General features: G+C 62.5%; 209 protein-coding genes, 8 tRNA genes and 2 pseudogenes (2 of these 219 only partly in view). 98 read left to right on the forward strand and 121 right to left on the reverse strand.

Annotated elements, in window-relative coordinates; genetic code table 11:
- The 4 genes in view from ACZ1JM_RS08180 to ACZ1JM_RS08195 are tightly spaced (at most 35 nt apart) and all read right to left on the reverse strand, a layout consistent with a single transcriptional unit that may run on beyond the window.
- Window positions 1-733 carry the 5' portion of an SDR family oxidoreductase gene (locus ACZ1JM_RS08180; RefSeq protein ID WP_465134336.1) on the reverse strand. It extends 2 nt beyond the left edge of the window, so 733 of the gene's 735 nt are visible here — the first part of the coding sequence; its start codon is at window positions 731-733; the stop codon is cut by the window's left edge — 1 of its three bases falls inside, at window position 1.
- A complete protein-coding gene (locus tag ACZ1JM_RS08185; protein WP_465134337.1) occupies window positions 730-2,052 on the reverse strand; it encodes an FAD-binding oxidoreductase in 1,323 nt (440 codons plus the stop codon). Before ACZ1JM_RS08185 ends, ACZ1JM_RS08180 begins: the two co-directional genes overlap by 4 nt.
- Entirely contained in the window at window positions 2,052-2,456 is a 405-nt protein-coding gene (locus tag ACZ1JM_RS08190; protein WP_465134338.1) for a GtrA family protein, read from the reverse strand. The genes ACZ1JM_RS08185 and ACZ1JM_RS08190 overlap by 1 nt, the downstream gene beginning before the upstream one ends.
- 35 nt (window positions 2,457-2,491) lie before the next feature.
- Window positions 2,492-3,865 carry a UbiA family prenyltransferase gene (locus ACZ1JM_RS08195; RefSeq protein ID WP_465134339.1) on the reverse strand — a complete coding sequence of 458 codons (1,374 nt, stop codon included), beginning with the start codon at window positions 3,863-3,865 and terminating at the stop codon, window positions 2,492-2,494.
- Between the two features lie 142 nt (window positions 3,866-4,007).
- On the opposite strand from ACZ1JM_RS08195, the gene ACZ1JM_RS08200 reads away from it, so the two are divergent.
- Entirely contained in the window at window positions 4,008-4,886 is an 879-nt protein-coding gene (locus tag ACZ1JM_RS08200) for a Rossmann-like and DUF2520 domain-containing protein (protein ID WP_465134340.1), read from the forward strand.
- A gap of 7 nt (window positions 4,887-4,893) precedes the next feature.
- On the opposite strand, the gene ACZ1JM_RS08205 is transcribed toward ACZ1JM_RS08200, so the two are convergent.
- Both ACZ1JM_RS08205 and ACZ1JM_RS08210 read right to left on the reverse strand, forming a co-directional pair.
- Complete coding sequence (locus ACZ1JM_RS08205; protein WP_465134341.1) at window positions 4,894-5,628, reverse strand: extensin-like domain-containing protein; 735 nt, start codon at window positions 5,626-5,628, stop codon at window positions 4,894-4,896.
- A 46-nt stretch (window positions 5,629-5,674) separates the two neighbouring features.
- Window positions 5,675-5,875, reverse strand: a complete 201-nt coding sequence (locus ACZ1JM_RS08210; protein ID WP_465134342.1) for a hypothetical protein — start codon at window positions 5,873-5,875, stop codon at window positions 5,675-5,677.
- A 176-nt stretch (window positions 5,876-6,051) separates the two neighbouring features.
- On the opposite strand from ACZ1JM_RS08210, the gene ACZ1JM_RS08215 reads away from it, so the two are divergent.
- Window positions 6,052-6,945 carry an alpha/beta fold hydrolase gene (locus ACZ1JM_RS08215; protein ID WP_465134343.1) on the forward strand — a complete coding sequence of 298 codons (894 nt, stop codon included), beginning with the start codon at window positions 6,052-6,054 and terminating at the stop codon, window positions 6,943-6,945.
- A gap of 113 nt (window positions 6,946-7,058) precedes the next feature.
- Here the strand turns inward: ACZ1JM_RS08215 and ACZ1JM_RS08220 are convergent, their stop codons facing one another.
- The gene (locus ACZ1JM_RS08220) at window positions 7,059-8,579 is read right to left on the reverse strand and encodes an amino acid permease (protein ID WP_465135016.1); all 1,521 of its coding nucleotides are present in this window, start codon (window positions 8,577-8,579) and stop codon (window positions 7,059-7,061) included.
- A gap of 118 nt (window positions 8,580-8,697) precedes the next feature.
- Here ACZ1JM_RS08220 and panB point away from each other — a divergent pair, with 118 nt between their 5' ends.
- On the forward strand, window positions 8,698-9,573 hold the full coding sequence (panB, locus tag ACZ1JM_RS08225; RefSeq protein ID WP_465134344.1) for a 3-methyl-2-oxobutanoate hydroxymethyltransferase: 876 nt from the start codon (window positions 8,698-8,700) through the stop codon (window positions 9,571-9,573).
- On the opposite strand, the gene ACZ1JM_RS08230 is transcribed toward panB, so the two are convergent.
- The 4 genes from ACZ1JM_RS08230 to ACZ1JM_RS08245 all read right to left on the reverse strand — a co-directional run bounded on the left by ACZ1JM_RS08230 (window position 9,570) and on the right by ACZ1JM_RS08245 (window position 16,312).
- A complete protein-coding gene (locus ACZ1JM_RS08230) occupies window positions 9,570-11,348 on the reverse strand; it encodes a tetratricopeptide repeat protein (RefSeq protein ID WP_465134345.1) in 1,779 nt (592 codons plus the stop codon). The genes panB and ACZ1JM_RS08230 overlap by 4 nt on opposite strands.
- Window positions 11,349-11,412: 64 nt before the next feature.
- Complete coding sequence (gene prsR, locus ACZ1JM_RS08235) at window positions 11,413-12,786, reverse strand: PEP-CTERM-box response regulator transcription factor (RefSeq protein WP_465135017.1); 1,374 nt, start codon at window positions 12,784-12,786, stop codon at window positions 11,413-11,415.
- Complete coding sequence (gene prsK, locus ACZ1JM_RS08240) at window positions 12,786-14,927, reverse strand: XrtA/PEP-CTERM system histidine kinase PrsK (RefSeq protein WP_465134346.1); 2,142 nt, start codon at window positions 14,925-14,927, stop codon at window positions 12,786-12,788. The genes prsR and prsK overlap by 1 nt, the downstream gene beginning before the upstream one ends.
- Window positions 14,927-16,312: a TIGR03013 family XrtA/PEP-CTERM system glycosyltransferase gene (locus tag ACZ1JM_RS08245; RefSeq protein ID WP_465134347.1), complete on the reverse strand. Its 1,386-nt coding sequence runs from the start codon at window positions 16,310-16,312 to the stop codon at window positions 14,927-14,929. Before ACZ1JM_RS08245 ends, prsK begins: the two co-directional genes overlap by 1 nt.
- Window positions 16,313-16,982: 670 nt before the next feature.
- Here ACZ1JM_RS08245 and ACZ1JM_RS08250 point away from each other — a divergent pair.
- A complete protein-coding gene (locus tag ACZ1JM_RS08250; protein WP_465134348.1) occupies window positions 16,983-17,681 on the forward strand; it encodes a glutamine amidotransferase in 699 nt (232 codons plus the stop codon).
- Window positions 17,682-17,708: 27 nt separating this feature from the next.
- Here ACZ1JM_RS08250 and ACZ1JM_RS08255 read toward each other — a convergent pair.
- The 4 genes from ACZ1JM_RS08255 to efp form a co-directional block, all read right to left on the reverse strand.
- Window positions 17,709-17,792, reverse strand: a tRNA-Leu gene (locus ACZ1JM_RS08255).
- A 146-nt stretch (window positions 17,793-17,938) separates the two neighbouring features.
- Window positions 17,939-18,760 carry an inositol monophosphatase family protein gene (locus tag ACZ1JM_RS08260; protein ID WP_465134349.1) on the reverse strand — a complete coding sequence of 274 codons (822 nt, stop codon included), beginning with the start codon at window positions 18,758-18,760 and terminating at the stop codon, window positions 17,939-17,941.
- A 58-nt stretch (window positions 18,761-18,818) separates the two neighbouring features.
- A complete protein-coding gene (locus tag ACZ1JM_RS08265) occupies window positions 18,819-19,235 on the reverse strand; it encodes a hypothetical protein (RefSeq protein ID WP_465134350.1) in 417 nt (138 codons plus the stop codon).
- The gene (efp, locus tag ACZ1JM_RS08270) at window positions 19,235-19,798 is read right to left on the reverse strand and encodes an elongation factor P (protein WP_465134351.1); all 564 of its coding nucleotides are present in this window, start codon (window positions 19,796-19,798) and stop codon (window positions 19,235-19,237) included. The genes ACZ1JM_RS08265 and efp overlap by 1 nt, the downstream gene beginning before the upstream one ends.
- A 152-nt stretch (window positions 19,799-19,950) precedes the next feature.
- Between efp and ACZ1JM_RS08275 the strand changes: the two genes are divergently transcribed.
- Window positions 19,951-20,361, forward strand: a complete 411-nt coding sequence (locus ACZ1JM_RS08275) for a hypothetical protein (protein ID WP_465134352.1) — start codon at window positions 19,951-19,953, stop codon at window positions 20,359-20,361.
- Between the two features lie 110 nt (window positions 20,362-20,471).
- Window positions 20,472-21,560: an ABC transporter substrate-binding protein gene (locus tag ACZ1JM_RS08280; protein ID WP_465134353.1), complete on the forward strand. Its 1,089-nt coding sequence runs from the start codon at window positions 20,472-20,474 to the stop codon at window positions 21,558-21,560.
- Window positions 21,561-21,576: 16 nt separating this feature from the next.
- On the opposite strand, the gene thiE is transcribed toward ACZ1JM_RS08280, so the two are convergent.
- On the reverse strand, window positions 21,577-22,215 hold the full coding sequence (gene thiE / locus ACZ1JM_RS08285) for a thiamine phosphate synthase (protein ID WP_465134354.1): 639 nt from the start codon (window positions 22,213-22,215) through the stop codon (window positions 21,577-21,579).
- Between the two features lie 80 nt (window positions 22,216-22,295).
- On the opposite strand from thiE, the gene ACZ1JM_RS08290 reads away from it, so the two are divergent.
- Window positions 22,296-22,904, forward strand: a complete 609-nt coding sequence (locus tag ACZ1JM_RS08290) for a hypothetical protein (protein WP_465134355.1) — start codon at window positions 22,296-22,298, stop codon at window positions 22,902-22,904.
- Window positions 22,905-22,968: 64 nt separating this feature from the next.
- Here ACZ1JM_RS08290 and ACZ1JM_RS08295 read toward each other — a convergent pair whose 3' ends face one another.
- The 6 genes from ACZ1JM_RS08295 to tkt all read right to left on the reverse strand — a co-directional run bounded on the left by ACZ1JM_RS08295 (window position 22,969) and on the right by tkt (window position 29,802).
- The gene (locus tag ACZ1JM_RS08295) at window positions 22,969-23,880 is read right to left on the reverse strand and encodes a fructose bisphosphate aldolase (protein ID WP_465134356.1); all 912 of its coding nucleotides are present in this window, start codon (window positions 23,878-23,880) and stop codon (window positions 22,969-22,971) included.
- Between the two features lie 89 nt (window positions 23,881-23,969).
- Window positions 23,970-25,076 carry an acyltransferase family protein gene (locus ACZ1JM_RS08300; RefSeq protein WP_465134357.1) on the reverse strand — a complete coding sequence of 369 codons (1,107 nt, stop codon included), beginning with the start codon at window positions 25,074-25,076 and terminating at the stop codon, window positions 23,970-23,972.
- A 25-nt stretch (window positions 25,077-25,101) separates the two neighbouring features.
- The gene (locus tag ACZ1JM_RS08305) at window positions 25,102-26,313 is read right to left on the reverse strand and encodes a phosphoglycerate kinase (protein ID WP_465134358.1); all 1,212 of its coding nucleotides are present in this window, start codon (window positions 26,311-26,313) and stop codon (window positions 25,102-25,104) included.
- Window positions 26,310-26,729, reverse strand: a complete 420-nt coding sequence (locus tag ACZ1JM_RS08310; RefSeq protein WP_465135018.1) for an MOSC domain-containing protein — start codon at window positions 26,727-26,729, stop codon at window positions 26,310-26,312. The genes ACZ1JM_RS08305 and ACZ1JM_RS08310 overlap by 4 nt, the downstream gene beginning before the upstream one ends.
- Window positions 26,730-26,791: 62 nt before the next feature.
- Window positions 26,792-27,799 (reverse strand): type I glyceraldehyde-3-phosphate dehydrogenase, encoded by a 1,008-nt coding sequence (gap, locus tag ACZ1JM_RS08315; RefSeq protein ID WP_465134359.1) that lies wholly within the window; start codon window positions 27,797-27,799, stop codon window positions 26,792-26,794.
- Between the two features lie 14 nt (window positions 27,800-27,813).
- Window positions 27,814-29,802, reverse strand: a complete 1,989-nt coding sequence (gene tkt / locus ACZ1JM_RS08320; RefSeq protein WP_465134360.1) for a transketolase — start codon at window positions 29,800-29,802, stop codon at window positions 27,814-27,816.
- Window positions 29,803-30,038: 236 nt separating this feature from the next.
- Between tkt and ACZ1JM_RS08325 the strand changes: the two genes are divergently transcribed.
- The 4 genes from ACZ1JM_RS08325 to ACZ1JM_RS08340 all read left to right on the forward strand — a co-directional run bounded on the left by ACZ1JM_RS08325 (window position 30,039) and on the right by ACZ1JM_RS08340 (window position 31,594).
- Window positions 30,039-30,230 carry a hypothetical protein gene (locus tag ACZ1JM_RS08325; RefSeq protein ID WP_465134361.1) on the forward strand — a complete coding sequence of 64 codons (192 nt, stop codon included), beginning with the start codon at window positions 30,039-30,041 and terminating at the stop codon, window positions 30,228-30,230.
- Complete coding sequence (locus tag ACZ1JM_RS08330) at window positions 30,230-30,559, forward strand: cell division protein ZapA (protein WP_465134362.1); 330 nt, start codon at window positions 30,230-30,232, stop codon at window positions 30,557-30,559. The genes ACZ1JM_RS08325 and ACZ1JM_RS08330 overlap by 1 nt, the downstream gene beginning before the upstream one ends.
- A 154-nt stretch (window positions 30,560-30,713) precedes the next feature.
- Window positions 30,714-31,346, forward strand: a complete 633-nt coding sequence (locus ACZ1JM_RS08335; RefSeq protein ID WP_465134363.1) for a 5-formyltetrahydrofolate cyclo-ligase — start codon at window positions 30,714-30,716, stop codon at window positions 31,344-31,346.
- 5 nt (window positions 31,347-31,351) lie between these two features.
- Window positions 31,352-31,594 carry a DUF2842 domain-containing protein gene (locus ACZ1JM_RS08340; protein WP_465134364.1) on the forward strand — a complete coding sequence of 81 codons (243 nt, stop codon included), beginning with the start codon at window positions 31,352-31,354 and terminating at the stop codon, window positions 31,592-31,594.
- Window positions 31,595-31,706: 112 nt separating this feature from the next.
- Here the strand turns inward: ACZ1JM_RS08340 and ACZ1JM_RS08345 are convergent.
- The 7 genes from ACZ1JM_RS08345 to ACZ1JM_RS08375 form a co-directional block, all read right to left on the reverse strand.
- Window positions 31,707-31,783 (reverse strand) — tRNA-Asp (locus ACZ1JM_RS08345).
- A 125-nt stretch (window positions 31,784-31,908) separates the two neighbouring features.
- A tRNA-Asp gene (locus ACZ1JM_RS08350) sits at window positions 31,909-31,985 on the reverse strand.
- Window positions 31,986-32,177: 192 nt separating this feature from the next.
- Window positions 32,178-33,521, reverse strand: coding sequence for a dihydrolipoamide acetyltransferase family protein (locus tag ACZ1JM_RS08355; RefSeq protein ID WP_465134365.1), 1,344 nt, complete (start codon window positions 33,519-33,521; stop codon window positions 32,178-32,180).
- Between the two features lie 4 nt (window positions 33,522-33,525).
- A complete protein-coding gene (locus tag ACZ1JM_RS08360) occupies window positions 33,526-34,578 on the reverse strand; it encodes an alpha-ketoacid dehydrogenase subunit beta (RefSeq protein WP_465134366.1) in 1,053 nt (350 codons plus the stop codon).
- The gene (locus ACZ1JM_RS08365; RefSeq protein WP_465134367.1) at window positions 34,571-35,881 is read right to left on the reverse strand and encodes a thiamine pyrophosphate-dependent enzyme; all 1,311 of its coding nucleotides are present in this window, start codon (window positions 35,879-35,881) and stop codon (window positions 34,571-34,573) included. The genes ACZ1JM_RS08360 and ACZ1JM_RS08365 overlap by 8 nt, the downstream gene beginning before the upstream one ends.
- Window positions 35,882-35,974: 93 nt before the next feature.
- Window positions 35,975-36,940: a thymidylate synthase gene (locus tag ACZ1JM_RS08370; RefSeq protein WP_465134368.1), complete on the reverse strand. Its 966-nt coding sequence runs from the start codon at window positions 36,938-36,940 to the stop codon at window positions 35,975-35,977.
- A gap of 140 nt (window positions 36,941-37,080) precedes the next feature.
- Window positions 37,081-37,157, reverse strand: a tRNA-Pro gene (locus ACZ1JM_RS08375).
- Window positions 37,158-37,341: 184 nt separating this feature from the next.
- Between ACZ1JM_RS08375 and ACZ1JM_RS08380 the strand changes: the two genes are divergently transcribed.
- The 5 genes from ACZ1JM_RS08380 (at window position 37,342) to ACZ1JM_RS08400 (ending at window position 45,131) form a co-directional block, all read left to right on the forward strand.
- Window positions 37,342-37,872: an RNA polymerase sigma factor gene (locus ACZ1JM_RS08380; RefSeq protein ID WP_465134369.1), complete on the forward strand. Its 531-nt coding sequence runs from the start codon at window positions 37,342-37,344 to the stop codon at window positions 37,870-37,872.
- A 69-nt stretch (window positions 37,873-37,941) separates the two neighbouring features.
- Window positions 37,942-38,868, forward strand: a complete 927-nt coding sequence (locus ACZ1JM_RS08385) for a FecR family protein (protein WP_465134370.1) — start codon at window positions 37,942-37,944, stop codon at window positions 38,866-38,868.
- Between the two features lie 5 nt (window positions 38,869-38,873).
- On the forward strand, window positions 38,874-41,285 hold the full coding sequence (locus ACZ1JM_RS08390) for a TonB-dependent receptor (RefSeq protein ID WP_465134371.1): 2,412 nt from the start codon (window positions 38,874-38,876) through the stop codon (window positions 41,283-41,285).
- Window positions 41,286-41,385: 100 nt separating this feature from the next.
- Window positions 41,386-44,592, forward strand: a complete 3,207-nt coding sequence (locus tag ACZ1JM_RS08395; protein ID WP_465134372.1) for an autotransporter domain-containing protein — start codon at window positions 41,386-41,388, stop codon at window positions 44,590-44,592.
- 5 nt (window positions 44,593-44,597) lie between these two features.
- Complete coding sequence (locus tag ACZ1JM_RS08400) at window positions 44,598-45,131, forward strand: DUF6438 domain-containing protein (protein WP_465134373.1); 534 nt, start codon at window positions 44,598-44,600, stop codon at window positions 45,129-45,131.
- A 45-nt stretch (window positions 45,132-45,176) separates the two neighbouring features.
- On the opposite strand, the gene katG is transcribed toward ACZ1JM_RS08400, so the two are convergent.
- A complete protein-coding gene (gene katG, locus ACZ1JM_RS08405) occupies window positions 45,177-47,393 on the reverse strand; it encodes a catalase/peroxidase HPI (protein WP_465134374.1) in 2,217 nt (738 codons plus the stop codon).
- A 143-nt stretch (window positions 47,394-47,536) separates the two neighbouring features.
- Here katG and ACZ1JM_RS08410 point away from each other — a divergent pair, with 143 nt between their 5' ends.
- The gene (locus ACZ1JM_RS08410) at window positions 47,537-48,967 is read left to right on the forward strand and encodes an ATP-binding protein (protein WP_465134375.1); all 1,431 of its coding nucleotides are present in this window, start codon (window positions 47,537-47,539) and stop codon (window positions 48,965-48,967) included.
- A gap of 153 nt (window positions 48,968-49,120) precedes the next feature.
- Window positions 49,121-50,731 (forward strand): phospholipase D family protein, encoded by a 1,611-nt coding sequence (locus ACZ1JM_RS08415; RefSeq protein WP_465134376.1) that lies wholly within the window; start codon window positions 49,121-49,123, stop codon window positions 50,729-50,731.
- Window positions 50,732-50,765: 34 nt separating this feature from the next.
- Here the strand turns inward: ACZ1JM_RS08415 and ACZ1JM_RS08420 are convergent, their stop codons facing one another.
- Entirely contained in the window at window positions 50,766-51,140 is a 375-nt protein-coding gene (locus tag ACZ1JM_RS08420; protein WP_465134377.1) for a DUF4440 domain-containing protein, read from the reverse strand.
- A gap of 228 nt (window positions 51,141-51,368) precedes the next feature.
- Here ACZ1JM_RS08420 and ACZ1JM_RS08425 point away from each other — a divergent pair, with 228 nt between their 5' ends.
- On the forward strand, window positions 51,369-53,390 hold the full coding sequence (locus ACZ1JM_RS08425) for a carbon starvation CstA family protein (protein ID WP_465135019.1): 2,022 nt from the start codon (window positions 51,369-51,371) through the stop codon (window positions 53,388-53,390).
- Window positions 53,387-53,572 carry a YbdD/YjiX family protein gene (locus tag ACZ1JM_RS08430; RefSeq protein ID WP_465134378.1) on the forward strand — a complete coding sequence of 62 codons (186 nt, stop codon included), beginning with the start codon at window positions 53,387-53,389 and terminating at the stop codon, window positions 53,570-53,572. Before ACZ1JM_RS08425 ends, ACZ1JM_RS08430 begins: the two co-directional genes overlap by 4 nt.
- Before the next feature lie 6 nt (window positions 53,573-53,578).
- Here the strand turns inward: ACZ1JM_RS08430 and ACZ1JM_RS08435 are convergent, their stop codons facing one another.
- Window positions 53,579-54,361 (reverse strand): enoyl-CoA hydratase-related protein, encoded by a 783-nt coding sequence (locus ACZ1JM_RS08435; protein WP_465134379.1) that lies wholly within the window; start codon window positions 54,359-54,361, stop codon window positions 53,579-53,581.
- Between the two features lie 110 nt (window positions 54,362-54,471).
- Between ACZ1JM_RS08435 and htpX the strand changes: the two genes are divergently transcribed.
- Window positions 54,472-55,410, forward strand: a complete 939-nt coding sequence (htpX, locus tag ACZ1JM_RS08440) for a zinc metalloprotease HtpX (protein WP_465134380.1) — start codon at window positions 54,472-54,474, stop codon at window positions 55,408-55,410.
- Window positions 55,411-55,441: 31 nt separating this feature from the next.
- Here htpX and ACZ1JM_RS08445 read toward each other — a convergent pair whose 3' ends face one another.
- Both ACZ1JM_RS08445 and ACZ1JM_RS08450 read right to left on the reverse strand, forming a co-directional pair.
- Window positions 55,442-56,848 carry a DEAD/DEAH box helicase gene (locus ACZ1JM_RS08445; RefSeq protein ID WP_465134381.1) on the reverse strand — a complete coding sequence of 469 codons (1,407 nt, stop codon included), beginning with the start codon at window positions 56,846-56,848 and terminating at the stop codon, window positions 55,442-55,444.
- A gap of 161 nt (window positions 56,849-57,009) precedes the next feature.
- On the reverse strand, window positions 57,010-57,588 hold the full coding sequence (locus ACZ1JM_RS08450; RefSeq protein ID WP_465134382.1) for a hypothetical protein: 579 nt from the start codon (window positions 57,586-57,588) through the stop codon (window positions 57,010-57,012).
- 160 nt (window positions 57,589-57,748) lie between these two features.
- Between ACZ1JM_RS08450 and ACZ1JM_RS08455 the strand changes: the two genes are divergently transcribed.
- On the forward strand, window positions 57,749-59,170 hold the full coding sequence (locus ACZ1JM_RS08455; RefSeq protein ID WP_465134383.1) for an FAD-binding oxidoreductase: 1,422 nt from the start codon (window positions 57,749-57,751) through the stop codon (window positions 59,168-59,170).
- Window positions 59,171-59,286: 116 nt separating this feature from the next.
- On the forward strand, window positions 59,287-60,102 hold the full coding sequence (locus tag ACZ1JM_RS08460) for a SapC family protein (protein ID WP_465134384.1): 816 nt from the start codon (window positions 59,287-59,289) through the stop codon (window positions 60,100-60,102).
- A gap of 303 nt (window positions 60,103-60,405) precedes the next feature.
- On the opposite strand, the gene ACZ1JM_RS08465 is transcribed toward ACZ1JM_RS08460, so the two are convergent.
- Entirely contained in the window at window positions 60,406-61,359 is a 954-nt protein-coding gene (locus ACZ1JM_RS08465) for an N-formylglutamate amidohydrolase (protein WP_465134385.1), read from the reverse strand.
- Between the two features lie 163 nt (window positions 61,360-61,522).
- On the opposite strand from ACZ1JM_RS08465, the gene cpdR reads away from it, so the two are divergent.
- The 5 genes from cpdR to ACZ1JM_RS08490 all read left to right on the forward strand — a co-directional run bounded on the left by cpdR (window position 61,523) and on the right by ACZ1JM_RS08490 (window position 65,014).
- Window positions 61,523-61,897 (forward strand): cell cycle two-component system response regulator CpdR, encoded by a 375-nt coding sequence (gene cpdR / locus ACZ1JM_RS08470; RefSeq protein WP_465134386.1) that lies wholly within the window; start codon window positions 61,523-61,525, stop codon window positions 61,895-61,897.
- A 98-nt stretch (window positions 61,898-61,995) separates the two neighbouring features.
- Window positions 61,996-62,070, forward strand: a tRNA-Val gene (locus ACZ1JM_RS08475).
- A 196-nt stretch (window positions 62,071-62,266) separates the two neighbouring features.
- Window positions 62,267-63,490: an NADP-dependent isocitrate dehydrogenase gene (locus tag ACZ1JM_RS08480; RefSeq protein ID WP_465134387.1), complete on the forward strand. Its 1,224-nt coding sequence runs from the start codon at window positions 62,267-62,269 to the stop codon at window positions 63,488-63,490.
- A gap of 109 nt (window positions 63,491-63,599) precedes the next feature.
- The gene (locus tag ACZ1JM_RS08485) at window positions 63,600-64,670 is read left to right on the forward strand and encodes a PA0069 family radical SAM protein (protein ID WP_465134388.1); all 1,071 of its coding nucleotides are present in this window, start codon (window positions 63,600-63,602) and stop codon (window positions 64,668-64,670) included.
- Between the two features lie 71 nt (window positions 64,671-64,741).
- Window positions 64,742-65,014, forward strand: a complete 273-nt coding sequence (locus ACZ1JM_RS08490; protein WP_465134389.1) for a hypothetical protein — start codon at window positions 64,742-64,744, stop codon at window positions 65,012-65,014.
- Between the two features lie 51 nt (window positions 65,015-65,065).
- On the opposite strand, the gene dnaE is transcribed toward ACZ1JM_RS08490, so the two are convergent.
- From dnaE to ACZ1JM_RS08525, 7 genes are all read right to left on the reverse strand, one after another.
- A complete protein-coding gene (gene dnaE, locus ACZ1JM_RS08495; RefSeq protein ID WP_465134390.1) occupies window positions 65,066-68,668 on the reverse strand; it encodes a DNA polymerase III subunit alpha in 3,603 nt (1,200 codons plus the stop codon).
- A gap of 82 nt (window positions 68,669-68,750) precedes the next feature.
- Window positions 68,751-70,142, reverse strand: coding sequence for a carboxylesterase/lipase family protein (locus ACZ1JM_RS08500; protein ID WP_465134391.1), 1,392 nt, complete (start codon window positions 70,140-70,142; stop codon window positions 68,751-68,753).
- 121 nt (window positions 70,143-70,263) lie between these two features.
- Entirely contained in the window at window positions 70,264-70,752 is a 489-nt protein-coding gene (locus tag ACZ1JM_RS08505) for a glutathione peroxidase (RefSeq protein WP_465134392.1), read from the reverse strand.
- A gap of 8 nt (window positions 70,753-70,760) precedes the next feature.
- On the reverse strand, window positions 70,761-71,042 hold the full coding sequence (locus tag ACZ1JM_RS08510) for a hypothetical protein (RefSeq protein ID WP_465134393.1): 282 nt from the start codon (window positions 71,040-71,042) through the stop codon (window positions 70,761-70,763).
- A gap of 83 nt (window positions 71,043-71,125) precedes the next feature.
- Window positions 71,126-71,812 carry an ABC transporter ATP-binding protein gene (locus ACZ1JM_RS08515; protein ID WP_465134394.1) on the reverse strand — a complete coding sequence of 229 codons (687 nt, stop codon included), beginning with the start codon at window positions 71,810-71,812 and terminating at the stop codon, window positions 71,126-71,128.
- Window positions 71,805-73,046 (reverse strand): lipoprotein-releasing ABC transporter permease subunit, encoded by a 1,242-nt coding sequence (locus ACZ1JM_RS08520; protein WP_465134395.1) that lies wholly within the window; start codon window positions 73,044-73,046, stop codon window positions 71,805-71,807. Before ACZ1JM_RS08520 ends, ACZ1JM_RS08515 begins: the two co-directional genes overlap by 8 nt.
- Before the next feature lie 149 nt (window positions 73,047-73,195).
- Window positions 73,196-75,253, reverse strand: a complete 2,058-nt coding sequence (locus ACZ1JM_RS08525) for a TonB-dependent siderophore receptor (RefSeq protein WP_465134396.1) — start codon at window positions 75,251-75,253, stop codon at window positions 73,196-73,198.
- 401 nt (window positions 75,254-75,654) lie between these two features.
- Between ACZ1JM_RS08525 and purF the strand changes: the two genes are divergently transcribed.
- From purF to ACZ1JM_RS08540, 3 genes are all read left to right on the forward strand, one after another.
- On the forward strand, window positions 75,655-77,103 hold the full coding sequence (purF, locus tag ACZ1JM_RS08530) for an amidophosphoribosyltransferase (protein ID WP_465134397.1): 1,449 nt from the start codon (window positions 75,655-75,657) through the stop codon (window positions 77,101-77,103).
- Window positions 77,100-77,819 carry an SDR family NAD(P)-dependent oxidoreductase gene (locus ACZ1JM_RS08535; protein ID WP_465134398.1) on the forward strand — a complete coding sequence of 240 codons (720 nt, stop codon included), beginning with the start codon at window positions 77,100-77,102 and terminating at the stop codon, window positions 77,817-77,819. The genes purF and ACZ1JM_RS08535 overlap by 4 nt, the downstream gene beginning before the upstream one ends.
- 89 nt (window positions 77,820-77,908) lie before the next feature.
- Window positions 77,909-78,256: a PilZ domain-containing protein gene (locus ACZ1JM_RS08540; RefSeq protein WP_465134399.1), complete on the forward strand. Its 348-nt coding sequence runs from the start codon at window positions 77,909-77,911 to the stop codon at window positions 78,254-78,256.
- 5 nt (window positions 78,257-78,261) lie between these two features.
- Here ACZ1JM_RS08540 and ACZ1JM_RS08545 read toward each other — a convergent pair whose 3' ends face one another.
- The 4 genes from ACZ1JM_RS08545 to sdhC all read right to left on the reverse strand — a co-directional run bounded on the left by ACZ1JM_RS08545 (window position 78,262) and on the right by sdhC (window position 81,604).
- On the reverse strand, window positions 78,262-78,855 hold the full coding sequence (locus tag ACZ1JM_RS08545; RefSeq protein ID WP_465134400.1) for a DUF308 domain-containing protein: 594 nt from the start codon (window positions 78,853-78,855) through the stop codon (window positions 78,262-78,264).
- 143 nt (window positions 78,856-78,998) lie between these two features.
- Window positions 78,999-80,807: a succinate dehydrogenase flavoprotein subunit gene (gene sdhA / locus ACZ1JM_RS08550; RefSeq protein ID WP_465134401.1), complete on the reverse strand. Its 1,809-nt coding sequence runs from the start codon at window positions 80,805-80,807 to the stop codon at window positions 78,999-79,001.
- A complete protein-coding gene (gene sdhD, locus ACZ1JM_RS08555; protein ID WP_465134402.1) occupies window positions 80,807-81,196 on the reverse strand; it encodes a succinate dehydrogenase, hydrophobic membrane anchor protein in 390 nt (129 codons plus the stop codon). The genes sdhA and sdhD overlap by 1 nt, the downstream gene beginning before the upstream one ends.
- A 12-nt stretch (window positions 81,197-81,208) precedes the next feature.
- Window positions 81,209-81,604 (reverse strand): succinate dehydrogenase, cytochrome b556 subunit, encoded by a 396-nt coding sequence (gene sdhC, locus ACZ1JM_RS08560; RefSeq protein ID WP_465134403.1) that lies wholly within the window; start codon window positions 81,602-81,604, stop codon window positions 81,209-81,211.
- A 151-nt stretch (window positions 81,605-81,755) separates the two neighbouring features.
- Between sdhC and bla the strand changes: the two genes are divergently transcribed.
- From bla to sciP, 3 genes are all read left to right on the forward strand, one after another.
- Window positions 81,756-82,667 (forward strand): subclass B3 metallo-beta-lactamase, encoded by a 912-nt coding sequence (gene bla / locus ACZ1JM_RS08565; RefSeq protein WP_465134404.1) that lies wholly within the window; start codon window positions 81,756-81,758, stop codon window positions 82,665-82,667.
- Entirely contained in the window at window positions 82,664-83,569 is a 906-nt protein-coding gene (locus ACZ1JM_RS08570) for a 50S ribosomal protein L11 methyltransferase (protein WP_465134405.1), read from the forward strand. Before bla ends, ACZ1JM_RS08570 begins: the two co-directional genes overlap by 4 nt.
- A 340-nt stretch (window positions 83,570-83,909) precedes the next feature.
- Window positions 83,910-84,212 (forward strand): CtrA inhibitor SciP, encoded by a 303-nt coding sequence (gene sciP / locus ACZ1JM_RS08575; protein WP_465134406.1) that lies wholly within the window; start codon window positions 83,910-83,912, stop codon window positions 84,210-84,212.
- A gap of 34 nt (window positions 84,213-84,246) precedes the next feature.
- On the opposite strand, the gene ligA is transcribed toward sciP, so the two are convergent.
- The 10 genes from ligA to dapA form a co-directional block, all read right to left on the reverse strand.
- Window positions 84,247-86,397 (reverse strand): NAD-dependent DNA ligase LigA, encoded by a 2,151-nt coding sequence (gene ligA, locus ACZ1JM_RS08580; protein ID WP_465134407.1) that lies wholly within the window; start codon window positions 86,395-86,397, stop codon window positions 84,247-84,249.
- Between the two features lie 87 nt (window positions 86,398-86,484).
- Window positions 86,485-88,149, reverse strand: coding sequence for a DNA repair protein RecN (recN, locus tag ACZ1JM_RS08585; protein ID WP_465134408.1), 1,665 nt, complete (start codon window positions 88,147-88,149; stop codon window positions 86,485-86,487).
- Window positions 88,150-88,288: 139 nt separating this feature from the next.
- Window positions 88,289-90,772, reverse strand: coding sequence for a TonB-dependent receptor (locus tag ACZ1JM_RS08590; protein ID WP_465134409.1), 2,484 nt, complete (start codon window positions 90,770-90,772; stop codon window positions 88,289-88,291).
- Between the two features lie 481 nt (window positions 90,773-91,253).
- Entirely contained in the window at window positions 91,254-92,051 is a 798-nt protein-coding gene (locus ACZ1JM_RS08595; RefSeq protein WP_465134410.1) for an outer membrane protein assembly factor BamD, read from the reverse strand.
- Between the two features lie 146 nt (window positions 92,052-92,197).
- Window positions 92,198-94,846, reverse strand: a complete 2,649-nt coding sequence (gene alaS / locus ACZ1JM_RS08600; RefSeq protein ID WP_465134411.1) for an alanine--tRNA ligase — start codon at window positions 94,844-94,846, stop codon at window positions 92,198-92,200.
- A 318-nt stretch (window positions 94,847-95,164) separates the two neighbouring features.
- Complete coding sequence (recA, locus tag ACZ1JM_RS08605) at window positions 95,165-96,238, reverse strand: recombinase RecA (protein WP_465134412.1); 1,074 nt, start codon at window positions 96,236-96,238, stop codon at window positions 95,165-95,167.
- Between the two features lie 121 nt (window positions 96,239-96,359).
- Window positions 96,360-98,807 (reverse strand): hybrid sensor histidine kinase/response regulator, encoded by a 2,448-nt coding sequence (locus ACZ1JM_RS08610; protein WP_465134413.1) that lies wholly within the window; start codon window positions 98,805-98,807, stop codon window positions 96,360-96,362.
- Window positions 98,804-99,394 carry a DUF2062 domain-containing protein gene (locus tag ACZ1JM_RS08615; protein ID WP_465134414.1) on the reverse strand — a complete coding sequence of 197 codons (591 nt, stop codon included), beginning with the start codon at window positions 99,392-99,394 and terminating at the stop codon, window positions 98,804-98,806. The genes ACZ1JM_RS08610 and ACZ1JM_RS08615 overlap by 4 nt, the downstream gene beginning before the upstream one ends.
- Window positions 99,391-99,873 (reverse strand): SsrA-binding protein SmpB, encoded by a 483-nt coding sequence (smpB, locus tag ACZ1JM_RS08620; RefSeq protein ID WP_007678650.1) that lies wholly within the window; start codon window positions 99,871-99,873, stop codon window positions 99,391-99,393. Before smpB ends, ACZ1JM_RS08615 begins: the two co-directional genes overlap by 4 nt.
- A 115-nt stretch (window positions 99,874-99,988) precedes the next feature.
- Complete coding sequence (dapA, locus tag ACZ1JM_RS08625; RefSeq protein ID WP_465134415.1) at window positions 99,989-100,870, reverse strand: 4-hydroxy-tetrahydrodipicolinate synthase; 882 nt, start codon at window positions 100,868-100,870, stop codon at window positions 99,989-99,991.
- A gap of 100 nt (window positions 100,871-100,970) precedes the next feature.
- Between dapA and ACZ1JM_RS08630 the strand changes: the two genes are divergently transcribed.
- The 4 genes from ACZ1JM_RS08630 (at window position 100,971) to ACZ1JM_RS08645 (ending at window position 104,793) form a co-directional block, all read left to right on the forward strand.
- Window positions 100,971-102,950, forward strand: coding sequence for a lytic transglycosylase domain-containing protein (locus ACZ1JM_RS08630; protein ID WP_465134416.1), 1,980 nt, complete (start codon window positions 100,971-100,973; stop codon window positions 102,948-102,950).
- A gap of 66 nt (window positions 102,951-103,016) precedes the next feature.
- A complete protein-coding gene (greB, locus tag ACZ1JM_RS08635; protein WP_465134417.1) occupies window positions 103,017-103,532 on the forward strand; it encodes a transcription elongation factor GreB in 516 nt (171 codons plus the stop codon).
- Entirely contained in the window at window positions 103,523-104,296 is a 774-nt protein-coding gene (locus ACZ1JM_RS08640) for a TSUP family transporter (protein WP_465134418.1), read from the forward strand. Before greB ends, ACZ1JM_RS08640 begins: the two co-directional genes overlap by 10 nt.
- Window positions 104,293-104,793 (forward strand): hypothetical protein, encoded by a 501-nt coding sequence (locus ACZ1JM_RS08645; RefSeq protein ID WP_465134419.1) that lies wholly within the window; start codon window positions 104,293-104,295, stop codon window positions 104,791-104,793. The genes ACZ1JM_RS08640 and ACZ1JM_RS08645 overlap by 4 nt, the downstream gene beginning before the upstream one ends.
- Before the next feature lie 60 nt (window positions 104,794-104,853).
- Here the strand turns inward: ACZ1JM_RS08645 and ACZ1JM_RS08650 are convergent, their stop codons facing one another.
- Window positions 104,854-105,522 (reverse strand): outer membrane protein, encoded by a 669-nt coding sequence (locus ACZ1JM_RS08650; RefSeq protein ID WP_465134420.1) that lies wholly within the window; start codon window positions 105,520-105,522, stop codon window positions 104,854-104,856.
- 283 nt (window positions 105,523-105,805) lie between these two features.
- Here ACZ1JM_RS08650 and rlmN point away from each other — a divergent pair, with 283 nt between their 5' ends.
- On the forward strand, window positions 105,806-107,131 hold the full coding sequence (rlmN, locus tag ACZ1JM_RS08655; protein WP_465134421.1) for a dual-specificity RNA methyltransferase RlmN: 1,326 nt from the start codon (window positions 105,806-105,808) through the stop codon (window positions 107,129-107,131).
- 35 nt (window positions 107,132-107,166) lie between these two features.
- Here the strand turns inward: rlmN and ACZ1JM_RS08660 are convergent, their stop codons facing one another.
- From ACZ1JM_RS08660 to ACZ1JM_RS08670, 3 genes are all read right to left on the reverse strand, one after another.
- Complete coding sequence (locus ACZ1JM_RS08660) at window positions 107,167-107,973, reverse strand: LysR family transcriptional regulator (RefSeq protein WP_465134422.1); 807 nt, start codon at window positions 107,971-107,973, stop codon at window positions 107,167-107,169.
- Between the two features lie 36 nt (window positions 107,974-108,009).
- Window positions 108,010-108,408 (reverse strand): Co2+/Mg2+ efflux protein ApaG, encoded by a 399-nt coding sequence (gene apaG, locus ACZ1JM_RS08665; RefSeq protein ID WP_465134423.1) that lies wholly within the window; start codon window positions 108,406-108,408, stop codon window positions 108,010-108,012.
- 92 nt (window positions 108,409-108,500) lie between these two features.
- Window positions 108,501-109,709, reverse strand: a complete 1,209-nt coding sequence (locus ACZ1JM_RS08670; RefSeq protein ID WP_465134424.1) for a trans-sulfuration enzyme family protein — start codon at window positions 109,707-109,709, stop codon at window positions 108,501-108,503.
- A 47-nt stretch (window positions 109,710-109,756) separates the two neighbouring features.
- Here ACZ1JM_RS08670 and ACZ1JM_RS08675 point away from each other — a divergent pair, with 47 nt between their 5' ends.
- Complete coding sequence (locus ACZ1JM_RS08675) at window positions 109,757-111,091, forward strand: phospholipid carrier-dependent glycosyltransferase (protein ID WP_465134425.1); 1,335 nt, start codon at window positions 109,757-109,759, stop codon at window positions 111,089-111,091.
- 7 nt (window positions 111,092-111,098) lie between these two features.
- Here the strand turns inward: ACZ1JM_RS08675 and ACZ1JM_RS08680 are convergent, their stop codons facing one another.
- From ACZ1JM_RS08680 to ACZ1JM_RS08710, 7 genes are all read right to left on the reverse strand, one after another.
- Window positions 111,099-111,707 (reverse strand): DUF2238 domain-containing protein, encoded by a 609-nt coding sequence (locus ACZ1JM_RS08680; RefSeq protein ID WP_465134426.1) that lies wholly within the window; start codon window positions 111,705-111,707, stop codon window positions 111,099-111,101.
- A gap of 12 nt (window positions 111,708-111,719) precedes the next feature.
- Window positions 111,720-112,916 (reverse strand): glycosyltransferase, encoded by a 1,197-nt coding sequence (locus tag ACZ1JM_RS08685; protein ID WP_465134427.1) that lies wholly within the window; start codon window positions 112,914-112,916, stop codon window positions 111,720-111,722.
- 44 nt (window positions 112,917-112,960) lie between these two features.
- Window positions 112,961-114,004, reverse strand: coding sequence for a 3-isopropylmalate dehydrogenase (leuB, locus tag ACZ1JM_RS08690; protein ID WP_465134428.1), 1,044 nt, complete (start codon window positions 114,002-114,004; stop codon window positions 112,961-112,963).
- A 20-nt stretch (window positions 114,005-114,024) separates the two neighbouring features.
- Entirely contained in the window at window positions 114,025-114,630 is a 606-nt protein-coding gene (recO, locus tag ACZ1JM_RS08695; protein ID WP_465134429.1) for a DNA repair protein RecO, read from the reverse strand.
- 18 nt (window positions 114,631-114,648) lie between these two features.
- Window positions 114,649-114,903, reverse strand: a complete 255-nt coding sequence (locus tag ACZ1JM_RS08700) for an accessory factor UbiK family protein (protein WP_465134430.1) — start codon at window positions 114,901-114,903, stop codon at window positions 114,649-114,651.
- A gap of 41 nt (window positions 114,904-114,944) precedes the next feature.
- Window positions 114,945-115,499 (reverse strand): TspO/MBR family protein, encoded by a 555-nt coding sequence (locus tag ACZ1JM_RS08705; RefSeq protein ID WP_465134431.1) that lies wholly within the window; start codon window positions 115,497-115,499, stop codon window positions 114,945-114,947.
- A 92-nt stretch (window positions 115,500-115,591) separates the two neighbouring features.
- Window positions 115,592-116,389: a TlyA family RNA methyltransferase gene (locus ACZ1JM_RS08710; protein WP_465134432.1), complete on the reverse strand. Its 798-nt coding sequence runs from the start codon at window positions 116,387-116,389 to the stop codon at window positions 115,592-115,594.
- A gap of 352 nt (window positions 116,390-116,741) precedes the next feature.
- Between ACZ1JM_RS08710 and ACZ1JM_RS08715 the strand changes: the two genes are divergently transcribed.
- From ACZ1JM_RS08715 to ACZ1JM_RS08725, 3 genes are all read left to right on the forward strand, one after another.
- Complete coding sequence (locus ACZ1JM_RS08715; protein WP_465134433.1) at window positions 116,742-117,020, forward strand: hypothetical protein; 279 nt, start codon at window positions 116,742-116,744, stop codon at window positions 117,018-117,020.
- Between the two features lie 569 nt (window positions 117,021-117,589).
- On the forward strand, window positions 117,590-118,228 hold the full coding sequence (locus ACZ1JM_RS08720) for a DUF4136 domain-containing protein (protein WP_465134434.1): 639 nt from the start codon (window positions 117,590-117,592) through the stop codon (window positions 118,226-118,228).
- The gene (locus ACZ1JM_RS08725; RefSeq protein WP_465134435.1) at window positions 118,225-119,397 is read left to right on the forward strand and encodes a M14 family metallopeptidase; all 1,173 of its coding nucleotides are present in this window, start codon (window positions 118,225-118,227) and stop codon (window positions 119,395-119,397) included. Before ACZ1JM_RS08720 ends, ACZ1JM_RS08725 begins: the two co-directional genes overlap by 4 nt.
- A 27-nt stretch (window positions 119,398-119,424) precedes the next feature.
- Here ACZ1JM_RS08725 and ACZ1JM_RS08730 read toward each other — a convergent pair whose 3' ends face one another.
- The 3 genes from ACZ1JM_RS08730 to ACZ1JM_RS08740 are packed head-to-tail and all read right to left on the reverse strand — an operon-like array spanning window position 119,425 to window position 121,075.
- Entirely contained in the window at window positions 119,425-119,856 is a 432-nt protein-coding gene (locus ACZ1JM_RS08730) for a cytidine deaminase (RefSeq protein WP_465134436.1), read from the reverse strand.
- Window positions 119,853-120,587, reverse strand: coding sequence for a glycoside hydrolase family 25 protein (locus ACZ1JM_RS08735; RefSeq protein ID WP_465134437.1), 735 nt, complete (start codon window positions 120,585-120,587; stop codon window positions 119,853-119,855). The genes ACZ1JM_RS08730 and ACZ1JM_RS08735 overlap by 4 nt, the downstream gene beginning before the upstream one ends.
- A gap of 5 nt (window positions 120,588-120,592) precedes the next feature.
- Window positions 120,593-121,075 (reverse strand): UPF0262 family protein, encoded by a 483-nt coding sequence (locus tag ACZ1JM_RS08740; RefSeq protein WP_465135020.1) that lies wholly within the window; start codon window positions 121,073-121,075, stop codon window positions 120,593-120,595.
- Window positions 121,076-121,231: 156 nt separating this feature from the next.
- On the opposite strand from ACZ1JM_RS08740, the gene ACZ1JM_RS08745 reads away from it, so the two are divergent.
- On the forward strand, window positions 121,232-122,743 hold the full coding sequence (locus ACZ1JM_RS08745) for a replicative DNA helicase (protein ID WP_465134438.1): 1,512 nt from the start codon (window positions 121,232-121,234) through the stop codon (window positions 122,741-122,743).
- 42 nt (window positions 122,744-122,785) lie between these two features.
- On the opposite strand, the gene ACZ1JM_RS08750 is transcribed toward ACZ1JM_RS08745, so the two are convergent.
- Together ACZ1JM_RS08750 and ACZ1JM_RS08755 are read right to left on the reverse strand one after the other, a co-directional pair.
- Window positions 122,786-123,286, reverse strand: a complete 501-nt coding sequence (locus tag ACZ1JM_RS08750) for a GNAT family N-acetyltransferase (RefSeq protein ID WP_465134439.1) — start codon at window positions 123,284-123,286, stop codon at window positions 122,786-122,788.
- On the reverse strand, window positions 123,283-124,452 hold the full coding sequence (locus ACZ1JM_RS08755) for an aminotransferase (protein ID WP_465134440.1): 1,170 nt from the start codon (window positions 124,450-124,452) through the stop codon (window positions 123,283-123,285). Before ACZ1JM_RS08755 ends, ACZ1JM_RS08750 begins: the two co-directional genes overlap by 4 nt.
- A gap of 227 nt (window positions 124,453-124,679) precedes the next feature.
- Here ACZ1JM_RS08755 and ftsH point away from each other — a divergent pair, with 227 nt between their 5' ends.
- Window positions 124,680-126,611 carry an ATP-dependent zinc metalloprotease FtsH gene (gene ftsH, locus ACZ1JM_RS08760; RefSeq protein WP_465134441.1) on the forward strand — a complete coding sequence of 644 codons (1,932 nt, stop codon included), beginning with the start codon at window positions 124,680-124,682 and terminating at the stop codon, window positions 126,609-126,611.
- Window positions 126,612-126,740: 129 nt separating this feature from the next.
- On the opposite strand, the pseudogene ACZ1JM_RS08765 reads toward ftsH, so the two are convergent.
- From ACZ1JM_RS08765 to ACZ1JM_RS08785, 5 genes and pseudogenes are all read right to left on the reverse strand, one after another.
- A pseudogene (locus tag ACZ1JM_RS08765) lies at window positions 126,741-127,198 on the reverse strand (GNAT family N-acetyltransferase).
- Window positions 127,199-127,218: 20 nt separating this feature from the next.
- Window positions 127,219-128,481: an ATP-dependent Clp protease ATP-binding subunit ClpX gene (gene clpX / locus ACZ1JM_RS08770; protein ID WP_465134442.1), complete on the reverse strand. Its 1,263-nt coding sequence runs from the start codon at window positions 128,479-128,481 to the stop codon at window positions 127,219-127,221.
- A 122-nt stretch (window positions 128,482-128,603) separates the two neighbouring features.
- Window positions 128,604-129,269: an ATP-dependent Clp endopeptidase proteolytic subunit ClpP gene (gene clpP, locus ACZ1JM_RS08775; RefSeq protein ID WP_465134443.1), complete on the reverse strand. Its 666-nt coding sequence runs from the start codon at window positions 129,267-129,269 to the stop codon at window positions 128,604-128,606.
- A 171-nt stretch (window positions 129,270-129,440) separates the two neighbouring features.
- Window positions 129,441-131,066, reverse strand: a complete 1,626-nt coding sequence (gene tig, locus ACZ1JM_RS08780; protein WP_465134444.1) for a trigger factor — start codon at window positions 131,064-131,066, stop codon at window positions 129,441-129,443.
- A 75-nt stretch (window positions 131,067-131,141) separates the two neighbouring features.
- A tRNA-Leu gene (locus ACZ1JM_RS08785) sits at window positions 131,142-131,226 on the reverse strand.
- Between the two features lie 154 nt (window positions 131,227-131,380).
- On the opposite strand from ACZ1JM_RS08785, the gene ACZ1JM_RS08790 reads away from it, so the two are divergent.
- Window positions 131,381-131,542, forward strand: a complete 162-nt coding sequence (locus ACZ1JM_RS08790; protein WP_465134445.1) for a hypothetical protein — start codon at window positions 131,381-131,383, stop codon at window positions 131,540-131,542.
- 77 nt (window positions 131,543-131,619) lie between these two features.
- Here the strand turns inward: ACZ1JM_RS08790 and sppA are convergent, their stop codons facing one another.
- Complete coding sequence (gene sppA, locus ACZ1JM_RS08795; RefSeq protein ID WP_465134446.1) at window positions 131,620-133,533, reverse strand: signal peptide peptidase SppA; 1,914 nt, start codon at window positions 133,531-133,533, stop codon at window positions 131,620-131,622.
- A gap of 171 nt (window positions 133,534-133,704) precedes the next feature.
- On the opposite strand from sppA, the gene ACZ1JM_RS08800 reads away from it, so the two are divergent.
- Both ACZ1JM_RS08800 and ACZ1JM_RS08805 read left to right on the forward strand, forming a co-directional pair.
- Window positions 133,705-134,685: an aspartate carbamoyltransferase catalytic subunit gene (locus ACZ1JM_RS08800; RefSeq protein ID WP_465134447.1), complete on the forward strand. Its 981-nt coding sequence runs from the start codon at window positions 133,705-133,707 to the stop codon at window positions 134,683-134,685.
- The gene (locus ACZ1JM_RS08805) at window positions 134,682-135,947 is read left to right on the forward strand and encodes a dihydroorotase (protein WP_465134448.1); all 1,266 of its coding nucleotides are present in this window, start codon (window positions 134,682-134,684) and stop codon (window positions 135,945-135,947) included. Before ACZ1JM_RS08800 ends, ACZ1JM_RS08805 begins: the two co-directional genes overlap by 4 nt.
- A 5-nt stretch (window positions 135,948-135,952) precedes the next feature.
- Here the strand turns inward: ACZ1JM_RS08805 and ACZ1JM_RS08810 are convergent, their stop codons facing one another.
- Both ACZ1JM_RS08810 and ACZ1JM_RS08815 read right to left on the reverse strand, forming a co-directional pair.
- Complete coding sequence (locus ACZ1JM_RS08810) at window positions 135,953-137,266, reverse strand: SPOR domain-containing protein (RefSeq protein ID WP_465134449.1); 1,314 nt, start codon at window positions 137,264-137,266, stop codon at window positions 135,953-135,955.
- A 13-nt stretch (window positions 137,267-137,279) separates the two neighbouring features.
- Window positions 137,280-138,002, reverse strand: a complete 723-nt coding sequence (locus ACZ1JM_RS08815) for an AAA family ATPase (protein WP_465134450.1) — start codon at window positions 138,000-138,002, stop codon at window positions 137,280-137,282.
- A 266-nt stretch (window positions 138,003-138,268) separates the two neighbouring features.
- Between ACZ1JM_RS08815 and ACZ1JM_RS08820 the strand changes: the two genes are divergently transcribed.
- From ACZ1JM_RS08820 to ACZ1JM_RS08840, 5 genes are all read left to right on the forward strand, one after another.
- Window positions 138,269-139,363, forward strand: a complete 1,095-nt coding sequence (locus tag ACZ1JM_RS08820) for an SPOR domain-containing protein (RefSeq protein ID WP_465134451.1) — start codon at window positions 138,269-138,271, stop codon at window positions 139,361-139,363.
- Between the two features lie 14 nt (window positions 139,364-139,377).
- Complete coding sequence (locus tag ACZ1JM_RS08825) at window positions 139,378-140,628, forward strand: DUF418 domain-containing protein (protein WP_465134452.1); 1,251 nt, start codon at window positions 139,378-139,380, stop codon at window positions 140,626-140,628.
- A 60-nt stretch (window positions 140,629-140,688) separates the two neighbouring features.
- Entirely contained in the window at window positions 140,689-140,883 is a 195-nt protein-coding gene (locus tag ACZ1JM_RS08830; protein ID WP_465134453.1) for a (2Fe-2S)-binding protein, read from the forward strand.
- Between the two features lie 70 nt (window positions 140,884-140,953).
- Window positions 140,954-141,433, forward strand: coding sequence for a bacterioferritin (bfr, locus tag ACZ1JM_RS08835; RefSeq protein WP_465134454.1), 480 nt, complete (start codon window positions 140,954-140,956; stop codon window positions 141,431-141,433).
- Window positions 141,434-141,567: 134 nt separating this feature from the next.
- On the forward strand, window positions 141,568-142,749 hold the full coding sequence (locus tag ACZ1JM_RS08840) for an AI-2E family transporter (RefSeq protein ID WP_465134455.1): 1,182 nt from the start codon (window positions 141,568-141,570) through the stop codon (window positions 142,747-142,749).
- Between the two features lie 4 nt (window positions 142,750-142,753).
- Here ACZ1JM_RS08840 and der read toward each other — a convergent pair whose 3' ends face one another.
- The gene (gene der, locus ACZ1JM_RS08845; protein WP_465134456.1) at window positions 142,754-144,133 is read right to left on the reverse strand and encodes a ribosome biogenesis GTPase Der; all 1,380 of its coding nucleotides are present in this window, start codon (window positions 144,131-144,133) and stop codon (window positions 142,754-142,756) included.
- Window positions 144,134-144,382: 249 nt separating this feature from the next.
- Between der and ACZ1JM_RS08850 the strand changes: the two genes are divergently transcribed.
- Window positions 144,383-145,030, forward strand: a complete 648-nt coding sequence (locus tag ACZ1JM_RS08850) for a CHAP domain-containing protein (protein ID WP_465134457.1) — start codon at window positions 144,383-144,385, stop codon at window positions 145,028-145,030.
- Between the two features lie 29 nt (window positions 145,031-145,059).
- Here ACZ1JM_RS08850 and ACZ1JM_RS08855 read toward each other — a convergent pair whose 3' ends face one another.
- Window positions 145,060-145,362, reverse strand: coding sequence for a DUF3297 family protein (locus ACZ1JM_RS08855; protein WP_465134458.1), 303 nt, complete (start codon window positions 145,360-145,362; stop codon window positions 145,060-145,062).
- Between the two features lie 74 nt (window positions 145,363-145,436).
- Between ACZ1JM_RS08855 and ACZ1JM_RS08860 the strand changes: the two genes are divergently transcribed.
- The 5 genes from ACZ1JM_RS08860 (at window position 145,437) to ACZ1JM_RS08880 (ending at window position 149,804) form a co-directional block, all read left to right on the forward strand.
- Window positions 145,437-145,511, forward strand: a tRNA-Val gene (locus tag ACZ1JM_RS08860).
- A 129-nt stretch (window positions 145,512-145,640) separates the two neighbouring features.
- A complete protein-coding gene (serS, locus tag ACZ1JM_RS08865; RefSeq protein WP_465134459.1) occupies window positions 145,641-146,921 on the forward strand; it encodes a serine--tRNA ligase in 1,281 nt (426 codons plus the stop codon).
- The gene (gene surE, locus ACZ1JM_RS08870) at window positions 146,921-147,685 is read left to right on the forward strand and encodes a 5'/3'-nucleotidase SurE (RefSeq protein WP_465134460.1); all 765 of its coding nucleotides are present in this window, start codon (window positions 146,921-146,923) and stop codon (window positions 147,683-147,685) included. Before serS ends, surE begins: the two co-directional genes overlap by 1 nt.
- Window positions 147,682-148,755, forward strand: coding sequence for a LysM peptidoglycan-binding domain-containing protein (locus ACZ1JM_RS08875; RefSeq protein WP_465134461.1), 1,074 nt, complete (start codon window positions 147,682-147,684; stop codon window positions 148,753-148,755). Before surE ends, ACZ1JM_RS08875 begins: the two co-directional genes overlap by 4 nt.
- A gap of 5 nt (window positions 148,756-148,760) precedes the next feature.
- Complete coding sequence (locus tag ACZ1JM_RS08880) at window positions 148,761-149,804, forward strand: potassium channel family protein (protein ID WP_465134462.1); 1,044 nt, start codon at window positions 148,761-148,763, stop codon at window positions 149,802-149,804.
- Here the strand turns inward: ACZ1JM_RS08880 and ACZ1JM_RS08885 are convergent.
- Window positions 149,796-150,188, reverse strand: coding sequence for a DUF1761 domain-containing protein (locus tag ACZ1JM_RS08885; protein WP_465134463.1), 393 nt, complete (start codon window positions 150,186-150,188; stop codon window positions 149,796-149,798). The genes ACZ1JM_RS08880 and ACZ1JM_RS08885 overlap by 9 nt on opposite strands.
- A 142-nt stretch (window positions 150,189-150,330) precedes the next feature.
- Here ACZ1JM_RS08885 and rimO point away from each other — a divergent pair, with 142 nt between their 5' ends.
- From rimO to ACZ1JM_RS08900, 3 genes are all read left to right on the forward strand, one after another.
- Window positions 150,331-151,725 carry a 30S ribosomal protein S12 methylthiotransferase RimO gene (gene rimO, locus ACZ1JM_RS08890; RefSeq protein WP_465135021.1) on the forward strand — a complete coding sequence of 465 codons (1,395 nt, stop codon included), beginning with the start codon at window positions 150,331-150,333 and terminating at the stop codon, window positions 151,723-151,725.
- 288 nt (window positions 151,726-152,013) lie between these two features.
- The gene (locus ACZ1JM_RS08895; RefSeq protein ID WP_465134464.1) at window positions 152,014-152,775 is read left to right on the forward strand and encodes a competence/damage-inducible protein A; all 762 of its coding nucleotides are present in this window, start codon (window positions 152,014-152,016) and stop codon (window positions 152,773-152,775) included.
- Between the two features lie 22 nt (window positions 152,776-152,797).
- Window positions 152,798-153,340: a hypothetical protein gene (locus ACZ1JM_RS08900; protein ID WP_465134465.1), complete on the forward strand. Its 543-nt coding sequence runs from the start codon at window positions 152,798-152,800 to the stop codon at window positions 153,338-153,340.
- Window positions 153,341-153,445: 105 nt separating this feature from the next.
- On the opposite strand, the gene rplA is transcribed toward ACZ1JM_RS08900, so the two are convergent.
- The 6 genes from rplA to ACZ1JM_RS08930 all read right to left on the reverse strand — a co-directional run bounded on the left by rplA (window position 153,446) and on the right by ACZ1JM_RS08930 (window position 157,614).
- Entirely contained in the window at window positions 153,446-154,144 is a 699-nt protein-coding gene (rplA, locus tag ACZ1JM_RS08905; protein WP_465134466.1) for a 50S ribosomal protein L1, read from the reverse strand.
- 5 nt (window positions 154,145-154,149) lie between these two features.
- On the reverse strand, window positions 154,150-154,581 hold the full coding sequence (gene rplK / locus ACZ1JM_RS08910; protein ID WP_465134467.1) for a 50S ribosomal protein L11: 432 nt from the start codon (window positions 154,579-154,581) through the stop codon (window positions 154,150-154,152).
- A gap of 280 nt (window positions 154,582-154,861) precedes the next feature.
- A complete protein-coding gene (gene nusG, locus ACZ1JM_RS08915) occupies window positions 154,862-155,398 on the reverse strand; it encodes a transcription termination/antitermination protein NusG (RefSeq protein WP_465134468.1) in 537 nt (178 codons plus the stop codon).
- A gap of 23 nt (window positions 155,399-155,421) precedes the next feature.
- Window positions 155,422-155,616, reverse strand: a complete 195-nt coding sequence (gene secE / locus ACZ1JM_RS08920; protein ID WP_465134469.1) for a preprotein translocase subunit SecE — start codon at window positions 155,614-155,616, stop codon at window positions 155,422-155,424.
- Between the two features lie 154 nt (window positions 155,617-155,770).
- Window positions 155,771-157,333 carry a hypothetical protein gene (locus ACZ1JM_RS08925; protein WP_465134470.1) on the reverse strand — a complete coding sequence of 521 codons (1,563 nt, stop codon included), beginning with the start codon at window positions 157,331-157,333 and terminating at the stop codon, window positions 155,771-155,773.
- A 205-nt stretch (window positions 157,334-157,538) separates the two neighbouring features.
- Window positions 157,539-157,614: transfer RNA gene (locus ACZ1JM_RS08930), tRNA-Trp, on the reverse strand.
- 150 nt (window positions 157,615-157,764) lie between these two features.
- Here ACZ1JM_RS08930 and aat point away from each other — a divergent pair.
- Window positions 157,765-158,619 (forward strand): leucyl/phenylalanyl-tRNA--protein transferase, encoded by an 855-nt coding sequence (aat, locus tag ACZ1JM_RS08935; RefSeq protein ID WP_465134471.1) that lies wholly within the window; start codon window positions 157,765-157,767, stop codon window positions 158,617-158,619.
- A gap of 35 nt (window positions 158,620-158,654) precedes the next feature.
- Here aat and ACZ1JM_RS08940 read toward each other — a convergent pair.
- The 4 genes and pseudogenes from ACZ1JM_RS08940 to ACZ1JM_RS08955 form a co-directional block, all read right to left on the reverse strand.
- Window positions 158,655-159,071 (reverse strand): annotated as a pseudogene (locus tag ACZ1JM_RS08940) (DUF2155 domain-containing protein); the annotation flags it as partial.
- A 10-nt stretch (window positions 159,072-159,081) separates the two neighbouring features.
- Window positions 159,082-159,489 carry an NADH:ubiquinone oxidoreductase subunit NDUFA12 gene (locus ACZ1JM_RS08945; protein WP_465134472.1) on the reverse strand — a complete coding sequence of 136 codons (408 nt, stop codon included), beginning with the start codon at window positions 159,487-159,489 and terminating at the stop codon, window positions 159,082-159,084.
- A gap of 89 nt (window positions 159,490-159,578) precedes the next feature.
- Window positions 159,579-160,085 carry a DUF192 domain-containing protein gene (locus ACZ1JM_RS08950; protein ID WP_465134473.1) on the reverse strand — a complete coding sequence of 169 codons (507 nt, stop codon included), beginning with the start codon at window positions 160,083-160,085 and terminating at the stop codon, window positions 159,579-159,581.
- Window positions 160,086-160,670, reverse strand: a complete 585-nt coding sequence (locus ACZ1JM_RS08955) for a regulatory protein RecX (RefSeq protein WP_465134474.1) — start codon at window positions 160,668-160,670, stop codon at window positions 160,086-160,088.
- Window positions 160,671-160,822: 152 nt separating this feature from the next.
- On the opposite strand from ACZ1JM_RS08955, the gene ACZ1JM_RS08960 reads away from it, so the two are divergent.
- The 3 genes from ACZ1JM_RS08960 (at window position 160,823) to ACZ1JM_RS08970 (ending at window position 163,737) form a co-directional block, all read left to right on the forward strand.
- Entirely contained in the window at window positions 160,823-162,583 is a 1,761-nt protein-coding gene (locus ACZ1JM_RS08960; RefSeq protein ID WP_465134475.1) for a fatty acyl-AMP ligase, read from the forward strand.
- Between the two features lie 115 nt (window positions 162,584-162,698).
- A complete protein-coding gene (locus ACZ1JM_RS08965; RefSeq protein ID WP_465134476.1) occupies window positions 162,699-163,235 on the forward strand; it encodes a hypothetical protein in 537 nt (178 codons plus the stop codon).
- 16 nt (window positions 163,236-163,251) lie between these two features.
- On the forward strand, window positions 163,252-163,737 hold the full coding sequence (locus ACZ1JM_RS08970) for a DUF421 domain-containing protein (RefSeq protein ID WP_465134477.1): 486 nt from the start codon (window positions 163,252-163,254) through the stop codon (window positions 163,735-163,737).
- A gap of 4 nt (window positions 163,738-163,741) precedes the next feature.
- On the opposite strand, the gene ACZ1JM_RS08975 is transcribed toward ACZ1JM_RS08970, so the two are convergent.
- The 5 genes from ACZ1JM_RS08975 to ACZ1JM_RS08995 form a co-directional block, all read right to left on the reverse strand.
- On the reverse strand, window positions 163,742-164,218 hold the full coding sequence (locus tag ACZ1JM_RS08975) for a DUF2721 domain-containing protein (RefSeq protein ID WP_465134478.1): 477 nt from the start codon (window positions 164,216-164,218) through the stop codon (window positions 163,742-163,744).
- A gap of 18 nt (window positions 164,219-164,236) precedes the next feature.
- On the reverse strand, window positions 164,237-165,058 hold the full coding sequence (locus ACZ1JM_RS08980) for a class I mannose-6-phosphate isomerase (protein ID WP_465134479.1): 822 nt from the start codon (window positions 165,056-165,058) through the stop codon (window positions 164,237-164,239).
- Window positions 165,059-165,068: 10 nt separating this feature from the next.
- Window positions 165,069-166,109 carry a mannose-1-phosphate guanylyltransferase gene (locus ACZ1JM_RS08985; protein ID WP_465134480.1) on the reverse strand — a complete coding sequence of 347 codons (1,041 nt, stop codon included), beginning with the start codon at window positions 166,107-166,109 and terminating at the stop codon, window positions 165,069-165,071.
- 88 nt (window positions 166,110-166,197) lie between these two features.
- A complete protein-coding gene (locus tag ACZ1JM_RS08990; protein WP_465134481.1) occupies window positions 166,198-166,926 on the reverse strand; it encodes a TonB family protein in 729 nt (242 codons plus the stop codon).
- A gap of 16 nt (window positions 166,927-166,942) precedes the next feature.
- On the reverse strand, window positions 166,943-167,716 hold the full coding sequence (locus ACZ1JM_RS08995; RefSeq protein ID WP_465134482.1) for a helix-turn-helix transcriptional regulator: 774 nt from the start codon (window positions 167,714-167,716) through the stop codon (window positions 166,943-166,945).
- A gap of 75 nt (window positions 167,717-167,791) precedes the next feature.
- Between ACZ1JM_RS08995 and ACZ1JM_RS09000 the strand changes: the two genes are divergently transcribed.
- Window positions 167,792-168,997, forward strand: coding sequence for an acyl-CoA dehydrogenase family protein (locus tag ACZ1JM_RS09000; RefSeq protein ID WP_465134483.1), 1,206 nt, complete (start codon window positions 167,792-167,794; stop codon window positions 168,995-168,997).
- 77 nt (window positions 168,998-169,074) lie between these two features.
- Here ACZ1JM_RS09000 and ACZ1JM_RS09005 read toward each other — a convergent pair whose 3' ends face one another.
- On the reverse strand, window positions 169,075-169,848 hold the full coding sequence (locus ACZ1JM_RS09005) for a ThuA domain-containing protein (protein ID WP_465134484.1): 774 nt from the start codon (window positions 169,846-169,848) through the stop codon (window positions 169,075-169,077).
- A 4-nt stretch (window positions 169,849-169,852) separates the two neighbouring features.
- Window positions 169,853-171,283, reverse strand: coding sequence for an aromatic ring-hydroxylating oxygenase subunit alpha (locus ACZ1JM_RS09010; protein ID WP_465134485.1), 1,431 nt, complete (start codon window positions 171,281-171,283; stop codon window positions 169,853-169,855).
- Window positions 171,284-171,426: 143 nt separating this feature from the next.
- On the opposite strand from ACZ1JM_RS09010, the gene ACZ1JM_RS09015 reads away from it, so the two are divergent.
- Genes ACZ1JM_RS09015 through ACZ1JM_RS09035 form a run of 5 tightly spaced genes read left to right on the forward strand, consistent with a single transcriptional unit; the run spans window position 171,427 to window position 176,017 of the window.
- Window positions 171,427-172,206 (forward strand): SDR family NAD(P)-dependent oxidoreductase, encoded by a 780-nt coding sequence (locus ACZ1JM_RS09015; protein ID WP_465134486.1) that lies wholly within the window; start codon window positions 171,427-171,429, stop codon window positions 172,204-172,206.
- Window positions 172,203-173,024: a glucose 1-dehydrogenase gene (locus tag ACZ1JM_RS09020; protein WP_465134487.1), complete on the forward strand. Its 822-nt coding sequence runs from the start codon at window positions 172,203-172,205 to the stop codon at window positions 173,022-173,024. The genes ACZ1JM_RS09015 and ACZ1JM_RS09020 overlap by 4 nt, the downstream gene beginning before the upstream one ends.
- Window positions 173,021-173,800, forward strand: a complete 780-nt coding sequence (locus tag ACZ1JM_RS09025; protein ID WP_465134488.1) for an SDR family oxidoreductase — start codon at window positions 173,021-173,023, stop codon at window positions 173,798-173,800. Before ACZ1JM_RS09020 ends, ACZ1JM_RS09025 begins: the two co-directional genes overlap by 4 nt.
- Before the next feature lie 49 nt (window positions 173,801-173,849).
- Window positions 173,850-175,520: an FAD-dependent oxidoreductase gene (locus ACZ1JM_RS09030; RefSeq protein WP_465134489.1), complete on the forward strand. Its 1,671-nt coding sequence runs from the start codon at window positions 173,850-173,852 to the stop codon at window positions 175,518-175,520.
- Window positions 175,517-176,017, forward strand: a complete 501-nt coding sequence (locus ACZ1JM_RS09035) for a VOC family protein (protein WP_465134490.1) — start codon at window positions 175,517-175,519, stop codon at window positions 176,015-176,017. The genes ACZ1JM_RS09030 and ACZ1JM_RS09035 overlap by 4 nt, the downstream gene beginning before the upstream one ends.
- Before the next feature lie 21 nt (window positions 176,018-176,038).
- Here ACZ1JM_RS09035 and ACZ1JM_RS09040 read toward each other — a convergent pair whose 3' ends face one another.
- The gene (locus tag ACZ1JM_RS09040; RefSeq protein WP_465134491.1) at window positions 176,039-176,503 is read right to left on the reverse strand and encodes a hypothetical protein; all 465 of its coding nucleotides are present in this window, start codon (window positions 176,501-176,503) and stop codon (window positions 176,039-176,041) included.
- A gap of 153 nt (window positions 176,504-176,656) precedes the next feature.
- Here ACZ1JM_RS09040 and ACZ1JM_RS09045 point away from each other — a divergent pair, with 153 nt between their 5' ends.
- Complete coding sequence (locus ACZ1JM_RS09045) at window positions 176,657-177,478, forward strand: alpha/beta fold hydrolase (RefSeq protein ID WP_465134492.1); 822 nt, start codon at window positions 176,657-176,659, stop codon at window positions 177,476-177,478.
- A gap of 5 nt (window positions 177,479-177,483) precedes the next feature.
- Here ACZ1JM_RS09045 and ACZ1JM_RS09050 read toward each other — a convergent pair whose 3' ends face one another.
- The 4 genes from ACZ1JM_RS09050 to ACZ1JM_RS09065 all read right to left on the reverse strand — a co-directional run bounded on the left by ACZ1JM_RS09050 (window position 177,484) and on the right by ACZ1JM_RS09065 (window position 184,930).
- Window positions 177,484-179,394, reverse strand: a complete 1,911-nt coding sequence (locus tag ACZ1JM_RS09050; protein WP_465134493.1) for a CocE/NonD family hydrolase — start codon at window positions 179,392-179,394, stop codon at window positions 177,484-177,486.
- 103 nt (window positions 179,395-179,497) lie between these two features.
- On the reverse strand, window positions 179,498-180,034 hold the full coding sequence (locus ACZ1JM_RS09055; RefSeq protein WP_465134494.1) for an energy transducer TonB family protein: 537 nt from the start codon (window positions 180,032-180,034) through the stop codon (window positions 179,498-179,500).
- Window positions 180,035-180,465: 431 nt separating this feature from the next.
- The gene (locus ACZ1JM_RS09060; RefSeq protein ID WP_465134495.1) at window positions 180,466-181,839 is read right to left on the reverse strand and encodes a class II 3-deoxy-7-phosphoheptulonate synthase; all 1,374 of its coding nucleotides are present in this window, start codon (window positions 181,837-181,839) and stop codon (window positions 180,466-180,468) included.
- A 160-nt stretch (window positions 181,840-181,999) separates the two neighbouring features.
- Window positions 182,000-184,930, reverse strand: a complete 2,931-nt coding sequence (locus ACZ1JM_RS09065) for a M16 family metallopeptidase (protein WP_465134496.1) — start codon at window positions 184,928-184,930, stop codon at window positions 182,000-182,002.
- Window positions 184,931-185,049: 119 nt separating this feature from the next.
- On the opposite strand from ACZ1JM_RS09065, the gene ACZ1JM_RS09070 reads away from it, so the two are divergent.
- The 6 genes from ACZ1JM_RS09070 to ACZ1JM_RS09095 all read left to right on the forward strand — a co-directional run bounded on the left by ACZ1JM_RS09070 (window position 185,050) and on the right by ACZ1JM_RS09095 (window position 188,755).
- On the forward strand, window positions 185,050-185,625 hold the full coding sequence (locus ACZ1JM_RS09070; RefSeq protein WP_465134497.1) for a NifU family protein: 576 nt from the start codon (window positions 185,050-185,052) through the stop codon (window positions 185,623-185,625).
- Between the two features lie 85 nt (window positions 185,626-185,710).
- Window positions 185,711-186,319 (forward strand): tRNA (adenosine(37)-N6)-threonylcarbamoyltransferase complex dimerization subunit type 1 TsaB, encoded by a 609-nt coding sequence (gene tsaB, locus ACZ1JM_RS09075; RefSeq protein WP_465134498.1) that lies wholly within the window; start codon window positions 185,711-185,713, stop codon window positions 186,317-186,319.
- Entirely contained in the window at window positions 186,316-186,774 is a 459-nt protein-coding gene (locus ACZ1JM_RS09080; protein WP_465134499.1) for a GNAT family N-acetyltransferase, read from the forward strand. The genes tsaB and ACZ1JM_RS09080 overlap by 4 nt, the downstream gene beginning before the upstream one ends.
- Window positions 186,775-186,939: 165 nt before the next feature.
- Window positions 186,940-187,389, forward strand: coding sequence for a Ros/MucR family transcriptional regulator (locus ACZ1JM_RS09085; RefSeq protein WP_465134500.1), 450 nt, complete (start codon window positions 186,940-186,942; stop codon window positions 187,387-187,389).
- Window positions 187,390-187,524: 135 nt separating this feature from the next.
- Complete coding sequence (locus tag ACZ1JM_RS09090) at window positions 187,525-187,971, forward strand: Fur family transcriptional regulator (RefSeq protein WP_465134501.1); 447 nt, start codon at window positions 187,525-187,527, stop codon at window positions 187,969-187,971.
- A gap of 178 nt (window positions 187,972-188,149) precedes the next feature.
- On the forward strand, window positions 188,150-188,755 hold the full coding sequence (locus ACZ1JM_RS09095) for a lysophospholipid acyltransferase family protein (RefSeq protein ID WP_465134502.1): 606 nt from the start codon (window positions 188,150-188,152) through the stop codon (window positions 188,753-188,755).
- Between the two features lie 9 nt (window positions 188,756-188,764).
- Here the strand turns inward: ACZ1JM_RS09095 and ACZ1JM_RS09100 are convergent, their stop codons facing one another.
- Window positions 188,765-189,427 (reverse strand): hypothetical protein, encoded by a 663-nt coding sequence (locus tag ACZ1JM_RS09100; protein ID WP_465134503.1) that lies wholly within the window; start codon window positions 189,425-189,427, stop codon window positions 188,765-188,767.
- A 68-nt stretch (window positions 189,428-189,495) separates the two neighbouring features.
- Between ACZ1JM_RS09100 and ispH the strand changes: the two genes are divergently transcribed.
- The 3 genes from ispH to rnhA are packed head-to-tail and all read left to right on the forward strand — an operon-like array spanning window position 189,496 to window position 191,925.
- Entirely contained in the window at window positions 189,496-190,494 is a 999-nt protein-coding gene (gene ispH, locus ACZ1JM_RS09105) for a 4-hydroxy-3-methylbut-2-enyl diphosphate reductase (RefSeq protein WP_465134504.1), read from the forward strand.
- A 13-nt stretch (window positions 190,495-190,507) separates the two neighbouring features.
- The gene (gene thrB / locus ACZ1JM_RS09110; RefSeq protein ID WP_465134505.1) at window positions 190,508-191,494 is read left to right on the forward strand and encodes a homoserine kinase; all 987 of its coding nucleotides are present in this window, start codon (window positions 190,508-190,510) and stop codon (window positions 191,492-191,494) included.
- The gene (gene rnhA / locus ACZ1JM_RS09115) at window positions 191,491-191,925 is read left to right on the forward strand and encodes a ribonuclease HI (protein WP_465134506.1); all 435 of its coding nucleotides are present in this window, start codon (window positions 191,491-191,493) and stop codon (window positions 191,923-191,925) included. The genes thrB and rnhA overlap by 4 nt, the downstream gene beginning before the upstream one ends.
- A 12-nt stretch (window positions 191,926-191,937) precedes the next feature.
- Here rnhA and ACZ1JM_RS09120 read toward each other — a convergent pair whose 3' ends face one another.
- The gene (locus ACZ1JM_RS09120) at window positions 191,938-193,023 is read right to left on the reverse strand and encodes an NAD(P)/FAD-dependent oxidoreductase (protein WP_465134507.1); all 1,086 of its coding nucleotides are present in this window, start codon (window positions 193,021-193,023) and stop codon (window positions 191,938-191,940) included.
- 5 nt (window positions 193,024-193,028) lie between these two features.
- The gene (locus ACZ1JM_RS09125; protein WP_465134508.1) at window positions 193,029-194,003 is read right to left on the reverse strand and encodes an alpha/beta fold hydrolase; all 975 of its coding nucleotides are present in this window, start codon (window positions 194,001-194,003) and stop codon (window positions 193,029-193,031) included.
- Window positions 194,004-194,080: 77 nt separating this feature from the next.
- Here ACZ1JM_RS09125 and ACZ1JM_RS09130 point away from each other — a divergent pair, with 77 nt between their 5' ends.
- From ACZ1JM_RS09130 to ACZ1JM_RS09160, 7 genes are all read left to right on the forward strand, one after another.
- A complete protein-coding gene (locus ACZ1JM_RS09130) occupies window positions 194,081-194,782 on the forward strand; it encodes an A24 family peptidase (RefSeq protein WP_465134509.1) in 702 nt (233 codons plus the stop codon).
- Window positions 194,783-194,870: 88 nt separating this feature from the next.
- Entirely contained in the window at window positions 194,871-195,872 is a 1,002-nt protein-coding gene (gene cpaB / locus ACZ1JM_RS09135) for a Flp pilus assembly protein CpaB (RefSeq protein ID WP_465134510.1), read from the forward strand.
- Window positions 195,872-197,518, forward strand: coding sequence for a type II and III secretion system protein family protein (locus tag ACZ1JM_RS09140; RefSeq protein WP_465134511.1), 1,647 nt, complete (start codon window positions 195,872-195,874; stop codon window positions 197,516-197,518). The genes cpaB and ACZ1JM_RS09140 overlap by 1 nt, the downstream gene beginning before the upstream one ends.
- A gap of 14 nt (window positions 197,519-197,532) precedes the next feature.
- Entirely contained in the window at window positions 197,533-198,195 is a 663-nt protein-coding gene (locus tag ACZ1JM_RS09145; RefSeq protein ID WP_465134512.1) for a CpaD family pilus assembly protein, read from the forward strand.
- Between the two features lie 4 nt (window positions 198,196-198,199).
- Entirely contained in the window at window positions 198,200-199,474 is a 1,275-nt protein-coding gene (locus tag ACZ1JM_RS09150) for a pilus assembly protein CpaE (RefSeq protein WP_465135022.1), read from the forward strand.
- 38 nt (window positions 199,475-199,512) lie between these two features.
- Window positions 199,513-200,484, forward strand: a complete 972-nt coding sequence (locus ACZ1JM_RS09155; protein ID WP_465134513.1) for a type II secretion system F family protein — start codon at window positions 199,513-199,515, stop codon at window positions 200,482-200,484.
- A 22-nt stretch (window positions 200,485-200,506) separates the two neighbouring features.
- Complete coding sequence (locus ACZ1JM_RS09160; RefSeq protein WP_465134514.1) at window positions 200,507-201,523, forward strand: type II secretion system F family protein; 1,017 nt, start codon at window positions 200,507-200,509, stop codon at window positions 201,521-201,523.
- Window positions 201,524-201,577: 54 nt separating this feature from the next.
- On the opposite strand, the gene ACZ1JM_RS09165 is transcribed toward ACZ1JM_RS09160, so the two are convergent.
- From ACZ1JM_RS09165 to ACZ1JM_RS09185, 5 genes are all read right to left on the reverse strand, one after another.
- Entirely contained in the window at window positions 201,578-201,988 is a 411-nt protein-coding gene (locus ACZ1JM_RS09165; RefSeq protein ID WP_465134515.1) for a hypothetical protein, read from the reverse strand.
- Window positions 201,989-202,054: 66 nt separating this feature from the next.
- Window positions 202,055-202,315: a hypothetical protein gene (locus ACZ1JM_RS09170; RefSeq protein ID WP_465134516.1), complete on the reverse strand. Its 261-nt coding sequence runs from the start codon at window positions 202,313-202,315 to the stop codon at window positions 202,055-202,057.
- 15 nt (window positions 202,316-202,330) lie between these two features.
- Window positions 202,331-203,221: a phosphorylase family protein gene (locus ACZ1JM_RS09175; RefSeq protein ID WP_465134517.1), complete on the reverse strand. Its 891-nt coding sequence runs from the start codon at window positions 203,219-203,221 to the stop codon at window positions 202,331-202,333.
- Window positions 203,211-203,864 carry a TetR family transcriptional regulator gene (locus ACZ1JM_RS09180; RefSeq protein ID WP_465134518.1) on the reverse strand — a complete coding sequence of 218 codons (654 nt, stop codon included), beginning with the start codon at window positions 203,862-203,864 and terminating at the stop codon, window positions 203,211-203,213. Before ACZ1JM_RS09180 ends, ACZ1JM_RS09175 begins: the two co-directional genes overlap by 11 nt.
- A 5-nt stretch (window positions 203,865-203,869) precedes the next feature.
- Window positions 203,870-204,655: an SDR family oxidoreductase gene (locus ACZ1JM_RS09185; RefSeq protein ID WP_465134519.1), complete on the reverse strand. Its 786-nt coding sequence runs from the start codon at window positions 204,653-204,655 to the stop codon at window positions 203,870-203,872.
- Between the two features lie 453 nt (window positions 204,656-205,108).
- Here ACZ1JM_RS09185 and ACZ1JM_RS09190 point away from each other — a divergent pair, with 453 nt between their 5' ends.
- Window positions 205,109-208,396: a TonB-dependent receptor domain-containing protein gene (locus ACZ1JM_RS09190; protein WP_465134520.1), complete on the forward strand. Its 3,288-nt coding sequence runs from the start codon at window positions 205,109-205,111 to the stop codon at window positions 208,394-208,396.
- 86 nt (window positions 208,397-208,482) lie between these two features.
- On the forward strand, window positions 208,483-209,448 hold the full coding sequence (locus tag ACZ1JM_RS09195; RefSeq protein ID WP_465134521.1) for a 2OG-Fe(II) oxygenase: 966 nt from the start codon (window positions 208,483-208,485) through the stop codon (window positions 209,446-209,448).
- A 39-nt stretch (window positions 209,449-209,487) separates the two neighbouring features.
- Here the strand turns inward: ACZ1JM_RS09195 and clpB are convergent, their stop codons facing one another.
- Complete coding sequence (clpB, locus tag ACZ1JM_RS09200; protein ID WP_465134522.1) at window positions 209,488-212,067, reverse strand: ATP-dependent chaperone ClpB; 2,580 nt, start codon at window positions 212,065-212,067, stop codon at window positions 209,488-209,490.
- Between the two features lie 217 nt (window positions 212,068-212,284).
- On the opposite strand from clpB, the gene ACZ1JM_RS09205 reads away from it, so the two are divergent.
- Both ACZ1JM_RS09205 and ACZ1JM_RS09210 read left to right on the forward strand, forming a co-directional pair.
- Window positions 212,285-215,191 carry a M16 family metallopeptidase gene (locus ACZ1JM_RS09205; RefSeq protein WP_465134523.1) on the forward strand — a complete coding sequence of 969 codons (2,907 nt, stop codon included), beginning with the start codon at window positions 212,285-212,287 and terminating at the stop codon, window positions 215,189-215,191.
- A gap of 10 nt (window positions 215,192-215,201) precedes the next feature.
- On the forward strand, window positions 215,202-215,504 hold the full coding sequence (locus ACZ1JM_RS09210; protein ID WP_465134524.1) for a hypothetical protein: 303 nt from the start codon (window positions 215,202-215,204) through the stop codon (window positions 215,502-215,504).
- A gap of 79 nt (window positions 215,505-215,583) precedes the next feature.
- On the opposite strand, the gene gatB is transcribed toward ACZ1JM_RS09210, so the two are convergent.
- The 6 genes from gatB to rpsU all read right to left on the reverse strand — a co-directional run bounded on the left by gatB (window position 215,584) and on the right by rpsU (window position 220,446).
- Window positions 215,584-217,080 carry an Asp-tRNA(Asn)/Glu-tRNA(Gln) amidotransferase subunit GatB gene (gene gatB / locus ACZ1JM_RS09215; RefSeq protein ID WP_465134525.1) on the reverse strand — a complete coding sequence of 499 codons (1,497 nt, stop codon included), beginning with the start codon at window positions 217,078-217,080 and terminating at the stop codon, window positions 215,584-215,586.
- 1 nt (window position 217,081) lies between these two features.
- On the reverse strand, window positions 217,082-218,566 hold the full coding sequence (gene gatA, locus ACZ1JM_RS09220; RefSeq protein ID WP_465134526.1) for an Asp-tRNA(Asn)/Glu-tRNA(Gln) amidotransferase subunit GatA: 1,485 nt from the start codon (window positions 218,564-218,566) through the stop codon (window positions 217,082-217,084).
- Window positions 218,566-218,868 carry an Asp-tRNA(Asn)/Glu-tRNA(Gln) amidotransferase subunit GatC gene (gene gatC, locus ACZ1JM_RS09225; protein WP_465134527.1) on the reverse strand — a complete coding sequence of 101 codons (303 nt, stop codon included), beginning with the start codon at window positions 218,866-218,868 and terminating at the stop codon, window positions 218,566-218,568. Before gatC ends, gatA begins: the two co-directional genes overlap by 1 nt.
- Window positions 218,869-218,991: 123 nt before the next feature.
- The gene (locus tag ACZ1JM_RS09230; RefSeq protein WP_465134528.1) at window positions 218,992-219,462 is read right to left on the reverse strand and encodes an FKBP-type peptidyl-prolyl cis-trans isomerase; all 471 of its coding nucleotides are present in this window, start codon (window positions 219,460-219,462) and stop codon (window positions 218,992-218,994) included.
- A gap of 35 nt (window positions 219,463-219,497) precedes the next feature.
- Window positions 219,498-220,079, reverse strand: coding sequence for an FKBP-type peptidyl-prolyl cis-trans isomerase (locus ACZ1JM_RS09235; protein ID WP_465134529.1), 582 nt, complete (start codon window positions 220,077-220,079; stop codon window positions 219,498-219,500).
- A gap of 160 nt (window positions 220,080-220,239) precedes the next feature.
- Window positions 220,240-220,446: a 30S ribosomal protein S21 gene (gene rpsU, locus ACZ1JM_RS09240; protein WP_007688176.1), complete on the reverse strand. Its 207-nt coding sequence runs from the start codon at window positions 220,444-220,446 to the stop codon at window positions 220,240-220,242.
- A 298-nt stretch (window positions 220,447-220,744) separates the two neighbouring features.
- Here rpsU and crcB point away from each other — a divergent pair, with 298 nt between their 5' ends.
- From crcB to ACZ1JM_RS09265, 5 genes are read left to right on the forward strand one after another with little or no spacing between them, the layout of a single operon-like run.
- A complete protein-coding gene (gene crcB / locus ACZ1JM_RS09245) occupies window positions 220,745-221,152 on the forward strand; it encodes a fluoride efflux transporter CrcB (RefSeq protein WP_465134530.1) in 408 nt (135 codons plus the stop codon).
- On the forward strand, window positions 221,149-222,459 hold the full coding sequence (locus tag ACZ1JM_RS09250) for an RluA family pseudouridine synthase (RefSeq protein WP_465134531.1): 1,311 nt from the start codon (window positions 221,149-221,151) through the stop codon (window positions 222,457-222,459). Before crcB ends, ACZ1JM_RS09250 begins: the two co-directional genes overlap by 4 nt.
- Window positions 222,459-223,109, forward strand: coding sequence for an HAD-IA family hydrolase (locus tag ACZ1JM_RS09255; RefSeq protein WP_465134532.1), 651 nt, complete (start codon window positions 222,459-222,461; stop codon window positions 223,107-223,109). Before ACZ1JM_RS09250 ends, ACZ1JM_RS09255 begins: the two co-directional genes overlap by 1 nt.
- Window positions 223,106-223,321: a hypothetical protein gene (locus ACZ1JM_RS09260; RefSeq protein WP_465134533.1), complete on the forward strand. Its 216-nt coding sequence runs from the start codon at window positions 223,106-223,108 to the stop codon at window positions 223,319-223,321. The genes ACZ1JM_RS09255 and ACZ1JM_RS09260 overlap by 4 nt, the downstream gene beginning before the upstream one ends.
- 11 nt (window positions 223,322-223,332) lie before the next feature.
- Window positions 223,333-224,028: an ATP12 family chaperone protein gene (locus ACZ1JM_RS09265; RefSeq protein WP_465134534.1), complete on the forward strand. Its 696-nt coding sequence runs from the start codon at window positions 223,333-223,335 to the stop codon at window positions 224,026-224,028.
- A gap of 41 nt (window positions 224,029-224,069) precedes the next feature.
- On the opposite strand, the gene ACZ1JM_RS09270 is transcribed toward ACZ1JM_RS09265, so the two are convergent.
- Window positions 224,070-224,304 carry the 3' portion of an ABC-type transport auxiliary lipoprotein family protein gene (locus tag ACZ1JM_RS09270; RefSeq protein ID WP_465135023.1) on the reverse strand. 338 nt of this gene lie beyond the right edge of the window, so only the last 235 of its 573 coding nucleotides appear in the window; the start codon falls outside the window, past its right edge; the stop codon is at window positions 224,070-224,072.

A 224,304-nucleotide genomic window follows, 5' to 3' on the forward strand; every position in this document is an offset into this window, starting at 1 on the left:
ACAGCTTGGTTTTCTTGAACACGCTTTCCGGCAAGCCGCGGATGGCGGTCATCACCGCGCGCCAGACGGGCTTCACATAGACGACATCGCGGCGCTTTTCAGCAGCGGCATAGACCGCGTCCGCGACTTCGGCAGGTTCCGCGGTCAGGCGAGCGGGAAGGTCCATCTTCTCGGTCATGCGCGTGCGCACGAAACCGGGGATCACGGTCACCACATGGACGTTCGTCGTGGCCAGACGATTGCGCAGGCCGGACAGGAATGCCGTGTATCCCGCCTTGGCCGACCCGTAGACATAGTTGCTGGCGCGCCCGCGTTCTCCCGCGACCGAGCTGATGCCGATCAGGGTGCCGCTCCCCCGGGCTACGAAGCGTTCGGCGAGAAGCCCGGTGATGAGCGCAGGCCCTTCAAAATTGCTGCGCATCACCTGCGTGGCGGCATCAAGGTCGCGCTGGGACACATCCTGATCGCCCAACAGGCCGACCACGCACACCGCCGTCTCCGGCATCGCCGGAAGTCCATCCACGAAAGCGGCGAAGCTGCTCGTATTCAGAAGATCGAGTTCATGGGTCGTCACTGGAACATCGTGGCGCAACGCAATGTCCGTAGCATCACCGGCCAGCGACGCGGCGTTGCGCGCAGCAAGCTGAATCGGATGCCCGGCAGCAGCGAAACGATGCGCGATGGCGAGGCCGATGTCGGAACGGCCCCCCAGGATCAGGACAGGATCTTTCACAACTTCAGTCTTTCAGCTTGGGCGGAGTGGAACGCGGCCAGATTGCGGCGTTGTCGCAGGGCATGGAAATCAGCGATGCGCGGATCGGAGCGGGCGAAAGTCTCGGCGCTCATCCGTGCGTCCTTGGCGAGGTAGAAACGCCCGCCGTGGTCCAGCACGATCGCGTCGAGCCGGTCCATCAGCGCGAGCGATCGGGCGCTGGCCGGAAAATCGAGCGCCAGCGTATATCCTTCGCACGGGAACGAGATCGGCCCATCGTCGGCGCCCATGCGTTTCAGCACTGCCAGAAACGATCCCTGCCCGCTTGCGCTGATCGCCTTCAGAAGCGCCGTCAGCCCCGGCTTTGCCGAGGAGGTGGGGATCACACACTGGAACTGGGCAAAGCCTTTGCGACCGTACATCCGGTTCCAGTCGAGCACTGCATCCAGCGGGTAGAAGAAACTGTCCCACCCGACCAGTGCCTCGCCCCGGGTCCCGGCGGCCTTTGCGCGGTTGTAATAGAGCGCGTTGAAAGCCTTCACCGTCAGGCGGTTGAGCACGATGCCGGGCGCATCGAACGGCAGCCGCACATTGCGCCCGCTCGGGATCGCGAATGGATCGTCGCGTTTAGACCCAATATCCGCAAGCCGCGCATGTTCGCCCAACATCACAGCGGATCGGCCAAGGTCGCTGCCGCCCCGCAGGCAATCGATCCAGGCGACCGAATACGTGGCATCCGCATGCTCGTCGAACAGGGCCATCGCGGTGGAAAGGTCTTTCGCGGGAAGTGTCGTCTGCCGGATCCAGCCGCTTTCGACCTTGCGCAGACGGAACGCCACCCGCACGATCACGCCGGTCAGCCCCATGCCACCGATGGTCCAGGCGAACAGTTCGGCATCTTGTGTGCGGCTGCAGCGGCGCATCTGCCCTTGCGCGTCGAGCACCTCCAGCCATTCGACATAGCGACCGAAGCTGCCCTCACCGTGATGGTTCTTGCCGTGCACGTCGGCCGCCACCATCCCGCCCAGGGTGACGAACTTGGTGCCCGGGGTGACGTAGGGAAACCAGCCGCGCGGCAGGAACACAGAGATCACGTCCGCCAGCAGCACGCCCGCCTCGGTGACGAGCACACCGTGCGCTTCATCGAATGACACCATGCGGTTGAAGCGCCGCATGTCGATCGTTCCGGCGGGCGCCAGCGCGCAATCACCATAACCGCGCCCATTTCCGCGCGCGATCATCGGCCCTTTCGCCGCAGCCTCGCGCAGATCGTCCTCCGTGCCCGGAAGGTGGACACGGCACTCCATGCGCGGAAACCGTCCCCATCCGGACAGCAGCATCAGGCGGTCCCCAGTCCCGTGGCGGAAAACACGAAGCGGCGATCGAGACGGTACTTGATATAATAGCCCACCGAAAGCCCCAGCACGCCCCCTACTTCACGCGCCAGCGTGGTACCGAACGCTAGCCAGAAGGCTGTTTCGGTGCCCCAGAAGATGACGGTGGTTGCAATGCCCATCACCACATAGAGCGAAAACCGCCTGGCATGTTCGTCCACGCCGCTGGAACGGTCGAAGAAGATCCAGCGCTTGTCCAGGATGTACTTCAGAACCAGCCCCGCCCCCGTGCCTGCCACCAGGGCAACGCCGAAGGTGATCCCGGTCGGAAGCGGCAGAACTGCTATCACCAGCCGCTGCACCAGAAGGTTGGCGAGCGTCGCGGCTATGGCGAAGGCGATGTACCGCATCGCAAGTCCATGCGCGCTCACAGGCTCATGTCCGCTCACAGAAACGTCGCGGCGGTCGCGAGGGCCACGACGGCGAGGCCACACAGCTGGCTCACCCGGTCGCAAGCCGCGAAAACGAGGGGGTCGTCATGCATTTCGCCCCGCTGGGTGAGGATCGCGACGCGGCTGTTCCAGAACAGCAGTACCAGGCAGATTCCCCATAGCACTTCAGGGCGGCTGTAGAGCCGCATCACCGGCTCGGACTGTGTGTAGAGAGCCAGTACCATGACCGATACCATGCCCGACGCGGTGACGATGTTGCCCACCACCGACAGATCGCAAGCGCGGTATCCGCGACCGTTGAGCGCCACCATGCCCGAAGCGATGGCGTCGACCAATTCCGCCTGTCGCTTCACGGCGGCGAGCGAAAAGAAGAAGAACGTGGAAAACGCCAGCAACCACATGGAACAGGGCACGCCAGCGGCAACACTCCCCGCGAGAATGCGCAGGGTGTACAGCACTGCGAGCATGCAGATGTCGATTACGACCAGACGCTTGAGCTTGAACGAATAGACCGTCGTGGCCGCGAAATAGAGCGCCAGCATTCCCAGCATTTCCGGCCCCGAAAGCAATGCCAGCAATATCCCCGCCGATGCCAGCGCCGGCATCATCACGGTGCCGTGCATCACGCTGACCGCACCCGACGCAAGCGGTCGGTTGCGCTTTCGCGGATGGAGGCGATCGGCGCTGAGATCGAGCAGATCGTTCAAGATATAGGTGCTGGACGCGATAAGGCAGAACGCCGCGAACCCCAACAATGCCCCGCTGATCGCCCCGACCGTCAAGTCATGCGCGGCAATCATCGGCACGAACAGCAGCAGGTTTTTCAACCACTGGTGCGGCCGCAGGAGCCGCAAGTGCGCCGCGAACCCATGACTTAGTTCGTTTTCGTTCGCGGCTTCGGGGACCGGGATCAGGCCGGTCACGCCATCGACGGCAATCTCACCACCCAGTTCGGCATAGCCGCCCTGGCCGTAGACTCGCGCGAAATGCCGGTGCCGTTCGGCCTTTCCGGCGATCCCGCCATGAACTTCATCAAACAGGCCAAGGTACACCGCAACCGCTTCCGCAACGTCCTGGTCGTGATCGGATACCAGAGCGACCCGCCCGCCCTGCCTCCGCCACTCGTCGACCGATGCCAGAGTGTCCGCGCAATATGTAAGCCGTCCGGGATTGGTGAGCGAGGATGCCGCCAGATGACGATGCAGGTCCTGCCTTGAGGCCGACCGCTTCAATGCGCGAACAGGCGCCGCCCATCCCATCGCGGCTGTCAGCCAGAATCCCTCGATCACGCTTGGCGATCCCTTGACGATCCGTTCCAGCCCCACGATCAACACTGCGTCGTTGCGGTTCCAACCAGCAGCACTCATGCAAAAAGTCCCCAAAGGCGCGCTCGGCCGTCAGGAGATGGTTAAGGTTAATTTGCTAATATTGTGTTGAAGCGGCGCGGTCTGGCGCTTGCTGGAGAGTTCACGATGGCTTGCCTTGTCAGGGGGCGCTAGGGCCTGAGTCATGACCGGTTCGGCACCCTTTTCGCGCGTTGGCATCATCGGAACCGGCCGCGTCGCGCGCGCACTGGCACTCGGGTTGGCCCCGCATTCACGTGCACCAGTCATGATCTGGGGACGCTCCCCGCAAAACACCGTCGCTGCAGCGAAGGCCATTCCCGCGTCGGAGCCATCCCCATCGCTACAGGACCTCATCAGCGGCTGCGACGTCATCATCATCGCGGTGGCGGATGATGCCATACCCGACGTCGTCGAGCACATGGCGCGCATAGCCAGATGGGACGGCAGTCCTTTGATCGCGCATGTCAGCGGGGCGAGCGGCTTGCAGGTTCTGGACAAGGTGCGCGAACGAGGCGCGCTGACTGCCGCGATCCATCCGGCGATGACCTTCACTGGCGATCCCGCCGCAGAGGTTGCGCGCATGAGGTCCGCGCGCTTTGCCGTCTCAGCCTCAACCCCTGCGGCGTCCGCCCTTGCGCGGCAGCTTGTCGAGGCACTGGGCGGCACGGCAGTGGACGTGCCGGACGAGGCGCGAGCGCTCTACCACGCGGGGCTGTGCCATGCGGCCAATCACCTGGTTACACTGATGAGCGGCGCGTTCGATGCCCTGCGTGCGGCTGGCGTGGACGAGCCTGCTCCCCTTCTCGCCCCCTTGGTTCGGGCCGCGTTGGAGAATGCCCTGGAGCGCGGGTTCGATGCGCTGTCCGGGCCTGTTCTCAGAGGCGACGCGGCAACCCTTTCGCGCCATAAGGCTGCGATGATGGCGGATTGCCCGACCCTGCTTCCCCCTTACAAGGCGATGGCGGTGGCCACTGCCGACGAACTCACGCGGCGGCGGCCAGAAGCAGACCTGACTGCGGTTCGCGCCGCTCTGGACGACTGAGCAGCGATCATCGGCACGCGGTCCAGCCGGAGCCACGGCTTGCCTGATCGAGGTGGAGATGGTCGGCATGAGCGGCGTTGTAGTCGGGTGACAGCACCGTGGAAAAACTGGTGCAGGCAGCATCGCGCACCTGATGGAGAAACGCCGCAGCATCTCTCCCCAAGGCGCCCTTCGCCTTCCAGTTCTTGAACACGGAGATGCGCCGTCCATCGGCCAGCACGAACGCGGAGATGTCGATCGCGTTACCGGTCGCATGTTCGCTCCAGTTGCCCTTGTCCCCCCCGCCAATCCGGCGACAATTGGCCGTGCCCAGATGCTCGACGCGGACGACCCGGCTGCCGAGCGTCGCTTCGGCTGCGGGTTGCACCCCGTTGCGCAGCCACCATGCCAGACCGGCGTCGATGGCGCAGGTCGCCTGTGCGCCCCGCGGTCGGAGCGCAACATCCAGAGCGGCTGGCGCGGCCAGCACCTTGCGGTCGGCGCGGCGGCAGGTTCCCTCGCCCGCAAGGGGGAGCGCAGTGATCGCGATGTCGCTGCGCTCAAGGAAAGCGCGGCATTGCTCGCGGTCGTCGCGCAAGGCAGCCAGCTTGCGCGACGTGGTCCAGCCCGCTCCATCGCCCAGGGTCAGGGGTGCCCAAGGGTCATGCTGCGGATGATCGCGCAGCCAGCTGCGACCGGCGACGACAATGCAAGCGGCGAGCAGAACGATCAGGGCAATACGATCGAGGGGAGGAAAAGCCATGCGGACATAAGCCGTCCGCAAGAAGATCGTTTCAGGCGTCGGAGCTTCAGGAATCCAGCATCGCAAAGATCGCCCATGCCAGACCTGTCGCAGCCAGAAAAAGCGCCCAGGACCAGTAGAACCCGTGTCCGCTGATAAAGACGTGCTCGATGGCGAGCATGCCGCCTCGCGATCCGGTCGATCCGATGACGCCTGACACAAGCCACGTCAGCAGTGCCCCCGGTATCAAAGCTTTTATGAATGCCATGGCGTTTTGCCCGCACCGGTTGATGTTAGAGCAAGTCTGCCACGCGATCGTTAATGACGCCTTATCGCGCATGCCTCTCGCCTTGTCCTGCCCGCGCCACGCCGTGACGATTGTGCAGGATGGCAGCGGAACGTCGCGAATTGCCCTGCACTATCAGCGTTGAAGGAGATTTTTCGATGACGATGATCCAGACGCGCGACGGCACCAATCTGCGGGTGAAGACCCTTGGGCAAGGCCGACCCGTAGTATTGCTGCACGGTTGGCCACTGTCCGCCGATTCCTGGGACCCGATCATGATCGCGCTGGCCGAAGCTGGTTTTCGCGCCATCGCCTATGATCGGCGCGGCTTCGGACGGTCTGACCAGCCTCCCACGGGTTACGACTACGATACTTTCACGGACGATCTCGCCGACGTGATGCAAGCGTCCGGGGCCACTGATGACATTGCCCTCGTTGGCTTTTCGATGGGTGGTGGCGAGATCGCGCGGTACATGTCCCGCCATGGCGGCCGCGGGGTCAGCCAGGCGGTCCTCATTTCCTCGGTTGTGCCGTTCATGCGCCAGACCGACGACAACCCTAAAGGCGTGCCCGAAAAGACCCTTCAGGAAATGACGGACGGAATGAAGACCGATTTCCGCAAGTTCTTCACCGGCTTTTTTAAGGACTTCTACGGCGTTGGCCTATTGAGCCATCCCGTGAGCGACGAGGAACTGCATTGGGCCTGGCAGACCGCCATGCAAGCCGGGCAATACGCCACGCTTCAGGCGGCGGCGGCCTTTGGCAATACCGACTTTCGGCCGGACCTAGCGCACTTCAATGTTCCCACGCTGGTGATCCACGGCACGGCGGACGCGACGGTTCCGATCGAGGCCACGGGCCGGGTCGTCGCCGCTCAAGTGCCCTCGGCCGATCTGGTCGAGTACGAAGGCGAACCGCACGGCGTCTTCGCCACCCAGACCGAGCGGCTGGCCAACGACATCATCACCTTCCTGAACGGCGAGAAGATCGAAGCGCGCCAGGGCATGGTCGATGCGATGACAGCAGAGACGCTTGCCATGGGGCGCCTTTAACCCCTGTTGGCGATACTGTGGATAATGTCGGCATAGGCCGGCATGAGCAGTGGACAAAAAAAGGGGAGTGCCTCGCGGCGCTCCCCTTTTTTATACAGACATCTTCGCCCGCGTCAGAGCGGCGGAACCGGCTGCGGCGGGACATCCGCGTCGGTTTCGGGAACGTCGATCACGCCCCGCCCCACATGGCTGCGGCTGCGGCTGTACGCGTAATAGACGATCAGCCCGATTACCGCCCAGCCGATGAACAGCGAAATCGTGTGGAGCGAAAGGCTGAAGAACAGGTAGATACAGCCTATAATCGATAGCGGCGCGACCACCTTCACCAGCGGGGTGCGGAAAGGCCGTTTGCGGCTGGGGTCCGTGCGGCGCAGCACAAGCACGGCGATCGATACCGCTCCAAACGCGAACAAAGTGCCCGAGTTGGAAACGTCTGCCAGCAGGCCGACCGGGAAGAAAGCGGCAAACAGCGCCACGAACACACCGGTCAACATGGTGATGACGTGCGGGGTGTGGAAGCGCGGGTGAACCTTCGAGAAAAACTCGGGCAGCAGGCCGTCACGGCTCATCACGAAGAAGATGCGGGTTTGCCCGAACATCATCATCAGGATGACCGATGGCAGCGCGATGATGGCTGCAGCGCCCACCAGCCAGCCCACGAAGGGATAGCCCACCTGGCGCAATGTCCAGGCGAGCGCTTCCTTAGAGCAGACGACCGCGTTATCCTGAATGGACTGGCACGCCTGTGCCAGTGCCGGGGTGCCGGGCGAAAGCGCTTCACCGCCGGGGCCGAACACCGGCTGCGCGCCCACGGTGCCGATCACACCGGCGGCAACGAGAACGTAAAAGATCGTGCAGATCGCAAGGCTGCCGATCAGGCCGATCGGCATGTTGCGCTGTGGATTCTTTGTTTCCTCCGCCGCCGTCGACACCGCATCGAACCCGACGTAGGCAAAGAAGATCGAGGCCGCCGCGCCGGAAATACCCGCAAATCCCAGCGGCGCGAACGGCGTGAACTGCCCGCTTTTGATCACCGGGATCGTCAGGGCGGCGAACATGATCAGCGCGAGGATCTTGACGCCGACCAGCACCGCGTTGACCGTGGCGCTTTCCTTGGTACCCTTGATCAGCAGCGCGGTAACCAGTGCCGCGATTACCATCGCCGGCAGGTTGATGATGCCGCCATCGAACGGTCCACGCACGAATTCGAGCGGGATATTCAGATTGAAACTGGTGTTGAGCCAGCCGATGAAATAGCCCGACCAGCCTACCGACACGGCACCGGCGGCGATCGCGTATTCCAGGATCAGCGCCCAGCCCACCATCCAGGCTACCGTCTCGCCCATGACCGCATAGCTGTAGGTATAGGCGGAACCTGAAACCGGGACCATGGCCGCCATCTCTGCGTAACAAAGGGCGGCCACGGCGCAGACGAAACCGGCAATGGCGAATGAGACCATCATGCCGGGGCCGGCCTTCTGTGCGGCCTCTGCAGTGAGAACGAAGATACCGGTGCCGATGACGGCGCCGATGCCCAGCATCGTAAGCTGGAAGGCCCCAAGCGACCTGTGAAGGGATTTTTTCTCTGCCGTCGCCAGAATGGCGTCCAGCGGCTTTACGCGTCCGAACATTATGTGGACCCCTGAATTCGTTTATGGCGGAAGGCTAGCGGCAAGCGGGCCTTTGGCAAGGGCCAACGCACCGTGTTCCCCCAGCTTTGCATAGTTGGCCCAGCACGCTAGAAGCGATTGCATGTCAACGACTTTCCAGATCGACACGGCCACCAGCCGCGCCAACCCCACCCCCGCGCCGATGAAGCGCCTGACGATCCCCGCCATTCGCCGCCGCAAGGTGGATGGAACGACGGCGGAACCGATCGTGATGCTCACCGCCTACACCGCGCGGCAAGCCCAGTTGCTGGACGAACATTGCGATCTGCTGCTGGTGGGGGACAGCCTGGGGCAGGTGATCTACGGCTTGCCATCCAGCGTTCCCGTCACGTTGGAAATGATGATCGCCCATGGCGCAGCGGTCGTGCGCGGCAGCTATCATGCCGCCGTCGTGGTAGACATGCCTTTCGGGACGTACGAGCAATCGCCGCAGCAAGCCTTTGAAAATGCGGCACGACTGCTCAAGGAAACCGGTTGCGCGGCGGTGAAGCTGGAGGGCGGCGCGGCGATGGCACCCACGGTTGCGTTCCTGTCCGAGCGCGGCATCCCGGTGATGGGCCATATCGGCCTGACCCCGCAGGCGGTGAACGTTCTGGGCGGTTACAACGCGCGGGGCCGCAGCGATGCGGAAGCGCAGAAGATCGTCACCGATGCGCGGGCACTGGACGATGCGGGGGCGTTTTCCATTGTCATCGAAGGCGTGGTGGAACCCATCGCGATCGAGGCGACGCGCGCAATCTCGTGCCCGTCGATCGGCATTGGCGGTTCTGCCGAGTGTGACGGGCAAGTCCTCGTCACCGAAGACATGGTCGGCATGTTTGAACGCGTTCCCCGTTTCGTCAAACGCTATGCCGACGTCGCCAGCGTGATTGCGCGGGCCGCCGCCGACTACGCATCCGAAGTGCGCGCCCGCAGCTTCCCCGGCGTGGAGCAGACCTACCAGCCCAAAAAGGCCTAGCGCGCGTCCATTCTGGCTCGTGCAGCAGCGATCATCGGCGTCACGCCCATGATCGCCTCCGCCTTGTCGAGCAAGGCGCGAGCCTGGCGTGGCTGCGTTCCGGCCATTGCCTGAACGTATCCCAGCATCTGCGCCGCCTGCGGGTTGGATCGTTGCAGGCGATAGGCGTCGGTAGCCGCGGCAAGCGCCGCTTTGCCGTGGCCCGACCGCTGGTTCACCATGGCGATGTCGAGCAGCAGGCGCACGTCGCGCTGGCCTCCGTTCGCGCGCAGCCAAGCGAGAATGGCGCCCGCACGGCGCATATCGCCTTCGTGGATCTCCAGTTGCACGGCGGCCTGCAGCACCGCGCGGCTGGTCGGGCTCTGGCGCAAGGTCCCCTCCACCAGATCACGCATCCCGCCCCAATCTCCCGCTTTGGCATAGGCATCGACCCGGCGCACAAACAGATCTTCCGGCATGCGTATTTCCGCCGCTTGCGCGTAAAAAGCCTGAGCCTGAGCGGCCCTGCCCTGCCCCAGTTGCACGTCGCCCGCCATCGACCGCGCATCGTACGAACCGGGGGCTGAGAGCATGGCGCTGTCGGCGGCAGACTGGGCTGCCTGCATCGCACCGTCCTGCAGCCGGTCGCTCACCCCACCACCATGGGCCAGAATGCGAAAGCCACGCATGTCGGGCATCGCGGCACGATCCAGCAGTTCCCCCGCCCGCTGCCGGTCGCCGAGCATTTCCCACGCCCGCGCCACCGTGGTCAGCAGATAGGGAGAGGCGCGGTCGGCTTCGATGTCATCGGCGAAACGCTGCGTCGTGTAACGATACTGCCCGGATAGCGTCAGGGCACGGGCCAGCAGTTCACGACCGTGCATGTCGTCCGACCGGGCGCGAAGGAGGTCTTCCAACGCCTCTGCAGCCGCCGCGTAGTTGCCGCCTTCCAGTTCGACCACCCCGCGCAGCATTTGTACCCCCGGCACGTCGTCCAAGGCTCCCCTGGTGCGCGCCAGCAGTCCCCGAGCCAAGACGTAATTGGATGCCCGCGCGGCGATCACCGCCTGGAGGTAATAGGCGCGCGGATTGCCGGGGTTGAGTTCCAGAACCCGGCGCGTGATGGTCACGCAATCGCGCGCACGGCCCAGTTCGCCCAGCGTAGCGGCGTATTCCAGCAGCACCGGCACGTCCGTGGGATCGACGACGATGGCGCGCTCGAACCACGGGATACCGGCTTTCAGTCCATACCGATCGCGCACCAGTTGCCCGCGAAACTCCAGCGCGCGCACGTTGTCCGCATCGAACGACAGCGCGCGGTCCGCTGCTTCTATCGCCAGCGTGTGCTCGCCACCGGCATAGCGCAGCCGCCCGATCTCCACCCATAGTGCAGCATCGCGGGGAGTGATCGCCAGAGCGCGATCGAACGCACGCCCGGCGGCGGGCAAGCGTTCCTGCGCCATCTCCACTTTGGCAAGTGTGCGCCAGCCGAGGGCTGCGGTGCCCGGCGAAAACCGCGCGCCCTCCAGCCACGCCCGCGCCCGATCCGGCAGGTCCTGCGCCAGCATCGCCTCGCCCATCAATGCGTTGACGTCGGGCGCGGGCACTCCCTGCTCCAGCGCAGCACGCAGTTTCATCTCTGCGTTGATGCCATCACCACGGCGCAAGGCTCGCCGGGCCTGATGGATCAGTTCCTGTCGCGGAGTGGCGGCTTGCGAACCGCCATCCCCGCGAACATAGACATAGACGAGCACAGTCGCCAGGAACGCCAACGGCACCACCGCAAGCGCGATCAACCACGGGCCGCCGATCCTTCGCTGCCGGCGCGCGTGTCTGCGGCGTCGGCGCGGGACAGGCCGCTCAGGGTTGGAGATCGTACTGCTTGAGGAGGTCATACAACGTCGGGCGGCTGATCCCCAGCATCTTGGCGGTGCTGGAGATATTGCCTTCGCTGCGGGCCAGGGCGTGACGGATCACCTTGCGGTCCGACTGTTCGCGCGCGGTCTTCAGGTTGAGAGCGTTGACGGTCTGCTCGTCCGGCTCGGCCAGATCGAGGTCGAAGGCACTGACCAGCTTCTCGTCGGCCATGATCACGGCGCGTTTCACCCGGTTCTCAAGTTCCCGCACGTTGCCCGGCCAGCGCCAAGCATCCAGCGCGGCAAGCGCCTCGCCGGTGAAGCCCCGCACGCGCGGATTCATTTCCTTGGCGTAGCGGTTCAGGAACGCCTTGGCGAGCAGCGTGGGATCGCCGGGGCGTTCGGCCAGGCTGGGAATGCGCACGACGATTTCGGCAAGCCGATAGTAAAGATCTTCCCGGAAACGGCCTTCCGCGATCATCGCTTCAAGGTTCTGGTGCGTGGCGCAGACGACGCGGGTGTCGACCGGAATGGATTCGCGGCTGCCGACCCGTTCAATCACTCGTTCCTGCAGGAACCGCAGCAGCTTCACCTGCAGCTGCAGTGGAATGTCGCCCACTTCGTCCAGAAACAGAGTGCCACCTGCGGCCTGCTCGATCTTGCCCGGCGTGGTCTTGACCGCGCCGGTGAAAGCGCCCTTCTCGTGGCCGAACAGTTCGCTTTCCAGCAGGTTTTCCGGGATCGCTGCGCAATTGATCGCCACGAATTCCCGCTTGGCCCGGCTGCTCGCGTCATGGAGGCCACGCGCCAGCAATTCCTTGCCGGTGCCGCTCGCGCCCAGCAGCATCACCGAGACGCCGGTGTTGGCAACGCGCTCGATCGTCCGGGCGACGCGGACCATTTCCGGCGCGGCGGTGATCATCCGGCCGAGGACTTTCTCATCCTTTTCGACCCGCCCGGCCAGCTTGCGGTTTTCCTCCTCAAGCCGATGAAGATGCAGCGCGCGTCGCACGATCAGTCCCAGCGTGTCGATATCGACCGGCTTCTGGTAGAAATCGTAAGCCCCGCGCGCGATCGCCTGCAACGCGCTTTCACGCGCGCCATGGCCGGACGCCACGACCACTTTAGTGTCGGGCTTGAGCGCCATGATCTCGTCCAGAACCGCGAAACCTTCGGTCGTCCCGTCCGGATCCGGAGGCAGGCCGAGGTCGAGCGTGACGACATCGGGCATTTCCGAACGCAGCAGCGCGATGGCGCTGGCCCGGTCGCCTGCCACGAAGACCTGGAAATCCTCGTACGCCCACTTCAATTGCGCCTGCAGCCCGGCATCGTCCTCGACGATGAGCAATTTGGGCAACCGGTCGGCGGTATCGGTCATCATGCTACCTTCTGGTCGTGCACGGGTATGGAAAGGGGAACATCGCGTGTTGCGGCAAGCGGCAGGTGGACGATGAAGCGTGAGCCAAACCCTTCGCGCGATTCCACCTCGAGCCGTCCGCGCATCGCCTGCACCAGTTCCCGTGCCTCGAACGCGCCGATGCCGAAGCCGCCCGGCTTGGTCGACACGAAGGGCTTGAACAGGCGGCCACGCACGAAGTCCGCGCTCATCCCGCAGCCGCAGTCTATAACTTCGAAACGGGCATCCGCCCAGTCGACCGTCAGCGAGATCAGCACCGGACTGTCCGGCGCACTGGCGTCGATGGCGTTCTGGACAAGGTGCATCAGCACATGCTCGAGCGAATGGCGGTGGGCGGTGACCACGGCGTCGCGCGTGCCGGTGACGCGGACGTGCGGCATCGCGCGATACCGGTCCATCACTACGCCCAGCACTTGACCGGCGGACACAGCTTCAAGCTTGTCGACCGACCCGGCGCCATAGCGCGAAAGCCGGGCGAGCAGCGCATTCAGCTTGTCCGACGAATTGCGCAGCGTCACCAGCATGTCGGCGCGGAAAGCGGGCTTCTCGGCATGGAGCTCGGCATTGCGCGCCAGCAGGCTGAACTGGCTCGCAAGGTTCTTGATATCGTGCATCACGAACGCAATCCGGCGGTGGAAGTCATCGAAGCGCGCTGATTCCGCCAGCGCTTCCTGGCTCGCGTTTTCGGCGAGATAGCTTGCCACCTGCTGCCCGATCACGCGCAAAAGGTCGAAATCCTCCCAATCGAACTTACGAGCGATCTGCGGCCTTGCCAGCACGACCATGCCGACCAGTCGTTCGTAATGAACCAGGGGGATCAGCGCCCAGGCGCGGGTATCGTGTGTCAGCCACGCAGGAATATCGCCTTGCCAGCCCGCCCCTTTCGAACGCCGGTATGTGCCCGCCCGCACGTCGTCAAGATCGGCGATATAGCCGGTCGCTTCGAAATGGCCCAGACCGCTGAGCGGAATGGCCAGCGACGGCACTTCGATCTCCGGCCAGTTCCACCGCGCCGCCAGTGTCATGTCGCCTTGATCGGTCGGAGTCAGCAGCAGGCCGGAAGGGCTGTCGAACACGTCCGCCATGGACTGCACCACGCGCTCGCCCAAGGGAAGCGACTGCTGCCCCCCGGTGCCAATGGTGCGGGTGAAGCGCAGCCACTCCTCGCGATAGTCGTAACGGTGCTGGAAGAAATGCTTGGCGAGGATGACTTTCAGCCACCCGCGAACCCGGCGTGAAGGCAGGACGACCAGCGCCAGCGCGGACGCGATGGTCAGGAACGCCAGCTCGATCAGGCGAGCGAAATTGCCACCGACATAGGAAAGCCATTGCGCGATGGCGACCATCGCCACAAGGTAGACACCGATCACCAGCAGCGAGAACGTCTGGAACGTCACCGTGCGGGAAGGACGGATGCGCAGTTCCTCGCGATTGGCCGCCGCGCCGATGATCACGCAGGCCGCCAGCGCCAGCGTCGCCAGCCCGCGCAACGCCGCGATTTCCTGCGGCCAGGAATCGGCAAGATAAGCGATCGTGTAAAGATTGAGGTCGAACGCCCACAACGCCGCCAGCCCGCCTGCCGGCCAGCGCAGGGCGGCGCGCGCATCCCGCGGGGCACCGGCGTAGAGATTGTGGACAAGCACCAGCCCACCCACAGTCACCAGCAAGCGGAACATCACGTTGAAATCGAACGCGGTGCGCATCCCGCGGTCATCGATCTCCACACCCAACATACTGAAATCGACTGTGAGATGCAGCAGTTCGACGAAGGCCAGGGCAACGATCACCGGACGGATCGGCGCCAAGCTGGCATGGCGGCCATCACTGGCGAACAGGCGGTAGATGACCCACAGCCACGCAAGGTTGCGTGCTGTCTCCGCGATCGACGGGGCAATAGCCATCGTCGTGGACGCATCGGCGACCGTGCCGGAAATGCTCCACAACGCGGTCAGGAAAAGCGCCACCACCATCGCCGATCCCGCGCGTCCGAACCGCTCGCGGCGGGGGATCAGCCAGATACCGGCGCTCGCCAGCGCGATCGCACCGGTCAGGTTCAGCACCACACCGGTCGTCATCCACAAGCTGGCCGGGCCGAGCAGCATCAGCGCGCGCCCTCGCTCCACAGAACCACCCGCAAGGTCTGCAGGATGATCAGGAAATCAAGGAACGGCGTGTAGTTCTTGGCGTAATAGAGATCGTATTCCAGCTTGTGCCGCGAATCCTCTATCGACGCGCCATACGGATAATTGATCTGCGCCCAGCCGGTGATGCCCGGTTTTACCATGTGGCGCTCGGCGTAGTAGCGCAGCTGTTCTTCCAGATCGGCGACGAACTCGGGCCGCTCGGGTCGGGGGCCGACGAAGCTCATCTCACCCTTCAGGACAGACCATGACTGCGGCAGTTCGTCGATACGCACCTTGCGGATGAAGCGGCCGATGCGGGTGACGCGCGGATCGTCCTTCGATGCCCACTGCGCCCCGGCCACTTCGGCATCGGTGCGCATGGAACGCAGCTTGATGACGTCGAAACACTCCCCGAACAGGCCGACGCGCGGCTGGCGGTAGAACGCAGGCCCCTTGCTGTCGATCTTCACGAGGATGGCGAACAGCACTATCACCGGCGCGGTGATCGCCAGCAGCAGCGCCGCGACGACGATGTCGAACAGGCGCTTGGCGGCGCTGGAAAAGGCCCGTCCTGAGGAGAAACCGTCCGAGAAGATCAGCCAGCTGGGATTGACGGTGTCGAGATCGACGCGCCCCGTCTCACGTTCAAGGAAGCTTGAAAATTCGTTGACGTGGACGCCAGCGGTCTTGATGCGCAGCAAGTCTTTCAGGGGCAAGGCGTTGCGGCGCTCTTCCAGCGCCAGCACCACTTCGCTGACGCCCAGGTTTTCGACATAACGCGTGAGATTGTGGATGGCACTGCGCGCGATCGCTTCCTCGACCACCGGCTTGCCATCACTCATCGCGATATAGCCGACGATCGCGAACCCGCTCTCCGGCCGCTCTCCAAGGAGGCGCAACCGCTGCGCCCGATCGCCCGCACCCAGGACCAGAACACGCCGCCTAAACGAGTTAGCGCCCAAGAACGCACCGAGCAGCAAGCGGTTGGCGATCAGAACGATGATCGCAATGCCCATCGAGTAGGCCAGCGTCGAGCGCCAGAAATTCTGCCCGCCGACCAGAAAGTCAGCAAACGACAGCGCGATGACGCCCAGCGAGATCGCCACCAGTAATCGCGCGGCGGCGAAGCGCTTCGATCGCAACGCGTCGCCGCCGTAGACACCGACGGAGATCATCGACAGCGAAATGACGGCGGCAAACGCGCCATGGGCGACCAGACGATCCAGCAGCGGCGCCGGATCTATGCCGATCTGCTGCGCCCGCAACCGCCACGAAATCTCGTTGGCGATCCCCAGCAACAGCACGTCCACCAGCCAGAGCAGGACGACCGCGTGCGGAATGTAATGTTTGAACAGACGAATCATCGTCGCTAGCGCATCCTTCGCAGCCGGGGTCCGGCTATGGGGACTGCCTAGTGCAAAGGCGTAAACTGTCGGTTACCTTGACAGCATAAGTCGCCACCAGCGACATTCCCGCCCCTCCGTCATCAGCCCCTGTAGTGGGAGGTGTCGGTGGCCCTTACACCCTTGGCCCGGTTTGGCACACCCCTTTGGCACGACAGCCGCAGCCGGTTCCCATGCAACCGCTAAAGTTTTTCTCGCCACCCCTATAGAAACTTCAAATCGACATTCTCTACTGATTGAGTAGATTAATTCTCGAACGGAAGGTCCGCTTCCCGTTCCGCGGCATTTGATAGCTGTCAGCTTGCTCCGCGTCACCAACCGCTAAAGCGCACGAAACCCAGGTGACAACACCGGCTTCGTGCCTCCGCCAAGGAGATACGAAATGTCAGATACCCTTCGACCGATCACATCCCGAGTCCTGCGGAATACGGCCGCGCCGCAAGCTCGCTTCACGCATCCATCGTGGCGGCGCAGCGTGGAGCCTGTACCCGCAAGCTTCGGACCCTCCATTCAAAGCGCCGGGGACTTTTGGTCCCGACTTGGCCTTTGACAAGTTCGGGCGGCATCGGGAAGGTGTCTCCGACCTGCCCCGATGTCGCCCGTTCATTCAAGGTATGCCAGAACAACTGACGTGAAGACTGCTCTTATCATCCGCCATGTTCCCCACGAGGGGGTTGCCGGTTATCGCCAGCCGATCGAAGACGCGGGATACGATGTCACGCGTATAGATGTGGCTGACCCGGAATTCGCCACGCTCGATTTGCGAGAGCCGGATCTACTGATCATGATGGGCGGGCCGATGGGCGTGTACGAGCAGGACCGGCATCCTTGGATCCGCTGCCAGCTTCGACGGTTGGCATTGCGGCTGGAAACCGATCGGCCCACGTTGGGCGTCTGCTTCGGTGCCCAGATGATCGCCAGTGCCTTGGGCGCTGAGGTCCATCGCGGGCCGTCCAAGGAAATCGGCTTCCATCCCGTTCAAATTCACCCCGGCGCGGCCGACACACCCTTGCGTCACGTACAGGATGTGCCGGTGCTTCACTGGCATGGCGACACGTTCACCAAGCCCGAGGGCGTGGAACTTCTGGCGTCCAGCCCCGCGTACGAGCATCAGGCTTTTCGGCGCGGAAAGAACCTTCTTGCGCTGCAATTCCACGCCGAGATGGGCGAAGACCCGCGCTTCGACGAATGGATCGAGCAGTGGCCGGACGATGTTGTGGAAGCAGGCGGCTGCCCGCAGGCGCTTCGCCGATCGCACGAACAGCTTGGCCCCGGCGCCGTCGCAGCTGGACGGGCGATGATCGCGGAGTGGCTGACCGGCTTGCACTGATGATCTGATGCCCGCCGATACGCGGTGTGGTGCCCCTGGCCCGACTCGAACGGGCACGTCTCTCGACAAACGATTTTGAGTCGTTCGCGTCTACCATTCCGCCACAGGGGCACGGATCAGGCGCCGGACGCTTAGACGCGGGAGACGCAGTGTTCAAGCCCGTTTGCGCAGGAATAATGACTTAACCCCCGCGCTGAAAAACGAAGGGCCACGGTTTCCCGCAGCCCTTGTTATCTCGACAGCTGAGAGAACGGCGCTCAGTCCTTGAGAGCGCCCACGACCAGCTTGTGAAGACGTGAATGCAGCGCGTCGTTACCGGCCAGGATTTCGGTATCGTGATACGGAGCGGAACGTCCCTTCCAATCCGAGACAAACCCGCCGGCTTCACGCACCAGCAGGCAACCCGCTGCCGTGTCCCACGGCTTGAGGTCGGCTTCCCAAAAGCCTTCGTAGCGGCCCGACGCCACCCACGCGAGATCAAGCGCGGCGGAACCGAAGCGGCGAATGCCCGCAACCTGCGGTGCCAGCGCGTGATAGATCCGGGTCCACTGCCCCGCATCGCCATGACCGGCGAAGGGAATACCGGTCGCGATCAGGCTCTCGTCCAGATGGCGGCGCGAGGATACGCGCAGACGGCGATCCTGCAGCCAGGCGCCGCGCGCCTTTTCCGCCCAATAGCTCTCGTCCGTCACCGGGTTGTAGATCAGCCCGGCGGTCACTTCGCCCCAGCCCCGGCCGTCGAGGCGCGGTTCCTGCACCGCGATCGAAATCGCGAAATGCGGGATGCCGTGGAGGAAGTTGGTCGTTCCGTCGAGTGGATCGACGATGAAGCGCGGCTTGGTGGGATCGCCCTCGATCTCGCCCGCTTCCTCGAACAGGTACCCCCAGTCCGGCCGCGCGGCGCGCAGTTCGTCCCAGATGGTGCGTTCCGAAGCCTGGTCCGCCTTGGACACGAAGTCCGCCGGTCCCTTGCGGCTGACCTGCAAGTGCTCGATTTCGCCGAAATCGCGACGCAGGCGGCTGCCGGCCTTGCGGGCCGCTTTTTCTATGACGCGGATGAGACCGGAAATGGCGGCCATGACTGTATTGTGCTCCTGTATCCGGCGCGCCCGGGTGGACGCGCCGGCCTATCGTCTATCAGCGCCCGGTCGGGGCCTTCGCGGCGGGCGCGGCATTGGCGGGATCGCCCTTGAAGCCGCATACGGCGGTCATCACGGCCAGGACTTCACCCGGCTTGTCGCGATGAACCTTGTCGGCGTTCTGGGCGATGACCTTGTCCATCTCCTCGGTGATCTTGCCCAGCGAGTTGCCATAGAGACACGCGACGAGCGCCGTCTTGGCATCTTCCTTGATCTGTTCGGACTGCAGGGCGCTGATCAGCACCTTCAGGTACAGCACCGCATGCTCGGAACGCTCGGCGTTTCCAGCGTCCGCACCGGTCGCCGCCGGAGCGGCGGGCGCAGTCTTGGCGGGAGCCGCCTTCTTCGGCGCGGCGATCGCGGGGCTGGCAAGAACCAGCCCGGCAGTGGCAAGGGTAACGAAGAAATTGCGCATCAGTCAGCCTTTTTCACGTACGTCTTTTCATAGACGTCAACGATAATGCGGGTACCGCTGCCGATATGCGGCGGCACCATCACGCGAACGCCATTGTCGAGAATCGCCGGCTTGTAGCTGGACGAGGCGGTCTGACCCTTAACGACGGCGTCGGCTTCCACGATGGTGGCTTCGACCTGCTCGGGCAACTGCACAGAGATGGGACGTTCTTCCCACATTTCGAGCAGAACCTGCATGCCATCTTGAAGGAAGGCGGCGGCATCGCCCAGAAGGTCTGCGGGGAGATTGATCTGTTCGTAGCTTTCGATGTCCATGAACACCAGTTCCTCGCCCTCGGCATACAGGAACTGGAAGTCCTTGGTGTCGAGACGGACTCGCTCGACCGTGTCGGCGCTGCGGAAACGCACGTTGGTCTTGCGGCCATCGATCAGATTCTTCATCTCGACCTGCATGAAGGCGCCGCCCTTGCCGGGCTGGGTGTGCTGCGTCTTCGCAACTTTCCAGATGCCCTTTTCGTACTCAAGGATATTGCCGGGACGGATGTCGACGCCGCTGATCTTCATGGTGCTTTGCCTTCAATGCGAAAGAGCTGGACGATAGGGTCACTGCCAGACAAGCCACAAACGCAGCCCGTGGACGACCCTTGGAAAGCCTGCGCCCTTAGACGAGGCAGCGAGGCATGGCAATTGCTTCGCGCCAATGCTAGCCAATCGCCATGAAGCGCAGCCCTGTCCCCACCTCGTTCACCCTGCCCCTGGCTCTCCTGACCGCAACACTGGCTTTCGCCGGGACCGGATGTGCCGCCGACACGACACCGCTGCGGCCGGTCCCGGGCGGCCCGATCGGCACGCTGACGCTCGGCACCTACACCTGCGAGATGCCGGGCGACGCCACTGGCCCCGCGGGGACGCCGGTGCCGGAACAGGCGTTCAAGGTGGTCAATTCCTCCAGCTACAAGGCTGGCGGGATTCGTGGCAGTTACCTGCTGGTCGGCGACCGGGTGACGATGACCGGCGGCAAGCTCAAGGGGCTGAAACTGCACCGCGTATCGTCCACGTTCCTGCGTCAGGTAAAGCCGGACGGGACCGACGGCGAACTGCGCTGTGTGCTGACCGCGCACAACTGACACACCGTTAATGCAGCCTTTTGCGCGCTGGGTCATTCCTAGCCGCGACGAGGCTTGCCGCCGCACGGTGCGCGCTGGCCGTTGCCGGGAGGAACTGCGTGCCAGGAAGCGTGCCACACACGGCGCAGGCGATCATCAGGGTCGGTGTCCTGAACGACACGGCAGACTTTTCCGACCATGACGATGCGGACGGTATTCCGGGCGATGTCACCGCGTGGCTGGAGCGGGAGATCGCCACCCTGCGCGGCGCTGACCGTCTATCCGCGAAGGTAGAATTCGTGCACGCTTATGCGCTCGGCCTCCCCTCGGGCACGGCGGAGGCGGTGGAGCAGGCCTATCGCCAGCTGGCGGACGCGGGCGTCAACCTGATCGTCGGGCCGACCATCGGTGACAACGCCATGGTCGTGCTGCCGCTCGCCGAACAGCTGCGGATACCGACGATCAATTCGTCCGGGGCGGAGCGAGCCCGGGGCCGCCATATGTTCCAGCATCAGGTCGGCAGCCATGAAGACGAATCGCTGGTGATCGCCCGGCACATGGCCTCACTCGGCTGTCGGCGGCTGGCCGTCGCCTACGACATGTCGCCCATCGGCACGCGCCAGCTCAAATATCTCGAGAGCGAAGCACAGGCCCTGGGAATCGCCATCGTCGCACAGGAGAGCCTATCGCCGCTCGCCGACGATGCTGCCACCAGCGTCGACAATCTGTTGGAGGCAGCACCGGACGGCATCGTCTATCTGGGATCAGGACCGTCCGCTATGGCCGTTGCCAGGGAGCTTGTCGCGGACGGGTGGGACGGTCCCAACATGATGAATACCGCCGGGATGTGCGGATATACAGCAGCCTTCGCCCGCGCCTGTGAAGGCTGGTTTTACGTGGACCTCCAGTCGGACGGCAACCTGACGCTTCAGGCCGAAATAGAAACGTTGCGTGCACCGCGCCAGCAGGCCCTCGCCATCGCCAAGGGGCACGATCTGGGCCGCCTCGTCGCCGAAGGAATCGCCCGCGCGACCGACCTTTCGCGCGAAGGCATGCGGATCGGTCTGGAGCAGGTCAAATGGCTGCCCGCCGCCGAAGGGCACGAAGGCACCCTTCTCGGCTTCGGCGTGCAGGACCACGGTGCGTTGCATGGCCGCTATCTGGTGGTCCGCCAATGGCTGGGCGGCGAAAGCCGTGAAGTCGCTGCCAGTGGATCCTGAAGCGCAGGGTATCCGCCTAGAACTCGGCTGCGATCGCCTGATGGAACGCGCGGATTGCAGCTTCCTCGTCACCCTGCCAGACTGCGCCTGATACGGCGGTGAAGTCCGCCCCGGCGCGCACGATCGGGCCGCAGTTCTCCGGCGTGATGCCGCCGATCGCGACGCACGGGATCTCGAAGATGGACTGCCACCATTCCAGCAGGTCTAGCCCGGCGACGTGCTTGGTCGCCTTGGTGGTGGTGGGATGGAACGCGCCGAATGCGACATAATCCGCACCCGCTTCCCCTGCTTCCATCGCGAAGTGGCGGCTGTCATGGCACGTCACGCCGATCTGGGCATCGCGGCCGAGCGCGTCGCGCGCTTCCTCGATCGAGCCATCGTCCTGCCCCAGATGCACGCCATCCGCGCCGAGGCGCTTGGCCAGACCGATCGAATCGTTGACGATGAACGCCACTTCCTTGTCCGCGCAGATGCGCTGCAATGGCTCTGCCAACCGGGCTGCCTCGTGCTGGTCAACGTCCTTGACCCGAAACTGGAAGGCCGCGACCGGCCCGGCGTCCAGAGCGCGAGCAAGTCGGTTGGCAAATGTCCCCGTAACATCGAGCGGAGAGATCAGGTATAGCTGCGTGGGTTCGCGGGGGATTTCATCGGTCATGCGGGTTGCTGTAGCTGCGTGCGGCACATAGGCCAAGCGTTCCGAAACCGTTCAGGCGTGGATGTGTTTGCATGGTGGCCATGAATATGACGATTACCAAGGCGGGCAAACCCGGCCTGCTGTTCGCGCTCGCCATGGCGGGTACCCTGGGAGGATGCACGATCATTCCGGCGGCCGATCCATCACGAGCATATGCCGCATACGACATACCAGCGCCCGCCGCTCCTGCCTCGCGACCGGCAGCGACCGTTCCGTACGCGCCGATGGCCAATCCCGCGCAACCGCCTGCGGACTATTATCCGCCCGCCCCGACGCAACCGGCCCCGCCTGCCCAGCCCTACACACCCGAGTTGCCTGCCCGGCCATCCGGCACACCACTGACTTTCGCCGCGCTGGGGCAGACGATCACGGTGAGCGGACCGCGCATCACCCCGCTGGAAGTGCTGGAAGACAGCCGCTGCCCGATGAACGCCCGCTGCGTGTGGGCCGGTCAGGTTCGGCTCCGCCTGCGGATCGACAGCGGCACTGGCGGGATCGTCGAAATAACCTCGGGTCGTCCGATCACGGTGGCAGACGGCGCCCTGGAACTGGTCGAGATCCGCCCCGACAAAGTCGCGGGGGCAGGCAAGAACGGAGCGGTCAACGCCTCCGACTATCGGTTCGGCTTCCGTTTCATGGGCGGTTACTAGGCCCTAACGAAAAAGGCGGCACCCTTTCGAGCGCCGCCTTCCCATCTTGATTGAACCCGAAGGATCAGGCGGCAGCAGCCGCTTCCGCCTTCTTGGTCGAACCCTGATAGATTTCGTCGATCGCGCCGCCCAGCGAAGCGTCGAATTCCTCGTCGCTCATCTGCGAGCGCAGATCAGCCAGGAGCGCGCGGCTAAAGCTGGCGATGATGCCCTTGTTCTTTGCGAGTTCGACGCAAGCTTCAGGACGGGCATAGCCGCCCGAAAGCGCGACGACGCGGAGCACCTTGGGGTGATCGACCAGCGCGTCAAACGTGCCCGGCACCACCGGCAGCGATAGCTTGAGCATGACCTGCTTGCCTTCGGGCAGCGCGTCGAGGTTCTTGAGAATCTCGGAGGCGAGGATCGTGTCACACTCGGCGCGGGTAGCGCTCTTGATGTTCACTTCCGGCTCGATGATTGGCATCATTTCGTGGCCGAGGACCTGAAGACCGACTTCGAACTGCTGCTTCACGACGGCGGCGATGCCTTCGGCGTTGGCGGAGTTGATGACCGAACGCTCCTTGGTGCCGAACACGCCGAGCTTCTTCGAACGCGCCAGCAGCGTGTCGAGCGTGGGGTTGGGCTTCATCAGCTGGACGCCATTGGCTTCGTCTTCCAGACCCTTGTCGATCTTGATGAACGGCACGATACCCTTGGCCAACAGCGCCTGCGGGGTCGGCACGCCGTTGACTTCGCCGTCCATGGTCCGCTCGAACAGGATCGCGCCGATGACCTTGTCACCGTTGAACGCGGGAGATGAAATGATCCGCGCGCGCATGTCGTGGATCAGGCCAAACATTTCCTCTTCAGTCGACCATGCATCGTCCTGCACGCCATATCCCTGAAGGGCCTTGGGCGTGGAGCCACCGCTCTGGTCGAGCGCGGCGATAAATCCGTCACCATCGGCCATCTTGGCCGTCATCTCTGAATACTGCATGGTTTCTCCTCCTGAGTTCTTCAGCACTTGCAATCGCCATTATCCCGGCGCTGCCATGGTCGCAACTACGGCAAAATGAGCATCTCGGTTCAATTCGGCACGGCGCGTTTCGCAAGCGCCGGACCGCGCATGGTCCGGGCCTGCATCATTGCCGCGATCCGCCGCCGCAGCGGTATGTCCACCCAGCGCACCGCCGCCCATCCCAGCGCGACGCAACACGCCAGATAGACCGCACCCATCAGCACAGGGTCATAGCCCAGCACATCCTTGAAATACCGCAGCGGCTCCATCAGCGCCCAATGCACCGCGTAGACTGCATAGGACACTTCGCCCAGAAACCAGGCGACCGGCGCGATCGCGCGAGGCGGTTCGCACCGCGCGCCCAGCCAGACCAGAAACGGCGCGACGATCATGCTGCACGCAAGGTCGTAGTAGGCATCGCGGACGGACCCCAGGTCCAGCATCAGCATCGCCGCAATGGCGAAAAGGCATGCCAGCCCCAACCATCCCGCCGGTCGCAGCCGAGGCGACGGAAGATAGGCGAGCAGAACGCCGGCTGTGAACGACATTGTCGTGCGGACCATGGAAATGCCGAGTTGGTGCCACACCGCGCCCAGATTGCCGCCATCGTTGTCGAGCACCGCCAGCGCGAACCACCACGCCGCCGCCAGCGTCAGCGCGACCAGCGCTACGCGCGGCAGCCGGAACAGCACCAGCACCAGTCCCAGATTGGCGACGAGTTCGAAGAACAGCGACCAAGCGGGCACGTTCAGCGGAAACAGCGTGTTCGTGACCGGGGACGGCAGCATCAGCACGTTGAACGGCAATGCCCGGGCCATCATCGTATAGCTGAAGACGTCGCCCTGCCCGGTAAAGCGATTGGAAATCGCCGACAGCGTGGTGACGACGATGCCCACCATGAACAACGGATAGAGCCGGATGACCCGTTGCTTCATGAAAGCCCAGGTCGTCAGCCCCGCCTGCCAGCGCGGCAAATAGGTCCGGCACAGAACGAAGCCAGATAGGGCGAAGAAGAAATCGACGGCCACATAACCATGCGGGGCCTGCGAAATATTGTAATGAAACAGCGCGACGGCCAGCGCGGCAATGCCTCGCATTCCGTCGAGCGTGCCATAGCGCCCTTCCCATGGCGCCGCCTTCGCGCGCGGTGCGGCTGCATGGTCACCGATGGTCATGCGCGCCGCATCCGTATGCTTACCTTCAGGCCGAGAGGACTGCCACGCCGGGCAGTTCCTTGCCTTCCATCCATTCAAGGAAAGCGCCGCCAGCGGTCGAGATATAGGTGAAGTCCTGCGCGACCCCGGCATGATTCAGCGCCGCAACCGTATCACCGCCGCCCGCAACCGACACCAGCGAACCTTCCACTGTCAGCGCCGCTGCCGTCTTGGCGAGCGCGACAGTCGCCGCGTCGAACGGCGCCATCTCGAACGCGCCGAGCGGTCCATTCCACACCAGAGTCCGGCAGGTCTTGAGCACATCGCCCAGCGTTTCCGCAGCAGCCGGCCCGGCATCGAGGATCATCTCATCCGGAGCAACTTCATGGACGTTGCAAGTCCGCAACGACGCGGGATTGGCCGCGAATTCCTTGGATACGACAACGTCGTAAGGAAGGTGTACGGTGCAGCCCGAAGCCTCGGCGTTGGCGAGAATCTCGTTAGCGGTATCGGTCAGGTCATGTTCGCAAAGCGACTTGCCGACGTCTACGCCTTTGGCAGCAAGGAAAGTGTTGGCCATGCCGCCGCCGATGATCAGGTGATCGACCAGCGTCACCAGATGCTTCAACACGTCGAGCTTGGACGAAACCTTCGCGCCGCCGACGACTGCCGCCACCGGCTTCACCGGAGCGCCCAGCGCCTTGTCGAGCGCTTCGAGCTCCGCCTGCATCGAACGACCAGCGTAAGCGGGCAGAATGCGAGCCAGACCCTCGGTCGTCGCGTGGGCGCGATGCGCGGCGGAGAACGCGTCGTTGACGTAGAAATCGGCATTGGCGGCAATCGCCTGCGCCAGTTCGGGATCGTTCTTTTCCTCACCCTTCCAGAATCGGGTGTTTTCCAGGATCGCGACATCGCCAGCGCGCAGGATGCCCACTGTCTGGGCCACAACGGGACCGGCGATCTCGGGCACGAACATCACTTCCTTGCCCAGCGCCTTTTCCACCGCGCCGACCACCATGGACAAGGACTGGGTCGAAACCCGCTCGCCCTTGGGCCGGCCGAAGTGCGCGAGCAGCAGGACTTTCGCACCCTTGTCCGACAGTTCGAGGATCGTGGGCAGTGCGGCGCGAATGCGGGTATCGTCGGTAACGGCCCCATCCTGCATCGGCAGGTTCAGATCGACACGCACCAGCGCAACCTTCCCGGTCACGTCACCAAGGTCGTCCCCAAGGTCGTCCAGAGTCTTGAAAGCGCTCATCTTTCGATCCTTATCTCGTCGCCGACGGCAATGTCGCCGCCTTCCAGCACCGCGCCCAGAATACCGCCGCGCCAATCCGGCGTCAGGGCGGCTTTCAGGCCGGGAGCAATCTCTTCCATGCGGCTGCACGGATCGCATTCCATGGTCACGTCGATCCGCACCGTCGGCCCGATCGCCAGGACGTAGCCCGCTTCACGCGGCAGGCGCAGCCCCTCAATCAAAAGGTTCGCACGGCGGGCATACCACGCTGGCGCATCGCGCCCCTTCAATTCCAGATCGTCCATCGCTGCCTGCCAGCTTTCGATCTCGATCAACGAGACCTGCCGACGTGGCTTGCGCCCCGGACGCACCGCGCCGCGAAAGTCCCCCTGGACTCCCGCGGCGACAGTGACGGCGACGGATTGCAGCGTTTCCATAGCGCCGCGCGGCCTTGCGTGCCGTGCGATACCGATGAGCCGCCCCGTCGCCATTGCCGTACTCAGAGCAGGCCGCCCATCACGCCGGCCGTATCGACCATGCGGTTGGAGAAGCCCCATTCATTGTCGTACCACGACAGAACGCGAACCAGCTTGCCTTCGAGAACCGAGGTTTCCAGGCTGTCGATGGTCGACGAGTGAGCGTCATGGTTGAAGTCGATCGAAACCAGCGGCTCGTCGGTGTAGCCGAGCACGCCCTTCAGTTCGCCATCAGCGGCGGCCTTGAGGAGCGAGTTGACTTCCTCGGTCGTGGTGTCGCGGCTGGGTACGAACGTCAGGTCGACGACCGAGACGTTGGGGGTCGGCACGCGGATCGAGGAACCATCGAGCTTGCCGGCCAGGTCGGGGAGCACGAGGCCAACGGCAACGGCGGCGCCGGTGCTGGTCGGGATCATGTTCATCGCAGCAGCGCGGGCGCGGCGGGGATCGGAGTGGATCTGGTCGAGGATCTTCTGATCGTTGGTGTACGAGTGGATGGTGGTCATCAGACCGCGCTCGATACCGATCTTTTCGTGCAGGACCTTGGCGAAAGGAGCCAGGCAGTTGGTGGTGCACGATGCGTTCGACACGACCAGATGGTCGGCGGTCAGCTTGTCATGGTTGACGCCGTAGACGACCGTCAGATCGACGCCCTTGGCCGGAGCCGAGATCAGAACGCGCTTGGCGCCAGCTTCGATGTGCTTCGATGCCGATGCCTTGTCGGTGAAGAAACCGGTGCATTCCAGCGCGATGTCGACGCCGTTGGCGGCGTGCGGCAGGTTCGCAGGATCGCGCTCAGCCGTCACCTTGATGCGCTTGCCGTTGATGACAAGGTCGTCACCATCGACTTCGACCGTGCCGGCGAACGGGCCGTGGACGCTGTCGCGCTGGAAGAGGAGAGCGTTCGCCTTGGCGCTCGCGAGGTCGTTGATCGAAACCAGTTCGAGGTCGTGGTCGGTACGCTCGAGAATGGCGCGAGCGACATTGCGCCCAATACGTCCGAAACCGTTGATCGCAACCTTGGTCGCCATGAAAATTCTCCTCCTTAGGCGCTGAGCTTATCCAGAATCTTGGGTACGATGGCTTCGGCGGTGAAGCCGAAACGCTCGAACAAAACCTTGGCCGGGGCCGACGCGCCGAAGCGGTCCAGGCCGATGTTCAAGCCGCCGTTGCGGCTGAATGCGGTGTAGCGTTCCCAGCCCTGCGTGATGCCGGCTTCAATCGAAACGCGCAGGATCGAAGGATCGTTCGGCAGCACTTCGCGCTGGTACGCCTCATCCTGAGCGGCGAACAATTCCATGCACGGCATCGAAACGACATCCGCGCCGATCCCCTGCGACTGCAGCTGATCGCGGACCTTTACCGCCAGTTCCACTTCGGAGCCGGTGGCGATGAGGATGACCTTGCGATCCCCCTCCGCCGCCCGCAGCGTGTAGGCGCCGCGCGCCGACAGCATGTCGCCCGAGGTACGCAACTGCGGCAGGTTCTGGCGGGTCAGCGCCAATACCGAAGGCGTCTCCTGCGCTTCGAGAGCAAGGTTCCAGCATTCGGCCGTCTCCACCGCATCCGCCGGGCGGAAGACGTAGAGGTTGGGAATGAGGCGCAGCGACATGACGTGCTCGACCGGCTGGTGCGTCGGGCCATCTTCCCCAAGGCCGATGGAATCGTGCGTCAGAACATAGATCGCGCGGGTCTGCTGCAGCGCCGACAGGCGGATCGCGTTGCGGCAGTAGTCGGAGAAGATCAGGAACGTGCCGCCGTACGGGATCACGCCGCCGTGCAGCGCCATGCCGTTCATCGCGGCGGCCATGCCGAATTCGCGAATGCCGTAATAGACGTAGCGGCCCGAATAGTCGTCCGGCGTGAACGGCGCCTGGCACTTGGCCTTGGTGTTGTTCGACCCGGTAAGGTCAGCGGAGCCGCCGATCATTTCAGGGATCGCCGGGGCCAGCACGTTCAGCCAGTTTTCCGATGCCTTGCGGGTGGCGACGGTGGCATCACCCGCAACCCATTCGGCCAGTGCCTTGCGGATGTCGCCCAGTTCGGGAAGTTCCCCCGCCATGCGGCGGCTGAACTCGACCTTGTTGGCATTCCCCGCCAGCCGCGCTTCCCACTCCTGGCGGGTAGCCGTGCCGCGCTTGCCGACGAAATGCCAGTCAGCGCCGATCTCTGCGGGAATATCGAACGGTAGGGACGTCCACAGCAGATGATTGCGCGCTGCGGCGATCTCGGATTCGCCCAGCGGCGAGCCGTGCACGTCATGACCGCCCTGCTTGTTGGGAGCGCCCTTGCCGATCAGCGTACGGCAGGAAACCAGGCTGGGCTTGTCGGAAGCGGCGGCGGCGGCAAGCGCGCGCTCGATATCGTCGAAATCGTGCCCGTCACAATCGAACACGTCCCAGCCTGACGCGCGATAGCGAGCCGGAATGTCCTCGGTCGTGGAGAGCGACGTATCGCCATCGATGGTAATCTTGTTGTTGTCCCACAGGACCTTGAGACGACCCAGCTTCAGCGTACCGGCCAGACCGATCGCTTCGTGGTTGATGCCTTCCATCAGGCATCCGTCACCGGCGATCACCCATGTGTGGTGATCCACCAGTTCGTCACCGAAAGTCGCGTTCAGCTGGCGCTCCGCCATGGCCATGCCGACGGCCATCGCCAGGCCCTGACCCAACGGTCCGGTCGTGCATTCGACGCCTTCGATCAGGAAGTTCTCGGGATGACCGGCGCAGACCGAGCCCATCTGGCGGAAGTTGCGAATGTCATTTAGGGTCGGGCTGGCATAGCCTGTCAGATGCAGCAGCGAATAGATCAGCATCGATCCGTGGCCGGCCGACAGCACGAAGCGATCCCGGTCAGGCCACTTGGGATTGGCGGGGTCGAACTTCAGAAACTTGCTGAACAGGACGGTCGCCACATCGGCCATGCCCATCGGCATTCCCGGATGGCCGCTGTTGGCTGCCTGCACCGCGTCCATCGACAGCGCCCGGATGGCATTCGCCATCGGCGCAAGGCGGTCGGAAGACAAGGTCATGGTAAGCTCCGGGCAGGCGAGAATTGCGGGACGATTCGTACTATGCGACCCCCTTTAGGGAGAGGCGGCGCGTCGTCAAGTTCGCCGCCGGATTTCACGCGTCCTCGCCCGGCAGCCGCAGATAACGGTCAGCCTGTCGCATGAAGGACGCCAATGTCGGCTAACGCGTCAGAAGGCTGTGAACAACCCCTGCCAAGTGGTTGCCAGACGATCATTAATACAGCAGCGGAGACAGCATGAACGAGGCCACAGCCCTGCTCGCCCTCGACCGGATCGAGGAAGCTCTGGCGCGGATCGAAGCTGCCACCGATCGCCCGATCGTGACGGGCGACCCCGATCTTCTTCGCCGGCATCAGGACCTCAGACAGCGCGTCGGCAAGTCGCTGGCCAGCCTGGATGAACTTCTTGCAAGCGCGGGAGCCACTTGATGGGCAATGTCACGTTATCCATCGGCACTCGCCCTTTCACGCTCGCCTGCGCCGATGGCGAAGAGGCGCATGTCCTGCGTCTTGGCCGACTGATCGATGAAAAGGCCGCCGCATCCGGTGCAGAAGGCCAAACGGAAACGCGGATGCTGCTGTTCGCCGCCCTGATGATGGCGGACGAATTGCACGAACTGCGCAATCGGCCTGCCGCTCCAGCACCGTCGCCCACGCCCGCCGCGCTGTCTCCGGAATTTGCCGACCGATTGACGCGGATCGCATCGCATGTCGAAAATCTCGCCTTGCGTCTTGAGAGTGACGCGCCAAGCGCCTAACTAAGGACGTGACGGGATCTGCCCGGCACGTGCCGTTCGAACATCCCTGAGGCTATAAGCAATCCATTGGGGGCTGTCCCTGCCCGGATCCTGGTCCGACGCACATGGTCCCCACCTGACGTCGAGGCGTCAGAGGATTTCTAGGAAACGACCCATGGTGGACCCGTCACCCCCCATTCCCCCCGGCATTAGCCCGTTTGCCGATGCCAAGGCCGCGCTCCGGCGCTCATACCGACAGGCGCGCAGTGAGCATGTCGACGGGCTTCCCGCAGGCTTGCGCGCGCTGATGCTCAATCGTCCCCCGGCGCCGCTGGTGGAGGCGATCCCCGCCAATGCGATCGTCGGCATCTATTATCCCTCTGGATCGGAAGCCCCGGCTTTGGGCTGGGCGAGGTGGCTGGCCGAGACAGGTCGCGGTGTCGCGCTGCCCTGGTTCGCTTCCCGCAGTTCGCCCATGGAGTTCCGTCTCTGGGACAATCCATGGGACGAGACGAAGCTTTGTGCCGGTCCGTGGCGTGCCCAGCAGCCCCCAGCACACGCAGCGGCGGTGACACCCGACCTTGTCATCGTGCCCCTGTTGGCCTTCACGGCGGACGGGCATAGGCTGGGCCAGGGTGGCGGCCATTATGATCGGTGGCTGGATGCGAACCCGCAGGTTCCGGCGATCGGCCTTGCGTGGGATTGCCAATTGGCCGAGGAACTGCCCATAGAAAGCCACGACCGTCCGCTAGCCGCCGTCGTCACCCCGACACGGATCTATCAGGCCCAGCCGCTCGAAAGGACATGAGCCAGATGCGCGAAACTCCGACATGGCGAATACCAATGGGCGTGCTGGCTATCGTCGCGGTGCTGATACTCTACGGGATTGCCGTCGCGACACTGGTTCCGCCGCTGATCGGGCAGTGGAACGCCCTGGCGCAGACGCCCGTCTACCTGCTGCTGGGCATCGTCTGGATCATGCCGTTGGGACGGTTTCTGATCTGGATGGAAACCGGTCGCTGGAGCGCCCCGCCCAAGGATCCGGAGACGCGCTGATCGCCTAGTTTCTTCACACTCGACGACATCGCTGGAAAACGAAAAGGCCGGGCTTCAACCCGGCCTTTTTCGATGGTTCATCGCTTGGCGTTATTGGCCACTTCTTGAGAAGTGGCGCGAGTGACGGGGCTCGAACCCGCGACCTCCGGCGTGACAGGCCGGCACTCTAACCAACTGAGCTACACCCGCGCAGCGATGAAAAAAGGCCGAGGCAAGCTCGACCTTGAACTCTATTCCGGAGACCCGGACAGCCCGCGCCTTGTCAGGGGCATGGACCATGCTTCCAACTGCCAGAGCAGAAAGGAAGTCCCAAGTGGCGCGAGTGACGGGGCTCGAACCCGCGACCTCCGGCGTGACAGGCCGGCACTCTAACCAACTGAGCTACACCCGCGTTCTTGCGGTTGCGTCCGCTTGGGAGCGCCGCCACTAGGCCACAGCCACAGGGCTGTCAACCGCCTAGCCGGGCCTTCCGAGACTTTTTTACGACGCTTTCTGATGACGTGAAAATTAGCTCAGAAACGGCGCATTGAAGGCAGCCGACCACCGCCTTTTAAAGGCGGTGATCGGCGGCAAATTAGTCTTCTCAGCCAGCCAGAATCAAGGCTGGTGCCTCAATCAGTTTCTTCAGGTCCTGGGCAAAGCTGGCGGCATCCCAACCATCGACGACGCGATGGTCGCAGCTCATCGAGATGTTCATGATCTTGCGCTTTTCGACACGCTCGGTCCCGTCGGGGCCTTTCACGAACATGGGCCGCTCGACGATGCGGTTCGGCCCGATGATGGCGACTTCGGGGCGATTGATGACCGGCGTCGTGGCAACGCCGCCCATCGGCCCGAGCGAGGTGACGGTGATGGTCGACCCCGACAACTCGTTGGACTTGGCCGACCCATCGCGCGCGGCCTGGGCAAGACGCGTGACTTCTGCGGCGAGCTGCCACAGATTGCGATCCTGCGCATCGCGGATGACCGGCACCATCAGCCCGCCAGGGGTCTGTGCGGCGAAGCCAAGATGGACCGAGCCATAACGCGTCACCACGCCCGCCTCGTCATCGTAATGCGCGTTCAGCATCGGGTACTGCGGCAGCAGCTTGCAGATCGCGGTGATGAGGAACGGTAGCATCGTCAGCTTGGGGCGATCCCCTCGCCCGGCGTTCAACTGCGCGCGGGTTTCTTCCAGCGCGCTTACGTCGAACTCCTCGACATAGGCGAAGTGCGGGATGTTGCGCTTCGACGCGGCCATGTTCTCGGCAATGCGGCGACGCAGGCCGATCACCCGCACCTGCTCGTCCACGCCCTTGCGTCCTGCAGGCTGGAAACCGCCGGCGGAATTGTAGGACAGGAAGGAATCGAGATCGGCGTGGCGCACCCGGCCATCTTCGGCAGGGCGCACTTCGGCCAGATCGATGCCAAGATCCTGCGCCCGCTTGCGCACTGCCGGGCTGGCAAGCACTTTGGCGTGGCTGCCAGTCACCGGAGCAGGCTCGCTCTTCGGGGCAGCAACGGTCTTGGCAGGAGCTTCCGCTTGCGGTCTGGCCGGTTTCGGTTCCGGCGGCGGAGCGGCGGGGGTCTGCGCTTCCGCCTCGGCGACCCGATCGGCATCGCCTGCATCCGGGTTTTCGGCTTCGATCCGCTCTTCCACCACGGCCGCTGTCGGCGCTGGCGCCTGCGCGGTTTCGCTGTCCTCGCCTTCCGTCTCGATCACCACCAGCGCCGAGCCGATGGCGATCACATCGCCTTCCGCGCCTGCAACTTCGATCACGGTGCCCGAAACCGGGCTTTCCATCTCGACGGTCGCCTTGTCCGTCATCATGTCGGCAAGGCGGCCGTCCTCCTCGACCGTGTCACCGACCTTGACGTGCCAGGCGACGATCTCGGCCTCGGCGATCCCCTCACCAATGTCGGGGAGCGTAAAAACATAGCGTCCCATCAGATCAATCCTTCATAAGCCGATCGACCGCTTCGCCGATGCGAACGGGACCGGGAAAATAAGCCCATTCAAGGCTGTGCGGGTAAGGGGTGTCAAACCCGGTGACGCGTTCCACCGGCGCTTCGAGGTGGTAGAAGCAACGCTCCTGCACCAGCGAGCATAGTTCCGCGCCGAAGCCGGACGTGCGGGTCGCCTCGTGTATCACCAGGCATTTGCCGGTCTTTTCCACGGACTTCTCCACAGTCTCGATGTCGAGCGGGACAAGCGTGCGCAAGTCAATGATCTCGGCATCAATGCCCTTCTCGGCCAGCACCGCCTCGGCAACGTGGATCATCGTGCCGTACGACAGGACGGTCAGCGCCGCCCCTTCGCGCACGATGCGCGCCTTGCCGAGCGGGATCTTGTAGTACCCCTCCGGCACATCGCCACCCGGATGGGCTTTCCAGGTGCGCGAAGGCTTGTCGTAGTAGCCATCGAACGGTCCGTTGTAGATGCGCTTCGGTTCGAAGAAGACGACCGGGTCGTTATCCTCGATCGAGGCGATCAGCAGGCCCTTGGCGTCGTGCGGCGTGCACGGGATCACCGTCTTCAGGCCGGCGACGTGCGTAAACAGCGCCTCCGGGCTCTGGCTATGCGTCTGACCGCCGAAGATACCACCGCCGAAGGGCGAGCGGATCGTGATCGGCGCGGTGAATTCGCCAGCCGAGCGATAGCGCATGCGCGCCGCCTCGGACACGAGCTGGTCCAGGCCGGGATAGATATAGTCGGCGAACTGGATTTCCGGCACCGGGCGCAGGCCATAGGCGGCCATGCCCACTGCCGCGCCGATGATCCCGCATTCGTTGATCGGTGAATCGAACACCCGGTTGCGGCCGAACTTCTTCTGCAGGCCCGCCGTCGCGCGGAACACGCCGCCGAAGTAGCCGACATCCTCGCCCATGATCACGATGTCGGGATCACGCGCCATCATGATGTCGAGCGCATCGTTGATCGCCTCGATCATGTTCATCTTGCGGGTCGGCGCCTCTCGCAGGCTCACGGGATCTTCCTCAAGCATCGCCGTGCTCCTTCCACTCGGGCCATTTTATACCACGCTCACGGATGGCCTGATCGGCCTGCTCCTCAAGGTGCCACGGCAGTTCCTCGAACACGTCCTCGAACATGGTATGGAACGGGTGGTGCAGGCCGTGACCCAGCACACCGTTCTTTTCCGCTTCCTTGGTCGCGGCCTTGACCTGCTCGACCAGTTCACGGTCCATCGCTTCCTGCTGTTCCTCGGACCATTCGCCGAGCGCAATCAGGTGCTTCTTGAGGCGCATGACCGGATCGCCCAGCGGCCATTCCTCGCGCTCCTGCGCGGAACGGTAGGCGCTGGGATCGTCCGAGGTTGAGTGCCCCTCGGCGCGGTAGGTGAAGTGCTCGATCAGGGTCGGCCCTTGGTTGGCACGGGCACGGTTGGCGGCCCACTCCATCGCGGCATAGACGGCGAGCGCATCGTTGCCGTCAACTCGCAGCCCGGCGATGCCATAGCCTGTGGCGCGCGCGGCGAACGTCGTGCGCTCCGCCCCGGCAAACCCGGAAAAGCTCGAGATCGCCCACTGGTTGTTGACGATGTTCATCACCACCGGCGCGTTATAAACCGCTGCGAACGTCATCGCGGCGTGGAAGTCTCCCTCCGCGCTCGACCCCTCGCCGATGAATGCTGTCGCGATGCGGCTGTCGCCCTTGATCGCGCTGGCCATCGCCCAACCCACAGCCTGGGGGAACTGAGTGGCAAGGTTGCCGGAGATGGAGAAGAACCCATAGTCCTTGGCCGAATACATTATCGGCAACTGGCGGCCCTTCAACGGATCGGCGCGGTTGGAATAGATCTGGTTGACCATGTCCACCAGCGGATACCCGCGCGAGATCAGTACGCCCTGCTGGCGATAGCTGGGGAACACCATGTCGTCGTTGGCCAGCGCCATCGCGCAGGCGACCGAGATCGCCTCTTCGCCGGTGCACTTCATGTAGAAGCTGGTCTTGCCCTGGCGCTGGCTGCGATAGAGCCTGTCGTCGAAGGCGCGGGTCAGCGCCATCGTGCGTAGCATCCGCCGCAGCGTCTCGGGATCGAGGCCCGGGTCCCACGCACCCACGGCCCGGTCGCTTTCATCAAGCACCCGAATCATGTCCAGAGTCAGCGGCCAGGTATCGCTCGCCTCGCAGTTCTCGTCCGGGCGAGCCAGCTTGCCAGCGGGCGGCACTGGAAGGTGTGAATAATCCACCACATCGCCCGGCCGATAACGCGGCTCGGGAACGTAGAGTTCGAGCGGCGGCAGATTGCCCCGCTGCGTGGCTGTTTTATCCGGGCCTGAGGCCATGTTGATCGCTCTCCCAGCGAATGTCCGACGAGGAATAGTGAGTCTCAAAATTCCACGTCAGAGTTATATTATTTCAAGATTGAGCAATGTCAATCATACCGCGACAGGGGCGGCAATATGGCTTTGCGGCGCATAATCAATCACATCGAAATCATTGATTTCATAATCGAAAATTGATTTGGGACGGCGAAGTATGGTCATTTTCGGCTGGCCCGAGGGTAGGCGCAAAAGCTGTTCCTCGACCAATTCGGCGTGGTTGAGGTACAAATGGACATCGCCGCCGGTCCAGACGACCTCGCCGGGTTCCAGATCACACTGCTGCGCCACCATGCGGGTGAGCAACGCCTGCGACCAGATATTGAACGCAAACCCCAAGCCCAGATCGCAGCTGCGTTGATAGAGCAGGCATGACAGGCGGTTGCCCGAAACGTGAAACTGATACGTCTTGTGGCAGGGCGGCAGCGCCATGGCGTCCAGCTCCGCGACGTTCCAGCCTTCGATGATGTGGCGGCGGCTGCCGGGATTGTTCCTGATCCCCTCGATCAGCTGCGCGACCTGATTGATGCCCGGACCCTGCCGGAACAGTCCTTCGCCCTGGGCCTCATAGGTCGGCCAGTCTACCCATTGCTTGCCATAGACCGGCCCCAGATCCCCCCATCGGCGGGCGAAATTCTCGTCCGCGACGATCCGGGCCGAGAACGCCTTGCGCTCGATCAGGTCGCCCGTTTCGCGGCGATAACGGTCGAGCGGCCAGTCCGTCCAGATTTCCACGCCTTGTTCGCACAGCTTGCGGATATTGGTGTCGCCGGTCAGGAACCACAGCATCTCGCGCGTCGCGGTCTTCCAGTAGACGCGCTTGGTCGTCAGCAGGGGCATGGCCCCGTCCGCCAGATCGAAGCGGATCGTTTCGCCGAACAGCGAGCGCGTGCCGACTCCGGTGCGATCGACCCGCTCGTCCCCCTGCGTCCAGATTCGGCGCATGAGATCGAGGTACTGGTGCTCCCAATGCGGGGCATGGGTGGCGACAACGAGATCGGCGTCAAGCGTGGCGGTGGTCATGGAAGGCAGCCTATCGCCCCAAACGCCGAAGCGAAAGCCTTGCACCGATCGGCACACGGGAAAGCCCGTCCAGTCCGAACCACAAAGGCGCCTCGAAACGACAAAAGGCGCATCCGAAGACGCGCCTTTTGCGGTGTAAATGGTCGGGGAAAGAGGATTCGAACCTCCGGCCCCTGCCTCCCGAAGACAGTGCTCTACCAGGCTGAGCTATTCCCCGACCGATCGAGCGATCCGAAGGACCGCCCGAGGCAGGAGCGCGCCTATAGAGAGCGATCCCAAGGGTGGCAAGAGCCTAGGCGCAAATTGTTCGACGCCGCGCAAAACGCCCTTGCTGATACGTCGAGCGCCCCCTTCCCCGCAGCCGCGCGAACGGCTATCTGCGCTGGCGAACCGAAACATCCATGCGCCCAGTGACAGCAAACAACCCCAGCGCCGGACTTGAAGCGGCTTTTCTGGAACACCGGGACAAGCTGGTGCGGTTCCTGCGCGCGCGGGGCGCTGGCGATGCGGCGGAAGACCTGGTGCAGGAAGTATGGATCAGGATCGCCGCCAGCCACACCGGCCCTGTCGCCGCGCCGTTGCCTTACCTGTTCCGCACCGCCGACCTGCTGATGATCGATCGCTTTCGCTCCACGCGGCAAGCCGGCGTCCGCGATCGCGACTGGACCGAGGCGAACGCCGGCGATCCTCCGGGAGTGTCGGCAGAACCGTCCGCCGAACGCCGCGTTCTTGCCGCGCAGGAAGCGGCGGGAGCGCTGGCGGTGCTGGACGGCCTGGGCGCTCGCCCGGCGGCGATCTTTCGGCTGCACCGGATCGACGGCCTGCCCCAGAAAGCCATCGCGGCCGATCTCGGCATCAGCCTGAGTACGGTGGAAAGCGACCTGCGCATCGCTTATCGCGCGCTCGCCGAGTGGAAGGAGCGCGCACGATGATGCCGGTATCCACGTTGCCGCCAAGGTTGCGGGCGATCGATTCCGTCTTCGGCTCAGAAGGAGCGCGTGATGGCGATTGAAGCTGAAATCCGGGAACAGGCGCTGGATTGGGCCGTGCGCGCGGGCGACCCCGCGTTTGCCGACTGGGAAGCCTTTACCCTATGGCTGGAGGCCGACCCCACTCATGCTCAGGCATATGATGAGGTATCTGCCGCCGTTGCGGAATCGGCCGAACTGATCGCCGATGCGGGACCCGGCAACGATAACCTGATCGACGATTATCCCGCATCGCCGCGCACCCGTCGTGCCTGGCTCGGCGGTGCGTTCGCGGCGTGCCTTGCCTTGGTGGCGGGGTTCTGGCTGTTGCATGGCGAGCAGCGTAATCTCTATGTCGTGCAGACGGCTCTTGGCGAAACGCGCGAGATCACACTGGATCCCGGCACGCGGGTGGCGCTCGCCGGAGGCACGACCGTCCGGTTCGATCGCAACGACAAACGGTTTGCCCAGATTGACGAGGGGCAGGCCCTTTTCACCGTCCGCCATGACGCCGCACACCCGTTCGAAGTGATGGCAGGCGATCGGCGGCTGGTCGACATCGGCACGGTGTTCGACGTGCAACACGATGGCGGCGACCTGACGGTTGCGGTTTCCGAAGGCGCGGTGCAGTTCGATCCGGGCGGCGCGGACGTTCGCGTATCCCCCGGACAGGTGCTCCGCCAACGGGGCACAGGCTATTCGCTCGACCGGATCGCAACCCCGCAAGTCGGCGAATGGCGCGAAGGCCGCCTGACGTTCGACGCCGCGCCGATCAGTGAAGTCGCCGACCGACTGAAGCGCGCAACCGGAATCGATTATGGCGCAGCGGCCGGCTCGGACGGCACCGTGTCCGGCTCCATCCTCGTCGCTCCGCTGCGCCGGAACCCCGCCGCGCTGGGTCCGCTGCTGGGTCTGTCGGTCCGTGCCGAGGGCAGGCGCTGGATGATCGGCGCCAAATAGACGAAATGCGCGTTGCCCCGATCGTTCTGGCGGCCGCTTTGGCCCTGCCCGGCACTGCCTTCGCTGAGGAGGTCGGGGTTTCGACGCGCGGCGGATCAGCGGGCGAGGTGGCGATCGAACTGGCGCGGCAGACCGGATCGAGCATCATTATCGCCGACCCCCGGATCGCCCGACGCCTGGTTCGGCCCATGCGCGGACGGATGGCGGCGGCGACGGCGGTACGGCAACTGGCCAAGGCTGCCGGTGGCCGCGCCATCGCCGTGGCGCCGGGAGCATGGCGGATCGAGGCAGCGCCAGCACCACGCGCCTCTGCCGCTGCGCCCGTCACCCCCCGACCCCGTCCGGTTGCGCGCCCGCAGGAGCCAGCCGTACCGATCGTCGTGATCGCCTCCAAGCGCGACTTGCGGATCGGCGAGATACCCGGCCAGGTCTCGATCCTCGATGGCGCTTCGCTGGAAGCGGGCGGCATCGGCGGCACGGAAAAGATCACCCAGCGCATCGCCACGGTCACGTCCACGCATCTTGGCAGCGGTCGCAACAAGCTGTTCATTCGCGGCATTGCCGATTCCAGCTTTACAGGGCCGACGCAGGCGACGGTCGGCCAGTACCTTGGCGATCTGCGCCTGACGTATAACGCGCCCGATCCCGACTTGCGCCTGTCCGACATGGCGCGCGTGGAAGTTCTGGAAGGTCCGCAAGGCACATTGTACGGCGCGGGATCGCTGGGCGGCATCATTCGGCTTGTCCCCAATCCGCCGGTCCTTGGACAGACGAGCGGATCGATGGCGGTGGGCGGATCGCTGACGCAGGACGGCTCTCCCGGCGGCGACGCGGCGGCGATGGTCAACCTGCCGCTGGGCGACAGCATGGCATTTCGCGCCAATGTCGATGCGGCGACGCTGGGCGGCTATATCGACAAGCCGCGCATCGATCGGCGCGACGTGAACCGCACCCGCATTCTTGGCGGTCGTGCCAGCCTGCGCGCGCAGATCGCCCCGGACTGGACGGTCGACCTGATCGGCCTGGGCCAGTCCACGACTGCACGCGACAGCCAGTACGCCACACGCGGCGCCCGCCCTCCGCTCACCAGCGATGCGTTGGTGCAGGAAGGGTCGGACGCGGATTACCTGATGGGGCAGTTGGTAATCTCCGGCCGCATCGGTGAAATCCGCATACGATCGACGACGGGCGCGGTTCGCCAGCATCTTCAGGAACGCTACGACGCGAGCCAAAGCGAAGACGCCCCCCGCCTTTTCGCGCAGCAGAACCGCACCCGCATGATCGCGCACGAAACCCGGATCTGGCAGCCGGAACGCGGCGGCTTCAGCTGGATCCTGGGGACAAGCTATACCCACAACCGTACGGTGCTGACGCGTGGCTTCGAAACGCAAGTATCGACGCAGGCGGCGACGGGCGTGCGTAACACGATCGACGAGGCGACGATCTACGCCGAAGGATCGCTGCGCATCCGCCCCGGCCTGACCGCCACTGCGGGCGGCCGCATCACCCATTCACGGCTGAGTGGCGCGGGGGAGGATGTGCTGCCCTCCATCGCCTTCGCCCGCGCGGCCGTGACGGCGGATCGCACTTCGACGACCGTTCTGCCGTCCGTGGCGCTGAACGCCGAAGTCACGCGCGATACCGCGCTTTACATGCGCTATCAGGAAGGCTTCCGACCCGGCGGTTTCGCGATCGAAAGCGATTTCGTTCGCCGCTTCAAGGGCGATCGCACCGGAACGTGGGAGTTCGGCCTTCGCCATGGCCGCCCCGGCGCAGGCAATTTCGATTTTTCCGCCAGCGTATCCTACACCCGCTGGCGCGACATTCAGGCCGATTTCATCGACAATTCCGGCTTGCCCAGCACGGCCAATATCGGCGACGGGCGAGTCTGGTCGGCCAGCGTTACCGGAGGATACCAAGTGGCGACGGGCCTGCGCATCGAAGCAGGGGCGACGTGGAACCACAGCAGGGTGGACACGCCGCCGCTTGAACTGCTGGCTCTTGTCGCCCGCAGCGCGCCAGCCGCTTCGATGTCGGGTCAAAGCCTGCTGGACGCCACCCTGGCCCGATCGATGCAAGTGCCCAACATCGCACAGTTTTCGGGCCGGATCGGCATCGGCTGGAACCGCGAACTGCGCGAGAACCTGCGGATCACCGCCAACGGCTGGGCCAGCTACGTAGGCGAATCCCGGTTGGGAATCGGCCCCGAACTCGGACGACCGCAGGGCGATTATCTGGACAGTGGCGCAGATGTACGGCTCGGCACGGAGCGATATGGCGTGACGCTGGCGCTGAACAACATCACCAATTCGCGCGGCAATCGCTTCTCGCTCGGCACCCCGTTTGGCACCGCGCGCGATCAGGTGACGCCGCTGCGACCGCGCACGGTGCGACTGGGGCTGGACGTCCGCTTCTGACGGTCGAATCGTGCATGGTTCCCGCTCCATGCAAATTTTTTTCAAGGCTGGCCGCGAAGGTCTCCGTCTCAGTGGTCATTGACCGCCTGAAGGGACGAAGATGCCTCGCTACCTGTCTGCCAAGACCCTGCTTGCCACCAGCGCATTGCTGGCCATCGCTTCCGCTGCCCATGCCGAAGATATCACCACCAAGCGCACCGCGCCGCTTCGGACATCGACCGTCAAGAACGGCGTTGCCGATGCGATCAACATCACTTCCGCAGGCGGCGTCACGGTCACTGCCGGAAGCGCCGTCACGCAGGACAGCAACCATGCCGTCAGCAACGCCGGGGCAATTGCGATCAGCAACGCCAACGGTTCGGTCGGCATCGATTCGCTGGCGGGCGTCAGTGGGGACATCACCAATACCGGTACGATCACGATCGACGAGCCCTATGAGCCGACCGACACCGACAAGGACGGCGACCTCGACGGTCCGTTCGCGCTTGGCTCCAATCGCTACGGCATTCGCACGCAGGGCGCGCATACCGGCAAGCTGACCAACGGCGGCACGATCACGATCGAAGGCAACGATTCGGCCGGTATCGCGCTTGGCGGCAAGCTGACCGGCGCGTTCACGCATGACGGCACCACGAAAGTCATCGGTGATCGCACCGTGGGCGTTTCCGCCCAGGCGATCGACGGGAATGTCCGACTCGCCGGCACCGTTTCCGCGCAAGGCAAGGACGCGATCGGCGCGCGCTTCGCAGGCGACGTGAACGGAGCAATGGTCGTACAGGGCAACATCGCCTCCACGGGATACCGCACCACCACCCCGCCCGCCGATCCTTCGAAGCTGGACGCTGACGATCTGCTGCAAGGCGGCCCTGCCCTGCTGGTCGAGGGCAATGTAAGCGGCGGCATCATTCTGGCGGTCGCACCCAAGGCCGATCCCGCCAAGCCGGACTCCGATGCCGACGGGATCGAGGATGCCAAGGAGGGCAACGCAAAGGTCGTGTCCTATGGCGCGGCGCCGGCCGTGCAGATCGGCGCGACCGACCGAGCCATCGCCATCGGGCCGGTTGCGGGCACTGCCAGCGGTTTCGGCCTTATCGTCGATGGTTCGGTCGAAGGCCTCGGCCTTTATTCCGGCATCAACGCCAATGGCCTTGTGGTCGGTGGACGCGGCGGCGCGGTGACGATTGCGAACGGAATTGGCGTATCGGGCACCGTCACTGCCACCTCGAACGGCGCCAGCGCCACGGCCCTGCGCATCGGCAGCGGCGCTTCTACACCGCTGCTGCAGAACACCGGCACGATCTCCGCCGGGGGTGGCAACACCGTGGGCGCGGTGGCCACGGCGGTTCGCGTGGACGCTGGCGGCAACCTGCCGATCCTGCGCACCAGCGGAACGATCAAGGCCGTCGCCGGAGAGAAAGGATCGGCCACTGCGATCTCCGACGCCAGCGGCACGCTGACCCTGATCGAAAATGCCGGCACGATCTCCGCCACCGGAGCCAAGGCAGGCGAAGGCCGCAACATCGCGATCGACTTGTCCGGCTCGACCGCCAACCTGACGGTGCGCCAAACGCAGGTCGCCGCCGGCATCACCGCGCCCTCCATCGTCGGGGACGTACGCCTGGGGTCCGGCAACGACACGCTCGACCTTGCCGACGGCTCGTTGACCGGCAATGTCATTCTAGGTGCCGGTAACAACACGCTGTCGTTGTCCGGCGACGCGACGCAGACCGGCGCCGTTTCCTTCGGCAGCGGCAGCGATACGATGTCGCTTGCCGGGACCAGCGTCTACTCAGGCGCGGTCGATTTCGGCGGCGGAACGGATGTGCTGAACCTCGCCGGAACCGCGCGCTTCACCGGATCGGTAGCGAATGCCGCCACCCTCGCCGTCAAGGTTGCGGGCGGTACGCTGGACATCAACCGGCCCGCCGTCATTGGCTCGCTGGACGTGGGATCGACCGGCATCGTCATGGTCACGCTGAACAAAGCGGCGGGGGCAGGATCAGGCTACACCGTTGCGGGCAACGCCAACTTCGCCGAGGGAGCCAAGCTGGCCATCCGCATCGCCGACGTGGGAACAGCAGAGGGCAGCTATCAGGTGCTCACTGCCGGAACCCTGACTGGGCGCGACAAGCTGGCCACGTCCACCGACCTCGTGCCGTTCATGTTCAAGGCCGAACTGAACAAGACCGCCGCCGCGAACACCATCGTCGTCGATGTCTCGCGCCGCACCGTGTCCGAACTGGGACTCAACCGCTCCGGCGCGGCGGCCTACAATGCCGTGTTCAACGTGCTGGGCCAAGACAAGAAAGTCGCCGACGTGTTCCTTGGCATCACCGAGGGCGAAACCTTCCGCGCCGCTGTCGGTCAGTTGCTGCCCGATCACGCGGGCGGCGCGTTCGAGAGCATCAGCCTCGGCACCCGCGCGCTGGCTCGGCAGATGCAGGACCCGATCGGGCCGATCGTGCGCAGCGGCAGCTTCAGCACCACCATCAACATGGCGGTCTGGGGCAGCGACCGGAAGACCGGCGACAGCGCAGCCTATAAGCTGAGCGGCTATGCCTGGTCGGCCACCGGCGAGTACGAGACGAAGATGGGCCGCTTCGGCGCGACGGTCGCCTACCTGTGGAACAACCACCGCAACGGCGACATCAATGAAGTCGACGGCACCGCGCTGGAACTGGCTGCCCACTGGCGCGCCAAATTCGGCCCGTTGAGCGCTTTTGCACGCGGGTCGTACGGCATGGCCGATTTCGACGGGACGCGTAACTTCGTCGGCATGGCCGGCACCGAGGAAGTGCGTCGCAAGATGGAAGGCAAGTGGGACGGCACGTTCGTCACGGCCGCCGGTGGCGCCTCGTTCGAGGGCGGATCGCAGTTCTTCTTCTTCCGGCCCGGAGTCACGGTGGACTACGTGCGCCTGAAGGAAGACGGCTACACCGAAAAGGGCGGCGAAAAGCTGAACCTGACTGTCAACAGCCGCAAGAGTGACGAACTGGCCGTCAATCCCAGCATGACCATCGGCGTCGATTTCCTGGGCATGCGCGCGGAAGATGAAAACTGGTTCCGCGTGGAAACCGAAGGTGGCTGGCGCGAGATCCTGAAGGGCGGCCTGGGTGCGACAACGGCCCATTTCGAAGGCGGGCCGGACTTCACTCTCACCGGCAATGACGCCACCAGCGGCTGGTTCGCCCGGGTTCGTGCCATCGGCGGCTCAGCAGGCTTTACGATGGGCGGCGAAGTGTCGGCAGAGGATCGCCACGGCAGGGTAGACCTAGCCCTGCGCGGTTCCATCACGGTCGGTTGGTAAAGGCGATGCGCGCGCGGTTTCTGTTCGCCATCGCCCTGGGCACCGGGTTGCTTCCAAGCTGCGCCCCCCGCGTGCAGCCCGGTGCCCTTCAACCGCCTAAAGCCGCGGCATCCATGGAGGAGGAAATCCGCATTTCCCGCGGCCCCTGCTTCGGGTTTTGCCCGGTCTATTCGGTCGCCGTGACGCCATCCGGTAATGTCGCTTTCAAGGGAGAGCGGCATACCGAAGTGCTGGGTGAACGTACCCATGCCGTGGGGCGTCAGGGCTACGAAGACGTACGGCAAGCGCTGCAGGGGCTGCGTCCAGTCACCGGCGCTGAGCAGGCGTACGAATGCAAATCGCCCCTGCCCACCGACATGGCGAGCTATTCGATCGAATGGATCGCGGCCAACGGGACCCGCAGTGCGTTGACCTACAACACCGGTTGCCGTGATGCGGAAGCCCAGCAAGTAGGCGAGACGATCACCCGGCAGGTCGAGCGTCTGGGCGCCGACGGATGGGCGACGCAAAAGACCCGGCCTGGCGCCAACCGGGGCTGAGGAAAGGAGAGCGAGCGGCATGGACCGCTCGCTCTCCTTTCTCAATCAAGCGAGATCGAAACGATCCGCGTTCATCACTTTGGTCCATGCCGATACGAAGTCAGTCACGAACTTCTTGCCCGCATCAGCGGAAGCATAGACTTCCGACAATGCCCGCAACTGCGAGTTGGAACCAAAGGCAAGATCGGTGCGAGTCGCCGTCCAGCGCTGTTCGTTGCTGCCGCGATCGCTGCCGACAAACTTTTCGTCGCCGCTTTCATCGACCACTTTCCAGGCGGTGTTCATGTCGAGCAGATTGACGAAGAAATCGTTCGTCAGCTGGCCGACCCGATCAGTCAGCACGCCTTCCTTGCCATCACCATGGTTCGCGCCGAGCACGCGCAGGCCGCCGACCAGCACTGTCATTTCCGGTGCGGACAGGCCCAGCAACTGCGCTCGGTCAAGCAGCAGTTCCTCGGTCGGGACGCTGAAGCGCACCTGAAGATAGTTGCGGAAACCATCTGCTTTTGGCTCCAGCACCTCGAAGCCTTCCGCATCGGTCTGTTCAGCGCTGGCATCGGTGCGACCCGGAGTGAACGGAACTTCTACCTGACTGCCAGCATCAGCAGCGGCCTTTTCGACGCCGACGTTACCGCCCAGCACGATCAGATCGGCGATCGAGACTTTCTTGCCGCCGCTGGCCTTGCCGTCGAAGTCAGCCTTAATCCGCTCATAGACTTCGAGAACCGTGGCAAGCTTCGCAGGCTCGTTGACGTCCCAGTCCTTTTGCGGCGCAAGGCGGATGCGCGCGCCGTTGGCGCCGCCGCGATGGTCGGAGCCGCGATAGGTGGAGGCCGAAGCCCACGCCGTCGCCACCAGCTGAGTTACCGTTAGCCCGGATGCCAGGACGGCGCGCTTCAGTTCCGCGATGTCGCCTGCGTCGATCAGGGCGTGATCGACTGCCGGGATGGGATCCTGCCAGATCAGGTCTTCGGCCGGGACTTCCGGCCCGAGGTAGCGCGCCTTCGGCCCCATGTCGCGGTGGCATAGCTTGAACCAGGCCCGCGCGAACGCATCGGCGAATGCAGCGGGATCGTTGCGGAAACGCTCGGAAATCTTGCGGTATTCCGGATCGACTTTCATCGCCATGTCGGCAGTGGTCATCATCGTCGGCAAACGACGTTCGGGGCTATGCGCGCCCGGCGCCATGTCTTCCGGCTTCTGGTTTATCGGCTGCCACTGATGCGCGCCGGCCGGGCTTTTCACCAATTCATATTCGTAGTCGAGCAGCATGTGGAAGTAGCCGCCGTCCCACTGGATCGGGTTCGGCGTCCAGGCACCTTCGAGGCCGGACGTGATCGTGTGATCGCCCATGCCGCTTTCATGCCCGCTCTGCCAACCGAGACCCTGCTGGGCGATGTCCGCGCCTTCCGGTTCTGCACCGACCAGCGACGCGTCGCCCGCGCCGTGGCATTTGCCGAATGTGTGGCCGCCAGCGGTGAGGGCCACGGTCTCCTCGTCGTTCATGCCCATGCGAGCGAACGTCTCGCGAATATCGCGCGCGGAGCCGACCGCGTCAGGCTCGCCACCGGGGCCTTCGGGATTAACGTAGATGAGGCCCATCTGAATCGCCGCAAGCGGGTTTTCCAGGGCCAACCCTTCCTTCTCGTCGATGCGGGTCTGGCCGAGCCATTCTTCCTCGGTGCCCCAGTAAACGTCCTTTTCCGGTTCGAACACATCGGCACGCCCGCCGCCAAAGCCGAACACCGGGCCACCCATTGATTCGATCGCGACATTGCCCGCCAGGATCATGAGGTCTGCCCATGAAAGGGACTGGCCATACTTCTGCTTGATCGGCCACAGCAGTCGCCGCGCCTTGTCGAGGTTGCCGTTGTCCGGCCACGAGTTGAGCGGCGCGAACCGCTGCGAGCCGCTGGACGCGCCACCACGACCGTCACCGGTGCGGTAGGTGCCGGCGCTGTGCCACGCCATACGGATGAAGAACGGCCCGTAATGGCCATAGTCCGCAGGCCACCACGGCTGGCTATCGGTCATCAGCGCATGAAGATCAGCCTTCACCGCCGCATAGTCCAGCGTATTGAACGCCGTGGCGTAATCGAAATCCGAACCCATCGGGCTGGACGGGACGCCTCCCTGGGTCAGGATATCCAGCGAAAGCTGGTTGGGCCACCAGTCCCGGTTCGACCGTCCCGTCAGCGCCCGCCGGGCTACCGCGTTCTGATGTGGGCAACCGCTCAGCGGATCGCTCGTCTTCGCATCCATGGGTAGTCTCCTCTCGAAGCCCCGGAAGAAACGCAGGGCTTTCAAACCAATGCGAGCCGCCGGTCATGGTCGTCCCAGCTGCCCTGTGGGAAAGATAGCGTGCCGCGTTTGGGACGCAAGAACGGCACTCAGCGATTTGTTCGATGTATCAAATCGTTGCCAGGCAGTTGACGCGCGATACCGGGGGTGGGACCGCTGGTGTTGCGTTCGAGATGTCCTGCCCGCCGATCGCCAACGAGAGAGGATCAGAGGTGGCCCGCCCTTTCGCGCCGCGCTTCGCGGTCTACGTTGCTCTCGTGTTCATGCTTTTGGGCATGATGCAGCTTGCCGCCAGCCTTCTGTTCTACCAGTCGATCGACCAGCAAACGCTGGGTGAGGATCATGCGCGGCGTGTGGCGGAAATGCTGGTCGTCAGCGATCGCATCCACGCGCTCGATCCCACACTTACCGCGCCCACCATGAGCACGCGCCATCTGGCGGCCGCCGTGGCGGACAAACCAAGCGTCGATGTTCCCGGTCAATCGGATGCGCTGGAGGACATCGCACAGCGCATCGTTGAATGGGAGCCCTCGCTTGGCGGCAGGTCGCTGCGGCTGGCGGTGCGCAAGGTTGACCGCAACAAGCGCGACCTCGTCGGGTCGATCAAGCTGGGGGACGGCCACTGGCTGAACTTTCGATCGCGGGACATGAACGCGATGTGGCCGGTGGCCCTGCGCGCCACCGTGCTCACCCTGGCGACGACCGCCGCGTGCCTGTTCATCGGCCTGATGGCGCTGCATGTGCTTACTCGCCCCCTGCGACGCATGAGCGATGCTGCGGACGCGATTGGCCAGGGTCGACAGGTAGAGGTTACCGAAAGCGGATCGCCGGATCTGCGTAAGCTCGCCCATTCGATGAACGTCATGCAAGAACGCATCGCCCGTCTGCTGCAGGATCAGGCACGCTCGTTCGAGGCGATCAGCCATGATCTGCGCACACCCCTGTCCCGCCAGAAAATCGCCGCCGAGCTGATCGACGACGCCGAATTGGGCGACGTGATCCAGTCCAGCGTCGACGAAATGGAAAGCCTGCTTGCCTCGCTGCAACGTTTCCTGCGCGCGCAGCATCTGACGGCTGAATCGGAAAACCTGGACCTCGACGAACTGGTCCGCGGCGTGCTGTTCCAGTATGGGGAGCAGGCGGAAGTGTCGTCGGCAGGCCCGGCCCCTGTGCGGACCTTCCGCGAACCCGTCTCGCTCGCCCTCACCGCATTGGTGGAGAATGCGATCCAGTTCGGCACCCGGGCACGCGTATCGATCCAGCGGGAGGGCCGCCACTGGTTCATCGAAGTCGCCGACTCCGGTCCGGGCATCCCCTCGCAGTATTTCGAGGCGATCCTTGACCCCTTCTTCCGCATGGATGAAGCACGGGCACGGGATACCAAGGGTTTCGGCCTTGGCGTGCCCACTGCTCATCGCCTAATGATGCGCTTCGAAGGCGCGCTGTCTTTTGCTGCATCGTCAGACGGCAGCCTGATCGCCCGGCTCAAAGTGCCGATAGCGCCCGGGGGACGGACGCCCGACGCATCGCGCTGACCTTCTTTCTCCCAAGGCGCTTTGGTCCACGGGGTTGTAGCGCGAGCGCACCTCCTTCATTGCTGGGAAGGTAATGCCCAGATCTGCGCTATCCGATGCGCAGCATGATGCGGGCAAACACGACGAACGGACCCGATGCTAGGACACAGATCGATGATGCGGGCAGGCCCATGGCGAACGGCGCTGTTTGGTGCCGGCGGCGCCGTGGCGGCTGGCCTCGGCCTGATTTTCATCAATCGGCTGCCCGTCCGCAAATGCCCCGCGCCGGCGCCTGCGCCTGCCCGTCCTGACAGCACCCTGTGCCGGGCGACGGCAGACCAGGCTGCCAGGCATCCGGGCTTGTCCGGTGTCCACTTGCTCAGCGACGGTGTCGATGCTTTCGCGGCCCGGCTGCTGTTCGTCCGCGCCGCCGAGCGGACCCTCGATCTGCAGTATTACATCTGGCACGGCGACCGCACGGGAACTCTGTTTCTGGAAGCGGTCCACGCCGCCGCCGAGCGAGGGGTGCGCGTGCGCCTCTTGCTGGACGACAACGGCATCACCGGGCTGGACCATGTCCTGTCCGCGCTGAACGACCACCCCCAGATCGAAGTGCGCATCTTCAATCCATTCCGAGTCCGCTTTCCGAAGGCGCTCGGCTTCCTGACCGATTTTCCGCGCCTCAACCGCCGCATGCACAACAAGAGCTTCACGGTAGACGGCGCCGTGTCGATCGTGGGCGGTCGCAATATCGGCGACGAATATTTCGGGGCGGCGGACGGCGCGCTCTTCGCTGATCTCGATGTCCTTGCCGTTGGTCCCGTAGTGCGCGAAGTGGAATCCGAGTTCGACCGCTACTGGAACTGCGAGTCGGCATACCCTGCCGAACAGATCCTGCCCAAAGTCAGCAAACGTCAGCGCACCCGGCTCGTAAAACGCGCTTCGGTCGTGGAGCGCGATGCCTCCGCCCGCCGCTACGTTGAGCGTTTGCAGAGCCTGCCGCTGGTGCATGAGGTCCAACAGGGCACGCTCGACATGGAATGGGCCCATGTCGAGATGATCAGCGACGATCCGGCCAAAGTGCTGGGCGATCTCGATCAGGACGAGATGCTGGCCGGGCAGCTTGACAAGGCGATCGGCACGCCGGAGCAGGAACTGGCGATCGTGTCGGGCTATTTCGTGCCGGGCGAACACAGCGCCGAGCAGCTTTGCGCGCTTTCTGAGTCTGGCGTGGCGGTATCCGTCCTCACCAACGGCTACGCGGCGACCGACGTGGCGCTCGTCCATGCGGGGTATGCGCCATGCCGGGAACGGCTGCTGAAAGCTGGGGTGCGTCTGTTCGAAACCTCTCCCTCCGGCCGCGACGGTCCGTCAAAGAAGGAACGCCGCCGCGGCAACCGGCTGGGTGTCGGTAGCCGCCTGCGCGCCACGGGCAGCGGATCGTTTGCTGCGCTTAGGTCCGGCGCTTCGACCATCCATGCCAAGACGATCACGGTCGATCGCGAACGTCTGTTCGTCGGGTCCTTCAATTTCGACCCGCGATCAATCCGCCTCAATACCGAGCTGGGCTTCGTCATTCACAGCCAGCTGTTTGCTGCGCATGTCGCCGATGCGTTTGAGAGCATCATCCCCGATGCGGCCCATGCCGTCAGCCTCGCCCCTGACGATTCGCTGATATGGACGGCGAAAGATGGCACGGTGGATACGAGTGAACCGGGGATGAAGCTGGTCGATCACGTCCTCATCGCGATCTGCTCTCGCCTGCCGATCGCCTGGATGTTGTAACGGCTTGGGAGGGACAGCGCCCCTCCCTGCCTTGTTATTCCGCTCCCTGCGCGCCGAGGGTCAATGGCGGTGTCTGCTGGTGCTGCACGACGCGCCAGTCATCGTGGCCGAGCCGGTGCAAGGTAGAGGTGCAATGGGCCTCGTAATCGTTGCCCTCGCTACGCTTCGCTTTCACGCGATAGGCGATCACGATCAGCCCTTCCTGCGGCCGCTCGACCTTTTGTTCGCTGAATTCTGCGGTTTCCCAACGCGGTGTCTTCGCCATGGCATCCATCGCCTGATGGCCGCCCAGCACATACGGCGGTGCCGGCACCACGAACAGCGAGGATTCGTCAATCTTCGCCCGGTATTCCTGCTCGTCGCCCACCCACAGGCCCTTTTCAAATTCCCAGATGCGATCGTCTTCCATGAATGTCTCCTGCGGTCTTTCATCGGGAGTGTTCCGCGCGGCAGTTTGGTTGCGTGCCCAAGGCTGCACTGCGCCAAAACGACGTGCCTGCAGGAGCAGCGGAAAAAGCTGCCGCCTTAACGCCTTGGCCACCGGCCACGTCTGGCAATGCCGGTCGCTTCGTGGCAATTGCTGGAAAGGGCCGGCAACAAGGGAGCACGCGCGTTGAAGCACATACCATGGATCATCATGGCGATCGTCGGCGCGGTGTGCCTTGGCGTGCTGGCGGTGTCGCGCGGTGAGCAGATCAACGCGCTGTGGATCGTAATCGCGGCGGTCAGCACCTTCCTTGTCGCCTATCGCTATTACGCCCTGTTCATCGCCCGCCATGTGATGCGGCTGGACGGTCGCCGCGCGACCCCGGCTATCTACCGCGCGGACGGGCTGGACTACGTCGCCACCGACAAGCGCGTGCTGTTCGGCCACCACTTCGCCGCGATTGCCGGAGCCGGGCCTCTGGTCGGGCCAGTGCTCGCAGCGCAGATGGGCTATCTGCCGGGCACTTTGTGGATCATCTTCGGCGTCGTCCTGGCCGGTGCGGTGCAGGATTTCATGGTCCTGTTCATCTCGATGCGGCGCGACGGCAAATCGCTGGGCGAACTGGTCCGCATGGAGATGGGGCCGATAGCCGGGACGATCGCGCTTGCCGGAGCGTTCCTGATCATGGTGATCATCCTTGCGGTGCTCGCCCTGATCGTCGTTCGCGCGCTGGCCGAAAGCCCCTGGGGCATGTTCACCGTCACGGCGACGATCCCGCTGGCGCTGGCGATGGGCGTCTACACCCGGTGGATCAGGCCGGGGCGCGTCGGCGAAGTGTCCATCCTCGGTTTCGTCGGCCTGATCCTCGCCATCGTCTATGGGCAGAACGTCGCGGCGTCACCCGTGTGGGGACCGATCTTCACCTTCACCCCGCAGGCGCTGTGCTGGATCCTCATCGGTTATGGTGCGCTGGCGTCAGTGCTGCCGGTGTGGCTGCTGCTCGCCCCGCGTGATTACCTCTCCACCTTCCTCAAGATCGGGGCGATCGCGGCATTGGCGATCGGCATCCTGATGATGGCGCCACCGCTGCGGATGCCGCCGCTGACCCAGTTCGTCGATGGCGGCGGCCCCGCATGGTCGGGCAGTCTCTTCCCCTTCCTGTTCATCACCATCGCCTGCGGCGCGGTGTCCGGCTTCCACGCCCTGATCGCCAGCGGCACCACGCCCAAGCTGATCGGCAGCGAAACCGACGCGCCTTTCATCGGCTACGGTGCGATGCTGATGGAAGCGTTCGTCGCCATCATGGCGCTGGTTGGCGCGTCCATCCTCGATCCTGGCATCTACTTCGCCATGAATAGCCCCGCCGCTGTGCTCGGCACCGATCCGGCAAGCGCTGCCTCTGCCGTTACCGCGATGGGCTTCCCGATCTCCGCCGACGCGCTGATGCAGACCGCGAAGGACGTGGGCGAACACACGATCATTTCGCGTACCGGAGGCGCCCCGACGCTGGCGGTGGCGATGGCCGAAATCTTCAGCCACATCGTCGGTGGTTCAGCGATGAAAGCGTTTTGGTATCACTTCGCCATCCTGTTCGAAGCGCTGTTCATCCTGACCGCCGTGGACGCCGGCACGCGCGCCGGACGCTTTATGCTGCAGGACCTGATCGGCCTTGTCGCCCCATCGTTCCGTGCCGGCACGTCGCTTGTGCCAGGCCTTGTCGCAACCGGGCTGTGCGTCGCAAGTTGGGGCTTCTTCCTCTATCAGGGCGTGACCGATCCGCTGGGCGGCGTGAACACGCTGTGGCCGATCTTCGGCATCTCCAACCAGATGTTGGCTGCTGTCGCGCTGATGCTGTCGACCGTCGTGCTCTTCCGCATGAAGCAGCAGCGCTATGCCTGGGTGACGGTAGTGCCCACGGTGTGGCTGCTGATCTGCACACTGAGCGCGGGAACGCTGAAGCTGCTGTCCAGCGATCCGGCGGTCGGCTTCCTGGCCCACGCACGAAAGTTCGCCGATGCGGCAGAGGCTGGAACGGTACTGGCTCCGGCAAAGTCGATGGCCGAAATGCAGGCAGTGATCTTCAACGATCGCGTCGACGCCGGGTTGTGCGCGCTGTTCCTGGCCGTCGTCATCAGCCTGCTTGGCTTCACGATCCGCACTTGCATTGCCGCTTTGCGTGAGGATCGGCCGACAGTAAACGAAATGCCCGCGCAGATGGTACCGGCTGAATGAACCGGCTGCTCCACCGCGTGCGCGAGATGGCGCGGCTGATGATCGGTCAGCCGCCTTACGATACCTATCTTGCACACATGGCGCGGCACCATCCCGACGCCACGCCGATGAGCAAGGTAGAATTCTTCCGCAACCGCGAGGCCGCGCGGTTCAGCGGCGCTGGCGGCGGGAAATGCTGCTAGGGTTGCTTACTTCCCGGTAAAGGCAGGTTTGCGCTTTTCGAGGAAGGAATTCACTCCCTCCAGGAAATCCGCGCTGCGGCCAGCGTCGCGCTGCGCCTGCCGCTCTGCCTGAAGTGCGGTTTCGAGGCTGGAATCAAGCGCATTCCAGGCCATGCGTTTGATCATGCCGAGCGAACGCGGGCCGCGCGCAAGCTGCTTGGCGAGCTTCATCGCTTCAGCGTCCAGATCGGCTTCCGGCACGACCTTGGTTGCCAGTCCCCATTCGAGCGCGGTCTTGGCGTGCACCTTTTCACCCAACAGCATCATCTGCGTCGCGCGAACCCGGCCAACGGCCTGAGCGAGCAGGTACGTCGCGCCGCCATCGGGCACCAGGCCGACATGGCAGAACGCGCAGAAGAAATAGGCATCGTCCGCCATCAGGACGACATCGCCCGCCGCCGCCAAGCCAGCACCATATCCGGCCGCAGGTCCTCGAATCGCGGTGATCACCGGCAGGTCCATGTTCTTGATCGCCAGGATAACCGGGTTGAACGCGCGGTCGAGCTGCCCGCCCACATCGCGCATCGGATCGCTCAGCATGTCCTGCGCGGCGGCGAGGTTGGCCCCGGAACAGAAGCCCTTCCCCTCACCCGTGATCAGTACGGCGCGGGCGGCGCGGGCAGCTTCATCCAGCGCCGCGACGATTTCATGGCCCATCGCCTCGGTCACGCCATTCATTGTCTTGGGATCGTTTAGCGAAATCCGGGCGACGCCGTCCTCAAGCGAATAGAGGATATGCTGATACGTCATTGAAGCTCCTGTCCGGGTGGATGACGGCACTCTTTCTGATGCCTGCATGGATGCGGGTAAACTATTGAAACCGACTGGACACGGCCTAAATTTCTGGTGACCGAAAACCGATGGAGTACGCTCACGTGAACGGAATGAAGACGGCCATGCTGCTGGCGGCGCTCACCGCGCTGTTCATGGGCCTGGGCTATCTGTTCGGTGGCGCGGGCGGCGCGATGATCGCCCTGATCGTTGCGGCAGGGATGAACCTGTTCACCTTCTGGAACGCCGACTCCATCGTACTCAAAATGCACAATGCCCGTGAAGTGGACGCCGCCAGCGCGCCTGACCTCTACGGTCTGGTGGCCGAACTGGCGCGTCGTGCCGGTCTGCCGATGCCGCGAGTTTACGTGATCGACACCGATGCACCGAACGCGTTCGCCACCGGGCGCAATCCCGAAAACGCGGCAGTTGCGGCGACGACCGGCCTGCTGAACATGCTGACGCGTGACGAGGTGGCGGGCGTGATGGCGCACGAATTGGGTCACGTGAAAAACCGCGATACCCTGATCATGACGATGGTCGCGACGATTGCGGGCGCGGTGTCGATGATCGCCAACTTCGGGATGTTTTTCGGCGGTCATGGGGAGAATAGGCCCAACCCGCTGGCGGCGATCGCGGCGGTGATGATGGCGCCTTTCGCAGCGATGATCGTGCAGATGGCGATCAGCCGCACCCGCGAATTCGGCGCGGACAAGGCCGGCGCGGAAATCAGCGGCAACCCGCGCGCCCTGGCGTCGGCATTGTCGAAGATTGCAGGGCCTGCTGCGCACTTGCCCAATCCGGCGGTCGAGCGGAACCCGGCAGCGGCGCAACTCTATATCGTGCCGTCTTCCGTGTCGGACCTGTTTTCCACCCATCCGGCTACCGACAAGCGGATCGCTGCACTCATGGCGATGGAGAATCCGGCGGTTCCGGGGACTGATGCCGCTTTCTCGGAGAGCACAGCGCCAATTCGCACAACGGCGATGCGCGGGCGATCTGCCCTGGATCCCAATCGCCGGGGATAAGCATCACGCTCATCCCCAGCAGATCAGTTGATCAGGCGAGAGCGGATACTTTCAGGAACTCAGGAACCGGACCGTTCCAGCTGCCATCGTCGGCAAAGACCGGCTCTGGCTGGTTACGACGACTGGAACGCTGCGGTTCCTGCGCCGCCTGGTCGTCGCGACGAGGCGCGCGCTCCGGCCGCGGAGCAGGTTCGGTCCGCGCTGCCGGTTCGGCCACAGGTTCGCTGTCCGCATTCTTCGGCGGTGCCCGACGCGCGCGGGATTCGCGCTTGGGCTTTTCGTCGCGAGCAGGCTTCTCATCGCGCGGCGCGGGCGTTTCCGCCGCCGCAAGATTGTAGATCGGAATCGGCCCGCCGGTCAGCTTCTCGACATTCGCGATCGCTTCGGCGTCTTCGGGCGCCACGAACGTAAACGCGCGGCCAGTCGCCCCGCCGCGACCGGTACGGCCGATGCGGTGGACGTAATCGTCCGGGTGCCAGGGCGTATCGAAGTTGAAGACATGGCTCACGCCCTTGACGTCCAGCCCGCGCGCGGCAACGTCGGACGCGCACAGGATGCTGATGTCCCCCGCTTTGAAGCGTTCCAGTTCAGCGTTGCGCGAAGCCTGATCCATGTCGCCATGGATCTCACCAGCGGAAAAGCCATGGCTCTTCAGGCTCTTGGCCAGTTCACGCACGGTCGTCTTGCGGTTGGCGAAGACGATCGCGGTGGTCACGTTGTCGGTCCGCAGCAGTTCGCGAAGGGCTTCCCGCTTCTTGCGCGACGGAACCGCGACCTTGTGCTGAACGATGTTGAGGTTGTTCGATGCCGGGCGAGCGACTTCGATATACTTCGGGTTGGTGAGGAAGCGGTCGGCCAGCTTCTTGATGACCGGTGGCATCGTCGCCGAAAACAGCATCGTCTGCCGGTTGGTCGGCAGCTTGGAGCAGATCGTCTCGATGTCCGGGATAAAGCCCATGTCCAGCATGCGATCCGCCTCGTCGATGACGAGCAATTCGCAACCGGTGAGCATGATCTTGCCGCGTTCGAACAAGTCCATCAAGCGGCCCGGCGTCGCGATCAGCACGTCCACGCCGCTGGCCAGCGCCTTCACCTGGTCGCCCATCTGCACGCCGCCGATCAGCAGCGCCATCTTAAGGTCATGGTTCTTGCCGTACTTCTCGAAATTCTCGGCAACCTGTGCAGCGAGTTCGCGCGTGGGTTCAAGGATCAGCGAGCGCGGCATCAGCGCGCGGCGACGACCGTGGGCCAGAATGTCGATCATCGGCAGCACGAAGCTGGCGGTCTTGCCCGTGCCCGTCTGGGCGATGCCGATGAGGTCCTTCATCATCAGCACGGGAGGAATCGCCTGCGCCTGGATTGCAGTCGGCTCGGTATAACCCGCGGCGGTGACCGCTTGGAGCAATTCGTCAGACAGGCCGAGATCGGCAAAGCTCATAGGCGTACGGTTTTTCCGGAAAAATCGTGATTACTGGGGTGGTGCGGATCGCATGGAGCCGTGGCCCCGCCGCGATACCTTCCACACGACAGTGCGCCCTTTGCGGCAAATGGCCCCAAAGTCAAGGAAATCCACGCCCTGCCCCATCGCAGGCGACACGATCAGTGATCCTGCGGAACCAGTTCTCGAATACGGGTGAGCGTGCAGGTCATTCCGTTGCGCGCCAGCAGCGTGTCCCGCTCCACGCAAAGGCGGCCGTCTTCGTTACGCTCCAGTAGAAACCCAGAATAAAAATCGCGCGCCCGACAGGTACGACTGAGTTCTGCCGTTACCAGTCGGCGATTGCGCATGAACAGCATCAGGCGGTTCGCGCGGTCAGGCCGGACGCTGGCGATCCCTGCGATCGACAGGCATTTACCGATCTTGCGCTCGGTAAACTGGGGAACGCCCGGCCCACCTGGCATCCCCATGAACATGTCCGGCGGCATCGGCAGAGCTGCGCGGGGAGCGATGCGGATGGTCATGCGCTGCTCGATCCGCATCTGCCAGGCTTCCTGCGGGAAGGCATCTTCCAGCAGGATAGCGTCCAGCGGCGCGTCGGCCATCAGAGTGGGAACCGCATTTTGCGGCCAGGCGTACGCCTTGCTCGGCACCCCATCGCCAGACGAATCGTGATCGCGAGCACCCGCTGCCGGCAGCAGCAGGAAGATCGGATACAGCAGGACTGAGGCGAAGTTCATGCTCGATCGGGTTCCCGGACATCGGACATGCCGATATGGCTCCCTTATCGCAAGAGCTTGAATGGCCGCTTAACTCTTTGGCATCTATCGACTGTTCGAACGAGGCATTTCTGCCACGCGGGTGGTTAAAATGGGCACGGGCCTGTGCCATACCTTTCCCATGACAGAACCGTCCGCCTTTCTGGAAGCCGCCGCGACCCTCCTTGGCCCCCGTGGGCTGACCCGTGATCCCGAACTGATGGAACCGTGGCTGACTGATTGGCGCGGCCGCTTTACCGGGCGGGCCTGTGCCCTCGCATCGCCAGCGGACGTCGAGCAACTCTCGGCACTCGTCAAGTTATGCGCGCAGCATGGTGTGCCGATCGTGCCGCAGGGCGGCAATTCGGGCATGTCAGGTGGCGCTACCCCGGACGGCAGCGGCACTGCTCTGCTCCTGTCCCTGCGCAGGATGAACGCGATCCGCGCGATCGACACTGACGCCCGCCGCGCGATCTGCGAGGCCGGTGTCGTTCTCCAGACCTTGCACGAAGCGGCCGAAGCGCAGGACCTTCGCTTTCCGCTGACGCTCGGCGGCAAGGGTTCGGCCACGGTCGGCGGGCTGATTTCCACCAACGCTGGCGGATCGCAAGTGCTGCGCCACGGCTCCATGCGCGCACTCGTGCTGGGCCTGGAGGCGGTGCTGGCGGACGGGCAGGTGTTCTCCACGCTGACGCCGCTAAAGAAGGACAATCGCGGGTTCGACCTTAAGCAGTTGCTGATCGGATCGGAAGGGACGCTGGGCATCGTAACCGCTGCCACCCTGGCGTTGATCCCTGCCGTCGCGGAACGGGTCGTCATCTGGGCCGGAGTGCCATCGCTTCCAGCTGCGCGCGCGCTTCTGCTGTATTGCGACGGGCGGATGGGAGACGCTCTGGAAGCGTTCGAAGTCATGCCCCAGGCCAGCATCAATGCGGTGCGCGACCATATGCCGCAGGCCCGCCCCCCGCTTGAAGGCGACCACGCCTGGCATGTCCTTATCGAAGTGGTGGCGGATCGCGATGGCGCGGCGGGCCTGCGCGCTAGGTGCGAGGACATGATGGCTGAGGCGTTCGAGCAGGACCATGTCGAGGATGCTGCGATGTCCGCCAGCGAGGCGCAGGCGGAAGCCTTCTGGCTGATCCGCGAAACCGTCCCCGCCGCCGAGCGCGCCCGAGGCCCGGCAGTCCAGCACGACATATCCGTGCCGGTGGAGCGGATGCCGGATTTCGTGGAGACCACCGCGCCGATGCTGGAGGCCGAATGGCCCGGCACCGAAGCCATCGCGTTCGGTCATCTGGGCGACGGCAACGTCCACTATCACATCATCGCCCCCGCCGTGACCGATGGCCCGGCATGGCAACGGAACGAAGGCAAGGCGATCAGCCGCAGGGTACACGATCTGGTGACGCAGTGGGGCGGCTCGATCTCGGCCGAGCACGGTATCGGCCAGTTGAAGCGCGATGAACTTGCACGACTGGGCGATCCGGTGGCGCTATCCATGATGCGGGCGGTGAAACAGGCGCTCGATCCGCAGGGCCTGCTGAACCCCGGCAAGCTGATCTGACGCACCCGCCGCACGAAACGCCGGGAAGGCAAAGGCGCTACGCTTGCGCGGTTGCGGGGTAATCACTAAAGCGAGCGCCTTCGAAATTACTGCCCCATCCTTGCGGAGAGAATGCAATGGCCAGCGCGCCTCAGAATCCAGCCCTGCCCTTGTTCTACAAGGACCTCATCCCGCTCAATTCGCAGCAGCATCTGAGCTGGAAGACACGCGCCACGGACAAGGCCACCTGGCTGGCCGGCATCAACTCGGTGCCGCTGACCGTGGAAGAATTTCCGCAGGCGCAGCGCAACTTCCCGATCATCTTCACCGCCGGGCCGGACCCGATCCCGCTCGTGCTGATGGGCATGAACGACGGCGTGAACGTGTTCGTGGACGATGACGGTTCGGTAAACACGCCGATCTACGTGCCTGCCTATGCGCGCCGCTATCCCTTCATGCTCGCCAAGCTGCGTCCCGATGCGGACGAGTTGTCGCTTTGCGTCGATCCGACGAGCGATCTGGTGGGCGAGCAGGACGAAGGCGAACTGCTGTTCGGCGAAGACGGCCAGCCGACCGAAACCACCGTCAACATGCTCAAGTTCTGCGAGAATTTCGAGATTGCTGGCACCAAGACAGCTCAGTTCATGGCCGAACTCGCCAAGCACAAGCTGCTCATGGACGGCGAACTGAACATTGATATCGGCAACGAGCAGCCGTTCAATTATCGCGGCTTCCAGATGGTTGACGAAACCAAGCTGCGCGAAGTGCGCGGCGACGTTCTGCGCACCTGGAACCAGAACGGCATGCTGGCGCTGATCTATGCCCACCTCTTCTCGCTGGAGCTGGTGCGTGACATCTTCAATCGTCAGGCGACGCAGGGCAAGGTGCCCAACCTTTCCGTGACCAGCGACGCCGCACCGGCAGACGGCGCAGCAAACGACGTGAACGCCTGATTCACCACTACAAGGGCGGGGTTATGACACTTTTATCACAGTCCCGCCCGATTCCGCTTATGGTCAAAACAGGGCACTGGACATTTTCTTTTTGCCCTGCATGACGAATCTCTTGAATCTCTGAAAAGTGGTGCGTATGTAGGTGGTGCCCGGCCGGCGCTACCCTCATGGCCCGTTCGGGTTGGTGCACATCGTGCACCTCCTCCCTGAACCTTGGCCACCTCGCGCATCGCGCGGGGTGGTTTTTTATTGGCCGCTGACGAACGTAGCGGTTGAGCCCCGCATTGGCATAGCTCCGCCCGTTTATTCGGCAGCCAGCGCCGTATCCCGGTCGCCTGACCCACCGCTTAATTCTGCAACCACGGCACCCAGCCTTCGCACCAGCCCGGACAGGTCCTCTATCACCGCCCCGATGGTCTCCCCCGGCTCGACCATCGCACCATCAAGATAGCGGCTACGGTCGATCTCGATCTGCATGGCGTGAATGTTGTTCCGCACATCCGCGTGCCGCTCCAGCACATATCCACCCGCATAGGGCCGATTGTGAGCGGCTTCGCGATCGCATTGCGCGAAGTGCGAAAGCGTATCGGCGATGATGCTGGAATGACACGACGCCCCAAACCGATCGCCGATCACCACTTGCGCACCGGGTACGCCGTGGGGCGGCGCCAGCGGCGGCATCGAATGAAGGTCGATCAGCAGCGCCGCCCCCCACCGCGCCCGCATCTCGGTCAACGCCTGACCAAGGGCGGCGTGGTAAGGAGCATGAATGCCATCGACGCGGTCGGACAGGTCATGCGCATCGAGCTTGCGCTTCCACAGCTCCCCGAATGACGGCAAACGGCGCGGAACCAGCCCCAGCCCGCTTCGGGCGCGGCGGCTGGCAAGCGGCAGCCCGCCTTCGGGACGAGCGTCCCGCGTGAACATCTCCCAGTCGATATCCTCGACCGACCGGTTAAGATCGACCAGCGCACGCGGGGCATGGGCGATCAGCAGGCTAGCTCCGGTATTGGCAGCCACCCCCTGCCCCAGCATGTCGGCCAGCCGATCCTCCAGCCGCAGGACGATCGGCCCTGCATGGCGGAAATCGCGTAGCAGGCCGGGCGGATAGCTGCGTCCGGCGTGAGGAACCGCGATGATCACGGGAATTTCGGACGCTGTCGGCGCGTCCAACGTGAAGGCGGCGGCACCGGGCAGTCCGGGAATGCGGCCGCCCCGTATGGGCTGCGAATCATTCTCGTCCATAGGTCCAGTCATGCACGGACGCTGTGCGTTTTACGCACCCGTGTCAAAGCGTCCCGATCCCGGTCACCTCGAAATCGGCACGAGAATTTTAACGGGTAGCGGGTTATATGACGGACATAAGCCGACGCAGTGCGTTGCCCCCCAGCGAACGCCTAAGAAACTGGAAACTATCGCGATGATCCGCATTCTTCTTGCCGAAGACGACGACGCAATGCGCACGTACCTAACCCGGGCGCTCCAGAACGCGGGCTACAGCGTCGTCGCGGTCGATCGCGGAACTGCCGCCCTTCCCCTGTTGCGCGAAGACGATTTCGACCTTCTGCTGTCGGACATCGTCATGCCGGAAATGGACGGCATTGAACTCGCCCAGAAGTGTGCTGAAATTTCGCCGATGACCAAAGTGATGTTCATCACCGGTTTCGCCGCCGTCACCCTGCGCGCCAGCCGCGAAGCCCCACAGGCGAAAGTCCTCTCCAAGCCGTTCCACCTGCGCGACATCGTCATGGAAGTGCAGCGCATTTTCGGCCTTGCCGAGCAAGTCTCGCTCTGATCCCAAAAAACTTGATCAAGCCCCTTGCCACGGTAAAAAACCGCCGCTAGAGGGCCAGTCCTCCCACGGGGACACCCGGACGGAGCGCTCAATGGAATGGGCGTATAGCTCAGTGGTAGAGCACTATGTTGACATCGTAGGGGTCGCAAGTTCAATCCTTGCTACGCCCACCATTCCAGAAAACCCGCCGCGAAATCGGCGGGTTTTCTGCTTTATAGTCAATTTTTCCGGTTTCACCTGATCTTCACTCCGCGTCGTTGGTCAGGTTCGGCGCCGATAGTGAGGTACCCCACCAGCGTCGGCCTTGCCATGCGTGTGCTGCCTGCCTAGAGACGCGGGCAATTCTCACCCCAGGGGAGTCCCTTTAGAATGGCAAAGATCAAGGTTGCTAATCCCATCGTCGAGATGGACGGCGATGAAATGACCCGCATCATCTGGCAGTGGATCCGTGAACGTCTGATCCTCCCCTACCTCGATGTCGATCTGAAGTACTACGATCTCTCGGTCGAGAAGCGTGACGAGACGGGGGACCAGATCACCATTGATGCTGCCAACGCAACCAAGCAGTACGGCGTCGCCGTCAAGTGCGCGACAATTACGCCCGACGAAGCCCGCGTCGAGGAATTCAGCCTCAAGAAGATGTGGAAGTCGCCCAACGGCACGATCCGCAACATCCTTGGCGGCGTGGTATTCCGCGAACCCATCGTGATCTCTAACGTCCCTCGTCTGGTTCCGGGCTGGACAGACCCGATCGTGGTTGGCCGTCACGCCTTTGGTGACCAGTACAAGGCCACCGACACCCTGATCCCCGGCGCCGGCAAGCTGCGCCTCGTCTGGGACGGCGAAAACGGTGAAAAGATCGACCTCGACGTGTTCGACTTCCCGGCCCCCGGCGTCGCCATGGCGATGTACAACCTGGACGAATCGATCCGCGATTTTGCGCGCGCCTCGTTCAACTACGGTCTCAACCTTGGCTGGCCGGTCTACCTGTCGACCAAGAACACCATCCTCAAGGCGTACGACGGCCGCTTCAAGGACCTGTTCCAGGAAGTGTTCGACAAGGAAGGCTTTGCTGAAAAGTTCAAGGCGGCCGGCATTTCTTACGAGCACCGCCTGATCGACGACATGGTTGCCTCCGCGCTCAAGTGGTCGGGCAAGTTCGTCTGGGCCTGCAAGAACTACGACGGCGACGTGCAGTCGGACACCGTGGCGCAGGGCTTCGGATCGCTCGGCCTGATGACGTCGGTTCTCCTCTCGCCCGATGGCAAGACGGTGGAAGCCGAAGCCGCGCACGGCACGGTCACGCGTCACTATCGCCAGCACCAGCAGGGCAAGTCGACCTCGACCAACCCGATTGCCTCGATCTTCGCGTGGACCCGTGGCCTCGCCTATCGCGGCAAGTTCGACAACACGCCGGACGTGGTCAAGTTCGCCGAGACGGTGGAACGGATCTGCATCGAAACCGTCGAGAGCGGCAAGATGACCAAGGACCTCGCGCTGCTGATCGGCCCGGACCAGTCGTGGATGACCACCGAGCAGTTCTTCGAAGCAATCGTCGAGAACCTCGAGCAGGAAATGGCCACCTGGGCCTGATCTGAACCGGGCGACTTTCGTTTGAACAAAAAGCCCGTCGACCATCGCGGTCGGCGGGCTTTTTTTATGCCGCATTGACATTTGTTCTCTATTTGTTCAACCTTATGGCATGGATGCGATCAAGGGACGAGGAGCGGTCAGCGGCGCAACCAGCGCGCGTTTCAATCTTCCCACGCGGGAAATGGACGGCGACTGGCGAGACTGGTCGGAAGAAGTCGACGGTCCGGTTAGCCATCCGGCCACCACCGTCACTGAGGAACATCCGCGCTCTATCCTGTCGTTCAACAAGTCTCCCGATGTACCGTTCGACCGGTCGGTGAACGCGTATCGCGGCTGCGAGCACGGCTGCATATATTGCTTCGCACGGCCAACGCACGCCTACCACGATCTCTCACCGGGCCTTGATTTCGAAACCCGTCTGTTCGCCAAGCCCATGGCGGCGAAGCTGCTGCGGGAGACTCTGGCGAAAAGCGGGTACAGGCCTGCCCCGATTGCGATGGGGACCAACACCGATCCTTATCAGCCCATCGAAGCGCAGTACCGCATCACCCGGCAAGTGCTGGAACTGTGCCTGGAATGTGGCCATCCGGTCACCATCACGACCAAGTCGGACAGGGTACTGCGCGATCTCGATCTGCTGGAACCGCTGGCGCGCCGTAATCTCGTCCATGTCGGCATTTCGATCACCAGCCTTGATCCCGTGCTGTCGCAAAAGCTGGAGCCGCGCGCATCCTCTCCGGCGAAGCGGATGGCGGCGCTGGGGCGACTGATCGAGCATGGCGTGCCCGCGCACGTGTCGGTGGCCCCGGTGATCCCGGCAATCACCGACAGTTTCATGGAAGCAATTCTGGAGGAGGCAGCGCAACGCGGCGTCAGTTCGGCCACGTGGATCGTGGTGCGTTTGCCCCATGAAGTGGCGCCCCTGTTTCGCGAATGGCTGGCGACCCACTTTCCGGATCGCGCCGGAAAGGTGATGGCGACGATTCGCTCGATCCGGGGCGGACGAGACAACGATCCGGATTTTGTTACGCGGATGAAGCCGGAAGGTGTGTGGGCGGATTTGCTGCGTCGCCGCTTTAGGGTCGCGACGCAGCGGCTAGGAATGACCGGTCCCTATGTAGCGTTGGATTGTTCGCAGTTCCGCCGCCCTTCGCTTGATGGGCAGCTATCGCTGCTGTGAAATCCACGATCGGGAACCCACGACAAGAACGGCGCGTTTGGCCCCTCATCACCACGCAGGGAGTCGAACAGATGGCAGACGAGATTTACGAAACCCGCCAGACCGGCGAAGCTCAGCCGACTCACACGACGATCATTCGCGAATCGCCGCGCTCCAGCAGCAGCACCGGGATCATCATGGCCGTCATCCTGCTGGTCGTCGTGATTGCTGGCATCTACCTGTTCAGCCAGAATTCCTCTGAAAGCGCCAAGGACAACGCCATTGCCGAAGCGGCGAGCAATGTCGGCAACGCTGCTACCAAGGTAGGCAACGCTGCCGAAGAAGCGGTCAGCACGAACAAGTAAGCGTGTTTGAAAGGCGGTTGCCACCCGGTAGCCGCCTTTCCCGCCGCCCGGTCAGGCAGCCATCGGCATCCGCTCCGGCCCGCGCTTGGCGGTGAGGGACACGTTGGTGATGCCTGCAACGGCCTGAAGCTGCTCGGCGAAATCACCGTCCAACGCGAAGTCGCGGCCCAGCCGCACTTTCTGCTGCCGCCCCTGTCCCAGATGCAACGTCGCGATCACTTCGCCGCTTCCTTTTGACCCGGGCCGCATCAGCAGCGCCAGTTCCTGCACCGCCTCCACCCTGTCGATCTCCAGCGTCAGGACCATTCTGGCATCGGCTTTCACTTCTGCAAGGGGTCGTCCACCGCGCACGGTGACGCGGGGCGGTTCATCTACGCTGGGCGAATCCAGTTCGACGTTGAGCAGGATGCAGGTGCCGTCCTTCGCCCATTTGACGAAATTCTCGACCAGACTTTCTTCGAAGCATGACGCCGAGAAGTTGCCGGACTGGTCCGAGAAATCGGCCATGACGAAGTCCTTGCCGCGCTTCGTCTTTCGCTTCTGAACGCTCTCCACCATCGCGGCCATCACCGCCCCGGTGCGCCCGCCGCCACCGCCGCCCGCCATCAGGCTGCCATAGGTCCGCGCGCCGTTGGCGGACGCCACCGCCCGGTATTGCTCGACCGGGTGCGCCGCGAAATAGAAGCCGAAGTTCTCGCGCTCCTTCGTCATCTGATCGGCGCGGCTCCAAGCGTCGGCATCGACCAGCCGCAGGCCCTGCTCGGCATGATCGTCCCCGCCGAACAGCCCGTGCTGGCTCGAATTGCGCTCGCGGGACGACCGGTCCGCTTCGGCGAGGAGCGTATCGGCGTTGGCCAGCACTTTGGCGCGGTTCGGCTCGAGCGAATCGAACGCTCCCGCCGCGCCCAGGCTTTCAAGCTGGCGGCGGTTCATCGATCCGGCCGGTGCACGGCGGAACACATCGTCCAGGCTTTCGAACGGACCGTTGGCCTGCCGTTCCGCGACGATTGCATCCATCGCCTTTTCGCCGACGTTGCGGATACCCGCGAGCGCATAGCGCACCGCGTGGCTTTCCGCCGTCTCCTCGACGATGAATTCCGCTTCCGACCGGTTGATGTCGGGTGCGGCGAGTTCCACGCCGTTGCGGCGCATGTCGTCCACGAAGATCGCCAGCTTTTCCGACTGATGCATGTCGAAACACATCGCCGCTGCGTAGAATTCGTGCGGATAGTGAGCCTTGAACCAGGCGGTGTGGTAGGCCAACAGTGCATAGGCTGCGGCATGAGATTTGTTGAAGCCGTACCCGGCGAACTTGTCGATCAAGTCAAACAACTCGTTCGCCTTGCCCGGCTCGATGTCGGAAACGGCCTTGCACCCTTCGACGAAACGCTGGCGCTGTGCGTCCATTTCCGCCTGGACTTTCTTGCCCATGGCGCGACGCAGCAGGTCTGCATCGCCCAGCGAGTACCCCGCCAGGATCTGCGCGGCCTGCATCACCTGTTCCTGGTAGACGAAGATGCCGTAGGTTTCGGCCAGGATCACCGACAGCTTTTCATGCGGGTATTCGATCGCGGCCAGGCCGTTCTTGCGCTGGCCAAAGAGCGGGATGTTGTCCATCGGCCCCGGGCGATAGAGCGACACGAGGGCGATGATGTCGCCGAAATTGGTAGGCTTCACCGCTGCCAGCGTGCGGCGCATGCCTTCCGATTCCAGCTGGAACACCCCCACCGTGTCGCCGCGCTTGAGCAGGTCGTAAACCGCCGGATCGTCCCAGCCCAGCGTTGCCAGATCAATGGAAATGCCGCGCCGCTGTAGCAGGTCGCCAGCCTTCTGCAGCACCGACAAGGTCTTCAGGCCCAGGAAGTCGAACTTCACCAGCCCGGTATCCTCGACATATTTCATGTCGAACTGGGTAACGGGCATGTCGGATCGCGGATCGCGGTACAGCGGGACGAGCTGCGCCAGCGGACGATCGCCGATCACAACCCCCGCCGCGTGAGTGGAGGAGTTGCGCGGCAGGCCTTCCAGCTGCACCGCCAGATCGACAAGGCGGCGAACGTCGGCATCGTTATCGTATTCGCGGCGGAATTCGGCAACCGGCCCGTCCTTGGTCACGCCGTGCTGCTTGCGACCGTTGATCGTCTCGGTCAGCGTCCACGGATCGGTCGGGTGGTTCGGCACCATCTTGCACAGCGAATCGACGCGGCCATAGCCCATCTGCAGGATGCGCCCGCAATCGCGGAGCACTGCGCGGGCCTTCATCTTGCCGAACGTGATGATCTGCGCGACGTGATCGCCGCCGTACTTGGCCTGGACGTAGCGGATCACCTCGCCGCGCCGGGTTTCGCAGAAATCGATGTCGAAGTCCGGCATCGACACGCGCTCGGGATTGAGGAAGCGTTCGAACAGCAAGCCCAGCTTCAGCGGATCGAGACCAGTGATCGTGAGCGCCCATGCCACCAGCGACCCAGCGCCCGAACCACGGCCCGGTCCCACCGGAATGCTGTTCTGGTTAGCCCATTTGATGAAGTCGGCAACGATCAGAAAGTAGCCGGGGAAGCCCATGCCAACGATGATGCCGACTTCGAAATCGAGCCTGTCGGCATATTCGAGGAAGTCTTCGGTGAGCCCCTTTTCGCGCAGCGCTTCATAGGCGGCGACGCGCTCATCGCCTTTCAGCGCCATCGCTTCCGCCAGTTCAGCTTCGGTCACGTCGGGCCAGTATGGCGCCAGCCGGGCGGCCAAACCGATACGCGAATCGTCGGCGAGCATCCGCGCTTCGCCTTCGCGGTCACCGGCAAGGCTGGGCAGCAGCGGCTTGCGCTTGGGCGGGGCGTAAGCGCAGCGCTGGGCGACGACGAGCGTGTTGGCCAACGCCTCCGGCAAGTCCGCAAACAACTCCTGCATGGCCGCGACCGGCTTGACCCAGCGTTCCGACGAGGATCGCGGTCGCTCCTCCGCATCGACGTGCGTCGAATTGGCGATGCACAGCAGCGCGTCATGCGCGGCGTGGAACTGCTTTTCGGGGAACTGCGCCGGGTTCGACGCTACCAGTGGGATGTCCCGCTGGTAAGCGAGCGCAATCAGCTCCTCCTCGCTCTCGTCCTCCTCCGGCTCGCCGGTTCGGGTGATCTCGATATAAAGACGATCGGCGAACAGCGATTGCAGGGTGTCGCAATAGCTTTCCGCCGCGTCGTACTTGCCCGCCGCGTAGAGCCGGGCCAGCGCCCCTTCGTTGCCGCCGGTGAGGCAGATCAGGCCGTCGGTATAGCCACGCAGCGATTCCAACTGGACATGCGGGTCCAATTCCAGCGGGCGGTCAAGGTGGGCGCGGCTGACGTGGTGGCACAAGTTGAGCCACCCCGCCTCGTTCTGGGCGAACAGCGCCAGCCAGTCGATCGCCATGGCCTGACCCTGCGCCACCGCGCCGGGCCGGGCGATGGCGAGGAACGTGCCGATGATCGGCTGCACGCCCACGCCTTTCGCGGCACCCGCGAAGATCGGCGCGCCGTACAGGCCGTTGCGATCGCAGATGGCGGCAGCGGGGAACGTGCGCTCTTTCGCCAGCTTGGCGATCGCCTTCGGATCGATCGCGCCATCCAGCATGGTGAAGCTGGAGAAGATGCGAAGCGGTACGAAAGGAGCGTGGGCCATCCCCTGAATCTAGGAGTTGTCCCTGCCCGCAATCAAGGGCGCGCCGGGGAAAAGCCGGGGGATAGCCCCCGGCCCGTCCCGATTATCGTGCGGTGAGCGGATCCTTGCCGACATGCGGATCGCCATCCGCGCCGAAGTCCATGATGACGTCCTGCACGGGATCGTAGCGCGGCCATGTCGGCAGGCGTACACCGTTGGGATTGCCTGTCTTCGCAAAGGCGATCACCGCGTTGCTGATGACTTCGCCAACGTGATTGTCCCGCGCGGTGACGGCGTCACCATATTTGATGGCCTGCGTATCGAAGAAAAACGGAATATCCGTGGCATGAGCCGCGCCCTTCGCCTTGTTCGAGGATGCGACGTACGAAAAGCGATAGGCGTAGACGGGTACGCCGGCCTGCGTGAGCGTGCGGGCGACGTCGCGCGCACCTTTCACCATCGGCCCTTGCGGGCCGCCGATATCATCGCTGGTCGCGCCAACCATCACCGGGACTTTGGCAAAGCGCCCGGCGGCATAGGCAGCAGCGGGATCGACCACGACCTTGCCGTCAGCGAACGGAGGCGAATAGGCGGGGAGTTTCCTGGCGAACATGGCGGCGAGATTCAGCCCGTCGAGCACCTGATCGGCAGCCAGTGCGCGCAGTTTCGCCAGCGCCTGCGGATCGTTCGGGGCGATGCCCTTTCCTTCGCCGAATGCCGTTCCCAAAGCCTCGGCAGCAGGCAGTCCGCCGGTACCACGGATAGTGCCATCACCGCCCGACATGATGACGGCTCGCCGGAAAAGGCCCTGGCTCTGCGGCGAGGTTAGCAGCGCATGCACGGACATGCCGCCCGCGCTTTCGCCCATTACCGTCACGTTCGTCGGATCGCCGCCGAAACCGGCGATGTTGGCTCGCACCCATTTGAGCGCGGCGATCTGGTCCATGATGCCATAGTTGCCAAGGGCGCCGTCATCCGCGTTCTGGGCGGTCAGTTGCGGGTGGGCGAACGTGCCGAAGCGGCCTAGGCGATAGTTGAAGCTTACGACCATCACGCCCTTGCGCGCCAGTTCCGCCCCCGAATAGGTGGGTGGGGACGATCCGCCGTTGACGAAGCCGCCGCCGTATATCCACACCACGACCGGCAACTTCGCCTTGGCTCGTTGGGGCTTCCATACATTGAGGTAGAGACAGTCTTCGGACGGTTCGGTGCCCAGCGGCGCGGCATCGCTTGGGAACGGCTTTTGCATGCAGTCATGGGCGTAGGCGGTGGTTTGCCGCAGCCCGTCCCAGCGCGGCGGGGGTTGCGGGGCGCGCCAGCGCAAATCGCCAAGCGGGGCAGCCGCAAACGGAATGCCTTTCCAACTGACGATACCCCCCTCGCTTGCACCAAGCACTTTCCCGCTGCGCGTCATCACCACCGGCGTTTCGGCAAAGACCGGTGCGCAAGCGGATGCGGCCAGAAGCACGGGCGTAAGCAAAAAGAGGCGCTTCATGGGCGTCGTTCACTCCGACAATGACAGGAATAGGGTATCTCGGGCAGTCATCTCGACCGCTCAAGGCAGATGGAGTCACCGATTGCTGCGCGGACAATTGCACACAGTCAAGTCGGACGGATTACAGCAGCGCCTCGATTTCCTCGGCAAGCGATGCAGGCTTGTCGGTGGGCGCATAACGGCGAACAACTTTGCCGCGACGGTCGATCAGGAACTTGGTGAAGTTCCATTTGATCGACTTGGAGCCGAGCACTCCCGGCGCTTCCGCCTTCAGCCATTCGAACAGCGGGGTAGTGCCGGGGCCATTGACGTCGACCTTGCCCATCAAGGGGAGCGAAAGGCCGAAATTCACTTCGCAGAACGAGGCGATTTCATCTGCATCTCCCGGCTCCTGACCGCCGAACTGGTTGCAAGGGAAGGCGATGATCTCGAACCCCCGGTCGCGGTACTTCTGCCATAGTTCTTCCAGACCGGCGTACTGCGGGGTGAAGCCGCACTTGCTGGCCGTGTTGACCACCAGCACCACCTTGCCCAGGCGATCCGCCAGGCTGGCCAATTCACCGCTCGGAAGTGTTGCCCGAAAATCGGCGATGGTGCGCGGATCAGACACGGCGGTGGTCAGAGCGCGTGCGGAAAATCGGCGCGTCGCGACAGGTGGCGGATCTCACCGATGCGGAACGTGTGATCGCCGTCCTTTTCGATGGCGTAATCGTCCTGCTTGTCCTCAGGCATTCCCATCACGAAAGCGATCAGTTCCGCTACGGTACCACGACGGATCGTCTTGAAACTATGGAACAGTCCTCCACCATCCTCGCACTTGTGGAGTTCGGCGGTATCTTCCCAGCCAAAGCCCTTCGGGGGGGTAGTGCTCGTTTCGATGGTGGACGGGATGTCGCTCATCGGCGCTGTCCTTTCTGTTCTGGTGCGGTAATTCGATGTGGGTAAGAAAACCGCGAGTTCAACGCCGGTTCCGTGCCCACACGTTAACTAAGCACCCCATCATGCAGTCGCACCACGCGGTCCATAGCCGCCGCCAGCCGCTCGTTATGCGTGGCGACGAGCGCGGCGCTGCCTTCCCCGCGCACCAGCGTCAGGAATTGCGCGAAGACCTTGTCCGCCGTCGCCTCGTCCAGGTTGCCAGTAGGCTCATCCGCCAGCACCAGATGCGGCCGATTGGCGAGCGCGCGGGCCACGGCAACGCGCTGCTGTTCGCCGCCTGAAAGCTTGCTCGGCCGGTGTTCCAGCCGCTGGCCAAGGCCCAGCGCGGAGAGCAGTTCCTTTGCCCGTTCCTCACACGCCGCCCTGCCCTTGCCGGTGATCAACTGCGGCAGCACGACGTTCTCGATCGCGTTGAAATCGGGCAGCAGGTGGTGGAACTGATAAACGAAGCCGATGTGATCGCGCCGCACCGCCGCGCGCTTGTCCTTGCCGAGCTTGCTTGCGTCGATACCGGCGATTTCGATGCGCCCGCCAAAGCCGCCCTCCAGCAGGCCGATCGCCTGCAGCATGGTCGACTTGCCGGACCCCGAAGGCCCCAGCAGGCCAACGATCTCTCCGGGCCGAACGCTGAGGTCCACGCCGCGCAGCACGTCGATCACGACGCCACCCTGCTCAAAGCTGCGGGTCACTTGCGTCAGTTTGACGACGGGATCGATCAAGGGCTCACTCATAACGAAGGACCTGCACAGGATCGGTGCTCGCTGCGCGATAGGCGGGGTACAGGGTGGCAAGGAAGCTGAATACCAGCGCCATGACGCAGATCGTGGTGATCTCCACCGGATCGGATCGCGCGGGCAGTTCGGTGAGGAAGCGGATCGAGGGATCCCACAGGTTCTGGCCGGTCAGGATTTCCACCAGACGCACGATGGGCTGGCGGAAATAGAGGAAGATGAAACCAAGGATCACCCCTGCCACCGTGCCCATCGCACCGATGCAAAAGCCGGCAGTGACGAACACTTTTAATAGCGACTGCCGGGTCGCGCCCATGGTGCGCAGGATCGCGATGTCGCGGGTCTTGGCTCGCACCAGCATAATCAGCGACGACAGGATGTTGAACACTGCCACCAGCACGATGATCGAGAGCACGACGAACATCGCCACCCGCTCTACCGCCAGCGCCTCGAACAAAGAGGCGTTGATCGTCTTCCAGTCGTTGACGATGGCGCGGCCGGACAACTGGCGCGCCAATGGGGCAAGGATGGCGCCCACGTTATCGGGATCGCTCGTCGTCACTTCGATCATGCCGATGGAATCGCCGGTAAGCAGCAGTGTCTGCGCGTCGCGCATCGGCATAACGACAAAGGCGTTGTCGTAGTCATAGACGCCGATCTCGAAGATGGCGGACACGCGATAGGCGATCTGGCGCGGCACCGTGCCGAACGGCGTCGACCGCCCCTGCGGGTTGATGATGGTGATGACATCGCCGACTTGCGCGCCAAGGTTCTGCGCCAGTTGCTTGCCGATGGCGACATTGTCGCTGCCCGGCTTCAGCTCCGCCAGATTACCGGCCTTCACCTTGTCCTGAATGCGGTCAATATCCTGCGCGGTGTTGCCCCGCACCAGGATCGCTTCGACCCGGCCATTGAAGCTGGCGAGCAGCGGCTGTTCGATCAGCGGCGACGCGCGCACCACACCGGGCGTCTTGCGCACGTCTTCCAGCACGCGTTCCCAGTTATCCAGCCGACCGCCGTAGGCCTGGATGATCGCATGGCCGTTGAGGTTGACGATCTTGTCGAACAGTTCGGCGCGAAAGCCATTCATCACGCTCATCACGATGACGAGCGCGGCAACGCCCAGCATCACCGCCACCAGGCTGATACCGGCGACCAGAGCGATGAAGCGCTCGCCCTTGCCGGGCAGCATATAGCGCTTCGCGATGGTCCATTCGAAAGGGGATAGGAGCAAGTGCGACGGGTCCGTCTGTGATCGACCAATTGGGATTGGTCGGCATTAGGATGAAGGTTCCGCGCTGGCAAGCGGTGCACGGGGGCATAGGTTCCCGCACGAAGGGACTAAAACCCCGCGCATCGCACTCTTTTGGCTCCTTCAGACGGTCAGAACCGGAAGCCCACCGTCCCCATCACGTTGCGCGGTGCCCCCACGAAGCAGTCGCCACGCGCGAGGCAGGATGCAAAGAACTTGTTGTTGAGCAGGTTCGTCGCGTTGATCGAGAAACGCCAGTGATCCCAGGTGATCTCGGCCAGCGCGTCCACGGTGGTGCGCGCGGGAGTGACCACGGTGTACAGGGTGCCGTCGGGCAGCGTGCCCGAAGGATTGAGCAGGCCGGTCGACCGGCTCTTGCCGCTGTAGACCACGCCCGCGCCCAGACGCAGTTGCGCCTCGCCGGTCAGGCCGAACGTCTTGGTGGACCAGGCGGACGCCGTGTGACGTGGCATGTAGTCAAGGCTGCTGTTGGTTTCGGACTTGAGCTGATTGTATCCATAAGCAAGCAGCAGTTCGAAATCGCCGGGCAGCGTGCGGCTGGCTTCGAACTCGATACCCTTGGTCGTCAGCTTGCCCGATTGGGTGACGACGTTGTTCGCCAGATACAGCACCCGGTTGCGCTCCTTAATATGGAACGCGGTGACCGTGAACAGCGTGTCGGCATCTGGCTGCCATTTCACGCCGGCCTCGAACTGGGTTCCGGTCTGCGGCTTGAACGGATCGCCGTCGCTGTTCGATCCGGCGATCGGCAGGAAGCTTTCGGTGTAGCTGAAGAACGGCGAGATGCCTGCGCCGATCTCGCCGATGATCCCTGCGCGGAACGTGGTGGCGTTGTCCTTGCTTCCGGCCGATGACGTCACGTGATCACGGCGCGCGCCGAGGACGACGGAGACCCGATCGTAGAAACGGATCTGATCCTGCACATAGACGCCCAGCTGCTTCTGCGAATCATAGCTGTAAGGCCCGCTGGGATCGTACGTCCGCAGCGCGTCGTAATCGATGTTATAGAGATCGATCGTTTCCGGGGTGGTCGCCGCATAGCGCTTGCCTACCTTGTTCCAGCTGTAATCCAGGCCGACCAGCAACTGGTGTTCGATATTGGCGCCGGTGTTGAAGGAGAACAGCAGGTTATTGTCGGTGGAGAATACGTTCATTCGCGCATCGCTGGCTTCCGAGAAGAGGCCGATGGTGCGCCCGTCCGGACCGAACGGGTTGGACGGGTTGGAATAGCTGTCTGCGTAGTGGGTGAAGTATTCCAGGTCGCTGTCGATATACCGCGCCTTCAGGCTGAGCCGCACGGTATCCGAAAAGCGATGAGTGATGCTGCCCCCGCCCTGCAGGACTCGACCGGAATAGCGATCCCAGCCTGGCTTGCCGACGAAGGTATAAGGATCGAGCCGCTCGGGATTGCCCGGGTTGGGCAGGAAGGTGCCGATGATCGGCAGGAACTGGGATGTCGAGCCGGTGTCGTCCTCCTGATACAGCCCGGTGAGGATGACGTCGGTGTCGGGCGTCGGCTGCCAGCGGATAGAGGGCGCGAACATCACGCGGTCATCCGGCACATACTTCACATAAGTATCGGCATCGCGGGCGCGCCCGACCGCGCGGATCGCCAGCGTATCGGTCAGCGCGATGTTGACGTCGCCCAGAAACTCCTTGCGATCGTAGCTGCCATAGACTGCGTTGAACTCGCCCCTCGTTTTGAAATCCGGGGTCTTGGAAACGAGGTTGACCAGGCCGCCGATCGAACCCTGGCCATAGAGAACCGATGCCGGGCCACGCACGATCTCTATGCGGGAGAAGTTGTAGGGGTCGGCCGTGATGCTGGCGTAATACGAAAAGATGTCGCGCATGCCGTCACGGAACTGCAGCGCATCGATGCCGCGGATATTGAATCCATCGACGCGGGTATCGCGGCCGTAGGGGTTGGCGTTGACGCTGGCGGCGTATTTCACTGTGTCGCTGACGCTGATCGCGCCTTGTGACAGGTATTGCTCGGCGGTCACGACCTTGATCGGTTGCGGCGTTTCCTCGGGCCGCGCTTCGGTCTTGGTGCCGGATGTGGTGACAAGAATGGCATCGCCAACTGCCGTGTCCGCGCTGGTCGCATCGTCCGCCAGCGCCGGTGCACTCACCAGCATTCCCGCCAATCCGGCCGCCGCGATCATTCTTGTCATACCTGCCCCGATTAACCCGATGTCAAAACTGCGCGGCCAATACATATGATGCGACGCATTCTCAATAGCAAAATGGAGGGTGGCGCGTCGGTGGGTCGACTGGCGGATATTTCCTACATCGACCCGGCCTGCTACGATGCCGGAGGCTCTTTCCAACCGAAGACCATGCAAGCCGGACACGGCCTATGGAGCACCCTTTTCCGCATGTGTTTCATCAACTAAATCGGGCCGATCGGGCGGTTGCGGGCGCCGTCATTCATTCGTCACGATGCTCGCCTAATAAATTCTGCGGAACTTTGCCTGCCGTTATCGCGTTCCTTGCCCCTTGCTTTTTGCGGCGATCGCAGCCAAATGCGCAGCGTTGAAAGCGCCAGCGGGCTGGACATAAATCCATGAACATGACTCACCCCTTTCGTGATGCCGACGGGGACAAACTGCGCGAAGAGTGCGGCGTTTTCGGCGTCATCGGCGCCAGGGAAGCCGCCGCGATCACGGCTGCCGGGCTTCATTCCCTGCAGCACCGCGGGCAGGAAGCGGTGGGAATCACCAGCTTCTCCGGTGACGAATTCCACTCCCACCGCGGCATCGGCCACGTGGCTCAGGTATTCAGCCAGAAGGAAGTCGATACGCTTCCCGGCACCATGGCATCAGGCCATGTGCGCTATGCCACCACCGGCGGCTCCGGCCTGCGCAACGTCCAGCCGCTGTTTGCCGATCTCGCCGCTGGCGGCTTTGCGATCGCCCACAATGGTAACATCTCCAACGCGATGACGCTGAAGCGCGATCTCGTTTCCAAGGGATCGATCTTCCAGTCCACGTCGGACACCGAAGTCATCATCCATCTGGTCGCCACCAGCCGCTATCCCACGCTGCTCGACCGGTTCGTCGACGCCCTGCGCATGGTCGAAGGCGCCTACTCGCTGATCTGCATGACCGCCGAGGGCATGATCGCCTGCCGCGATCCGCTGGGCATCCGTCCGCTCGTCATGGGCCGCATCGGAGACGCCACCGTGTTCGCCTCCGAAACCGTCGCTTTCGACGTGATCGGCGCGGAATTCATTCGCTCGATCGAACCGGGCGAGCTGGTTCAGGTTGATCACAAGGGCACGATCTCCAGCCACCGCCCCTTCGGCAACCCTGCCCCGCGCCCCTGCATTTTCGAGCACGTCTATTTCTCGCGGCCTGACTCGATCATGGATGGCCGCTCGGTCTATTCCGTACGCAAGCAGATCGGCGTGGAACTGGCCAAGGAAGCCTTCGCCCAGGCAGACGTGGTCATCCCCGTGCCGGACAGCGGCGTGCCAGCAGCTATCGGTTACGCGCAGGAATCGGGTATCCCGTTCGAGCTCGGCATCATCCGTTCTCACTACGTCGGTCGCACCTTCATCCAGCCGGGCGACGCCGCTCGCCATGCCGACGTGAAGCGCAAGCACAATGCCAACCGCCCGGTGGTGGAAGGCAAGCGCATCATCCTGATAGACGATTCGATCGTGCGCGGCACGACGTCGAAAAAGATCGTCGAAATGATGCGCGATGCGGGCGCCGCTGAAGTGCACATGCGCATCGCCAGCCCGCCGACCGAGCATTCGTGCTTCTACGGTGTCGATACGCCGGAACGCTCGAAGTTGCTGGCCGCGACGATGGATACCGAAGCGATGGCCGATTTCATCAAGGCCGACAGTCTCGCCTTCGTGTCAATCGATGGCCTGTACCGTGCCGTGGGCGAAGCAGGCCGGGCCAACAAATGCCCGCAATTTTGCGATGCCTGCTTCACGGGCGATTACCCCACCAAGCTGACCGACTTTTCCGATCGTTTCCCGGCGGAATTGAACGCCGCATGAGTGATCAACCGTTTGCGGGGCAGGTGGCACTCGTCACCGGCTCCAGCCGTGGCATCGGCGCGGCGACTGCCATCGCTCTGGCAGCGCGCGGCGCGCATGTCGTCCTCACGGGGCGCGACACCAAAGCGCTTGAGGGCGTGGAGGAAGCGATCTTCCAGGCGGGCGGATCAGCCACGATCGCGCCTGTCGATCTGGTCGAGCCGGACGGCATAGCCCGCTTGGCCACCGCCCTTTCGCAACGCTGGGGCAAGCTCGACATGCTGGTCATCAACGCCGCGGTCCTGCCAGAACTCACCAGCGTTGCCGATATTGATCAAAAAGCTTTCAACAAGGCCCTGACCACTAACGTCCTGGCCACGCAGGCGCTGATAGCGAATTTTGACCCGCTGTTGCGCAAAAGCGACGATGCCCGCGTGATCGGGATGACGACTACGGTGGCCCAGGCCCCACGGGCGTACTGGGGTGCTTACGGCGCCACCAAAGCTGCGTTCGAAGTGCTGCTCGATGCGTACGCGCAGGAGACCGCCAAAGTGTCGAAGATCCGGGTTGCTGTCGTGAACCCTGGCGCCACCCGCACGGCCATGCGCGCTCGAGCCTATCCGGGCGAAGCGCCAGCCTCCGTCAAGCCGCCTGAAGTGGTCGCGGAAAGGTTGGTTTCGCTGATGAGTGAAGCATTTATGACCGGTCACCGCGAAACCGTTAACCAGACTGCGTAAGGCGAAAGTAACCCAAGGCTGGGAAAAATCGGGATGAGTCGGCACTGTCCGAGTGTCGCAAAGCTCAGGCTCGAAAACGCGAGGTGGCCATGGTCCACACCCAGCAAGATAGATACGCCGCGGCCGCTCAGGAGGACCGCAGTGCACCACGCCTGCGCATATCGATCCCGGCTTCGCTACGGCCTTCGGGATCGAAAGGCTTCCAGACGGCAGTGCGCGATCTTTCGCTTTCCGGGTTTTCAGCGACCGCAATGACGCGCGTGGCGCCAAGAACCATGTGCTGGCTTACCCTTCCCGGCAAGGAAGCCGTGGCCGCCAGAGTAATATGGTGGGACAATGGGTTGGTGGGATGTGCGTTCGAACGACTGCTCGACCCCTTGGACCTGGAAGCGATTCTGTCCCGCTGGAATGGAGACGTGCGCCAGTCCCGGGACTGATCCGGTCAGGCGTCGGTCTTTTTGAGCGCGATGGCCAGACGGATCAGGAATATCGCCCTCACCGTCAAACTTATCGCCACGACCAACGCCAGCATTGCAAGGCCGGCCAGCGCCCCGGAAAACAGCAGCACCAAGCCAAGCACCAAATCCAGCACACCCAGCAGCAGGCGCCAGTTGCGATCGTTCTTGCTGTTCAGCGCGAACGAGATCTGAAGTCCGCCTGCGACGATCAGCCAGATCCCGATAGCCCAGACCAGAGAGATCGCGCCGGCGATCGGGTTTAGGATCGCAAAGATGCCAGCCAATAACGCGATCAAGCCAAGCGCAAGCTCCGTCCAGCGCGCACGCGTAGACATCGATGTCCATCCCGAAGCGATGGCGGCAACGCCGTAGACGAACAACGTCACGCCAAGAACCAGACCGGTGGCTACCCCGGCGACCAGCGGATTAACCAGCACCACCAGTGCGGCGACCGAGAGCACGACGCCATAGCCCATGACCCATGGCCATGTCCTGCCCGGCGCCCGGCTCATCTGCTGCACGATCGGATCACGCTCGACGTGGGGATCCAGCAACGGATCGATCTCGGTGCGCTGCATCGACTATTCCTTCGGCCCATTCGACAATGCCAAAGAAATGCCTCGCGCCCACACAGGTTGCGACGTTGCCTCACGACCGGCCAAAACGAAAGGGCGGCGCGCCTGCCAGCGCCCCGCCCTCCTCTCGTTCAGATATCGGCGTATCAGTACACGCGGGCCTTCGGCTTGATGTACTGAACGTCGTCCGTCAGCGTGTATTCGTGCACGGGACGGTAGTCGATGCGGACTTCGCCGCCCTTGCCGCCCCAGCCATTGAACCAAGCCGCTGTGTGCTTCATCCAGTTTACGTCATCGCGGTTGGGGAAATCCTCGTGTGCATGAGCGCCACGGCTTTCCTTGCGATTCTGGGCACCATGCAGCGTGACGGTGGCCTGAGAAATCAGGTTATCAAGTTCCATCGTCTCGACCAGATCGGAGTTCCAGATCAGGCCGCGATCCGACACGTGGATGTCCTGCATCTTCTCGTAGGTCTTGGCGAGCTTCTCCTTGCCCTCTACCATGAGTTCGTCGGTACGGAACACCGCTGCATGAAGCGACATGGTGCGCTGCATTTCCGTGCGGATTTCCGCCGTGGGGGTGCCGCCCTTGGCATTACGGAAGTGGTCAAGGCGTGTGAGCGACAGGTCCGCCGAGTCCTTGGGCAATTCGGCCTGAGCCGCGCCGGGCTTGACCAGGTCACGCAGGCGATGACCGGTAGCACGGCCGAACACCACGAGGTCGATCAGCGAGTTGGAGCCAAGGCGGTTGGCGCCGTGGACAGAAACGCAGGCCGCTTCGCCGACAGCGAACAGGCCGGGGACAACTGTCTCGGGATTGCCGTCGGCGCCGATCGTCATGACTTCGCCATGATAGTTCGTCGGAATACCACCCATGTTGTAGTGGACGGTCGGCACCACGGGCAGAGGCTGGCGGGTTAGATCGACGCCGGCGAAAATCTTGCCGCTCTCGGTAATGCCGGGCAGACGCTCTCCAAGAACCTTCGGGTCGATGTGATCGAGGTGAAGGTAGATGTGGTCCTTGTGAGGACCGACGCCGCGGCCTTCGCGAATTTCCAGCGCCATGGAACGCGAAACGACGTCGCGGCTGGCAAGGTCCTTGGCCGACGGGGCGTAACGCTCCATGAAGCGCTCACCCTCAGAGTTGGTAAGGTATCCGCCTTCGCCGCGCGCGCCCTCGGTGATGAGAACGCCGGCACCGTAGATGCCAGTCGGGTGGAACTGGACGAACTCCATGTCCTGCAGCGGCAGTCCGGCGCGCAGAACCATGGCCCCGCCGTCACCCGTGCAGGTGTGAGCGGACGTCGCCGTAAAGTAGGAACGCCCATAGCCACCGGTCGCCAGAACGACGGCCTGCGCGCGGAAGCGGTGGATCGAACCATCGTCCATGCACAGCGCGATGACGCCGCGGCACTGGCCGTTCTCCATGATCAGGTCGATCGCGAAGTATTCGATGAAGAAGTCCGACTGATACTTCAGCGACTGCTGATACAGAGCGTGCAGCATCGCGTGACCGGTGCGGTCGGCAGCGGCGCAAGTACGCTGAACCGGCGGGCCTTCACCCATGTTCTGCATGTGACCGCCGAACGGACGCTGGTAGATCGTGCCGTCAGGGTTACGGCTGAAAGGAACGCCAGCGTGCTCCAGTTCGTAGACAGCCTGCGGTGCTTCGCGCACCATGTATTCAATGGCGTCCTGGTCGCCCAGCCAGTCAGACCCCTTCACGGTGTCGAACATGTGCCAGGTCCAGTGGTCCGGCGAATTGTTCTGCAGCGAGGCAGCGATACCGCCCTGGGCCGCGACCGTGTGCGAGCGCGTCGGGAAGACCTTGGTAATGCAGGCGGTCTTGAGGCCGGCCTCGGCTGAACCCATCGTCGCGCGCAGGCCGGAGCCACCGGCGCCGACGACGACGGTGTCGTAAAGATGGTCGATGATCTTGTAGGCAGGCGCGGACATCAGGCGTGTGCTCCCAGCGCGAGACGGACGATGCAGAAGACGCCGAAGGCGGCCCCGGCGAATGCGGCGAGGTTCAGCGCCGTGATGCAGGCGAACTTGTTGGCGTGTTCGTGCACGTAGTCTTCGACCAGCACCTGCAGCCCCAGCCTTGCGTGCCAGAACGTCGACACCACCAGCAACGCCATGATCGTCGCGGCCACCGGACGGGAAATCCATTCGACCACCGTCGCGTAGTTGTAATCCGGCAGAAGGATCAGCGACACGATCAGGAAGAGGACGGTCAGCAGGTTGCCGATGGCGGTGAAGCGCTGCAGCAGCCAGTGGTGAACGACACCGCCCCTGGCGGCGCCCAGGCCGCGCACGCGACCGATGGAAGTTCCGTTACCCATGTTTGCGTCCCCTCAGCGAAGCAGGATCACCGCCCAGAAGGCGGCTGTAAGCACGATGCCGAGGATCGGCGAGACGACCGACCACAGCCGGTTGGTGTTCAGTTCGAACCCGGCACCGGCGTCCATCACGAAATGGCGCAGGCCGCTGCACATGTGCGTGAAAAACGCCCAGGAAATGCCCACCAGCACCAGATACCCGATCGGCGTGGTCATGGCCCACTGGAAGGTCTGGTACGATGCCGGTCCCCCGGCGAGCGCGGCCAGCCACCACAGCAGCACGCCCAGACCAGCGAAGGCCATGCCATCACCGGTGACGCGATGCAGGATCGACACCAACATGTGCGGGCCCCACTTCCAGATCTGGAGGTGCGGCGAAAGCGGACGGCTCTTGGTCCCGGCGTTTGCCATGGCTCTAACGAATCCCTTGCCTGCGGCAGCGCAACAAGCTGCCCTCGACCAAGCCCCTTAGACAAAATGAGCAACGGTGCAAGTTCCCACGGCGCATCTCGATGCCATCGCGCACTGGCCTATCGCATAGGTGAGGCGTAAGTATCGCGCCATGAATCGCATATCGATAGCCGCCGCCATAGCCGGCATCGCCTTTTCCGTCCTGCCGTCAGCACATGCTGCCCCCGCCAGGAACGACCTTTCGCCGGCCCGTTTGGCATCCGCCTGCAAGGGACGATCCGGGTGGACCGATCCGGCCCCACCCGCGCGGATTGTCGCCAACACGTGGTATGTCGGCACGTGCGGCATTTCGTCGATCCTGATCACCGGCAAGGACGGTCATGTCCTGATCGACGGGGGTGAGGCCGAGGCCGCGCCGCTGGTTCTCGCCAATATCAAGCGAGCGGGCTTTGATCCCCGGGACGTGCGGTGGATCGTCGCCAGCCATGAACATTATGATCACGTGGGCGGTCTTGCCGCGTTGCAAAAGGCAACGGGCGCGAAAGTGGCTGCCTTGCCGGTTCAGCAAAAGGCGCTGGAGTCGGGCCAGTCCAGTCCGGATGATCCGCAATTCGCGGGAATGCGCCCCATCGCCGCCCTATCGGTCACTCGCACGTTGGCTGACGGCAATCTGCTCGGTGTCGGATCGATCGTCCTCACCGCTCACGACACCCCCGTCCATGCACCGGGGTCGACCAGTTGGACGTGGCAGTCCTGCGACCACGCCAAGGTCTGCCAAACGGTCACGTATGCGGACAGCGCCTCGACCATCTCGTCCGATGACTACCGCTTCACCGATCACCCTGCTCGCGTAGCCGCCGTCCGGCTCGGGCTGAAACGCATGGCGGCCCTGCCCTGCGATATTTTGCTGACACCGCATCCGGAAGCCAGCAACATGATGGAGCGGTTCGCCGGCAAGAAGCCACTGGTCGAGCGCAATGCCTGCCGCGCTTACGCTGCGGCGGCGAGCGGAAAGTTCGATGCCAGATTGCGCAGCGAAACCCGCACCGGGAAGACCAAGTGAGCTGGAAAGTTACCGCATTTGCGCCGCGTCCTACAATCGAGAACGCGCTGGTCGCTCATGAAGACGCCTGGGACTGGGATCCCGATATTGTGCTCAGCGGCCGGGAAATCGCCGAAGACAAGCCTGACGAATGGCAACTGGAAGCGTGGCTGGACCACAAACCTACGCGCGCCGATCGGACGGCAATTCTGGGCCTGTTCGCCGATGCTCCCGCCCCCGAACTGACGATCGAGGAACTGCCGCAAACCGACTGGCTGGTGGCCAGCCAGGAAGGGCTGGAACCCATCAAGGCCGGCAGGTTCTACGTCCATACGCCCGAGCATGATGCGTCGAACGATGCCGGAGTGATCGACTTTACCATTCCGGCCAGCCAGGCTTTCGGTACCGGCCAGCACGCGACCACCGCGGGTTGCCTTGCCATGCTGACCCACATGAAATCACGCGGAATCACCGTTCGCAATTGCGCGGACATCGGCACCGGCACCGGTCTCCTGGCGTTCGCCGCCCTGTCGCTCTGGCCGCGCACCTTGGCGACTGCCAGCGACATTGACTCGGTATGCGTGCGCGTCGTCGATGAAAATGCAGCCGCTAATGGAATTCCCTTGGGCGGAGGACGGGGGCAACTGGTGATGACGGTGGCTGACGGCATGGACCACCCCGTCCTGTCGGCACGCGGGCCTTATGACCTCATCATCGCCAACATCCTTGCGGGACCGCTCGTGTCGCTGGCACCCGCTTTTGGACAGTCCCTGATTCCCGGCGGGCATCTTCTCTTGGCCGGATTGCTCGAAACGCAGGAGCAGGCGGTTCGATCGGCCTGCCGCCGGGCCGGGCTTCGCCTCGCCGCTCGTCTTGTGAATGGCGACTGGTCCATCCTGTGGATGCGCAAACGGTCGCGTTGACTGTTGCCTGCAGATTGCTGGCCAGGTCCATGCGGTCCGAAGGGTAGGCAAGCGATTACGACTCATTAACGGTCTAACGCACTCATCGGGCGATTGACCGAGTTCCCGGGAAGCATTTTCGCCCGAGATTCGTTTATGCCCGCTGGAAAATATCGAGATCTATGATGCTGTAATCGCCGGGAAATTTGGTGCGGTGAAGAAATTTTCTCCGTTCGTTAAAGCACCCTGGGGGAAAATACGTAAACGCGCGTTAACTATCTCCGGTCTTTCCAAATTAACATTTCTCGACAAGAATCGAGGTCGACAGGGGGTTGGCAACCTACACTCAAGAGGCCAACCAATGATCGATACTGAACTCGCCCAACCAGAGGTAATCACCGGCCCGCTCGGTGAACCGATGAGCCGGGACACACTGCCGCCTGCCAACACTTCGCGTTGGGTAGTGCGGCGCAAGGCCGAAGTGGTGGCTGCCGTCAACGGTGGACTGCTGACTATCGCGGAAGCCTGCGAACGCTACGACCTCACGCTTGAGGAACTTGCATCCTGGCAGCGCTCAATCGAGCGCGAGGGCATGGCCGGGCTGCGAGCAACTCGAGTGCAGCACTATCGCCAGGTGCACGAGCGCAAGGCGCGCTACAGCTGAGATAAGCCGCAAGTGTCGCTTGCGGCTTATCGCCTCACGCTTCGGCCGCCGCCACGATTTGCGCCCATGCGCCTTCGTCGATCACGGGAATTCCCAGTTCGGCGGCTTTTTTCAACTTTGATCCTGCCCCCGGTCCTGCCACGATAAGGTCGGTCTTCGCGGAGACCGACCCGGCCGCCTTCGCGCCAAGCCGCTCTGCCTGCGCCTTGGCTTCGTCACGGCTCATGGTTTCCAGTTTCCCGGTGAAGACGACCGTCTTGCCGGAAACTTCGCTTGCTTTCGTTTCCACGACGTAAGGCGGCGGCGATACTTCCCGAAGAAGATCATCCCAAACCTGGCGATTATGCTCTTCGTGGAAGAAGTCACCCAGCGCTTCGACGACGACGGGACCAACCCCGTCGATGGATATCAGTTCGGCATAGGCATCGCTGCCGGCCTGCGCAGCCTGCTCCCCGTCCGTCACGTGGGATTGTTCGGCTGCTTCGCGAAGGGCGGGCAAGGTTTCGAACCGCTTCATCAGATCGCGCGCCGTCACGGCGCCAACATGCCGTATGCCAAGGCCGAACAGCAGCCGTGCCGCGTCTGGTCGGCGCTTGCTCTCGATGGCTGCCAACAGGTTATCCACCGACTTGTCCTTCCATCCTCCTAGCGCGAGAATGTCGGCCCGGCGGCGGCGCAGACGGAAGATGTCCGCCGGGCTTTCCAGCCAACCCAGCGCAAAGAATTCGTCGATGGTCTTTTCGCCCAGACCTTCGATGTCGAGCGCGGCGCGGCTGACGAAGTGCTTCAGGCGTTCCGTCCGCTGCGCCGGGCAGATCAGTCCGCCTGTACACCGGACATCCACCTCCCCTTCGGCGGCGACCGCTTCGGAACCGCATTGGGGGCAGTGTTCAGGAAACGGGAATGCAGGACGGCTTTCGTCGCGCGTCAGATTGTCCACCACCTGCGGGATGACGTCGCCGGCGCGTTGCAGGATCACGCGGTCGCCCGGTCTGACGCCGAGCCGGGCAATTTCGTCCCGGTTATGCAGCGTAACATTGGTGACGGTGACGCCGCCGACCAGGACCGGCCGGAGCCGACCCACGGGGGTCAGTTTACCGGTTCGGCCGACCTGAATGTCGATGGACTCGACCACTGTCTCGGCACGCTCGGCAGGAAACTTGTGGGCCAGCCCCCATCGCGGTGCTTTGGCGACGAAGCCCAGCCTTTGCTGCCAGTCCAACCGGTCGATCTTGTAGACCACGCCGTCAATCTCGAACGGGAGCCCTGCCCTACCGTCACGGATTCGGGCATAGGCGTCCAACATGTCCTCCAGCGAATGACAAAGGCGGAACTGAGGCGATACCGGCAATCCCCAGCTCTCGATCCGACGAATCACCTCATGCTGCGTAGCGCCGGGAACCTCGCTCGCCGCGCCCCACCCGTGCGCCCAAAACCGCAAGGGCCGCCGCGCCGTTACGGACGCATCCTTCTGCCGCAACGATCCCGCCGCCGCATTACGAGGGTTCGCGAATTGCCGAACCTTGGTGTCCTCAAAAGCCTCCCCCCAGGCTTCCGCCGCCGCATGTGCTTCATCAACTAACTGCGCATTGAGCGCCAGAAACGCGCCCTTCTCCATGTAGACTTCGCCGCGGACCTCAAAAACGTCCGGCACATCGTCGCCTTTGAGCGTCTGAACGATGTCCGCGATATGGGCGACATTTGCGGTCACATCCTCCCCAACCAGCCCGTCACCCCGGGTGGCGGCACGGACCAGCCGGCCTTTTTCATACCGCAGCGAACAGGAAAGGCCGTCGATTTTGTCTTCCGCAGTAACCGCCAATGGTTCGTCAGCCGTCAGAGATAGAAAGCGTCGCACGCGCCCAAGAAAGTCGGCAACTTCCGCGTCCGCAAATGCATTGTCGAGGCTCATCATCCGCACCTCGTGCTTCACTTTGCCCAGCGGTGACGACGCGACATCGTGGCCCACCTTGTTCGTTGGGCTGTCAGCACGGATCAGATGAGGGTATGCCGCTTCCAACTCGGCGTTGCGCCGGACCAGAGCATCGTACTCTGCATCTGCCATATCGGGGGCATCATCAGCGTGGTAAAGCCGGTTGGCACGGTTTATCTGCCGCGCCAGTCGCATCAGTTCATTGGCGGCTTCGGCTTCGCTGGGAAGACCGGTCGAAATCTGGCTATCCATATGTGAGTATTAAGGCAGCCACCGGCGTTTGGCACTAGTTTCTACCGAGCTAATTGAATCGAATCAGCGAACAATCCGATCGCTTTTTCAGGCCCATTCCAACAGTCGGTCCGCCTGCGCACGGGCCTCGTCAGTCACCTGAGCACCGGAGAGCATACGAGCAATCTCCTCCTTGCGTTCCGCTTTGGTAAGCGGTGTCACCGATGTGCGAGTGACGATACCTTGGCTGGACTTTGCGATCATGTAGTGCTGGTTCCCGCGCGCGGCGACCTGTGGCGAGTGAGTAACCGCCAGAAGCTGGCCGTTAGCAGCAAGTCGCGCCAGACGCTCGCCGATAGCATCAGCCACTGCTCCGCCAACACCGCGATCGATCTCATCGAAAATCACCGTTGCCGCCCCGCCCTCTTCGGCCAGCGCAACCTTTAGCGCGAGGATAAATCGGGACAATTCGCCACCACTGGCGATCTTGGCCAATGGAGCGAAGTCGGCCCCTGGGTTGGTGCTGATCAGAAATTCCACAGCATCCATGCCGCTGGCGCCCCAACGCTCCTCCGGAAGTTTGACGACCGATGTGCGAAATTTGGCGGAATCGAGTTTCAAGGGCGATAACTCGGCCGCCACAGCGAGGTCGAGACGCTTGGCGGCTGCGCGGCGCACGTCATGTAGTGCAACCGCTTTTTCACGGTACGCCAGCGCGGCGCTTTGCGCGGCCCTCTCCAAATCCACGATATGTTCCTGGCCGCCTTCGATGGCATCGAGCGCGGCCTGCATTTCAGTCATTTTCGCAGGTAGATCATCTACCTGACACCCGTGCTTTCGGGCGGCTGCCCGTAGATCAAATAGCCGAGTTTCGATGCGGTCCAGTTCAGCCGGATCGAACGACAACGCTTCCGCCGCACGCTGAAGCTTGTCCTCCGCCTCGCTGGCTTCGATGACGGCGCGATCCAATGCCGCGAGTGCTTCGGCCAACATCTCGTGTTCGCCAGCGATCCGATCGAGACGGCGAGCCGCGCCCCGCAACGCGGTTAACGCGGAGTCGGACCCCGCCCATAAATGCTGAAGCGCCGACAGATCGTCAGCCAGCTTCTCTCCTTTCTGCATGTCTGATCGCGAGCCCGCCAGTTCCGCTTCTTCGCCAACCTCGGGAGCAAGAGTAAGCAACTCTACAAGATGGGCTTGGAGAAGCACCTGATCTTCAGCCGCACGCGTGACAGTATCGCGTGCAATTTGGAGCGCATCACGGGCATCGCGCCACGTTTCCCAGGCAGTCGCCACACCAACTGCATCAGCAACCGCGAACCGATCAAGCAGAGCACGGTGCCCCCGTGCGTTGACCAGACCTCGATCATCATGCTGGCCATGTATCTCGACCAATACCGGGGCAATTTCACGCAAAAGCGCGACGCCGACAGGCTGATCGTTCAAGAATGCCTTCGAACCACCATCTGCCTTCAGGTGGCGCTTTAATATGAGCGGTTCACCTAACTCTATTTCCAACCCGGCGTCTTCGATTACGGCAAGTACCGGCAGAGGCAACGCACCAAATTCGAAGCTGGCGCTGACGCTGGCCTGCGGCTCGCCCGCACGAACCAAGCCACTGTCCGCCCGATTACCGAGCACCAGGCCCAGCGCATCCAGCAAAATGGATTTCCCCGCCCCAGTTTCACCCGTGAGCACGCCCAGCCCTCGCGCGAAATCGAGATCGAGCGCTTCGATCAGGACGATGTTACGAATGGAGAGGCGGCTCAGCATGTTCGCGAAGCGTTCTAGCGGATGACGATCAACCCGTCACCCTGCTTCAACAATTTGCGTGCATTTCGAAACGGGTGAAAAAGGTTCAGCGGCCACGGGGATACGTGACCGCTGAATGATTGCTCGGTCTGATCGAGGATCAGAAATTCGATTTGATCGTAAAGCCCCAGGTCCGCGGATCACCCGGCAGGCCGGCGATCAGGCCCGTGTTACCCGGCCCGACGAACAACTGCTCAAAGTAATTGCGATCAAACGCGTTACGCACCCACCCGTAGACATCGAACCCGGATTCAGTACGGAAGCCGGCGCGGAAGTTGTGCAGGGAATAGCCGTCTACCCATGTGTATCTGGACGGAGTCGGGTTGGAGGAGAAATTGGACCTGACACTCCCGTCATATCCAAAATACACCTCCCCTTCCTTGCCAAGCAAAGAAACCGGAGCGTTTGCTTCAGCGCCGAACGAGAACGACCATTTGGAAACGCCAGGCAAACGCGATCCAGAAATGTCGCAGTTTGCTGGGCTGGACGTGCCGCCCGACAGTTCAGGCGGGCAAGGCGCATCCACGAACTTGCGATAAGTAGCATCCGTGTAGGCACCATTCACATAGGCGTTGAAGCGTTCACTCGGTCTCACCGAGAAATCAGCCTCGACACCTTGTGAGCGAACTGCGCCAGCATTGGCGAGGTAACCGCGCAATACGCCATATTGGCCATTGTTCACGTTGGCTTGGTAATTCGCGATGTCGGTTCTGAAGATCGACAAGTTCAACGTCGCGAGACGGTTCCAGAACTGCGTCTTGACGCCAGCCTCATAGTGATGGACCGATTCAGGCTTGACGGTCGCCGCAGCTAGGATGGGATTGTTGCTACCATCCACTGGAACGCCATTCTGGTTGATACCGCCTGACTTGAAGCTCTTCGCGTATGTGGCATAGACTAAAACATCCTGCGCCACTTTGTAGCTAGCGGTGAAATCGTAGCTGAAATTCCAGTCGCTAAAGGTCGGGGATATTTCCTGCGGCGTGTAGATTGCCAACTGCGCAGTCTGACGAGGAGTGTACGACGCTTGGCCTAGCAACAACTGATTGCCCTGACCATCGAATACACGGCGCTGGTAATATCCTTCTTTCTTATCGTAGTTCAACCTTACTCCAGGCTGCAGCGTCAACTCTGGCGTAACGTGCCAGCTCAGCTGCCCATACAGCGCAGCGCTGGTATTTTTCAGGTACTGGGTGTTGTAAGCGACAAGTCCATTGAGGACGCTGGGATCACAAGCTAGCCGGTTTGCTTCCGTCGGACCGCAGCCAGCTGACCCTGGCGGCACCGCAGTCATCGATCCCGGATTAATGCTCCAGCGGCTCGCAGCTGCGCCCTGCGCCTCTGTTCCCTGCGTGTCGATTCGTTGATAGAAACCGAAAGCGCCGACGACGAAATCGATTTTGTCGCTGCTGTAGTTGTATCGAAGTTCCTGCGTGTACTGGTCTTGTTGCGACGGGTTTTGCGAGAGCGCAACGATCGGGAGGCCCGTAAAGTCACGATCGTTCGAAGGATCCCAATCCCAGAACCTCCATGCAGTAATGGACGTCAGAGTACCTTCGCCCAATTCCCAATTGACGCGAAGAGAAGCGCCGCCGATCTTGTTTTTAGCCTTTAGCGGAGTGTCCAGATCAGTAAGACGATCAAAGGGATTCCGGCTGACCGGCTCGTAACCCTGCGCTTGCGCCAACGCCTCGAACTGGCGGTTCAAGGGGCGTTGAGTCAGACCGGTACGGACATACACCGACCCACAGCAGTTGGCATCCTGAGTGCTGAAATCGCCAGCAAGGGTGACATTCAGCGTTTCGGTTGGCTTCCACAGGAGCTGTCCGCGGATCCCAAGATTGTCCTGGCTCTGAATCCATTGGTCAGTGGTGACGTTGTAGATCGTGCCACGACGGCTAGTCGATGATACGGCCAGTCTAGCGGCAAATTTCTCGCTGAGAGGTCCCGAGATAGCGGCTTTAGCCTGCTTGAAGTTGTAGTTGCCTACCGAAACCTCTGCCTTTCCTTCAAAATCGAAAGTAGGCTGGTTGGTGGTAATATTGATGGCGCCCGCCGTCGTGTTCTTACCATAAAGTGTTCCTTGGGGACCGCGCAGGACTTCAACCTGCGCGACGTCAAGGAAGTCAAAAGTCGCAGATGCAACGCGGGAATTGTAGACGTCGTCGACGTAAATGCCGACGCCCTGTTCGATACCATCATTGGTCAGTCCAAATGGCACGCCCAACCCACGAATGTTAACTGCAGTATTGCGCGGATTAGACGAATAGAACTGCAGTGTGGGAGTGATTTGCTGCAAACGACCGACATTGAACGATCCGGTCGCATCAATATGTTCGCCACCTACCACGGAAATTGCCAAAGGAACGTCCTGGCTTGATTCCTGGCGTCGGCGTGCGGTGACAACAATATCGCTACCGCGATCTCTTGCCCCCGTGCCGATCGACGACGTTTCCTGTTCCTCACTTACGGCGACGTTTCCTGCTGCAACAGGCGCATTGTCCGCAAAAGCCGGCGATGTTCCAAGCAAGGCTGACGAAAGAAAAGTGGTCGCAAAAAGCGTGCGGCGAACAAACAAACTCATTTATTCAAATCCTTCGATCAGGGAATTGAATTGTTCCGGAATACCGGCATGCGCCTGCCTATCGGGCTTGCCCTCTCAAGCCCGCGACGCGATCCGACAACCGTCGGCGCATTGACGCCCGGCCATCAGCAATTTTTGAAGTGGCGTTACGCCACGCGGTTTTGGATGATTTCCCTTTAAGCCTAAATGCCCTCTGTCGAGATTCTCTAATCTCAACTATTTTGATGGACAATAGACTTCAGCTTTCAGGGACTAAAGGGAAACTCTCTGAGCTGTCGCACGAATTGTAGCGGCCGATGCTGCAACACACCATCATCGCGCGCCGGAACTCGCCCCGCCTACGACGCTTAATGTCCACGGGCTGCGGCCTCGGCTCCGAGCAGCATTGGCCTAATCCAAGTGCGTCCTGTCGCAACAAAGTCGCAGAAATGCTGCTAGACTTCGAACGCAGAACCGGCGTTTGACGGAATGGCGCTTTAAATCAAGTCGCGAGGTTCTGCGGCGCGTACTTGTTCATCAACTTGTACGCCCGTGCATACCAATCGCTTCCGGGATAGTTTCGCTCCAAGACCGCAGCAGCTTTCTGCGCCTCGTCGGGGACACCGAGCGACAGATAACCTTCTACCAACCGAAAAAGCGCTTCAGGCGTATGGCTCGTAGTTTGGAAGTTGTCGACCACATTGCGGAAACGCAATGTCGCAGCGAGCCATTTTCCACTCCGCTCATAAGAACGCCCGATGGTCATCTCTTTGCCGGCCAAATGGTCGTTCACCAAATCGACCTTCAACTTCGCGTCCGAAGCGTAGGATGTCCCAGGATAACGTCTCATCACGTCAGTCAAGGCCTGCTTGGCCTGCTGTGTCGTCTTCTGATCACGGGTCACATCGCTGATTTGCTCGTAATAGCAGATCGCAATCAAATAATACGCGTATGGCGCATCCTTGTTGCCCGGATGAATGGAAAGGAAACGTTGCGCCGACTGGATCGCCTTATTGTAATCGCGAGCCGCATAATAGCTGAATGCACTCATCAACTGTGCACGCCGCGCCCATGGTGAATAAGGATGCTGCCTTTCAACTTCGTCGAAAAGAGCGGCCGCCTGCTTGGTTCGACCCGTTTCCAACTGATTCTGCGCAGCCGCATAAAGCGTATTCACGTCACGAGCGACGTACGCCGTGTCACGATTCTTGCCACCTCGCCCTCCACACCCGGACGTCAGGACAATCGCGCCAGTGGCGGCGAAAAGAAGGGCGGTTTTCAGGCGCGAGCGTTCGAACATGGAGGGTCTATAGCCAGCGGTTCGCTGAACGCCAAGTGAAGTTCCATCAACGAAATGGCCCGACCTAGTGAAGTGGGACAAAAGGACCAACCACGACTCCACCATACCGCAGTATCACCGACACGAAAGGAACCGATTGCCGAGGCCTAGCCCTGCAGTTCCGCTCTTATAGCGGCGATCGCATCACTGGCCTTGGAACCGTCTGGCCCACCCCCTTGTGCCATGTCGTCCCGTCCGCCGCCGCCCTTTCCACCCAACACTTCGACGCCCTTCCGAACAAGTGCGACCGCGCTGACTTTCTCCACCAGATCGCCCGTAACGGCGGCGGCGATGCTGGCTTTTCCTTCGTTTACAGCCACGATCACCGCGACACCGGACCCCAAACGCTGCTTTGCCTGGTCCAGCAGCCCACGAAGGTCCTTGGGATCGAGACCGTCCAGCACGTGGCCTGAAAATTTGACACCATTGATTACTTCATCAGCGGCCGTCGGGCCGGCAGAGCCGCTACCCAATGCCAGTGCTTTTTTGGCTTCAGCCAGTTCTCGCTCCAGCTTCCGGCGCTCATCCAACAATGCCGCTACTCGCGCTTCCACATCTTCCGGAGTGGTTCGCAAAAGGCTCGCTGCATTTTTCAGAGCTTCTTCGCGTCCGACAAGCCATTTGCGGGCACCCTCCCCGGTCATCGCTTCGATCCGCCGGATGCCAGACGATACCGCACTTTCCGACACGATGCGAAACACGCCGATATCACCTGTCGCACGCACATGCGTGCCACCGCACAGTTCCACCGAATAAGTCCGCTCCCCTGAGGCGCGTCCCATCGATAGTACGCGGACTTCATCACCGTATTTCTCGCCGAACAACGCCATCGCACCGGCAGCGACTGCATCATCCGGGCTCATCAGACGCGTTAGCACCTGCTCATTAGCCCGGATCTCCGCGTTTACCTCAGCTTCAATCGCAATAATGTCTTCGGGTGTAAGCGCTTTTAGATGTGAAAAGTCGAAGCGCAAGCGATCGGCAGCAACCATAGACCCTTTCTGCGTCACGTGGGCGCCCAAGCGCCCCCGAAGAGCGGCATGCAACAAATGCGTCGCAGAATGATTAGCGCGCACCGCGTCCCGATGCTCTTGGTCCACCGTCAAATTGACTACGTCGCCAACCTTAATGCTACCGTCATTGACCTGACCAATCATCGCGTTGAGCCGCCCGAGCGGCTTTGCGGTATCGCTGATGGATATACTCAGTCCACCAGCACCGGCGACAGATCCCGAGTCACCAACCTGCCCACCTGATTCGCCGTAAAATGGAGTCTGGTTCGTGAGAACTGTTACCAGTTCACCCGTCGATGCCGACGATACTTCACGGCCGTCCTTCACCAACGCAACAACTCGACCTTCGCCGGCAATCGATGTGTAGCCGGTGAACTCGCTGCCCCCTTCACGCTCGGCGATGTCGAACCAAACCTCGCTGTCAGCCGCTTGGCCCGAGCCTTTCCATGCAGCGCGCGCTGCGGCTTTCTGTTGGGCCATGGCCGAATCGAATCCGGCCTTGTCCACCGAGATTCCGCGCGAGCGAAGCGCATCCTCGGTCAAGTCATAAGGAAATCCGAACGTGTCGTAGAGCCGGAACGCGGTGTCGCCAGGCAATTCTCCGCCTTCCGCAATGCCAGCGGTGGCTTCGTCAAGGAGTTTCAGGCCGTTCGACAAAGTCCGCCGGAACTGAACTTCCTCCCGTTCGAGCGTTTCTTCGATCAATGGCTGCGCACGGCCAAGTTCCGGATATGCCTGTCCCATTTCAGCGACCAATGCGGGCACTAAACGGTGCATCAGCGGATCTTTTGCGCCGAGCAAATGAGCATGACGCATTGCGCGACGCATAATCCGCCGCAGAACGTATCCTCGCCCTTCGTTCGAAGGCAGCACGCCATCCGCCAACAGGAAACTCGTCGATCGCAGGTGATCGGCTATCACTCGATGGCTGGCCTGGTTATCATCGCGTGCGGCGACGCCGGTCAAACTTTCAGAAGCGGCAATCAATGCCTTGAAAGTGTCTATATCGTAGTTGTCATGAACGCCCTGCATGACGGCCGACACGCGCTCTAGGCCCATGCCGGTATCGATGGATGGCTTTGGCAGATTTCCTACGATCTCTCCAGCAGCCTGCTCGAACTGCATGAAAACCAGATTCCATATCTCGATGAAACGATCACCGTCTTCATCCGGCGATCCGGGAGGGCCGCCCCAGATATGATCACCGTGATCGAAAAAGATTTCGGAGCAAGGGCCGCAAGGTCCTTCGTCGCCCATCGCCCAGAAATTGTCCTTGGTGGCAATCCGAATGATCTTCTGCTCTGGCAATCCGGCGATCTTCTGCCACAGATCAAACGCTTCATCATCAGTATGATAAACTGTTACGAGCAGCTTTTCTTTCGGAAGTCCCCATTCCTTGGTCAGGAGCGTCCATGCGTGTGTGATGGCTTGCTCTTTGAAATAATCGCCGAACGAGAAATTTCCGAGCATCTCGAAAAATGTATGGTGCCGTGCCGTGTAACCGACATTGTCCAGGTCATTGTGCTTGCCGCCGGCGCGGACGCATTTCTGCGACGACGTCGCACGCGGGGTGCTACGTGTTTCCAGACCGGTGAACACGTTTTTGAACGGCACCATGCCGGCATTCACGAACATCAGCGTCGGATCGTTGTAAGGAACGAGCGGCGCTGATTGTACGGCTTCGTGACCATTGCTGGCGAAATAGTCGAGGAAAGACCGGCGGATTTCGTTGGTCGTCTGCATATTCGCGCCGATAAGCCACCAGCGCCACGTCGGCAAGCGGTTGTCTGCGGTCAGACTGTTCGGGATTTGCGATGAGAATTCGGCTTTTTGCTCATCAACGAGGCTAGATTTTTCGTTGGTGGGAACGCGGATGGGGGTTGGTGGTTATCTGATGTGAAGGCCGGCGCGGTTCTTTCCCCCTCCCCCTCCTGAACCGCGTCGGCCGACTTTAGTTGATCAAACACATGCGGCGGCGCCCTGAATGAGCGGCGATCAGCAACAAAAAACCCGGCTGGTTAGGCCGGGTTTTTTGCTTCTTGTGAGAGAGATCAACGCCGATCAGGCATCGTCTTCCTCGGTCGGACCGACCATCATTTCTTCGGCCAGGCCTTCCGTCTTGGTGCGGATAGCCTTTTCAAGGCGATCGGCGATCTCGGGGTTGGTCTTGAGATAGGTCTTCGCGTTTTCACGACCCTGACCGATGCGGATCGAATCGTAGCTGAACCAAGCACCCGATTTTTCGACAATGCCCGCCTTGACGCCAAGATCGAGAATTTCGCCGATCTTGGACACGCCCTCACCATACATAATGTCGAATTCGACCTGCTTGAACGGGGGCGCTACCTTGTTCTTGACGACTTTGACGCGAGTCGCGTTACCCACGACCTCGTCCCGATCCTTGATCGCGCCTGTGCGGCGGATGTCGAGGCGAACCGATGCGTAGAACTTGAGCGCGTTACCGCCAGTGGTGGTCTCCGGGTTTCCGTACATCACGCCGATCTTCATGCGCAGCTGGTTGATGAAAATCACCATGCAGCGTGAACGGCTGATCGAACCGGTCAGCTTGCGCAGCGACTGGCTCATCAAACGGGCCTGCAGACCGACATGGCTGTCACCCATTTCGCCTTCGATTTCCGCACGCGGAACGAGAGCCGCAACGGAATCGACCACCAGCACGTCGATCGCGTTCGAGCGAACGAGGGTGTCGGTGATTTCGAGCGCCTGTTCACCGGTATCCGGCTGCGAGACGATCAGTTCATCGATGTTGACGCCCAGCTTCTTGGCATAGACCGGATCGAGCGCGTGCTCCGCGTCGATGAACGCGGCAGTTCCGCCCATCTTCTGAGCTTCTGCAATGCAGTGCAGCGCCAGCGTGGTCTTGCCCGAGCTTTCCGGACCATAGATTTCGATGACACGGCCACGGGGCAGACCGCCCACGCCAAGCGCGATGTCGAGACCCAGTGACCCGGTGGAAATCGCTTCGACCTGCATCGTCTCTTTCGAACCCAGCTTCATCGCCGAGCCTTTTCCGAATGCCCGATCGATCTGGGCAAGCGCTGCCTCCAGCGCCTTTTGACGGTCCATTGATTCCTTTTCCTTGCCTTCCTGGATCAGCTTGAGCTGAGCAGCCATGTCTCTTCCTCTCTGCTACCGGGCTGACCGGAAAGGTCAACGTCACGACATGCTGTGTATTCGCTTTGTTCCGGTAGAACAAGAGGAGAACTTCATTGGTTTTCCGTTTTTTAACGGGTGGCTAGCTCTTTGCCATAAGCGACAGAACTTCCCCGACTTTTTCCGAGAGCTGCTGGACCGAGAACGGTTTGGGCATGAACCAGGCGTTGGCGATGCCGATCTGCTTGCGCAATTGTTCCTCAGCATAGCCCGACATGAACAGGACGGGCAGGTCCGGCGCGAACCGGCGAATCTCGCGCGCCATGGCCGGGCCGTCCATTGTCGGCATGACGACGTCCGATACGACGAGGTCGAACTTGCCGCCTTCCTGCACGAGTTCCAGGCCCTCTTCACCATCACGCGCGCATGTCACCTGATACCCCTGCCGGGTCAGGGCGCGCTCAGCCACGACCCGAACCGGATCCTCATCCTCGACAAGCAGGATCGCCCCGCCCCCTGCCCAGCGGCTTGGCGGGGGCTCCTGACGAGCCTGCGTGATTTCCGGCACGCTGCCCGGCGCGACGTGATGCACGGGCAAGTACACGGTAAAGCGAGTGCCTCCCGCCTTCCCGCCATGCGCTACTTCGCTTTCAGCAAAAATGAATCCGCCCGACTGTTTGACGATACCGTAGACCGTCGACAGCCCGAGGCCGGTGCCCTTGCCTTGTTCCTTGGTGGTGAAGAACGGCTCGAAGATCTTACCGAGAATTTCGGGAGGAATTCCGCCGCCGGTGTCCTCCACGATGAGCGCGGTATACTCGCCAGCAGGAATGATTTCGCTGCGCATGGCGCGCACGTCGGTCGTCGTCACTTTGCGAGTCGCCAGCGACAGGCGTCCAGATCCGTCGCCCCGGCTTTGCATCGCATCGCGCGCGTTGACGGCAAGGTTGACGATGACCTGCTCAAGCTGGGTGGGGTCGGCACGGACCGGTCCCAGATCGCGATCATGCGTGACGACCAGTTGGATTTTCTCGCCAATCAGGCGACGCAGCATCTGCGAGACATCGGCCACGATGTCGGGAAGCTGCAATGTCTCGGGCCGCAGCGTCTGTTGGCGTGAGAAGGCCAGCAGCTGGCGGGTCAGCGATGCGGCGCGATTCGAATTGGCGCGGATCTGCTGGATGTCGTCATAGTCCGAATCGCCCGGCGTATGGCGCATCAGCATGAGGTCGCAGGTACCCAGGATAGCAGTGAGCACGTTATTGAAATCATGCGCCACGCCGCCCGCCAACTGGCCGACTGCCTGCATCTTTGTGGCCTGCGCCACCTGACGCTTGAGCCTTATTTCCTCCGACGTGTCAGTCAGCCCGAGAAGCACCGCCGCGTCGCCCAGTCCGCGCACGCCGGCCAGGCTGAGAGATACGGGATCCTCCGGCTGCGACACCAGTCGGATCGCCAGGTCCCCGGCCGCCGCCGGACCTTGCGTGAACCGTCGGATCGCCTCAGCGAGAGCCCGCTTGTCGTCCTTGACGACCATGTCGGTCGGGAACGTTGGCGGCGGCTGGCCTTCCTGACCGGCCGCTCGCATGAAAGCGGGGTTCGCGAACAGCAAGCGGCCATCCCTGTCGGCCATGGCGAGGCCGAGCGGCAGCTGGCTGAGCAGCGCCTCCAGATGCGGGGCGGAGCCGGTGCCGCCGCCGCTGGCGCCGATACCCTGCGATGCTTCGACCACCAGCATCAGCGAAGGGGTCGTGGCCGGGTCGGGATCGTTCGGAAGATCGGGGTCGGCCACGGGCACATGATAGAGAACAAGTGCGCCGCCGCGCCCGCTCTCGCGCGCCCAGCCGATGCGTTCGCCTTCTTCCTGGCTGAGCAGCGCCACGAAATCGGAGCCGGTCATGTCCGCCTTGGCATTGCCGAGGGCGCGCTGCGCGAACCCGGCGCTGGCGGCGCGAATCATGCCGTCGGGATCGACCAGCGCCGCAGCGATGCCCGCCTTGGAGAGGCCGCGCCCCAGCTTGCCACCCAAATGCTCGATCAAGGTAACGACCGGGTCGGTGGCGTTGACGCCGGTGATCCGCCAAACGAGGAAATCGTCACCGCGACCGGCGCGGCGGACGTCCGCGCGCCAGTGCACGCCTTCTTCGTTGGAGATTTCCGCCGTTCCATGGCCATCGCGCCATGCGCGGCGAGTGGCGTCGGCAAGCCGCTCGAGCGATCCGTGGACTACCGGCAATCGCGGCGGCGCGCTGCCAGCCCCGAACCAGCTTTCGAAACAGGGATTTGCGCACGTAAGCCGTCCCGCGCGGTCAGTGATGGCGATGGCCATGTCCGGTCGTTCGATGGCGGCGACGGTTACCGACCAGTCGGGATGAGCGAATTCAACTTCTGCGGAGGGGGCGCGACGGCGCGACACCGCCCAGGCAATCGCACCAAGCGCGGCGATGGTCGCGCAGAATATGAGCAGCAGCACCCCATCCCCTGACACCGCCCAGACCAGCAGCGCGCTGAGGACCAGCGCCGCAATCACGATGAGCACGTCGGAGCGGGGCTTCAGGAACACACCCGTTCCCCCGGTCGGGGCCTTCATGCAAAGGGCTCCGATTCGGTCGACTGAACCGTGTGCGGCCGAGCGAACCGCGCCCGTCGGGCGTGATGCTTGCGCCCGATCCACCAGCGCCAGAACCAGATGGCGACGACATACCCGATGGCGGCGCTGACCGTCGAGATGACCAGGAGCCCGACCAGCAAAGCCGGCGCGGCATCGGACAGCAGCCAGCGGGTCCATTCGGCGATGTCGGCCTTGCTTTGATACAGGGCATAGAACGTCGATAGGTCGGCATGATAGCCAAGGTGATTGCCCAGCCAGATGGACGCCGCGAGAATGAACGGCGTCGTCGCCGGATTGGACAGGAACGTCATCGCGGCGGCGATCGGAATGTTGCCGCGAAACGGAACGCACATAAGCGCGGCGCCGACGATCTGCACCCCCGGGATCAGCGCGAAGATGCCGATGAACAGGCCCACCGCGACGCCTCTAGGCACCGAGCGTCGGGTGAAACGGAATAGTTCCTGGCGACGAGCGAGAGGCGCGGTGAAGCGGTTCGCCTCAAGCTGTTCGTGAGTGGGCATCTGGCGGTGCAGCCATGCCCCCAGGCGCGCCAGCAGAGTGCTCATCCGTGATCGCGCATGATGCGGGCCTGATCGCGCTTCCATTCGCGATCCTTGATGGTGGTGCGCTTGTCCGCCGCGTTCTTGCCCTTGGCCAGCGCCAGTTCGACTTTGGCGCGGCCCCGGCTGTTGAAGTAGATCGAAAGCGGCACGAGCGTCATGCCCTTGCGCTCGACCGCGCCTTGCAAACGAGAGATTTCCCGTTCGTGCAGCAGCAATTTTCGCGGCCGCTTCGGGACGTGGTTGAAACGGTTGCCGTGGCTGAATTCGGGCACGTTGGCGTTGACCAGCCAGCACTCCCCGCCGCGAATCTCGGCAAAGGATTCGACGATCGACCCCTCCCCGAAACGCAGTGATTTCACTTCAGTGCCGGTCAGGGCGATGCCTGCCTCGAACTTGTCCTCGATGAAATAGTCGAACCGGGCCTTGCGGTTTTCCGCGACGGTCTTGGCTTTGTCGAAAAGGGAGTTCTGTGGGCGTGCCATGATCAGCCGGATGTAGGGATGTCCGTCACAAAAGGGAACGGCGGATCGACCGTGAATGTCGGGCGGGGCCTGAGTTTATCCTCACCCCGCCGCATTGCTACGGGTTACTGCGTATTCAGAGCAGTCCGGCGTGGACGAGTGCTTCGTCCACGGCGGTGCGGGCCTTGTCTCCGCAGGGGACGAGCGGCAGGCGCAGTTCGTTCTCGATCCAGTCGTGCACCTGGGCCAGCGCGTACTTGCACGGCCCCGGCGAGCTATCCTCGAACATGGCGTAGTGCAGCGGATAGAGCAGATCGTTGAGGCGGCGTGCTTCCTCGAGGTCGTTGGCGGCGCAGGCGGCCTGGAAATCGGCACACAACCTTGGTGCGACGTTGGCGGTTACCGAAATGCAGCCCACCCCGCCCGCGGCGTTGAAGGGGAGCGCCAGTTCATCGTCACCGCACAGCTGCACGAAGTCCTTGCCGATGCCCATGCGGTGATCGGTGACGCGGCTGAGATCGCCGCTTGCGTCCTTGATGGCGATGAACCGCCCCGGATAACGGCGCGCCAGTTCGCACACGGTTTCGGGCAGCAGGTCGGTCACGGTGCGTCCCGGTACGTTATAGAGCACGATCGGCAGGTCGATGTTCTCGGCGAGGTAGCCGAAATGCGCCAGCAGCCCGTCCTGGCTAGGGCGATTGTAGTATGGCGCGACAAGCAGGGCGGCGGCGGCACCGCACTTCTTGGAGAACGTCATGTGCAGCAGCGCGTTCATCGTATCGTTGCTGCCGCACCCGGCAATGATCGGCACCCTGCCCGCCGCCTGTTCGATGCACACTTCGATGACGCGATGATGCTCGGCGTTGGAAAGCGTCGAGTTTTCCCCCGTCGTCCCGCACGGCACAAGCGCCGCCGATCCCGATTCGATCTGCCAGTCCACCAGGCGGCGGAAAGCCTGCTCGTCGAACGCTCCATCGCGAAAAGGTGTGACAAGCGCAGGAATGGAGCCGGAGAACATGGACTTTACCTCAACTGATGGTCCATGATCGCACGATCAGGGGAACCGCCCCCTTTCTCGAACGTCATGTTCAGCGCCTGATAAGGAGCCTCTTTCCAAAATGTCCAGCATGTTGAGAACCCCCACCCTGCTGCTGAGCATTTCTCTCGCCGCTTTCACTTCTCCAGCCCTGGCCCAGAACGCCAACACCGATGGCCGCGAATGGGACGCCGCCCGTGCACAGGCGATGCAGTCGCACGACATGGCTGTTCATCAGTCCATCGACCGGTGGAAGCAGCTGTCCACGAACGATCGCATGGGCTTCTATGCCTACACCAGCTTCCTGCTCGCCAATCCGGGCTACCCGCAGCAGGACAAGATTCGCGGGTATGCCGAAAAAGCCCTGCTGACGGAATCGCCGGACGCCGGATCGATCATCGCCTACTTTGACCGATTCGAACCGATGAACAGCAAGGCGGCGGGCCGCTATGCCGTCGCTCTGTCCAACATGCGCCGCGCCGATGCCGCCACCAATGCGGTCGCCGCCTGGCGCAAGGGAAGCCTGCTGCCGTCCGACGAGCCGACGCTGCTCGGCCTTTATCGCGACAGGCTGACCCCGGCCGACCACGATGCCCGCATGGACGCGCTGCTGTGGCAGGGCGAAACAGCGCAGGCGGAGCGCCAGATCTCGTTTGTATCGGCTGGCCGTCGCGGCCTTTTCATGGAGCGGCTCGCTCTCCTTCAGGGGCAGGCCCCCGGCGCTTCGGGCGTCACGCTGCCCTCCGATGCATCGTCCGATCCGGGATACATCTATAACCGGGCGCTTCAGGCGCGGCGCACCGGCAACATTCCGGGGGAGGTATCGCTGCTGGCGAACCGCCCGCCGTTGGCCCGCCCCGTTCCCGAGCCCGAGCTTTGGGTGCGCGAACTGCTGAACGCCGCCCGCAGCGCGGACGATCGCAGCGCGGTGCGGATTGCGGCATCGATCGATGACGGCTTCGCGCCGGGCACCGACGTCAGCCGACAGTCCTACCGGGTGCGCGACGATTACACGACCCTGGTCTGGCTCGGCGGCACGAAAGCACTGTGGTCGCTTGGCGATGCCCGAGGCGCTGCCCCGCTGTTCTACCGTTACGGTGCGGCGGCGCAGACCCCCGGCACGCGGTCGAAAGGTTTTTACTGGGCTGGCCGTGCGCTGGCGATTGCCGGGGACACGGCGGGCGCGAACCGGTATTTCGAAATGGCCGGCCAGTATCCACAATACTTCTACGGCCAACTTTCTCTGGAGAGGCTGGGTCGAGCGATTCCCAATCTGGACACGCGGTCAAACGCCTCGCCCAGCGCCGCGCAACGTACGTCCTTCGCGTCATTGCCCATCACCAAAGCGGTGCGGGATGTGGCGCGCGATGCCGATTGGCGGACCGGCGTTCAGTTCTATCGCGAAATTTCCGAACAGGCACAGACGCCGGAAGACTACGTGCTGGTGGCCGACCTTGCCCGACAGATCGGACGCCGCGATCTGGCGGTGATCATGGGGCAAAGCGCGCACGCCAGCGGGTTCGACCAGTTTGGCCAGATCTCCTATCCACTGATCCCGACACCGGCGGGCACCAACTGGTCGATGGTTCACGCGCTGACCCGGCAGGAAAGCCAGTTCGCGCAGAACGCCCTCAGCCATGCCGGGGCCAGCGGCCTGATGCAGTTGATGCCCGGCACTGCGCGCGAGCAGGCTGGGAAGATGGGATTGCCATACGACCAGTCTGCGCTGGTGAGCGATCCCACCTACAACATTCGGCTTGGCGACGGCTACTTCGGCCGCATGATGACGTATTACGGCGGTGCTACCCCGCTTGCCGTGGCCGCCTATAACGCCGGGCCCGGCAACGTGAACAAGTGGCTGCGCGCCAATGGCGATCCGCGCACCGGATCGGTCGACTGGATAGACTGGATGGAGCAGATCCCCATCTATGAAACCAAGAACTACGTGCAGCGCGTGCTGGAAAACGCAGTGGTGTACGAATCGATGTACCCGCGCCAGTCGGACTACACCGGATCGAACAAGCTGACGCGGCTCATGCCCGGCAAGCGCAAGCCGGGCTGATCATTGGCATCGCATAAGCAGCGGCCGCCGCTTGGCGCGCCGCTGCGCTTTGCTTAAGGACGGCGCATGACAGACGCCGCCAAACACTCCGGCCCGCCGATAAGCCCTGAAGGCATGGCGAAACTGCGCGCACGCTACGACCACCTGCTGGGAACGGAGAGGCCCGCAATCGTCGAGATCGTCTCCTGGGCGGCAGGCAATGGCGACCGGTCCGAGAATGGCGACTACCTTTATGGCCGCAAGCGGATGCGGGAAATCGATCGCGAACTGGCGTACCTCGCCCGGCGCATGAAAGCACTGCGGGTGGTCGATCCGGTCTTTCAGGCAGAGCGCGGCAAAGTGTTCTTCGGCGCGCAGGTCGAACTTGCCGACGACGACGACCAGCGCATGAACGTCACCATCGTCGGCGATGACGAGCAGGACGCGTCCGCCGGTCGCATCGGCTGGAGCGCGCCCATCGCCCGTGCCTTGCGCGGCGCCGCCGTGGGCGACCTGCGGATCGTGCGCCTGCCTTCCGGCGAAAAGGAATGGGAAGTGATGGCAATCGCCTATCCTGAAGGCGCGTCATCGACATGCAACTGACGATCGACGCGGTCCTGTTCCTGCTCGCGATCGCGTTTCTCGCAGGCGGCATCGATGCGATGGCGGGCGGCGGCGGGCTGCTGACGATCCCCGCGTTGATGGCCACCGGCATTCCGCCAATCTCTGCCCTGGCAACGAACAAGCTGCAAAGTACCGTGGGCACTGCATCTGCGTTCCTGAGCTATCACCGCGCCGGTCATGTCGATCTCAAGTCCTTCGCCGTTCCGGCCATTGGCGCTTTCCTTGGCTCATTCGCCGGGGGGACGGCCGTGCAGTTCATCGATCCATCGTTTCTCGCGGCCTTCGTGCCGATCCTGCTTGTGGCGATGGGGCTGTATTTCCTGCTCGCCCCGCCGATGAGCGAGGTGGATCGCAAGGCACGCGCCAGCAAGTGGGCGCTCACCGCGATCGTCACCGGTATCGGCTTCTACGATGGCTTTTTCGGACCCGGAACCGGCTCGTTCTTCACCACCGTGTTGGTGGCGCTCGGTGGGCTGGGGCTGGTTCGCGCCATCGCCAACACCAAGCTGCTGAACCTTTCGACCAACATCGCCGGTCTGGGCGCGATGATCTCCGGTGGCAAAGTGCTCTGGCTGCTGGGCGGCGCGATGGCCGTCGCCAACGTGGCGGGCAACCAGATCGGTGCGCGTCTGGCGATGCGCTATGGAGGCAGGGGCGTGCGTCCCCTCTTGGTGATACTGTCGTTCGCGCTGACGGCGAAGCTGATGGCCGATCCCGCAAACCCTTTATGGCGGTGGCTATGATCGTGCGTGCCCCCCTTTGCGTCGCAGCGCTGGCCGCAACCCTTGCGGCGATTCCGACAAATGCCCGCGACAGCCTTGGCCTCTACGGCGGGTGGGGATCCTTTCGCGACGCTCAAGTGCCGCGATGCTACGCCATCGCCATGGCCGAACCGAACGCGATGCAGCGCGATTTTCAGCCTTATGCGGCGATCGGAACCTGGCCGCGAAAAAACGCCCGCAATCAGGTCGACTTCCGCCTGTCACGCAAGCTGGCCACCAACGCGAAAGTGCGATTGCGCATTGGTGATCGCCGCATCGACCTGATCGCCGGGGAAGCCGATGCCTGGCCTCGCACCGACACGGACAACGCGGCGATCATCGCGGCGATGCGTTCATCCTCATCCATGACGGTGAGCAGCCGCGATGCGCGCGGGCGGCCTTTCAGCAACATCTGGAGGTTGGCCGGAGCTGCCTCCGCGATCGACGCTGCTGCGATCGGCTGCGCTGGCTTTCGATGACACGAGAAAGGGCGAGGTCCGCAGACCCCGCCCTTCCCAGTTACCTCAGCTTCGAAAGCGTCAGAAACGAACGCCGACGCCTGCCATCACCTGGTGACGATCAAGGTCGAGGTTGAAACGATCGCCGTCCGGGAAGTCGTTCCGGTAATCGAGTTCGCCCTTCTCGTAGTTGGAATAGCGATACTCGACTTTGACGAAGGCATTGTTGCTGAGCGCCTGCTCGACGCCTGCACCGACCCGCCAGCCGTCCGCGTCGAGGTCGGTGTTGGTGGTCACCGTGCCGACCGCGTTGCGCACGTCGAACTTGGCGTTGGTGTAGCCGCCCTTGGCGTAGATCATCGTGCTGGGGGTGACGACGAAGCCGAGGCGCGCGCCTACGTAAAGGTCGCGGTTGGTCTTGACGTTGCCAACACCAAAACCTTCGAAATCACCGTCGTTGAACTTGGTCTTGGCGGTCGACCAGGTCACTTCGGCTTCAGGTCCGGCCACGAAATTGCCCATGCGGAAATCATATCCGGCGCCAACGCCATAGGCCAGTCCGTCGATGGACTGGTCGTTATCCTCGTTTACGTCATCATCGACGCTGCTGCCAGCCTTGGTCACATCGTAACCGGCCAGCGCCTCGACGTGGAAGCCCGAGAACGGATCGACCGGGGCCACGTTCTGCGCCATGGCGGGAGCGGAAGCCAGAGCCGTTCCGGCGGCGAGGCAGGCAAGAAACTTCTTCATATTGGTACTCCGACTTTTTCAATCGACGGATTTTCCGCCGTATCATTGGTGCGACCCGTGTGCGGTATGCCCGCCTCGGACCTATCAAATGCCCACGATGGCTCCGAAGTTTCCTGAACGTAACACAACGAAAAGCCTGATGTTTTTCGGCCACACTTTGCGGTGCGTGGCCGCTGGGTCGCGATCAATTTCGGGAACGTCCCGGCTGATCATGCTTTCGCGCGAACGCTCCCACCGGCGCTGTCTTTCGTTTCGGGTGGATTTGCACTATATGGCGGCCATCATGCCAGACACGATCAATTTCCCAGCCGGGCCGGACACCGGTCTGGCCGCCGCAGGGCTCATGCCTGTCCAGGGCCACGTCGACCCCGTGCCCGTCCCGCGCCCGACGATCGTGGACGGGGTTACGCCCCGCGAAGATGGCCGCACCGATCTGATCGGCCTCCCCAAGAACCGCATCGCCGAGCTTTTCGAAACCGCCGGGCTCGATGCCAAGGCTGCGAAGCTGCGCGCCAAGCAGGTCTACCACTGGCTTTACCATCGCGGCGTCACCGAGTTCGACGCGATGACCGATATCGCCAAGACCATGCGCCCATGGCTGACGGAACGCTTCGTGATCGGCCGCCCCGAGATTATCGAGGCCCAGCATTCCACCGATGGCACCCGCAAGTGGCTGCTGCGCACGGCCGACGCCCACGATTTCGAAATGGTCTTCATCCCCGACGCGGATCGCGGCACGCTTTGCGTTTCGTCTCAAGTCGGTTGCACACTGAATTGCCGTTTTTGCCACACCGGCACCATGCGTCTGGTGCGCAACCTGACGGTAGGGGAAATCGTCGGACAGGTCATGCTGGCCCGTGACGCGCTGGGCGAATGGCCCAAGGGCGCGAGCGACGTGCGCCCTGCCACCATGGCCGGCCTCGATGATGACGAGGACGAAGGCGATTACACGTCGGACGGGCGCCTGCTGACCAACATCGTCATGATGGGCATGGGCGAGCCGCTTTATAATTTCGACAATGTCCGCGATGCGCTGAAACTGGTGATGGACGGCGACGGCCTGGCCCTGTCCAAGCGCCGTATCACCTTGTCTACCTCCGGCGTCATCCCGCAGATGGAGCGTTGCGGACAGGAGATCGGCGTCAACCTTGCCGTGTCGCTCCACGCCGTGACCAAGGACGTGCGCGACGAGATCGTGCCGATCAACAAAAAGTACGGGATCGAGGACCTGCTGCAGGCCTGCGCCGATTATCCCGGCGCTTCGAACGCGCGGCGCATCACCTTCGAATACGTGATGCTCAAGGACAAGAACGACAGCGATGCCGACGCGCGGGAGCTTGTGCGGCTGCTGCGCAAATACGATCTGCCCGCCAAGGTCAACCTGATCCCGTTCAATCCGTGGCCCGGTGCAACCTACGAATGTTCGACGCCTGAACGCATCCGCTCATTTTCCAACATCGTGTTCGAAGGCGGTATTTCCGCCCCGGTTCGCACCCCGCGCGGACGGGATATCGATGCCGCCTGCGGTCAGCTCAAGACAGCTGCCGAAAAGAAAAGCCGCGCGGAACTCGATCGCTTGTGGGCGGAAAAGGAAGCCGCGCTGGGCTGATCGGACTGTGACGGAGCAGGCGTGCGATCTGACGTTTACGCCTGTTCCGCCAGTGCGGCGACCAGATCCTTCACCTTCTTTTGCCTCCACTGCGGCAGTGGCGCGACCAGCCAGTAGCCGCGCCGGCATTTTTCGGCTGGACCGATCGACTGGCGCTGCGCCGGGTCGGTAATCCCGTCTGCCAGCAGTGCCGGAACGCGCGCCCTCCCGATCCCCGCCAATGCGGCAGACAGCGCCTGCCCCGCATCACCTACCGAGATGTTGGGCTTTGCGTCTTCCTCATTGCCGGATTCATCGGCGTCAGGGGCGGGATCGCCCGGCCAGCCGATCCAGTCTCCACGCCCCACTTCGACCCATTCCGCCGATCCAAGCGCCAGACCTTCCAGATCGCCCGGCCCGTCGGTCCAGCGGACTGCCAGATCGAGATTCGCCTCGGTGAAGTCGGTCATCTCGCCATCGACCAGTACGTACTGCACTTGCGGATTATCGGCGCGAAAGGCAGCAAGACGCGGCGCCAGCCACGCCGCGAAGAACTCACGCGGGGCGGCGATCGTGTAGACATGGCTGGACTGCCCTGCCTGCATCGCCTGCACGGCATCCTCGAAGTGCAGAAACCCGGTGCGCAACGCAGCAAGCCCGGCGCCAGCTTCGTCTGTCAGTTCCAGACCTTTGCTGGTGCGGCGAAACAGCACGATGCCCAGCAGATCTTCCAGAGCGCGGATCTGTTGCCCAACCGCCGCGGGGGTGACGGCCAGTTCGTCCGCCGCACGGGTGAAGGACAAGTGCCTGGCGGCGGCGTCGAACACGCGCAAGGCGTTGAGAGGCAGATGAGTGCGCTTCATGGCGCTTCCCTATTCACTAGGGCAGCGTCGGGCAAGTCAGCCCGCAGTTGCCGGCGCCGCCAAAGGGAAGAAAGGGATGAGCGCCTGGAATTCGCGGCCATCCTGACGCACGAACGTATAGTGCCCTTCCATCGACCCCTGCGGCGTGGAAAGGGGGCATCCCGATACATAATCGTGGCTTTGCCCCGGCGCGAGGACAGGCTGTTCGCCGACGACGCCCGCACCATCGATGATATCCACTTTGCCGTTGCCGTCGGTAATCCGCCAGTGCCGGGTCATGAGCTGAACTGTTTCGCCCGTCTCGTTCTCGATACGGATATGATAGACCCAGAACCACTTCCCCGCCTCGATGCGGGACTGCTCGGGCAGGAAGTTGACAGCGACACGCACGGTCAACCCGTCGGTCATGGCACTATGTTGAAACAATTCCTTCATCGCCGCACCAGAGTAACGACGATTGCGCTCGCCCACAACCGTAATGGACCGGGCCTGCGATCATCGTCAGGCCCGGTCTACCGTCACGCGATTCAGAGGCCGACTTTGCTCAGCGCCTGATCGAAATCCTCGATCAGGTCATCGGCATCTTCCAATCCGATGTTGATACGCAGCATGCCCTCGCCGATCCCCATCGCCTCGCGGGCTTCCGCACCCATGTTGTGATGCGTGCTCGACGCCGGGTGGCACATCAGTGACCGCGAGTCGCCGATGTTGTTGGAGATGTCGATCAGTTGCAGCGCATCGAGCAGCGCGTGGGCCTGTTGCCGTCCACCATCGAGCACGAAGCTGAAGATGGGGCCGCACGCGTCCATCTGTTTTTGCGCCAGCGCCTGCTGCGGGTGGCTCGCGAGCCACGGGTGCAGGATCTTCGGTACGCGCTGTTCGACAAACTGGCCGACTTTCAACGCGTTCTCGCTCTGCTTCCTGGCGCGCAGATCAAGCGTCTCCAGCCCCTTCAGCACTACCCAGGCGTTGAACGGCGACAGGTTCGGACCCGTATTGCGCTGAAAAGGCAGCAGCTTGTCGTTGATGAACTCCTCGCTGCCGCAGACCGCTCCGGCCAGCACGCGGCCCTGCCCGTCCATCAGCTTCGTCGCGGAATAAGCGACGACGTCGATGCCGAACTCCATCGGCCGCTGCAGCGCGGGCGAGCAGAAGGCATTGTCGACCACCGTCGTGATCCCGTGCGCCTTGGCAATCGCGGCGATCGCGGAAAGATCGGCGATGTCCATCGTCGGGTTGGCGGGCGTTTCGAAGAAGAAGACCTTGGTGTTGGGCCGCACCGCCGCTTCCCACGCGCTGAGGTCGCTTGCATCCACGACCGTCACGTCCACACCGAAGCGCGGCAGAAGATGGTCGCCCAGCCAGCGACAGGAGCCAAACGCCGCGCGGGCAGTGACCATGTGATCGCCCGCCGACAGTTGGCACAGCAACGCCGCCGTCATCGCGGCCATCCCCGACGCCTGCGTGCGACAAGCGTCCGCGCCTTCGAGCAGGGCAATCCGCTCCTCCAGCATCGCGACGGTCGGGTTCTGCAGACGCGAGTACGTCATGCCGTCTTCCTCACCCGCGAACCGGGCGGCGACGGTGGCGGCATCGTCGTAGCAATAGCCCGAGGTGAGGAACAGCGCCTCGCTCGTCTCGCCCATTTCGGAGCGCCACGTTCCCCCGCGAATTGCGCGGGTGGCGGGACGCCAGTTGCGAGTTTGAGTGCGATCCTGTCCAGTGGTACGTTTCATGCGCCAAGCCTCTATAAGCGCGCGGCATCGAGTGCAAGCACGCGCCGTTGACGGGCCCGCTTGCCCTTGGCGGCGAACCTCCTTATCCCGCCGACCCGATGCCCGCTGCTGCTCCCCAAAATCGTGATCCGCTGGGCTGGTGCCTGCTGTTGGCCCTCGCTTTCGAAGCCTTGGTCCTGTTCCGGATCGGCACGCCGACCCGTTATTATTTCGATGAGATCCACTACGTCCCCGCCGCGCACAAGCTGCTGGAACTGATCCCGGCCAATCGCGAGCATCCGCTGTTCGGCAAGGAAGTGATCGCCGCCATGATCGAGCTGCTGGGCGACCGGCCGCTAGCCTGGCGACTGGGGCCGGCCCTGTTCGGGGGACTTGGCCTGTTCGCCTTCGCCCGGCTGACCTGGCATCTGACCCAACGCCGCCGCGCCACGATCCTGGCGACGGTGCTGCTCGGCACCAACTTCATGTGGTTCATCCAGAGCCGCATCGCCATGCTTGACATGATCTCGGCGGGGCTGTGCATGGTCGGCTTGTGGCAGTTCGCCGCTGCCCTGCGCGCTCGGCGACCCTCCGGAGCGCGGCTGCATCTGGTTTTGAGCGGCATGGCGCTCGGCCTGTCATTAGGAGCGAAGTGGAGCGGGGCGCCAGCGTTGATAATGCCGGGCCTGGCCTTCTTTGTGCTGCGCGTGGGTGAGACCGGCCTATGGCATATCGGCAGGCGCGGGGCAGGACCGATCAAGGGGATTACCCTGACCGAAGCTGCCGTGTGGCTGGGCGTCCTTCCGCTCGCGGTCTATTGGGCGACCTATCTTCCGGCGATGTTCTACGCCCATCACACGCTTTCGCCGTGGGGCGTGATCGAGCAGCATGAACTGATGATCCGGCTGCAGGACAGCGTGCGCAAGCCCCATCCCTACCGCACGTACTGGTATCAGTGGGTCGGTGACTGGCGGGGCATCTGGTATCTTTTCGAGAACGTGGACGGGGCGCAGCGCGGCATCGTGATGATCGGCAACCCCGTCTCGATGATCTGCGGGATCGCCGCGCTGGGCTGGAGTCTGTTCGCGGCCTTCACGCGCCGCAGGTGGGACGCGCTGGCGTTCGCGGTGCTGTATTTCGCGTGCCTTGGCATGTGGATCGTCAACGGCAAGCCCGTGCAGTTCTACTACCACTACCTGTTGCCCGGCGCTTTCCTGATGGGACTGCTGGCGTTGGCACTCGACCGGCTGTGGGACCGTCGTGATCGCTGGCGGCTGGTGGCCAGAGGTGTCGCAGGTCTGGCCGTGGTCGTGTTCGTTGTGTTCTACCCGATCATCTCAGGCGTCGCCCTGCCCTATCGCACCGCTTACAACTTCTGGATGTGGCTGCCGAGCTGGCGCTGACCAGCGATCAGCGCCGCCGCATTCCGATGTGCAGACTGGCGACGATGGCCCCCGCTCCCGCAAGCGCCATGTCCTTTTGCGGGTCCCATTGGTCGCCTTGCTGACCGTTATAGGCGATCGCATCCGGCCCGGCCATGAGCAGCGTCAGCAGCCATTCGAAGATCTCGTATAGTGCGCTGCCTGCGAAAACAGCCATCACCGCAATGGACAGAGCGCCCACCAAAGAAAAACCTCGGTGCCGTACTAGCCACGCCGCAATGGGGTGGACGGCGAACAGACCAAAGCTGAAATGCACCAGCCTATCCCATGAATTGCGCGATAGCCCGAGCCACTCTGTCGGCGCTGGCAAGCCGACCGCTCGCGCCCAGTCGTCGTAGGGCACATATGAATAGATGTAGCGTCCACCGATCGTATGCAGCCACAGGAAAGCGCAGAGGCAGACGATAGCCGAGGTCGGCATCTGCCAGCGCCTGATCCCGGCCCAGGCTCCCGCGACGATCGCCAAAGTCGGCAGGTTCTGCAATCGTGCAAGGTCGGGGTACGGCGTATCGATCAGGCTGACGATCGCCGCGACAGCCGTCAGCGCCAGTAGCCCCAACTGAGAGCGGGGGGGCACCCAGGAAACGCGTCAGTACTTGCCCCAGACGAACTTGGACGAAAGCGCGAAATTCCACACCGAGCCCAGGATGATGCCGGTGACGACCGCAAGCACGTCATGGACGCCGATCGTCTTGAGCACCGCTGCCGAACCGATGTTGGTGAGCAGGCCGAGCGAGCAGGTGACCGCGAATTGCGCCCACCCACGCATCAGCGGCCCAAACCCGCGCAGGCGCTTGTCGGAATAGGTCAGTTCGTTGTTCAGCACGAAGTTGAACGTCATGGCGACGACCGCCGCCAGAGTGTTGGCGATGTTGAACGTCGTGCTTTCCGACCAGTTGCCGTAAACGAAGCGCTCCCCGAAAACGAGATGCAACATCACCCACAGCGCGCCGAGCTGAACCAGCACGCCCAACGCACCGACCGTGCCGAACAGGGCAAAACGGGTAGGGATGATGCGGCCCAGCCACTTGTCGTAAAGACCTACGAGGAATTCGAACACTACGGTCTGGTCCAGCTTGCTTTCGCCCTCTGCGCGAGCGGCGAAATTCAGGGGAAATTCCTTGACGCGCAGCGGTGTTTCCACCGTCGCCAGGATATCGAGAAGGATCTTGAAGCCAACACCGGACAGCCGGTGCGCATCCGCCCGCAGCGTTTGCGTGCGAAGCATGAAGAACCCGCTCATCGGGTCGGTCAGTTCAACGCCCGTAACCTTGTTGGCAATGCGATTAGCCAGCCCCGACGCCTTGACGCGGTCAGGACGTCCCCAAGCCTCGGTGCTCGCCCCTTCAGCAAAGCGGGAAGCATAGGACAAGTCGTATTCGCCGGACGTGATCGCCTGCAACATGCCAGGCAACAGCGCCGGGTCATGCTGGTGATCGGCGTCCATTACGGCAACTACCGGCGCAGAGGTGGAGCACATCCCTTCGATCGCCGCGCTCGCCAGTCCGCGACGTCCGATGCGCTGGATGCAGCGCACACGCGGATCGATCAGCGACAGACGCCGCGCTTCGTCAGACGTCCCATCCGGGCTGTTGTCGTCCACGAAAACGACTTCCCAGGCGATCCCCGCAAGCGCCTTGTCCAGACGTTCGACCATCGTCGCGACGTTCTTGCGCTCATTATAGGTGGGCAGGACTATCGCCAGTTCGAGCGGCTTCACGCCGCGCTCGGCGGCAACTTCAGCGGCGTGGGCAGCCTGCAAAAGGTCGGAACTGGTAATGTTCATGCGTCCAGGTTGTAGTTGGTATAGGTCAAGAAACCATTATCGCCTTACAGCCGTGCGAGCACCGCGTCACCGATTTCCTTGGTGCCGGCCGAACCGCCCAGGTCTCCGCCCTTGATGCCATCCGCCAGAGCCTTGGCAACCGCCGCCTCGATACGCGCAGCCGGTTCTTCCAGGCCGAACGAATGGCGCAGCAGCATCGCGACCGAAAGGATCGTTGCCATCGGGTTCGCCAGATCCTTGCCGGCAATGTCCGGGGCCGATCCGTGAATTGGTTCGTACAGGCCGAAAGTGCCTTCGGCCAGGCTTGCCGAGGCCAGCAGCCCGATCGAGCCGACGCACATGCTGGCCTGATCGGACAGAATGTCACCGAACAGATTGCCGGTGACGATGACGTCGAAAGCGCCGGGATTCTTGACCAGCTGCATGGCCGCGTTGTCCACGTACATGTGGGTCAGTTCAACGTCGGGGTATTCCTTCGACACCTCGATCACGACATCGCGCCACAGCTGCGACGTTTCCAGGACATTGGCCTTGTCCACCGAGCACAGCTTGCCCGAGCGACCTTGCGCGGCCTTGAAACCGGCGTGGGCAATGCGGCGCACCTCGTCCTCGGCGTACGACATCATGTCCCAGCCCTCGCGCCGTCCGTCTTCGGTCTGGCGCATGCCTTTTTCGCCGAAATAGACGTCGCCGTTGAGTTCACGAACGATCAGCAGGTCGATCTTGCCTGACACTTCAGGCCGCAGCGTGCTGAGATCTTCCAGCCCGGCAAAAACGCGGGCCGGCCGCAGATTCGCAAACAGGCCCAGTTCCTTGCGCAGACCGAGCACTGCCTGCTCCGGGCGCAGGTGACGTTCGAGATGGTCGAGCGAAAAGTCACCCACCGCGCCGAACAGGATGGCATCCGAAGACCGGGCGATGTCGATGGTCGCCTGGGGAAGCGGATGGCCATGCGTGCGATAAGCCGCGCCGCCAACATCGCCTTCGACCAGTTCCAGGCCGGGGAGTTCCAGAGCCTCAAGAACACGTACCGCCTGCTCGGTGACTTCGGTGCCGATCCCGTCGCCCGGGAAGATAGCAATGCGCATGGTCTTTTCCGCTTCTCAAACTAGCTGTCGATCCGCCCCAGCCGCTCACGCAGCAAGGTGCGCGCCGCCATAACGTCTCTGCGGCGATCGGCAAGCGGGTAGCGGGCGAGTTCGTGCCCGACCCGATCGAAACTGTCGAGAATGGCCGGCCAGTCTTCATCGTTGGGGCGCGTCACCTGAACGCCGTAGCCCAACTCGCGAAGCAGCAGGACTTCATAGCGCACCAGGCCGAGCGCCCATCCGCGTGCGGAAGGAGCGACGCACATGGCTTCCAGCACGCCCTCAAGCGCCGCGAACAAGACGGGAAATTGCTGACGCTCGGGCAGTGCTATTGCCGTGAGCGCAGTTACCCAGCCAATACCCGCTGCGGGCAATGGTTCGGAAAGCCATGGCGCCCTGCTCTGGACCAATTCGACTTTGGCGAAAGGTAGCTGACTGTCGGACTTTGAACGGACCTGGGCATCGACTGTGTTGCCCGCCACCAGTACCGGGCGCAAATGTCGCCCCCTGCCCCCGGCCACATAGGCCGCAACCAGCCCATGATCAGCCGTCATCATCCGCGCAACGGACGCAATTTCGCCATGAGCGAAAGTAGCACAGACGATGGCTGGCGCGCGAAAATGCATCGCGGCGCCAGTCAGCTATCAGATGGGGGGATTGAGCTTGGCCTCGATCGCGTCAAGGCGCGCCTTAAGCAATTCAGCTTCGGCGCGCGCGGTCGCGGCCATTTCCTTCACCGCGTCGAATTCTTCGCGGCTTACGAAATCCATGTCGCCCATGAATTCCTTGAACCGTTCCCGTGCGCTGTCCCGCGCCTCGCGACCGACGCCAGCCAGTGTACCGGCGGCGCTGTTCATCATCTTCACGAAATCGGCGACGAAGGGGTTTTCGTTTTGCATGCCTTATAAATGGATCGCGCAAAGCCCGCGCGCAAGAGGGATCAGATGTCGAACCGCTCAACCGCCCCGGACCGCTGAACGCCGTCAAGGCCGGGGTTCTCCCGCAGGATCGCGAAGTTGAGGTACGTCGCGAACGCCAGCCACACCAGATAGGGCAGCAGCAACGCGCCCGCCACCGGCCGCACCCGCCAGAACAACACCGTCGTCAGGACCGCCACCAACAGGATCGCGACGATGACGAACAGCGCCACGGACATCAGGTGAGCGCCGAAAAAGATCGGCGACCAGGACAGGTTCAGAATGAACTGCACGATGAAAGCCACCACGGCCAGACCACGTCCGCGCGCGCCGCGCGCGCTCAGGATCATGGCCAGGGCAACCCCCAGCATGATGTAGAGCACAGTCCACACGATCCCGAACGTCGCTGGCGGGGGATAGCCTGCCGGTTTCACCAGTTCAGCGAACCAGGGGTTTTCCGGCCCGCTTTGCGCCCCAGTTCCAGAGAGAAAGCCGAGCAGCACCACCACCGGCACGCAGACAAGCAGCCACCGCAGGAAGCTGGCGCGCAATTGGCCAGACGAGGCAAGCAGATTCATCTGCGCGAAAATCTCCGAATCACAAAAGGCACCCTAAAGGACGGCGCGGTTTGTGGAGTGGCATGATCCTGCACGCAATCTCTACAATGCGATCAAGGTTGGCGTTGTGCCGAAACGAGAAACTCGATGTTTCCTTCCGGCCCTTTGATCGGGCTTTCGACGATACCCTGGATGTCCCAACCGGCATCTTCCAGCCAGGCGCGCACTTCGTCGCAGACCCGCTGGTGAAGCTCCGGGTCGCGAACCACGCCGCCCTTGCCCACTTCGCCGCGACCGACCTCGAACTGCGGTTTGATCAGCGCCACCAACTGACAACGCGGCGCCGCTAGGCGCAGCGGGACTTCCAGCACTTTGGCGAGACCGATGAAGCTGGCGTCGCACACCACCCAGTCGCAGGCTGCATCGATGTGTGCGACAGTAAGGATTCGAGCGCTGGTCTGCTCCAGTACAGTCACGCGAGGATCGTTGCGCAGTTTCCAGGCCAGTTGGTTGGTGCCCGAATCGACCGCGAATACCCGGCTGGCGCCGTTGGTCAGCAGCACATCAGTAAAGCCGCCGGTCGAACTGCCGATATCCATCGCCACCGCGTCGGTGGGATCAAGCTGGAAATGGTCAATCGCATGAGCCAGCTTAATGCCTCCGCGCGACACCCAGGGATGATCCCGACCGCGCACGTCGATAGCCGCGTCGCTCTTGATGCTTTGCCCCGGTTTGGCGATCTTTGTTTCCCCGGAAAACACCAGCCCCGCCAGGACCAGGGCTTGGGCGCGCGTGCGGCTTTCCACGATCCCGCGATCGACCAGCAACTGGTCCACGCGCACTTTGCCGGGTTTTGCGGCGTCGACGCGGCCAGCTTTTTCGACAGATCGGGGCTTGGATGGGTCGGTCATGAGCCAATGCGCACTTGAGAAGGGTCGCGCGTCATTCCATACCATAGGCATGAAGGCAAATTTGCGCAGTCGCGCCACCGTTTCCCGCTCTCTTCCATCGGCGGTTTGCATATCCTCAGCTCTCGCGGCCCTGTTGGCTGGATGTGTGCCGCCGCCCGCGACGCCCAGCGGAAGCCCAAGCGTTCCGCCCCCGACCCAAACCACTCAACCGCCGACCGCATCGCGCCCGGTACCACGGCCAGCTACTCCTCCATCGCAGGATTGGCGCGACGCCCCGGTAACACCCGGAAACTGGGAATACGCTGCGAACGCTTCAGGATCGACTGCCAGTTTCGGCAACGGCCTGCTAACGATGCGCTGCGATCCAAGGTCGAACACGATTTCGATCGTCCGGGCCGCCCCTGCTCGCGGTCAACAGACGGCAGTCACGATCACGACGACCGACGGTGCACGGTCCGTTACGGGGCGCAGCACCGCGGCAGGCATTGAAGTGACGTTGCAGGCCCGCGATCGGCTGCTCGACTCCATGGCTATCAGTCGCGGTCGGTTCGCTGTGTCCGCAACAGGCGAACAGACGCTTTACGTGCCGAGCTGGACCGAAGTGACGCGCGTCATAGAGGACTGTCGCTGACCGCGTGAAGCAGAGCGACGCCAGCCAAGCCTACGCTCTAGCGGCCTGACGCAAGGCTGGGGAAAACCGGGCCGAAGCACTGATAATGACCGCAAAAAAATACATTTCAAGACTTGTTGTGCGATGCGGGATGAGCCACATTTTCATCAGGACGACGGGCATCGGGAAACGCGCCCGACAGCTACCGAAGTCCACGCTGCCGATGTGCGGCGACTTGGCTCAACAGCGCGAAAGGAGGTGATCCGATGTCTCATGGTTCAGCAGAGAGGTCGGCAATTTCCGTCGCGGAGCATTATCGCTAATCCTGATTTAGCGATAAAGGCTTCGCTGGCGGCACTTCCCGGCCGCTGACCATGCGAAGGGCCGTACCGCTTGCCGGTGCGGCCCTTCTCATTTGTGCGTGGTCAGTTTCGAGCAGAGGGCCTCTCCCCTTTGCCGATCAAGGAACTTTTCACCCGTAGACCGCTTGAATTGGCAGGCGCTGAGCGCCGCAATCGACGCGAAGGCGACTGTTTCGGGTTAGCGCGGTTTCGCAAAGTCGACCTGCTTCGATTTTGGGAGTGACAGTAATGACGATGCCTATCGTGCTCAAATTCCGGCCATCAAAGCGATTTGGCGTCATGGCAGCGATCGCTGCCAGCATCACGCTGTGTGCATGCGTCGCCCCTGTCGGCCCCGTCGAGGTCACTCGCTTCCATGCGCCAGAGATCTCCCGTCTCGGTTCCGGCACTATTCAAGTGGTTCCTGCACCCGGCCAGGAAGATACGCTGGAGTTCAGGACATATGCCGCCGCAATCGGGCGCGAACTGACGCGGATCGGCTACCGGGAAATCGACGCCGCCCAGACGTCCAGCCAGCAGGTGGCAGTCCTTACCGTTGAGCGGCAGACTTTCCGACCCGAGAGGACGCGCGGTCCGGTATCAGTCGGGGTCGGCGGCGGCACCGGCGGTTTCGGTTCGGGCGTTGGACTGGGATTGGGCTTCGATCTCTCGGGCGGACCGAAGGACCAGGTCGGCACGCGCGTTTTTGTTGCGATCCGCGATCGTAATGCCGCTCCTACAGCGACTGCGCTTTGGGAAGGACGCGCGGTATTCACCGTCCGCAGCGATTCGCCGTTGGCGCAGGCGCCGCTCGGATCGGCAAAAGTGGCAGAAGCTCTTTTCAAGGGGTTCCCGGGACAGTCGGGGGAAACTATCCAGGTCAAATGACAGATAGCACCAACGCTCCCATCCAGATCACCGCCGCTTTCGATGCAGGCAATATCGATGTCCTGTCGATCGACGGCACCAATGCCACGCTGGCTATCCGCAAGGATTGCCACTCGGAATTCTTTCAGTGGTTTCATTTCCGGGTCAGCGGATCAGCCGGCCGGGAGTTGACCCTGCGGATCACGGGCCTCAACGCTTCCGCCTATCCGATGGGCTGGCGGGATTACGACGCATGCGTGTCAGAAGATCGTCAATTCTGGGCACGCGCCGCCAGCAGCTACGACGAGCAGAGCGAGGGCGGCACGCTGACCATCCGCTACACTCCCAGCCATGACATCGCGTGGTTTGCGTACTTCGCGCCCTACTCGATGGAGCGGCACCACGATCTCGTCGCCCGTACTGCCGCGACGGAGGGCGTGGCTCACCGCACGCTGGGCTCGAGCCTCGACGGTCAGCCGATCGATTGCCTGGAAATGGGCGCGGGCGCGGTGCAGGTCTGGTTCTATGCCCGCCAGCATCCCGGGGAAACCATGGCCGAATGGTGGATGGAAGGTGCGCTGGAATTGCTCATCGACCCGACCAGCTCCATTGGCCGTGAACTCCGCAAGCGGTGCCGCTTTCATATCGTGCCGAATGCCAATCCGGACGGCTCCCGGCGTGGCCATCTGCGCACCAACGCTGTCGGCGTGAACCTCAATCGCGAATGGCACGCTCCCTCGCTGGAAAAGTCCCCCGAAGTCCTGGCGATCCGCAACGCGATGGATGAAAGCGGCGTCGATTTCGCCATGGACGTCCACGGGGACGAGGCCATTCCCGCCGTTTTCGTCGCCGGGTTTGAGGGCATTCCATCGCTGAAGGACGAGCAATTGGCAGGCTACAATCGCTTTGCGACCCTGCTTGAACGCCGCTCGCCCGATTTTCAGACGCGGCTGGGCTACGGTCTGGCGCGACCCGGCACCGGCAACCTTTCCATGTCCACCAATCAGGTGGCCGAACGCTTCGGCGCCGTAGCGATGACGCTGGAAATGCCGTTCAAGGATCACCTTCCCGCCGCAGACAATGTGCAAGGCTGGAGCCCGGAACGCTCGGCTCAACTAGGCAAGGATTGCCTTGGCACTTTGCTGGAATGGCTCATTGTACGTGAGAACGATTCCAACCCGCCAGCCTAAAGGTAGGGAAAGAAAGCGACCTGCGCCCTAAATCAGATTGGCGGGACCGAAGGCGTGAGGCAGCAGGTGGGAGAGGCGGGTTTCGAGCACGCCCTCCGCGCCATCGCACCATACGACCGGATCGGTCCCGCCGACCTGCGCGATCTCATTGAGAATTTGACGGCATCGCCCGCATGGCGTCACTTGCGCGCCCTGCCCCGCCTGCCCCGGTGCGCCGCCAGTTACGGCCACCGCCTCGACCGCCGTACGAGATCCGGAAAGGATGTTCGCCACGGCCACCGTCTCGGCACATAGCGACAGGCCATAGCTGGCGTTTTCCACGTTCGCGCCGGTCACGACTGTGCCGTCCGCCAGCAGCAGCGCCGCTCCTACCTGAAAACCCGAGTATGGCGCGTATGCAGCAGAAGCAGCGTTGCGCGCAGCGGCGATCAGCATGTCGCGAGTGGTCGTATCGGTCATGGCTGCACCACTAGCCAGCGTAGCCCGCCCTGTACAATCTCGCTCGCAAGATCCGAATTAGCCGTCCACATCGTCCACGGGCGACCGGCGTAAGTTGGCTCGAAGCGATCACGTACCAGCCAGAGGTTGCGATCCAGCTTGTGCGCGATGATGTAGCGGGACTGGAAGGCCGGGGTCACTTTTAGAATGACCGGCTTGCCCGTGTGCGTTTCGACCTGATTGAGAAAGGTCATCAACTCGCTCTCGACCCGGGCGTCGCTTACTTTGACCGGACAGCCATCCGCCAGCATGCCCAGTTCAACCGCCGGCGGAAGCAGCTTGGCATCGCGCGGAACGGTGGTGACGAAGTTGGCCGCCTGCGTCCCGGCGGGCTGGCACGGATCGTAGCGATGCAACGCGCCGACCTGCATCCCGGCGGTTCGCGCTTCCTCGAAATTCTCGACAAAGCGAGGATCGCGGGCAAAGGCACTGGCGCTGGCATCGATATAGGCAAAGTCCGCGCCGATCGCTTTCAGCGATGCCCAGTTCACCTCGCCATCCTCGGCGCCGATTTCCACCCCTTGGACGGCATAGGCCCCCCGGTCGGGAGACCAATGCCGCACATGCCACCATGCCCATGCGGCGGCGACGATCGCAATTAAAAGGACCGCGCCAAGCAGTCGCGCCTGCCAAGGGCCGCCGCTACGTTTGCGGGAGGTAGGGGCGGCGCGGCCACCCTTGCGTTGTACCATGATCGTCAGCCGCGAATGTGCAGGACGCAGATCAGAGTGAACAGCCGGCGCGCGGTCGGATGGTCAGTTTCGATCTTTCCATCCAGCCGTTCTAACAGCATCTCGGCCGCTTCGTTGTGAACCCCGCGACGGGCCATATCGATCGTCTCGATCTCTTGTGGGCTGGCCTTGCGGATAGCCTGATAGTAGCTCTCGCAGATCGCGAAATATTCCCGGATCGGCCGCCTGAACCGCGCCAGCCCGAGCACCAGCGTTTCCAGATCAGCCCCACCCTCGTCCGAAATATCCATTGAGAGCCGACCGTCCCGCACGGACAAACGCAGGCGATACGGCCCCTGGTGCCCTGCAGTATGGGACCTTACAGGGCAAAACACATTGTCTTCGATCAGGTCGAAAATGGCGATGCGCCGTTCCTGTTCGATATCCGCGTTGCGCCACAGAATGGTCGCATCGTCGAGCTCGATGTGGGAGATGCGCGGGTCCGCCATGATCGAAAAGCCTTTACGCGGTTGCGGCATGAACCGGCAAGAGGGCTTCGATCTCATCCGCCTGCGAGCGTGTGCCCGCCTTCCACAAGCTGTGGATTAATAAGGCGGTGTCGCCCGCTTGCCGGACTCACACGTCCAGAGCATGGTGCGCCGCTTATGGCCCAGCAAGACCTCCTTATCCGCGCCGACGATGCCGGCGCGCGTACCCTGCCTGCCAACGTGGAGGCGGAAGCCGCGTTTCTTGGCGCGGTCCTCATCGACAATCGCGTGATCGAGGAACTGCAGACCCAGCTTGCACCGACTCATTTCTTCGAGCCTGTCCATGCCCGGATCTATGAGCGCATCCTGCAGTTGCTGGACCGCAAGGCCGTTGTGACCCCAGTCACGCTGCGCCCCTATTTCGAGGCGGACGAGGCGCTGAAGGCGCTGGGCGGCGTCGCGTATCTTGCGCGGATGACAGCGGACGGTCAGGGCCTCCTCGCCCCGCGAGAACTGGCGGCGCAGATCTACGACCTCGCCTTGTTGCGCGAACTGATCACGGTTGGCCGTAACCTCGTCGAAAGCGCGATGGATACTTCCGAATCGGTCGAGCCGCTGGAGCAGGTCGAACGGGCGGAAGCCGCGCTCTACAAGGTGGCCGAAGGAGCAGCGACGCAAAGCGAAGCGCAAAGCTTCGGCGTGGCCACGCGCACGGCGATCCAGTCGATCGAAAAGGCGTTCAATTCCGGCGGCCACATTTCGGGCAAGACCACCGGCCTCACCTCGGTGAACCAGAAGATAGGCGGCCTGCACGATTCGGACCTTATCATCCTGGCCGGGCGTCCGGGCATGGGTAAGACCTCGCTCGTCACCAACATCGCCTTCAACGCGGCTGATCGCCTGCAGCGTGACCATGCCGATGGTATCGGCAGTGAAAAGTCGGTGGGCGCCGCCGTCGCGTTCTTCAGTCTGGAAATGAGCGCCGACCAGCTGGCAACGCGTATTCTGGCAGAGCAATCCGGGATCAGTTCCGAAGCGCTGCGCATGGGCAAGATCAGCCGCGAAGATTTCCAGCAGTTGTCGTTTGCTAGCCAGCGTCTGGCCGAACTGCCGCTCTTTATCGATGATACGCCCGGCCTCTCCATCGCCGCGTTGCGCACGCGGGCCAGACGCCTCAAGCGGCGACACGACATCGGTCTGGTGGTGATCGACTATCTTCAGCTGCTGTCCGGATCTGGCCGCGCGAACGACAATCGCGTAAACGAAATTTCGGAAATCTCCCGTGGTTTGAAGACGTTGGCGAAGGAACTTCACGTTCCTGTCATTGCCCTGTCGCAGCTGAGCCGTGCGGTAGAACAGCGCGATGACAAACGGCCGATGCTGTCAGACTTGCGCGAATCGGGGTCTATCGAGCAGGACGCCGACATGGTCTGGTTCGTCTACCGCGAAGACTATTACGTGAAGGCCACCGAACCCAAGTATCCGAGCGACACCGATAGCCCTGACGTCAAGGACAAGTGGGAAACCTGGCGCCAGAAGATGGAAGAAGTGACGGGCCTTTCCGAACTGATCATCGCAAAACAGCGCCACGGCGCGACCGGCAAAGTCCGCCTGCGCTTCGAAGCGCGCATCACCAAGTTCTCCGACCTCGCGCCGGAGGACATGCGATCGGCTTTCGAATCCGACTGACGATTGCCGTTCGAGCGCGCGTTGCTGGTAGCGCGCGGCGCGTCAGACCTGCCGGACCATATAAGTTGCATCCGCGCCATAGCTGACAAGCTTGGCCGCGATGACTGGATCGTCATTACACGGTTCAAACCCCAACCGCTGCCAAAAACCAGCCGAATCGTTCACAGATACCAGCGCGAGGATCTCCGCCCCTATCCCGCGAAGGTGGCGCATCAGCGTGTCCACGACAGGACGCGAATAGCCGCCTCCTCGCCGATCCGGATGCAGCGCCAGGTCGTGCAGATAGAAGGCGCTGTGGTCGTCAGGCAGGCTTCCCAGCGAACTATCCAACGGCGGGATCGAACCGGCTGGCCAAGGATAGGCAATCAGGTACCCCCCGATGTCCGTGCGGTTGGCCAGAACAAAACAGCCTTGCGGATACAGGCAGACCCGCTCCTCGAAACAGGTCCGGTCCTCATAATGGTCTGGAAAAGCAACACGCGCCACCGTCACAACGCCATCGATGTCGTCGCTGGCCATCGCCCGCCAATCGAAGTCACTCATAATGTCGCACGCCACGCTGACAGTCGCGACACCGCTTCATCGATCACCGCGTCCGGCTTGGTAAAGCAAAGGCGCACGATATGCCGCGGTGCCGTGTCATCATCATACAAAGCGCTGAAGGGGATCGTCGCCACCCCTGCTTCCATCACCGCCCGCTCGCTGAAAATGTTATCATCGAGGGCAATGCCCGACTCGGCGAGATCGATACACACGAACCAGGTGGCGTCATTGCCCAGAACCCGGAACCCGGCACGCTCCAGCCCCTCGATCAGTCGCGATCGACACCGGCCCCATTCCGCTCGCTGGCGATCGATCACGTCGGCCATCGCCAACCCTTCCGCCACCGCCCATTGCAGAGGCACCGCGCTGGTGAACGTGATGAACTGATGTACCCTTGCCAGGGCCGTCGCCAGCTCGCCCCTGGCGATCATCCAGCCGATCTTCCACCCCGTAAGGCCAAGAATCTTGCCCGCCGATCCGATTTTCACGGTTCGTTGCTCCATCCCCTCGAACGTCATCAGGGAACGGTGGGCTGCTTGATCGAAGCGCACATCCTCCCACACCTCATCGCAGATCGCGACGAGGTCATTCGCCACGCAGACCCGAGCGATCATCGCAAGCTCGTCATCGCTCGCGACAGTGCCTGCCGGATTCAGCGGATCATTGAGAATCAGCGCACGGCAGCGGGGTGTTACCGCCGCCTCCAATTCTTTCTGATCGTACCGGAAAAACGGTGGCTGCAGCATCACGCTGACAGGAACACCCCCTGCACGTCGTACCATCGGTGCATATGCATCATAGGCGGGCTGGAACAGGATCACCTCGTCCCCGGGCTTTACGACCGCCAACACCGCCGCAGCGATCGCCTCGGTTGCGCCGGAGGTCACGATCACCTGCGCGGGGTTCAGCGCCAAACCTTGCCGCCTGGAATAGTAGTCGCAAACGGATTCCCGGAGCTTCAACACCCCCGCACTCGGCGGATACTGCTGCGATTGGTCGCTCAATCCTCGATACCCAACCTCGATCAGTTCGGGTGGAGGTGCGCCGTCCGGGAATCCCTGCCCGAGATTGATCGCGCCCGTTTCCCTTGCCAATGCAGACATACGCTCGAAGATCGTCGTGCCCATCGCCGCATAGACCGGATGGATAGTGCGACCGATGGACATGGGTTCCGGCTCCTGAATCGACTGCAGACCGGTTAGCGTGGGACACGGAAAATGCACACAGAGCAACTGCCGACGCGCCGAATATACCTGCTTTTGAGCGCGTCAGGTGCCGTTGGGGGGCAACCCGCCGTAACTGCTGGCCAAAACGATTACTCTGAACGCCAGCGGTAACTTGAGATTCAGCGACAGACGCTTACATTGGCGGTCTGAAAGGACGGTTCCTCCGAATGAACGACGACCAGCCTAGCGGCAATCCCTGGGTAAAGAGCCTGCTCGTATGGGGGGGCATCTTCCTTGCCCTCTTGATGGTGGTGTCGATGTTCGGCGCCCGCACCACATCCGGGCCAGCGATCCCCTATTCCGACTTCCGCACCAAAGTTGCCGAGGGCAGCGTGGCCTCGGTCGAGATCGCGCAAGATCGCATCGACGGCAAGCTGAAGAACGGCGACACTTTCACCACCGTCCCCGTCCCCAACGATACGTCGCTGGCGCAGCTGCTGCAGGATAACGAGGTCAAGTATTCCGGCAAGGAAGCCGAGCAAGGCAGCCTGCTGCTGTATATTCTCGCGCAGACCCTGCCGTTCGTGCTGATCGTGGGTATTGCCTTCTTCGCGCTGCGTCAGGTTCAGAAAGGCGGCGGCTCGGGCGCGATGGGCTTCGGCAAGTCCAAAGCCAAGCTGCTGACGGAGCGTTCCGGCCGGGTCACGTTTGACGACGTTGCCGGTATCGACGAAGCGCGCGAGGAACTGGAAGAGATCGTCGAGTTCCTGCGCGATCCGACGCGCTTCTCCAAACTTGGCGGACAGATTCCCAAGGGCGCCCTGCTCGTCGGTAGCCCCGGCACCGGCAAGACGCTGCTGGCCCGCGCTATCGCGGGTGAAGCTGGCGTGCCGTTCTTCACGATCTCGGGTTCAGACTTCGTGGAGATGTTCGTCGGCGTCGGTGCAAGCCGCGTGCGCGACATGTTCGAACAGGCCAAGAAGAACGCGCCGTGCATCGTCTTCATCGACGAAATCGACGCGGTCGGCCGCCATCGCGGCCACGGCCTTGGCAATTCGAACGACGAACGCGAACAGACGCTCAACCAGTTGCTGGTGGAGATGGATGGTTTCGAGGCCAACGAAGGCATCATCATCATCGCGGCCACCAACCGCCCTGACGTGTTGGACCCTGCCCTGCTGCGTCCCGGCCGTTTCGATCGTCAGGTCGTCGTGCCGGTTCCCGACATCGACGGTCGCGAGAAGATCCTCGCCGTGCACATGAAAAAGGTGCCGTTGGCGCCAGACGTCAATCCGCGCGTGATTGCTCGCGGAACGCCGGGCTTTTCGGGTGCCGATCTTGCCAACCTCGTCAACGAAGCGGCTCTGCTCGCGGCCCGTCGCAATAAGCGCCTGGTCGCCATGCAGGAGTTCGAGGATGCCAAAGACAAGGTGATGATGGGTGCGGAGCGCCGCTCCATGGTCATGACCGAAGACGAAAAGAAGATGACCGCCTACCATGAGGCTGGCCACGCCATCGTATCAGTAAACGAAGCCGCGTCCGATCCGATCCACAAGGCGACGATCATCCCGCGCGGTCGCGCCTTGGGCATGGTCATGCGCTTGCCCGAACGAGACAGCTACTCCTACCATCGCGACAAGATGCTGGCGAACCTGTCGGTGGCGATGGGCGGCCGCGTGGCGGAAGAGATCATCTTCGGGCATGACAAGGTGTCCAGCGGCGCGTCGTCGGACATTCAATACGCCACCAGTCTCGCCCGTTCGATGGTCACCAAATGGGGCATGTCCGACAAGCTCGGCCCGCTCCAGTACGAGGAAGCACAGGAAGGCTATCTCGGCATGGGCGGATCACAGCGCACGATGGGATCCGACGAGACCAATCGCCTGATCGATAGCGAGATCCGTCTGTTGGTTGATAATGCCCATGCCCGGGCAACGCAGATCCTCAAGGACCAAAGCGAGGCCTTGGAAACTCTGGCGCAAGCGATGCTTGAATACGAAACGCTGTCGGGTGACGACATCAAGCAGTTGCTCGATGGTGGAACGATCGACCGACCCACGCATCCGCGCGGCCCGTCAACGCCGCGTCCGCTATCCGGTTCGGCCATACCCAAGTCCGGTAAGCGCTTTAGCGGCAGCAGCGCACCACAAGGCGCCTAACGGCAAAACAACGATCCACGGTTCTCCTTCGGGAGAATGCAGGAGGGGCGCTGGACTTTGGTTCGGCGCCCTTTTTTGTTTGCTATGGAAGAGACGAACGTGATCGTCGAATGTCTGTCACCTGGGATGCTATCTCATGACGATGTCGAAATGGATGACATCCTCACGCTCGCCCAGCGATTGGTAAAGAGCGATCGCTGGATCGTCGCTATGATCGGCTTGCACGAAGATTGCCCATGCCTTCAACGATGGCGCCATGTCGCGCAAACGATCAATCAGTGCCGTAGCTATTCCCAGGCGCCGGCGATTTTGCGCGACCGCAAGGTCGTAGATGTAGATCTCACGCCTTGCCTGTTCGTACTTGGTTAGAACATATGCTGCCAACGCACTAACCACCTCGCCGTCGATCAAAGCTACTAATCCAAGGAAATGCTCTAACCCAAGGAGGTCAACCAGCCATTGGTCCTCTGGTTCGCCATGGGGTACGATGACAGATCGTCGAATTCACGCGCGAACAGTGCATTCGCTTGGCGCAAAAGAAAAAGGTCGTCCACCGTGAGGCGAACGACCTTAAATTTATGCTCAATCACCGCAGTCGCCTGCGAGGTCAGGCCGCTTCTTCGGCCTTGTCCCCCTTGAGCACACGGACGGGTTCCTTGCGGCCTTCCACCACATCCTTGTCCACGACGACTTCAGCAATGTTACGCTCAGTCGGCAGATCGAACATGGTGTCTAGCAGGAGCCCTTCGACGATCGATCGCAGGCCGCGCGCGCCGGTTTTCCGATCAATCGCCTTTTGAGCAATCGCCTCAAGCGCGTCGTCGGTGAATGTCAGTTCCACGTCTTCGAGCTCGAACAGGCGGGCATACTGCTTGATCAAGGCGTTCTTGGGTTCCTTCAGGATCTTGACCAAGGCCTCAATGTCGAGGTCGTTGAGTGTCGCAATTACCGGCAGACGGCCCACAAACTCAGGGATCAGACCGAACTTGAGCAGATCCTCAGGCTCGGCTTTCTGCAGCAGTTCGCCCACCCGGCGCTTGTCGGGGTCAGCGACATGCGCGCCAAACCCGATCGAGCGCTTCTGCAGGCGATCGGCGATAATCTTTTCAAGACCCGCGAACGCGCCGCCGCAAATGAACAGGATGTTCGTCGTGTCCACCTGCAGGAATTCCTGCTGGGGATGCTTGCGCCCACCCTGCGGAGGAACCGACGCGGTCGTGCCTTCCATCAGCTTGAGCAACGCCTGCTGTACGCCCTCGCCCGACACATCGCGCGTGATCGACGGGTTTTCGGCCTTACGGCTGATCTTGTCGATTTCGTCGATGTAGACGATGCCCTGCTGCGCCTTTTCGACGTTGTAGTCCGAAGCCTGCAGCAGCTTGAGGATGATGTTCTCCACATCCTCACCAACATAGCCCGCTTCTGTCAGCGTCGTGGCGTCGGCCATCGTGAACGGCACGTCGAATGTCTTGGCGAGCGTCTGCGCGAGCAGCGTCTTGCCCGATCCGGTCGGCCCGACCAGCAGGATATTCGACTTCGACAATTCGACGTCGCCCTGCTTGCCGCTGTGCTTCAAGCGCTTGTAGTGGTTGTGAACGGCCACCGACAGCACGCGCTTCGCGCGCTCCTGCCCGATGACATAATCGTTCAGCATCTCGCAGATTTCGCGTGGAGAGACGATTTCGCCTTCCTTGCGCCCAGCGATACCAGCCTTCGTTTCTTCCCGAATGATGTCGTTGCAAAGCTCGACACACTCGTCGCAGATGAAGACCGTAGGGCCCGCGATCAGCTTGCGCACTTCATGCTGCGACTTACCGCAGAAGCTGCAGTAAAGGGTGCTTTTCGCGTCAGATCCGCTCAATTTCGTCATTTTCCGTCTTTGGCCTCCAAGCGAGGCGACTCGTCCACTCTACCCTGTCGGGGGCCGGTTTTGCAATCCTACCGCCAAATCCTTGCGATAGCCTGAAAAGTCCGGCCCGAGATTCATCAGGTTCAGCCCGGGGCCTTCTCGCCCTCAGGACGGGTTTCGAAGACCTTGTCGACGAGGCCGAACGCCAGTGCTTCCTCGGCCTCGAGGAAAGTGTCGCGATCCATCGCCTTCTCGATCTCGTCGAGCGACTTGCCGGTGTATTTCACATAGAGATCGTTCAGTCGGCGACGCATGCGCAGGATTTCACGCGCCTGGATTTCGATGTCCGACGCCATGCCCTGCGCGCCGCCGGAAGGCTGGTGCACCATGATGCGTGCATTGGGGAGCGCGATACGCATGCCCGGTTCGCCAGCAGCGAGCAGGAAGCTTCCCATCGATGCGGCCTGGCCGATGCACACGGTCGACACGCGCGGCTTGATGTACTGCATGGTGTCGTGGATCGCCATACCCGCTGTCACCACCCCGCCCGGCGAGTTGATGTACATCGAAATGTCCTTCGACGGGTTTTCGGATTCTAGGAACAGCAGCTGCGCGACGATCAGCGACGCCATGTGATCTTCCACCTGGCCGGTGATGAACACGATCCGTTCGCGCAGAAGGCGCGAATAAATGTCGAAGCTGCGTTCGCCGCGGCTGGTCTGCTCGACGACCATCGGCACGAGCGCACCGGTAATGGGATCGGTGGTGAACTTTCCTTGGGCGCTCGAAGCGCCGAACAGGTCGAGCATGGGAGTCCTCATATGATTTGGACTGCCTATGTCGCGTGGCCGACGCCGATGTTCAAGGGGATTAACCCATCAATCGGTGATGGGCGGGGGACAATCCCATGCGGGCATAATAGAAAACGGCCCGGCACCATGCAGTACCGGGCCGTTTCAACGGTCATTGCGACGAGGGGATCAATCCTCCTTGTCGGCCGCCTTCTTCTTGGCGGGAGCCTTCTTGGCCGGCTTGGCTTCGGCTTCGCCGTCCGCAGCTTCGTCTGCCTTCTTGGCTGCAGCCTTCTTGGCTGGCGCCTTCTTCGGGGCTTCTTCCGCTTCTACGGGAGCCTCCGCGGCTTCGTCCTTCTTGGCTGCAGCCTTCTTGGCGGGTGCCTTCTTTGGCGCTTCGTCTTCCGCTGCTTCGTCGGACGCAGCGTCGTCAGCTTTCTTCGCCTTCTTGGCGGGTGCCTTCTTGGCTGCGGGCTTGGCTTCGGCGCCATCGGCATCAGCCTCGATCGCCGCCTGCAGTTCCTCGCGCGTCACTTCACGCTCGGTTACGTCAGCCTTCTCGATGAGGAAGTCGACGACCTTGTCTTCATACAGCGGAGCGCGCAGCTGGGCGGCCATCATCGGGTCTTGCTGGACGTATTCGAAGAAACGCTGGCGGTCCTCGGGACGGTACTGCTGCGCAGCCTGCGACACGAGCATCTGCATTTCCTGCTGCGATACTTCCACGCCGTTGGCCTGGCCGATTTCGGACAGGAGCAGGCCCAGACGCACGCGGCGTTCGGCGATCTTGCGATAGTCGTCCTTCTCGGCCTCAATTTCGGCGAGGGCAGCGGCGGGATCTTCCTCGCTCTGCGCTTCCTGGGTCAGCTGCTGCCAGATTTGCGAGAATTCAGCTTCCACCATTGTCGGCGGCACTTCGAAGTCGTGACCGGCGGCCAGCTGGTCAAGCAGCGAGCGCTTCATGGCGGTGCGGGTAAGGCCGGCGGTTTCCTGCTCCAGCTGGCCGCGCAGGAGACCCTGCAGCTGTTCGAAGCTTTCGAGGCCCAGTTCCTTGGCGAAATCGTCATCCAGCTTCGATTCGGCGGGAGCCTTGATCTCGTGTGCAACGATATCGAAGGTGGCTTCCCTGCCCTTCAGGTTTTCAGCCGGGTAATCGTCGGGGAAAGACACGGTGATGGTGCGCTCGTCCCCGGCCTTGATGCCAACCAGCTGCTCTTCGAAGCCGGGGATCAGACGGCCCGAACCGATGACGATCGGCTGCTTTTCCGCCTTGCCGCCTTCGAACTCGACGCCGTCGAGCTTGCCCGTGAAGTCGCAGATGACCTGGTCGCCATCGGTGGCCTCGCCTTCCTTGGTTTCGAAACGCTGCTGCTGCGAAGCGATACGCTCGACCGCTTCGGTGACGGAATCGTCGGAAACGGGAACGGTCAGCTTGTCGAGCTTCAGGCCATCCAGCGAAGGTGCTTCGATCTTCGGCAGGATTTCCAAGCTGACGGTCAGCTCGGCGTCCTTGCCCTCTTCATAGCCTTCGGCCAGCGAAACATCGGGGTTCATGGCGGGGCGCAGCGCGTTGTCCGCCACGAGCTTGTCCATGGCTTCGCGAATCGAAGTGTTCAGCGCTTCCTGGTGGATCGCCGGGCCGTGCAGCTTCTTCACGAGGTTGGCAGGCACCTTGCCGGCGCGGAAGCCAGGCATCTTCACCTGTGGGGCGATCTTCTTGACTTCACCCTCAATCTTGGAGGTGATCGCGGCGGCCGGGATGGTGACCGTGTAGGCGCGCTTCAGGCCCTCGTTGGTCGTTTCGACGATCTGCATTTCGATGCCTTCCTGTGCAATCCAAAGGGCATTGCGGCCCGTATGACGCGGCTCGCCCTCACACAGGTGACGGATTGGTGCGGGCGAAGGGACTCGAACCCCCACATCTTTCGATACTGGTACCTAAAACCAGCGCGTCTACCAATTCCGCCACGCCCGCATGAGTGAAGCCTGAAACTCAAGGGACGGCCCCTTATAGCGCCCCAAGGCAAAGGGCAAGACTGCGCGAGCATCACATTCTTCTACCAAGCCTTGCGCGAAGGCGATCCCTTACCCAATTGGAATGGTGGAGCGGGCAAGAGGAGCAGACTGATATGGCCACGCAGCCACCAGCCGACAATCCGGGCGACACCCCGGCCGAATTCCCGACACCCAACGATCCGGGAGCGCCCGGCGCGCCGGACGAGACACCGGCAGAAGGTCCAGACTACGACCAGCCCGACAGCACGCCTGTGGAAATGCCGCCTCCAGATTGACCTCATTCACGTCAAAGAAGACAAGAAACCCGCGCCAGCCCTAAGCCAGCGCGGGTTTTTCGTGCGCAGCAGAAGCGTCAGCGAAGGCCGAACAGCTTCGCCAGCATCACCATCTTTGACGCCTCCGGAATTCCGTCAGCCGAGGGTTGATTATCCGACCCAATGCCGCATTCCAGGCAATAAGCCTGCACCCCCCGCGACCCGGTCAAAGCCTCTACGCGAGCGATCGCCTGAGCCATCTGCAGTTTTTGACGCGCGGCGACGAGTCCTGCAAAGTCGAACGCGACGGCCTGTTCCTGCGATGCGGGAGCGAAGCTTTCCAGGATCGCGCTGATCGAATCGGGCGCGTCCTGCAGATACTGGGCATGCCACTTCGCATTGCCGACCCCGCCTGTTTTCGCGGCGTAGGCAAGCGCGGCGTCGAGGTCACCCATTTGATCGACCAGACCGATCCGCTGCGCTTGAGCACCCGGCCAGATACGACCTTGCGCGATCGCATCTATTTGCTGGGGCGTCTTGCCGCGCGACTTGGCAACGATGCCAAGAAACTTTCCGTAGATGTTTTCGACCGAGGTTTGCAGCATCTCGTTCACTTCGGGCGTAAACCCACCCAGGATATCGGGCTGACCGGACAGGCCGGTAGTGCGCACACCGTCGCTGGTGACGCCGAAGTCAGCCAGAGTCTTTTCAAAGCTCGGCACCACAGCGAATACTCCGATGGAGCCGGTAATCGTTCCCAATTCGGCAAACACGCGCTGCCCAGGTGTCGACACCCAATAGCCACCGCTGGCCGCCAGATTCGCCATCGACACGACGATCGGAATTTTCGCATCCCGCCAGCGCATCAGCGCCCGGCGGATACGTTCCGACGCTAATACCGAGCCACCCGGCGAATCAATGCGCACGACCAGCGCCTTGTAGGTCGACGTGCCGTCATCCGGCAGGTTGGTATCGAGGAGCCGTGCGATCCGGTCACCGCCGGCAGTGCCGGGTCCGGCTTCGCCATCCACGATGTCGCCGGCGATCGTAATGACGGCAATCTTGGCCCCGTCCGTCTTGATGGGATTGGCCGCAAGCCAGGTCGCAATGCCGGTATGGGCGTAATCCGGCGAATCGTCGCCATCCGGGCGAGCGATGGAGGTTTCGCCCGCGATCGCTTCGACCCGCTTTTCGAATTCGGTCTTGTCACCGATCCGATCGACCAATCCCGCCGCTTTCGAAGCCTGCGCCATATCACCGCCCGAAGCCTTTACCCATGCCACTGGGTCGGACGTCATCCGATCCACCTGGGCTTTCGGGCGCGCCTTGCTGATCTCCGCTCGATAGGCCGACCATTGGGCGTCATAGATCCCTTTCAGATCTTCGCGCGCCTCGGGTGAGAGATCGGAACGCAAATAGGGTTCCACAGCCGACTTGTAGGTGCCCACCCGATAGACATGGGCGTTGACGCCGAACCGGTCGAAAAGACCCTTGTAGAATTGCAGGTTGCCCCCGGGCCCGGTGACGAAAGCCCCGCCCATCGGATCGACCCAGACTTCGCTGGCATGGGCGGCAAGCTGAACGCCATCGTCTGTGTATGCCGTCGCAAAAGTCAGAACCGGCTTGCCCGCTTTGCGCACTTCATCGATCGCCCCGCCAATATCGTGGAGATGGACGAAGCGTCCGCCGAGAAAGCGCGACATATCCAGCACCACGACCTTGATGCGCTTGTCGCTGGCCGCAAGGCGCAACGCACGCTCGATATCGCGAGCCTGGAATTCCTGGCTGGTCCCGCTGGACGCCATTAGCAGGGCCAGCGGATCCTTCTGCGATTTCTCCTCGACGATCGTACCATCGAGTTGGAGGAGCAGCGCGCCATCCTCGACCCTTCCCGGTGCCGGGCGAGCTGACAGCGCCGCGTAGACGATCCCGAAGAACATCAGCAGGAAAACCAGCGCGAGCGCATCCTTCACCGCCACGAGCAGCTTCCAGACCTTGCGAGCGAATCTCATGAAACCAACCTGCCTTTCGCGCGCGGTCTTAACGGCACATCTGCCGAATGGGAAAGTGGCGGCGATAAAAGCGGTTCCGCCTGTCTTTAACGCTGATGCATCACCGATTGGTGGACAGGGTGGCAGTGGGGGTTGAGCAGGGCCGTCAGGGGGCCTAAGGCGTCGTCTTTAATGACATCCCCTGAATACACGTATCCGGAAGGCGCCCTCGCCTTTCCCCATCGCGGCCTTGTCGGCATCGCAGGCCTGGCTCCACATGAGATCTGGTTTCTGCTGGATGAGGCGGAGCAATGGGTGGAAATGAACCGGGGTGCGCAGAAGCGGCGCGAACTTCTGTCGGGCCTGACGATCATCAACGCCTTTTTCGAAAATTCCACTCGGACCCTGCTCAGCTTCGAAATCGCTGGCAAGCGACTGGGGGCTGACGTCGTCAACATGGCCGTCGCCAATTCCAGCGTGAAGAAAGGCGAGACGCTGATCGATACGGCGATGACGCTTAACGCCATGCGGGCCGACGCCATCGTGATCCGCCACGCCAGTTCCGGAGCGGTGCAGTTGATCGCCGACAAGGTGGACTGCCCGGTGCTCAATGCAGGGGACGGGCAGCACGAACATCCAACGCAGGCGTTGCTCGATGCGCTGACGATCCGGCAGGCGAAGCGCGCCTTCAACGGCCTGCGCGTCACGATCTGCGGCGACATCCTGCACAGCCGCGTTGCCCGCTCGAATATCCTGTGCCTGGCGTCACTCGGTGCCGACGTTCGCGTGTGCGCACCGCCCGCGCTAATGCCTGCAGACATCGAGCAGATGGGCGTGCAGATATTCCATGATTTCGACGCGGCCCTGAAAGGCGCGGATGTGGTCATGATGCTGCGCCTTCAGCTGGAGCGGATGGAGGGGCAGTTCATCCCCTCACCCCGGGAATACCGTCACCTTTACGGCCTTTCGCTGGAGCGTCTGGCAAAGGCGGAAAGCAATGCTCTGGTCATGCACCCCGGACCGATGAACCGCGGGATCGAAATCGACAGCAACGTCGCCGACCATGTCGAGCGTTCCATGATCACGACGCAGGTTGAGATGGGCGTGGCCATTCGCATGGCTAGCCTCGATGTTCTGACACGCAAAGGCCGCAAGGCGGAGGGTTGGGCATGAGCGTTCAGGCACCTCTGACGATCACCGGCGGCCGCTTGCTGCTCGCGGACGGCAGGATCGAGACGGGCGGCATCCGTTGCGAAGGCGGTTTCATCACCGCTATAGGCGCTGGCGTGGGCCCGCAGGAGGGTGATACCGTCCATGACGCACGCGGCGCTCTGGTGGCGCCGGGTCTGGTCGACGTCGGCGTATTTTCGATCGACAAGCCGGCGTTCCACTTCGGCGGCGTGACGCGCGCTGCCCTGATGCCCGACCAGAACCCGCCGCTGGATGTGGCAGCACGGGTGCGGTTCGCCGCGCAGTCGGGCAAGCCCGATTTCTGGGTCCACCCGCTGGCCGCCGCGACGCAGGGGCTCGGCGGCACATCTCTCGCCGAAATAGCTATGATGCGGGACGCCGGCGCCAAAGCAGTGGCCACTGGACGGCGTTGGATCGCGGATTCGGGCACGATGCTGCGCCTGTTGCAATACACCGGCATGCTGGGAATGGTCGTCATCGCTCACGCCGAGGACGCGGGGATCGTCGGCAATGCCGTCGCCACCGCAGGCGAAATGGCGACCCGACTGGGACTACCCAGCGCGCCCGCTCAAGCAGAGGCCATCGCGATCGCTCGTGACATCGCGCTTGCGCAGATGGCCTCGAACCGACCGGGAGGCGCGGCGATCCATTTCCGGAACGTCACCACGGCTGCCGGGTTGGAACTGGTGCGCGCCGCGAAAGCAAAGGGACTGAACGTGACGGCGGGAGTAAGCCCGGCTTACTTCATGCTTTCGGACCTCGCGATCGGGGCATTTCGTACGTTTACCCACCTGTCGCCAGCTCTGCGCTGCGAGGATGATAGGCGGGCTGTGATTGCGGCCATCGCGGACGGCACGATAGACATCATCGCATCCGGCCATGACCCGCGTGGGCCGGAGGATAAGCGTCTTCCGTTCGCCGACTCCGCCCCTGGCATGGCCGGGGCCGAGACTCTCCTGCCTCTCACGCTGTCTCTGGTGCGCGATGGCGTGATCGACCTCGGTCGGGCATTCGAGTTGCTGTCAGCGGCACCAGCGAGGCTGCTGGGCGTGAAGGCCGGTCGTTTAGAACTTGGCCTGGAAGCCGATATCGCGGTCGTCGATACCGACCGTCCTTGGATCGTCAATTCGGACAAGATGGCCGCCAGCGCCGGCAACACCCCGTTCGATCGTCAGCCCGTTCAGGGTCGCGTGCTTGCCTTGTTCAAAGGCGGGGTCGCCGTGCGAACCAAGAAAGTCGCGTAATCCGATCAGCGGCGGCTGGCGAGCCGAGGGCCAGTGGGAGCGGAAGGCGTCGAGGAAGTGCTGCGATCGGCATAGGCGAGACACTGCTGCCCCTTCTTCCGCAATGCAGAGCACAGGGACTGCGCGGAATTGCTGGCAAAATTTTCGGCCGCGACGCGATAGTACCGCTGGCCATTCACGTCGGCTTCGGTGATGCGCATCGTGTGGTCCCGCAAGGCCGAATTATTTCGCACATAGATGCCCCAGGCCCGCTTAGCGCCATCCATCGTGCGGAAAGATCCCAGCTGGACCAGATGGCGACCCTTGGCGGGAGCCGAGGGTGGAATTGGCTTGGGTAACGTGGCGAACGCGCGCTCGATCGTCGTGCGTGATGGCGCAGCCGCCACGTCGGTCCGCTTGGGCGTCTTACGAGGGACGGCGATTGTCAAACTGCGCTGCGTGGACACCGCTTCTTCAGTAGCCGCAGGCGCGACCGTGCCCCATACGTTTTCGGTTGTGGCGATCGGCGGCAGTTCCGTTGTCGCGACGGCAGTCGGTTCTTCCACCGGAGCCGCTGCCGGCTCGATAGTCGCCAGACGCGATGCACGGGAAGCTCCATCCAGAGCGAGCGCCACTGGCTGACCTGGATCGCCTCTCAGTGGAGCGCCCAGCAGACCCGCCACGCGGGCCTGTGATTGATCAGGCCGCCAATGGCTCGCCCATTCCCCAAGCCGGGCATCCAGCTGATCGGCGGGAACGTCCTGCCCGGCGATAACCCGTGCCTCCGCCCAACGCCCGTCAAGGGCATAGGCATAGGCAAGGTTCTGCCGAACCTTGACGCTGGTGTCCCCATTTCGGATCGCCTGCGTCAACACGGCAACGCCGAGGGCGGGTTGGCCTGAAAGAGCAATGCCCAGCCCGTAGTCGCTTGCGGGAAGTTGTCCGCGCGCTTTCACCAGGACTTCCTGAGCAGCTTCGGCTCGGCCCGACCCGATGTAAGACAACGCCAGGCTGAGCGCGGTCCGCAGGCTCGTATCGCCCAGACTAACCGCATCCTCAAACGTCGTGGCTGCCGACTGGAATCGACCAGCCGCAAGGTACAACTGGCCAAGGTCGGCGCGAGCCGATGGTTTGCGCGGGCTTTTGGCCACGCGGCTTTCAGCCTTCGCGATTACGCTGTCTGTATCGGCAGTAGCATCGTGCGCGCCTGCCTGCATTGTCGGGGCACGCCCGGTGCTCGCAATGGAGGACTGTCCGCTGCATCCGGCTAGAAGCGCGGCGACCATGGCGGTGCACAAGGTAAATCCGGCAGTGCGGGCGCTGCTGGCAGGGTTGATCACATCAATTCCTCAATCACGATATACTGACGCGGCGACCAAAGCCGCCTACGGGCCGAAGTGCCCCGGCGCTCATCGGATGGCCGGCAGTCGGAGCGGCAAAAACGGTGCGCCGAAAATTCTTTTCCAGGCGATCGGCAATGTAATTCCACAAGGCCGCCACTTCCTGCGCAGAGCGGCAATTGGGATCGATTTCCATCACGGTGCGGCCATCGATCATCGATCCGGCAAAATCCGTACGCTGATGCAGTGTGATCGGCGCGACCGTACCATGCTGCGAAAGCGCGACGGCTGCCTCTGCGGTAATGCGGGCTTTCGGAGTCGCGGCGTTGACGACAAACAGCAGGGGTTTTCCCGAGCGTTCGCACAAGTCCACCGTTGCACCCACAGCGCGCAGATCGTGCGGGCTGGGCCGGGTGGGTACCACAATCAGTTCGGCCACCTGAATGACGGTCTGGATCGCAAGGGTGATCGCCGGCGGCGTGTCGATCACCGCGAGCTTGAAACCCTGCTGACGTAGCGCCTGCAGATCATTTGCAAGCCTTGCAACGGTGGTCTGCGCGAACGCCGGCATTTCGGCTTCACGCTCGTTCCACCAATCGGCAAGGGATCCCTGCGGATCGGTATCGATAAGGACGACAGGCCCTGCCCCTACGCGCTGCGCCTGCACGGCCAGGTGGCCGGAAAGAGTTGTCTTCCCCGATCCGCCTTTCTGCGATGCTAAAGCCACTACGCGCAAACGAAATCCCCCGAAGCCCCGAGCGATCAGCGCCCTCAGGACCGGAAACTGGCATGGCGTTCCTAATTTACGGTTAATTGTGTGCATTTGGCACGCACGTGCACCCTCGCACGAACGCAGCGAACAGCCATCTACCTCGCATTAACCCTTCCAGGCTAAGCAGTTTTCCGGTTCTAACTAAGCGCTGAATGTACAAGCCTCTGGCTTTACGCTTTGCGTTGCGCTTACCATGATCCGTACATTGGGCATCACCGGGCGATACTGATTTGAAGAAGCTGACTTACCTGCGTTCAGGCGTGCTGGCTCTTGCCATCGCCGCCGGCATCATGAGTGTCGCCGCTCATGCAGATGTGAAGGCGGGTGTCGATGCATGGTCCGCGGGTGACTACGACGGCGCGATCCGCCAATGGCAGCCACTTGCCGACAAAGGCGATGCCGATGCCGAATTCAACCTCGCTCAGGCATACAAGCTCGGTCGCGGCGTGCCAATGGACCTGTTTAAAGCCGAAGGCTTGTACGGAAAGGCGGCGGCGAAAGGCCACTTGCAAGCAGCCGATGCCTACGGCCTGCTTCTCTTCCAGCGTGGGCAGCGCAAGCAGGCCCTGCCCTATATCGAAGCGTCGGCAGAGCGCAGCGACGCGCGCGCGCAATACATTCTCGGCATCGCACATTTCAACGGCGACATCGTCAAAAAGGACTGGGTTCGCGCCTATGCCCTGATCAGCCTCGCGCAGCAGTCGGGGCTCGGACAGGCTTCCCACGCCAAGGCGCAGATGGACGAGCACATCCCGATCGCCGATCGGCAAAAGAGCGTCACCTTGGCAGAACAGATTGCCGCTCGGGCGCAAGCCAATCGGCAGCAATTGAATGCCTCCGCCGAATTGGCGACGCAGACCAACGCGATCACGCCCGCCAGTTCGGCAACGCTGGCTGGAGCCGACTATGCGCGACCTTCGCCTCCGCGCCACGTGGTCGTGGCAAAGCCAACCGTCGAAGTCACGCCAACGAAACCCTCGGCTCCCAAACATGTGTCAGCGGCCACTGACAAAACCAAGGCCCCCGCGCCCATATCGCCCAGCAAACCGGAGCAGAAAAAAAGCGCTACGATTCGACCACAAGACTCCACAGAGACTGGACCATGGCGTGTGCAGCTGGGCGCCTTCGGCGTGGCTTCGAATGCCGACGCGCTCTGGGCAAAAGTAAAAGGACGCCCGGAATTGGCTGGTCGTCGCAAGACGCTCGCTCCGGCGGGCAAGCTGACGAAGCTGCAGGCCAGCGGCTTTCCCTCCAAATCAGCCGCCGATGCCGCCTGCCAGCGACTTGCTACCAGCGGATTCGGCTGTCTTGCGGTTAAGGACTGACTCCCTCCGGTGCCTTGAACGAAAGCGCCGCCCCATCGCGGCTGGCAACGCTTGATCTGATCAGGGGCATCGGGGTTCTGGGAATTCTGACGATCAACATCGCCGGATTCGCGGGTCCAATGATTGGAAGCATCACGCCGCACTTGCCTTGGCCGGTCAGCAGGGCGGACGAAGCTGCCTGGGTTTTCAGCTTCGTCTTTTTCGAGGGCAAGATGCGCACCCTCTTTTCGTTGCTGTTCGGCGCTGGCATCGTCTTGTTCTACGAACGCGCAGAAGCTGCGGGACGCGACGGCGATATTCTCCAGTTACGCCGGCTGGGGTGGTTGTTGCTGCTCGGCATACTCCATTATCTGTTGCTTTGGTGGGGCGATATACTGTTCGTCTATGCAGCATGCGGGATCGCCGCATTGCTGCTCCGCCCCTTCAGTAACAGTATTCTCATGCTCATCGCCTTGCTCCTCTATTGCGGTTGGCATGTCTGGGGCATGCTCGATGCCGCCGATCTTATCACCGCAGAGAATGCCGTGCGTGATGGCAAGGCTGGAGCCGAGCAGTTCGCCATGGTGTCCGATCGCATGAACGCGATGATCAGCTGGGCAGCGCAGGAGCTGCGCGAAGCACACCTGGGGTATGTTGACCTGTTGTTCGTGAAGCTGATCGAGCGGCCTTTCTGGCAGGTTCAGATGGTATCGGGCGTGTTTTCCGAAACCTTGCCGTTGATGCTCATCGGGATGGTAATGTGGCGCCGGGGTTTTTTCGACGGAAGGATACAACCTGCACGCCTTGCCAGACTATCGCTCACATGCACAACGGCAGGTCTGTTGCTCACGATCCTTTTCCTCGCGTGGGCATGGCCTCGCCATTTTCCGCCTATCGCGATGAACGAAGCACTGGTTTGGGGGCTGGCGCTACCCCACCTCCTGTGCGGTTGCGGTTATGCGGGACTGCTGGTGCTCGCCGCTCCGCGTATCGTCAAAACGCCGATTGGCCGCCGTTTGATCGCTGCCGGGCGGATGGCGTTCAGCAACTACATTCTCACCAGCATGATCATGACATTCGCGTTTTATGGCTGGGGCCTGGGCTTGTTCGGCAAGGTCGGACCCTTCGGCCAATGGCTTTTCGTACTGATCGGCTGGGGCATCATGCTGGGGTGGAGCAGCCCCTGGCTTGACAGATTCCAGCGTGGTCCATTGGAATGGCTCTGGCGATCATTGGTAGAGCATCACCCTCTTCCAAATCGGCGGCTGAGAAAATCGATAGCTTAAAAATGCTATTGCGATCCATTCGCACTCGCATATACTGGTGGCGGATTAGAGGATTCGCCCATGTACGTTTGCATTTGCAATGCTATCCGGGAAACTGAACTTCGCTGCGCAGCCCGTCGCTATCGCGGCAGCGCAGAAGCGATCTACGGCGCTTTGGGTCGTACCCCACAATGTCGGCAATGTTTGGACGAAGCGGAAGACATCATTTCGGACGAACTGGCGTCGGGTGGGATGGGCATCGCCGCCGCCGCCTGACCTTACCTGACTTGCCCCCACTGGCCGGTTGCGCTTATACACGCGGCTCATTTTTCAGGAGTTTCGCGCGATGAATGGCGACCAACGGGTCATTGAGTTTCTCAACAAGGCCCTGTTCAACGAACTGACCGCGATCAACCAGTACTGGCTGCATTATCGTATGCTGGACAACTGGGGCATCAAGAAACTCGCTGAGTACGAGCGGCACGAATCCATCGACGAGATGAAGCATGCCGACATTCTGGCGGACCGCATCCTGTTTCTTGGTGGCCTTCCTAATTTCCAGTCGCTCGGAAAATTGCGGGTCGGTGAGACGGTCGAGGAAATTCTGAAGGCCGATCTCGCGCTGGAATACGATGCATTGCCAATGCTGAAAGAGGCGATCGCACATGCCGAATCGGTCCGCGATTATGTGAGCCGCGAGATTTTCGAGCGCATCCTCGAAAGCGAGGAAGAGCATGTCGATTTCCTCGAAAAGCAGTTCGACATGATCGAACGAATGGGCATCCAGAACTACTGCCAGTTGCAGAGCAAGCCTGCCGAAGACTGATATATCTTCGCCCGCCTCTCTCAAGCGATCGACATAGGGAGGCGGGAACCAGGGGTGTCTCCGGGCTTTGTGCAAATCGGAGACCGGCCCGGCCATCGCGCGGGGGCACATTCGCCGGTAGCCTTGGGGGCAGAGTGGATTCAACACACCATAGTGTTTCGGAACGGCAAGAATCTTCCGACCGGGGACTTCAGATCGAGGATATCGGTTTCGCTGTCCTGGTAGTGATCATCACGCTGGCGTTTGCCTATCTGCTGGCACCCTATTTTGGTGCCGTGCTTTGGGGCGTGGTCGCGGCGATCATGTTCCAGCCGATGACCGCGAAGCTGACTTCCCGGCTCAACGGCAAGGCGAATTTGGCCACGTCGATCGTATTATTGGGGCTGATAGCGCTGATCGTGGTGCCCACGATCATGCTGGGATTCAGCCTCGTCAACGAAGCGACTGCCCTATACGGCAAGATCGCCAGTGGCCAGATCGATTTCGGACGGATCATCCAGCAGATCCTCGCTGCCCTCCCCGACCGGCTGCGCGACCTTATCGAAGACAACGGTCTCAACGATCTGGAGACGATCCGTCGCCAGTTCGGCGGTAGCATCTCGAGCGGATTGCAGACGGTTGCGGGGCGCCTGCTGACGGTTGGCCAAGGCGCGCTCAGCTTCGTGGCGGCCTTGGGCGTCATGCTTTACCTAAGTTATTTCCTGCTCCGCGATGGGCGGAAATATGGTGAAATGGTCCGCACCAGCCTGCCGCTGCACGCCGATACGCGTGATTCGCTCATTGAAAACTTCCTACTCGTCGTCAGGGCGACCATGCGCGGGACGGTGGTCGTAGCCGTCGTGCAGGGACTGCTCGGCGGTCTCCTGTTTTCGGCGTTGGGCATTGAAGGCGCGCTGATCTGGGCCGTGCTGATGGGCTTTTTCTCGCTGCTACCGGCGGTTGGCACAGCCATCATCTGGGTACCGGCCGCACTCTACCTTTTCGCGACCGGTGATACCGGCAAAGCCGCCATCATTATTTTCTGCGGCGTGTTCATCATCGGCATGGTCGACAACGTATTGCGTCCGATACTGGTGGGCCGCGACACGCGGCTGCCAGACTTCGTCGTGCTGATCGCTACTCTGGCCGGCCTCGAACTGTTCGGACTAAACGGTTTCATCATCGGCCCCGTCATCGCCGCGCTGTTCATCGCCGTGTGGAACCAGCATCGCAGCCGTCGCGAAGCAAGGCTGACTGGCAGCAATTCATACGTGTCGCCGCAAAGCGAGGCAACCGCGGAGCAGGCAGCACAGGAGGCCGTGGCTCACCCGTCCTGACGGGTTAGTCCTTGGCGAACGGGTTCTTGGCGCTGCGAAGATTCAGGCGGATTGGCACCGAATCAAATCCGAGTTCCCGACGCATCCCATTGACGAGATAGCGCTTGTAGCTTTCGGGAAGCAGATCGAGCCGCGTGCCAAAGATCACGAAGCCCGGCGGGCGCGTCTTCGCCTGGGTGATGTAGCGCAATTTAATGCGTTTGCCGCCCGGTGCTGGCGGCGGATTAGCGGCCAGGGCATCGTCAAACCAGCGATTGAGCGCGGATGTAGGAACACGCTTGCTCCAGGCCTCACGGATGGCGAACCCAGCACCGATCAGTTCATCCAGACCTTTGCCCGTCCGCGCCGATACCGCCAGCAGCGGTACGCCGCGCACTTGCGCAAGTCCGTCATCAAGGGCCGCCCGGACACCGTTGAACAGGCCAGAGGCGTTCTCGGCCACGTCCCACTTGTTGATCGCAATAATCAACGCGCGGCCTTCTTCCAGAACCTTCGACGCGATCGTCAGGTCCTGATGCTCAAGCCCACGTGTAGCGTCGAGCAGAAGCACCACAACCTCGGCGAAATCGATGGCATGCCGTGCATCGGCGACGGCCATGCGCTCCAGCTTTTCAACGACGTTGGCGCGCTTGCGCATTCCCGCCGTGTCAATCAGGCGGACCTGACGCACGTTCTGGGTCTTGGGATCGGTCCAGTCCCAATCCACCGTGATCGAATCGCGCGTGATGCCCGCTTCCGGTCCGGTTAGCAGTCGATCTTCGCCAAGGATTCGGTTGATCAGCGTGGATTTGCCCGCATTCGGACGACCAACGATCGCCAATTTCAGCGGAGCGAGCAGACGCGATTCCTCGTCTTCCTCTTCCTCGAACTCGGGTTCTTCCGGCTGCAGCGGATCGAGATGAGGCAGCAGTCCTTCGAACAGGTCCGCCATGCCGACGCCGTGCTCGGCTGAAACCGCGATGGGATCACCCAGGCCCAGAGAATAGGCTTCGAGCACCCCGCCCTCGCCAGCGCGGCCTTCCGCTTTGTTCGCCAGCAACAGCACCGGCACAGGCGACGAACGCAGCCATTGGCCGATCTCTTCGTCAAGCGGTGTCAGTCCCGCGCGGGCATCGACCACGAACAGCGCGACGTCGGCCGTTTCCAGCGACGCCTCGGTCTGCTTGCGCATCCGGCCCGGGAGCGTTTCGGCTTCGTCGTCCTCCCAACCCGCCGTGTCAACGATCTGGAACTTGAGACCGAGCAACTCCGCGTCGCCGAAGCGACGGTCGCGCGTGACGCCCGGCTGGTCATCCACCAGCGCAAGCTTCTTGCCGACGAGCCGGTTGAACAAAGTGGACTTGCCGACGTTAGGGCGGCCGATGATGATGACTTGGGGAAGCATGATTCCAACCGCTTGGGGATTTCGACTCGTTTTGGCAAGCGTTGCCGCGTCTGGCGGCGTTGCGGCCAACCAACAGACTGGAGCGACGATCCGCTCTGCTCTCCCTTCATACAACCGCTGATGAAACAAACGTACAGTTTCACGGCCATTCGCATCGCATTTAGGCATGAGCTGAGGGAACTTTTCCCTTCGTGGCGATTAACCATTCTCGGCAGACGGCTAATAACCTCCCAGATGCAAAAGGGCGGCATGAGGGTTTTTTGCAGCGTACTTTCCATCGCGATCGCGGCGTGCACATCGACGGCACAAGCGCGTCCGGTCATCGAATCCATGCTGGGCACCGAAGCTGGCAACGACGCGGCACTCGGAAATGCCTTAGCGGTATCAAAGGGGCCGGGCCATCTCGAGTGCGTACCCTACGCCCGCTCTGCATCCGGCATTCAAATCTACGGTGATGCGCATACTTGGTGGAGCCAGGCGCAGGACCGATACGCCACAGGCCATGTTCCTCGCCCCGGCGCGGTGATGGCGATCCCACCATTCAATAACTCACGTCTGGGTCACGTCGCTACAGTCAGCCGCATCGTGGATGCGAGGACCGTCCTGCTCAGTCATGCCAACTGGTCGATCCCCGGCCAGATCGAGCGAAATGTGACCGCGCTCGATGTATCGCCGCAGAATGACTGGAGCCAGGTGCGCATCTGGTATGGCCCATCGCACGGCCTTGGCACGACGCACTGGCCGGTATCCGGTTTTATCTACAATGCAAAACTGGGTTCGTTAGAAAGCGCAGGCAAGCGAGGGGCGGGGCGAACGCCTGCGATGTCTCGTCAGGCCAAGCAGCAAACGTTGCGCCACAACGATCCAATAGGCGCGATCATCGCTGGCCGATACTGAGGCGTCGCGGTTAAGCGACGCCCGGACAATCAGTCCTTCTTGGCGACAGGCGCGTCTTCGCCCAGATCTTCATACCACGCTTCGACCGCGCCGGAGAGCTTGATGGTCAGCGGTTGGCCATGGCGGTCCATCGATTTGCCCGCCTGAACGCGAATCCAGCCTTCAGAAATGCTGTATTCCTCAACGTTCGTGCGAACCGTGCCCTTAAACCGGATGCCGATTCCGCGCTGCAGCTTTTCCTGATCGAAAAAGGGGCTGCGCGGATTGATGGCGAGGTGATCGGGGGGCACGTCTGCGCCGCTCGTTTCGGGGGTGCTGGTCTCTTCGGTCATGCCTTGCGCGTTTAGAAGCAGATCGCCGCTTGTCAATTCGATCCGCTTTGTCTAGGGCGCCGCTTCCCGATAGCGGGCGCGTAGCTCAGTGGTAGAGCACACCCTTCACACGGGTGGGGTCGCAGGTTCAATCCCTGCCGCGCCCACCATCCCCTGACGGATGGTCCCGGTCCCAACGATTTCAGCACTATATGTCACCGCCGTGAAGGTGGATAATCGCGTCGGAGCAAACGCCGTGCGGCTTGCGCGGTGGACCTCCACACGGCATAGCCCGCGGCATGCACGACATCCGCCAGATCCGCGATAATCCTCACGCTTTCGATGCCGGCCTGGCCCGCCGCGGCGTTGCGCCAATAGCCGACCAGATCGTCTCGCTCGACGAGCAGCGCCGTTCTGCCGCAACGCGCGCTCAGGAAGGACAGAACCGTCGCAACGAAGCGTCGAAGGCGATCGGCAAAGCCATGGGTCAGGGTGATGCCGCGACGGCGGACGCGCTGAAAGCGGAAGTCGCGCAGTTGAAGGACACGCTGCCCACTCTCGAAGCAGAAGAAAAAGACCTTGCCGCGCAGTTGAACGATCTGCTTGCCGGGCTGCCGAACATTCCGGTCGATCAGGTGCCGGATGGCGAAGATGAGGCGCACAATGTCGAAGTGGCGAAATGGGGCACGCCCCGCACATTCAGCTTCGCGCCCAAGGAACACGCGGATCTTGGCCCGGCGCTGGGCATGGATTTCGAAACCGGGGCGCTCCTGTCCGGCGCTCGGTTCACGTTCCTGAAAGGCCCGATGGCAAGGCTGCATCGAGCGCTGGCGCAGTTCATGCTGGATACGCAGACCGGGACCAATGGCTTTCTGGAATGCAACGTGCCTTTGCTCGTGCGCGATGACGCAGTGTATGGAACGGGACAACTGCCCAAGTTCTCGGAAGACCTGTTCCGCACGACGGATGGTCGCTGGCTCATCCCGACGGCGGAAGTATCTCTGACCAATGCCGTGCGCGAACAGATCATCGATGCTGCCGCGTTGCCCTTGCGGATGACTGCGCTGACCCCCTGCTTCCGATCCGAAGCCGGAGCGGCGGGGCGCGATACGCGCGGGTTCATCCGTCAGCATCAGTTCGAGAAGGTGGAGCTGGTAACGGTCTGCCGCCCGGACGAAAGCGAGGCTGAGCATGAACGCATGGTCGTCGCCGCGGAAGGTATCCTGCAGGCGCTTGAATTGCCGTACCGTAAGGTGCTGCTGTGTTCAGGCGACATGGGGGCGACGGCTCGCATGACTTATGATCTGGAAGTGTGGCTGCCCGGGCAGTCGGCCTATCGCGAGATCAGCTCCATTTCGAACTGCGGAGACTATCAGGCCCGCCGTATGAATGCGCGGTTCAAACCCGAGGGTTCGAAGAAAACCGAATTTCTGCATACCCTCAACGGATCAGGACTGGCGGTGGGCCGCACTTTGGTCGCTGTGCTGGAAAACTACCAGCAAGAGGATGGCTCCGTGCTGGTCCCAGATGCACTTCGCCCCTGGATGGGCGGCGTCGAGAAATTGGAAGCGAACTCCTGATGCGTATTCTCCTGACCAACGACGATGGCATCAACGCTCCCGGCCTTTACGTGCTGGAAAAGATCGCCGCGCAGCTATCGGACGACATCTGGATCTGCGCCCCAAGTGAAGAACAGTCCGGGGCCGGTCACTCGCTTACGCTGACGCGTCCGGTTCGCCTGCGCAAACATGCCGAGCGACGCTTCTCGGTCACCGGCACGCCGACTGATTCAGTGACCATGGGTTTGCGCAAAGTGTTGCCGGGTCCGCCCGATCTGATCCTGTCAGGTGTCAACCGGGGCGCCAACCTTGGCGATGATGTGACCTATTCCGGCACCGTTTCGGCAGCGCTTGAAGGCGCGCTGGCTGGCATCCGCTCGATTGCACTCAGCCAGGTCTATTCCAAGGAAGGTATGGGCGACGCGGTCAGCTTCGAAGCCGCCGAAGAGTGGGGCGCCAAGGTGCTTCGGCCATTGCTCGACCAACCTTTTGCCCCGCGCACGCTGGTCAACGTCAACTTTCCTGCCCTCCCCGCCGATGCCGTCAAGGGCATCCGCGTGGTGCGTCAGGGCTTCCACGACTATGCACGCGGGTCCGTCGTAGAAAGCACCGATCCAAGAGGGTTTCCGTATTATTGGTTCGGCCTTCACGGGATCGAGCATACGCCGGGCCACGCCACCGATCTGGAAGCAACCGCTGAAGGGTATGTGTCAGTAACACCGCTGCAACTTGATCTGACGCATGAGGCGTCGCTGACCGCTATCGCGGGACGCTACGGTCAGTGAGGACGCTGCCGTTCCTGGTTGGCGTAGCGTTGCTGGCCAGTGGCTCTCTCTCGGCTGCACCCGCTTCGGACGACGATGCGCACGTTGTCCAGCCCGGCGAAACGCTGGGCGGTATTGCCAATCGCACCGGGACAGCCGCAGGCGCGATCGCCAGAGCGAATGCGCTGAAAGAGCCATACGTCCTTCGCGCTGGCCAGAAACTGATCATCCCGCGGGGCGCGAAGCCCATCAAAGCCGGGCCAACATCGGCGGATACATCGGCCAACAAGGCTGCAAAAGTGGCCGCCCGGGTAATCGAGGCCCGCACGCCCGCCACGCAGGGAGGCAAGGCGGAAACGGAAACCACGCACAAGGTTGCGGTAGGCGAAACGCTCGGCGGCATCGCGTCACGAGCGAAAGTGCCGCGCGTGTTGATAGCCGAGGCCAATGGCTTGAAGCCCCCCTTCGACGTTCGCGTGGGCCAGACCTTGCGCATTCCCCGCACCCGTCATCATACCGTGGCGTCGGGCGACACTGGCTTCTCGATAGCGCTGGATTACGCAGTACCCTGGGAACAGATCGCGCTCGCCAATAGTCTCGATCCCGCCGCATCGGTTAAAGTGGGTCAGAACCTTTTGATCCCGACCCTGATTGATCCGCCTTTGACCGGCACCAAGACTTCGCCATCAATTGTTCGGCCTGCCGCAGAAGCCAATGCACGCTTTGCATGGCCCGTCGAGGGACCTGTGCGTAGGGGCTACGCGGTCGGCAGCGACTATCATGACGGGATCGACATCTCCGCCCCCAAGGGCACCATGGTTCGCGCCGCTGCGGCAGGCACCGTCACTTTTGCCGGCTTGGAAAAGAACCAGTTCGGCAATCTCGTGGTTCTCGATCACGGGTCGGGCTGGTTCACTGCCTACGGGTTTCTGAGCCGCGTCACCGTGAAGCAAGGCGCGAAGGTCTCAGCCGGAGAGCGGATCGGACTTGTCGGCGATACGGGCCTCGCGAAAGGCAGCGAGCTTCACTTCGAGGTGCGGCGCGACGGCAAGCCCGTCGATCCGCGCGACCAATTACCCAAGGCGCCCTGACGACGATGGCCGATCGCCCTCCCCCGGCGACGATAAAACCGTTGCGGCGGGCCATATCGCTTCCGGTCTGGGCTGATCTCGGGCTTCGCCTCGGCGGAGCGATGGTCCTCGTCTTCATCGTGGTCTTCGTCCACTGGATGGACCGTACGGGGTTGAAAGACACTCACGACGGGTCCGTCAGCTTCCTCGACGTATTCTACTTCACGATGATTTCGATCACGACGACCGGCTTTGGCGACATTGCCCCGGTGAGCGACAAGTCACGCCTGATCGAGGCCGTGATCGTGACCCCGATCCGGTTCGCGGTGATCTTCATCTTCGTAGGCACCGCCTACAACTTCATCATCAAACGCAGTTGGGAAACGTGGCGCATGAAGCGAATTCAGGAACGCCTGTCCGACCACATCGTCGTTCTTGGGTACGGGGTAAGCGGCTCGGAAGCCGTGCAGGAACTCATCGCGCGCGGCACGGACGCATCGCATATCGTAGTGGTCGATAACTCCGCCGCTCGCCTGCGATTGGCCGAGCAGGTCGGGTGCAACGTGCTGGAGGGCGATGCCACGCGCGACGAAACGCTGGTGGCCGTCCGCATCGACCTAGCTCGCTCGATCCTGATCTCGGCAGGCCGGGACGACACGACAATCCTCATCGTGTTGACTGCCCGCCACGTGGCGCCGGGGGTGCCCATTACAGCCGTCGTGCGCGCGGAGGACAATGAATTGCTCGCGCGGCAGGCAGGATCGGACAACGTCATCAATCCCGTACGCTTTACCGGGCTGCTGCTCGCTGGTTCCGCAGAGGGCCGCCATATTGCGGACTACATGTCCGACCTCGCCTCCGTCGATGGACGCGTCCAACTGGTGGAGCGACCCGTAACGTCCGAAGAAGTCGGAAAGCCGCTGGACTCTATCGCCACTGGCAAGGGTCTGCGCATCTACAGGGGTAATCGCGGCATCGGCTTCTGCGATTTCGAAGCCCAGGCATTGCAGGCAGGAGACGTTATCGTCGAAATCGCCGACACGCCCTGCCCGGACGACAAATCAGCCTAAGGCCCAGAAGACGACGCCCATCGCCAGATAGGCGATCAGCCAGAACAAACAGTCGATAACCCTCCGCATCGGCTCGCTGCGATTGCGCAAATGGGTCAGCCAGACCGACGGCATCACGAACGCAATGGCGATTCCTCCCGTCTGCATGAAATAGAGCCACGGCTTGGCGGCGAGTGTTTCAGAGCCGATCCGCGCGAAGCTGTGGCCCAGCATCGCTGCGCTGAGCAGAAATACGATGCCAACGGCAGCGTAATGGCCAGCTTTCTGCGCGCTACCCGGCATAAGTTGCCTGCCGCTGCGAGCCAGGGGTCCGTTCCAGACGATGCCGATCACCAACGCGACCGCTGCGGCCAATATCACCGCAAGCCAATTCACCGGGCCCATCGCATCATCCTCATTTGTTCAGTTGTGAGCGTTGTTGCAGTCTGCACTGCCATACGCAAGCGCGAGCGGAGAATGCAGCCCGCTGGAGGATTCGTTTTTCGTGACTTTTGCGCGCAATGAGCGTATCGGCCCGGCCAATCCCATGGCTATAGCAATCCCCAATCCGCCCAAGGTCGGCATGGTCAGCCTCGGCTGCCCCAAGGCTCTCGTTGATTCCGAGCGTATCCTGACGCGCCTTCGCGCCGATGGTTACTCCATGAGCGCAGACTATTCCGGCGCCGACGTGGTGCTCGTCAACACCTGCGGATTTCTGGATTCCGCCAAGGAAGAAAGCCTTGCGGCCATCGGCGAAGCGATTGCGGAGAACGGCCGCGTCATCGTCACCGGCTGCATGGGCAACGAAGCCGACGTCATTCGCGCCAAATTTCCCCAGGTTCTGGCAGTCACCGGCGCGCATCAGTACGAAGCAGTGGTGGAGGCAGTTCACGAGGCCGCGCCGCCCGAACTGAGCCCCTACATTGATCTCATCCCCCAGGCGTATGACGAAGCCGGGGTGAAGCTGACGCCGCGCCACTACAGCTACCTGAAGATTTCGGAAGGCTGCAACCACGCCTGTTCGTTCTGCATCATTCCTTCGCTGCGCGGGAAGCTGTCCAGCAGGCGCATCGATGCGGTGCTGCGCGAAGCGGAAAAGCTGGTTCAGGCCGGAACCCGCGAATTGCTCGTCATCAGCCAGGATACCTCAGCGTATGGCGTTGACGTTCGGCATGAGGATCGGACGTGGAAAGACCGGCCGGTGCGCACGCACATGACCGATCTGGCCCGCGAACTTGGTCAATTGGCCGACGGACAGGGTCGCCGTCCCTGGGTGCGCCTGCACTACGTCTATCCCTATCCGCACGTCGACAACGTCATCCCCCTCATGGCCGAAGGTCTGTTGACGCCGTACCTCGACATTCCGTTTCAGCATGCCGCGCCGTCCGTCCTCATGACGATGAAGCGGCCGGCAAACGAAGCGAAAGTCTTGGAACGCCTGCGCAGATGGCGTGAAATCTGCCCGGATATCGCCATTCGCTCCAGCTTCGTCGTCGGTTTCCCGGGGGAAACGGAAGCAGACTTCCAGTACCTCTTGGACTGGCTTGATGAAGCGCAGCTCGACAGGGTTGGCGCATTCCGCTTCGAGCCGGTCGAAGGTGCATCGGCCAACCATTTGCCCGATCCGGTGCCGGAACGCGTGAAGGAAGAACGTTACAGCCGGATCATGGAAAAAACCGCGGCAATCAGCGCGGCCAAGCTGCAAGGCAAAATCGGCCGGACATTGGACGTGATCATTGACGAGGTCGGCGAGCCTGATGCCGAAGGTGACATCGGTGCGACTGGCCGCTCACAAGCGGATGCGCCAGAAATCGACGGCAATGTGTTTCTCCGCAACGTCGCACCTACGGTAGAGGTCGGTGACATAATCAAGGTCACCATCGAGGACGCCGACGAGCATGACTTGTTTGGAGCGCCTTGGTTGAGCAATCCGAAACACTGACTTTTGCGATAACTGACGGACGAAAAAGGGGTCGATCTTCGGATCGGCCTTTTTTCGTGGCAAAATCAATTTCAATGCGGATCAAGTTGCTTGAAACGCAATCGCGATCTCTTATTACGCATTTGCAGCATAAATCGTCTTCGGACATAAGGATCACGCCTTTCAGGCATCCTCTCCCAAAACTTATACAGGGCTGGTCTTCGGACCGGCCCTTCTTTTTTGAGCGCCTGCCGACCAGCGCTTTTGCCTGCACTAGCCCGATGCGTACATTTGCCCTAGCGATAGGCGATGGCTCACACCGCGCGAATCTTTACAGCCGCCCTCATCGTCATCGGTGACGAAATCCTTTCCGGCCGAACGCACGACAAGAACATCGCGCAGATTGCGTCATGGCTGCAAGTGCAGGGTATCCGCCTGAACGAAGTGCGGGTGGTCGCTGATGATACCGACGCGATCGCCGAAGCGGTAAATACGCTGCGAGTGCGAAACGATTATCTGTTCACGACCGGTGGGATCGGGCCGACGCATGATGACATTACCGTGGACGCGATCGCCCATGCTCTCGGCGTGCCGGTCATCATCCATCCGGACGCGCGGGCAATCTTGGAGGATTACTACACCACGCGCGGTGGGCTGACCGACGCAAGGCTACGAATGGCGCGCACTCCGGAAGGCGCCAGCCTTATCCCCAATCGTTACACCGGGGCGCCGGGCATTCAGTGCGCCAATATCTTTATCATGGCAGGTGTACCGAGCATCACCGCAGGCATGCTGGATGCCCTGTCCGGCCAATTGGAAGGCGGCGCGCAACTGTTGACCGAAACCGTCGGTTGCTGGGTTGGCGAAAGCGAAGTCGCCGATCTTCTGCGCGAAACCGAAAAAACGTTCGATACCTGCCAGATCGGATCGTATCCCTTCTGGGCGGAAGGGCGCACCGGAGCAAACTTCGTGATCCGCTCCGTCAGTGCCGATGATCTCGCCGCTTGCGCGTCTGCCCTGATGGAAGGGTTGGTCGCCATGGGCAAATCGACGGTGCCGGGTGGCATCTGAAGTTATTGCCGCATTTGCCCTGATGGCCACAACCCTCCCCCCCGCACCACCGGCGATCGATGCGACACGAGCGCCTACCCTCGAGGAATTCGAGGCCGTTCTACGTCGTCATGATAGTGCCACCCTGGCGCTGGAGGAATGGTGCGCATCGCGCGGAATGGCTGCACCGGCGACCATCACGGCGTTGTTGATACCATCGGATGGAGAAGAGACGCCTTCCGAGATAGCCCGCACCCTCGCGCTGAAACAGGGTGAGACCTTGAAGCTTCGCCATGTTCGCCTGAGCTGCGGCAACGTCGTCTTGTCCGAAGCATGGAACTGGTACGTGCCCGAGCGGCTGTCAGCCGAAATGAATGACGTGCTGGGGCGCAGCAATGTGCCGTTCGGCAAAGTCATCGCAGCATTGAATTTTCAGCGAAAGCCGCTGTCCACCATCAAAGGACCAGCGGAAAACTGCCCGCCAGACACCATCTCAACCCATCGCGCCAAATTGCTACTGCCGGATCAGCGACCGTTGGCTCTCCTGGTCGAGTGCTACACGGCCGCAAATCTTGATGCACGCTAAAGCGTTGGCGCCAACCTGACCGCCCGAGCCCCACCCCATTCGCAGACAAAGAAAAGGCCGGGAAGGTCTCCCCTCCCGGCCTCGAACTTTGCGTAACGCTAATTATCAGGCGCCAGCGATCTCGGTCGTGTCGATCTTCAGGCCAGGGCCCATCGAGGACGAGAGCGAAATCTTGCGGACGTACTTGCCCTTGGCGCCTGAAGGCTTTGCCTTGACGATCGCGTCCACGAAGGCCGAGAAGTTGTTCTTCAGATCTTCGTCCGAGAACGACATCTTGCCGATGCCGGCGTGAATGATGCCCTGCTTTTCAACGCGGAACTCGATCTGGCCGCTCTTCGCGTCCTTCACGGCCTGCGTTACGTTCGGGGTCACGGTGCCGAGCTTCGGGTTCGGCATGAGACCCTTGGGACCCAGCAGCTTACCGAGACGGCCAACCACGCCCATCATGTCCGGGGTGGCGATGACGCGATCGTAGTTGAGGTTGCCGGCCTGCATGTCTTCCATCAGGTCTTCGGCGCCAACCTTGTCTGCACCGGCAGCAAGAGCTTCGGCGGCCTTGTCACCCTTGGCGAACACAGCGACGCGCACTTCCTTGCCGGTACCGGCGGGGAGCGAAACCATGCCGCGAACCATCTGGTCGGCGTGGCGTGGATCGACGCCCAGATTCAGCGCGACCTCGATGGTCTCGTCGAACTTGGTAGTCTTGAGATCACGCAGGGTCTGCAGCGCATCGCCCACGGCGTAGAGCTTCATGTTGTCGCCCAGCTTTTCGGAAAGCGACTTCTGCTTCTTGGTGGTCTTCATGTGAATCAGCCCTCCACAACCTGGAGGCCCATGGCGCGGGCCGAGCCTTCGATGATCTTCGTCGCCGCATCAATGTCGTTAGCATTGAGGTCGGCCATCTTGACCTGGGCAATTTCGGACAGCTGCGAACGCTTGATCGTTCCGGCAGACACCTTGCCCGGCTCCTTCGAACCCGATTTGAGGCCAGCAGCCTTCTTGATCAGGAACGTGGCGGGCGGCGTCTTGGTGACGAACGTGAAGCTGCGATCCGCATAAACCGTGATGATCGTCGGGATCGGCATGCCGTTTTCGAGTTCCTGCGTGGCGGCATTGAACGCCTTGCAGAATTCCATGATGTTCACGCCGCGCTGACCCAGCGCCGGACCGATCGGCGGAGACGGGTTGGCCTTGCCGGCCGGAACCTGCAGCTTGATGTAACCTGTAATCTTCTTGGCCATGAGGCCGCTCCTTTTCACACTGTCGCGCCCGCGAGATCCGCGAACGCTCATGCCTAGCGGTATGACGGGCCAAAGCCCTCCCGCGAGGATTCGCGCCGGCTAAACCGGTCCGAAGGGGGCGCCCATAATGGAATTCGCCAGCAAAGGAAAGGGGATGTTGCCATACCTGCCCCGCCCGACCGTTTCTTAGCGAACCCCGCCGCCCCCAAGATACAGTTCGCCCCGCGACACCAATTTGGCGCGCGGGGCGAGATATCTGGGCGATATGCCCCGTCGCGGATTACTTGCTGAGTTCGACGTGCTCGAATTCGAGTTCCACCGGCGTCGCGCGCCCGAAGATCGACACCGCGACCTTGACGCGGTTCTTGTCGAAATCGAGCTCTTCGACGATGCCGTTGAAGCTTGCGAATGGCCCATCCAGCACCTTCACCGAATCGCCGATCTCGTAATCGATGCTGACGGTCTTGCGCGGCGCCGCGGCGGCGGCTTCGGCTGCACCGAAGTAACGCTTGGCCTCGTTCTCACTGATCGCTTGGGGCTTGCCGCTGGAACCCAGAAAGCCGGTGACCTTCGGGGTATTCTTGACGAGGTGGTAGACGTCGTCGTTCAGGTGCAGCTTGGCCAGGACGTAGCCCGGCATCGTCTTGCGTTCGACCTGAACCTTCTTGCCACGCTTCACTTCCGTGATCGTTTCGGCAGGAACCTGCACGTCCTCGACAAGCTGCTGCAAGCCCATCCGCTCCGCTTCGGAAAGGATCGATTCCTTAACCTTGTTTTCGAAGCCGGAATAGGCGTGGATAATGTACCAGCGGGCCATTTTTACTCTCGTATCCTAGATGATCACAGAAGCGACAGCAGCGAGCTGACGACCCAGCCGAACAGCGCGTCGATGCCCAGGAAGAACGTCGCGAGCAGCACCGTCATGATGCCAACGAAGATCGCCGTCGTCACCGTTTCCTGGCGCGAAGGCCAGTGAATTTTGCGCGTTTCCGCCTGGACCTGGCGCATGAATTCGCCGGGGGTAGTCTTGGCCATCGTCCGTCGCTCTCTCGTGTCACTTGCCTGATGCCGAGCGCTTCTGACGCACGGCGCGGAAAAATGTCTCGTGTCTTCCGGCTAGGGGCCATCGCCGCCCCGGCCGAGGCCGGGAGGGGCAGGTAGGGTCCGCTTGTCGGAAGGAAATCGCGACTTAGCTTCCGTCGGCCGGATTTGCAAGGTCCACTGCGTTGGGCAAGCGCGCGAGGAAAGAGTTGGACGTCGCGTAGACGATCCACGCGCCTTCCGGGATGGCCACGGGCCGCTTGTCGCCGATGTACCAAAGGTAATCCGCATGGCGGGCGGGCTTGAACTTGCGCAGGTCTATGCGCTGGTTTGGCGAGTAGAGGATGCGCTGCGTCGGATCGTTGAAACGATACCGCGTCTCACGCATCGAGAGCATGTGGACATCGGGCAACGCAAAGTTGGAGTTTTCCATCGCGCTGCGCCTGACGACGGCAAAGCTGCCGAAATGCTCGAACGGGCCGAACAGCCATTGAGATCGCGGGATCGCCACCGCCGTCGCCACTCGTGAGCCTTCGGGGACGTGATCCATCGCCACGATCATGTCCTTTGCGGTCTGGGCATCCTGATACCATACGACGCTGGTCACCGCGATCCGGGCGCTGAACAGCAGGCCAGCCAAGGCCAGCCCCCAGCGCGGTACAGGCCAGTCGATCGCCAGGCATGCGACGAGCAAGGCCGCGGTGCTAAGGCGGTAATCGGCATAGTCGCCGCCGAAGATCTGTCGCGGTACGATCAAAGTCAGAATGAACAGGATCAACGCCGCCCAGCCCACGCGTCCGTCGAAGCGGCGGATCACCAGCGCCGTTGCCACAACGGCCACGACGACGCACAGACTGGCGATGTCGAAGACCTGATCGTAGCTGCGCATCGCCTTATACAGGATGCCCCACTTGTATTCGAGGACGCCGTACCGTCCGTATGACATCTTGGAATTGGCACCCATGCCCAGCAGCATGGGGATGATCGGGAAGATCAGCGGCCAGGGCTTGATGAAGGGGCGCCAGTCGCGCCAGCTTGAACGGCGGGCCCATTCGTAGCCGAACATCAACACGCCCATCACGCCCCATCCCGAGACGTGACAGAGCCAGACGACGAAGCCGACCGGCACGAACGCGGCCCAGCGCCACCGCCAGCCTTCCAGTCTTACCCATCCGGCGAAGGCGAAAAGGGCGAAGGCCAGGGACAGTGAATAGTTGAGGAAACCCATCAGCAGCGAGGGCGACCAGATCATCGCGAACGCCAGGATCGCGCCGACGCCGATGCGTTTACGCAGGCTCCATTCCACGGCCATGATCGACATGCCGGTTAGGAACGGAATGATCACGACGATGAAGCGCCCCGCCGCTTCCAGACCCAGCAGCGGGGTCAGTGGAACCATCAGCAATTCCGCGCCGAGGTTGCCGGTCCAGTCCCAGTGAAACAGGAAGTATCGCGTCAGGAAAGGATCGTGCCCATGGTCGAGCATGATCTTGTAACCCGCTAGATGCGAAGGATAATCCGTCATCTGCGGAGTCCAGGCGAGCAACGCGGGAAGCATCGCCAGGCACGATAGAACAAAGCCCAGCCACGCCGCTTCGTGCCGACGGCGCACGTAGATTTCGCTGGTACGGAACCGCCCCGCTGCGGGAGTGGAGGTTGATTCCGTTTCTGGATGCGCGCTGGCGTGCATGAGTGACTGGATCTTTCCCACTGTGTCCGATCAGGTCCTTAGCCGACCGGATGGCGATGGCGCCAGTGCCAAGAGGCGCTGCCGAATCGGCGGACGGGTTCTCCTAGTCTCCACACGGTGATTGGCAAGGCAGGTGCCCAAACGTGGAACCTAAAACGACATTGGCGGCACCTATAACCGCGCAACGGTCCCCGAAGGGGATATTAGCACCATGTTTGGAAATTGCTGGCAGGAGTGGAGGGACTCGAACCCACGGCCCTCGGTTTTGGAGACCGATGCTCTACCAACTGAGCTACACTCCTGCGGGCGGACGAGCCTCTAGAAGGACGCGATGCGGATTACAAGCCATCATTTGCCCGATGTTTTGACGGATGATTTGTCGACGCGATCGACTGGCGGCGACTTGCCCGTGATCGTACCGTTTCGTCGCCATAGCTGCTAAGGCGATATCCGTGCACGCGCCTCGTTCCATTTCGATCATCGAGCCTGAGTTGCTCATGCTCGCCTATCGCAGCGGCATCTTTCCGATGGCGGACAGCCGGGACGATCCCGAGGTTTTCTGGATCGAGCCGCGCCTGCGGGCGATCCTGCCGCTCGACGGTCTTCGCGTGTCCCACTCGCTGGCGCGCTCGCTGCGTCGCGGGCGGTTCACGGTGACGTGCAACCAGGCGTTCTCAGCGGTCATGGATGCCTGCGCCGCGCCGCGAAAGATCCGGCCCGAGGACGATCCCGATGACGAGGATATCGCGGGCAGCTGGATCAGCCATCGGATTCAGGCCAGTTACGAAAATCTGCATTTCCTTGGTCACGCCCATTCCATCGAGGTTTGGCATACCGGGGATGATCGCGTGCGAGAGCTGGTAGGCGGGCTCTACGGCGTCGGGTTTGACCGCGCGTTCTGCGGCGAATCGATGTTTTCACGCGTAAGCGACGCGTCGAAAGTAGCGCTGTGCTGGCTGGTTGCGGCCTTGCGCCGGGGCGGCGTGACCTTGCTGGACTGTCAGTTCATGACCTCGCACCTTGCCTCATTGGGCGCGGTGGAGATGCCGCAGAAACGCTATCTTTCGCTGCTTCAGAAAGCGCAGGAAGCGCCGCAATCAAATGCGGACGGTCATTCCTCCACCGCCGGAACTTCGGCGGGCTCTGCCTCCGGGGTCGCGGTGGGCGATGGCGTGGCGGCAGGTGCCGCCGGTGCGGTCCTGGCGCTTCCGGATGCTTTCGGGCTGCTGCTGGAGGAAGCGGCGTCCTGCGGGCTGGCCTCTTCGCCCGGGAAGCTCATCGCGCAGGATTTCACCCACACGTCGTAGACCGGATGCTCGACCACGTTCATCGACGGTGCGTTCTTGAACAGCCAGCCGGAAAACACCTTGCGCCACGACAGCTTCTGCGCGGTGGACTGGCGTTCTTCCACGAACACCTGAACGAACGCGCCCTCTTCCTGCGGCCGTTCCCAAGGTAGCGTCTTTTCGCACGTCGCCACCTTGACGACGAGGTTGCCGATACGACGGGACTGGCCCGGCTTCATCACCAGGTCCTGCGTCAGGTTATTGCGCTTGTTGAGGACGCCCAGCGTTACCACGCGGTCCTTGTTGGGTGTGCCGATCTGCTGTCCGCGCGCGGCCTGCGCCGGGCCTGCCTGCATGCCCGCAATCGCATCGGGAACGCCGGTATCCTGTACTTCGGGCTGCGGTTCTCCGCGCCCACAGGCACTGAGCGTCGCCAGAAACGACAGCGCAGCGAAAGCCCCGGCCCGCATCATTCCAGCCGCCTCAGGCGTCCGGGGACCAGGCTTCGTAATCGCCGGTAGCGGCCGCGCGGCGGCCGCCTCGCTCCAGCGCGCCCTGGGGACGATAGGCTTCGAGCGTGCCGGTGGCGTTGGGAGTATAGTCCACTTCCCAGATCCGGGGCGCGGGCAGATAGCTTTCGGGGACGCCGTCATAGGAATGATGCAGCCAGCCGTGCCATTCGGCCGGCACGTTGCTGGCATCATTGGCCCCGGCATAGATCACCCAGCGGCGATCGTACCCTTCCGTCGTGCGGATCTTGTCGCCCTTCGAGCGATAGTACTTGTTGCCTTGCACATCGGTGCCGACATGCTCGCCATGACGCGAGCTCCAGAGCGAGGTGCCAATGGTGGCGCCGTCCCACCAGGTGAAGATCTTGGACAGGATTCCCATGAGCCGCGCGTTAGCCGCTCTGCCCCCGGTTAGGCAAGCGCGTTCCGCCCCATTCGGCCCGCTTGCCCGCAATAAGAATGGGCGGCCCGTTACCAGCTGACTTTGTCGCCGGGCTTGATGCCAAGTTCCGCCGCGCGGCCGCCGTTCAGTTCCAGCACGCCGGACGCGACACCGTCCGATGGCAGCGGCGTTTCGTCATACGGCACGGCATTGGCGGCGATGTTCAGGACACGACGGTTGGTGCCGATGAAGATGATGTCAAGCGGAATCACCGTGTTGTGCATCCAGAACGAGGCTCGCCGTGGGGGCTTGTTGACGAAGATCATGCCTTCGTTTGCGCCCATGCTGCTGCGGAACATCAGGCCCTTGGCCTGCTCCGCCGGGGACGTGGCCACTTCGACCGTGAAAGAATGCGTGCCGTTCGCCGAGGCGACGGTCAGCGGGATCACCGCCAGGCCCGAGATCGGATGGACCGCTTTTTGCGCGGCGGATTTTTGCGCACCAGACGATTTGGCGGAGGCATCCTGCGGACCCTGCGAACAGGCGGCAAAAGCAAGCACCAGGGCCATCGCCAGGCTGCTACGGGTCAGGCGCATTCAATCGTCTCCGAATTCCGATTCGGCCCACTCTTCCAGTGCGCCGGCGTCGCTGCTCTCCACGATCCTGCGCGCAATGTCGAGCGGGTGACCGGCGCGCAGCATGGCGGACAGCTGCTTGTCCCGCCGCTTTGGATCGAACGCGCTGTCCGGCTCCTGCACCGCGAAGGGGCCAAAGCGTCGTCGCCGGGCCAGGACCAGCGCGGCCCGGCGCTGCTCGACATGCGCAGGCCTGTTCTGCGCGCGCACATCCTCGGCAATGCCCGCCTGCCCCAGCGCCTCACCCACGCGGCGCGCGCCATAGCCACGGCGCAGCAGGCTGCCGGTCTTCATCTTCGCCCAGGCGGCATCATCGACATACCCGTTTTCGGCGTACCGACCCACAAGCTCGTCGATCGGGGGCTGCGTATCGCCGTCCCACCCCCTTTCGCGCAGCTTGCGCTGCAGATAAGATCGCAGCTTGGCTTGCGTCGTCGCAAAACGCGCGACATAGGCCAGCGCCATCTCTTCCAGCCGGGGTGCGTTCAGGGGCGGCGGTCCCTGACGGGGGCCGTTACGGGGGGAATTGCGACGGTTCTGGGACATGCTGCCCTATTCGTGCCACACTCGCGCACGAATGAGGAGAGTGAGCAGGACCGTATTCGATGCTCTAGCGGCTATCTCCGGTTCAGGAACAGCTGCGTAGTAGCGCCGATCTTGCGATTGATAATGGTATAACAACAACGGGTTAAAAAATCATGGCCGACACCATCAGCTTGGTGCCGAATACGGGGCAGGCACTGAAACCGACCCCCAATGAGGATGCGCATCCGCGCCGCTTCGCCGATTTCGCTACCTTCGGCGATGCCCTGGATTATGCCGCCAAGGGGCAGCGCGGCTTCAACTTCCACGATCCGCGCGGCACGCTGACCCGCGTTTATCCGTTCAGCGATCTGCGCGCGGATGCGCTGGCCGTTGCCCACAAACTGATCGCGATGGGCGTGAAAAAGGACGATCGCATCGCTCTGATCGCCGAAACCGGCGTCGATTTCGCAGCGCTGTTCTGCGGTGCGGTCTATGCGGGCGCCTGGCCGGTGCCGCTGCCCCTGCCCACCAGCTTCGGCGGCAAGGACAACTATATCGACCAGCTTGGCGTCCAGCTGGCGAGCTCGGACCCGGTCATGCTGATCGGCCCGGACGAGATCGCCACGATGACGGAGGCCGCTGCCGGGCGCCAGGGCTGCCGTCACGCGACCTGGGCGGATTTCGCGGCCAAGGATGCCCCGGTGGTGGACCTTCCCGCTGCCAACCCGGACGACATCTGCTATCTGCAGTATTCCTCCGGCTCCACTCGCTTCCCCCACGGCGTCGCGGTGACGCATCGCTCGCTGCTGTCGAATCTGGCAAGCCACAGCCACGGCATGGAACTGGCGCCTGCCGACCGCTGCATCTCCTGGCTGCCGTGGTATCACGACATGGGCCTCGTCGGCTGCTTCCTGTCGCTCATCGCCAATCAGGTTTCGGGCGACTACCTCAAGACCGAGGATTTCGCACGCCGTCCGCTCGCGTGGCTGGACATGATCTCGCGCAACAAGGGCACCTCGGTGTCCTATTCGCCGACGTTCGGCTACGACATCTGCGCGCGCCGCATCTCCAGCCAGAGCGCGGTCTCGGACCGTTTCGACCTGTCGCGCTGGCGGCTGGCGGGCAACGGGGCCGACATGATCCGCCCCGACGTGATGCAGAGCTTCGTCAACGCCTTTGCCGACGCCGGCTTCAAGGCGAGTGCCTTCCTGCCGAGCTACGGCCTTGCCGAAGCGACGCTGGCCGTCACCATCATGCCGCCGGGCGAAGGCATTCGCGTCGAGCTGGTGGAGGAAGAGCGCCTCTCCGGCAGCCCGCGCGATCTGTCGCGCCCTGCCCGCTACCGCGCCATCGTCAATTGCGGCAAGCCGGTGCGCGACATGGAAGTCGTGATCCGGGGCGAGGACGGCCACACTTTGCGCGATCACCAGATCGGCAAAGTATGGTGCCGTGGCACCAGCGTGATGCATTCCTACTTCCGCGATCCCGAAGCGACCGCCGCTTGCTTGGTCGACGGTTGGCTCGACACGGGCGACATGGGGTACATGGCGCAAGGCTATCTGTTCATCGTCGGGCGCGCGAAGGACATGATCATCATCAACGGCAAGAACCACTGGCCGCAGGATATCGAGTGGGCGGTGGAGCAGCTTCCCGGCTTCAACCATGGCGACATCGCGGCCTTCTCGGTGGAAATGGACAATGGCGAGGAAACCCCCGCCGTCCTCGTCCACTGCCGCGTGTCCGACCCGGTGAAGCGCATCGAACTGCGCGAGATGATCCGCGACAAGGTCCGCTCGATCACCGGCATGAACTGCGTGGTCGAACTGGTCCCGCCCAAGAGCCTGCCGCGCACCAGCTCGGGCAAGCTCAGCCGCGCCAAGGCCAAGAAACTGTACCTGTCGGGCGAGATCGAGCCGTTCGACCTCGCCGCCTGAGCCAGCGCTGATTTACACGAGGAGAAGGCAGGGGTTCGCCCCTGCCTTTTTCGTTGCGGCTTGGCATGGCCGACGTCGGGAACACTGCGCGCGGGCAGGATTTGATCCAGGCACGATGCCCGTAACCGAATCCCCTTCCGAAGCGCCCTACGGCATTGTGCGCCGACATCTGAATGTTGGCCGTTTCGCGCGGTTTCGGACGATCCTCGCCGCCGCCATTTTCGTCGTCTCCCTGGGCAGCGCGATGATGGGCTGGCTTGGCGGTGGCGCTCCCGTGGTGAAGGCCTACGCGTCGCCCGCTGCACGAGTAACGCTGGAATACGAGCCGATCCTGCGCAGCGGCAACTGGTTCGAGACGGTGCTGACCATCACGCCGACCGTCAATGTCTACGATCTGGTAGTCTCCGTGGACCAGCCTTTGTGGCAGGGAATGAGCATCGACACCCTGGCCCCGGACGCCGAAAGCGCCACGTCCACCGATGGTCGGTACAGCTATCACTTCGGCAAAGTTTCAGCCAATCAGCCGATGCGGGTGAAGTTCGATGGTCAGATCCAGCCCCGTGCATTCCGACGCCTGACAGGCAACATCACGTTACTGGATGGCGAGCGCCAGATGATGACCCTCCCCACGTCGGTCACCGTACTGCCATGACGAAAGGGCGGGACTGATGGAAATCGTAATCCGCGCCTCGGTGATGTTCATCATGGTGTTCGGCCTGCTGCGCCTGCTCGGCAAGCGGGAGCTGGGGCAGATGGCTCCGTTCGAGCTGGTCTCGCTCATCGTGATCGGGGACCTTATCCAGCAGGGCGTAACGCACCAGGATTTTTCCCTTACCGGCGCCACGCTGGCGATCATGACATTCGCGGCGTGGAGTTTTGTGCTCGGCCTTATCGCCCACCGCTTTCCAAAGGCGCGGCGGATCCTGAAAAGCAGGCCGGTGATCCTCGTTCAGGACGGAAAACTTATTCCCGGCAATATGAACGAGGAGCGGATAGACGATCAGGAGCTGGCTATCGAGATGCGCATGGCAGGCATCAACGGCCTGCATCAGATCGCATGGGCCATCCTGGAGCCGCAAGGCAAGATCAGCTTCATCCGCAAGGACGACGCCGCTCCAGACCGGCGCGGGGACGACGACAACCAGGTGGCCTGATTACTCAGCGCCTCCTGCGGCGGGATCGGCGTTCCAGGCCTTCGATCTCGCGGTCAAGCTCAAGGTAATCGCTGGGAATACGCAGCGCTTCTGCCGCGACTTGCGTCTCTTTCAGGAACAGCACCAGCGCGATCAGCAACAGCACGACCGAGGCCAGAAAGGTCACAGCTGCCGCCGTATGCCAGTCAAATCCGCTGAGGCCTGACAGAAACAGGATTGCTACGGTCACGCCGATGGCAAGGCCCGACAGAACCATCATGCGCACCGCATGGGTGATCAGCGTCATTCGCTGATGAACCAGCCGCAATTCGCTGACGATCATGTCGTGCTGGGCGCCATCGGTTGCGCCATGGCGCTCCTGAAGGATCCGGGCGCGATCGACCACTCTGCCCAATCGCGAGGACAGGATGTTCAGGATATTGCCGATCGCGACGAGGACGAAGACCGGGGTAAGCGCAAGCTGGATGGTTTGGACGATCATGCCGTCCGTCTTGCCTCGCTACGCCTTGTCTGCACAGCCCCTTGCGAGCAGGCACACCCCGTTTTCCGCGAACGTGACGTCCGAAAGGCGTGCTGCCAGCCCACAGCCACCGGGCGCGATCGTCTCTCCGCCGATCTGCACATCGCCTTGACGCGGAATGATGAGCAGCGCCTCGGGATAGCGCCCTGAGATCTCATCCGTAGGAGACCCCGCGACCTGATCGAGCATGAAGAGCGGCCCGTTCACCAGCGTCTGTGACCCGTGCGGCGGCACGCTTTTGTACCACTGGTCGAGCGCGTACGTTTCGCCTTTCGAGACGGCGATACCATCGTCCAGATGCAGTTCGCGCGGGCGGCCGTAGTCATACAGGCGATAGGTAATGTCGCTGTTCTGCTGCACTTCGATCAGACTCACACCCACGCCGATCGCGTGAACGGTGTTGGCGGGAATATAAAAGAAGTCGCCCGGCGATACGTCGTGCCATGTCATCAAGTCTTCGATCGACCCGTCCAGCGCGGCGGCGCGCATGGCGTCTGGCGTGATATGCTCGTCAAAGCCGATGCCGAGCGTAGCCCCCGGTTCCGCGGCGAGGATCAACCAGCATTCTTCCTTGCCCTGCTTTCCTAGGCCCTTGGCGATGGTCTGCGCGTCGGTCGGGTGGACCTGCACCGACAGCTTTTCACTCGTAAAGATGTACTTGACGAGAAGGTCGGGCAAGGCGGCTGGCGGTTCGAACCAGATTTCGCCGATCCGCTTGCCTTCCGGCGCGCTGAACGGCTGAGGCAAAGTGTCCTTGCCCCAGGGCTTTTCGACTTCGCGGGTTTCCAAGGCGGCTGTCATGCGATCATCTTCACTGGTTGGCGGCGCCGGTCAGCTTGCCGACTTTCTGCACCCCGGAAACGGTGGTGATCATGATGTCGTTCCCATCGACCACGACGATCACATCCTCCAGCCCGATAACCGAGACACGCGGCCCGTCGCTGTCGACCAGCACGTTGCGGCAATCGACCAGTTCGGTTTCGCCGATGCCGCGCACCGAATTGCCGTTCTCGTCCCGGTCGAGCGCGTCGTGGAGCGCGTGCCAGTTACCGATGTCGGACCAGCTCATGTCGGCGGGCACCATCGCCGCCCGCTGGGTGTTTTCCATCACCGCGTAGTCCACCGAATCGCTGGGGACATTGGCGAACGTCTCCGCATCGGGGTGGAAGCGCTGACCATCCTCGCTGCCCCGCGCGACGGCGTCCGCCACCCCGGCGGCGATCTGCGGGCGGTGGGTTTTCAGCTCTTCCAGGAAATCCTTTACGCGGAAAGCGAAGATGCCGCCGTTCCACGCGTAGATACCTTCGGCCAGGAAGGCCATAGCGCGTTCAAGATCAGGCTTTTCGACGAACTGCGCGGTGCGATAGCCGCCCGGAATCTCGTCACCGCGCTTCAGATAGCCAAAGCCGGTTTCGGGCGCGGTCGCCTCGATCCCGAAGGAGACGAGCCAGCCTTCTTCCGCAAGGTCCGCCGCAGCGCAGGCGGCGACCGCGAAGGCGTCCGGGTTGCCAATGTGGTGATCGCTCGGGCACACCAGCATCACCGCGTCTTCCGGCAGGCGATAGGCGGCGAGCGCGATCGCGGCGGCGGTGTTGCGCGCTGCCGGCTCGACGATCACTTGCGCGCCGTCCACCGTTCCCAGCTGCGCCTCCACATGCGAAAGATGGTGGCGTCCCGTCACTACGACCGGCGCAGCGAATCCTCCCGACGCCGGGCAGCGGGCCAGCGCCGCTTCGAACAGCGTGTTGTCGCCGACCAGCGGCAGGAAGGGCTTGGGCATGGACGCGCGGCTGCGCGGCCACAGGCGCGTGCCGCTGCCTCCGCAAAGGATGACGGGTACGATGGTCGGCATAAATGGTGTAAACTCGTAAAGGACGTTCGCGTATAACCGCTCATAGCCGCACAGTGTTGCAACGCAATGTTACAGCTTGTTCGTCGGCTCAGTAGAACCAGCGCTGCTGCCAGCGGTACGTCGCCGGGATCGGCTCGCCCGAGGCATTGATTGCAGGGCGAAACCGGAAGCGCCTGGCGGCAAGATCGCAGGTGATGCGGTCGGCGTCCGGGTCAGGACTGGGCCGCACCACATGGCAATCGGAGACGCGGCCGTCCGCCCCCACCTGCAGGTCGATCACCACCGACGAACCGACGCGCAGGTCCCGGGTTTTGCGTGGATAGTCACGCGCCGAGTTGATATCGCCGGCGATCTTTACGGTAGGCGCACCGCCGCCACCCCCGCCCCGTCCAGCGCCATCTCTCCCGGCGCCTGACCCCGAACCGGCCGCTGCTCCGCTTGTGCCAGCCCCCGCAATGGCCGATCCGGCGCTGTCGCCTGTGCCTTTGTCCGCAGTTGGAACTGCCGCTACGGTGCGGGTCGCGACCGGGGCTTTGGGCAAAACAACGTCGCGGGGTACGGCCATTTTGCCAGCCACCCCGGAAGCGGCTTCCTTGTCCGCAGATCGGCTAGGCGTCGGGCTTGGGGACGGATCGGCCTGGGGCGGGGGAGCCGGTTCCTTCTCAATCGCCACCGTGAAAGCCTGCGTCACTGCTCGGACGGCGGTGGCGGCAAAGTCAGGACGAAAGGCGCGGATGAGCCCTGCCAAGAACAGAATGTGCAGCAGCAGGACTAGCGCCGCCACGCCCCAGCGCGGTCGGCGGCGAGCGCGCTCCATCACTTCATCCAACCACTCAGTTCTGGAGTGAAATGTAGCCCAGCTGCGCTGCCTTGAAGACGGTCTGGCTACGGTTGACCGCATTCAGTTTCGTCGCCGCATTATGGATATGGAAGCGCACCGTCGCCCGGCTGCGCGACATGATCATGCTGATTTCAAGGTCGGTCTTGCCGATCGCGGCCCAGCGCAGGCATTCGACTTCGCGCTTGGACAGGCGCGATTCCGGCGGCAGCGCCTGCGTCGATCCCATGACCTGTACGTACGTGGCGATGAACGTGCGGGCGTAGAGACCAAGGGCATCGGACAATTTGTCGAACTCTTCGGAAAGGTCCGTCTTGTCCTTGTCCAGAGGATTGAAGCTGACCACGCCGATCTGGCCGAACGGCAGATGGACCGGCACGCCGATGGCTGCGCGCGTCATGGCGCGCTGCTCGAAATTGCCGATTTCGATCGAGGCGAGATAGGCGTTCGGTTCGCGCGTGCGGAAGCCTTCAGCGTTGGCCCAGAACGGCTGGCTTTCGAAACGGCAGGCGGTGGTCAGCGGGCTATCGAGCGCGATGCGCGAATTGCGCCACCACACCTTTTCCTCGTTGCCCCAGCCGAAAATCTCTGTCGCCAGGATCTTGCCATCGGCATCGACCGGGGTTCTTTTGTCGGCGATATCATGTGCGGGAGCGGCGCGCATTCCATGATCGAGGGAGATCCGGTGCAACGCCTCGGCAGCTGCCCGGATACCTTCGGGCGACTTGACTCGCACGGCATCGATGTTTTCCTGAGACAGCAATTGCATAAGTCCTCTCCCCGCCCTCTTAGCCCGGTGGAACTGGCGGCACAATCGGGTGTAGTCCCCCCATAGCCCGATTTTATGACTAGCCTTTTGCCCAGCGGTAACGCCTACCTGCTTGGTGATAGATCGGGGATCAAGAAGCGGGAGTGGACAGTGAACTTCGACCTCAGCGAAGACGAGGAAATGCTCAAGGCGCTGACCGAGCGCTTCGTGGCCGACCATTACGATCACGATAGCCGTCGTGCCTTTCTGGCCGAACCGGCCGGTTTTTCCAGCGCCAACTGGCAGCTGCTGGGCGAGCTTGGCCTGATCGCCGCGCCGTTCGCCGAGGACCTTGGCGGGCTGGGGCTGGACGCGACCGGCATTGCGACGGTGTTCGAGGCGCTGGGTCGCGGGCTGGTGGTGGAACCGCTTGCCGAGGCGGTGGTCATGGCAGGGCGACTGTTCGCCACCAAGGCCCGGCCTGCCCTGCGCGATGAATGGATCGACGGGCTGCTGACGGGCGAGAAGCGGCTGGCGCTCGCCCATGCCGAAGCACGGGCCCGCGATGGGTTGCCGTGGGTGGAGACGACGGCAGTCGCGGATGGTGAAGGCTACCGCATCTCCGGCGCCAAACCCTATTGTGCGGCTGGTGGCGGGGCGGACGGCTATGTCCTGTCGGCGCGTCTTTCCGGCAGCCCGGGCGACGCCGATGGCGTGGCGCTGTTTTTCATTCCAGCGGACGCGCCGGGCCTGTCGAGCCGCGAATGGCGCATGGCCGACGGCAGCGTCGCCACTGCGCTGGAGCTTCGCGACGTCACCGTGCCCGCCGCGTATGTGCTGGACGAAGGCGGAGTGGATGGCCTTGCCGCCATCGCGTCGGTGAACGATCTGGCGGCACTTGCCCGCAGCGCCGAGGCGCTGGGCATCATGGAGCGCATCTTCCGCGACACCATCGATTATCTGCGCACCCGCGACCAGTTCGGATCGCCGCTCGGCTCGTTCCAGGCAATCCAGCACCGCATGGTCGCCCAGTACGCCGTGATCGAACAGAGCCGGGCGCTGCTGAACCTGGCCCTCGTTTCATGGGGTAGCGATGAATTCGCCACTGCCGCCTATGGCGCGCGAGCCTATATCGCCGATGCCTCCGTCCACCTGGGGCACGAGATGATCCAGTTCCACGGGGGCATGGGCGTGACGGACGAGCTGGCGATCGGCGGCGGGCACAAGCGCCTGCTGGTCCTGTCCCGCTGGCCGGAAGCCCCACTGGCGGCGCTTGATCGCTACGCCGGCCTGTTGCACTGAATTTAACGAACCACACCTGACAAAGGGGCGGCACCTTTCGGTACCGCCCCTTCTTTTTGTCCGCGATCGAGCGGGTCTTACCGCTCGCGCTGCTTGACCCAATCAATGCCCCGCCGCAGCAGGTCGTAAAACACCGGCAGATCCCACGCGCAGCGATCCACGGTGGGCCACCAGTCCAGCATCGGCTGCAGATCGTAATGGCCGCGACAATGCCCAAGGGTATTGTACAGAACCGCGCCCTTGCCATGGCCCTTCAGGTACATGACCGGCTGTGTGCCCAGTGCGTCCTTCGCCTCGACGAAGCCTGTACCTTCTTCGGTGCAGTCGGTTTCGAGCAGCACGTGAAGATCGCCGTGCGTTTCCAGATGATACAGTTCGTCCGTCGTCTCGAACGGCTCGATCCCGGCGACCAGCGGATGGTCGGGATCGGCGACCGTCACCGTATAGGGTGCGATGGGCGGGTGCGAAATGAACTGCGAGCCGAGCATGTCCATGAACAGCGGTGCCCAGCGCGGCGCATCCCACAGGCCCTTGTCCGGCCCTTCCGACAGCAGGCGCAGGACCGAGTTCGTGCCATGCAGGGCATACCAGCGCCCACCTGCCGTCAGCCATTCGCGCAGCACTTCCTGCGCCGCCAGCGAGGGCGTGACGTCGCAGGTATAGGTGATGAGGATGTCCGCCTCGCGAAGGGCGTCGAGCGTCTCGTAATTCTCGAACACCCGGGTCCGCACGGACGGATCCTCTGACAGCAGCTTGAGCAGTTCAAGCCGTGCGAAGTCCATGTCGTGCCACACGCCGCCGCAAACGAGGACGCAGTTGATGCGCGGCGGACGCGCTTCGGTTTCCGTCATGCTGTCAGGCCTTCGCGCCGCCGAGATCACCCTCGATGTATTTCATCATGGTGTCCTGGAACTGACGGATGCGGATTTCCTGATAGTTGCCCAGGTTCACCTTGCCGTTCTTCGAGGCGTGAAGGCCGTCCTGCACGTAAGGCAGGTTGTCCATGTCCTGTTCGAAAACGTCACCAAGGATGCCCAGCTCGGGGGCCTCGGTCCACTTCTGGTCAAGGCGCAGCATCTTCAGCGGCGCACCGCGTGGGATCGGCTGGCCCTTGGGGATGCGGGCCAGAATGCGCACTTCCATTATGCAGGTGTCCGGCGTCTTTCCGGGCAGCCAGTTGTAGACGATGTTCGGCATGTAGCCGCCCCAGGGCGCGAAGTTGGGGAACACGTTGTAGACGATGCCGTCCAGCAGTTCCGCATCGGTCGCGTCGGAGTGGTCGTAGCCCGTGCTTTCCGTATAGGCCTGTCGCATCGCTTCGCCCAGCGCGGCGCGAGCGGTCATGCCTTCGGGCACCTTGATCGCCATCGGGTTGGCGTGAGCCTCCCCTTCGTAGTTGTCGCCTGAGCGGCCGTTGTACTTGATGAACTCGTCAACGATCCACTGTTCGCCCTGCCCTTCCTGGATGTGCGGGCTCATGATGCCGAACGGCACCAGATTGACGTTCACGTTATCGCCCCAGGTCCAATACGCAGCGTTGGAATCGCCGGTGAAAGGCAGCAGTTGCGGATGGGTGACGATCGTGTGCCAAGCCTCCATGAAGGCTTCCATCACGACCTTCCAGTTGGCGGGCACTTCCTTAGCGACGCGCATGACGCTGGCGCATTCCTCGTGCCGCCAGCGCTTGAAGTGTTCCGGCAACGGGGCGAGAAATTCCTCCAGGCTGGGGCCACCCTTTTCCTCCCGCAGGAAGACGTATCCGCCCCAGCGGCCGACTTCGGCATCGGGCAGGTCCAGCTTCTGTTCGGAAAGATGCGGAAAATCCCATTGGCAGGGCATCGAATCGAAGCTGCCGTCCTTTTTCCAGGCGAAACCGTGGAAGGGGCAGACGAACTTTTCGGCAAAGCCATCCTCCGTCCGCAGCTTGCGCCCGCGATGGAGGCACACGTTGTGCATCGCCCGGATCGACCCATCGTCCTGACGGCTGACCAGATAGGAACGCCCGGCGTTTTCATACACGATGAAGTCGCCCGGCTCCGGCAGGTCTTCCTCCCGCGCGACGAACTGCCATACGTATGGCCACATCCGTTCGCGTTCCAGCTTTGCGAATTCCTCGCTGGTGTAGCGTTCCGCCGGGATCGGGTCCGATCCACGATAGGTATAGCTCTCGTCCGTCAGGATTGAGGGCGGGGTGCGCGAATCCAGAGCCATAAGCTCGGCCCAGCTGATGCCCTCGCTGCGGTCTTCGCCCAGTTTGCTGGCGATTTCGGGGTCGCGGTCGGCCATCTGATTACAATCTCCCAAGCACAGATTTCCCTGTTTGGAACCATGTCTGGACCTTCAAGCGCATGGAGTCACCTTGCTCAAATCATAGGTTGTCGCCGCGATCGGATCAGTCATGTTCCTATCAATCGTAATGGGAGACTGCCGTGAAGCGGCTTGAAGGCAAAGTGGCGCTCGTCACCGGGGGAACCTCCGGCATCGGCGCCGGGACGGTAGAGCGTTTGTGCGCGGACGGCGCGAAAGTGATTTTCACAGGGTCCAATCAGGCCGCCGCAGACAAGCTGTGCGCGGCGACGGGAGCCCAGTTTGTAAAGCATAACGTCACAGATGCGGCCGCCTGGGACGGGCTGATCGCCCAGATCGCCGAGCAACACGGGCGGCTCGACATCGCATTCGCCAACGCCGGCACCGAAAGCGGCGATGGCAGCATCGAAGATATCTCCATCGATGGCTGGAACAACATCATCGGCGTCAACCTGACCGGCGTGATGCTGACGGTGCAGCACGCCATGCGCGCCATGTCCCGCAATCCAGACGGCCCGACCGGCTCGATCATCGTCAATTCCTCGATGAACGCGCACCGCGCCATGGGCAACTTCTGCGCCTATTCGGTATCGAAGTCGGCCGTGATCGCGCTGGTGAAATCCTCGGCAGTCCATTCGGGCAACCGCAAGTATCAGATTCGCGTCAATGCGGTGCTACCGGGCGTGGTGGAGACCGCGATGATCCGGGGTCTGATCGACAAGTCCCCCGATCCGGCGGCCACGCGTGGTGCCTACGAAGGGCTTTCCCCCATGGGCCGCATGGCATCGGTGGAGGAAGTGGCCGGAATGGTATCCTGGCTTGCCAGCGACGAAGCGCGGTTCTGCTCGGGCAGCGAATTCACCATGGATGGCGCGTCCACTGCAGGAATGAACGGCGTATGAGCGAGGAACTGGGTTCGCAGCGGCTGAAAGGCCGCGTCGCACTGGTATCGGGCGGACTGCGCGGCATCGGTCTGGCCTGTGTCGAGCGGTTTCTGGCCGAGGGCGCGGAAGTTGTCTTGACCGACCTTGCCGCCCCGGACAGCGAGCAGGCCACCGGCGTGCTGCAAAAGCTCGGCCAGGCAGCCAGCTATGTGCAGGCCAACGTCACCAGCGAAGATGACTGGGCGAAAGTGCTCGCCGCCGTCACCGAGCGGCATGGCAAGCTTCATATCCTCGTCAACAACGCAGGCATCGACCTCACCGGCCCGGTTGCGACCACGTCGCTGGACGGATGGCGCAAGATCATGAGCATCAACGTCGATGGCGTGTTCCTGGGCACCCGCACGTTCGTGCCGCTGATGGAAAGCAGTGGCGCCGAGGTGCAGGGCGGCGCGTCGATCATCAACGTCAGCTCCATCATGGGCCTCGTCGGCATGAGCGAAGTATCCGGTTACAACGCCAGCAAGGGTGCGGTGCGCCTGTTCACCAAGTCGATCGCGCTTGAATTCGCCGAAAAGCGCATGCCGATCCGCGCCAATTCGCTGCATCCCGGTTTCGTCGTCACCCCGCTGCTTCAGGAAGGTTTCCAACGCTGGGTGGACAAGGGCGCGGCCAAGCATACGCAAGAGCTGGTCGATGTGATGGCCAGCAAGACCCCGATCGGCCGCCTGGCCGATCCGTCCGAACTGGCAAGCGCGGTGTACTTCCTTGCCAGCAGCGACAGTTCGTACATGACCGGCTCAGAGCTGGTGGTTGACGGGGGCTGGACCGCACAATGACCATCGCTCTTCCCGACGTAATCGCCGTCGTCACCGGAGCAGCCGGTGGCATCGGGCGTGAAATCGTCAAGGCCATGAAGGCCGCCGGCGCCACCGTGATCGCCACCGATCTAAGGGATCAGGCCGAGATCGAGGGCGCCGATCACTACCTGAAACACGACGTCACCAGCGAGGCTGACTGGCGCGCGGTCGAAGCTCTCGTTCGTGAAAAGTACGGCCGCCTCGATGCGCTGGTGAACAACGCCGGGTTCTCGATTGTCACAAAATTCGAGGACACGCCACTCAGCGAATTTCACAAGGTGAACGCGATCAACGTCGATTCCGCGATCATCGGCACGCAAGTCATGCTGGATCTGCTGAAGGAAGGCGGCAAGGCCCGGCCTTCGGGCGCTTCGGTGATCAACTTCTCCAGCGTCGGCGGCCTGCGCGGCGCGGCGTTCAATGCCGCCTATTGCGTCAGCAAGGCGGCGATCAAAATGCTGAGCAAATGCCTTGGCGCAGAGTTCGCGGCGCTCAAATACAACATCCGCGTCAATTCCGTGCACCCCGGCGGCATAGACACGCCGATGCTGAACTCGATCATGGACCGCTACGTTGAACTGGGCGCCGTCCCGTCGCGCGACGCGGCGCTGGCCGGGGTCAACGCAACCCACCCAATCGGCCGCCTCGGCAAACCGGAAGAGATGGCGGGCGGCGTCGTCTTCCTGGCCTCCACCGCATCCAGCTTCATGACCTGCGACGAACTCGTGATGGACGGAGGGTTCAGCCAGGTCTGATTACATTATGGCCCGCGCGGGAGAGCGCGGGGCCTTCGGGAGAGATAAGATGACCAACAAGGCATACGATCTCGTCGTGCTCGGCTCCGGCGCTGCGGGCATGACCGCCGCGCTGACGGCGGCTGAGCATGGCGCCAAAGTGCTCGTCGTGGAAAAGGGCGAGAAGGTAGGCGGCACGTCCGCATGGTCGGGCGGACAGATCTGGATTCCCTGCAATCCCCACCAGAAGGAATTCGGCAAGGAAGACAGCCGCGACAAGGCGCTGACGTATCTCGCGTCGATGTCGAACGGGTTGATCGAACCGGAAATGGCCGAAGCCTACGTCGATGGCGGCGTGGAGATGGTTTCGTTTCTTGAGGAGCGCACGCCGGTCCAGTTCATGGTCGTGCCTCATTTCCCGGACTATCACCCCGAACAACCTGGCGCCGCCAGTCGCGGTGGGCGCACGCTGGAATGCCCGGTCTATCCTTACAGCGAGCTGGGCGAATGGAGCGACAAGGTGGAAGTGTCCCCCTACTATTGGCCCCACGTCCACTTCACCGTAGGCGAGACGTCGCTGGCGCAAGCCGTCCCAGACCCTCTCCCACCCGAAGAAGCCAAGCGCCGCAGCGAGAATGACGAGCGTGGCCTTGGCCATTCGCTGGTCGGTCGCCTCCTTCGCGGCTGTCTCGATCGCGAAGTGGATTTCCTGCTCGGCACCGGCGGCAAGGATCTGGTTATCGAACATGGCGCGATCACCGGGGTCGTCCTTGACGATGGCAGCACGATCGACACGCATAACCTGGTCATCGCGACCGGCGGGTTCGAGCACAACGAGGCCTTCAAGGCGGCCTTCCTGCGCGGCCCCCTCACCTCCCCCGTATCGATCCGCACCAATACCGGCGACGGCTTGCGAATGGCGATGAAGGCTGGCGCCATGCTCTCCTCCATGCGTGAGGCGTGGTGGATGCCAGTGGTCGAAGCGCCGCTCAACGAAATGGGCTGCATGCTTTTCACCGGCGAACGCACGCTCCCCGGAACGATCATGGTCAACCGCACGGGCAAACGCTTCACCAACGAGGCGGCGAACTACAACGCGTTTGGCGCGGCGTTCCATGTGCAGGATCTCAATTCCTGCTCCTGGGCGAACCTGCCGGCGTGGTGCGTGTTCAACCAGTCGTTCTATGACAAGTGGGGCTTCCTCGACGCGCAGCTCATCGGCACCGCCGACGCCAGCGAGCACAAGAAAGTCCCCGCCGACTGGATCGAGCGCGGCGACACGCTGGATGAATTGTCAGGCAAACTCGGCATTCCTGCCAGCGCGCTGGAGGCAACGGTCGATCGCTGGAACCGGATGGTCGATAACGGCAAGGACGAGGACTTTGGCCGGGGCGACAGCTACTACGACCTCTACTGGGGCGACCCCGCGCACAAGGGCGAAAAGGAAGCCACGCTCGGTAAGCTGGAGGGCGGCCCCTGGTACGCCGCCGAAGTCAAATCCGGCGCGCTTGGCACGAAGGGCGGCCCCAAGACGGACACGTTGGGCCGGGTCATCGACGTGGACGGCAAGCCGATCGGCGGCCTCTACGCCGCAGGCAATGCGATGGGTTCGATGATGGGCATGACCTATGGCGGCGGCGGCGGCACCCTCGGCCCGGGCATGGTCTTCGGCTATCTCGCGGGTAAACACGCGGCGCAGCGCAACGTCGGGGCGGAAAGCTCTGCGGCGGTGTCGGCATGAGCCGCGTTCACGGCGTCATCGGTGTCCACCACATCGGCGTCTCGGTGCCCGACCTTGCCAAGGCGCGCGAGTTCTACATCGATATCCTTGGCGCGGTGGAGGAAGTCGAACCGCTGAGCTGGGCGGACAATCCTTTCATTGACGAGATCGTCGGCCTTGAAGGCAGCGCTGCCGATCAATTCTTCTGCCGCCTCGGCAACGTGCAGATCGAAGCATTTCAGTACAATGCGCCAAAACAGGCCCCCCAGGACCCACGACGGGGGGTGAACGAATACGGCTACACCCATATTGCCCTCCAGGTGGAGGATGTCGTCGAGGTTCACGAGCGCATTGTTGCTGCCGGGCTGCCCGTCCATGCGCCTCCTGCGATGGAGGGTATCACGACCGACGAGCACGGGGTGAAGCACGGCTATGCCGGAACCTATTGCCGCGATTTCTTTGGTAACGTGTTCGAAATTCTGGAGGTCCACGAAACGCCGGAGATGCGGCCGATCTGAAGTGGCGTTGGGCGTTCCGCTTCAGTCGATACGGTCGGCGACACGATCGCAAAGCGGAAGCCACACGCCGTCCGGCTTCCATTCCCAGCACCATACCTGGCGCGCACCGTCGTGCTCGAAGCGAACGGTCGCCCGCTCCGTTGGACCTTCAAAACGCCAGGTATCACCATCGCGCATAACGGCGTAATCGCGATAGAAGCCATGGTTTTCCACACTCCGCGAAAAGAGGGTGCCGTCCTCGTTCACGCCAAGAATGCTCAGCGTATCGAAGCGACTGCCTGAGATATCCGCCCGCTCGTCCTGCACGACAAAGAACTTGCCGGTGTGCCAGTACGCCTCGTGCGTGCTGATCCACGTCTGCCCATGTGCCTTCGGGTCATCACCGCGCTGGTCGGTTCCGCCGTACGACATGCCGCGCGCCGACCATCGACCGACGAATATCCCAAGCGCCTCATGCTGATCGGTACGCGGTGGAGATTGCGCCATCGTACTATCCTCGCGATTGCCTCCTTGCCTGAACACATCAACGAAACGGGCGTTCACCGGGAACGGCGTATTTTGTCTGGCAGGTGAATACGCCCCAGTTCCCACCGCGCCGCCGGGCTGAACCCATCTACCGGTCACACTCAGGGAGGACCGATGATGGTGAGTGTGCGCAGAGCCTATGCCCAAGGCCCATTTGGCCAAATCCATCTGCGTCTGGCTGGAACGGACGCTAAGGCCGATCGTCCAGCGCTGATCTGCCTGCATCAAAGCCCGAAAAGCGGTCGCGACTTCGAACGCCTGATCGGTGTTCTGGGCGATCGACGCCATTGCGTGGCCCCTGATACGCCCGGTTATGGAGACAGCGACGCCCCTTCATCGCCGCCCTCCATCGCCGATTATGGCCGGGCAATGCTTGAATTGATCGACCGTCTGCAAACGGACGGCACGCTTCCAGCAGGCCCGGTCGATCTCATGGGCTATCATACCGGGAGCGCCATCGCCGCGTGGATGGGACGCCATCACCCCGACCGGATCAGGCGGATCGTGTTCGTCAGCCTGCCAGCACTGGATGAGCAAAAGCGGCTGGTGATGCTGGCCAACATCGATGCCTTTCCTGTCCCGCGTGAGGACGGCTCCAGCATCATGGAGTTATGGAATCTGACGCAGACGCTGAACGATTCCCGGCTAGATGCGAACTGGCGGTACGTTGCGCTCGGCGATTGCCTGCGTACCGGCTCCCGCCTGCCGTGGGGGTTTCGCGCGGTGTTCGATCATGATTGCCTGGCCGACCTGAAAGCAATCGGGCAACCGACCCTGGTGTTCTGCCCGCGCGACGATCTTTGGGACGAAACGCAGCGCCATGCCGCGTCGCTTCGCCAATCCACGTTCGTAGAACTTGGCGATGCAGGGAATGGCTTTCTGGACCTCGATACAGAAACCGTCGCCCACACTATCGAGCGATTTTTAGCAGACTGATCCTCTCAATCAGCGGCGACCGGCAGCCATACGGCGCTTGCAGCATCGCCGCCATAGTGGATCGTCTCCGTCGCTTTCACGTAGTCGGCAGGCTTGGCATCCATGATCGAGGGCACCCAGCTTTGCGGATTGCGATCGTAAAGCGGGAACAGGCTGGACTGCACCTGTACCATGATCTTGTGCCCCGGCAGGAACACATGATCCACGTTGGGCAGCGCCCACTTGAAATCATACACCTTGCCCGGTTCCAACGCCTGGGGGGTGGAAAAACCATTCACATAGCGCCCTCGGAAAATCTCGATCCCGATGCCCAGCTGATAGCCAGCCATCGTCGGGTCGGCGCTGTTTTCCTGCGGATAGACGTCGATCAGCTTGACCACAAAGTCGCTGTCCTGCCCGCTGGTCGCGGCGCGCAGATCCACCTTGGGCGCGCCCTTGATGTGGACCGGCTTGGCGAGCGTACCCGTTGAGTAACTCAACACATCCGGCCGCCCATCGACGAAGCGCTGGTCATGAACCAGCCAGGTGCGCCACTCGTCGCCTTTCATGTCGATGGGTCGCGGCAGCATCGGGACGGGCTTGGCCGGATCGGACACGTAGCTGTCTGTGCCGGATTGCGGCTTGGCCCAGGACAGTCCGTAATTCGCCGAAAGGTACAGCGGCGTATACGTGCCAGCCGGCCACGCTTGTGACACTTCCCACTGGTTCTGGCCGGTCGCATACGTAAGCACCGGCGGCGTCTCGCACGCCGGGGCCTGCGTTTTCAGATGGCAATCGAGAAACGGCTTCATCCACCGGGTGCGGAACTGCAGCCCGGTGTCGCCCTCCCATTTCAGCGAGCCGAGATTGCGAGCTTCGTAATTTACCTGCGAATGTCGCCATGGCCCGATCACCAGACTGACCATGTCGCTGGGCGTACCGGCTACCTTCAGGGCTTGATACACCGCCGGAGCGCCATAGCTGTCTTCCTGATCCCACTGCCCGACGACCAGCATGGTCGGCACGGTCAGCTTGCGTTGGGCCAGCAGTTTGTCCACCGCCTGCCCCTGCCACCAGGCGTCATAGCTGGGATGTTCCAGCACTTTGCGAACCACCGGCAGATCCAGCAGGCCATACGTCCGGGCGTAGTCCATCGCCGATCCGGCCTCGAGGTAGGCGGTGTAATCGTCGCCCCCTCCGCGCGGCACGTCGCCGCCGCCCTTCTTCACCGTCTGGCCTAGGTCATAATCGAACCCGAACGTGCGGAAGGCGCCGTTATGGAACCAGTCATCCCCCATCCATCCATCGACCATCGGGCTTTGCGGGACCGCGGCCTTCAACGCCGGATGCGGATCGATCAACGCCATCAACGACGTGAAACCGAGGTAGGATGAACCCGTGATCCCGACCTTGCCGTTGCTTTCTTTTACATTCTTCACCAGCCAGTCGATCGTGTCGTAGGCATCGGTTGCGTGATCGACCCTGGTCTTGTTCAGCGGCCCGCGCAAAGGCCGGTTCATGACGTAATCGCCTTCCGATCCGTCAAGCCCGCGCACATCCTGATAGACGCGGATGTAACCGTCGTTGACGAATTCCGCGTCGGCGACCGGCAGGATTTCTTCGATCTTCTGGCTACGGTTGCGGCTGGTCGATTTGTCGGCGTTATAAGGGGTGCGGCTCAACAGGATCGGCGCGTCGCGGACGCCTTTCCGAAACACGATGACGGTGAACAGCTTCTTGCCGTCACGCATCGGGATCATCACGGTGCGGCGGACATAATCAGCCTGCGGCCTGACCCAGTCGTACTCCTTCACCTGCTCGTTCAGCATGGTGTCGGTTGGACCGGCCACCTTCTGCGCTAGAACAGGCGAGAAGATGGCGGCGGCGCAAACTGATGCCAAGGCAAGCGTTGCGCAGAATGTCCGGGGTTTGATCATATGCCATGGGTGCCGCGACACCGGTCCCCGGTCAAGTATCCCGCAGTAATGATGGTGGCTGCGGTGCCCCGCTCCCTATAGCGAGGCACCTCAGCCAAAGCGATCAACCGCCCATCGGTACTATTTCATAAGCCGAGGCCAAGTCCCTCTGCCCCTTCATGAAACGTTCGTTATGACGAGCAGCGTCGGCGCGCATTTTGGTGAGCCTTGCGCGCGCGCTTTCTTCAGAATTGGCAAACAGCACCCTTACGATGAACGTCTGTTCTGCGCCAACTGCTTCCGGCAGCGGATGAAGAGTGGGAATGCGGGCTACCGCGCGCAACGTGGCGCGATCCAATTCACCATGTCCGGACGAGTCAAGCAGTTGAACTCCGGCGGGTTGTCCGTTCTCGCTACAGTTGAATTTGACAGAGACAATACCTTCACTGGGTTGCGCTCTGCCAAGTGGCACTGGGTTATTGATCTTTCGCTGAAGATCGTTGAATACTTTGGTCGACCATCGCTCAATAGTTGGCGCGGTGACCATGATTGGTGCGCCTTGTACGTGATTGTGGCGATCCGCCGCAGCGGGTTCCGCCGACGAAACAGTTGGCAACACAAAACCGGCCGCAAAAGCAGCCCCGACAAGCAGATACTTCATCACGACATACTCCCTGACGCTGATTTCGCTCAGGCGCGCAAGCACGTGCGAAATCTGCAAAGTCGCTATTCAATCTGCGAACGATCCGCATGACTGACCGCGCCGCACGTCGTATGCGCCAAATAAAATGGTTAAGGCATCATTAAAATTGCTGATGCGACTGCATTAAATGCAAAAAAATTGCTGCTCGCATTATGATTACAGCAACTTAGTAATCTGCGCAGCTCGTTGCTTGAGATGAATAGAGGTTAATGCGCGACGAAGCCCATTTTAACGACCTCGCAGCTTTGATTTGCAATGTCGCTGCCGTGCAGCGGAGGATAATCCGCGCCCAATTCAATGATCTGACGGAGGCTTAACTTGCTTTCGCATACAAAAACGCAGGGAGAACAACTCCCTGCGTCTAATGTATTGAAGAAAAAAGAAAGCGACTAAGCCGCTTGCTTCTGCCGTTCAGTCGCTTCCAAATTCAACAAGTCCGCCATCTCGAAAGCAAGTTCGATCGACTGCGCACCGTTGAGGCGCGGGTCGCAGTGCGTGTGATACCGGTCCGCGAGTGCCTCGTCGGTAATCGCGATAGCGCCGCCGGTGCATTCGGTCACGTCCTGGCCGGTCATCTCGATATGGATGCCGCCCGCATGCGTACCTTCCGCGCGGTGGACCGCGAAGAAGCCGCGCACTTCGGACAGGATGCGATCGAACGGACGGGTCTTGAAGCCACTTTCCGCCTTGATGACGTTGCCGTGCATCGGATCGCACGACCACACCACCGGATGACCTTCACGCTTCACGGCGCGAACGAGCTTGGGCAGACCGGCTTCCACCTTGTCGTGGCCATAGCGGCTGATCAGCGTCATGCGACCCGGCTCTCGTCCGGGGTTGAGCGTGTCGAGCATGCGCAGCAACGCGTCCGGCTCCAGGCTGGGGCCGCACTTCATGCCGATCGGATTGCCGACACCGCGCAGGAACTCGACATGCGCCGACCCTTCGAAGCGGGTGCGATCGCCGATCCACAGCATATGCGCCGAACAATCGTACCAATCCCCGGTCAGCGAATCCTGACGGGTAAGCGCCTGTTCGTAAGGCAGCAGCAGGGCCTCATGGCTGGTGTAGAAGTCCGTGCCCTGAAGCTGCGGCACGGTCGTCGGATCCACGCCGCACGCCGCCATGAAGTCGAGCGCTTCGCTGATGCGATCGGCCATCTGGGCGAACTTTTCACCCCAGGGGCTGCGGCCGATGTGTTCCATCGTCCACTGGTGCACTTGACGCAAATTGGCATAGCCGCCATGCGCGAATGCACGCAACAGGTTGAGCGTCGCCGACGACTGGCCGTAAGCCTTCAGCATCCGCTCGGGATCGTTGCGACGGCTTTCGACGCCGAAATCGATCCCATTGATGATGTCTCCGAAGTAGCTCGGCACTTCCACGCCGCCCACGGTTTCGGTCGGCGCGGAGCGGGGCTTGGCGAACTGACCAGCCATGCGTCCCAGCTTCACCACCGGCTGCTTGCTGGCGAACGTGAGCACGACCGCCATCTGCAGGATGACGCGGAAGGTATCGCGGATATTGTCGGCGCTGAATTCGGCGAAGCTTTCGGCGCAGTCACCGCCCTGAAGCAGGAAACCGCGACCGGCGGCCACTTCCGCCAGGTCCGCCTTCAGAGCGCGGGCTTCACCGGCAAAGACCAGCGGCGGGTACTTCGCAAGCGTGGTTTCGACCTCGCCCAGCTTCGCCTCGTCGCCATAAACCGGCAGATGGCGCGCTTCCTGCGCTTTCCAGCTTTCCGGTGTCCATTTGCTCGCCACGTTCTTCACTCCTCATGTCCTCGGCACCATGCCGGGACGCTTCGACGCCGCCTTTCTCATGCGGCGCAAGCAAGGGGCGCCCCATAGCCCGCAACGGCAATTTTTGCAAAGCCGGTTTGCCCGATCAGCGTGATCGGTTGCGCAGCGATGGAGCAGCTGCTTACTTTACGGCGACGGTCTTGGACTCCTTGCCTTCCGGCATGACCTCAAGGCGCCAGGAACGGTTCTTGCCCAGGTACTGCGCCGCCAGCGCCTGCATCGCCTGCGGGGTGGTTACCGTATAGTCGCTCAGGACGCTGCGCACGCTGCCGATCCGCGAGGGATCACTGGTGGCGCCTTCAAGCTGGCTCATGAAGAACGCCGTGCTCGATGCGGCGCGCGTCACTTGCTGGCGCAAGGGTTCCGTCACCAGCGCCAGTTCATCCGCCGACGGCGGGTTGTTGATCAGGTCCTGCGCGATTTCGTCGGCGGTCTGGAAGAACACCGGCACCGACTTCGGATCAAGCTGCGCCACGGCGGTGATGGATCCGCCCGCCGCCAGATCGACCGGCCACGACGAATAGACGTAGGGCGCATAGGAGACACCCAACTTCTCGCGCACCGCAGCCATCAGACGGTTGGTGAACAACTGCGTGAGGATTTCAAGCTGACGCGACTCGCGGATGCCCATCACTCCGCCGCCGGTGGGCCAGGAGATAACCGCAGCCGCCTGATCGGGATCACCGTGGTGGGCCAGCGTGATCGGCTTGTCCGAAGGCTGGGGCACGGTGATCTTCGCGCCGGCTGCCACTCCCTGGGCCGGTTGGCGTGACTTCAGCGCACCGAACGTCTTTTCCAGCGCGGCGATGGTAGTGGTCTTATCAAAATCGCCGAAGATCTGAACTTCGACTGGGCCTTCCTTGAGCGCCTTGCTCCACACCCGCTTGAAACCCTGAGGCGTCGTCGCTTCCACTTCGGCCGGGGTCGGCGTCGCGAACCGGGCGTCCTTGCCGCGCTGGTAATATTGCAGGTCTCGGCTGAGCACGCCCTGTGGCGAGGTCGAGAACGTGGCGTATTGAATCTTCGCCGCCGCCTTGGCACGGGTGAAGGGATTCACGTCCCATCGCGGCAGATCAAGCTTGGCCGCGAACAGGTAAAGCTGATCGGCCAAATCCTGCGGCCGGGTTTCGGCAGACAGTTCGAAGGCCGCATCCTTCACGTCGAAATCGAAGCCCATCTTCCGGCCGGTCGAAATGCGATCAAGCTTTTCCTGATCAAGGGTAGCCAGACCGGAACTGACCAGGGCGAATTTCCCAAGCGAGATGTAAGCCGCGTCCTTGGGATCGACCGAGCGGTAGCCGCCGCCGAAGCGGGTCTTCACCATGACCCGGCCAGGTTCTTCGGCCACCGGCCACAGCAAAGCCTTCACGCCGTTGGCAAAGGTCAGCTGCTCGATCTCCAGCAGGCCGGTCGGTGTGTCGGAGACGGCTTTTTGTGGCGCCCCGATCGCGGGCAGCTTGTCGAACGAAACCGGCGCCAGCGCCTCGCGAACGCTCGTGTCCGCCTTTACCGTTTCCGACAGCGCCTGCCGCAATTGCTCGTCCGTCGCGACATTGGGCTTTTGTACGGTGAACAGCGCGCGCGTCACCGAGCCGGTGAACAGCTGTCGGGTGTGCTTCAAAACCGCGTCGGGCGTGAACAAAGCCTTGGACTGGCGGAAGATGTTCAGCACATCCTGCGGTGCCGCGACGGTTTCACGAATGTCGAGGGCATTGACCATATCGTCAGCGAGTTTGGAGCCGGGCAGAATACGCTGCTGCTCGACCGGGACCTGGAATGCCACATCCATTTCGGCAGCCTCTCGGTCGATCTCCGCCTGGGTCGGCGCTCGGGTCAGCGCATCCGCGATCACCGAACGCACATCGCGCAGCGCAGCATGCCAGTCGTCACCCAGCGGGGTGACCGACACGAACGTCGCGTCGGCAGAGCGCGACACGTCGTTCTGGTTGACCGATGCGGAAAGGTAGCTGCCCCCTGCCCGAGCCTTGGATTCCAGACGTCGGTTGATGATCGCTTGCGCCAGGGCGTCGGTCATCAAGCCCTGGTTATAGGCGATGTTGTCGGTCACCTGTCTCCAGGGCCGCAGCACGGCGTACATTAGCGAAGGCGGGAGGTCCGGCTCCACCAACACGCGCGTTTCGCCCACGGGGTTTTTCGGATCAGCGCCAGCGGGGGCGACCGGATCGCCGAAGCTGGGGGCGGGCGTCCGCTTGCCCTGCGCAGGCCAGTCAGCGAACCATTTCTTGACGTAGGATTCCAGCATGGCCGGATCGACGTCGCCGGCCACGATCACGGCAACGTTGTCCGGTCGATACCAGCGGGAGTAAAAGGCGCGCACGCTGGTTGGCGTTGCCGATGTCAGCGTCTCCACGGTCCCGATCGGCTCACGATTGGCAAGCGGCTGCCCGGCGTAAAGGACCTTCTGCATTGCGTCCTGCACGCGCTTGGCTGCGCCGCCCCGTTCGCGCATTTCAGCCATGACGATGGGCAGGTCAGACTTGAGGTTCGATGCCGACAGCGTTGGCGCGGTGACCATCCCGCTCATTAGCTTGAACGTCTCGTCCAGATTGGTCGGCGTGGCGTTCGGCAAGTCCAGTTTGAAGACGGTCTGCGTGGTCGATGTCACGGCGTTGGTATCGCTGCCGAAGGTGGCCCCCAGACGCTGGAAGGCCGCGATGGCCGTCCCTTCCGGCAGATACTTGGACTGCCGGAACAGCATATGCTCCAGCAAGTGCGCGTAACCCCGTTCGGCATCCGTTTCATAAAGCGAGCCGGCATCGACGCGGATGCGGATGGACACCTGTCCCGGCGGCACGCCGTTCTTGCGCACGGCGTATTTCAGGCCGTTCGGCAGTTCGCCGAAGAACCATTCCGGATCGCGAGGAATGTCGCTGCCGCGATAGAGCCACGGGTCCGATTGGCCGATCTGCCCGCCCGCGCCGGGAGCAGGCACCGCTTTAACCGGCATATCCTGCGCGAGTAATGGGGGGATCGGAGCCTGCAGGAGAAGCAGACAGGCGAGCGTGCGTGCGGCGCGCGGAAAAGTGGTCATCGCGAACGATATAGGGGCGCTTCGCCTTAAGGACCAGTGAATAGAAGGGCTCTATTTAAGATGCCGCCGGGCGCGCTTGCACTTGACCCGTTGGCATGTTGTCCTACATCGCTTGGATCATGTTCATTGAAACCGAAACCACGCCCAATCCGTCGACCATCAAGTTCTTGCCTGGTCGGCAGGTCATGCCCTCTGGCACCCGCGAATTCACTTCGCCGGAAAGCGCTGTGGCCTCTCCCCTTGCCGAAGCGCTGTTCGATCTCGGCGATGTGACGGGCGTGTTTTTTGGAACGGACTTCATTTCGGTCACCGCGGCCCCGGGAGTGGAATGGGCCTCGCTGCGTCCGCAGGTCGTTGCCATTCTGCTGGACCACTTCGTATCGGGAGCCCCGCTGTTCGCTGGCGGCGATGCCAGCGGGTTCGCGGTTCCCGCCGACGATGATGATTTCGGCGATGATCCGGCCGATGCGGACATCGTCGAGCAGATCAAGGACCTCATCGAAAGCCGCGTTCGGCCAGCCGTCGCCAACGATGGCGGCGACATCGTCTATCGCGGTTTCCGGGAAGGCGTCGTCTATCTTTCCATGCAAGGCGCCTGCTCCGGATGCCCTTCATCGTCGGCGACACTCAAGCAGGGCATCGAGAGCCTGTTGAAGCATTACGTTCCCGAAGTAAGCGAAGTGCGCGCGGCCTGACACGGTCGCCGTCATCGCGCGCAGACATGGACGCGTGATTGTGCCTGTTACGGAAAACTCCGCGCCAGATACTGCGACAACGCTGGTGATCGACAGCGCAACGGAAGCCTGTTCGGTCGCGCTTTTCGATCGCGGCTCATATGTTGCTGGCGACTTCCGCGTTCTGGGTCGTGGTCATGCCGAGGCGCTGGTCCCCATGATTGCCGCCCTTCCCGGTAAAGGCCGCGCAAGCCGTATCGCCGTTGCGCTGGGGCCGGGCAGCTTCACCGGCGTGCGCGTAGGACTGGCGACTGCAAGGGCGCTGGCCCTGGCATGGGGCGCCCAGCTCATTGGTTACCCTACGCTTGCATTGATCGCCGCCATGGCCCGTGAGGCGGAAGGCCAGCAGTCGGTCGGCGTCGCGATGACCGGAGGCCATGGCGAATGGTTCGTCCAGGGCATCGACAGCAATGGCAGATCCGGGCGAGACCTGGCTTCCTGCAAGCCGACAGACGCCGTATCCATAACCACAGAGGCGCTCGTCGCTGGCAATCAGGCCGCGGCGCTGGTGGAAGCGAGAGGATTTGGGCGGGCGCTGTCGATCCTCCCGGACGCGCGATCCTTTCTGGCGCTGAACGCGTTGGATTTGCTGCCTGAAGTTCACCCACTGTACGGCCGCGCGCCGGACGCCAAAGTACCGCTCGCGATCTCATGAACGACGATATCGACAAGATCATGGCGGTAATGCAAGCCGCGTTTGATCCTGTCTACGGCGAAGCATGGAATCGCCGTCAGGTTGAAGATGCCCTCAAGCTGGGCAATTGCCATTACGGTCTCCTCGATCACAACGGCAAAAATCCTGCCGACATCATTGACGCGGCGGGTTTCTTCATGTCGAGAACCGGATACGAAGAAGAGGAACTGCTGCTTCTCGCCGTTCACCCAAAACATCGCCGCTTGGGACTTGGCCTTGCCTTACTCGATGCATTAAAGGCAGGCGCGTTGTCTCGTGGCGCGCATCGATTGCTTCTCGAAATGAGAAAAGACAACCCTGCGGGTACTCTTTATAGCAGCTTTGGCTTCTATCCGATCGGCGAAAGGCGCGAATACTACCGTACGCCGGGCGGCGATAGGCTCGATGCGGTTACATTTGCATGCGACATTCGGTAGCATTCCTGTCAAGAAGACTGGGCGTTTACTCAAAGACCGTTCTTCTGCAGTAATTAGTACTCAATCGACCTTGCATCTGCCGCTCAAAAAGTTCAATGCGCGAACAGACACGCCAGAATAGGCATGCTGCCCTAAAAAATTTGGTCGCCCAAAGGATAATATAAAATGGATAATATCCAGAATGACATCAACGAAACGTTGATCACACTGGCTTCTGACATCGTTGCCGCTCACGTCAGCAACAACAGCGTGTCTGTAGAAGATCTCCCGTCGCTTATCACTAATGTGTATGGCGCCCTCGCCGGTCTTGGCGGCGTTGCTCCGATCGAAGAAGAAAAGCCGGAACCGGCAGTATCCGTTCGTGCCTCGGTCAAGCCTGATTACATCGTTTGTCTTGAAGACGGCAAGAAGCTGAAAATGCTGAAGCGCCATCTTATGACGCACTACAATATGTCGCCAGAAGATTACCGTGCGCGCTGGAACCTGCCGGCGGACTATCCGATGGTCGCGCCGAACTACGCTGAAAAGCGCCGTGAACTGGCGAAGAAGATCGGCCTTGGTCGCAAGTCGAATGTCCGTCGCGGCCGCAAGCCCAAGGCTCCAGTCGCCGCGTGATCCATGACCCGGTGAAAGCGTGGAATTTTTCCAGGCTTTCACTTGCCGGGTGACAGACGGCCCATAGCTGTTGTGATAGCAGGCGCAGCGTCCTATTTAGGTCGGTGCGCCTCTCTCTTTTTTAATAGGTAACACGTGCATCAGCCGATCGACATCGAAGCCCTTTGCGCAGAACGCGGTCTGCGTATCACGGAACAGCGCCGGGTGATCGCGAAGGTCCTGTCGGAAAGCACGGACCACCCTGACGTGGAAAAGCTGCACGAACGTGCGACCGACATCGATCCGGGCATTTCCATCGCCACGGTGTACCGCACCGTGCGGCTTTTCGAAGAGGCCGGGATTCTTGATCGCCATGATTTCGGTGATGGTCGCGCGCGGTATGAAGCCGCACCGGAAGCGCATCATGACCACATGATCGACGTTGAATCAGGCCAGGTGATCGAATTTGTCGACCCGGAACTCGAAGCTCTGCAGCGCCAGATTGCAGAGCGCCTCGGCTTCCGACTGGTCGATCATCGCATGGAACTGTTCGGTGTTCGCCTTGAGCGGCCGGAAGGTGAAACAACTTTCCAGCGGAAGTAAAACCGCAATGGCGGGAACTATAGCCGTCCGTTCCCGCGCCATCGACTGGTGGAGATGGCCGCTGGTCTGGTTGAGATTAGCGGCTCTTTTGGCGGCGCTCCTGCTTTGCGCGCCGCTTTTCTATATCGTAGCCCCGTTCGTCTCCCGAAATCCGGTGCCCCGCTTTTTTCTTTGGGGCGTGGCCGTTATTTCCGGCGTGCGGGTGCGGACCACCGGCGCTCCCCCACCACCGCGGGCCTTTCTGCTGGCCAACCACGTCAGCTGGATCGACATTCCGGCGCTGGCCGGCGCGACGGGCACCGCCTTCGTTGCGCACGATGGACTGGCGCAAATCAAGCCGCTCCGTTGGCTGTGCAGCCTCAACGACACCGTATTCATCGCGCGACACGAGCGAGGGAGCATCGCCGCACAAGTCGAGCAGGTACGCATGGCGATGAAGGATGCCGGAGCGCTCACGATCTTTCCCGAAGGCACGACTTCGGACGGACGCTCCACGCTTCCATTCAAGTCATCGCTGTTGTCAGCCTTCGAAGGCGAAGATGACAGGGCGGTGTCTGTCCACCCAGTTTGGCTCGACTACGGCCCCGAAACGCAGGACATCGCCTGGGTTGGGGAAGAGCCGGGCACTGACAATGCCATGCGCATCCTCTCTCGCCTGCGCCCGGTGAACCTGACCATCCACTTCCTGCCTGCTCTGCCTCCACAGGCGCGCGCGAACCGCAAGACGATGGCCAGCGCCGCGCGGCAGGCTATCGAAGCGACGCGAACCGCGAGCAGCGGTTAGACCGCGCCCTCAACGGGTGGCGTTGTATGCCAGTTGCGCGTCGTTGAGCTGGAAGCCCACCAGCACTTCAAACGATGACCGGGCTACCGCTGCCTTGACTTCGGGGTCGGCCAGCGGATCGAGCGCAGCATCCGTATCACCCGCCTTGCGCTTGCGCGTGATGCGTTCACGAATGTCGTCCGGCAGCGTCGCCGCAGCGCGATCGATGAAGGCATTGACGTTGCCACTCACCTGCCCGCGCTGCGCGCCATCGGCGAAGTTGACGGTCACATTGCCCACGCGTTTGCTGATGACTGCCGATCCGCCCTGCAGGACGGTGACGAAATACGGCAGTGTGACCTGGCGTGCGCCGGCTACGTCGTTTCGGCGCGCCTGTACCTGGAAAGTGATGTTGGCCGTCACCTTCTCACCGGTCACCTCGTTGCACTGCGAGCGCACGTCGGTCATCGAGGCGGTGACATCGAGGTTTGCCGCAGTGCGATCGTTCGGCGCTTTGAACAAAGTGACGTCACCGGTGTAGTCAGGAATACCGACCGCAGGGCACTTGCTGCGGATCGAGGTGATGCCCACGCCCTGGTCGACAACGATCTCTCCCTTCGTCTTGCACCCGCTCAACGCGGTCATTGCAGCTGCGGAACACAGGACAGCGGCAGTCAGACGGGATGTATTCATCGTCACTTCCTCGAGATGGCGTGCGCTTGCCCTAGCGATGCAAGCGGCAAAGCGCTAGAGGGCGGATCATGAACGCGCCCTTTCAATCCACCACGCCGACGCCTGCCGAAACGGGCGCCCCTTCCGAAGCCCTGCTGCCGATCCGGTTGCTGGTCGCGGCACCCCGCGGTTTCTGCGCGGGCGTCGATCGCGCGATCGAGATCGTGGAGCGGGCGATCGAGATCTATGGCGCCCCGGTTTACGTGCGGCACGAGATCGTGCACAACAAATTCGTGGTGGACAGCCTCAAGGCCAAGGGCGCCGTTTTCGTCGAGGAACTGGACGAAGTGCCGGACGGCGTACCGGTGATCTTCAGCGCGCACGGTGTGCCGAAAGCCGTACCCGCCGCCGCGACCGAGCGCGGGCTGGAGTGGCTGGACGCAACCTGCCCGCTCGTCAGCAAAGTACACCGCCAGGCCGAGCGTCAGATCGAAGCTGGTCGCCATATCCTGTTCATCGGCCACGCCGGGCATCCCGAAGTCATTGGCACGTTCGGGCAGGTTCCCGACGGCAACATGACCCTTGTCGAAACCGAAGAGGACGTCGAGCGCCTGGAATTCCCGGCGGGGGCGGAACTTTCCTATCTTTCGCAGACGACGCTTTCCGTCGATGATACCGCCGCCATCATCAAGGCGATCGAGCGCCGCTTCCCTGACGTGGTCGCGCCCAAGGCGGACGATATCTGCTATGCAACCTCGAACCGGCAGGCGGCGGTCAAGCAAATCGCTCCACAATGCCAGCTCATATTGGTGATCGGCGCGCCCAACAGCTCCAATTCGCTGCGGCTGGTCGAAGTCGCCCAGCGTGAAGGCGCGGCGTCGCAACTGATCCAGCGGGCGGACGAAATCGATCCGGCGTGGCTCGACGGGATCGACACGGTAGGTCTCACCGCAGGGGCGTCTGCGCCGGAAGAACTGGTCAGCGAAGTGATCGCCCGCATCAAGGAACTGCGCCAGGTCGATGCGGAGGAGTTCGTAACGACCAAGGAGCATATGACCTTCAAGCTGCCCCGTCAGTTGATGCGCTGATCCGGAAGCAGGCATGGCAGTCTATACAAGGCTCGGCGCGGAAGAAATCGCCGACATCATCGCCGCGTTCGATGTGGGTTCTCTGGTCTCTGCCAAAGGGATTGCCGAGGGCGTTTCCAACAGCAACTGGCTGATCGAAACCGCTAAGGACGGCGGGGCGCGTCGTTTCATCCTGACGATGTACGAAAGCCGCACCGAGGTAGCGGACCTGCCGTTCTTTCTCGATCTGCTCGATCATCTCGCCGCCCGAAATTGCCCGGTTCCTCGCACGATGCACGACAGCGAAGGAGCAAGCCATCGGCTTCACCCGACGGCTGACGGGCTGAAAGCGCTGGCGTTGATCGAATTCCTGCCCGGCGTTTCAGTATCGGAGCCGACACCGGATCAAGCCCGCGCAGTGGGTGCAGCCCTGGCGCAGATCCATCTGGCGGCGGCCGACTTCTCGCCCCAACGCACAAACACGCTCGCGCTCAAGGACTGGCAACAGTTGCTGACGGACTGCGGGCGGGCGGAACTCGATTCGATCGACCCAGGCCTCGGCGGTGTCATCGAGCGCGAACTGGCCTTGCTAGCGCAGGATTGGCCATCGGATCTGCCGTGCGGCGTGATCCATGCGGACTTGTTCCCCGACAATGTGCTGATGCTCGATAATCACGTCACCGGGTTGATCGACTTCTATTTCGCCTGCACGGACATGCTGGCCTACGATGTGGCGGTCACTCACGCCGCGTGGTGCTTTAGCCCGGATGGCACGCGCTTCCTGCCCGAACTATCGGTCGCACTGATGGCCGGGTACAGCGGCGTGAGACCGCTCAGCGATGCCGAACATGCCGCGCTGCCGCTGCTCGGACGAGGCGCGGCCATGCGTTTCCTGGCGACTCGCGCATACGATTGGCTCAATCGGCCTGAAGGCGCGCTGGTGACGCCGAAGGACCCGATGGCCTTTGCCCGACGCCTGCAATTCTATGCGGATCCGGCAAACGCGGGAGTATTCCAATGAAGCAGGTGGATGTCTTCACCGATGGTGCGTGCAAGGGAAATCCCGGCCCGGGCGGCTGGGGCGTGCTCCTGCGCATGGGGCCGCATGAAAAGGAGATGTCAGGGGGGGAGCCTGACACCACGAACAACCGTATGGAGATGACAGCCGCGATCAAGGCGCTGAACGCGCTTATCGAGCCATGCGACGTCACTTTGCATACCGACAGCAAGTACGTGATCGACGGCATTACGAAATGGGTTCACGGCTGGAAGAAAAAGGGCTGGATCAATTCCAGCAAGCAGCCGGTCCGCAACGCCGACTTGTGGCACGATCTGATCGAAGCGGCTGGCCGTCACAAGGTTCAGTGGGAATGGGTGCGGGGGCACAGCGGCCACGTCGAAAACGAACGAGTCGACAAACTTGCCAGCGACGCCGCCAAAGCCGCAGGCTGAGCTAGTCTGAAATCAGCTGAATCTGGCGGGTGAGTATGGGGCCGGATCGATGGCTCCAAGCTTCTCGCCAAGCAACAGGGCAGCGCCAAGGTCCGCTGCCGCAGGTGCAGTCTGGATACCGAACCCGCCCTGTCCGGCGAACCAGAAATAGGCATCGTTGCGCGGCGCAAAGCCATAGACCGGGAGGCGATCAGGGGCGAAGGAGCGCAAGCCCGCCCACCGGTGCTCCACCCGGGTAACGCGCCAGTCGACCACTTGCTGCAGCCGATCTATCGCCAAGGCGACATCGATTTCCTCGGGCGCGGCATCGCATGGTGCGCTGGGCGTCTCATCATGCGGACTCAGCCAGATGCGGCCGCTCTCCGGCTTGAAATAAAAGCCGCCACCAATATCCAGCACCAGTGGCAGGTCGCCGGGAACGGGATGATCCACGATCAACTGCGCAATCGTTCGGCGATAGGGCGTGATGCCCAGCGGATCGACACCCGCCACACGCGCCACCGTGTCAGCCCACGCACCGGCGGCATTGACCAGAATCGTCGCGCGAACACTTCGCCCGTCCGTCATGGTCAAATCCCACCCCGCTGGCGTTCGCCGCGCGGTCTGCAATCCCGCCCTGCACCATAACTCGACGCCCAAGGTCTGAGCCTGCGCCAGGTAGTGCTGATGGAGTGCCGCAACGTCGATATCGCACGTGCTTGGCTCGAGCGCCCCGCAAGTCCATTCGCGGCGCAAGCCCGGCACCCGATCCGCAATAGCTGCGCGATCGAGCAACTGCACATCCACACCGCGCGCTCGGAATTGCCGGGCAAAATTCTCAACCTGGGATTGCTGGCCCGCTCGTCCAAGCGTCAGCCCGCCGCGCTGCGTGAGCACGCCCAGATCACGCAGAACCGGACCGGATGCCGTGGTCAGGGGCTGCACCCCCGGCCCGCCGTAGCTTTCCGTCCAGAATGCTGCAGAACGGCCGGTGGCATGGTAGCCGGGACGGTCCTCGGCCTCCAGCATGAGAACGTGCGCTCGATCACCGATCGCAGCGGCAAGCGAAGCCCCTGCCATTCCAGCACCGACAATGACGATATCGAACACGGGCTCCATTGCGATCAGCCCCTAGCGGGGGCCGCCCGGTTCAGGAAGTCCCTGATCTCCGCGAGGGCACGATCGCGCACCGGATCGACTTCGCGCAGGATTTCATGCCGACATTCGCTGCCGAACGCGATGAGGTGCGCGTCAGGGATGCGCTCGGCCGCCTTGCGTATCGCACGCCACGACACCAGGCCATCGATGCTGGTACCCAGTAGGGCGACGGGGACTTTCACACACTCCAGCACGCCTTTGCCTTCAAGGAGGCGCATCGATGCAAGCGCGCGTTCTATCCAACCCCAGCTTGCCGCTCCCATGCCGATCACCGGTCGTTGGCGGCGCCACCAGTCTTCGTCGTCATAGCGTGATGCGTCATGCGTCAGCAGCAGGCTGCGCGCGGCCCGATCGGCACCGGGCTTTTCACCACCCTTCCACGCTGGCCGACGGGGATCACCCAGCCGCACGATGGTCCGTGCAAGGCGATGAAGGGCACGGCTGGGCACCCATGTCGGATGAATGCCCAGCATGGGAGCCGACAGCACCAATGCATCCGGCCTCACCACCGCTTCTGCCACAGCTCGCAAAGCGAGGTGGCCGCCCATCGAATGCGCGATCACAATATGCGGTCCGGGAGTGGCGGCGGCCCAATCGGCAAACAGGGCCGCAAAGTCGCCCACCCATACCGAGAAGTCCCGCACATGTCCGGTGGTCGCGTCTTTCCCCAAGCGGCCTGAGCCAGCCTGCCCGCGCCAGTCTGCCGACGTGATCTGCCAGCCTTCTCGATGCCAGCCGTCCAGCGTCTCCAGCCACTTTTCATACGCATCCCCCCTGCCCGGCATGAACAGGATCGACCCGCGTGGACTGTCAACCGACGCCGACCAGTCAATGCGGCGGAGCAGGTTCCCATCCGGCAACGCCCAACGTGATTCGCGGGCGGCGGCAGGGATGGCCCGGCGAGCGGGTGAAAGGCGGAAAGCGTTGAGGGCGGTTGACACGTGGTGGGCCGGTTGCCTTGGTTACTATTTGGTAGTGGTAGCCGTTGTAGATGCGTCCCGGACGAAGGGACAAGCGAATGTCGGGCGGTTATTTTGCGTACGCACTGCTGGCAGCCTTGGCAACCGGGCTGCTGATCGCCGCACTGACGGATCTGCGCCGACGGGAGATCAACAACTGGCTAACCCTTTCCATCGCGATCGCGGCTCCTTTGTGGTGGCTGGCGATGGGGTTCGGTCCGATGGACATCGCGTTCCAGATCGGGCTTGCGGTAGTGACGTTCGTCATCGCTTGCCTGCTGTTCGCCGCCGAACAGATGGGCGGCGGCGATGTGAAGCTGCTTGGCGCCCTTGCCCTCTGGTTTCCACTCGCCAGCTTCCTTGATCTGGTGATGCTGATGGCGCTCCTCGGCGGGGGCGCTTCCCTCGCGATGGCCGCTTTCAACATGCAGCGTCGGTCCGGCGAATCGGCGCGCGACGGTCTCGCCATGGTGGTTGCCGTCATGTGGGTCTGGTGTGCTTGCGCCATCGTTTATGCCGTTGCGATCGGAAGGCCAGTGATCGCGCCCGAAACGCTCAAGGCCATCGCCCGCGCCCTCCCCAGTGGCTGGATGATCCTGGCCATCGTACTCGCCATGATCGCCGCTCTGCTCTTCGGTTTCCGCCACATCATGCGCCGCCAGAAGTCGAGGTTGGAGATCCCGTACGGCATCGCGATCTCGGCATCCGGGCTGTGGGTGATGGGCGCGCAGACCCTCGTGAGCGTGAGCCTGGCGGCCTGAATCCTTATGGATCGGGGTGAACCCGTTCTTAACCATTTTGCTCGATAACCATGTTGTAGATCGGGGATTTTCAAGGGGCTTCCAAGCCATGGACAGGAAGAAGGTAGTGCTGCTCGCAGTGGCGCTGCTCATCGCAGCTTTCACCGCGTTTGCTGCACGCACGATGTTCGCCGGAGGCGCAGCCCCTCAGGCCGAAGCCGTCGCCGCACCGACCGGACCCAAGGTCCTGGTCGCGCAGCGCGCGCTGCCTGTCGGCACCATCATCACCGCCGATTCGGTTTCCTTTCAGGATTGGCCGAACGAGCTGGTGAAGGACGCCTACTACCTTGAGGGGCAGTCAGACATGGCCAAGCTGCTCGGAACCGTCGTGCGCTTTCCGATCACGGCGGGACAGCCCTTGACGCAGGGCGCGCTCGTCGCTCCCGGCGATCGCGGATTTCTGGCCGCCGCACTGGCTCCGGGCATGCGCGCCATCACCATTCCGGTTTCGGCCAAGACAGGCGTCGGCGGGTTCATCTTCCCAGGCGACCGCGTGGACCTCATGCTGACGCAGGACGTCAAGGGCGGCGGTGACGGAGACTCGCTGCGGACCACCGAAACGATCCTGCGCAACTTGCGGGTTCTGGCAACCGATCAGGCGACGGACAGCGAAGTCGTGGACGGCAAGACCGTGGTTCATGCCTTCAACACCGTGACGGTCGAAGTTACCCCGCGCATCGCCGAGAAAGTGGCCGTTGCGCAGGAAATCGGCCAGATCAGTCTGTCCTTGCGCGCCATTGCCGACAACCAGGGCGAATTCGAGCGCATCCTCGCCAATGGCGACGTCAAGGTTCCCGAAGGCGCCACGCGCCAGCAGGAAGAAGCCTTGATGAAGCAGGCGATGGACAAACCGATCGATGGAAACACCACCTATGTCACCGGCGGAGACGTATCCCGCTTCCAGCGCTCGACCCGGCCCAGCGCCCCGGCACCGCAGATGATGGCAGCCCCGCAAATGGCCGGCGCACCTGCGGCTCCCGTACGAACCGGCCCCGTCGTCCGCGTCACTCGCGGCAAGGCTACCACTGTCGAACCGGTCGGGAAGCAGTGATGCCCGTCTGCACCCATCTTCGGCCAGCAGCCTTCCCCTTCTCCGCCTTTGAGGGCATCCAGATGAAGCCTAGCCTGAAAAAGCCTGCACGCGCGCTGAAGACCATGCTGTCGGCATGTGCTGTCGCATCGTTGACGGTCGCCATGGCCGGTCCGGCCGCCGCACAGTCGGTCAGCCAGCCGATGCAGGACATCCAGCTTTCGATCGGCAACGGCCAGCTGATCAACCTTCCCGGTTCGATGGCCGACGTCTTTGTCGCCAACGACTCCGTGGCCGACGTGCAAGTGAAGTCGGCACGCCAGCTCTACGTCTTCGGCAAGGGCGGCGGCACCACCACCGTTTATGCCAGCAACGCGGCGGGCGCAGTGGTCTGGTCGGGTACGGTTCGCGTGGGGTCAAACCTCGACAGCGTCGACTCGATGCTGCGCATGGCCATGCCGGATGCGAAGATCGCTGTCTCGACGATGGGATCGAACACGTTCCTACTCACCGGCACCGTCCGCTCGCCGGAAGACGCTGCCGAAGCCGAGCGCCTGATCCAAGCGTATGCCGGCAAGGAAGCCAACGTCATCACCCGCCTGCGCACCGCGACACCTATGCAGGTCAACCTGCAGGTCCGCATCGCGGAAGTTAGCCGCTCGCTGGTCAAGTCGCTCAGCGTCAAACTTTCGACTCTCGACGGCACTGGTGGTTTCAAGTTCGGCATCGGCCAGGGCGGCGGCGTCGGAGGACAGTTCTACCCCGGCCGAGTACTCGGCGTCGGCACGGGCGCAACCTCACAATACGGTATTGACCCAACCACGGGTGAGATCGCCAGCCTTCCCGGCAGCAACATTCCCGGCTCCCCCTCTGCCACGACGTTGGGTCTTGCCGGCAGATTCTTGGGCATGAACATTTTAGGCGCCCTAGATGCCGGTGAAACCGTCGGCTTGGTCAGCACGCTCGCCCAACCCAATCTCACCGCGCTTTCGGGTGAAACCGCTGAGTTTCTGGCAGGCGGCGAGTTCCCCATTCCGTTGGCTCAGGGTCTTGGCAATACGACCGTCGAATACAAAAAGTACGGCGTCAGCCTAAGTTATACCCCGACCGTTCTGACCAACGGCCGCATTTCCATGCGCGTCCGACCCGAAGTGTCCGAGCTTTCCAATGAAGGTGCTGTTTCGCTAGGTGGCTATACCATTCCGGCGCTGACGACTCGACGCACCGAAACGACGATCGAACTGGGTTCGGGTCAGAGCTTCATGATCGCCGGCCTGCTGTCGAACAATACGCAGAACACGATCCAGAAGCTGCCGGGTGCGGGCGATCTGCCGATCCTGGGGTCGCTGTTCCGCTCGACCAGCTATCGTCGCGGAGAGACCGAACTGGTCATCATCGTCACGCCGTATTTGGTGAACCCGGTCAATTCGTCATCGCAGATCGCATTGCCTACCGACGGCTTCAATTCGCCGGACGAGCTGCAGCGCATCATCGGCAACATGGCAAGCGATGGCGTCAGCGGCGCCCAGCGCCCCGAGGCGACGAGCCAAGCACCGCCTCAAGGGCCAGGTACCCCCCTCGGAGCAGCCCCGTCGGCCAATCAACGAAAGTCGGCAAAGCGCGCCAGCCCTGAGGCCGCCGCCAAGCCCGGCTTCAGCCTGAAGTGAGAGAGGTTTTCACCATGCGCAAACACGCAACTGTCGGCCGCAAAGGTGCCACCGGCCTCGCGCTGATCCTCGGCCTGTCCCTTTCGGCATGTGTCGGCGGCGTTTCGCACAACCGCTCGATGGACTCGGTCCATCAGCCGATCGTCGAAAAGTCTGACTACATGCTCGACCTCAACACAAGTGGATCGGACGGTCTTGCTTACGGTGAGCGTGAGCGACTTGCCGGATGGTTCGGCGCAATGGGCCTGAAATATGGCGACCGGATCGCGATCGACGATCCTGCCGCTGGCCCGGCGACCCGCGAGACCGTCGAAGCCGTGGCCTCGCGCTATGGTCTTGTGGTGGACGAGCACGCGCCGCCCACCGCAGGCGCTATGGCACCTGGCACGGTGCGTATCGTCATGAGCCGTGCACGCGCTTTCGTTCCGGGGTGCCCCGATTGGTCCTCCAACAGCGATGGCAATCCGACCAACGGCTTGTCCAGCAACTTCGGCTGCGCGATCAACACGAACCTTGCCGCGATGGTCGCCAACCCAACCGACTTGCTCCACGGCGAGCAGGATACCGGTACGACGACGACGATGACCTCGAACAAGGCGATCAACGCCTATCGTGCCGCCACGCCCACCGGTCGCGGCGGGGCCGGCGTCAATCAAGTCAACTCGAAGGAAGACTAAGGTGATGAACGCACCCTGGAAATCGGGCGGACCCGCCAGTCGCGACCAGTTCGCGGCCTTCGTTTGCGACGACTCCTCGCTCGACGTCATTCGTTCGGTGGCAGTCGATCTCGGGTGGCAGTCGGAAAAATGCCACAAGGGCGGCCTGCGCAACGCCGTGCAATCACTGTCGATCACCGCCAGCCCCAATATCCTGCTGGTGGATTTGTCCGAAAGTGGCGATCCGCTGAGCGACATCAACGCGCTGGCCGAAGTGTGCGAGCCGGGCACGGTCGTCGTCGCCATCGGTCAGGTCAATGACGTTCGCCTTTACCGCGATCTGGTGGCAAGCGGCATCCACGATTACATGCTCAAGCCCCTATCGGCATCCCAGGTGCGCGACACCCTGGCGCAGGCGCAGTCCGTCTTTGCCGCGCCGCGTGTTCAGGACGCAGGTTCGGGCAAGCCCCACATTTCGACTGCGGTCATCGGCACGCGCGGCGGGGTCGGCGCGTCGACGCTGGCAACGTCGCTCGCCTGGCTGTTCAGCGGGGATCACAAGCGGCCGACCGCTCTGCTTGACCTCGACATCCACTTCGGCACAGGCGCACTCTGCCTCGATCTGGAGCCGGGACGCGGGCTTACCGATGCCATCGAAAACCCCAGCCGCATCGACGGACTGTTCATCGAACGCGCGATGATCCGCGCTAACGATAACCTTGCCATCCTGTCGGCCGAAGCGCCAATCAACGCGCCACTGATGACGGACGGTTCGGCCTTCGTGCAACTGGAGGAGGAATTCCGCCAGGCGTTCGAAATGACGGTAGTCGATCTGCCGCGCAACATGCTGATCAACTTTCCGCAACTCGTCACCAACCTCAACGTCGTGGTGCTCGTAACCGAAATGACGCTGGCGTCGGCGCGTGATGCGATCCGTATGCTGTCCTGGCTGCGCGCTAATGCCAAGGAGACGCGCGTCATCGTCGTGGCGAACAAGGTGCAGACGGCGCTGGCGGAGATCTCGAAGGCGGATTTCGAAGCCTCGATCGAGACGAAGATCGACTTCCTGATTCCTTATGATCTCAAGGCTGCATCCATGGCTGCGAAATTGGGTCAGACCTTCGCCGATGCAAATCGCGCCACCAAGGCAGGCAGCGTGATGCGCGATCTGGCCGGCATGATCAGCGAAACGGAAAATGCCGTGGCACCCTCGGGCAGCAAGTCTTCGCTGCTCGGCAAGATCGACTTCAAGGCCATGATGTCCAAATCGAAGAAGAAAACGCCGGCCGCGACGCAGTGATGCATCGCAAACGGCGCACGTAAAGGCACGGCTGGGTTATGGACATTTTTCCTCTGATCATGGTGTTCGCCGGGGTTGCGGGCGTGGGTCTGCTGATCTTCGCGGCATTTTCGGGGCCATCGGCGACCAAGGAATCCACCCGTCGCCTGAAGTCCGTCCGGGCCCGTCATTCGGAGAATACGACAGATCGGCTGGAAGCGCAGATGCGCCGGGCAGTCGCCGCGCGCAAACCGCGCATGCACCAGATTGCCGGATCGAACTCGCGTATAGAAGCGCTGGCTCTGCGGCTGCATCGTTCCGGCAAGAAGTGGACCCTCTCGCAATATATCTACGGGTCGCTGGCGTTGGGTGGAGTGGTTGCCGCACTTATCTTTCTTAAGACTGGCGCTCTGTTGCTTGGCCTGGCGGTTGGCGCGTTCGTTGGGGCGGGCCTGCCGCACATGGTCGTCAACTTCTTTATCAACAAGCGCACGAATGCATTCACGGTCAAGTTTGCCGATGCCATCGACTTGCTGGTCCGCGGCCTCCGATCGGGCCTGCCGGTGTCAGAGACGCTGATGATCGTGTCGCAGGAGATCCCCGGCCCGGTCGGAGAAGAATTCAAGCTCATCACCGATCGCATGAAAGTCGGCAAGACGATGGAGGATGCGCTCCAGAACACTGCCGATCGCCTGGGCATACCGGAGTTCAACTTCTTCTGCATCACGCTCGCGATTCAACGCGAGACCGGCGGCAACCTCGCTGAAACACTCGCCAACCTGTCGGACGTGCTGCGCAAGCGCGCGCAGATGAAGCTCAAGATCCGGGCGATGAGCTCAGAATCCAAGGCGTCCGCCTACATTGTCGGATCGCTGCCCTTTATCGTGTTCACTATGATCTGGTGGATCAGCCCTCAATATATCGGCGAATTCTTCATCGACGAGCGTCTGATCGTGGCCGGTATCGGCGCGGCGGTATGGATGGGCATCGGCGCTTTCATCATGGCCAAGATGGTCAGCTTCGAAATCTGATCGAGGGACGCAGGACAAGACCATGATGGACCAACCCGCCGGCCCCACCCTTCTCGGCTTCGACGTCACTCTCGTCGGCACCCTGCTGTCGATCGTGGCCGCTGCATCCGTAATCCTGGCGATCTATTCCGCCATCACCATCCGCGATCCGATGGCCAAGCGCGTGAAGGCGCTCAACCAGCGGCGCGAGCAATTGAAAGCGGGCATCGTCACCACAGCCCGCAAGCGCCAGAGCCTTGTCCGCCGTAACGACACTACCGACAAGATGGGTGCGTTCCTTGGCGGCGCCAAAATGTTGCAGGACAGCCAGATCAAGGCGATCCAGCAAAAGCTGGCACAGGCCGGTATCCGCAACAAGGAATGGGCCGTCGCGGTCGTGCTCGCCCGGCTTGTCGCGCCGATCGTGCTGGGCGGCATTGCCGCGCTGCTGATCTACGGGATTGAGTATTTTCCTGAATGGGGTTCGTTCAAGCGGTTCATGGCCTTCGCATTCATGGTGTTGGCCGGGTACAAGGGGCCGGATATCTTCATCCAGAACCGTGTCACCAAGCGTACCGACGCGATCCGCAAGGGCCTGCCTGACGCGCTCGACCTGCTGGTCATCTGCGCGGAAGCTGGCTTGACCGTGGACGCCGCATTCGAACGCGTGTCGCGCGAACTTGGCCGAGCGTACCCGGAACTGGGCGACGAATTCTCGATGACGTCGATCGAACTGTCGTTCCTTACCGAGCGTCGCCAGGCATTCGAAAACTTGGCCTATCGCGTCAATCTTGATGCCGTGAAAGGCGTGGTCACCACCATGGTGCAGACGGAGCGCTACGGCACGCCGCTAGCGTCGGCCTTGCGTGTGCTGTCAGCCGAATTCCGCAACGAACGCATGATGCGGGCAGAGGAAAAGGCAGCGCGCCTTCCTGCGATCATGACGGTGCCATTGATCCTGTTCATCCTGCCGACGCTGTTCGTGGTCATCCTCGGACCCGCGGCGTGCTCAATCTCGGACGCTTTCTCCGGCGGCGATCCCCACCCGCCGAAAGGCTGACCTCGTTAGATTGCCCACCGCTGCCGTTTTGCAGGCTCGGTGGGCATGGAACGTTCAGAGAGCAGGCAGGCAAACCCGCATTTCGTCCTTGATGGTCGAACTTGCCTTGTAGCGCGCGATGAACGAGGCGTACCTCGCATCACGCTCGGGCTGCTTTCCGCCGTACTTCGTAATCGTGACGACCTCGCTTCCGGAAAGTGCCGAAGCGGAACCACGCGGGTTAACGACCCGGGCAATGCGTGTCACCGTGGCGCTTCCCTTGCGGGCATACCACGCCGTATGATCGACGACTGCGCGTTCGAACTCGGCCATCTTGCCAGGCTTGATCGCGTTGCGACGGATTGTCGCGTACTGCGTTCCAGGCGGACAAGGTGCTTCCATCCGACGCTCGGCCTGCTGGGCATACGCAGGCATTGCGAAAATCAGGGTCAGAGCCAATGCGGTAAGAAAGTATTTCGACGTCAAAGTGCAGTCCCCCAAATATTCGACAGCGGGACCTAAGCCAGCCGAACCGGCCAGCGAGGTTAAAATTCAGACAGGCGTTTCGACCAGTTCTGCGATCTCGAAGCGATAGTCGATCCACCCGCGAATGCGCGCACCGTCGCCAGCCGCCGCGCGCTTCTTCTTCGCTTCGGCCAGCGATCGTGTGTGGCCCCAGAACACTTCGGTCCTGCCGTTCTGCAATTGAGCGACGATCCGCCAGTAATGGGTGAACGGATCTGTCGTCGGACCGATCGTCTTGACGTAGCCGTCAGGCATCGTCGCAGTAAGATAACGCTTCTTCCTCGCCATCGCGAAACCAGCCGCTCAGGGGCGATCCGCCAGCACCCGCCGGGCGACGGCGTCGAGACGGGTGGCCATTTGCGCATCCCGGTGCGTGGGCGACGTGATTATCGCATGATCCAGCGCCCGATCGATCGCGCTCGGCTCACGATGTTCCGGCAGTGATGCCGCCAAAGCGGCCAACATACCCCGCGCAATGTCGGCATTCCCGCGCATCACGTCCAGCACATGGCTGACTTCCACACCCGCCTCGTCCTCGCGCCAGCAGTCATAGTCCGTAACCATGCCTAGCAACGCGTATGGCAGTTCCGCCTCCCGCGCGAGCCGCGCCTCGGGCATTGCGGTCATTCCGATTACATCGCCGCCCCATGCGCGATACATGCGACTCTCCGCGCGAGTGGAAAACTGCGGCCCCTCAATCGCGACGTAACACCCGGAGGGGTGCACCACTCCGCCGACTTTCCGCGTCGCGTCGCCCATGTATCTGGCCAGGCAAGGGCATATCGGATCAGCCAGGCTGACATGAGCGACGAAGCCCTCGCCGAAAAAGCTGCCTTCCCGCCGCGTCGTGCGATCGATGAACTGGTCGACTGTCACGAACTGCCCCGGCACCATCTCCTCGCGCAAGGACCCTACCGCCGACAAAGCGATCACATCCGTCACGCCGCAACGTTTCAGGACGTCGATGTTGGCACGATAGTTTACCTCTCCGGGAGGGATGGAGTGCCCCGCCCCATGCCGCGCGATGAAGGTGAAGCGGACCTTGCCTATGTGTCCGGTGGTGATCGGCCCGGATGGCGGGCCGAACGTGCTCGCGACCTCAATCTCCTGCATGTCGTCCATGATCACACCGGAAGCGAGGCCCGACCCGCCGATCACGCCGATATGCCATCGATGAGCCTGTTCAGTGCGCAAGGATGCCAGCCATGATGATGTCGATGGTATGTTCGCGGTACCGGTCGCGCAGTTCCTCGGTCAGGGAGTCCTGATCAAAGCAATGCTTGAGGACCAGGCGGGCGGAAAAGAACCGATCCACGGCGCCCGTCACAGTGAAGTAGAAAAGCTGCGGATCGATCTCTCGAAAGACTGACGCCTTCACTCCATCGCCGATCAACTGTTCATAGGCGCGGTAGATGGGCGACAGATAACAATCGGCGATCCGCCGCGCTTCGGTATCGTCGCTTTCGCGCACCATGCGCATGGTCAGCCGGTTGAGGTACGGCACTTCGTAGAACGTATCGACGACCTTCCACAAATGGCGCCGAAGCTTGGCCTCAGGCTCCCATCCATCCTTCGCCAGCAGCGCATCGACGCTGCTGACGATTGACTGCCAGTCCCGATCAAGCAGTGCCTTCAGGAGTCCGGCCTTGTTGCCGAAATAATACTTCACCAGCGCTGAGTTCAGACCCGACCGCAGCGACAGTTCCGAAAGGGAGATGTCCACCACATCACCGTCCCGCATAATAGCGCTGGCGGTATCGAGCAGCATAGCCCGCGCTCCGGGCGGAACCGTAACGGCGGCATCATTTGCAGCCACAGTGATCGGACGTTCTTTCATTAGACCTATTTCGGCCCCATTCGGATCGCGCCGTCAAGGCGAATGCTTTCGCCATTCATGTAGTCGTGCTCGAGAAGAAACAGCGCGAGCTTCGCGTATTCCTCGGCTTTGCCCAGCCGCTTTGGAAACGGCACCATTGCTGCAAGTGCGTCCTGAACGCCCTGCGGCATGCCAGCCATCATCGGCGTTTCAAAGATGCCGGGCAGGATCGTATTGACCCGGATGCCTTCGCTCATCAGGTCCCGAGCGACAGGAAGCGTCATCGCCAGAACGCCGCCCTTCGATGCGGCATAGGCGGCTTGGCCGATCTGACCATCCTGGGCAGCGACGGAGGACGTATTGACGATCGCCCCCCTTGATCCCGCAGCGTCGACAGGCTCCAGCGTAGCCATCCCGGCAGCCGACTTGCTGATGCAGCGGAAGGTACCGACCAGGTTGATGGCGATCGCCTTTTCGAACAGCGCCATGTCGTGACAGCGAGGCTCCCCGGTTTCGCGGTTCTTGCCCACGGTCTTGGCAGCAGGCGCAATACCGGCGCAGTTGACGAGCACACGCTCTTGACCATGCGCCGCACGCGCTTTGGTAAACCCGGCGACTACGCTCTCCTCGTCGGTCACGTTGACCGCGCAGAATACGCCGCCGATCTCGCGGGCGAGAGCCTCGCCCACCTCCGCATTAAGATCGAATATCGCCACCTTCACGCCCTGCGATGACAGCGCCCGTGCAGTCGCTGCGCCAAGCCCCGATGCGCCGCCGGTAACGACTGCGGCCACACTCTGATCCAGATTCATGCAGGCTCCTTATAGTTATGTGCGACACCCCGCCCAACACAGCCAAGATCGCTCAATTTAACTAAGCGATTAAATCGCCAGGCGCTACCACATAAACACGTTGTGCAGCCAAAGCAGCGCAACGCAACGGTGTGTCTCTGCAGCCTCGCGTTACGCAATTTTTAGTGGCGTGTTTACGTCTTCTCAATCTGTCTGTTGTTTAAGCTAACTAGCTAAATTCATTGCTACTCTGTTTCCTGACCCAACACCTGCATCCGTAGCTGTGGCGCCACTGCAACAGCCGTTCGACCAAATTACCACCGTCGCCAAATTGCATTGAAAGCGTGCCCTTGTGGAGCAACAACCCCTTCCTATGGCAGCAGGGCGTCCATCGCTCGTAAGCCGGCAACGGGTCATCTCATCAGGTCTGGTCACGCTCCTGGTAAGGCGAACGAAGCAACAAGGGACACATAAGTGAAAACAACTATCCAGAAAGCCGCCCTGCGCGGCGCGACCAGCCTGTCGGCCGTCGCCCTGCTGTGCGGCACTGCATATGCGCAAGATACTGCCGCTCCCCAGACGGCAGATGAAGCCGAAACTGCCCAAGCCATCGTCGTCACCGGATCGCGCATCCGCTCCGCCAACCTGGAATCGACCAATCCGGTCACTGTGGTCACCGGCGAACAGTTCTTCCAGACTGGGCAGGTGTCCGTGGGCGACGTGCTCAACGAGCTGCCGCAGCTGCGCAATACATTCAGCCAGCAGAACTCCACCCGCTTCCTCGGCACGCGCGGCCTGAACCTGCTCGACCTTCGCGGCCTTGGTTCGGTTCGTACCCTAGTGCTGGTGAACGGTCGCCGCCACGTTGCGGGCGACATTCTTTCGACGGGCGTTTCGGTGGACGTCAACACGATCCCGACAGACCTGATCGAGAGCACCGAAGTTCTTACCGGTGGCGCCTCGGCCATTTATGGTTCTGACGCTATCGCCGGCGTGGTCAACTTCAAGCTGAAGACGAATTACGAAGGGCTGCAGATCCGCGGTCAGAACGGCATTTCGAAGTACAACGATGCCGGCAACCAGTACGTTTCCGCTCTTGCAGGCAAGAACTTTGCCGATGGTCGCGGCAACATCGCGCTGAACCTGGAATTCGCACATCAGTCGCAATACGACGCTACGGGACGCCCCCTCGCGCGTCAGGATGGCTTCGTCACGGTCGACACCGATCCTGCGTCAGCTCCCAGCGACGGCATCGCTGACCGTCAGTTCTTCCGTGACATCCGCTCGGGCACCATCTCGCTCGGTGGCTTGACTTCGTTCCGCTACGGCGGCGCCAACGGGCCATGCGGTGGAGCAGGAGGATCGGCCTTCACTTGCACGGCGCTGTTCCAGCCGGACGGCACACTCGTTCCTCAAACAGGGCAGCGGGTCGGCATCGGTCCAAATGGTTCATTCATCGGGGGTAACGGCATCACCGGTCGTGAAGGCCAGTTGCTGACGCTGTCGCCTGACCTCAAGCGCTACTCGGCCAACCTGATCGGCCACTTCGAAGTAAGCCCTGCCTTCGTCCCCTTCTTCGAAGCAAAGTACGTTCGTACGGAAGCTCGTGGTTCGCAGAGCGGTCCTTTCTTCTCGCAGGGCACTACACTGGGTGATGGCGTATCTGGCATCAGCGGCTTCGCTGGTCAGTATGACCGCTCATTCGCAAACGGCTCCTATGATGAAGACGGTGTTCTTCTCCCTACCGCAGTAAATCGCGAGGGCGTTCGACTCGACAATCCATACTTGTCCGTCTCTGCACGCTCGACGATTGCTGCTCAGCTTGCTGCCTCGATTAATTCGGGCGTCAACCCCAACACTGGAGCGGCTTTCAAGACCGCAACGAACACGGTCGAACAGGCTGCAGCAAACCAGGCTGCCGCTCTCGCCCAGGTCGCTGCTGGAACGTACCGCTTTGGCCTGCGGCGCAACTGGCTTGATCTGGGTATCCGCGACGAAAACATCCGTCGCGAGACCTATCGTGCAGTCGTCGGTGTACGTGGCGACTTCAACGATGGCTGGAACTATGAACTCTCCGCGAACTACGGCGAGTTCAAGGAACGCAACCAGATCCAGGGCAACGTCAACGTTCAGCGCTTCCTGCTCGCGCAAGACACCGTTCGTGACGCTACGGGCACCATCCGTTGCCGCGCGCAGGTGGATCCGAACTATGCCGGTTCCGACCTTGGCGGGAACCCGGCCGTTCTGGCTGCCGATATCGCCGGATGCGTTCCGCTCAACCCGTTCGGTCAGGGATCGGTTAGCGACGCAGCTCGCCAGTATTTGCTGGTTCCTTCGGTTGCGACCGGCAAGATCACGCAGTTCGTGGCATCGGCGTTCGTCGCTGGTGACTCGAGCAAGTGGTTCGAACTGCCAGGCGGTCCGATCGGCTTCTCGGTCGGCGGCGAATATCGCCGTGAAACGAACCGGTACGACCTGGACGATCTGACCCAGGCCGGATACGCGTTTTACAACGCCATTCCTTCGTTCACCGCTCCGGCGTTCGAAGTGAAGGAAGCATACGGCGAAATCCGCGTGCCGATCCTCAAGGACATGCCGTTCTTCCGCGAGCTGACGCTGACCGGTTCAGGCCGTATTGCAGACTATAAGGGTGCGACCGGCACGGTCTACGCTTATGGCGGTGGTATCGACTGGCGTCCGATCGAAGACGTTCGTCTTCGTGGTACTTACTCGCGTTCGGTGCGTGCTCCAAACTTGTCCGAACTCTACTCGGCTCAGGGTCAGAATTTCGCTCCGAACTTCGTCGATCCGTGCTCGTCGCGCAACATCGGTACTGGCTCGGCCAACCGGGCTGCAAACTGCGCGGCTGCAGGAGTGCCCACCAGCTACGACTACGTATACTCGCAGTCGCTGGAGACGATTTCTGGCGGCAACCCACTGTTGACAGCAGAAAAGTCCGACTCGTACACCGCTGGTATCGTTTTCCAGCCTTCGTTCGTTCCGGGCTTCTCGATTTCCGTCGATTACTACGACATCACGGTCAACAATGTGATCTCGTCGATCAACGCACAGCAGGTTGCCAACCTCTGCTACGACTCGTCGTCGTTGAGCAACCAGTTCTGCGGCCTGTTCCAGCGTGCTGGCGCAGGTGGTGGTCCTCGCGGTGAACAGGCCTACCAGATCCTGGAAGGCACGCTGCTTGAATCGTCGGCTAACTTCGCCAAGCTGAAGGCACGCGGTATCGACACAAGCGTGAACTACCGTCGTGACTTCGATTGGGGTCAGTTGAACTTGGGTGTCGTGTGGACGCGCGTTCTGCAGCGCGACGATTACACCAACCCGGATGATCCAAGCTTCCGCGATCAGATCCTGGAAGAACTGGGCGATCCCAAGAACCAGGTTAACCTCAACAGCAGCCTCAAGGTCGGTCGGGTTACGTTCGGTTACCAGATGCGCTGGATCGACAAGATGTACCTCAACACTTACGAAGACTACAACTCGGTCAACGGTCTGCCTCCGCAGAACCCAGACTTTGCGCCGGTCGCGAAGTACCCGGATGTGTTCTATCACGACATCCGCCTCGACGTTGACGTAAGCGACAAGTTCAATCTGTACCTTGGCGTTGATAACGTAGGCAATAAAATGCCTCCGTTTGGCCTCACGGGTGTCGGAAATGGCTTGAATACTGCTGCCAATGGCGGTGCCGGTATTTATGATGTCCGTGGACGCTACATGTACGCGGGCTTCGTCGCCAAGCTTTGATATAAACCTTTTTCGTAATACTTCAGGGCCGGTGGAGCGATCCACCGGCCCTTTCTTTTGTGCAGCGGAGACGGCAGGTTACAAAAATGAGTGTCATAAGTAGCAGGGCCACCGATGCCTTGGCCAAAAACCGTCCTGCCGAAGCAAGCGATCTGGCGCACGAAGGTGCTGCGGCTGGTGACGCGGACTCGCTAGCGCTATTGGCGCAATGGAGGCTCATCGGGCATCCTACCCCTCGCGATCTACCGGAAGCGCGGCGCTTGCTACGTCAGGCGGTGCTTCTTGGGCACGAAGATGCAGCACTGATGGAAGTAGCACTATGCGCGAATGGGACCGGGGATTCACCCAACTGGCCGGCCGCGGTTTCTTTGCTTCAACAAGCTGCCGCGCGGTATGGAGGGGCTGCGGCTGATGATCTGGCTATGCTTTCAAGGATGGCGATCGACGCCTCAGGATACCCCACAAAACTTCCGGATCCGGAGTTTCTGGGCGACGATTGGCACGTCAAGCGCTGGCGCCAGTTCGTCACCCAAGAAGAGTGCGCGCATATAGCCATGTCGGTGCGCGATCTGCTGGGGCCCTCCATTGTTGCGGACCCCCGCACAGGTCGGGCCATCCCGCATCCGGTACGAAACTCCTCCGCTGCGGTCTTGGGACCAACACGGGAAAGCCTGCCCATCCAGGCGATCCTGCAGCGTATCGCAGCAGCGACTGGCACAGGTGTCGCCCAAGGCGAGCCGCTTAACGTGCTGCATTATTCCCCCGGCCAGGAATATCGCCCTCACATGGATACCTTACCGCTCGAACCCAACCAGCGGATCGTGACGGCGCTCATCTATCTTAACACCGGTTACGTCGGCGGAGAGACGAAGTTCCCTTCCGTCAAACTGTCCGTGGCGGGATCCGGGTGCGACATGATCGCATTCTCTAACGTAAGAGCAGACGGCTCCCCTGATCCGCGCAGTCAGCACGCAGGCGCTCCTGTGCGTGATGGAGTGAAGTGGGCGGCCACCCGCTGGATACGGGCCGAAGACTACAACGTCTGGAAATAAAATGACCGGGCCATCCTCGAAGACAGCCCGGTCATCTGCTCAACTCACACCAATCACCAGCGCCCCATCGCCATCTTCGATGTGCAGATGCGATCCGTCGGGGACTTCTCCGGCGAGCAGTTTTTCGGCCAGCGGATCCTGCAGGTAGCGTTGCACGGCGCGTTTCAGGGGGCGGGCGCCGTAGACGGGGTCGTAGCCGACCCGGCCTAGCCAGCGCTTGGCTGCATCGGTCAGGTCGAGGACGATCTTGCGGTCCTTCAGCAGTTTCTGCACCCGCGCCACCTGGATGTCGACGATCGGACCCATGTGTTCCTGGCCGAGACGGTGGAACAGCACGATTTCGTCCAGACGGTTGAGGAATTCGGGCCGGAAATGGCCGCGCACCACTTCCATGACTTGCGGCTCGACCGTGTCGACGTCCTGCCCTTCGTCCAGTTGGGTCAGGTACTGACTACCCAGATTGCTGGTCAGGATGATCAATGTGTTGGTAAAGTCGACCACCCTGCCCTGCCCATCGGTCAGCCGTCCATCGTCCAGCACCTGAAGCAGCACGTTAAAGACGTCCGCGTGCGCTTTCTCTACCTCGTCGAACAGCACGACCTGATAGGGCCTACGCCGCACGGCCTCGGTCAGCACGCCGCCTTCTTCATAGCCTACATAACCCGGAGGCGCGCCGATCAGGCGGGCGACCGCGTGCTTTTCCATGAATTCGGACATGTCGATGCGGACCATCGCGGTATCATCGTCGAACAGGAATCCGGCGAGTGCCTTGGTCAGTTCGGTCTTGCCGACACCCGTGGGGCCAAGGAACAGGAACGATCCGAGCGGGCGGTTCGGATCCTGCAACCCGGCGCGCGCGCGACGGACGGCCTTGGACACGGCGGAAACCGCGTCCTTCTGACCGATGACCCGTGCGCCGATGGCCTCTTCCATCTTGAGCAGCTTTTCACGCTCGCCTTCCAGCATGCGGTCGACGGGCACGCCGGTCCAGCGGCTGACGACACCGGCGATGTCATCTTCGGTCACTTCCTCGCGCAGCAAAGCATTGCCCGCCGAATCCTGAGCCTCGGTCAGTTGCTTTTCCAGGTTGGGAATCGTGCTGTAGGATAGTTCTCCCGCCTTGGCGTAGTCGCCGCCCCGCTGGGCCTGCTCCAGTTCGATGCGGGCAGCGTCCAGCTGTTCCTTCAGGCGGCCTTCGGCTGCGATCTTGTCGCGTTCGTTCTGCCAGCGCGTCGTCAGTTCGCTTGACTGCTGTTCCATATTACCGAGTTCGCCGCGCAAGCTGGCCAGCCGATCGCGAGACGCCTCGTCGGTTTCCTTACCGAGCGCCATCTCCTCGATCTTCAGCTGGATGATGCGGCGATCCAGTTTCTCGATTTCCTCGGGCTTGGATTCCACTTCCATGCGGATGCGGCTTGCGGCCTCATCCATCAGGTCGATCGCCTTGTCTGGCAGGAAGCGGTTGGTGATGTAACGATTGGACAGCGTCGCCGCTGCCACGATGGCGCCGTCGGTGATCCGCACGCCATGGTGCAGCTCGTACTTTTCCTTCAGCCCGCGCAGGATGGAGATCGTGTCCTCCACCGTCGGCTCGCCAACGAACACCGGCTGGAAACGACGCTGCAGCGCCGCGTCTTTTTCTACGTACTTCTGGTACTCATCCAGCGTAGTCGCGCCGATGCAGTGGAGTTCCCCGCGAGCAAGCGCAGGCTTCAGCAGGTTCCCCGCATCCATCGAACCTTCGGACGCGCCTGCGCCGATCAGGGTGTGCATCTCGTCGATGAAGAGGATGATGTGGCCTTCAGCGCCCTTCACTTCGTCCAGCACCGCTTTCAGACGCTCCTCGAACTCACCGCGATATTTCGCGCCGGCGATGAGCGAGCCCATGTCGAGCGCCATCAGCTGGCGATCCTTCAAACTGTCCGGAACGTCACCATTGGCGATGCGCAGCGCGAGGCCCTCGGCGATCGCTGTCTTGCCGACGCCCGGGTCGCCGATCAGCACGGGATTGTTCTTGGTTCGACGGGCGAGGATCTGGATCGTGCGACGAATTTCCTCGTCACGACCGATGACAGGGTCCAGCTTGCCGTCGCGCGCCGCTTGCGTGAGATCGCGGGCGTATTTCTTCATCGCGTCATAAGCGTTTTCGGCCCCCGCGCTGTCCGCCGTGCGTCCGCCGCGAAGTTCGGTGATCGCCGCTTCCAGGCTCTCCGGCGTCACGTTGGCAGCCTTCAGCGCCTGACCGGCAGGCGTAGTGCTGGCAAGCGCGAGGCCCAGCAGCATGCGCTCCACCGTAACGAAGCTGTCGCCCGACTTGGTCGCCGCCTGCTCCGCTGCATCGAGTACGCGAACGGCATCGTTGTCGAGGCCCGGGGCGCCCGCCGCACCGTTGCCTGACACCGCCGGCAGCTTGGCCAATGCGCGATCGAGTTCCTGCGTTGCGAAAACCGGGTTGCCGCTGGCCCGCTTGATAAGCCCGGCCGCCATGCCTTCGGAATCGTCCAGCAGTGCCTTGAGAATGTGTTCAGGACTGATGCGCTGATGATTGTTGCGGATCGCAACGGTCTGGGCTGCCTGGAGGAAGCCCTTGGCGCGGTCGGTGAACTTTTCGAGATTCATAGAATGCTTGCCTCCTGATCCCGTTTATGTGGTGTTGTCTTTATGCAACACAAGGTGTGACTCTGCGATATTCCCTATGCAGGTTTCGGGCGTCAACCTGCGTCGAGCCCGAAAGTGGGATCGGCCACGAAAATTTCCATGTGTCGGTGACAGGATTTGCTTTTGCCGGGAGGCGTTTGGCTCTGGCAAGCAGCGGGCAAGCTGCTACCTTGCGGCCATGCGAATGTCCCTTACGCCGAGCGTTACCGCTCTTGCCGCCGCCCTCGCCCTTTCCGCCTGCAATACTACCGGCCCCGACCGTCCGCGGGAAGCAGGCGCGGTCCCAGCCCGACCTCCAGCTACCACCCCAGCCGTATCGCCGCAGGAACTGGTGCAGAAAGTCGATATTCCATACGACAAATTCGTCCTCGCCAATGGCCTGACCACGATTGTCCATACCGATCGCAAGGCCCCGGTCGTCGCGGTAACGATCTACTACAAGGTCGGGTCGAAGAACGAACCGCGCGGCAAGACCGGCTTTGCGCACCTGTACGAGCATTTGTTCTTTGGCGGGTCGGCCAACGTGCCGAGTTTCGACATTCCGCTGGAGGCGGCGGGATCCACGCCCACAAACGGCTCCACGTGGTATGATCGCACGAATTACGTGGAAACGGTGCCAACCGGTGCTCTCGATCTGGCGCTATTCATGGAAAGCGATCGCATGGGGGCATTGCTTCCCGCCGTCACCCAGGACAAGTTGGATAAGCAGCGCGGCGTCGTTCAAAATGAAAAGCGGCAGGGCGACAATCAGCCTTATGGCCTGACCGAATATGCCGTGGCGGACGGGCTGTTCCCGGTCGGCCACCCGTATCGCCATTCCACCATCGGATCGATGGCCGATCTGGAAGCCGCCAGCCTTGGCGATGTGCGGAAGTGGTTTGCCGACCATTACGGCCCGAACAACGTCGTTCTCGTGCTATCAGGAGACATCGACGCGGCGATAGCAAAGCCCAAGGTCGAAAAGTGGTTCGGCACCATTCCCAAGGGGCCGGACGTTGCCCCCGTCAGCGCAGATCCGGTAACGCTTGCCGCGCCTGTATCGCGTGACATGACCGATCAGGTGCCGGTGCTGCGGCTGATGCGGCAGTGGAGCGGGCCGGGCCTGAACGATGCGGAGGCCCCGGCGCTGCGCATCGGCATGCACATTCTCGGCGGCCTCGCCAGCTCGCGTCTGGACAATGCCCTCGTGCGCGGATCGCAGGAAGCGGTATCGGTTTCCGCTTCGGCGCAAGTTTATCAGCAGGTCGGCGTGCTGCAGGCGCAGATGGACGTGAAGCCCGGCGTTCAACGCCCCGCTGCCGAAGCCGCGTTCGACAGAGTCATCGCCGATTTCCTGGCGCAGGGGCCGACCGATGACGAACTGCGGCGCGCCGTCGTCAGCACCCTTTCGGGCGAGATAGGCGGTCTGGAGCAGGTTGGAGGCTTCTCCGGCAAGGGCGCCACGCTGGCGGAAGGACAGGTTTATTCAAACGACCCTGCCAAGTACAAGGCGGACCTTCAGGCCATTGCCGCCCTGACACACGATGCAGTGCGGACTTCCATGCGCAAATGGCTCGGCCGCCCGGTCTACAAGCTGGCCGTCGTCCCTGGACAGCGCACGGAAAGCGGCAACACCATGGGCGGATGGGGCGATGAAGGGCAGACCCCGCCGCCGGTCGCCGACGCCCAGACAAAAGTGCCCAAGCTCCCGCCAGTTCCCAAGCGCTCCGCGCCCTCGGTCGCGCCCGTATCCGCCCTGGCGTTTCCGGCGATCGAGCGTGCTACGCTGTCCAACGGCATTCCCGTCGCACTCGCCCGGCGTACGGCGGTTCCCAAGGTCATCATGTCCATCGATTTCGATGCGGGCTATGCTGCGGACGCGCTTGATACGCCCGGCACGCAGGGCCTCATGCTGGACATGCTGGAGGAAGGCACCCGCACCCGCAACGCCACACAGATCGCCGAGGAGCAGGAGCGACTGGGTGCCAACATCGGCACGGGCGCGTCGCTGGACGCGAGCAGCGTCACGCTGAGCGCCCTCACCGCAAACCTCGCTCCGTCGCTGGCGCTGACGTCCGACCTGATCCGCAACCCTGCTTTCGCCCAGGCGGATTTCGATCGCGCCCGTTCACAGGCACTGGCGGAACTGGCGCAGACCGAAGCGACGCCCAGCGCCCTGGCAGCCCGGACGCTGGGCGCGGAGCTCTACGGCAGCCATCCTTATGCCCAGCCCAGTGACGGTCTTGGCTCGAAGACCTCCCTCGCCGCGCTGACCCCCGCCGCGCTGAGCGCCGCGCATGCCAAGTGGCTGCGTCCGGATCTTGCCCGCATCACCGTCGTGGGTGACGTGACGATGGCGGAATTGAAGCCGCTGCTGGAAAAGGCGTTCGGCAACTGGGCGGTACCCGCCGGGGCCAAACCGGTGAAGGACCTTAACGCCCAGACCCCCACCGCCTCACCGCGGATCGTGCTGATCGACCGGCCCAATTCGCCACAGTCGGTGATCATGGCGGGCCGGGTCCTGCCGTTGACCGGCCGCTCACAAAACGAGGAGCCGCTGATGCTGGCCAACGACGTGGTCGGCAACGGCTTCCTGTCACGCCTCAACGCGGACATTCGCGAGGACAAGGGCTGGAGCTACGGCGTGCGAACGGGCGTGAGCCAGCCGATAGGGCCGCGCGCGCTGCAGATCATGGCCCCTGTCCAGGCCGATCGCACGGGCGACTCGATCAAGGCGATCATGCAGGACATGTCCGCTTTCCCGGCACGCCAGCCGGTCACCGCCGAGGAGTATCAGCGCGTCACCGAAGGCGCGATCCGTGCCCTGCCCAACCAGTTCGAAACCAACGCCGCGGTGCTGGGCGCGATCGTCAAGAACGACAGGCTCGGACGGCCGGAAGATTACTACGTGAAGCTGGCCGCGACGTATCGCGCGATCGATCCGAAAGCTATCGGTTCGGCGGCGGGACAATACCTGCAACCGACCGATCTGACCTGGGTTATCCTGGGCGATCGCAAGATCGTCGAACCGCAACTCAAGAACCTGGGCCTGCCGGTCGAAGTGCGACCGGCTCCTGCCGATGGCGGCGACGAGCCTCAGGAATAAGGAACGATAGATGACGCTGGCCGGAACCTACGACTGCGTAACCAACACCCCGCTTGGCAAGCAGAAGGGTGTGCTGACGATCATGCCAAGCTATGCGGATACGTTCACCGGACACATATCCGGCGATCTCGGCAGCATGGCGATCACCGACGGTCGGATCAGCGGGCAGACCTTGTCCTGGTCGATGAAAATGACCATGCCCATGCCGATGGACCTCGATTGCACCGCTACCGTCGATGGCGACGACCTGCGGGGTGAGATCAAGGCCGGAATGTTCGGTACGATGGAACTGACCGGAACGCGCAGCGCCTAGCTGCATACGTTTCATCGCAGAGAAAAAGCGCGCGGAATGGAGTGATCCATGCCGCGCCCTTTTTGTTTAGTTGGCTATGTCAGCCGAGTTTCGACTTAAGGATATCGTTGACGACCTGCGGGTTGGCCTTGCCCTGCATCGCCTTCATTGTCTGGCCAACGAAGAACCCGAACAGCGCCACCTTACCGCCGCGATACTGTTCTACCTTATCCGCGTTGGCGGCGAGGATACCGTCCACCGCCGCTTCGATGGCGCCGGTATCGCTTTCCTGCTTCAGCCCCTCACGCTCGACGATCGCGGTCGCGCCGTCGCCGGTGTCGAGCATGATTTCCAGAACCTGCTTCGCGATCGAGCCGGAAATCGTCCCTTTGCCGACGAGCGAGAGAAGCTCCGCCGCCTGCTCATGACTGACCGGCGAATCGTCAAGGCTGCGACCCAGCTTGTTGAGCGCGCCGAACAATTCGGAAATCAGCCAGTTGGCGGCCTGCTTGGCGACATCCGCCGGCTGTTTGCCTTGCGCGGTCGCCGTTTCCACCAGCAGCGCTTCGAACCAGCGATACGTATCGACGTCGGCCGTCAACACCGCCGCATTGTACGGCGAAAGGCCCAGCTCGCTCGCGTAACGTGCCCGCTTCGCGTCAGGCAATTCGGGCAGGGAAGCGCGACAATCATCGACAAACGCGTCGTCAAGCACGAGCGGCAGCAGGTCGGGGTCGGGGAAATAGCGATAATCATGCGCGTCTTCCTTCGACCGCATCGACCGGGTCGACCCGGTGCCCGGATCGAACAAGCGGGTTTCCTGCACGATCTTGCCGCCGCCCTCGATCACATCGACCTGACGATTGGCTTCATGCTCGATCGCCTGCATGACGAAGCGCACCGAATTGACGTTCTTCGTCTCGGTCCGCGTGCCCAGTTCCTCGCCGGGGCGGCGCACCGATACGTTGACGTCGGCGCGCATCGATCCCTGATCCATGTTGCCATCGCACGATCCGACATAGCGCAGGATCGTCCGCAGCTTGGACAGATAGGCTCCCGCTTCCGCAGGCGAGCGCATATCAGGGCGGCTGACGATCTCCATCAGCGCCACGCCCGACCGGTTGAGATCGACATAGGACATCGTCGGATGCTGATCGTGCATCAGCTTGCCGGCGTCCTGCTCGACGTGGATGCGTTCCACGCCGATCACCTTTTCTTCAGGGATGCCGGCCTTCTCATCGGCATCGATCGTCAGCGAACCTTCGCCCACCAGCGGGTGATACAGCTGGCTGATCTGGTAGCCCTGCGGCAAGTCGGCATAAAAGTAGTTCTTGCGATCGAAACGCGACCACTTGTTGATCTGCGCATCAATGGCCATCCCGGTGCGCACGGCCTGGCGGATGCACTCCCGGTTGGGAACCGGCAGCATGCCCGGCATCGCCGCATCGATCAGTGATACCTGCGAGTTTGGCTCTGCCCCGAACGCAGTCGCAGAGCCGGAAAACAGCTTGGAGTTGGACGTGACCTGCGCGTGAACTTCAAGGCCGATCACGACCTCCCAGTCTCCGGTGGCGCCCTGGATGCGATATGTGCTCATGTTACCACCACTTCTCCGGCTTGGCCGCAAAGGCAGCGCGTGCCTCGATCGCGAGACCGGCGTTGAGAACACCCTGTTCGTCAAGCGGACGGCCGATGATCTGCAGTCCAAGCGGCAGGCCCTGCCCATCGACACCGGCCGGAACCGACATGGCCGGCAATCCCGCCAGAGAGGCCGGAACGGTGAACACGTCGTTGAGGTACATGGCCACCGGATCGGCGACGTTCTCACCCAGTGCAAACGCGGCGCTTGGCGCTGTCGGCGTCAGCAACACGTCAACCGTCTCGAACGCCTTGGCGAAGTCCTGCGAGATCAGAGCGCGGACCTTCTGGGCCTGCGTGTAATAGGCGTCGTAGAAGCCCGCCGACAGCACATAGGTGCCGACCAGGATACGCCGCTTCACTTCCGGCCCGAACCCGGCTGCGCGGGTCGCGGCGTACATGTCCTGCAGGCCCGCCCCGTCCGGCAGGTCGCGCAGGCCGTAGCGCACGCCATCGTACCGCGCGAGGTTCGAGGAAGCCTCGGCAGGCGCGATGATATAATACGTGGGCAGCGCATATTTGGTGTGCGGCAGCGATACCTCGACCACTTCGGCCCCGGCATCCTTCAGCCAGGCTATGCCCTGCTCCCAGATCGCCTCGACTTCGGACGGCATGCCATCTACCCGGTATTCCTTGGGAATGCCGACTTTCTTGCCCTTGAGATCGGCGGACAAGCCAGCCGCCCACGCGGGCACCGGAGCGTCGAGGCTGGTTGAATCCTTGGGATCGAACCCCGCCATCGCCTCCAGCATGATGGCACAATCGGTCACGTCGCGGCCCATCGCGCCTGCCTGGTCGAGCGAACTGGCGTAAGCGACCACGCCCCAGCGCGAACACCGGCCGTACGTGGGCTTGATGCCGGTGGTGCCGGTGTAGGCTGCGGGCTGGCGGATCGATCCGCCGGTGTCGGTCCCGGTGGCCGCCGGAGCGAGGCGCGCCGCGATCGCCGCCGACGATCCGCCCGAGGAACCACCTGGCGTCAACTGCGCATTGCTGCCCGGCCGCCGCCAGGGCGACACCACGTTGCCGAAATGGCTGCTCTCGTTAGAGGAACCCATGGCGAACTGATCGAGGTTCAGCTTGCCGAGCATGCCGGCGCCCGCTTCCCACAGCTTGCGCGACACTGTCGATTCGTACTGCGGCACGAAGCCTTCGAGGATATGGCTGGCGGCGCTCGTCTGGACGCCTGCGGTGGCAAACAGGTCCTTCATGCCGATCGGTACGCCGGCCATGGGGCCCAGTGCCTGCCCGGCAGCGCGAGCATCGTCCACCGCCTTCGCCGCTTCGATCGCTTTATCGGGCGTGGCGACGATGAAGGCATTCAAGGCCCCCTGCGCGGCAGCGACATTGGCGTTGAACGCCTCTGCAACTTCGACGGCGGAGAATGTGCCGGCAGCGACGCCGTCGCGAATGGCGGCGACGCCAAGGTCTGTAATCTCGGTCATTATTCGATCACCTTGGGCACGCCGAAAAAGCCGTGTTCGGCGGCGGGGGCGTTGGCCAGAACAGCGTCGCGGCGATTGCCGCCGGTCAGCGGATCGGCATCGGTCACATCATCGCGCAGGCGCAGCGTGTTGGGGATCACGGCGGTCATCGGCTCGATACCAGTGACATCGACTTCGCCGAGTTGCTCGACCCAGGCAAGGATGCCGTTCAGTTCGGGAACCATGGCTTCGAGCTCTTGCTCGCTCACCTTGATCCGGGCGAGGCTGGCGATCTTCGCCACGGTTGCGGTATCCACCGACATGGCTTTCCTTCACGGTTTGGATCCACGCCAAGCTGCGCGCGGAACATCATTCGAAGCGGGCAGCTAGCATCGCCGCCCGGCGGCTTCAAGCCGGGGACAGGCACGAAACGAAAACCGCGCGACTTATGGCGTGGTTTGGGGTTGCTGTCCGGGCGAGGGAGACTTAGCGGCAGCCTGCGCGCGCATCTCAGCCATCAAGGCGGCAATCTCCTCGGGCGTCTTGAAATCAAGAAGGTCGATTTCGAACACCAGCGTCGAGTTCGCCGGGATCGGGCCGGACGCCTTTGCCCCATAGCCAAGCTCGGGCGGGATCGTCAGCTTGTAACGCCCGCCGCGCTGCATCTGGACCAGCCCTTGGGCAAATCCCGGGACCACTTCGTCCAGCGGCATCGGCGTCTGCTGCGCCTGATCGAACACGGTCCCGTTCGGGAGCATGCCCTTGTAGTTTATCAGGACATAGGAGTGCGCCGGAGGACGTTCACCCGAACCAGCCTTGAGCGTCTCCACCGTCACCGTACGCGCAGCCTTAGCCACCGCCGCCGTCTGCGCGGCAGCACTTGCTGAGGTCATGCACAGGAAGCCGGCCAGCATCATGCCAGCCAGGCCGCGAGCAATAAGCCCAGGCCGCGTCAAGGCTGTACCGGAGCCGGAGCGGCGCCCGGAACGCCGGGAGCCTCGCCAGGAGCGCCAGGCATCGCGCCCGGAGCGCCGGGAACCGCGCCCTGCTGCTGCATCTGCTGAAGCTGCTGCATGATGCGCTGCTGCTGCTGGATCTCGGCAAGGCTCTTGAAGTCGAGCAGTTCGACTTCGAACTTAAGATCAGCGTTGGCGGGGATTGGCGATCCGGCGGGCGGATTGGCGCCGTAAGCCAGCTTCGACGGGATTTCGACCAGATACTTGCCGCCGCGCTTCATCTTCATGAGCGCCTTGCTGAAGCCGGGCACGAACTGGGCGACGGGGTTGGGATAGCCCTTGTTCTCATCAAACACGGTGCCGTCTTCCAGCATGCCCTTGTAGTTGATGAGGACCACGTCTTCCATCGTCGGCGATTCGCCGTTGCCCGCCGTCAGCGTCTTCACGGTCGGCGCAGGCGGCAGCGCGGCGTAGGCGACGCCTCCGGCCACGAGCGCAATGGCGGCAACACCCAGCCAGATCTTCGTGACAGCGCCCTTGGCAATCGGCTGGAGCGGGACACGGGTGATCTCAGTCATCGTCAATGCCTCTTGTTCGCAAATATGGAGCCGTGCCCAAGCGTGCTTGCACGAAGGGCGCGGAAAGGAAATTCCGCGCCCTCATGGCTCAACCCGGCGCGGCGTTCAAGCCGCAAGCCGCGATTTCAAGGTGCCCCGCGCAAAGGCGCGGGAAACACGCTTACTTGGCGCCGTCGCGCTCCATGCGCTTACGCTCGAGCTTGCGGGCGCGGCGAACCGCAGCAGCCTTTTCGCGAGCGCGCTTTTCCGACGGCTTTTCGTAGTGACGGCGCAGCTTCATCTCGCGGTAGACACCTTCACGCTGCAGCTTCTTCTTCAGCGCACGAAGGGCCTGATCAACATTGTTGTCGCGGACGAGAATTTGCATAAACCGACACACCTCAAAAAAAACGAACGAGGCCCGTCCCGCATCCACTTAGGCGAGACGAACCGCGAATCTTGAGCCAAAATAGAACCGCTACCAGCAAAGGAGCGGCTCGAATGGCGCGCCCGTTACCAAACCGGCGTCACTAAGACAAGTCCAAACGGGCACGGCGAGGCCCTGACTTGCGGCAACGCGTGGATATTGCGCTGAATGAATCGTCGTTAGCATGTTTCGGCGGCAATTGCGCGTCACTGTCTCGCGTCGTTTGGAAATTCCCCGATTCGCGTCTAAGGCGAGCGCCATGCCTCACCCCTCCTTTCTTGCCGCCTCGGTTTACGTGGCCGGCGGCGGCGCCTTTGGCTCGTGGCTGCGCTTCCTGGTGGGGCGCGGCATGGGGGCGGCGCTGGGTCCAGCTCGGGGCGCTGCGTTTCCGTACGGGACGCTAACCGTGAACATTGTCGGCAGCCTGCTGATGGGTGTCCTCGCAGGATGGCTTGCCCGTGCTGACACGACCGGTGAGCCGGTTCGGCTGCTCTTGGGTGTCGGCGTCCTTGGCGGCTTCACCACCTTTTCTTCATTCAGTCTCGATGCGGTCGCTCTGATCGAACGAGGCGCGATCGGCACGGCGGCTCTATATACAGGGCTGTCGCTGCTCGCCGGGTTTGCCAGCCTGTTCCTTGGCCTGATCTTGATGCGGAGCGCGGCATGAACCCCGGTAATTCTGAAACAGTGCGTCAGTTCACTGTCGGCCACGACGATGACGGGGTACGCCTGGATCGCTGGTTCAAGCGCCATCTGCCTCAGGTGAGCTTTGCGATGGTGTCGCGCTGGGCGCGTACCGGACAGCTGCGTGTCGATGGCAAGCGCGCCGACGTCGATACACGGCTGACGCCAGGACAAGTCCTTCGGGTCCCCCCCGGCGGTGATCCGAAGGCGATCGATGGCCCCCGCCCTCGCCGCGAACTGACCGAGGAGGAAATCGCCCTCGCCGATTCGATGGTGCTGACGCAGGACCGCGCGGCCATCGTGCTGAACAAACCGCCGGGTCTGGCGACGCAGGGTGGCTCGGGCATGACCCAGCACGTCGACGGTCTGCTAGACGCCTATGTCGAGAAAGGCCCGCGTCCTCGGCTGGTCCACCGCCTCGACAAAGATACGTCCGGCGTTCTCCTGATCGCGCGCACGCCGGGCAGCGCCTCGTTCTTTTCCAAGCGTTTCTCCGGCCGCACCGCCCGCAAAATCTACTGGGCGCTGGTCGTCGGCGTCCCCAGCATCAACGATGGCATGATCGAATTGCCGATCGGGAAGCAGCCCGGAACCGGCGGCGAAAAGATGCACGTTGACGAGAAGGAAGGCCAGACCGCGCGCACCCGCTATCGTGTCATCGATCGCGCCGGTAACCGCGCCGCCTGGGTGGAGCTTCACCCCCTCACCGGCCGCACGCACCAGTTGCGCGTGCACATGGCGGCAATCGGCCACCCGATCGTGGGCGATGGCAAGTACGGCGGGCAGGAAGCGTTCCTGACCGGATCGATCAGCCGCAAGATGCACCTGCACGCCCGCCGCCTGATCATCGAACACCCGGACGGCGCACCGCTGGACGTCACCGCGCCCTTGCCCGAACACTTCGCGAATTCTCTCGAATCGCTGGGTTTCGAGGAATCCGAAGGCGAAATGCCGGACGACGCACCCACCGATTTCTCGAAGGAAGAGCGTAAGAAGGCCGCCAAGGCTCACGCAAAGGAATACCGCAAGGAACGGCGCGGCGAGAGGCGTAAACGGACGGACAATCCCTCAGGCCAGGTTCGGTCGGGCAAGCCATCGGCAAAGCCTGGCTCCAAGGCGACGGGCAAGCTAGGCGGCAAGCCCTTGGCCAGAAGCGCTGCAAAACCGGGCGCGAAGTCACTCGGAAAGCCGGTGCGCGCGGGCGGCAAGCCTAGCGGTCCACGCAGTACCGCTCCCGCTCGCAAACCCGGCGGCGCACCTCGCGGCGCGCCGCGTGGCGGGCGTAGCTGATGAAGCTGGCGGTTTTCGACTGCGACGGCACGCTGGTCGATGGGCAAGCACCAATCTGCGAAGCCATGGAAGCGGCGTTCGCCGAATTCTCCCTCCCTGCCCCATCGCGCGGCGCAATCCGCCGAGCGGTGGGCCTTTCGCTGCCTCACGCCATTCGGCAACTGCTGCCTAAATCCGACGGCGAGCAGCAGGCTGCAATGGCCGAAGTGTATAAACTTTCCTTCCGTAGCGCGCGCGAACAGGGCCGTGTTGCCCAGCCCTTGTTCCCGGGCATCGCGGACACGCTGCGTTCTTTACAGGCAGCCGGATGGACGCTTGGCGTGGCGACCGGCATGTCGGACCGCGGTTTGCAATTCTGTCTTGAAGCCAACAGCATTTCCGATCTTTTCGTGACCTTGCAGACGGCCGATCGCCACCCGTCAAAGCCGCATCCGGCCATGCTGGAACAGGCCCTGATGGAAGCCGGCGCGCGGCCTGACGAGGCCGTAATGATCGGTGATACCGCGTACGATATCGCGATGGCGAAAAGCGCCGGGGTTCGAGGGATCGGTGTCGATTGGGGCTACCACCGCCCCAGCGAATTGCTGGAGGCTGGGGCCGAGATCGTCGTCGACAGCCCTGCCCTGCTGCGGGACCATCTGCTTTCATGAGCGAACGTGACCCGGCAATGGCGCGTTTCGCCATCCTGAATGCCGTGCGCCTTGCCGGTGTCGCCTTTGTCGTGCTCGGAATGCTGATCACCTCTGACCGCATTCTTGCGCAAGTTCCGCAATGGGTCGGCTACCTGCTGATCGCCAATGGTCTGATCGATGTCTTCGTCATCCCGACCATCCTCGCGCGCAAATGGCGCACTCCCCGATAGAGCCACGGATCATGAAGCGTTTCTACAAACAAGTTGGTCTGGAACAGGCCGAGGGCGGATGGCGGGCCACTCTGGACGGGCGCGGCATTCGAACTGCAGGTGCCCGCGCCCAGATCGTGCCCAGCCGCGCGCTGGCCGAGGCGCTGGCGGCGGAATGGGACGCACAAGGTGAGACGATCGACCCCGCCACGTTCCACCTGCGCGATCTGAGCGACTTCGCCATCGACGCGGTGGCCCCCGCGCGCGATACGGTAATCGCCGAACTGATCCCTTACGCTGAAACCGACACCCTGTGCTATCGCGCCGATCCCGATGAAGCGCTGTACAAGCGCCAGACTGCCGTGTGGGAACCGCTTCTGGCGGCGTTCGAACAGCGACTGGACGTTCGATTCGCCCGCATATCCGGCATCATGCACAAGCCTCAGCCTGCTGACACGCTGGATCGTCTGCGCGCAGAGTTACGCAATTGCAGCGATTTTGACTTGGCGGCGTTGAAAATGCTGGCGAGCCTCGCATCCTCGCTGGTCATCGCACTGGAAGCGATCCGGCCGAACAGCGTTGCAGTCGCCTTGTTCGATGCCGCTGAACTGGAAGCAGACTGGCAAGTCGAACTATGGGGCGACGACTGGGAAGCAGCGGAACGCCGCGCCGCCCGGCTTGAAGCGTTTCAACTGGCGATCAAGCTGGCCGAACTGGCGCGAGCCTGAAACATCCCGCGCGATACACTCGCGCGGGCTGGTCTCTTACCTCAAGAGCCACTGACCCAATCGGCGACCTGGCGGGCAACGTCATTCGCCGCCTGATTGAGCGCGACGCCGACGGGCTTGGCTTTCGCTTCCACGCCGCTGACCACGGATTCAAAGCGACGCGATTGCACGTTCTTGCCGCCCCGCTCGGTGCGCATCGCATCGAAGCGGACCACCACCGCGCTGCGCTGCGCATCATAGCCCATCTGCAGGATCCGGCCGCCAATCAACGTCCGA

It is taken from the genome of Novosphingobium sp. BL-S-24 (assembly GCF_055521575.1).

Excerpts from the sequence above, each read along its gene's own strand:
- dapA (WP_465134415.1), bottom strand. The coding sequence starts at position 100,870 with ATGTTCTCCGGCTCCATTCCTGCGCTTGTCACACCTTTTCGCGATGGA.
- ACZ1JM_RS08410 (WP_465134375.1), top strand. The coding sequence starts at position 47,537 with ATGTATCAAATCGTTGCCAGGCAGTTGACGCGCGATACCGGGGGTGGG.
- ACZ1JM_RS08510 (WP_465134393.1), bottom strand. The coding sequence starts at position 71,042 with ATGAGCGACATCCCGTCCACCATCGAAACGAGCACTACCCCCCCGAAG.
- ACZ1JM_RS09065 (WP_465134496.1), bottom strand. The coding sequence starts at position 184,930 with ATGACCACTTTTCCGCGCGCCGCACGCACGCTCGCCTGTCTGCTTCTC.
- ACZ1JM_RS09000 (WP_465134483.1), top strand. The coding sequence starts at position 167,792 with ATGACTAGCCTTTTGCCCAGCGGTAACGCCTACCTGCTTGGTGATAGA.
- ACZ1JM_RS08490 (WP_465134389.1), top strand. The coding sequence starts at position 64,742 with ATGGCAGACGAGATTTACGAAACCCGCCAGACCGGCGAAGCTCAGCCG.
- ACZ1JM_RS08800 (WP_465134447.1), top strand. The coding sequence starts at position 133,705 with ATGACATCCCCTGAATACACGTATCCGGAAGGCGCCCTCGCCTTTCCC.
- gatA (WP_465134526.1), bottom strand. The coding sequence starts at position 218,566 with ATGACCGAGATTACAGACCTTGGCGTCGCCGCCATTCGCGACGGCGTC.
- ACZ1JM_RS09040 (WP_465134491.1), bottom strand. The coding sequence starts at position 176,503 with ATGGCGCAATCTCCACCGCGTACCGATCAGCATGAGGCGCTTGGGATA.
- prsR (WP_465135017.1), bottom strand. The coding sequence starts at position 12,786 with ATGACCGATACCGCCGACCGGTTGCCCAAATTGCTCATCGTCGAGGAC.
- ACZ1JM_RS08200 (WP_465134340.1), top strand. The coding sequence starts at position 4,008 with ATGACCGGTTCGGCACCCTTTTCGCGCGTTGGCATCATCGGAACCGGC.
- ACZ1JM_RS09010 (WP_465134485.1), bottom strand. The coding sequence starts at position 171,283 with ATGGCCGACCGCGACCCCGAAATCGCCAGCAAACTGGGCGAAGACCGC.
- ACZ1JM_RS08430 (WP_465134378.1), top strand. The coding sequence starts at position 53,387 with ATGAACCGGCTGCTCCACCGCGTGCGCGAGATGGCGCGGCTGATGATC.
- nusG (WP_465134468.1), bottom strand. The coding sequence starts at position 155,398 with ATGGCCCGCTGGTACATTATCCACGCCTATTCCGGCTTCGAAAACAAG.
- ACZ1JM_RS08190 (WP_465134338.1), bottom strand. The coding sequence starts at position 2,456 with ATGCGGTACATCGCCTTCGCCATAGCCGCGACGCTCGCCAACCTTCTG.
- ACZ1JM_RS08945 (WP_465134472.1), bottom strand. The coding sequence starts at position 159,489 with ATGGGAATCCTGTCCAAGATCTTCACCTGGTGGGACGGCGCCACCATT.
- ACZ1JM_RS08535 (WP_465134398.1), top strand. The coding sequence starts at position 77,100 with ATGAGTGATCAACCGTTTGCGGGGCAGGTGGCACTCGTCACCGGCTCC.
- ACZ1JM_RS08185 (WP_465134337.1), bottom strand. The coding sequence starts at position 2,052 with ATGCTGCTGTCCGGATGGGGACGGTTTCCGCGCATGGAGTGCCGTGTC.
- ACZ1JM_RS08830 (WP_465134453.1), top strand. The coding sequence starts at position 140,689 with ATGTACGTTTGCATTTGCAATGCTATCCGGGAAACTGAACTTCGCTGC.
- serS (WP_465134459.1), top strand. The coding sequence starts at position 145,641 with ATGCACGACATCCGCCAGATCCGCGATAATCCTCACGCTTTCGATGCC.
- ACZ1JM_RS08460 (WP_465134384.1), top strand. The coding sequence starts at position 59,287 with ATGGCCAGCGCGCCTCAGAATCCAGCCCTGCCCTTGTTCTACAAGGAC.
- ACZ1JM_RS08480 (WP_465134387.1), top strand. The coding sequence starts at position 62,267 with ATGGCAAAGATCAAGGTTGCTAATCCCATCGTCGAGATGGACGGCGAT.
- ACZ1JM_RS09205 (WP_465134523.1), top strand. The coding sequence starts at position 212,285 with ATGCGAATGTCCCTTACGCCGAGCGTTACCGCTCTTGCCGCCGCCCTC.
- bfr (WP_465134454.1), top strand. The coding sequence starts at position 140,954 with ATGAATGGCGACCAACGGGTCATTGAGTTTCTCAACAAGGCCCTGTTC.
- ACZ1JM_RS08730 (WP_465134436.1), bottom strand. The coding sequence starts at position 119,856 with ATGACCGATACGACCACTCGCGACATGCTGATCGCCGCTGCGCGCAAC.
- ACZ1JM_RS08390 (WP_465134371.1), top strand. The coding sequence starts at position 38,874 with ATGCGCGTTGCCCCGATCGTTCTGGCGGCCGCTTTGGCCCTGCCCGGC.
- ACZ1JM_RS08450 (WP_465134382.1), bottom strand. The coding sequence starts at position 57,588 with ATGAACTTCGCCTCAGTCCTGCTGTATCCGATCTTCCTGCTGCTGCCG.
- ACZ1JM_RS08985 (WP_465134480.1), bottom strand. The coding sequence starts at position 166,109 with ATGCCGACCATCGTACCCGTCATCCTTTGCGGAGGCAGCGGCACGCGC.
- ACZ1JM_RS09195 (WP_465134521.1), top strand. The coding sequence starts at position 208,483 with ATGAGTGTCATAAGTAGCAGGGCCACCGATGCCTTGGCCAAAAACCGT.
- ACZ1JM_RS09210 (WP_465134524.1), top strand. The coding sequence starts at position 215,202 with ATGACGCTGGCCGGAACCTACGACTGCGTAACCAACACCCCGCTTGGC.
- clpB (WP_465134522.1), bottom strand. The coding sequence starts at position 212,067 with ATGAATCTCGAAAAGTTCACCGACCGCGCCAAGGGCTTCCTCCAGGCA.
- ACZ1JM_RS08745 (WP_465134438.1), top strand. The coding sequence starts at position 121,232 with ATGGCCCAGCAAGACCTCCTTATCCGCGCCGACGATGCCGGCGCGCGT.
- apaG (WP_465134423.1), bottom strand. The coding sequence starts at position 108,408 with ATGAAGGAATTGTTTCAACATAGTGCCATGACCGACGGGTTGACCGTG.
- ACZ1JM_RS08950 (WP_465134473.1), bottom strand. The coding sequence starts at position 160,085 with ATGCGCCTGACCCGTAGCAGCCTGGCGATGGCCCTGGTGCTTGCTTTT.
- ACZ1JM_RS09170 (WP_465134516.1), bottom strand. The coding sequence starts at position 202,315 with ATGGCGAGGAAGAAGCGTTATCTTACTGCGACGATGCCTGACGGCTAC.
- ACZ1JM_RS08295 (WP_465134356.1), bottom strand. The coding sequence starts at position 23,880 with ATGCAGTATTCAGAGATGACGGCCAAGATGGCCGATGGTGACGGATTT.
- ACZ1JM_RS09100 (WP_465134503.1), bottom strand. The coding sequence starts at position 189,427 with ATGAATACATCCCGTCTGACTGCCGCTGTCCTGTGTTCCGCAGCTGCA.
- ACZ1JM_RS08330 (WP_465134362.1), top strand. The coding sequence starts at position 30,230 with ATGGGCAATGTCACGTTATCCATCGGCACTCGCCCTTTCACGCTCGCC.
- ACZ1JM_RS09180 (WP_465134518.1), bottom strand. The coding sequence starts at position 203,864 with ATGAAAGAACGTCCGATCACTGTGGCTGCAAATGATGCCGCCGTTACG.
- ACZ1JM_RS08300 (WP_465134357.1), bottom strand. The coding sequence starts at position 25,076 with ATGACCATCGGTGACCATGCAGCCGCACCGCGCGCGAAGGCGGCGCCA.
- ACZ1JM_RS08640 (WP_465134418.1), top strand. The coding sequence starts at position 103,523 with ATGCAACTGACGATCGACGCGGTCCTGTTCCTGCTCGCGATCGCGTTT.
- ACZ1JM_RS08735 (WP_465134437.1), bottom strand. The coding sequence starts at position 120,587 with ATGGTACAACGCAAGGGTGGCCGCGCCGCCCCTACCTCCCGCAAACGT.
- ACZ1JM_RS08340 (WP_465134364.1), top strand. The coding sequence starts at position 31,352 with ATGCGCGAAACTCCGACATGGCGAATACCAATGGGCGTGCTGGCTATC.
- ACZ1JM_RS08615 (WP_465134414.1), bottom strand. The coding sequence starts at position 99,394 with ATGAGCACTCTGCTGGCGCGCCTGGGGGCATGGCTGCACCGCCAGATG.
- ACZ1JM_RS08610 (WP_465134413.1), bottom strand. The coding sequence starts at position 98,807 with ATGAAGGCCCCGACCGGGGGAACGGGTGTGTTCCTGAAGCCCCGCTCC.
- ACZ1JM_RS09155 (WP_465134513.1), top strand. The coding sequence starts at position 199,513 with ATGGACATTTTTCCTCTGATCATGGTGTTCGCCGGGGTTGCGGGCGTG.
- ACZ1JM_RS08290 (WP_465134355.1), top strand. The coding sequence starts at position 22,296 with ATGAATATGACGATTACCAAGGCGGGCAAACCCGGCCTGCTGTTCGCG.
- ACZ1JM_RS08415 (WP_465134376.1), top strand. The coding sequence starts at position 49,121 with ATGATGCGGGCAGGCCCATGGCGAACGGCGCTGTTTGGTGCCGGCGGC.
- ACZ1JM_RS08850 (WP_465134457.1), top strand. The coding sequence starts at position 144,383 with ATGAGGGTTTTTTGCAGCGTACTTTCCATCGCGATCGCGGCGTGCACA.
- ACZ1JM_RS08980 (WP_465134479.1), bottom strand. The coding sequence starts at position 165,058 with ATGACAGCCGCCTTGGAAACCCGCGAAGTCGAAAAGCCCTGGGGCAAG.
- ACZ1JM_RS09025 (WP_465134488.1), top strand. The coding sequence starts at position 173,021 with ATGACCATCGCTCTTCCCGACGTAATCGCCGTCGTCACCGGAGCAGCC.
- ACZ1JM_RS09235 (WP_465134529.1), bottom strand. The coding sequence starts at position 220,079 with ATGACTGAGATCACCCGTGTCCCGCTCCAGCCGATTGCCAAGGGCGCT.
- ACZ1JM_RS08275 (WP_465134352.1), top strand. The coding sequence starts at position 19,951 with ATGAAGCGCAGCCCTGTCCCCACCTCGTTCACCCTGCCCCTGGCTCTC.
- ACZ1JM_RS08245 (WP_465134347.1), bottom strand. The coding sequence starts at position 16,312 with ATGATTCGTCTGTTCAAACATTACATTCCGCACGCGGTCGTCCTGCTC.
- ACZ1JM_RS09045 (WP_465134492.1), top strand. The coding sequence starts at position 176,657 with ATGATGGTGAGTGTGCGCAGAGCCTATGCCCAAGGCCCATTTGGCCAA.
- ACZ1JM_RS08360 (WP_465134366.1), bottom strand. The coding sequence starts at position 34,578 with ATGCTTGAGGAAGATCCCGTGAGCCTGCGAGAGGCGCCGACCCGCAAG.
- rlmN (WP_465134421.1), top strand. The coding sequence starts at position 105,806 with ATGCCAGACACGATCAATTTCCCAGCCGGGCCGGACACCGGTCTGGCC.
- recO (WP_465134429.1), bottom strand. The coding sequence starts at position 114,630 with ATGCATTTTCGCGCGCCAGCCATCGTCTGTGCTACTTTCGCTCATGGC.
- ACZ1JM_RS08305 (WP_465134358.1), bottom strand. The coding sequence starts at position 26,313 with ATGAGCGCTTTCAAGACTCTGGACGACCTTGGGGACGACCTTGGTGAC.
- rplK (WP_465134467.1), bottom strand. The coding sequence starts at position 154,581 with ATGGCCAAGAAGATTACAGGTTACATCAAGCTGCAGGTTCCGGCCGGC.
- smpB (WP_007678650.1), bottom strand. The coding sequence starts at position 99,873 with ATGGCACGCCCACAGAACTCCCTTTTCGACAAAGCCAAGACCGTCGCG.
- ACZ1JM_RS09055 (WP_465134494.1), bottom strand. The coding sequence starts at position 180,034 with ATGAAGTATCTGCTTGTCGGGGCTGCTTTTGCGGCCGGTTTTGTGTTG.
- sdhC (WP_465134403.1), bottom strand. The coding sequence starts at position 81,604 with ATGGCAAACGCCGGGACCAAGAGCCGTCCGCTTTCGCCGCACCTCCAG.
- ACZ1JM_RS08710 (WP_465134432.1), bottom strand. The coding sequence starts at position 116,389 with ATGACCGACCCATCCAAGCCCCGATCTGTCGAAAAAGCTGGCCGCGTC.
- ACZ1JM_RS08660 (WP_465134422.1), bottom strand. The coding sequence starts at position 107,973 with ATGAAGCGCACTCATCTGCCTCTCAACGCCTTGCGCGTGTTCGACGCC.
- ACZ1JM_RS08715 (WP_465134433.1), top strand. The coding sequence starts at position 116,742 with ATGCGCTGCGATCCAAGGTCGAACACGATTTCGATCGTCCGGGCCGCC.
- ACZ1JM_RS08455 (WP_465134383.1), top strand. The coding sequence starts at position 57,749 with ATGACAGAACCGTCCGCCTTTCTGGAAGCCGCCGCGACCCTCCTTGGC.
- ACZ1JM_RS09140 (WP_465134511.1), top strand. The coding sequence starts at position 195,872 with ATGCCCGTCTGCACCCATCTTCGGCCAGCAGCCTTCCCCTTCTCCGCC.
- tig (WP_465134444.1), bottom strand. The coding sequence starts at position 131,066 with ATGCAGATCGTCGAAACGACCAACGAGGGCCTGAAGCGCGCCTACACG.
- recN (WP_465134408.1), bottom strand. The coding sequence starts at position 88,149 with ATGCTGAGCCGCCTCTCCATTCGTAACATCGTCCTGATCGAAGCGCTC.
- ACZ1JM_RS08650 (WP_465134420.1), bottom strand. The coding sequence starts at position 105,522 with ATGAAGAAGTTTCTTGCCTGCCTCGCCGCCGGAACGGCTCTGGCTTCC.
- ACZ1JM_RS08205 (WP_465134341.1), bottom strand. The coding sequence starts at position 5,628 with ATGGCTTTTCCTCCCCTCGATCGTATTGCCCTGATCGTTCTGCTCGCC.
- ACZ1JM_RS08400 (WP_465134373.1), top strand. The coding sequence starts at position 44,598 with ATGCGCGCGCGGTTTCTGTTCGCCATCGCCCTGGGCACCGGGTTGCTT.
- cpaB (WP_465134510.1), top strand. The coding sequence starts at position 194,871 with ATGGACAGGAAGAAGGTAGTGCTGCTCGCAGTGGCGCTGCTCATCGCA.
- ACZ1JM_RS08500 (WP_465134391.1), bottom strand. The coding sequence starts at position 70,142 with ATGAAGCGCCTCTTTTTGCTTACGCCCGTGCTTCTGGCCGCATCCGCT.
- ACZ1JM_RS08700 (WP_465134430.1), bottom strand. The coding sequence starts at position 114,903 with ATGCAAAACGAAAACCCCTTCGTCGCCGATTTCGTGAAGATGATGAAC.
- ACZ1JM_RS09160 (WP_465134514.1), top strand. The coding sequence starts at position 200,507 with ATGATGGACCAACCCGCCGGCCCCACCCTTCTCGGCTTCGACGTCACT.
- ACZ1JM_RS08545 (WP_465134400.1), bottom strand. The coding sequence starts at position 78,855 with ATGCAGCGCACCGAGATCGATCCGTTGCTGGATCCCCACGTCGAGCGT.
- ispH (WP_465134504.1), top strand. The coding sequence starts at position 189,496 with ATGAACGCGCCCTTTCAATCCACCACGCCGACGCCTGCCGAAACGGGC.
- ACZ1JM_RS09050 (WP_465134493.1), bottom strand. The coding sequence starts at position 179,394 with ATGATCAAACCCCGGACATTCTGCGCAACGCTTGCCTTGGCATCAGTT.
- ACZ1JM_RS08540 (WP_465134399.1), top strand. The coding sequence starts at position 77,909 with ATGGTCCACACCCAGCAAGATAGATACGCCGCGGCCGCTCAGGAGGAC.
- recA (WP_465134412.1), bottom strand. The coding sequence starts at position 96,238 with ATGGCTGCTCAGCTCAAGCTGATCCAGGAAGGCAAGGAAAAGGAATCA.
- ACZ1JM_RS09260 (WP_465134533.1), top strand. The coding sequence starts at position 223,106 with ATGAGCGAACGTGACCCGGCAATGGCGCGTTTCGCCATCCTGAATGCC.
- prsK (WP_465134346.1), bottom strand. The coding sequence starts at position 14,927 with ATGCTGCTCGGCCCGGCCAGCTTGTGGATGACGACCGGTGTGGTGCTG.
- sdhA (WP_465134401.1), bottom strand. The coding sequence starts at position 80,807 with ATGTCCGCGCCTGCCTACAAGATCATCGACCATCTTTACGACACCGTC.
- ACZ1JM_RS08955 (WP_465134474.1), bottom strand. The coding sequence starts at position 160,670 with ATGTCCCAGAACCGTCGCAATTCCCCCCGTAACGGCCCCCGTCAGGGA.
- rimO (WP_465135021.1), top strand. The coding sequence starts at position 150,331 with ATGGCTATAGCAATCCCCAATCCGCCCAAGGTCGGCATGGTCAGCCTC.
- sciP (WP_465134406.1), top strand. The coding sequence starts at position 83,910 with ATGATCGATACTGAACTCGCCCAACCAGAGGTAATCACCGGCCCGCTC.
- ACZ1JM_RS09005 (WP_465134484.1), bottom strand. The coding sequence starts at position 169,848 with ATGACGGAAACCGAAGCGCGTCCGCCGCGCATCAACTGCGTCCTCGTT.
- surE (WP_465134460.1), top strand. The coding sequence starts at position 146,921 with ATGCGTATTCTCCTGACCAACGACGATGGCATCAACGCTCCCGGCCTT.
- ACZ1JM_RS08885 (WP_465134463.1), bottom strand. The coding sequence starts at position 150,188 with ATGGGCCCGGTGAATTGGCTTGCGGTGATATTGGCCGCAGCGGTCGCG.
- ACZ1JM_RS08685 (WP_465134427.1), bottom strand. The coding sequence starts at position 112,916 with ATGAACATTACCAGTTCCGACCTTTTGCAGGCTGCCCACGCCGCTGAA.
- ACZ1JM_RS09020 (WP_465134487.1), top strand. The coding sequence starts at position 172,203 with ATGAGCGAGGAACTGGGTTCGCAGCGGCTGAAAGGCCGCGTCGCACTG.
- ACZ1JM_RS08260 (WP_465134349.1), bottom strand. The coding sequence starts at position 18,760 with ATGGCCGCCATTTCCGGTCTCATCCGCGTCATAGAAAAAGCGGCCCGC.
- ACZ1JM_RS09255 (WP_465134532.1), top strand. The coding sequence starts at position 222,459 with ATGAAGCTGGCGGTTTTCGACTGCGACGGCACGCTGGTCGATGGGCAA.
- ACZ1JM_RS09035 (WP_465134490.1), top strand. The coding sequence starts at position 175,517 with ATGAGCCGCGTTCACGGCGTCATCGGTGTCCACCACATCGGCGTCTCG.
- ACZ1JM_RS08755 (WP_465134440.1), bottom strand. The coding sequence starts at position 124,452 with ATGTCCATCGGTCGCACTATCCATCCGGTCTATGCGGCGATGGGCACG.
- ACZ1JM_RS08670 (WP_465134424.1), bottom strand. The coding sequence starts at position 109,709 with ATGAAACGTACCACTGGACAGGATCGCACTCAAACTCGCAACTGGCGT.
- ACZ1JM_RS09145 (WP_465134512.1), top strand. The coding sequence starts at position 197,533 with ATGCGCAAACACGCAACTGTCGGCCGCAAAGGTGCCACCGGCCTCGCG.
- ACZ1JM_RS09130 (WP_465134509.1), top strand. The coding sequence starts at position 194,081 with ATGTCGGGCGGTTATTTTGCGTACGCACTGCTGGCAGCCTTGGCAACC.
- ACZ1JM_RS08335 (WP_465134363.1), top strand. The coding sequence starts at position 30,714 with ATGGTGGACCCGTCACCCCCCATTCCCCCCGGCATTAGCCCGTTTGCC.
- ACZ1JM_RS08805 (WP_465134448.1), top strand. The coding sequence starts at position 134,682 with ATGAGCGTTCAGGCACCTCTGACGATCACCGGCGGCCGCTTGCTGCTC.
- ACZ1JM_RS08515 (WP_465134394.1), bottom strand. The coding sequence starts at position 71,812 with ATGAGTGAGCCCTTGATCGATCCCGTCGTCAAACTGACGCAAGTGACC.
- rplA (WP_465134466.1), bottom strand. The coding sequence starts at position 154,144 with ATGAAGACCACCAAGAAGCAGAAGTCGCTTTCCGAAAAGCTGGGCGAC.
- ACZ1JM_RS08590 (WP_465134409.1), bottom strand. The coding sequence starts at position 90,772 with ATGAGTTTGTTTGTTCGCCGCACGCTTTTTGCGACCACTTTTCTTTCG.
- alaS (WP_465134411.1), bottom strand. The coding sequence starts at position 94,846 with ATGCAGACGACCAACGAAATCCGCCGGTCTTTCCTCGACTATTTCGCC.
- cpdR (WP_465134386.1), top strand. The coding sequence starts at position 61,523 with ATGATCCGCATTCTTCTTGCCGAAGACGACGACGCAATGCGCACGTAC.
- clpX (WP_465134442.1), bottom strand. The coding sequence starts at position 128,481 with ATGACGAAATTGAGCGGATCTGACGCGAAAAGCACCCTTTACTGCAGC.
- ACZ1JM_RS08380 (WP_465134369.1), top strand. The coding sequence starts at position 37,342 with ATGCGCCCAGTGACAGCAAACAACCCCAGCGCCGGACTTGAAGCGGCT.
- der (WP_465134456.1), bottom strand. The coding sequence starts at position 144,133 with ATGCTTCCCCAAGTCATCATCATCGGCCGCCCTAACGTCGGCAAGTCC.
- ACZ1JM_RS09185 (WP_465134519.1), bottom strand. The coding sequence starts at position 204,655 with ATGAATCTGGATCAGAGTGTGGCCGCAGTCGTTACCGGCGGCGCATCG.
- ACZ1JM_RS08995 (WP_465134482.1), bottom strand. The coding sequence starts at position 167,716 with ATGCAATTGCTGTCTCAGGAAAACATCGATGCCGTGCGAGTCAAGTCG.
- rpsU (WP_007688176.1), bottom strand. The coding sequence starts at position 220,446 with ATGCAAATTCTCGTCCGCGACAACAATGTTGATCAGGCCCTTCGTGCG.
- greB (WP_465134417.1), top strand. The coding sequence starts at position 103,017 with ATGACAGACGCCGCCAAACACTCCGGCCCGCCGATAAGCCCTGAAGGC.
- ACZ1JM_RS08645 (WP_465134419.1), top strand. The coding sequence starts at position 104,293 with ATGATCGTGCGTGCCCCCCTTTGCGTCGCAGCGCTGGCCGCAACCCTT.
- htpX (WP_465134380.1), top strand. The coding sequence starts at position 54,472 with ATGGAGTACGCTCACGTGAACGGAATGAAGACGGCCATGCTGCTGGCG.
- ACZ1JM_RS08485 (WP_465134388.1), top strand. The coding sequence starts at position 63,600 with ATGGATGCGATCAAGGGACGAGGAGCGGTCAGCGGCGCAACCAGCGCG.
- thrB (WP_465134505.1), top strand. The coding sequence starts at position 190,508 with ATGGCAGTCTATACAAGGCTCGGCGCGGAAGAAATCGCCGACATCATC.
- purF (WP_465134397.1), top strand. The coding sequence starts at position 75,655 with ATGAACATGACTCACCCCTTTCGTGATGCCGACGGGGACAAACTGCGC.
- leuB (WP_465134428.1), bottom strand. The coding sequence starts at position 114,004 with ATGCGCATTGCTATCTTCCCGGGCGACGGGATCGGCACCGAAGTCACC.
- ACZ1JM_RS09265 (WP_465134534.1), top strand. The coding sequence starts at position 223,333 with ATGAAGCGTTTCTACAAACAAGTTGGTCTGGAACAGGCCGAGGGCGGA.
- gatB (WP_465134525.1), bottom strand. The coding sequence starts at position 217,080 with ATGAGCACATATCGCATCCAGGGCGCCACCGGAGACTGGGAGGTCGTG.
- ACZ1JM_RS08425 (WP_465135019.1), top strand. The coding sequence starts at position 51,369 with ATGGCGATCGTCGGCGCGGTGTGCCTTGGCGTGCTGGCGGTGTCGCGC.
- ACZ1JM_RS08395 (WP_465134372.1), top strand. The coding sequence starts at position 41,386 with ATGCCTCGCTACCTGTCTGCCAAGACCCTGCTTGCCACCAGCGCATTG.
- rnhA (WP_465134506.1), top strand. The coding sequence starts at position 191,491 with ATGAAGCAGGTGGATGTCTTCACCGATGGTGCGTGCAAGGGAAATCCC.
- ACZ1JM_RS08215 (WP_465134343.1), top strand. The coding sequence starts at position 6,052 with ATGACGATGATCCAGACGCGCGACGGCACCAATCTGCGGGTGAAGACC.
- ligA (WP_465134407.1), bottom strand. The coding sequence starts at position 86,397 with ATGGATAGCCAGATTTCGACCGGTCTTCCCAGCGAAGCCGAAGCCGCC.
- ACZ1JM_RS08195 (WP_465134339.1), bottom strand. The coding sequence starts at position 3,865 with ATGAGTGCTGCTGGTTGGAACCGCAACGACGCAGTGTTGATCGTGGGG.
- ftsH (WP_465134441.1), top strand. The coding sequence starts at position 124,680 with ATGAACGACGACCAGCCTAGCGGCAATCCCTGGGTAAAGAGCCTGCTC.
- thiE (WP_465134354.1), bottom strand. The coding sequence starts at position 22,215 with ATGACCGATGAAATCCCCCGCGAACCCACGCAGCTATACCTGATCTCT.
- ACZ1JM_RS09070 (WP_465134497.1), top strand. The coding sequence starts at position 185,050 with ATGTTCATTGAAACCGAAACCACGCCCAATCCGTCGACCATCAAGTTC.
- ACZ1JM_RS08740 (WP_465135020.1), bottom strand. The coding sequence starts at position 121,075 with ATGGCGGACCCGCGCATCTCCCACATCGAGCTCGACGATGCGACCATT.
- ACZ1JM_RS09080 (WP_465134499.1), top strand. The coding sequence starts at position 186,316 with ATGAACGACGATATCGACAAGATCATGGCGGTAATGCAAGCCGCGTTT.
- ACZ1JM_RS08790 (WP_465134445.1), top strand. The coding sequence starts at position 131,381 with ATGGCCACGCAGCCACCAGCCGACAATCCGGGCGACACCCCGGCCGAA.
- ACZ1JM_RS08990 (WP_465134481.1), bottom strand. The coding sequence starts at position 166,926 with ATGGAGCGCGCTCGCCGCCGACCGCGCTGGGGCGTGGCGGCGCTAGTC.
- ACZ1JM_RS08420 (WP_465134377.1), bottom strand. The coding sequence starts at position 51,140 with ATGGAAGACGATCGCATCTGGGAATTTGAAAAGGGCCTGTGGGTGGGC.
- bla (WP_465134404.1), top strand. The coding sequence starts at position 81,756 with ATGAATCGCATATCGATAGCCGCCGCCATAGCCGGCATCGCCTTTTCC.
- ACZ1JM_RS08210 (WP_465134342.1), bottom strand. The coding sequence starts at position 5,875 with ATGGCATTCATAAAAGCTTTGATACCGGGGGCACTGCTGACGTGGCTT.
- ACZ1JM_RS08725 (WP_465134435.1), top strand. The coding sequence starts at position 118,225 with ATGACAGATAGCACCAACGCTCCCATCCAGATCACCGCCGCTTTCGAT.
- ACZ1JM_RS09250 (WP_465134531.1), top strand. The coding sequence starts at position 221,149 with ATGAACCCCGGTAATTCTGAAACAGTGCGTCAGTTCACTGTCGGCCAC.
- ACZ1JM_RS08310 (WP_465135018.1), bottom strand. The coding sequence starts at position 26,729 with ATGGAAACGCTGCAATCCGTCGCCGTCACTGTCGCCGCGGGAGTCCAG.
- ACZ1JM_RS08325 (WP_465134361.1), top strand. The coding sequence starts at position 30,039 with ATGAACGAGGCCACAGCCCTGCTCGCCCTCGACCGGATCGAGGAAGCT.
- efp (WP_465134351.1), bottom strand. The coding sequence starts at position 19,798 with ATGAAGATCAGCGGCGTCGACATCCGTCCCGGCAATATCCTTGAGTAC.
- ACZ1JM_RS08705 (WP_465134431.1), bottom strand. The coding sequence starts at position 115,499 with ATGAATCTGCTTGCCTCGTCTGGCCAATTGCGCGCCAGCTTCCTGCGG.
- clpP (WP_465134443.1), bottom strand. The coding sequence starts at position 129,269 with ATGCTCGACCTGTTCGGCGCTTCGAGCGCCCAAGGAAAGTTCACCACC.
- tkt (WP_465134360.1), bottom strand. The coding sequence starts at position 29,802 with ATGACCTTGTCTTCCGACCGCCTTGCGCCGATGGCGAATGCCATCCGG.
- sppA (WP_465134446.1), bottom strand. The coding sequence starts at position 133,533 with ATGAGATTCGCTCGCAAGGTCTGGAAGCTGCTCGTGGCGGTGAAGGAT.
- ACZ1JM_RS08630 (WP_465134416.1), top strand. The coding sequence starts at position 100,971 with ATGTCCAGCATGTTGAGAACCCCCACCCTGCTGCTGAGCATTTCTCTC.
- ACZ1JM_RS08960 (WP_465134475.1), top strand. The coding sequence starts at position 160,823 with ATGGCCGACACCATCAGCTTGGTGCCGAATACGGGGCAGGCACTGAAA.
- panB (WP_465134344.1), top strand. The coding sequence starts at position 8,698 with ATGTCAACGACTTTCCAGATCGACACGGCCACCAGCCGCGCCAACCCC.
- crcB (WP_465134530.1), top strand. The coding sequence starts at position 220,745 with ATGCCTCACCCCTCCTTTCTTGCCGCCTCGGTTTACGTGGCCGGCGGC.
- ACZ1JM_RS08525 (WP_465134396.1), bottom strand. The coding sequence starts at position 75,253 with ATGATCGCGGCGGCCGGATTGGCGGGAATGCTGGTGAGTGCACCGGCG.
- ACZ1JM_RS08975 (WP_465134478.1), bottom strand. The coding sequence starts at position 164,218 with ATGATCGTCCAAACCATCCAGCTTGCGCTTACCCCGGTCTTCGTCCTC.
- ACZ1JM_RS09120 (WP_465134507.1), bottom strand. The coding sequence starts at position 193,023 with ATGGAGCCCGTGTTCGATATCGTCATTGTCGGTGCTGGAATGGCAGGG.
- ACZ1JM_RS08750 (WP_465134439.1), bottom strand. The coding sequence starts at position 123,286 with ATGAGTGACTTCGATTGGCGGGCGATGGCCAGCGACGACATCGATGGC.
- ACZ1JM_RS08385 (WP_465134370.1), top strand. The coding sequence starts at position 37,942 with ATGGCGATTGAAGCTGAAATCCGGGAACAGGCGCTGGATTGGGCCGTG.
- ACZ1JM_RS08855 (WP_465134458.1), bottom strand. The coding sequence starts at position 145,362 with ATGACCGAAGAGACCAGCACCCCCGAAACGAGCGGCGCAGACGTGCCC.
- ACZ1JM_RS08265 (WP_465134350.1), bottom strand. The coding sequence starts at position 19,235 with ATGCGCAATTTCTTCGTTACCCTTGCCACTGCCGGGCTGGTTCTTGCC.
- ACZ1JM_RS08445 (WP_465134381.1), bottom strand. The coding sequence starts at position 56,848 with ATGAGCTTTGCCGATCTCGGCCTGTCTGACGAATTGCTCCAAGCGGTC.
- ACZ1JM_RS08880 (WP_465134462.1), top strand. The coding sequence starts at position 148,761 with ATGGCCGATCGCCCTCCCCCGGCGACGATAAAACCGTTGCGGCGGGCC.
- ACZ1JM_RS08595 (WP_465134410.1), bottom strand. The coding sequence starts at position 92,051 with ATGTTCGAACGCTCGCGCCTGAAAACCGCCCTTCTTTTCGCCGCCACT.
- dnaE (WP_465134390.1), bottom strand. The coding sequence starts at position 68,668 with ATGGCCCACGCTCCTTTCGTACCGCTTCGCATCTTCTCCAGCTTCACC.
- ACZ1JM_RS08900 (WP_465134465.1), top strand. The coding sequence starts at position 152,798 with ATGGCCACAACCCTCCCCCCCGCACCACCGGCGATCGATGCGACACGA.
- ACZ1JM_RS08965 (WP_465134476.1), top strand. The coding sequence starts at position 162,699 with ATGCCCGTAACCGAATCCCCTTCCGAAGCGCCCTACGGCATTGTGCGC.
- ACZ1JM_RS08435 (WP_465134379.1), bottom strand. The coding sequence starts at position 54,361 with ATGACGTATCAGCATATCCTCTATTCGCTTGAGGACGGCGTCGCCCGG.
- ACZ1JM_RS09085 (WP_465134500.1), top strand. The coding sequence starts at position 186,940 with ATGGATAATATCCAGAATGACATCAACGAAACGTTGATCACACTGGCT.
- sdhD (WP_465134402.1), bottom strand. The coding sequence starts at position 81,196 with ATGGGTAACGGAACTTCCATCGGTCGCGTGCGCGGCCTGGGCGCCGCC.
- ACZ1JM_RS09030 (WP_465134489.1), top strand. The coding sequence starts at position 173,850 with ATGACCAACAAGGCATACGATCTCGTCGTGCTCGGCTCCGGCGCTGCG.
- ACZ1JM_RS08370 (WP_465134368.1), bottom strand. The coding sequence starts at position 36,940 with ATGACCACCGCCACGCTTGACGCCGATCTCGTTGTCGCCACCCATGCC.
- secE (WP_465134469.1), bottom strand. The coding sequence starts at position 155,616 with ATGGCCAAGACTACCCCCGGCGAATTCATGCGCCAGGTCCAGGCGGAA.
- ACZ1JM_RS08895 (WP_465134464.1), top strand. The coding sequence starts at position 152,014 with ATGGCTCACACCGCGCGAATCTTTACAGCCGCCCTCATCGTCATCGGT.
- gap (WP_465134359.1), bottom strand. The coding sequence starts at position 27,799 with ATGGCGACCAAGGTTGCGATCAACGGTTTCGGACGTATTGGGCGCAAT.
- ACZ1JM_RS08465 (WP_465134385.1), bottom strand. The coding sequence starts at position 61,359 with ATGACTGGACCTATGGACGAGAATGATTCGCAGCCCATACGGGGCGGC.
- ACZ1JM_RS09150 (WP_465135022.1), top strand. The coding sequence starts at position 198,200 with ATGAACGCACCCTGGAAATCGGGCGGACCCGCCAGTCGCGACCAGTTC.
- ACZ1JM_RS08970 (WP_465134477.1), top strand. The coding sequence starts at position 163,252 with ATGGAAATCGTAATCCGCGCCTCGGTGATGTTCATCATGGTGTTCGGC.
- gatC (WP_465134527.1), bottom strand. The coding sequence starts at position 218,868 with ATGTCGGTGGATACCGCAACCGTGGCGAAGATCGCCAGCCTCGCCCGG.
- ACZ1JM_RS08355 (WP_465134365.1), bottom strand. The coding sequence starts at position 33,521 with ATGGGACGCTATGTTTTTACGCTCCCCGACATTGGTGAGGGGATCGCC.
- ACZ1JM_RS08720 (WP_465134434.1), top strand. The coding sequence starts at position 117,590 with ATGACGATGCCTATCGTGCTCAAATTCCGGCCATCAAAGCGATTTGGC.
- ACZ1JM_RS08365 (WP_465134367.1), bottom strand. The coding sequence starts at position 35,881 with ATGGCCTCAGGCCCGGATAAAACAGCCACGCAGCGGGGCAATCTGCCG.
- katG (WP_465134374.1), bottom strand. The coding sequence starts at position 47,393 with ATGGATGCGAAGACGAGCGATCCGCTGAGCGGTTGCCCACATCAGAAC.
- ACZ1JM_RS09230 (WP_465134528.1), bottom strand. The coding sequence starts at position 219,462 with ATGATGCTGGCCGGCTTCCTGTGCATGACCTCAGCAAGTGCTGCCGCG.